This window comes from Myxococcales bacterium (genome assembly GCA_016717005.1).
In the GTDB taxonomy this organism is placed as follows: domain Bacteria; phylum Myxococcota_A; class Polyangia; order Haliangiales; family Haliangiaceae; genus UBA2376.
This window is the reverse complement of the sequence record JADJUF010000019.1, coordinates 1-176,753: the sequence shown is the minus strand read 5'-3', so window position 1 is coordinate 176,753 and position 176,753 is coordinate 1. Positions and strand designations below refer to the sequence as shown.

At 74.8% G+C, this 176,753-nt stretch carries 146 protein-coding genes and 6 pseudogenes; 77 read left to right on the top strand and 75 right to left on the bottom strand.

Annotation, left to right across the window (positions count from 1 at the left end):
• Both IPL61_17945 and IPL61_17940 read left to right on the top strand, forming a co-directional pair.
• Positions 1-820, top strand: an 820-nt coding sequence (locus tag IPL61_17945; protein MBK9033123.1) for a hypothetical protein, incomplete at its 5' end; no start/stop codon positions are given.
• Between the two features lie 2 nt (positions 821-822).
• The gene (locus IPL61_17940; protein MBK9033122.1) at positions 823-2,031 is read left to right on the top strand and encodes an acyl-CoA dehydrogenase family protein; all 1,209 of its coding nucleotides are present in this window, start codon (positions 823-825) and stop codon (positions 2,029-2,031) included.
• Between the two features lie 13 nt (positions 2,032-2,044).
• On the opposite strand, the gene IPL61_17935 is transcribed toward IPL61_17940, so the two are convergent.
• Positions 2,045-2,926 carry a hypothetical protein gene (locus IPL61_17935; protein ID MBK9033121.1) on the bottom strand — a complete coding sequence of 294 codons (882 nt, stop codon included), beginning with the start codon at positions 2,924-2,926 and terminating at the stop codon, positions 2,045-2,047.
• A gap of 97 nt (positions 2,927-3,023) precedes the next feature.
• Here IPL61_17935 and IPL61_17930 point away from each other — a divergent pair, with 97 nt between their 5' ends.
• Positions 3,024-3,767 carry a class I SAM-dependent methyltransferase gene (locus IPL61_17930; GenBank protein MBK9033120.1) on the top strand — a complete coding sequence of 248 codons (744 nt, stop codon included), beginning with the start codon at positions 3,024-3,026 and terminating at the stop codon, positions 3,765-3,767.
• On the opposite strand, the gene IPL61_17925 is transcribed toward IPL61_17930, so the two are convergent.
• Positions 3,768-4,760, bottom strand: a complete 993-nt coding sequence (locus IPL61_17925) for a hypothetical protein (protein ID MBK9033119.1) — start codon at positions 4,758-4,760, stop codon at positions 3,768-3,770. It lies immediately after the preceding gene.
• Between the two features lie 140 nt (positions 4,761-4,900).
• Positions 4,901-6,409, bottom strand: a complete 1,509-nt coding sequence (locus IPL61_17920; GenBank protein MBK9033118.1) for a hypothetical protein — start codon at positions 6,407-6,409, stop codon at positions 4,901-4,903.
• Positions 6,410-6,509: 100 nt separating this feature from the next.
• On the opposite strand from IPL61_17920, the gene IPL61_17915 reads away from it, so the two are divergent.
• Positions 6,510-6,986, top strand: coding sequence for a hypothetical protein (locus IPL61_17915; GenBank protein ID MBK9033117.1), 477 nt, complete (start codon positions 6,510-6,512; stop codon positions 6,984-6,986).
• A 127-nt stretch (positions 6,987-7,113) separates the two neighbouring features.
• On the opposite strand, the gene IPL61_17910 is transcribed toward IPL61_17915, so the two are convergent.
• Together IPL61_17910 and rfbD are read right to left on the bottom strand one after the other, a co-directional pair.
• Positions 7,114-8,343 (bottom strand): FAD-binding oxidoreductase, encoded by a 1,230-nt coding sequence (locus IPL61_17910; protein MBK9033116.1) that lies wholly within the window; start codon positions 8,341-8,343, stop codon positions 7,114-7,116.
• 332 nt (positions 8,344-8,675) lie between these two features.
• Positions 8,676-9,524, bottom strand: coding sequence for a dTDP-4-dehydrorhamnose reductase (gene rfbD, locus IPL61_17905; GenBank protein ID MBK9033115.1), 849 nt, complete (start codon positions 9,522-9,524; stop codon positions 8,676-8,678).
• Positions 9,525-9,613: 89 nt separating this feature from the next.
• On the opposite strand from rfbD, the gene IPL61_17900 reads away from it, so the two are divergent.
• Positions 9,614-10,498, top strand: coding sequence for a hypothetical protein (locus tag IPL61_17900; protein ID MBK9033114.1), 885 nt, complete (start codon positions 9,614-9,616; stop codon positions 10,496-10,498).
• Between the two features lie 201 nt (positions 10,499-10,699).
• On the opposite strand, the gene rfbC is transcribed toward IPL61_17900, so the two are convergent.
• Together rfbC and IPL61_17890 are read right to left on the bottom strand one after the other, a co-directional pair.
• Positions 10,700-11,224, bottom strand: a complete 525-nt coding sequence (gene rfbC / locus IPL61_17895) for a dTDP-4-dehydrorhamnose 3,5-epimerase (GenBank protein ID MBK9033113.1) — start codon at positions 11,222-11,224, stop codon at positions 10,700-10,702.
• On the bottom strand, positions 11,221-12,309 hold the full coding sequence (locus IPL61_17890) for a glycoside hydrolase family 99-like domain-containing protein (protein ID MBK9033112.1): 1,089 nt from the start codon (positions 12,307-12,309) through the stop codon (positions 11,221-11,223). The genes rfbC and IPL61_17890 overlap by 4 nt, the downstream gene beginning before the upstream one ends.
• A 421-nt stretch (positions 12,310-12,730) precedes the next feature.
• Between IPL61_17890 and IPL61_17885 the strand changes: the two genes are divergently transcribed.
• The 5 genes from IPL61_17885 to IPL61_17865 all read left to right on the top strand — a co-directional run bounded on the left by IPL61_17885 (position 12,731) and on the right by IPL61_17865 (position 19,627).
• Positions 12,731-13,918 (top strand): hypothetical protein, encoded by a 1,188-nt coding sequence (locus tag IPL61_17885; protein MBK9033111.1) that lies wholly within the window; start codon positions 12,731-12,733, stop codon positions 13,916-13,918.
• Positions 13,915-14,805 carry an EamA family transporter gene (locus IPL61_17880; GenBank protein ID MBK9033110.1) on the top strand — a complete coding sequence of 297 codons (891 nt, stop codon included), beginning with the start codon at positions 13,915-13,917 and terminating at the stop codon, positions 14,803-14,805. Before IPL61_17885 ends, IPL61_17880 begins: the two co-directional genes overlap by 4 nt.
• 92 nt (positions 14,806-14,897) lie before the next feature.
• On the top strand, positions 14,898-17,105 hold the full coding sequence (locus IPL61_17875) for an ATP-dependent RecD-like DNA helicase (GenBank protein ID MBK9033109.1): 2,208 nt from the start codon (positions 14,898-14,900) through the stop codon (positions 17,103-17,105).
• 142 nt (positions 17,106-17,247) lie between these two features.
• On the top strand, positions 17,248-17,646 hold the full coding sequence (locus IPL61_17870; GenBank protein MBK9033108.1) for a hypothetical protein: 399 nt from the start codon (positions 17,248-17,250) through the stop codon (positions 17,644-17,646).
• A gap of 181 nt (positions 17,647-17,827) precedes the next feature.
• Positions 17,828-19,627: an acyl-CoA dehydrogenase gene (locus IPL61_17865; GenBank protein MBK9033107.1), complete on the top strand. Its 1,800-nt coding sequence runs from the start codon at positions 17,828-17,830 to the stop codon at positions 19,625-19,627.
• Between the two features lie 105 nt (positions 19,628-19,732).
• Here the strand turns inward: IPL61_17865 and IPL61_17860 are convergent, their stop codons facing one another.
• The 5 genes from IPL61_17860 to IPL61_17840 all read right to left on the bottom strand — a co-directional run bounded on the left by IPL61_17860 (position 19,733) and on the right by IPL61_17840 (position 23,486).
• Positions 19,733-20,275, bottom strand: coding sequence for a bifunctional (p)ppGpp synthetase/guanosine-3',5'-bis(diphosphate) 3'-pyrophosphohydrolase (locus tag IPL61_17860; protein ID MBK9033106.1), 543 nt, complete (start codon positions 20,273-20,275; stop codon positions 19,733-19,735).
• 573 nt (positions 20,276-20,848) lie between these two features.
• Positions 20,849-21,187 (bottom strand): DoxX family protein, encoded by a 339-nt coding sequence (locus IPL61_17855; protein ID MBK9033105.1) that lies wholly within the window; start codon positions 21,185-21,187, stop codon positions 20,849-20,851.
• Positions 21,188-21,219: 32 nt separating this feature from the next.
• Positions 21,220-21,786 (bottom strand): GNAT family N-acetyltransferase, encoded by a 567-nt coding sequence (locus IPL61_17850; protein ID MBK9033104.1) that lies wholly within the window; start codon positions 21,784-21,786, stop codon positions 21,220-21,222.
• Between the two features lie 102 nt (positions 21,787-21,888).
• Positions 21,889-22,875, bottom strand: coding sequence for a nitroreductase family protein (locus IPL61_17845; protein MBK9033103.1), 987 nt, complete (start codon positions 22,873-22,875; stop codon positions 21,889-21,891).
• A gap of 182 nt (positions 22,876-23,057) precedes the next feature.
• Positions 23,058-23,486: a hypothetical protein gene (locus IPL61_17840; protein ID MBK9033102.1), complete on the bottom strand. Its 429-nt coding sequence runs from the start codon at positions 23,484-23,486 to the stop codon at positions 23,058-23,060.
• A 91-nt stretch (positions 23,487-23,577) separates the two neighbouring features.
• Here IPL61_17840 and IPL61_17835 point away from each other — a divergent pair, with 91 nt between their 5' ends.
• The 5 genes from IPL61_17835 to IPL61_17815 all read left to right on the top strand — a co-directional run bounded on the left by IPL61_17835 (position 23,578) and on the right by IPL61_17815 (position 29,540).
• On the top strand, positions 23,578-24,453 hold the full coding sequence (locus IPL61_17835) for a LysR family transcriptional regulator (GenBank protein ID MBK9033101.1): 876 nt from the start codon (positions 23,578-23,580) through the stop codon (positions 24,451-24,453).
• Between the two features lie 221 nt (positions 24,454-24,674).
• Positions 24,675-25,955, top strand: a complete 1,281-nt coding sequence (locus IPL61_17830) for a DUF362 domain-containing protein (protein MBK9033100.1) — start codon at positions 24,675-24,677, stop codon at positions 25,953-25,955.
• Between the two features lie 237 nt (positions 25,956-26,192).
• Positions 26,193-28,205 carry a carboxypeptidase regulatory-like domain-containing protein gene (locus IPL61_17825; GenBank protein ID MBK9033099.1) on the top strand — a complete coding sequence of 671 codons (2,013 nt, stop codon included), beginning with the start codon at positions 26,193-26,195 and terminating at the stop codon, positions 28,203-28,205.
• Positions 28,199-28,714, top strand: coding sequence for a glycosyltransferase (locus IPL61_17820; GenBank protein ID MBK9033098.1), 516 nt, complete (start codon positions 28,199-28,201; stop codon positions 28,712-28,714). Before IPL61_17825 ends, IPL61_17820 begins: the two co-directional genes overlap by 7 nt.
• The gene (locus tag IPL61_17815; protein ID MBK9033097.1) at positions 28,617-29,540 is read left to right on the top strand and encodes a glycosyltransferase; all 924 of its coding nucleotides are present in this window, start codon (positions 28,617-28,619) and stop codon (positions 29,538-29,540) included. Before IPL61_17820 ends, IPL61_17815 begins: the two co-directional genes overlap by 98 nt.
• Before the next feature lie 98 nt (positions 29,541-29,638).
• On the opposite strand, the gene IPL61_17810 is transcribed toward IPL61_17815, so the two are convergent.
• The gene (locus IPL61_17810) at positions 29,639-30,856 is read right to left on the bottom strand and encodes a hypothetical protein (GenBank protein MBK9033096.1); all 1,218 of its coding nucleotides are present in this window, start codon (positions 30,854-30,856) and stop codon (positions 29,639-29,641) included.
• A gap of 191 nt (positions 30,857-31,047) precedes the next feature.
• Here IPL61_17810 and IPL61_17805 point away from each other — a divergent pair, with 191 nt between their 5' ends.
• On the top strand, positions 31,048-31,698 hold the full coding sequence (locus IPL61_17805; GenBank protein ID MBK9033095.1) for a hypothetical protein: 651 nt from the start codon (positions 31,048-31,050) through the stop codon (positions 31,696-31,698).
• A gap of 5 nt (positions 31,699-31,703) precedes the next feature.
• On the opposite strand, the gene IPL61_17800 is transcribed toward IPL61_17805, so the two are convergent.
• Complete coding sequence (locus IPL61_17800) at positions 31,704-33,845, bottom strand: hypothetical protein (GenBank protein ID MBK9033094.1); 2,142 nt, start codon at positions 33,843-33,845, stop codon at positions 31,704-31,706.
• Entirely contained in the window at positions 33,835-34,941 is a 1,107-nt protein-coding gene (locus tag IPL61_17795) for a DUF3142 domain-containing protein (GenBank protein MBK9033093.1), read from the bottom strand. Before IPL61_17795 ends, IPL61_17800 begins: the two co-directional genes overlap by 11 nt.
• Before the next feature lie 62 nt (positions 34,942-35,003).
• Between IPL61_17795 and IPL61_17790 the strand changes: the two genes are divergently transcribed.
• The 3 genes from IPL61_17790 to eutL are packed head-to-tail and all read left to right on the top strand — an operon-like array spanning position 35,004 to position 37,941.
• Positions 35,004-36,365, top strand: a complete 1,362-nt coding sequence (locus IPL61_17790; protein MBK9033092.1) for an ethanolamine ammonia-lyase subunit EutB — start codon at positions 35,004-35,006, stop codon at positions 36,363-36,365.
• Positions 36,362-37,273 (top strand): ethanolamine ammonia-lyase subunit EutC, encoded by a 912-nt coding sequence (locus tag IPL61_17785; GenBank protein MBK9033091.1) that lies wholly within the window; start codon positions 36,362-36,364, stop codon positions 37,271-37,273. Before IPL61_17790 ends, IPL61_17785 begins: the two co-directional genes overlap by 4 nt.
• On the top strand, positions 37,270-37,941 hold the full coding sequence (gene eutL / locus IPL61_17780) for an ethanolamine utilization microcompartment protein EutL (GenBank protein ID MBK9033090.1): 672 nt from the start codon (positions 37,270-37,272) through the stop codon (positions 37,939-37,941). Before IPL61_17785 ends, eutL begins: the two co-directional genes overlap by 4 nt.
• Here eutL and IPL61_17775 read toward each other — a convergent pair.
• Entirely contained in the window at positions 37,895-38,431 is a 537-nt protein-coding gene (locus IPL61_17775) for an MGMT family protein (protein ID MBK9033089.1), read from the bottom strand. The two genes, eutL and IPL61_17775, sit on opposite strands and share 47 nt — an antisense overlap.
• Positions 38,432-38,473: 42 nt before the next feature.
• On the opposite strand from IPL61_17775, the gene IPL61_17770 reads away from it, so the two are divergent.
• From IPL61_17770 to IPL61_17750, 5 genes are all read left to right on the top strand, one after another.
• On the top strand, positions 38,474-39,007 hold the full coding sequence (locus IPL61_17770; GenBank protein MBK9033088.1) for a YaeQ family protein: 534 nt from the start codon (positions 38,474-38,476) through the stop codon (positions 39,005-39,007).
• A 27-nt stretch (positions 39,008-39,034) separates the two neighbouring features.
• Positions 39,035-40,063 carry a thrombospondin type 3 repeat-containing protein gene (locus IPL61_17765; protein MBK9033087.1) on the top strand — a complete coding sequence of 343 codons (1,029 nt, stop codon included), beginning with the start codon at positions 39,035-39,037 and terminating at the stop codon, positions 40,061-40,063.
• Complete coding sequence (locus tag IPL61_17760) at positions 40,060-40,992, top strand: SAM-dependent methyltransferase (protein MBK9033086.1); 933 nt, start codon at positions 40,060-40,062, stop codon at positions 40,990-40,992. Before IPL61_17765 ends, IPL61_17760 begins: the two co-directional genes overlap by 4 nt.
• A gap of 182 nt (positions 40,993-41,174) precedes the next feature.
• A complete protein-coding gene (locus tag IPL61_17755; GenBank protein MBK9033085.1) occupies positions 41,175-41,978 on the top strand; it encodes a hypothetical protein in 804 nt (267 codons plus the stop codon).
• 5 nt (positions 41,979-41,983) lie between these two features.
• Positions 41,984-42,445, top strand: a complete 462-nt coding sequence (locus IPL61_17750; GenBank protein MBK9033084.1) for a c-type cytochrome — start codon at positions 41,984-41,986, stop codon at positions 42,443-42,445.
• A 158-nt stretch (positions 42,446-42,603) separates the two neighbouring features.
• Here the strand turns inward: IPL61_17750 and IPL61_17745 are convergent, their stop codons facing one another.
• The 4 genes from IPL61_17745 to IPL61_17730 form a co-directional block, all read right to left on the bottom strand.
• A complete protein-coding gene (locus tag IPL61_17745) occupies positions 42,604-43,371 on the bottom strand; it encodes an SDR family oxidoreductase (GenBank protein ID MBK9033083.1) in 768 nt (255 codons plus the stop codon).
• Positions 43,372-43,428: 57 nt separating this feature from the next.
• A complete protein-coding gene (locus tag IPL61_17740; GenBank protein ID MBK9033082.1) occupies positions 43,429-44,499 on the bottom strand; it encodes an alpha/beta fold hydrolase in 1,071 nt (356 codons plus the stop codon).
• Positions 44,500-44,513: 14 nt separating this feature from the next.
• Complete coding sequence (locus IPL61_17735) at positions 44,514-44,855, bottom strand: hypothetical protein (protein ID MBK9033081.1); 342 nt, start codon at positions 44,853-44,855, stop codon at positions 44,514-44,516.
• Positions 44,856-45,151: 296 nt separating this feature from the next.
• Positions 45,152-45,793 carry a hypothetical protein gene (locus tag IPL61_17730; protein MBK9033080.1) on the bottom strand — a complete coding sequence of 214 codons (642 nt, stop codon included), beginning with the start codon at positions 45,791-45,793 and terminating at the stop codon, positions 45,152-45,154.
• Positions 45,794-45,941: 148 nt separating this feature from the next.
• On the opposite strand from IPL61_17730, the gene IPL61_17725 reads away from it, so the two are divergent.
• From IPL61_17725 to IPL61_17675, 11 genes are all read left to right on the top strand, one after another.
• Positions 45,942-46,814, top strand: coding sequence for a hypothetical protein (locus IPL61_17725; GenBank protein MBK9033079.1), 873 nt, complete (start codon positions 45,942-45,944; stop codon positions 46,812-46,814).
• Entirely contained in the window at positions 46,811-47,794 is a 984-nt protein-coding gene (locus IPL61_17720) for an alpha/beta fold hydrolase (GenBank protein ID MBK9033078.1), read from the top strand. Before IPL61_17725 ends, IPL61_17720 begins: the two co-directional genes overlap by 4 nt.
• Before the next feature lie 189 nt (positions 47,795-47,983).
• Positions 47,984-49,438 carry a TIGR04551 family protein gene (locus IPL61_17715; GenBank protein MBK9033077.1) on the top strand — a complete coding sequence of 485 codons (1,455 nt, stop codon included), beginning with the start codon at positions 47,984-47,986 and terminating at the stop codon, positions 49,436-49,438.
• Positions 49,438-50,247: a hypothetical protein gene (locus IPL61_17710; protein ID MBK9033076.1), complete on the top strand. Its 810-nt coding sequence runs from the start codon at positions 49,438-49,440 to the stop codon at positions 50,245-50,247. Before IPL61_17715 ends, IPL61_17710 begins: the two co-directional genes overlap by 1 nt.
• 28 nt (positions 50,248-50,275) lie before the next feature.
• Positions 50,276-50,578 carry a hypothetical protein gene (locus IPL61_17705; GenBank protein MBK9033075.1) on the top strand — a complete coding sequence of 101 codons (303 nt, stop codon included), beginning with the start codon at positions 50,276-50,278 and terminating at the stop codon, positions 50,576-50,578.
• A 9-nt stretch (positions 50,579-50,587) separates the two neighbouring features.
• Positions 50,588-52,198, top strand: a complete 1,611-nt coding sequence (locus IPL61_17700) for an AMP-binding protein (protein ID MBK9033074.1) — start codon at positions 50,588-50,590, stop codon at positions 52,196-52,198.
• On the top strand, positions 52,195-53,379 hold the full coding sequence (locus IPL61_17695) for an alpha/beta fold hydrolase (GenBank protein MBK9033073.1): 1,185 nt from the start codon (positions 52,195-52,197) through the stop codon (positions 53,377-53,379). The genes IPL61_17700 and IPL61_17695 overlap by 4 nt, the downstream gene beginning before the upstream one ends.
• Positions 53,380-53,521: 142 nt before the next feature.
• Positions 53,522-54,511 carry a hypothetical protein gene (locus tag IPL61_17690; GenBank protein MBK9033072.1) on the top strand — a complete coding sequence of 330 codons (990 nt, stop codon included), beginning with the start codon at positions 53,522-53,524 and terminating at the stop codon, positions 54,509-54,511.
• Between the two features lie 257 nt (positions 54,512-54,768).
• A complete protein-coding gene (locus IPL61_17685) occupies positions 54,769-55,716 on the top strand; it encodes a hypothetical protein (GenBank protein MBK9033071.1) in 948 nt (315 codons plus the stop codon).
• Entirely contained in the window at positions 55,713-57,212 is a 1,500-nt protein-coding gene (locus tag IPL61_17680) for a GMC family oxidoreductase (protein MBK9033070.1), read from the top strand. The genes IPL61_17685 and IPL61_17680 overlap by 4 nt, the downstream gene beginning before the upstream one ends.
• Before the next feature lie 52 nt (positions 57,213-57,264).
• The gene (locus tag IPL61_17675) at positions 57,265-57,915 is read left to right on the top strand and encodes a CDGSH iron-sulfur domain-containing protein (protein MBK9033069.1); all 651 of its coding nucleotides are present in this window, start codon (positions 57,265-57,267) and stop codon (positions 57,913-57,915) included.
• 26 nt (positions 57,916-57,941) lie between these two features.
• Here IPL61_17675 and IPL61_17670 read toward each other — a convergent pair whose 3' ends face one another.
• On the bottom strand, positions 57,942-58,733 hold the full coding sequence (locus tag IPL61_17670; GenBank protein MBK9033068.1) for a hypothetical protein: 792 nt from the start codon (positions 58,731-58,733) through the stop codon (positions 57,942-57,944).
• A gap of 45 nt (positions 58,734-58,778) precedes the next feature.
• Here IPL61_17670 and IPL61_17665 point away from each other — a divergent pair, with 45 nt between their 5' ends.
• Together IPL61_17665 and IPL61_17660 are read left to right on the top strand one after the other, a co-directional pair.
• Positions 58,779-59,426 (top strand): scramblase, encoded by a 648-nt coding sequence (locus IPL61_17665; GenBank protein ID MBK9033067.1) that lies wholly within the window; start codon positions 58,779-58,781, stop codon positions 59,424-59,426.
• 49 nt (positions 59,427-59,475) lie between these two features.
• Positions 59,476-61,299: a serine/threonine protein kinase gene (locus IPL61_17660; GenBank protein ID MBK9033066.1), complete on the top strand. Its 1,824-nt coding sequence runs from the start codon at positions 59,476-59,478 to the stop codon at positions 61,297-61,299.
• A gap of 6 nt (positions 61,300-61,305) precedes the next feature.
• On the opposite strand, the gene IPL61_17655 is transcribed toward IPL61_17660, so the two are convergent.
• Both IPL61_17655 and IPL61_17650 read right to left on the bottom strand, forming a co-directional pair.
• Entirely contained in the window at positions 61,306-61,608 is a 303-nt protein-coding gene (locus IPL61_17655) for a hypothetical protein (protein ID MBK9033065.1), read from the bottom strand.
• A complete protein-coding gene (locus IPL61_17650) occupies positions 61,605-62,363 on the bottom strand; it encodes a crotonase/enoyl-CoA hydratase family protein (protein MBK9033064.1) in 759 nt (252 codons plus the stop codon). The genes IPL61_17655 and IPL61_17650 overlap by 4 nt, the downstream gene beginning before the upstream one ends.
• Positions 62,364-62,408: 45 nt before the next feature.
• Between IPL61_17650 and IPL61_17645 the strand changes: the two genes are divergently transcribed.
• From IPL61_17645 to lnt, 3 genes are all read left to right on the top strand, one after another.
• Positions 62,409-63,524 carry a 6-phosphofructokinase gene (locus tag IPL61_17645; protein ID MBK9033063.1) on the top strand — a complete coding sequence of 372 codons (1,116 nt, stop codon included), beginning with the start codon at positions 62,409-62,411 and terminating at the stop codon, positions 63,522-63,524.
• 82 nt (positions 63,525-63,606) lie between these two features.
• Positions 63,607-63,984, top strand: a complete 378-nt coding sequence (locus tag IPL61_17640; protein ID MBK9033062.1) for a hypothetical protein — start codon at positions 63,607-63,609, stop codon at positions 63,982-63,984.
• 37 nt (positions 63,985-64,021) lie between these two features.
• On the top strand, positions 64,022-65,557 hold the full coding sequence (lnt, locus tag IPL61_17635; GenBank protein ID MBK9033061.1) for an apolipoprotein N-acyltransferase: 1,536 nt from the start codon (positions 64,022-64,024) through the stop codon (positions 65,555-65,557).
• Positions 65,558-65,638: 81 nt separating this feature from the next.
• Here lnt and IPL61_17630 read toward each other — a convergent pair whose 3' ends face one another.
• Positions 65,639-66,280, bottom strand: a complete 642-nt coding sequence (locus tag IPL61_17630; GenBank protein MBK9033060.1) for a hypothetical protein — start codon at positions 66,278-66,280, stop codon at positions 65,639-65,641.
• Positions 66,281-66,390: 110 nt separating this feature from the next.
• On the opposite strand from IPL61_17630, the gene IPL61_17625 reads away from it, so the two are divergent.
• Positions 66,391-68,112: a sigma 54-interacting transcriptional regulator gene (locus tag IPL61_17625; GenBank protein MBK9033059.1), complete on the top strand. Its 1,722-nt coding sequence runs from the start codon at positions 66,391-66,393 to the stop codon at positions 68,110-68,112.
• Between the two features lie 198 nt (positions 68,113-68,310).
• On the opposite strand, the gene IPL61_17620 is transcribed toward IPL61_17625, so the two are convergent.
• Together IPL61_17620 and IPL61_17615 are read right to left on the bottom strand one after the other, a co-directional pair.
• A complete protein-coding gene (locus IPL61_17620) occupies positions 68,311-69,744 on the bottom strand; it encodes a hypothetical protein (protein MBK9033058.1) in 1,434 nt (477 codons plus the stop codon).
• The gene (locus IPL61_17615) at positions 69,741-70,787 is read right to left on the bottom strand and encodes a hypothetical protein (protein MBK9033057.1); all 1,047 of its coding nucleotides are present in this window, start codon (positions 70,785-70,787) and stop codon (positions 69,741-69,743) included. Before IPL61_17615 ends, IPL61_17620 begins: the two co-directional genes overlap by 4 nt.
• 58 nt (positions 70,788-70,845) lie before the next feature.
• Here IPL61_17615 and IPL61_17610 point away from each other — a divergent pair, with 58 nt between their 5' ends.
• From IPL61_17610 to IPL61_17600, 3 genes are read left to right on the top strand one after another with little or no spacing between them, the layout of a single operon-like run.
• A complete protein-coding gene (locus tag IPL61_17610) occupies positions 70,846-72,432 on the top strand; it encodes a serine/threonine protein kinase (GenBank protein ID MBK9033056.1) in 1,587 nt (528 codons plus the stop codon).
• A 48-nt stretch (positions 72,433-72,480) separates the two neighbouring features.
• Positions 72,481-72,735: a hypothetical protein gene (locus IPL61_17605; protein ID MBK9033055.1), complete on the top strand. Its 255-nt coding sequence runs from the start codon at positions 72,481-72,483 to the stop codon at positions 72,733-72,735.
• Complete coding sequence (locus IPL61_17600) at positions 72,732-73,433, top strand: hypothetical protein (GenBank protein ID MBK9033054.1); 702 nt, start codon at positions 72,732-72,734, stop codon at positions 73,431-73,433. The genes IPL61_17605 and IPL61_17600 overlap by 4 nt, the downstream gene beginning before the upstream one ends.
• A gap of 350 nt (positions 73,434-73,783) precedes the next feature.
• Here IPL61_17600 and IPL61_17595 read toward each other — a convergent pair whose 3' ends face one another.
• Entirely contained in the window at positions 73,784-76,261 is a 2,478-nt protein-coding gene (locus tag IPL61_17595) for a serine/threonine protein kinase (GenBank protein ID MBK9033053.1), read from the bottom strand.
• 1,780 nt (positions 76,262-78,041) lie between these two features.
• Between IPL61_17595 and IPL61_17590 the strand changes: the two genes are divergently transcribed.
• Positions 78,042-78,350 carry a multicopper oxidase domain-containing protein gene (locus IPL61_17590; GenBank protein MBK9033052.1) on the top strand — a complete coding sequence of 103 codons (309 nt, stop codon included), beginning with the start codon at positions 78,042-78,044 and terminating at the stop codon, positions 78,348-78,350.
• Positions 78,351-78,568: 218 nt separating this feature from the next.
• Here the strand turns inward: IPL61_17590 and IPL61_17585 are convergent, their stop codons facing one another.
• Entirely contained in the window at positions 78,569-79,777 is a 1,209-nt protein-coding gene (locus tag IPL61_17585) for a hypothetical protein (protein ID MBK9033051.1), read from the bottom strand.
• Between the two features lie 420 nt (positions 79,778-80,197).
• Between IPL61_17585 and radC the strand changes: the two genes are divergently transcribed.
• Both radC and IPL61_17575 read left to right on the top strand, forming a co-directional pair.
• Positions 80,198-80,917 carry a DNA repair protein RadC gene (gene radC, locus IPL61_17580; GenBank protein ID MBK9033050.1) on the top strand — a complete coding sequence of 240 codons (720 nt, stop codon included), beginning with the start codon at positions 80,198-80,200 and terminating at the stop codon, positions 80,915-80,917.
• 72 nt (positions 80,918-80,989) lie between these two features.
• Positions 80,990-81,874, top strand: a complete 885-nt coding sequence (locus IPL61_17575) for a hypothetical protein (GenBank protein ID MBK9033049.1) — start codon at positions 80,990-80,992, stop codon at positions 81,872-81,874.
• Here IPL61_17575 and IPL61_17570 read toward each other — a convergent pair.
• Positions 81,837-82,682 (bottom strand): DUF817 domain-containing protein, encoded by an 846-nt coding sequence (locus tag IPL61_17570; protein ID MBK9033048.1) that lies wholly within the window; start codon positions 82,680-82,682, stop codon positions 81,837-81,839. The genes IPL61_17575 and IPL61_17570 overlap by 38 nt on opposite strands.
• A gap of 115 nt (positions 82,683-82,797) precedes the next feature.
• Between IPL61_17570 and IPL61_17565 the strand changes: the two genes are divergently transcribed.
• The 4 genes from IPL61_17565 to IPL61_17550 all read left to right on the top strand — a co-directional run bounded on the left by IPL61_17565 (position 82,798) and on the right by IPL61_17550 (position 84,940).
• Entirely contained in the window at positions 82,798-83,370 is a 573-nt protein-coding gene (locus tag IPL61_17565; GenBank protein ID MBK9033047.1) for a sigma-70 family RNA polymerase sigma factor, read from the top strand.
• Positions 83,371-83,407: 37 nt separating this feature from the next.
• The gene (locus tag IPL61_17560; protein ID MBK9033046.1) at positions 83,408-83,833 is read left to right on the top strand and encodes a zf-HC2 domain-containing protein; all 426 of its coding nucleotides are present in this window, start codon (positions 83,408-83,410) and stop codon (positions 83,831-83,833) included.
• A gap of 38 nt (positions 83,834-83,871) precedes the next feature.
• Positions 83,872-84,270: a hypothetical protein gene (locus IPL61_17555; protein ID MBK9033045.1), complete on the top strand. Its 399-nt coding sequence runs from the start codon at positions 83,872-83,874 to the stop codon at positions 84,268-84,270.
• Between the two features lie 472 nt (positions 84,271-84,742).
• A complete protein-coding gene (locus tag IPL61_17550; protein ID MBK9033044.1) occupies positions 84,743-84,940 on the top strand; it encodes a hypothetical protein in 198 nt (65 codons plus the stop codon).
• Positions 84,941-84,987: 47 nt separating this feature from the next.
• Here IPL61_17550 and IPL61_17545 read toward each other — a convergent pair whose 3' ends face one another.
• Positions 84,988-87,510 carry a hypothetical protein gene (locus tag IPL61_17545; GenBank protein ID MBK9033043.1) on the bottom strand — a complete coding sequence of 841 codons (2,523 nt, stop codon included), beginning with the start codon at positions 87,508-87,510 and terminating at the stop codon, positions 84,988-84,990.
• 86 nt (positions 87,511-87,596) lie between these two features.
• Between IPL61_17545 and IPL61_17540 the strand changes: the two genes are divergently transcribed.
• Together IPL61_17540 and IPL61_17535 are read left to right on the top strand one after the other, a co-directional pair.
• Complete coding sequence (locus tag IPL61_17540; GenBank protein MBK9033042.1) at positions 87,597-88,076, top strand: zf-TFIIB domain-containing protein; 480 nt, start codon at positions 87,597-87,599, stop codon at positions 88,074-88,076.
• Positions 88,077-88,081: 5 nt separating this feature from the next.
• On the top strand, positions 88,082-88,378 hold the full coding sequence (locus IPL61_17535; GenBank protein ID MBK9033041.1) for a hypothetical protein: 297 nt from the start codon (positions 88,082-88,084) through the stop codon (positions 88,376-88,378).
• 17 nt (positions 88,379-88,395) lie between these two features.
• On the opposite strand, the gene IPL61_17530 is transcribed toward IPL61_17535, so the two are convergent.
• The 6 genes from IPL61_17530 to IPL61_17505 all read right to left on the bottom strand — a co-directional run bounded on the left by IPL61_17530 (position 88,396) and on the right by IPL61_17505 (position 94,208).
• Positions 88,396-89,100, bottom strand: coding sequence for an ABC transporter ATP-binding protein (locus IPL61_17530; GenBank protein MBK9033040.1), 705 nt, complete (start codon positions 89,098-89,100; stop codon positions 88,396-88,398).
• Positions 89,097-90,350, bottom strand: coding sequence for an ABC transporter permease (locus IPL61_17525; GenBank protein MBK9033039.1), 1,254 nt, complete (start codon positions 90,348-90,350; stop codon positions 89,097-89,099). The genes IPL61_17530 and IPL61_17525 overlap by 4 nt, the downstream gene beginning before the upstream one ends.
• Positions 90,347-91,540: an efflux RND transporter periplasmic adaptor subunit gene (locus IPL61_17520; protein MBK9033038.1), complete on the bottom strand. Its 1,194-nt coding sequence runs from the start codon at positions 91,538-91,540 to the stop codon at positions 90,347-90,349. Before IPL61_17520 ends, IPL61_17525 begins: the two co-directional genes overlap by 4 nt.
• A 70-nt stretch (positions 91,541-91,610) precedes the next feature.
• Positions 91,611-92,117 (bottom strand): adenylyl-sulfate kinase, encoded by a 507-nt coding sequence (locus IPL61_17515; GenBank protein ID MBK9033037.1) that lies wholly within the window; start codon positions 92,115-92,117, stop codon positions 91,611-91,613.
• Positions 92,114-93,184, bottom strand: a complete 1,071-nt coding sequence (locus tag IPL61_17510) for a phosphotransferase (GenBank protein ID MBK9033036.1) — start codon at positions 93,182-93,184, stop codon at positions 92,114-92,116. Before IPL61_17510 ends, IPL61_17515 begins: the two co-directional genes overlap by 4 nt.
• Before the next feature lie 124 nt (positions 93,185-93,308).
• Entirely contained in the window at positions 93,309-94,208 is a 900-nt protein-coding gene (locus IPL61_17505) for a hypothetical protein (GenBank protein MBK9033035.1), read from the bottom strand.
• A 73-nt stretch (positions 94,209-94,281) separates the two neighbouring features.
• Between IPL61_17505 and IPL61_17500 the strand changes: the two genes are divergently transcribed.
• The 3 genes from IPL61_17500 to katG all read left to right on the top strand — a co-directional run bounded on the left by IPL61_17500 (position 94,282) and on the right by katG (position 98,822).
• The gene (locus IPL61_17500) at positions 94,282-95,421 is read left to right on the top strand and encodes a hypothetical protein (protein MBK9033034.1); all 1,140 of its coding nucleotides are present in this window, start codon (positions 94,282-94,284) and stop codon (positions 95,419-95,421) included.
• A 48-nt stretch (positions 95,422-95,469) separates the two neighbouring features.
• Positions 95,470-96,339, top strand: a complete 870-nt coding sequence (locus tag IPL61_17495) for a DUF2271 domain-containing protein (protein MBK9033033.1) — start codon at positions 95,470-95,472, stop codon at positions 96,337-96,339.
• A 293-nt stretch (positions 96,340-96,632) separates the two neighbouring features.
• Positions 96,633-98,822: a catalase/peroxidase HPI gene (gene katG / locus IPL61_17490; protein MBK9033032.1), complete on the top strand. Its 2,190-nt coding sequence runs from the start codon at positions 96,633-96,635 to the stop codon at positions 98,820-98,822.
• A 238-nt stretch (positions 98,823-99,060) separates the two neighbouring features.
• Here katG and tolB read toward each other — a convergent pair whose 3' ends face one another.
• The 4 genes and pseudogenes from tolB to tolQ all read right to left on the bottom strand — a co-directional run bounded on the left by tolB (position 99,061) and on the right by tolQ (position 102,347).
• Positions 99,061-100,359 (bottom strand): Tol-Pal system beta propeller repeat protein TolB, encoded by a 1,299-nt coding sequence (tolB, locus tag IPL61_17485; protein MBK9033031.1) that lies wholly within the window; start codon positions 100,357-100,359, stop codon positions 99,061-99,063.
• A 23-nt stretch (positions 100,360-100,382) separates the two neighbouring features.
• A complete protein-coding gene (locus IPL61_17480; GenBank protein ID MBK9033030.1) occupies positions 100,383-101,093 on the bottom strand; it encodes a TonB C-terminal domain-containing protein in 711 nt (236 codons plus the stop codon).
• Positions 101,090-101,531 (bottom strand): annotated as a pseudogene (locus tag IPL61_17475) (biopolymer transporter ExbD). Before IPL61_17475 ends, IPL61_17480 begins: the two are co-directional and overlap by 4 nt.
• A 101-nt stretch (positions 101,532-101,632) precedes the next feature.
• Positions 101,633-102,347 (bottom strand): annotated as a pseudogene (gene tolQ, locus IPL61_17470) (protein TolQ).
• A 126-nt stretch (positions 102,348-102,473) separates the two neighbouring features.
• Between tolQ and IPL61_17465 the strand changes: the two are divergent.
• The 4 genes from IPL61_17465 to IPL61_17450 all read left to right on the top strand — a co-directional run bounded on the left by IPL61_17465 (position 102,474) and on the right by IPL61_17450 (position 106,402).
• Positions 102,474-102,896 (top strand): hypothetical protein, encoded by a 423-nt coding sequence (locus IPL61_17465; GenBank protein MBK9033029.1) that lies wholly within the window; start codon positions 102,474-102,476, stop codon positions 102,894-102,896.
• 130 nt (positions 102,897-103,026) lie between these two features.
• Positions 103,027-103,767 carry a hypothetical protein gene (locus tag IPL61_17460; GenBank protein ID MBK9033028.1) on the top strand — a complete coding sequence of 247 codons (741 nt, stop codon included), beginning with the start codon at positions 103,027-103,029 and terminating at the stop codon, positions 103,765-103,767.
• 662 nt (positions 103,768-104,429) lie between these two features.
• Positions 104,430-105,023: a DNA-3-methyladenine glycosylase 2 family protein gene (locus IPL61_17455; protein MBK9033027.1), complete on the top strand. Its 594-nt coding sequence runs from the start codon at positions 104,430-104,432 to the stop codon at positions 105,021-105,023.
• A 41-nt stretch (positions 105,024-105,064) separates the two neighbouring features.
• Positions 105,065-106,402, top strand: a complete 1,338-nt coding sequence (locus IPL61_17450; protein ID MBK9033026.1) for a hypothetical protein — start codon at positions 105,065-105,067, stop codon at positions 106,400-106,402.
• An 83-nt stretch (positions 106,403-106,485) separates the two neighbouring features.
• Here IPL61_17450 and IPL61_17445 read toward each other — a convergent pair whose 3' ends face one another.
• Positions 106,486-107,232: a 2OG-Fe dioxygenase family protein gene (locus tag IPL61_17445; GenBank protein ID MBK9033025.1), complete on the bottom strand. Its 747-nt coding sequence runs from the start codon at positions 107,230-107,232 to the stop codon at positions 106,486-106,488.
• A gap of 58 nt (positions 107,233-107,290) precedes the next feature.
• Between IPL61_17445 and IPL61_17440 the strand changes: the two genes are divergently transcribed.
• Positions 107,291-107,932: a hypothetical protein gene (locus tag IPL61_17440; protein ID MBK9033024.1), complete on the top strand. Its 642-nt coding sequence runs from the start codon at positions 107,291-107,293 to the stop codon at positions 107,930-107,932.
• A gap of 13 nt (positions 107,933-107,945) precedes the next feature.
• Here the strand turns inward: IPL61_17440 and IPL61_17435 are convergent, their stop codons facing one another.
• Together IPL61_17435 and IPL61_17430 are read right to left on the bottom strand one after the other, a co-directional pair.
• Entirely contained in the window at positions 107,946-110,243 is a 2,298-nt protein-coding gene (locus IPL61_17435; GenBank protein MBK9033023.1) for a VCBS repeat-containing protein, read from the bottom strand.
• Between the two features lie 50 nt (positions 110,244-110,293).
• Positions 110,294-112,447 carry a VWA domain-containing protein gene (locus IPL61_17430; GenBank protein MBK9033022.1) on the bottom strand — a complete coding sequence of 718 codons (2,154 nt, stop codon included), beginning with the start codon at positions 112,445-112,447 and terminating at the stop codon, positions 110,294-110,296.
• An 81-nt stretch (positions 112,448-112,528) separates the two neighbouring features.
• On the opposite strand from IPL61_17430, the gene IPL61_17425 reads away from it, so the two are divergent.
• From IPL61_17425 to IPL61_17415, 3 genes are all read left to right on the top strand, one after another.
• Positions 112,529-113,767, top strand: coding sequence for a patatin-like phospholipase family protein (locus IPL61_17425; GenBank protein MBK9033021.1), 1,239 nt, complete (start codon positions 112,529-112,531; stop codon positions 113,765-113,767).
• A 189-nt stretch (positions 113,768-113,956) separates the two neighbouring features.
• A complete protein-coding gene (locus IPL61_17420; protein ID MBK9033020.1) occupies positions 113,957-115,714 on the top strand; it encodes an ATP-binding cassette domain-containing protein in 1,758 nt (585 codons plus the stop codon).
• A complete protein-coding gene (locus IPL61_17415; protein ID MBK9033019.1) occupies positions 115,711-116,562 on the top strand; it encodes an alpha/beta hydrolase in 852 nt (283 codons plus the stop codon). The genes IPL61_17420 and IPL61_17415 overlap by 4 nt, the downstream gene beginning before the upstream one ends.
• 55 nt (positions 116,563-116,617) lie before the next feature.
• Here the strand turns inward: IPL61_17415 and IPL61_17410 are convergent, their stop codons facing one another.
• The 6 genes and pseudogenes from IPL61_17410 to IPL61_17385 all read right to left on the bottom strand — a co-directional run bounded on the left by IPL61_17410 (position 116,618) and on the right by IPL61_17385 (position 125,267).
• Positions 116,618-117,097 (bottom strand): hypothetical protein, encoded by a 480-nt coding sequence (locus tag IPL61_17410; GenBank protein MBK9033018.1) that lies wholly within the window; start codon positions 117,095-117,097, stop codon positions 116,618-116,620.
• On the bottom strand, positions 117,094-117,531 hold the full coding sequence (locus IPL61_17405; protein ID MBK9033017.1) for a hypothetical protein: 438 nt from the start codon (positions 117,529-117,531) through the stop codon (positions 117,094-117,096). The genes IPL61_17410 and IPL61_17405 overlap by 4 nt, the downstream gene beginning before the upstream one ends.
• 330 nt (positions 117,532-117,861) lie before the next feature.
• Positions 117,862-119,478 carry a hypothetical protein gene (locus IPL61_17400; protein ID MBK9033016.1) on the bottom strand — a complete coding sequence of 539 codons (1,617 nt, stop codon included), beginning with the start codon at positions 119,476-119,478 and terminating at the stop codon, positions 117,862-117,864.
• Between the two features lie 139 nt (positions 119,479-119,617).
• The gene (locus tag IPL61_17395; GenBank protein ID MBK9033015.1) at positions 119,618-122,563 is read right to left on the bottom strand and encodes an SUMF1/EgtB/PvdO family nonheme iron enzyme; all 2,946 of its coding nucleotides are present in this window, start codon (positions 122,561-122,563) and stop codon (positions 119,618-119,620) included.
• 418 nt (positions 122,564-122,981) lie between these two features.
• Positions 122,982-123,407: pseudogene (locus IPL61_17390) on the bottom strand (serine/threonine protein kinase).
• Positions 123,408-123,439: 32 nt separating this feature from the next.
• A pseudogene (locus tag IPL61_17385) lies at positions 123,440-125,267 on the bottom strand (sigma 54-interacting transcriptional regulator).
• Positions 125,268-125,453: 186 nt separating this feature from the next.
• Between IPL61_17385 and IPL61_17380 the strand changes: the two are divergent.
• Both IPL61_17380 and IPL61_17375 read left to right on the top strand, forming a co-directional pair.
• Complete coding sequence (locus IPL61_17380) at positions 125,454-126,149, top strand: hypothetical protein (protein ID MBK9033014.1); 696 nt, start codon at positions 125,454-125,456, stop codon at positions 126,147-126,149.
• Positions 126,150-126,168: 19 nt separating this feature from the next.
• Positions 126,169-127,107 carry a HutD family protein gene (locus IPL61_17375; GenBank protein MBK9033013.1) on the top strand — a complete coding sequence of 313 codons (939 nt, stop codon included), beginning with the start codon at positions 126,169-126,171 and terminating at the stop codon, positions 127,105-127,107.
• A 152-nt stretch (positions 127,108-127,259) separates the two neighbouring features.
• Here IPL61_17375 and IPL61_17370 read toward each other — a convergent pair whose 3' ends face one another.
• The 3 genes from IPL61_17370 to IPL61_17360 are packed head-to-tail and all read right to left on the bottom strand — an operon-like array spanning position 127,260 to position 129,851.
• Entirely contained in the window at positions 127,260-128,039 is a 780-nt protein-coding gene (locus IPL61_17370; GenBank protein MBK9033012.1) for a nucleotidyl transferase AbiEii/AbiGii toxin family protein, read from the bottom strand.
• A complete protein-coding gene (locus tag IPL61_17365; GenBank protein ID MBK9033011.1) occupies positions 128,002-129,159 on the bottom strand; it encodes a hypothetical protein in 1,158 nt (385 codons plus the stop codon). Before IPL61_17365 ends, IPL61_17370 begins: the two co-directional genes overlap by 38 nt.
• Entirely contained in the window at positions 129,156-129,851 is a 696-nt protein-coding gene (locus tag IPL61_17360) for a hypothetical protein (protein MBK9033010.1), read from the bottom strand. Before IPL61_17360 ends, IPL61_17365 begins: the two co-directional genes overlap by 4 nt.
• Before the next feature lie 408 nt (positions 129,852-130,259).
• On the opposite strand from IPL61_17360, the gene IPL61_17355 reads away from it, so the two are divergent.
• Positions 130,260-132,788, top strand: a complete 2,529-nt coding sequence (locus IPL61_17355) for a M4 family metallopeptidase (GenBank protein MBK9033009.1) — start codon at positions 130,260-130,262, stop codon at positions 132,786-132,788.
• 177 nt (positions 132,789-132,965) lie between these two features.
• Here the strand turns inward: IPL61_17355 and IPL61_17350 are convergent, their stop codons facing one another.
• Complete coding sequence (locus tag IPL61_17350; GenBank protein MBK9033008.1) at positions 132,966-135,848, bottom strand: DEAD/DEAH box helicase; 2,883 nt, start codon at positions 135,846-135,848, stop codon at positions 132,966-132,968.
• A 73-nt stretch (positions 135,849-135,921) separates the two neighbouring features.
• Between IPL61_17350 and IPL61_17345 the strand changes: the two genes are divergently transcribed.
• The gene (locus IPL61_17345; GenBank protein ID MBK9033007.1) at positions 135,922-136,488 is read left to right on the top strand and encodes a sigma-70 family RNA polymerase sigma factor; all 567 of its coding nucleotides are present in this window, start codon (positions 135,922-135,924) and stop codon (positions 136,486-136,488) included.
• 2 nt (positions 136,489-136,490) lie between these two features.
• Entirely contained in the window at positions 136,491-137,114 is a 624-nt protein-coding gene (locus IPL61_17340; GenBank protein MBK9033006.1) for a cupin domain-containing protein, read from the top strand.
• Positions 137,115-137,189: 75 nt separating this feature from the next.
• Here the strand turns inward: IPL61_17340 and IPL61_17335 are convergent, their stop codons facing one another.
• The 4 genes and pseudogenes from IPL61_17335 to IPL61_17320 form a co-directional block, all read right to left on the bottom strand.
• Entirely contained in the window at positions 137,190-138,773 is a 1,584-nt protein-coding gene (locus tag IPL61_17335; GenBank protein MBK9033005.1) for a hypothetical protein, read from the bottom strand.
• 631 nt (positions 138,774-139,404) lie between these two features.
• Positions 139,405-140,025, bottom strand: a pseudogene (locus IPL61_17330) (AAA family ATPase).
• Positions 140,011-140,832, bottom strand: a pseudogene (locus IPL61_17325) (serine/threonine protein kinase). Before IPL61_17325 ends, IPL61_17330 begins: the two co-directional pseudogenes overlap by 15 nt.
• 66 nt (positions 140,833-140,898) lie before the next feature.
• Positions 140,899-141,477 carry a tRNA-(ms[2]io[6]A)-hydroxylase gene (locus IPL61_17320; GenBank protein ID MBK9033004.1) on the bottom strand — a complete coding sequence of 193 codons (579 nt, stop codon included), beginning with the start codon at positions 141,475-141,477 and terminating at the stop codon, positions 140,899-140,901.
• Between the two features lie 154 nt (positions 141,478-141,631).
• Here IPL61_17320 and IPL61_17315 point away from each other — a divergent pair, with 154 nt between their 5' ends.
• Together IPL61_17315 and IPL61_17310 are read left to right on the top strand one after the other, a co-directional pair.
• Positions 141,632-143,569: a Zn-dependent oligopeptidase gene (locus IPL61_17315; GenBank protein ID MBK9033003.1), complete on the top strand. Its 1,938-nt coding sequence runs from the start codon at positions 141,632-141,634 to the stop codon at positions 143,567-143,569.
• Entirely contained in the window at positions 143,566-144,162 is a 597-nt protein-coding gene (locus IPL61_17310) for a hypothetical protein (GenBank protein ID MBK9033002.1), read from the top strand. The genes IPL61_17315 and IPL61_17310 overlap by 4 nt, the downstream gene beginning before the upstream one ends.
• Before the next feature lie 173 nt (positions 144,163-144,335).
• Here IPL61_17310 and IPL61_17305 read toward each other — a convergent pair whose 3' ends face one another.
• The 9 genes from IPL61_17305 to IPL61_17265 form a co-directional block, all read right to left on the bottom strand.
• Positions 144,336-146,984, bottom strand: a complete 2,649-nt coding sequence (locus IPL61_17305) for an ERAP1-like C-terminal domain-containing protein (protein MBK9033001.1) — start codon at positions 146,982-146,984, stop codon at positions 144,336-144,338.
• Positions 146,985-147,111: 127 nt separating this feature from the next.
• Complete coding sequence (locus IPL61_17300) at positions 147,112-149,103, bottom strand: ATP-grasp domain-containing protein (protein MBK9033000.1); 1,992 nt, start codon at positions 149,101-149,103, stop codon at positions 147,112-147,114.
• A gap of 116 nt (positions 149,104-149,219) precedes the next feature.
• Positions 149,220-150,833, bottom strand: coding sequence for an acyl-CoA carboxylase subunit beta (locus IPL61_17295; GenBank protein ID MBK9032999.1), 1,614 nt, complete (start codon positions 150,831-150,833; stop codon positions 149,220-149,222).
• 94 nt (positions 150,834-150,927) lie between these two features.
• Complete coding sequence (locus IPL61_17290; GenBank protein ID MBK9032998.1) at positions 150,928-152,289, bottom strand: hypothetical protein; 1,362 nt, start codon at positions 152,287-152,289, stop codon at positions 150,928-150,930.
• Positions 152,289-153,431 carry an acyl-CoA dehydrogenase family protein gene (locus tag IPL61_17285; protein MBK9032997.1) on the bottom strand — a complete coding sequence of 381 codons (1,143 nt, stop codon included), beginning with the start codon at positions 153,429-153,431 and terminating at the stop codon, positions 152,289-152,291. The genes IPL61_17290 and IPL61_17285 overlap by 1 nt, the downstream gene beginning before the upstream one ends.
• Before the next feature lie 43 nt (positions 153,432-153,474).
• Positions 153,475-154,656, bottom strand: coding sequence for a hypothetical protein (locus IPL61_17280; GenBank protein ID MBK9032996.1), 1,182 nt, complete (start codon positions 154,654-154,656; stop codon positions 153,475-153,477).
• The gene (locus IPL61_17275; protein MBK9032995.1) at positions 154,653-155,537 is read right to left on the bottom strand and encodes a hypothetical protein; all 885 of its coding nucleotides are present in this window, start codon (positions 155,535-155,537) and stop codon (positions 154,653-154,655) included. The genes IPL61_17280 and IPL61_17275 overlap by 4 nt, the downstream gene beginning before the upstream one ends.
• Entirely contained in the window at positions 155,534-156,112 is a 579-nt protein-coding gene (locus IPL61_17270) for an RNA polymerase sigma factor (protein ID MBK9032994.1), read from the bottom strand. The genes IPL61_17275 and IPL61_17270 overlap by 4 nt, the downstream gene beginning before the upstream one ends.
• Before the next feature lie 73 nt (positions 156,113-156,185).
• The gene (locus tag IPL61_17265) at positions 156,186-157,265 is read right to left on the bottom strand and encodes a hypothetical protein (GenBank protein ID MBK9032993.1); all 1,080 of its coding nucleotides are present in this window, start codon (positions 157,263-157,265) and stop codon (positions 156,186-156,188) included.
• 197 nt (positions 157,266-157,462) lie between these two features.
• On the opposite strand from IPL61_17265, the gene IPL61_17260 reads away from it, so the two are divergent.
• Together IPL61_17260 and IPL61_17255 are read left to right on the top strand one after the other, a co-directional pair.
• Positions 157,463-158,809 (top strand): DUF1552 domain-containing protein, encoded by a 1,347-nt coding sequence (locus IPL61_17260; GenBank protein ID MBK9032992.1) that lies wholly within the window; start codon positions 157,463-157,465, stop codon positions 158,807-158,809.
• 197 nt (positions 158,810-159,006) lie between these two features.
• The gene (locus IPL61_17255) at positions 159,007-161,121 is read left to right on the top strand and encodes a DUF1592 domain-containing protein (protein ID MBK9032991.1); all 2,115 of its coding nucleotides are present in this window, start codon (positions 159,007-159,009) and stop codon (positions 161,119-161,121) included.
• 10 nt (positions 161,122-161,131) lie between these two features.
• Here IPL61_17255 and IPL61_17250 read toward each other — a convergent pair whose 3' ends face one another.
• Entirely contained in the window at positions 161,132-161,785 is a 654-nt protein-coding gene (locus IPL61_17250) for a hypothetical protein (GenBank protein ID MBK9032990.1), read from the bottom strand.
• Between the two features lie 148 nt (positions 161,786-161,933).
• On the opposite strand from IPL61_17250, the gene IPL61_17245 reads away from it, so the two are divergent.
• Positions 161,934-163,604: a class I SAM-dependent methyltransferase gene (locus IPL61_17245; GenBank protein MBK9032989.1), complete on the top strand. Its 1,671-nt coding sequence runs from the start codon at positions 161,934-161,936 to the stop codon at positions 163,602-163,604.
• 297 nt (positions 163,605-163,901) lie between these two features.
• Here IPL61_17245 and IPL61_17240 read toward each other — a convergent pair whose 3' ends face one another.
• The 4 genes from IPL61_17240 to IPL61_17225 all read right to left on the bottom strand — a co-directional run bounded on the left by IPL61_17240 (position 163,902) and on the right by IPL61_17225 (position 166,613).
• Positions 163,902-164,918, bottom strand: coding sequence for a sigma-54-dependent Fis family transcriptional regulator (locus IPL61_17240; protein MBK9032988.1), 1,017 nt, complete (start codon positions 164,916-164,918; stop codon positions 163,902-163,904).
• The gene (locus IPL61_17235) at positions 164,908-165,282 is read right to left on the bottom strand and encodes a hypothetical protein (protein MBK9032987.1); all 375 of its coding nucleotides are present in this window, start codon (positions 165,280-165,282) and stop codon (positions 164,908-164,910) included. Before IPL61_17235 ends, IPL61_17240 begins: the two co-directional genes overlap by 11 nt.
• An 88-nt stretch (positions 165,283-165,370) precedes the next feature.
• Positions 165,371-166,018 carry a hypothetical protein gene (locus IPL61_17230; protein ID MBK9032986.1) on the bottom strand — a complete coding sequence of 216 codons (648 nt, stop codon included), beginning with the start codon at positions 166,016-166,018 and terminating at the stop codon, positions 165,371-165,373.
• 100 nt (positions 166,019-166,118) lie between these two features.
• Positions 166,119-166,613, bottom strand: coding sequence for a methyltransferase domain-containing protein (locus tag IPL61_17225; protein MBK9032985.1), 495 nt, complete (start codon positions 166,611-166,613; stop codon positions 166,119-166,121).
• A 465-nt stretch (positions 166,614-167,078) separates the two neighbouring features.
• On the opposite strand from IPL61_17225, the gene dauA reads away from it, so the two are divergent.
• Positions 167,079-168,854, top strand: a complete 1,776-nt coding sequence (gene dauA, locus IPL61_17220; GenBank protein MBK9032984.1) for a C4-dicarboxylic acid transporter DauA — start codon at positions 167,079-167,081, stop codon at positions 168,852-168,854.
• Between the two features lie 251 nt (positions 168,855-169,105).
• Here dauA and IPL61_17215 read toward each other — a convergent pair whose 3' ends face one another.
• On the bottom strand, positions 169,106-170,734 hold the full coding sequence (locus IPL61_17215) for a DUF4157 domain-containing protein (protein MBK9032983.1): 1,629 nt from the start codon (positions 170,732-170,734) through the stop codon (positions 169,106-169,108).
• 145 nt (positions 170,735-170,879) lie between these two features.
• On the bottom strand, positions 170,880-172,148 hold the full coding sequence (locus IPL61_17210) for a hypothetical protein (protein ID MBK9032982.1): 1,269 nt from the start codon (positions 172,146-172,148) through the stop codon (positions 170,880-170,882).
• A gap of 191 nt (positions 172,149-172,339) precedes the next feature.
• On the opposite strand from IPL61_17210, the gene IPL61_17205 reads away from it, so the two are divergent.
• Positions 172,340-173,053 (top strand): glutathione S-transferase, encoded by a 714-nt coding sequence (locus IPL61_17205; GenBank protein MBK9032981.1) that lies wholly within the window; start codon positions 172,340-172,342, stop codon positions 173,051-173,053.
• Positions 173,054-173,184: 131 nt separating this feature from the next.
• On the top strand, positions 173,185-175,236 hold the full coding sequence (locus tag IPL61_17200; GenBank protein MBK9032980.1) for a hypothetical protein: 2,052 nt from the start codon (positions 173,185-173,187) through the stop codon (positions 175,234-175,236).
• An 85-nt stretch (positions 175,237-175,321) separates the two neighbouring features.
• On the opposite strand, the gene egtD is transcribed toward IPL61_17200, so the two are convergent.
• Complete coding sequence (gene egtD, locus IPL61_17195; protein MBK9032979.1) at positions 175,322-176,311, bottom strand: L-histidine N(alpha)-methyltransferase; 990 nt, start codon at positions 176,309-176,311, stop codon at positions 175,322-175,324.
• A partial coding sequence (locus tag IPL61_17190) for an SUMF1/EgtB/PvdO family nonheme iron enzyme (protein ID MBK9032978.1) occupies positions 176,308-176,753 on the bottom strand: 446 nt, incomplete at its 5' end. The genes IPL61_17190 and egtD, both read right to left, overlap by 4 nt.

Genomic DNA, 176,753 nt, shown 5'->3' with positions numbered 1-176,753 from the left:
GCTGGCGGTCGGCCGCTGGGGCAGCGACGCCGCCCAGGCCGAGCTGTTCGCCAGCCTCGCCGACGGCGGCCTGGCGACGACCGGCCGCGACGCCCGCGGCACGCTGACGATCGCCGCCGACGGCGACGGCGTGCGCGTGACCGGCAAGGTCGGCCCGCTGCCGGCGCTGGGCCGCGCCAGCCACGTGCTCCTGTGCGCGACGCACGACGGCGCGCCGCTCGTGCTGTTGATCGCCACCGCGGGCCAGCGCGTGGTCGCGCAGGCACCGTCGGCGTGGCGCGCGGCGGCGTGGGGCACGCTGACGCTCGAGGCCGCGCCGGTGCCGGCCAGCCACGTGCTCGCGCGCGGCGGCGACGCGGCGGCGCTGGTGCTGGCCTGGTACCGGACGTCGCTCGCGGCCCGCGCCGCCGGGGTCGCGGTGTCGGCGATGGAGCACGCGCGCCACTACGCCCGCGAGCGCGTCCAGTTCGGCCAGCCGATCGGTCAGTTCGAGGCGCTGATCGGCCTGCGCGACGACGCGGTCACCGCCGCGACCTCGGCCCGGCTGATGGCGCTGCACGCCGCGTGGCTGTGCGATCGCGCCGCCGACGCGCCGTCGATCGCCGCGGCCGCCGACGCCGCCAGCCGCGCGCGCGTGGTCGCCGGCGCCGCGGTCCGCCAGGCCACGATCGACGCCGTCCAGATCTACGGCGGCTACGGCTTCGTCAACGACTACCCGGTCGAGAAGCTCATGCGCGACGCCCGCCCCTACGAGCAGCTCGTCGGCGACGAGCGCTTCGATCGCGTGCTCGCCGACCCCGACCGCACCGGAGGCGCCTGACCATGGACATCTTCCACGACAACGCGATGCTCGCCGGTGTGCGCCAGATGCTGGGCGCGTTCGCGAAGCAGTACATCCGCCCGGTCGCGATGAAGCACGATCGCGACGAGTCGATGCCGTGGGCGCTGATGAAGCAGGCCCAGGCCTTCGGCATGACCCAGACCGCGGTCGTCGACGGGCGCAAGGCCCTGACCGGCAAGGACGACGACGACGGCGCCGGCAAGCCCAAGAGCCAGTCGCGCCTGGGCGTGGTCGGCTCCGAGGAGCTCGCCTACGGCTGCGCCGGCGTGTGCCTGGCGATCGGCGGCAGCGGCCTGGCGGCGTCGCCGGTCGCGCGCATGGGCACCGACGAGCAGAAGCAGGAGTTCCGGCGCCTGCTCAAGGGCGACGACGAGCACGGCCACATCAAGGTCGCGGCGATGGCGCTGTCGGAGCCGTCGACCGGCTCGGACATCTCGGGCCTGGCCACGACCGCGCGCGTCGACGGCGATCACTACGTCATCAACGGCCACAAGCAGTGGATCACCAACGGCCAGTCGGCCGCCGCGTTCGTGGTGTGGGCCCAGACCGATCCCGCGGCCGGCCGCGCCGGCGTGCGCGGCTTCCTGGTCGGGCGCGGCACGCCGGGCCTGATCCCGGGCCGCAAGGAGCACAAGCTCGGCATCCGCGCCTCGGAGACCGCCCAGGTCCACTTCGAGGACTGCCGCGTGCACAAGGACATGATGCTGGGCATCGGCGCGTCGAGCGCCGGCCTCGGCGACACCAAGAAGATGCTCGACTCGACCCGGCCGATGGTCGGGGCCCAGGCGGTCGGCATCGCGCGGGCCGCGTTCGACTACCTGGTCGAGCGGGTCGAGGGCGGCACGATCCACGGCACCGCGCTCAAGCAGCACCAGCACGTCGCGTTCGAGCTGGCCGAGATGGAGATGGAGATCCAGGCGGCGCGGGCGCTGGTCCACAAGGCGGCGTGGATGGCCGACTACGGCCAGGACAACGTGCGCATGGCGTCGATCGCCAAGGCCTACGGCGCCAAGGTCGCGCAGTCGGTGACCGCGCGGGCGCTGACCTTGCTCGGCGAGGAGGCGCTCGAGCCCGACCACCCGGTCGAGAAGTGGTACCGCGACGCGAAGATCTACGACATCTTCGAGGGCACCGGTCAGATCCAGCGCCGCATCATCGCGCGCTCGATCCTGGGCGTGAACCCGACCTGACCGATCCGCGGGCTCACTGCACGCACAGCTCGAGCTGCGACACCGCGACCCCGACCGGCATCGGCCGCAGCGTGACCGCGGTGAGGCTGGGCGCGTCGGTGGGCGCGAGGTACGACGACCAGTCGATCGCGTAGAGCCGGTGGGTGCTGATCGGCACGGTCGGCTGGAACAGGTACTCGCCGTGGAGCTGCGACTGCACGGCCAGGCGCGGCAGGCCGCCGCCGTCGGCGTGGGCCGACAGGTACAGCGTCGCGGTCGTGAAGCTCAGGCCGGCGACGCTGAAGCGCACGCGGAAGTAGTCGGTCGAGCTGTTGAAGACCACGCCGGGACCGAACGAGGCGTAGTTGTGCGGCTCGCCCGACAGCGAGCACGCGGCGTCGGCGAGCGAGTACGCGCAGGCCGCGGCCCAGGCGTCGACGCGGGCGTAGCCGCCCTGGCCGGATGGCCACGACAGGCGCCAGACCGTGCGGCCGGGGCCGTTGCTGCACGGCGGCGCCGATGCGTCGAGCGGCGCGGCGTCGGTGACGGGCGCGTCGGTCGTCGCGGCGTCGATGCTCGCGGCGTCGGTGGTGGGCGCGTCGGTGGTGGGCGCGTCGAGCAGCGCGGCGTCCGGCGCCGTGGCGTCGGTGGGGGGCGCGTCGAGCAGCGCGGCGTCCGGCGTCGTGGCGTCGGTGGTGGGCGCGTCGAGCAGCGCGGCGTCCGCGACCGCATCGGCGACGGGCGCGTCGAGCAACGCCGCGTCCGGCGTCGCGGCGTCGGCGCTGGGCGCGTCGAGCGCCGCGCCATCGACGGTGGTCGCGTCCCCGCCGGCGTCGATCGCGTCGGGGCCGCCGCCGCAGGCCGTCGCCGCGATCAGCAGCCCCGACCGCCACACGCACGCTCGTGGACTCAACATCGGGTGACTATCCGACCGCAGCGCGCACCGAGCAAGCGCCGCACGCCTCCGAGCTGACGTAGGCTGCCGCCATGTCGACCTGGCGCGAGCACCCGCTGTGCGCGTCGACCGTGCCCTGGCCGGCGCGGTTCTGGGGCCCGAGCGCCTCGATCCCGCGGCGTGGCGCCAGCTGGCCGCGCGGCTCGAGCCCGACGACGAGATCGAGCTCCTGTGCGCCAAGCTCGCCGGCGCGACCAGCGTCGTCGACGTCGGCGGCGGCACCGGCCTCCTGACCCAGGCCATCGCCGCGCGGGTCGCGCCGGTGACGATCGTCGAGCCCAGCGCGGAGCAACGCGCGCACGTGCCCGCGGGCCTGCAGGCGATCGCGGGGCGGGCCGAGGCGGTGCCGCTGCCCGACGGCGCCGTGGACGCGGCGATCGCCACCTGGGTCCTGCAGTACTGCGACGAACCCGCGCGGGCGGTCGTCGAGCTGGCGCGGGTGGCCCGCCAGCGCGTCGCGATCGTCCAGGCCGCGCCCGACAACGACCTGGTCGCGATCTACAACGCCGAGGCGGCGGTCGCCGGCGCGCCGCTGGCCCACCACGGCTGGCTGCTGGCGCTCGCGGCCGAGGTGCTGGGGGCCGCCGGGTTCGCGGTCGAGCTGTCGCGGGTGCGCGCGCCGGTGCGGGCGCGGGTCGCCGAGGCGCCAACCGTCGCCGACGAGCTGGCCCGCCTGCACTTCGCCGGGCACCCGCGCTTGGCGGCGATGGCCGCCGCGACCGCGCCGCTGATCGCGGCCCGGATCCGCGGCGACGCGCTGATCGATGACGGCGTGCTCTTGCTCGCGCGCCGCTCGCGCTGATCAGTTGCGGACGCAGTCGAGCGTGAGCTCGATCGGCGGCCCGTGGTCGATCACGTCGAAGTCCTCGACGGTGAGCGCGGCGAGGTCGCGCGGCTCGAGCAGCCCCGTCCACTGCGCGGTGGTGTAGCGGTCGCTCTGCGCGGTCAGCGCGATGTTGCCGCCGTCGGCGTGGTACATGCCGTAGCGCTGCAGCGCGCGGGCGACCACGCGCGCGCCCTCGGACGGGAGCGAGGCGATCGGATAGTCGGCGCGCAGGCGCAGGTGGACGCCGTAGTACGGCAGCTCGCCGGTGCCGCTGGTGTTGGTGCCGTGGGTCGCCGGCCGCACGTAGCCGCGGCGGATGCGGTTGTTGGGCAGGATGAAGCGGATCGCGTGATCGATCTCGCCCGCGGCGACCTCGTCGGCGGTGAACAGCAGCGGCGCGATCGGGAAGCCCGCGGCGTCGGCGCTGGTGCACTGCTCGCCGCGGCCGCTGGGGCCGTAGGTGCGCGAGGTGTCCCAGGCCGCGAGGCAGCCGCCGTCGAACTGGCCGCCGACGATGTTGGCCCGCCACATCTCGTACAGGCGGTGCTCGTCGGGCGCCCACACCAGCAGGTGGCAGTCGCCGTCGCTGGTGCACTCGTAGCCGGCCTCGCCCTCGACGTTGCCGCCGGCCGGCACCGGCACCGGCACCTGATCGCAGTCGGGCTCGAAGAAGTCGCCGGTCGGCGTGAAGTCGCGCTTGGCCGGGCTGGCGCCGTCGACCGCGAGCACGTCGAACGAGAAGTCGATCTGGAACGTGTCGCCGTTGCCCCAGCCGCCCGCGTCGCGCAGCGCGGTGATGATCGCCGACGAGTTCGCGGCCGGGCTCACCGCGGACACGTCCTGGTCCCAGAACGCCCCGGCCGGGAAGTAGGGGCCGCCGCCGCCGATCACGACGCCGCCCCCGCCGTCGTCGCCGCCGCAGCCACCGAGGAGCGCAGTCACCAGCGTGAGCCCGACGATCGTTCGCATCGCGTGATCGTGCCACCGCGGCCGCGTGGACGGAAGCCGGGCGGCGCCCCGCGCCGGGCCGGTCGCCGCCCGGATCGGCAGGGCGGCGCCCCGCGCCGGGCCGGTCGCCACCCGGATCGACAGTTAGTTCATCAAACGAATCATTTATTAGCGCTTGATGGCCACAGATGCCGTTTTGGTTTGACATGCTCCAATTCGATCGCATATCCCCAGGCCCATGCTCCAGCGCGCCACCATCCTGACCACCGCGACCGTGCTGGCCGGGCGCGAGCGGCGTCGCCGAAGGTGGTGGGGGGGGGGGGCGCGTCGCCGAAGGTGTGACCGCCGTTGCCGTGGCCGGGTCGCGCGGTGTCCCAGATCCACGTCGGGTCGATCGACGTGGCGCCGTCGACCGCGGTGCTGCGCCAGCCGACCAGCGCGAGGTCGTAGTCGTCGCGGCCCCGGGCGATGGTGAAGCGGGGCAGGCGCTGCGCGCTGTCGAGGACCGCGGTCAGGGTCGGGACGCTGCCGTTGTGGAAGTACGGCGCGGTCGCCCAGACGCCGTCGAGCGGCGGCGCGACGTAGCCGTCGCCGGGCTCGAGCCGCGCCAGCTCGCCGTAGAAGGAGCTGTTGAACCAGGCCACGAACGGGGTCGCGAACTGACCGACGTGGCTGGCCACCGCGGGGTCGGTGCCGACCTCGGCGACGCTGACGACGCGGGTCGCGTAGACACCGTCGGGGCCGTAGGTGCCGTGGCAGCGCGCGCAGCGGTCCTCGAACACGACGCGGCCGCGCGCGGCCTCGGCGGCGTCGACCGGCGCCGGGAAGCGCGGCGCCTCGAGGCTGGTCACGAACGCGCGGATGTCGGGGAACCAGGCGTCGATCGCGCGGGCGGTCGCGACGTCGTCGACGCACAGCACCGACGCGGTCATCATGATGCGGGCCTGATCGCCGCGCCCGGCGCCGGTGTGGAACATGGCCGTCTTCCGCTTGAGCAGCCACCACGCCGGCACGTCCACGGGCGTCGGCGCGTCGGGCATCGGCAGGCGTGGCTCGTCGGACCAGGCCAGTGTTTTCGGGTCGCGGTGCGCGAACAGCGCGGCCGCGATGTGGTCGGCGGGGTTGGCGCCGACGGTCGTCGTGCGCATCGCGGGCGCGATGAGCGCAAAGCGGCCGTAGAGCTTGTTCCACTCGGCGCGGTCCGCGGGATCGGTGATGAGCATGCCGGCGAGGCCGAGGCCGCTGGTGTCGCCGGTGAAGTTCGCGCGGGGATCGCCGAGGCCGACCACCAGCTCGCCGCGCAGGTACGCGGCGTGGCAGGCCAGACAGCTGGGCGTGACCAGCGCGCGGCCGCCAGCGCCGGTGACCTCGTTCATCGCGTACGGCAGGTCGGCGCCGGCGCCGGTGCGGCCCGGCAGGCGCAGCCACGCAGGCGTCGCCCCGGCGAAGCGATCGAACAGCGCGCGCGGGACGCCGCAGCCGACGTAGTTGGCGCTGGTCAGCTGGGTCCAGCCGCGGGCCGCGTCGCCGGTGCGCTGCGGCTCGGGCGCGATCACCGTGCCGGGGCCGTCGTCGACCGCGGGCGGCGGCGGCGCGACCACCGGCGGCGGCGCGGAGCCGCGGTGACAGGCGACCGCGACGGCGATGAAGATCAGGAGCGGGCGCGGCACGCCATCGTTCATCCCGCGCGCCGCCCCGCGCCGCAAGCGGATGTGACCGCGGCCGCGTTCGTTCCGGTCCGCTCGCCGCTGGTTCCGGTACGCTCGCCGCATGTGGTTCCTGTTCCACGGCAAGACCCGGACCCAGGCGGTCGCGGGCGGGCGCACGTTCGATGAGCGCTGCCCCGCGTGCGACGTCCACGCCCGCTTCCACGAGGTCGCCGTGACCACCTCGGCCGGGGCGTTCTTCGTCGACGTCGCCGCCGCCACCGATCAAGCGTTCCGGTGCGGCGCCTGCGGCGAGGTCTTCGACCTCCGCGACCGTGACGACGCCGCCGCCGCGCCGCCGCCCACGCCGCGCACCGGCGCGTCCGTCTCCCGGCCCGCGCCGCCCAGGTCGCGCACCGTCCCGCAGCCCGCGCCGCTGCCCACCTCGCGCACCGGCACGCCCATCCCGCGGCCGGCGCCGCCGCGCGACCTCCTCGCCAGCCTCCAGGCCGAGGCCGCGCAGCGCGACGCCGCCGCCGCGCAGCGCGACGCCGCCATCGACGCCGAGCTCGCCGCCCTCAAGCGCAAGCTCGGCAAGTAGCGCCCGCGACGCTGCGCCGGGTCCACCCGCCCCGCGCGCTCCGGTGCCGGCTCAGCGCGACGGACGCGCCGCGAAGTCGCGGAGCGCCGCCGCCGGGCCAAGAAAGCAACCCCGGAGAGGTGCAGGGTCAGATCAGCAGGCTCTCCTTGACGAGCTGGCCCTCGGCGAAGCGGGTGGGCCGGAGCGGCGTGCAGTCGACGGTCTCGAAGCGGCGCGCGGTGGCGAGCTCGGCGGCGGCGCGGCCGGCGGCCCAGGACTGCATGGCGCCGCGGCCGGTGAAGCCGAACGCCTCGATGACGCGATCGTGGCCGGGCGCGAAGCCGATGATGCCGCACAGGTCGGGCGTGTACTCGTACAGCCCGCTCCAGCCGGACCGGTGGCGCATGCGCGCGCACCCGGACATGCGCGCGGCCAGGGCCGGCCAGATGCGCTCCTCGAACCACTCGGCGCCGTCGTAGTTGAACGTGTACTCGGACGGCTCCGCCGGATCGGCCCACCCGGCGAGGATGTGCGTCGACTCGCGATGGAAGTACACGCCGCTGGGATCGACGAACATCCCGTACGGGCGCAGGTCGACCTCGGGCGCGTGCGCGATCGCGATCTGGCGCCGCACCGGCCGCACCGGCACCGCGTGCCCGTACAGCGGCGCGACCCGCCGGGCCCAGGCGCCGGTGCAGTTGATCACGACGTCGCCGACGTAGTTCACCACCGCCGCGTCGTCGGGCGGCATCGCGTCACACAGGATCGCCTTGATCGCGGCGTCGCCGGCCGGCGAGAACTCCTGGAACTTCAGCACGCGCACCAGGACCTTGTCGGGATCGAGGTCGACCGCCGCGACGTACGCGTAGTTGTCGAGCCGCAGCCCGCCGCCACACAGCCGCCGCGCCTCCTGCCGGTACAGCTCCTTGACCAGGTTCGGGTTCAGCAGGCCGTCGCGCGGCGAGAACGTCGCTCCGGCGACGCCGTCGAGCGTGTCGAGGTGCGGGCAGTGCGCGGTGATCTGGTCGGGCGTCAGCGCGCGCACGCCCAGGCCGTGGCGCTGGTTCTGCCACGCCATCGCCTCGAGCGCGGCCGGCCAGTGCGCCTCGTCGTACATCCACAGGTAGCCCTTCTGATCGAAGCCGATCTCGTCCTTGACGCTCTCGAAGAACTCGATCGACGGCAGCGCCAGGGCCACGTTCATCTCCGAGCGCCAGGTCGCGCGCACGCCACCGGCGTTGAGCTCGGAGCTCGAGTAGCGCCCGCCGAGATCGACGTCGAGCACGGCGATCGACGTCACGCCGCGCTGGGCCAGGTGCATGGCGGTGGCCGACCCGAGCAGGCCTCCGCCGAGGATGATCACGTCGAAGCGCTCCACGCACACATCCTACGCGAGCCACGCCCGCGCCCGCCATCACGCGCAGCGTCAGCGGCGATGGTCGCGATCTCGCCCCCCGCCAGCGGGACCGACGTCACCCGACGCGGCGTGGCGCTCAAGCTGGCGTCGGCCGGCGACGCCGCCGCCAGCGCCCGGGTCCGCGACGAGGGCCCGGCGCTGGCCCCGCGGTCCGCCCCAGGCGCGCGCGCAGCGAGGATCGACGCACCACGGTCCCACCGAGCGCGCCATTGGCACCGCCGGTCCGCACCGCGACGCGCCGGCGCAAGCTCGCTCCCGCGACCTGACCGCCGCCGTGCCTCGATGGGCCGCCCCTACTCCGCGCTGGCCCGGGCCCGCAGCGCGGCCACTGCGCGCGCCAGGCCGGGGCGCCACGACGGCACGGGCACGCTCAGCGCCTCGACCCGCGCGGTGTCGAGCACCGCCGCCACCGGTCGGGGCGCCTGCGCCGGCCACGCCGCGGCGGCGATCGGCTCGACGGTCGCGTCCGCGCCGAGCGCCTCGACGATCGCACACGCCAGGCCGTGCCAGGTGGTCACCCCGGCGCCGGCGTAGTGGTAGACGCCGGCCGGCGCGTCGAGCAGCGCCACGAGCGCCGGCGCGAGGTCGTCGACGCAGGTCGGCCGACCGTGGCGATCGGCGATGGCGCGGATCGGCGCCGTCGCGACCGCGGCCCGCACGATCGCCGGCACGAAGCCCCAGCCGTCGGGCGCGAACAACCACGAGGTCCGCACGACCGTGCCCCCGGCCGCCAGCACCGCCCGCTCGCCCGCGGCCTTGCTGGCCCCGTAGACGTTCACCGGCGCCACGGGATCGTCCTCGCGGTACGGCCGCCCGGCGCGACCGTCGAACACGTGATCAGTCGACACGTGTACCAGCCGCACGCCGCGCGCCGCGCACGCGCGCGCCAGCAGCCCGGCGCCGGTCGCGTTGACCGCGAACGCCGCCAGGCGGTCGACCTCGGCGCGATCGACCGCGGTGTAGGCCGCCGCGTTCACCACCGCGGTCGGGGCGTAGGCGTCGAGCGCCGCCGCGATCTCGTCGGGATCGGTGACGTCGAGGGCCGCTCGGTCGAGCCCGACCATCGGCCGCCCGACCGCCGCGCCGGACCGCATCAGCGCGCGCCCGAGCTGCCCGCTGCCACCGACGATGACGATCGTCACGCCGCTCGCGTACCACGGCGGCGATCGCCGGGTCGAGTAGCGCCGCGGCCGTGGCCGCGCGTTACAGTCGGAGCCGTCTGCGAGGCCCCATGCTGAAGCGCCTGTCCGCACTCGTCACCGTGACCGTCACCGCCTGCGCCGCCCCCGCGCCGTCGCGCCCCCGCGCCGCGACCGCGACCACCGCGACCACCGCGACCACCGCGACCACCGCGGCCACCACGACCACCACGACCGACGCCGGCACGCCGGACGCCAACACGCTCGACGACGGCGCGGCGACCACCACCACCACCACCACCACCACCACCACCACCGCCGCCACGACCGGCGCCCCCCTGCGGGTCGAGCCGCTCACCGCCGACGGCGGCGTCGTGCCGTGGACCTGGCTCGATCGCTTCGAGGGCATCTGCGGCTACCGCCAGGTCACCCACGTCGAGGGCATCGACGTCAAGACCGGGCAGGCGCGCTGGTCGGCGCCGGCCTGGCGCGAGGTGATCGGCCAGCTCGCCGACGGTGACCTGGTCGTGACCAGCGGCAGCGCCGTGGCGGTCCTGCGCCGCGCCGACGGCGCCGTCCGTTATCAGTGCGCGCCGCCGCCCGAGAGCGCCGGCGACCGCGTCGACTGGCGCCAGGACGACTTCGGCCTCCACGGCTCGGCGTTCTTCCTGGAGGCGCCGTCGGGCATCGACCGCGACCCGGGCGAGCGGCGGCCTGGGCCGACGCCGTTCACCGTCACGCTCGCCGCCGATGGCTGCACGGCGCGCGCGGTCGGCGGCAGCCAGCTCGTCCGCCCGGGCCTGACCCCGCCCCCGGCCAGCTATCGCGCCGCGGGCTGGACCGTCCGCGTCGACCCGCCCGGTGCGGCCGCGCCGACGATGAACGGGCCGCGCGAGCTGGTCGGCGAGTCCGGCGGCCGCGTGCGCTGGCGCCGCGCCCTCACGACGCCGTTCCCGGGCCCGTGCAACCTGCCGTGACCGCCCGGCACGTGGTCCTCGAAGCTTGACGGCATCTTCGGTCAGGCACCGTGCCCTGGCGTGCCGTCTCAGGTGGTCTCAGGTAGGGGTCCAGTCGGGGCGTGCCCCTAGATCTACCGACCCGGCCCTGGCCAGGCCGCCGAGCGCGGCGCGCCCGACGCCCGCGTGGACCAGGCGACCAGGCGCGCGACCCTCTGGGCCTCAGCGCGCGCGCCACGCCGGCGCCGCGCGATCGCGCGCCGACACGATCGCCGGGGCGATCGGCCACGGGATCGCCAGCGTCGGATCGTCCCAGCGGATCGCGCCCTCGTCGGCGGCCGCGTACGGCGCGGTGAGCTGGTACAGCACCACGGCCTCGTCGGTCGCCGCCTGGAAGCCGTGGGCACACCCGGGCGGAATCCACAGCGACCGCGGCGCCGCCGCCGTCAGCTCGAGCGCGACCCAGCGGCCGAGCGTCGGCTCGTCGGGCCGCAGATCGACCGCGACGTCGTAGATCGCCCCGTGGACGACGGTGATCAGCTTGCCCTGAGGCATCGCGCGCTGGAAGTGCAGCCCGCGCACCACGCCGCGCCGCGACGCCGACAGGTTCTCCTGCACGAACGGCGGCACGCCGAGCGCGGCGAGGTGCTCGACCCGGTGCAGCTCGGTCAACCAGCCGCGCTCGTCGGCGTGGACCGCGCGCTCGAGCACGAGCACGCCGGCGAGCGCGGTGGGCTCGACCTTCACGCGCGCCCGTCCCGCACCGCCTCGATCCACCCGGTGCCGAACCGGGTGTCGGGCTCGAGGTAGTGACCCTCGCTCCACTCGTTGAGCGACGCCACGAACACCAGCTGCGCGTCGGCCGGGCGCCCGGTGCGTCGCGCGTACGCCGCCGCCCGCGCCACCGCCGCGCGGAACCGCTCGGGGTGCTCGCCGACGACGACCGGCGCCCACGGGTACTTGTCGGGCCGCGCCGGCCCGAAGTCGGCGCCCCGCGGCGACGCGTCCCAGCCGGGCGTCACCGCCGGGTGGTACGGCAGCGCGGCCCGGGCGGCGATCGTCGGCCACTCGGCGGCGCGGATCGCCACCCGCGCGTCGTAGTCCTGCAGGAACTCGCCCTTCCAGTCGGGCAGGAACACGTAGTTGGTGACCGCGTCGAACCCGATGCCCGCGACCGCGCCGATGACCTCGGCGCTGGGCTCGATCGCGGTCAGGTACATCGGCGGCAGCCCGGCGCCGGCGAGCATGGCCCGGGCCCGCGCGATCGCCAGGCGCGCGCCGTCGACGCCCAGCTCCTTGACGAAGTGGGTCGCGTCGAAGATCGAGAAGTACGCGCGCCCGTCGACGCGCACGTAGTTGGCGCGCACGAAGTAGCGCTCGGCGACGTAGCGCACGAACGCGACGAAGTCGTCGACGTCGGCCGGCACCAGCCGATCGGCCTCGATCACCGGCGTGTCGGTGCGCCGCACCGGCAGCACCCGCCGCGGCATCCGGTTGGCCCACATCAGCGCGAACGGGTAGGCGCCGCCCGACGGTGCGCCCAGGAACCCCAGGTCGAGCGCGTCCTGGAACACCCGCTTGCCGCGGCACCAGAAGAAGCCGTAGACCCAGCCGTCGACGCCGTGGTCGCGGCACAGCGTGATCCGCCGCTCGACCGCGACCGGATCGCGATCGTCGTAGCGCCCCCACAGCGGCAGCCGCGGCTGGACGTGGCCCTCGAACCGCGGCGCCGAGTCGTAGACCAGGTCCCACTCGGTGAAGCCGGGGTAGAACGACCGATCGCGCTCGGGGATCGGGTGCCAGCCCGGATAGACGTAGGCGAGGACGCGCACGCGCGCGCACCCTAACACCGCCGGCCGACCGCCGTGGCGTCCTCGGACGATGTCGACCGACGCCTCCCGTCCGCCCGGAACGGCCGCGGTGATCGACGCCAACGACGGGGGCGCGAGCGGGCCGGCCGGTTCGCCTGGCCCGCGCGAGCCGGCGGCTGGCGCTGGCCGGGGACGCGCCGGCATGTCCACTGCTCGATCCCCACCCGGGCGAGCTGCCCGGCCGCACCGACGGCGTCCGCCCCCGACGCGAGTTCAAGCGCTGGCGCCGGTGGGAGCACCTCTCGGGCGGGCCCATCGCCTGGTGATCGCCCCTGGCGAAACTTGACGGCCGGGGCCTGGTAGTCGAACCTGCGGCGTCCCGGCAGGTCGCGCGGTGCGTCACGTCGGAATACCTTCCGCCCCCCTCATCGTTGCACCGATGATGACCAAGCTGTCCGCGCTCGCCGTGTGTCTCGCCGTCCTCGCTTGCGGAGGCCGGCGGGCGCCGCGCGCCGAGGAGATCGCGCCCGCGCCGGCGCCGACCCCGGTCGAGCCGACGCCCGACCTACCCGCGGCCGACCCGCCCGTGGTCGCGGCCTTGCCGCCGGTGCCGCCGGCGCCGCCGCCCCCGGCGGCCGACGTGTTCCCGGCCGACTGCAGCGTCACGCCGCCGAGCCAGGCCATGCGCGACGTCCTGTGGGGCACGACCTCCGACAAGAAGCCCGAGCTGCTCGACGGCGTCCGGCCCGAGAAGTTCGGCCAGCACTACTACGTCAGCGACGAGGGCCACGCCGATCGCTTCCGGTCGTACATCGACGGCATCGGCGGCGGCTACGTCGGCATCGGCTCGGATCAGGCCTACCTGTACATCGGCTGGGCCCGGCCGCAGTTCGCGTGGACGGTCGACTACGACGACGCGGTCGTCGGCATGCACGAGCTGCAGCAGGCGTTCATCGCCGCCTCGGCCACGCCCGACGAGTACAAGGCCATGTGGCAGCGCGATCACACCGACGCGGCCAAGGCCATCATCGCGCAGCTCGCGCCCGAGGGACGCGAGCGCAAGCGCCTGCTCCACGTGCTCGGCCAGGGCCAGCCGCGCATGCGCCGCCGCATCCGCGTGCTGACCAACAACCTGGCCGGCGTGCCGACCTACCTGTCCGATCAGGCCACCTACGACTTCGTGCGCAACCTGATCAAGAACGGCTGCGTGCGGCCGCTGCTGGTCGATCTCCTCGCTGACAAGGGCATGGCCGGCATCGGCCGCGCGATGACCGAGGTCGGCCTGCCGGTGCGGACGGTCTACCTGTCCAACGCCGAGGAGTACTGGAGCTACACCGACCAGTTCCGCGCCAACATCCGCGGCCTGCCGCGCGATGACAAGTCGGTCGCGCTGCACACGCAGTCGTCGAACGCCAACCAGGACTACCGCTACACCGCGCAGCCGCTGGGCACGTTCGTCGCGTGGCTCGACGAGGGCTGGGCCCGGTCGGTGAACATGATGATGGGCCGCGGGCCGGTCAAGGGCCCCGGCGACTACCCGAGCAAGGTGTTCACGACCACCCCCGACGAGGCCCGGGCCGCCCGCGAGGCCAAGCGCGCGCCGAAGAAGAAGCGCACCTCCACGCCGTGACCACCGCGCGCAAGACCTCGCTCGCGTACCTGGCCCTGGCGTTGATCTGGGGGACCACCTGGCACGCGATCCGCGTGACGATCGGCCCCGACGGCTTCCCGACCATGCTCGCGGCGGCGCTGCGCTTCACGCTGGCGGCCGCGATCCTGGTGCCGCTGGCGTGGACCGCGCGGCCGTGGCCGCGCAAGGCCCAGTGGCCGTGGCTGGTGGTCGCGGGCGTGCTCAACGCGGTCGGCTACGCGCTCATCTACCTGGGCGAGCGCGACGTGCCCGGCGGCCTCGCGGCGGTGCTGTCGGGGACCCAGCCGCTGGTGATCGCCGCCTTGCTCCTGCTCACGCGCATGGAGACCGTGCGGCCGAGCGACGTCATCGGCGCGCTGATCGCGCTGGCCGGCGTCGCGATCATCTTCGCCGATCAGCTCGCGGTGTCGACCGGCCAGGCCGTCGGCGTGCTGCTGGTGATCGGCTCGGTGATCGTCTCGGTGCTCTACACGGTCGTGATCAAGCGCCACGGCGGCCGCATCCACCCGCTGGCGTCGACGACGGTCTTCGTCGTCGTCACCGCCGCCTGCCTGTGGATCGCGACCCTGGCGTCGGGCCACCAGGGCATGCCGTGGCCGCTGCCGCACAAGGCCACGATGGCGCTGGTCTACCTGGCCGTGGCCGGCACCGCGGTCGGGTTCGCCGCGTACTTCTGGCTGCTCGAGCGGGTCAGCCTGCTGGCCGCCAACGTGCTCGGCTTCGTGATCCCGGTGATCGCGCTCGCGGTCGACGCGCTGTTCGAGGCCGAGGTCCAGCTCGGCCCGCGCGCCTACCTGGGGGTCGCGGTGATCCTGGCCGCGGTGATGGTGGCCCAGCGCCGCCCCGCGCCGACGCCGGCCGCGTGACCTGCGGGCCGCGACGCAACCGCGGCGCGAGCGGGACGATATAGTGGCGCGTGGCCACGGATCGCGACTCCACCAGCGGCGAGCAAGGCCGGCTGTTCGCCGGCGCCGCCGAGCCTGAGCTGGTGGCGCTCGAGGGCGAGCTGGGCCGGGTGGTGTTCCGCAACCCCGACTCGCTGTGGACCGTGGCCCGGCTGCTGCTCACCGACGGCGCCGAGGCCACGATCGTCGGCGAGCTGCCCGAGCTGCCGCCCGGCATGCCGCTGACCGTGCGCGGCCACTGGGTCGACGACAAGAAGTTCGGGCGCCAGCTCAAGCTGGTCGGCTACGTGACCCGCACGCCCGAGACCCTGGCCGGCATCGAGCGGTTCCTCGGCTCGGGCATCATCACCGGCATCGGCGGCGAGCTGGCGCGGCGCCTGGTCACGCACTTCAAGATGGAGACGCTGGCGGTGATCGAGAGCCGCCCCGATCGGCTCACCGAGGTCGAGGGCATCGGCAAGCACCGCGCCCACAAGATCGCCGCCGCGTTCGCCGACCACCGCCACGTCCAGGACGTGATGGTGTTCCTGCTCGGGCACGGCGTCTCGATCGGCTTCGCGGCCCGCATCGTCAAGCGCTACGGCAAGGACGCGATCAAGGTCGTCCGCGAGAACCCGTACCGCCTGGCGATCGAGGTCTGGGGCATCGGCTTCCGCACCGCCGACGGCATCGCCGAGCGCCTGGGCCTGGCCCGCGACTCGCCCGATCGCCTCGACGCCGGCCTGGTCCACGTCCTGGGCGAGCACGTCGAGGACGGCCACGCCCACGTGCCCGAGGGCGTGCTGCTCGACCGCGCCGTCGAGCTGCTCGCGGTCGCGCGCGAGCTGGTGCCGCCGCGGCTCGACGCGCTGGTCGAGCGCGGCCTGGCCACGCGCGAGATCCTGGGCGACCGCGGCCGCTGCGTCGCGCTGGCCGAGATCACCGCGCTCGAGAGCTCGGCCGCGGCCGCGTTCGCCGAGCTGGTGATGACGCCGCCGCGCGTGACCGTGCTCGACGTCGAGGCGGCGATCGCCCAGTTCGAGGTCGGCTCGGGCCTGGCGCTGGCGCCGCAGCAGCGGGCCGCGGTCGCGGCCGCCGCCGTCGACAAGTGCGTCGTCATCACCGGCGGCCCCGGCGTCGGCAAGACCACGATCGTCAAGGCCGTGGTCGATCTGGCCGGCCGGGCCCGCCGCTCGATCGCGCTGGCGGCGCCGACCGGGCGCGCCGCCAAGCGCCTGGCCGAGTCGACCCTGATCGAGGCCGTGACGCTGCACCGGCTGCTCGAGTACCAGCCGCAGCTCGGCACGTTCGCGCGCGACCGCGACAACCCGCTCGACGCCGACGTGGTCGTCGTCGACGAGTGCTCGATGGTCGACCTGGCGCTGTTCCGGGCGCTGGCGGTGGCGGTGCGCCCGACCGCGCAGCTGGTGCTGGTCGGCGACATCGATCAGCTGCCGTCGGTCGGCGCCGGCGCGGTCCTGGCTGACGTGATCGCCTCGGGCGCGGCCACGGTCGTGCGCCTGACCGAGATCTTCCGCCAGGCCGCGGCCTCGAAGATCGTCACCAGCGCCCACCAGATCAACCGCGGCGAGGTCCCCGACCTCGCGACCAGCGGCGACAGCGACTTCTACTTCATCGCCCGCGACGAGCCGGCCGCGGCCCAGGCCACGATCGTCGAGCTGGTGGCCGAGCGCATCCCGGCCCGGTTCGGGCTCGACCCGGCCACCGAGATCCAGGTGCTGGTGCCGATGCACCGCGGCGAGCTCGGCACGACCGCGCTCAACAACGCGCTGCAGGCCAAGCTCAACCCGCCCAGGGACGGCGCGGTCGTGATCACCCGCGGCGAGCGCACGTTCCGCGCCGGCGACAAGGTGATGCAGCAGAAGAACGACTACGACCGCTCGGTCTACAACGGCGACATCGGCGTGATCGAGTCGATCGAGGCCGAGGGCGCGCGCGTGCGGGTGACCTTCGGCGACGGCCGGGCCGCCGACTACGAGCGCAACGAGCTCGATCAGCTGGTCCACGCCTACGCGGTGTCGATCCACAAGAGCCAGGGCTCGGAGTACCCGGCGGTGGTGCTGTCCTTGTCCAACCAGCACTTCGTCATGCTCGGGCGCTCGCTGCTCTACACCGCGGTCACCCGCGGCAAGCGCCTGGTCGTCGTCGTCGGCTCGCGCCGCGCGATCGCCCTGGCGGTCGGCAACGCCACCGCCCGGGCCCGCTGGACCTACCTGGCCGAGCGCATCCGGGCCGAGCTCGAGCCCGGCGATCCGGCGTAGGCCGCCCGTCCGTTCTACGACACCGGCGGCCTGGCGAGCGGCGTGCCGTCGTCGAGGACGTGCCCCGCCGCCGGCGGCCGTCGTGGGCGAGAGATCGTCGACGAGCACGCAACCGTCGGCGACACCGGCCGATAGGTGGGGCATGCGAGCCACCGACCTGTCCCCTCCCTCGACCTCCGGCGCCTCGGGCGCCTGGGGCCCGCCCGGCGCCGGCCGCGCCACCGTCTACGGGCCCGCCGTCCTCGGCACGCTCCAGGTCAACGATCCGCGCGCGCTCGCCGCGCTCCACGCCGCGCGCCCGCCCGAGGTGCCGCGACCGCCGCCGGTGGCCGCGCCGCCGCCGCCGCGGGTCCCGCGCCTGGCGATCGTCGGCGCCGCGCTCGCGATCCCGCTGGCGCCGCTGGGCCTGGTCCTGTCGGCGGTCGCGCTGACCCGCATCCTCGAGGCGCGCCCGCGCCCGCCGGGCGAGGCGCTGGCCGTGCTCAGCGTCGTCGCCGCGGTCGTGGCGATGGCCGCGGCGCTCGCGGCGCTGGCGAGCTGACCGCCGCGCTCAGCGTCGTCGTCGCGGTCGTGGCGGTGGCCGCGGCGCTCGCGGCGCTGGCGAGCCGACCGCCGCGCTCAGCGTCGTCGTCGCGGTCGGGGCGATGGCCGCGGCGCTCGCGGCGCTGGCGAGCTGACCGCCGCGCCTTGTCACCGCGGGCGCCACCGCCGACACTGCCGCCATGCCCGCCAACCCGCTCTTCGACGATCGCGACATCGCGCTCCTGTTCGACGAGGTGTTCGATCTCCCGGCGCTGACCGCGCTGCCGTACTTCGCCGATCACGACCGCGCCACGTTCGCCGCGGTGATCGACGCGGCCCGGCGGCTGGCGAAGGACGAGCTCCTGCCGGCGTACCGCGCGCTCGACGAGGAGCCGCCGCGGCTCGTCGACGGCCGGATCGTCGTGCACCCGCGCCTCCACGACCTGTTCGCCAAGCTGCGCGATCTCGATCTGATCGCCGCGCCGCGCCCGACCGCGGTCGGCGGTCAGCAGCTGCCGCTGAGCGTCTTCACGCTGGCGACCGCGTACCTGATGGCCGGCAACGCCAGCGCCTACGGCTACCTCGGGCTGACCCAGGGCGCCGCCCACCTGCTCGAGGCGTTCGGCGACGAGCACCTGCGCACCACCTACATGCCGAAGCTGTACGCGGGCGCGTGGACCGGGACGATGGCGCTGACCGAGCCCCAGGCCGGCTCGAGCCTGGCCGACGTCGCCACGACCGCGACGCCGACCGCGGCCGGGCACTACCTGCTGCGCGGCGCCAAGATCTTCATCTCGGGCGGCGACCACGACCTGACCGACAACGTCGTCCACCTGACGCTGGCCCGGATCACCGGCGCGCCGGCCGGGATCAAGGGCGTGTCGTTGTTCTGCGTGCCGCGGCGTCGGGTCGAGGGCGACGCGCTGGTCGACAACGACGTCGCGGTCACCGGCATGATCCACAAGATCGGCTGGAAGGGCCTGCCGAGCCTGGCGCTGGCGCTGGGCGAGCGCGACGACTGTCGCGGCTGGCTGGTGGGCGAGCCGCACCAGGGCATCCGCTACATGTTCCAGATGATGAACGAGGCCCGGATCATGGTCGGCGTCAACGGCGTCGCCACGGCCTCGGTCGCGTACCACGAGGCCGTCGCGTACGCGCGCGAGCGGCCCCAGGGGCGGCCGCTCGCGGCCAAGGATCCCGCCGCCCCGCCGGTGGCGATCACCGCCCACGCCGACGTGCGGCGCATGCTCCTGCGCCAGCGCGCGATCGTCACCGGCGGCCTGGCGCTGCTGGTCCGGACCGCGCGCTACGCCGACCTCGCGCACCACGGCGTCGACGAGCGCGCCCGCGAGCGCGCCGGGCTCGTGCTCGATCTGCTGACGCCGATCGCCAAGACCTTCCCCGCCGAGCGCGGCTTCGAGGCCAACGCGCTGGCGGTGCAGATCCACGGCGGCTACGGCTACTCGAGCGAGTACCCGGTCGAGGCGTGGCTGCGCGATCAGAAGCTCAACACGATCCACGAGGGCACGACCGGCATCCAGGCGCTCGATCTGCTGGGGCGGCGCGCGGTCGCGCGCGGCGGCGCCGCGCTGGCGGCCTGGGCCGAGGAGGTCGAGCGCACCTGCGCCCGCGCCGACGCGGCCGGCGTCGACTCGAGCTCGAGCGCGGCGCTGCGGGCGGCGCGCGACCTGACGCTGACCCTGACCGGCGCGCTCGCGGCCAAGGGCCTGGCCGGCGATCCCGAGGCGATGCTGGCCCACGCCACCGACTACCTCGACCTGTTCGCGACCGTCGCGATCGCGTGGCAGTGGCTCGAGCTGGCGGCGGCGGTGCGCGAGCGGTCGGCGCGGCAGCCCGACGCCGATCCCGGGCACCGCGAGGTCACGCTCGCGTGCGCCCGGTACTGGTTCGCGACCGAGCTGCCCCGGGTCGAACAGCTCGCGGCGCTGTGCCGCTCGGGCGAGCGCTCGTTCCTCGACCTGGATCCGGCCTGGCTGTGATCCGGCGCGGCCCGATCTCGATCCCGCGTGGCGGTGATCCGGCGCGGCCCGATCTCGATCCCGCGTGGCGGTGATCCGGCGCGGCCCGATCTCGATCCCGCGTGGCTACGCTCCGCCGAGCGCGGCCCACCGGGCCTGGGCGGCGTCGAACTCGTCCTCGAGCGGCGGGCACACCCCGCGCAGGCCGGCGACGACCTCCGCGGTCCAGCCTACGTACTCGGCGCGGCGCTCGGCCGACCACGCCGCTGGCGGGCTGGCGATGATGTCGCGCAGGTTGCACAGCTTGTCGGCCAGCTTGACCAGGCGGGCTGCGCGCGACAGGTGCGGCGCGTGCTCGATCTGCAGCTCCTTGCGGCGGGCCTTGGGCAGCGACTTGTCGTCGGTGACCTCGACCACGACCGCGGCGACCTCGGCGCCGAACGCCGCGGTCAGCTCGGCCGCGGTCGTGGCGGTGTCCTCGATCGTGTCGTGCAGGATCGCGGCGAGCAGCGGCAGCTGGTCGCGCACGCCGCCCTCGTGCCACAGCGCGGTCGCGACCGCGATCGGGTGGTTGATGTACGGCGACGCCTCGGCGTCCTTGCGGCGCTGGTCGCGGTGGCGCGCGGCCGCGAACGCGATCGCCTGCAGCAGCTCCCCTCGGTGCTCCATGGGCATCATCGTAGCACCAGGTGCGCTACCATCGCCGCATGCTGCGCGTCGCGCTCCTCGCCGTGGTCCTCGTGCTCGGATCCTCCTGCAGCGGCGCCCGCGCGGCCGCGGCCGCGGCGCCGGCGGTCGAGGTGCCGCTGTCGCCGGACACGCTCGAGGCGTTCCTGCGGAACCGGTTCGCCGCGGCGGTGGCCGACGGCACGCTCGAGCCGGTGTACCCGGACGACGCCGGCCGCACGCTGATCATCGACGAGCTCGCGCTGATGGGCGTCACCACCACGGACCAGCTGGCCGCGATCATCCCGGCCGACTTCGACGCGCGCGGCCTGGGCGCGCTGCGCGCCACGGACGATCCCAACACCAACCTCATGGGCCTCGTGCGCGATCTGCTGATCATCCACGACGTCGCGCGCTACCAGGCCTCGGTCTGGCGCAGCAACTGGACCGCCTCGGGCCTCGAGGACTTCCCGGCGGCGCGCGCGTACGGCGTGCCCGACGACGCCCTGCGGGTGTTCTCGGGCGGGTCGGATGACGGACGACGGCGACGACGGCGACGACGACGGCGAGGACTGATCAGCGCGCCGGCGCCGGGCGCGTGTACCACCAGGCCCACGCGATCAGCAGCGCCTGCAGCGGCAGCCGGGCCCACAGCGCCCAGGTCGGGACCGCGCGCGCGCCCAGCGGCAGGTGGTTGATCGCCATGTTGACGTTGGCCGGGAACACCGCGAGCAGGAGCGCCACCAGGCCCCACGCGGCCAGGCGTCGGGTGGCCGGCAGGATGAGCCCGAGCCCGCCCGCGATCTCGGCCACGCCCGAGACGTAGACCAGCGCGAGGTGCGCCGGCAGCGCCGACGGCATCATCCCGACGTAGGTCGCGGGCGCGATGAAGTGGTTGGCGCCGGCCCCGACCATCGCCACCGTCAGCAGCCAGCGCAGCGCGGACTTCACGGCGCCGCGACCGCACGCCGCGCCGGGCGCCGCAGCACGACGCTGGGGTGCCCGCGCCAGGCGGTCTGCGCGACCTCGCGGAAGTCGGCCTTCGCCGCGACCCGCAGCGACGGCGCGTTGGCCGGATCGATCAAGCAGGCGATCTCGGGATCGTCGAGGTGGTCGTGGGCCCACGCCAGCACCGCCGTGAGCGCCTCGGTGGCGTGGCCGCGGTTCTGGGCCCACGGCGAGATCACCCAGCCGGCCTCGGGCACGCCGTCGATCGGCGGATCGACCTCGCGCATGAAGTCGGCGACGCCGACCTCGCCGACGAACCGCCCCGAGGCCCGGTCCTCGACCAGCCAGTAGCCGTAGCCGTTGAGCGCCCAGTGGCCGACGTACTGCACCAGGCGCATCCAGACCGCGTCCTTCGGCGACGCGACCCCGCCGATGTGGCGCACGACGTCGGGGTCGCTCCACAGCGCGTAGCACGCGTCGAGGTCTGCCTTGCGGTGGCCGCGCAGGCGCAGCCGCGCCGTCTCGATGATCGGGACCACCACAGGGTTGGGCGCGAGGCTGGCCATGCCGCGATCTTCGACCAGGTCGGTGGGGCGTGGCGAGCGCCCGCGCCCGCGATCGAATCACCGCCGCGGGGTGAGGTGACCTGCGCCGGGCAGCCCTCCTGGTCAGTCGTGCTCCTCGAACACGTCGGCGAGGTCGCGCCGCGGCGCCACGCGCTCGAGCGGCGGCGTGTAGCCGAGCCGCACGACCATCTGTGGGATCAGCTCGGTGCCGATCATCGCCTTGACCTGCTCGTGGAGGTCCTCGTACTCGAGCAGCTGATCGACGAACGCGGCCGCCAGGCCCAGGTGGGTCGCGCGCAGGAGCACGGCCTCGAGCGCCTGGCCGCAGTCGATCCAGTCGATGTCCTCGTCGGCCTGGGTCGCGAGCACCGCGACCATCGGCGCGCCCATGACCCGCGCGCCCTCGAGCGCGGCCACGTGCTCGCCCAGGCCCGGCGTCGCCAGCGCGCGCTTCATCCCGAACCACGTCGAGGTGCCGTACTCCTTCTCGGCGAACGGGATGCCGTCCTTGCGCAGGCGCCCGCCCGGCACCAGCCACTCGCCGACCTGGGCCCGATAGGCCGGGTCGGCGAACCGACGGCGATCGCACTCGGCCACGAGCGCGGCCATCTCTTGCTTGCGCTGGGGCGAGAGCCGGAACATGCGCGTGCGCTCGGCCCGGGACGCGTGCGCCAGCACCTCGGCGGTCTCGGCCCCGACCGGGCGGTCGAGGAACGGCCGCCGGTTGGTGTGGCGCCGCGGGATCGCGGCCACGAGATCGCGGTCGTCGTTGGTGGCCTCGCGCGGCAGCCCCAGCCGCAGCTCCGCCACGAGGTCGGGCTCGTCGGGCCGCGGCTGCAGCACGACCTTGTCGATGAACCCCTCGGCGCGGATCGCGACCCGGGCGTTGTAGAGCGCGCAGCCGCAGCTGATCACCAGCTGCCGACGCAGCGGGTCGACGATCTCGAGGTGCCGGGTGCGGTCGAGCCACAGCTCGAGGACCTCGCCGCGACGCCGGAAGCGCCACGGCTGGGTGTTGTGAGAGCTGGGCGCCCGGATCGCGCACGCCACGGCGCCGCGGAGGATGTGGGCAGGCGAGCTCGCGTGCATGTCGGACGTGACTGCAAGCGGCCGGCCCAACGAGCGAGAGGCATCCGCGCAGGTTCTGCGGAGGGGGGACGAGGCGGTCCACGGGGGGCGCAACGACTGCGGCGCGGTGCGCACCCTCGTTCGAGGCGCGGGCGCGCTCGTCGCGACCGTCAGCGCGCGGCCGGCTCGGCACCCGCCCGTGGTCAACCGCGCTGCCCGCGCACGACCATCCACACGCCGACCGCGGCGATGACCAGACCAATCGCGCGAAGGCCGTTCAGGCGCTCGCCCAGCATGACCACGCCGACCACCGCGAGCGCGGCGACGATCACCGTGTTGGTCAGCGCGGTGGCGTTGCTCATCGCCCAGCCCGACCGATAGGCCAGGAAGTAGCCGCCCTCGATCGCCACCAGCGACAGCGCCAGCACGCCCGCGACCGCGAGCACGCCGCGCGCCGGCACCGCCAGCGCGTGGCCGGCCCGGGCCCACAGCCCCGCGCACACCAGGAACGCCAGGCCGTACGCGGGCGTCAACACCGCCCACGGCGACGCGCCCGCCGCCGCGCGGATGGCCAGGTGGTAGGCGACGCCGCCGCCGATGATGAGGCCGATGGGGATGACCAGCGCGAACATGCCGGCACTGTAGCGATCCGCCGTCGATGCGTCCATTGCATGTTTATCATCGACTCATGCACCAAACGCATATTAGTGGCATGCTCGGCCGATGGATCCGCTGTCGCAAGATCAGCTGGCCGCGTTCGCCGCGGTCGTGCGCACCGGCAGCTTCACCGCCGCGGCGCGCGCGCTGCACCTGACCCAGCCGGCGCTGTCGCGGCGGATCGCCGGGCTCGAGCTGCGCCTGGCCACCGCGCTGGTGGTGCGCGGGCCGCGCCAGCTGACGCTGACCGACGCCGGTCAGCGCCTGCTCGGGTTCGTCCAGGCCCAGCGCGCCCTCGAGGACGAGCTCCTGGCCGAGCTGGCGCCCAGCGGCGACGCGCACCGCGGCACGATCCGGATCGCCGGGCTGTCGTCGGTCGTGCCCGACGTGATCGTGCCGGCGCTGGCGCCGTTCCTCCACGCCCACCCCGGCGTCCAGCTCGAGCTGCGCCACGTCGACGACGACGATCGCGCCGCCACCGTGGCCCGCGGCGCCGCCGACTTCGCGGTGTCGTACGACGAGCCGGCCCACGCCAGCCTGGTGCGGGTCGCGGTCGGCGTCGAGGAGTACGTCGTCATCGAGCGCGCGCGCGGCCCGGCCCGGCCCGACGTGTTCCTCGACACCAGCCCGGCCGATCGCGCGACCGAGTGGTTCTTCGGCAACCAGCCAGCCCGGGCCCGGCCGCGCCGCTGGCAGCGGTCGTTCCTCGACGACGAGGCCGGCATCCTGCTCGGCGTGGCCTGCGGCCTCGGCCGCGCGGTCAAGGCCCGGCACACGATCCCGACCGGCGCCCCGGTCCGGATCGATCCGCGGTTCGCGACCGTGACCCGGCCGGTGTTCCTGTACCACCGGCCGCAGCGGTACTACGGCCGGCTGCACACCGAGGTCGCGGCGCTGCTCGAGCGCGAGCTCCGGGCCCGGCTGCGGCCGCGCGCGACCTGACGGCGTCCCAGCCGGTTCGCTCGGACACCGGCGCCGCGCCGCCAGCGACGTCGGCGACACCCCTCCCCGATGACGGCGGCTCGGCCGCCTGCACGATCGAGCCGGCGCCGCCGCGCCTCGACCTCGCGCACGACGCGGTGCGGATCGAGATCGACCCAGGTGAGCGTGCGCGCGCGGGTGTTCGAGTCGATCGCGCGCGCCGGAACGTGGTAAGCGCACCCATGGCCAAGGCCAAGGTCGCCATCCTCCGCACCACTCCCGCCACCGTCCTCGCGGACTACCACCGGGCGATGAACCTGGCCGGGTACCAGGACGTCATCGCCAAGGACGCGGACACCGCGCTCAAGGTGAACATCAGCTGGCACTTCTTCTACCCGGCGTCGTCGACGACGCCGTGGCAGCTCGAGGGCGTCATCCGGGCGATGAAGCAGGACGGGTACGACCCCGACCTGATCCACGCCTGCCACAACCGCACGGTCGTGATCGACGCGCACCTCGGCGAGCGCGAGAACAAGCAGCTCGACGTGGTCGAGGCCCACGGGCTGCGCAACGTCCACCTCTACGAGGGCGAGGAGTGGATCAACGTCCGCGACGCGGTCGGCGACCTGACCAAGGACTTCCTGTGCCTCAACGAGGTCTACCCGAAGGGCTTCTCGATCCCGAAGCGCTTCATCGGCGAGAACATCATCCACCTGCCGACCGTGAAGACCCACGTCTTCACGACCACGACCGGCGCGATGAAGAACGCGTTCGGCGGGCTGCTCAACGAGCACCGGCACTGGACCCACCCGGTCATCCACGAGACCCTGGTCGACCTGCTGATGATCCAGCAGAAGATCCACAAGGGCGTGTTCGCGGTGATGGACGGGACCTTCGCCGGCGACGGCCCCGGGCCGCGCTGCATGGTGCCCCACGTCAAGAACGTGATCCTGGCGTCGGCCGATCAGGTCGCGATCGACGCGGTCGCGGCCAAGCTGATGGGCTTCGATCCGCTCAAGGACATCAAGTTCGTGCGGCTGGCCCACGAGCGCGGCCTCGGCTGCGGCGACGTGCGCGAGATCGAGCTGGTGGGGGATCTCGACGCCGCGGCCGAGAACTGGCACTTCGAGGGCCCGTTCAAGAAGATGACGTTCGCCTCGAACATGCAGCACAAGATCTACTGGGGCCCGCTCAAGAAGCCGATCGAGTGGTCGCTCAAGACCTGGCTGGCGCCGTGGGCGTACGTGGCCTCGGTCGCCTACCACGACCTGTACTGGTACCCGTTCACGGGCGAGAAGCGGATCCGGGCGGTGCTCGAGAGCGACTGGGGCCGGCTGTTCGCAAACTGGGGCAAGGTCGCGGCCGACGCCGCCGGCCGCGGCTACCCCGACGTCGGCGCGGCCAGCCCGGAGCTGACGCGCATCGGCCTGAGCCACTTCCGGGAGGGCCTGCGTCTGATCGCCATGGCCGTGGCCGAGTCGCCCGAGGTGCAGGCGCGCCAGCGCCACCGCCGCGACCACTGAATCGCTGTTACTTCAAGAGGTTGACAGATGTCGCAGGCAGGAACGTACCCCCGTCACGCTGGCGCCTCGTTGCTGTCAACGATTGCTTGTGCTCCCGGGCGCGTCGTAATAGCTTGCGAACATTGCATTTGACGCGGCCCGTCCAGGCCGCCCCCTAGCTTCGCCCCGAGTCGTCCCTTGGCATCTCCTTCACGAAGGGTCCGCCTCCTGCTCCTCGCCGCGCTGGCGACCGCCGTCGTGGTCGTCGCCATCGTCCTGCTCGGTGGCGGTCGAGGCCACAAGGGCCAGCAGCGGCGCGACGGCGACGGCGAGCACGACCCCTGGGCCGAGGCCGGCGCGCAGCAGGGGCCACGCCGCCCGCTGCCCAACCTGGCGAACCTCCCGGGCGCGCTGGGTCTGTCGATGCGCAAGGGTGGCCCACCGGTGACGATCACCGGCGTCGTCCGCCTGGCGCCGGGCGGCACGCCGGTTGCTGATGCCGAGGTCGCGTTCATGAGCGACTCCGGCGAGAACACTGCGATGTCCGACGGTTCGGGTCGCTACGAGATCAAGGTCGCCTCAGGGATCCGTTGGAAAGTGCACGCCCGGAGCGAAAAAGCTGTCGGGTACCCCGAGGCGATCGAGCCCGCGCAGGACATGGTCCGCGACCTCGAGGTCCACCCGACGTCGATCGTGAAGGGGCGCGTGATCGACCCCCGCGGCGCCGCGGTGCCCGGCGCCACGGTCGCGATCGAGGTCGCGGCGGCCGATCGCGGCCTGCTCGAGGCGGCGATGCCGCTGTCGACGATCGCCGACGACGCCGGCCGGTTCGAGCTGGTGTCGGTGCCCGGCGACCTGACGGTGCGCGGGCTGCGCGGCCTGGCCCAGGGCGTGGCCATCGTGACGGCGCTGGCCCCGGGCGATCGGATCGAGGTCGCGATCACGCTCAACGATCCGGTCACGGTCAACGGCCGCGTCGTCGACGGCGACGGCCAGCCCGTGGCCGGCGCGAAGATCCTGGCGGCGGCGACGATCTCACCCGGCGGCCCCACCGATCGGCTGCAGTTCGAGAGCGACGCTGACGGCGCCTTCACCGCGCGCACGCCGGCCGGCTGGCTGCGGCTCGAGGCCCGCAAGGACGGCGATCTCTCGCCGGCGATCGCGCAGTGGTACAACTCCGGCGAGACCCGCGCGCTGGTGCTGACGATCGCGCCGCCGGTGGCGCTGCGCGGCAAGGTGATCGCCGCCGACGGCACGCCGGTGGTCGGCGCCCGGGTGCGCCTGAGCGCGACCGCGGTCTACGACACCACCTCGCTGGGCGACGGCAGCTTCGAGGTCGGCGCGCCCGCGGGCCAGCCGTACCTGGTCAAGGTCAAGCACTCCGACGGCTACCTCGAGCGCACGGTCGCGACGTGGAACGGCGACGAGACCTTCGTCATGCGCCGGTTCGGGGCGCTGACCGTGACCGTGCCCACGCACCAGGGCGAGGTCGCCGTCACGATCGACAGCTTCGTGCCGACCGGCGAGCGCAGCCCGCGCGCGCCGGGCGAGCGGCAGTTCCGCGGCAACGGCGGCCAGGTCACGCTGACCAGCCTCGAACCCGGCGTCTACGACCTCACCGTCGCCGCCGCCGGCGCCGGCGCGACGCACCTGCCGCGGGTCGTGATCGACGACGGCGCGACCCGCACCGTCGAGGTCGCGCTGGCGGCGCCAGTGCCGGTGCGCGGCGTGGTCAAGACCGGCGCCCAGCCGGTCGGCGGCGCCCAGGTCACGATCGCCGGGCGCACGACGTTCTCCGACGCCAAGGGCCGCTGGGTCATCCCCGACGTCGCCGCCGGCCCGGCCGCGATCGTCGTCGTCAAGACCGGCTTTGGCACCGCGTGGGCCAGCACCACCGCCGCGGCCGACGGCCGTCCGGTCGAGATCGAGCTGCGGCCGGTCGACGGCGCCGGGCAGGTCGACGGCATCGGCATCGTCGTGGCGCCGGCGCCCAGCGGCGCGCTCGTGACGGCCGTGCTGCCCGGCAGCCCGGCCGAGGGCAAGCTCGTGGTCGGCGACGTGATCACCGAGGTCGACGGCGCCGACGTCGCGACCGCGGCCATGGACGACATCATCGCGCGGCTGCGCGGGTCGGCCGGCTCGTCGGTGTCGATCACCGTCACGCGCGGCGCCGACGGCGCCACGGTCGACATGGTCCGGCGGCGGCTGGTGGTCCCGGTCGGCACCGGCGCGGTGGCGGCGCGGGCCGCCGCGGGAGGTGCCCGGTGCTGAACAACGCCCTGGCGATCCTGCTGCAAGCGCTCGGCGCGGTCCTGTTCTTCAACCGGTTCATCGCCGGCGTCGCGCTGCGCTTCCTCAAGAAGCAGGCGTTCGACGAGGCCGACTACGGCTACCAGCCCACGGTCACGGTCGTCGTGCCGATGTACAACGAGGGCGCCGAGATCCGGCGGACCCTGGGCAGCCTGCTCGAGCTGGCCTACCCGACCGACAAGCTCGACATCGTCGTCATCGACGACTGCTCGTCCGACGACAGCTTCGCCCACGCCAGCGCCGTCGCGGCGACCAGCGGCGGCCGGCTGCGGGTGCTGCGCAACAAGCACAACCTCGGCAAGCGCCGCTCGATCAACCGCGCGGTGCTGGCGTCGCGGTCGCGAGATCATCGTCTCGGTCGACTCCGACGTCGTGGTCGCGCACGACGCGGTCCGCGAGCTCGTGGCCCGGTTCGTCCGGCCCGACATCGCCGCGGTCGGCGGCTGGGTCGACGTCCGCAACAAGGGTGACAACTGGCTCACCCGGATGCAGACGATCAAGTACTTCTTCTCGTACCACTTCCTGAAGAACCTCGAGTGGGCGTTCCGGCGGGTCATGTGCCTGTCGGGCTGCCTGACCGCCTACCGGCGCGAGGTCCTGGTCGAGCTGCACCCGATCCTCGAGCACCGCGAGATCTGCGGCGTGCCGATCAAGTACGGCGAGGATCGGTTCCTGACCCGGCAGATCGTCAAGGCCGGCTACCTGACGACGATGACGCTCAAGGCGGTGTGCTGGACCGGCGCGCCGACCAAGCTCGGCGACTACTTCTCGCAGCAGCTGCGCTGGCGCCGCTCGAACATCGTCGACTACGTCGGCGCGCTGTCGCACGTGTGGCGCCTCAACCCGGTGATCGCGGTCCACTACTTCTCGCTGTTCGCGATGCTGCTGGCCTACCCGATCCTGCTCTTGACCGCGATCGCCAAGGGCAAGCTGTTCTCGATGCTGCTGCGCCAGGTGATCGTCACCGTCATCATCGGCCTGGGCTACTGGTGGAAGGTGCGCAAGCTGCCGATCGAGCGCGTCCACCCGCTGTGGTTCGTGTCGATCGCGCTGGTGCTACCGGTGATCTACGCGATCATGACGCCGCTGGCGCTGTTCACGCTCGACTCGGGCAGCTGGGAGACCCGCCACCACCAGGAGGACGAGTCGCCCGAGCCCGAGCCCGAGCCGCGCGGTCGCCGCGACGACGCCGCCGACGAGCTGTCGGACGCGGTCGTGTCGCGGCCGATGCTCGACGCGGTCACGTCGTCGGCGGTGGTGTCGGTGTCGGCCCGGGCCGAGCGCCCGGCCGCCTAGCGCCTCCTCCGCGCCATCGCACATCGACGGCGTGCCCGGATCGGCCAGGCCCTGGCGCCAGCGCCGCGTCGACCCGCGGCCGGATCCGCCTGGCGCGCTTACAGGAAGCGCGCCTCTTCGGTGCGGACCCACTCGGTCCCGGTGACCGGGATCGGCTGGCTGGCGACCCGACGCCCGGTGCCGATCTCGATGACGGTCAGCGCCAGCGGGTTGGTGGCGTTGCCCTCGCGCGAGCTCGGCGTCGCCGCGGCCGAGGTCTCGACCAGCGCGAACCGGCCGTCGGCCGAGACGTCGAAGAGCACGTTGGCGTCGTCGGCCAGGGTCCGGACCGCGCCGTCGACGATCGACACCGCGAGCAGCTTGCGCTCGGCCACGAGCAGGACGCTGCGGTGCGCGGCGCTGGTCTTGAAGCCGGCCTGCCACAGCGCGAAGGGTTCGGCGAAGGTGTAGACCCGGCGCGGCGCGCGGGTGGTCAGGTCGTAGAGCTCGATGTAGCCCTCGCGCTGCTCCGTGGGCTCGCGCCGGAACACCGCGACGGTGTTCTCGAGCAGCGCGATCGGCGCGCTGACCAGCAGCTTGGGGGCGACCACCGCCTTGCCGAGCTTGGGCAGCCGCGGCTTCTTGGTGACGCCGGGCGCGGGGACCGGCGGCATCGCCTCGACGTGGATGCCGTCCTTGGCGTCGTAGGCCCAGCGCTGGTGATCCGGCGTCGGCGCGGGCTCGGCGGCGAGGACCCGCTTGCGATCGAACACCAGCGTCGCCTTGGTCGGGTCGGCCAGCGGGACGCGGCGGACCTTGGTCGTGCTCTGGTGCAGCTCGAGCGTGTACAGGACCGAGCCGTCGACGGAGAACCGCCAGGCCTTCTCGAAGCACTTGATCGGCACGCAGGTCGGATCGCCCGGGACGATCGTGTCGACGCCGTGCGCGAAGGTGCCGATCGCGAGCACGATCGGCTGGTCCGAGGTCAAGGTCAGCGCGTGGCCGTCGAGCGTCACGGTGCGCGCGTCGCCGGCGACGCCCAGCGACAGCGCGAAGCGGCCGCTGCCCGGGTGCACCGCCGTGTCCACGCCCCAGTCGAGATCCCCGTACCGGGCCTTCCACCCACCGCGCGTGAGATCGACGGTGCCGAGCTCGTGCGGGTTGGCGCCGGGCTTGATGTGCTCGACGTGGTAGTAGACCCCGGGCGGGCCGGGCGGCGTCGGCGGCTTCGGCGTGGGCGCCGGCTTCGGCGGCGGCGGCTCGTCGGCCCGAGCGTCGAGGTCGGCGACCATCAGCGCCAGGGCCGCGGTGATCAGCGTCAGGGGCGGCGGATGCACAGCCCAGCGTAACCGAGATCGGCCGCGCCCTCGCGACCGATCCGCGCGGGCTCCGGCGGGACCTGCCGGAAATGGCCAGCCGACCGCCCAGGCGTGCGATTCAGGCGTAGCGTCTGGGGATGCGAGATCAACGACCTCGCTCCGGGTTCGATCTTCGGGGTCGGACGTGGGGCATCCGGCGCGTCGTCGCGGTGGCGGCGATCGCGCTCTTGAGCGCGGCGTGCAAGAAGCAAGAGCTGGGCGACTTCGACGAAAGGCAGGGCGGCATGGAACCGATGGGCATGATGTTCGGTGCGATGGAGAGCCTGGGCGCGCTGGTGTTCGCGCCGTTCTTCGTGTTCCTCGGCTACTGGTTCGTGTGCTTCTGGGACCGGCGCGAGGACCGGCCGTCGAAGGGCGACACCCAGCTCGGCACCAAGCTGATCCTGTGGTCGCTGATCCTCGCGGCCGCGATGATGATCGTCCTGGGCGGGCTCCAGCTGGTGTCGTTCATCCTGGGCGGCTTCAAGGGCGGCTCGGGCGTGGTCAAGAGCGCGCTCGCGACGATCGTGTCGGGCGCCGCGATCGGCGCGCCGCTGGCGCTGCTCGGCCTGCCGCGCACCAACAACGCCGCGTTCCCGCAGATCGAGCGGTTCGCCCTCGGGCTGTTCGGCTTCGGCAACGCCATGGGCGCCGCGGTGTCGCTGACGATGCTGATCAACGCGGTGTTCTTCGCCAAGGGCTGGCGCGCGAACATCGCGCCGAGCCTGTCGGCGCTGCTGGTCATGGGCGCGGCCGCCGGCGGCGCGCTGTGGCGCCACGGCATGCTGAGCGGCTGGTCCGCGCCGACCGCGGATCGCTGACCCGGTCAGGGCCGCGCGGCCGGGCGGCGCAGCCCGCGGCGAGCCACGATCACCGCCGCCGCGGCGGCGAGCAGGGTCGCGAGCGTCGCCCACGGCATCGCCCGGCGCGCGTGCCGGACCCGAGCGGCGATCCGGCGCATCCAGCGCGGGTGGCGCCGCGGCTCGAGCTGACCGCGGAAGGTGAGCTGGGCGTGGCGGGCGGCGGCGAAGTCGGGCTCGGGGCAGCCCTGGAAGGCGAAGGTCGCGTAGCCGTCAGCCCAGCACTGGATCGCGCGGCGGGCGTCGCTGCGGTAGGGCACCAGCTCGGCGGCGGCCCGCGCCAGATCGCGGGCGATCCGACGGTAGTGGTAGCGCTGGCCGTGGGCCGGCGCGCTGCCGAGCACCCGGGCCCGCTCGACGGCGGTGGCCTGCGCGATCGCCAGCGCCGGCGCGATGGCGGCGGGGGCGCCGTCGACGTCCGCTTCGGCGTCGCCCCTAGCGGCGGCGGCCTCGGCGGCGGCGGCCGCTGCCGTGGCGGCCTCTGCGGCGGCGTCATCAACATCGTCGGGGTCAGCCGGGTCATCGGTGGCGGCCTCGGCATCATCGTCGGGGTCGTAGCTGCCGTAGTCGGTCAGGTCGTACGCCCCGGCCCACGTCGCCCAGTCGGGCCCGTGCTCGGTGCCGAGGAGCTCCATGCCGCGGGTGCGCGCCAGCTTCGACGCGGCGAACAGCGCGGCGGCGCGGGCGATCGGATCGACCGTGCCCGCGGCCAGGTCCCGGTCGAGGGCGTAGGCCGCGGCGTTCACGCGCTCGTCCCACGGCAGCCACGGCAGCGCCGCGGCGTAGCGACCGACCCGCATCAGCCGGCGGCCGTACAGCGCGCGCAGCGACGCGGCGTCCACGACCTCGTAGTCGGCGGACAGGTCGTACGCGTCCTCGTCATCGCTGTCATCGCTGTCATCGCTGTCATCGCTGTCATCGGCGTCCGCGGGCGCGGCGGCCTCGGGCGGGAGGCCGGCGACGAACTGCCCCAGCTCGTCGAGCGTGAGCACGCGCTCGGCCAGGAAGATCGCGTCGCGGTAGGTGTGGCGCGCCGCCCAGGCCGCGGCCATCGCCGCCACCGGCCGATCGGCCGCGAGCTGCAGCACCGCGCACTCAGCGTGGGCGCGATCGCGGGGCAGGTACACGCCGCACCGGAAGTCCGGACACGCGGTCGTCGTCGGCAGCGCGGCGGCGGCGCTGCACACCAGGTCGCTGGCGGCGATGGCGTCGCCGGCGCGAGCCGCGAGCTTGCCGCGGACCCAGCGGTTGATCGGCGAGTCGGCCCCGCGCGCCGCCAGCGCCTCGGCCCGGGCCCAGGCGCCGTCGCGGTACGCAGCCGCGGCCAGGCGATCGGCGCCGTCGAGCTGCGGCGTCGCCACGACCGCCTCCCACACCCGCGCCCGCTGCGCCTCGGTCAGCTCGTCGCTGCGCGCGTACAGGTAGGCCGCCACCAGCCGCTGCCCGACCGGCGCCGCCAGGAGCTCGCGCTCGCGGCCCTCGGCCAGCCCGTCGGTCACCAGGTCCAGGAGCGCTCGGGCCGCGCCGGCGTGGCCGAGCGCGGCGTGCTGTGCGTACAGCTCGATCTGGCCGATCAGATCGTCGGTGAGCACGGCCTCGAGCCGCAGGCTGGTGGCCGCGAGCCCGTCGGGGTCGACGAAGCCGAGGTCGACCAGAGCGCGGACCTCGCGGTAGTAGGCGACGCCGGTGCCGGCGAGGTTGAGCCGGGCCAGGCTGTAGGCGGCCGAGGTCGACAGCTGCCGACGCAGCGGCGGCGGCAGCGCCAGCACCGCCAGGAACCAGCGCCGCGCGACCCGGCGCTCGCCGGCGTTGAACGCGCGCGCGCCCTCGGCGTAGAGCGTGCGCTCGAGCAGGCCGGGCGGCGGCAGCGGCGGCGCGTCGGCGGCCCGCGGGCGATAGGCCTCGTGGGCCGGCACCAGCAGCGCGGCCTCGTCGACGAAGATGCCCTCGGGCAGGCCGGCGATCGCGCCGCCGCGATCGGCGAGGAGCTCGGTCGGGAAGTCGGGGCCGCACGCGCGCGCGGGCCGAGCCGTGACCGCGACCGCCACGGCCAGCGCGCTGAGGGTGACGATCAGCGAGCGAGGTGAGCCAGGGGTGTCAGAGCGCATCGAGGGTGAGGTCCTTGCCCGTCGCCCAGCCGACGACGGTGGTGGCGCCGGGCGCGAGGTCGCGCGCCGGCGGGCTGAAGCGGCGGTCCGCGCGCGCGACGTAGCCGCCGATCAGCTCGGCGCCGTCGACGCCGCCGCCCAGCGCGAGCGCGGGCCACGGCGCCGGCACGTTGCCGGCGTTGCGCAGCACCAGATCGAAGCGCCCGGGCCCGGTGGCGATCACGTCGGCGGCGACCTCGGCGCGCAGCGGCGCGGCGCGGATCACCGCCACCAGGGTCGCGGTCGGCCAGGCCCGGGCGTCGCCCTCGACCGGCAGCCGGAACCAGACCACGCCGCGGACCGGCGGCCCGCCGCCGCGCTCGAGCCAGCGCACGAACGCCGCGACCTCGGTCGGGCGCGAGCGCGCGAGCGCGCCGTCGATCATCGCGTCGTAGGTCGGCAGCGCCACCCGCAGCGACGCCGCGGGCACCACCGCGGCGAACCGCGCCAGCGCCGATCGGGCCGCCGGGAGATCGAACAGGACCGGGGCCCGGACCGTGTGGACCTGCACGACGACCTCGTCGACGGCGGCGGCCACCGCGGCCACCGCCCGGCAGTCGGCCCAGGCCGGCAGCGCGGTGATCGAGAACCGCAGCGGCGCCGGCGGCCGGTTGGCCGCGAGCCAGCGCGCGTACGCCGGCAGGGCCGCGCTGGCGCAGTCGTGATCGATCTCGACGCCGGCGACCGCGACCCCGGCGGCGCGCCAGGCCTCGACCCGGGCCAGCACCGCGGCCATCGGCACCTGCTCGGGCAGGCGCGCGCCGGCGATCCGGACCACCGCGGTCACCGGGCGCGCCGACGCCACCAGCGCCGCGACGTCGACCTCGGGCCAGACCGCGCGATCGGCCTCGACCTCGACGGTCAGCACCCGCAGCGCGTCGAGCTCGGCCGGCGCGCCGGCGACCGCGGCCCGGACCGCGCCGGTCCAGCGCCGCTGCCAGACGTAGGCGTCGTGCTCGAGCGGCGTGGCCCGCGCGCGCGGGGGCGCCGGCGACCGCCCGCTGCCGATGACGACCGCGACCCCGATCGCCGCGATGATGGCCAGCCCCAGGCGCATGGCCCCCCAACGCGCAGCCCCCCGCGGCTATTCCACCCGCGCGCCGCGGTACAGTCACCGGCGTGGAGCTGGCTGCGACCATCCGCGGGGTCCGCTACCGATTCGCGTCGGTGAAGGAGCTGCTCGGCCGCGCCAACCCGCCCAAGAGCGGCGACGATCTGGCCGGCGTCTCGGCGCGCAGCGCGATCGAGCGGGTCGCGGCCCGGGCGGCGCTGGCCGATCTCACCCTGGCCGAGCTGCGGGCCAACCCGGTGGTGCCGTACGAGGACGACGAGGTCACGCGGGTGGTCGAGGACGATCTCGACGCCGCGGCCTACCAGGCGGTCGCGCACCTGACGGTCGGCCAGTTCCGCGAGTGGCTGCTCGAGACCTCGACCTCGGGCGCGACCCTGCGCGCGGTGGCGCCGGGGCTGACGCCCGAGATGGCGGCGTCGGTGTGCAAGCTGATGTCGAACCTCGACCTGATGACGGTCGCGGCCAAGTGCGAGGTGGTGGTGCGCGCCAACAACACGCTGGGCCTGGCCGGCCGGCTGTCATCGCGGGTCCAGCCCAACCACCCGACCGACGACGTCGACGGCATCCTGGCGTCGGCGCGCGAGGGCCTGGCCTACGGCTGCGGCGACGCGGTCATCGGCGTCAACCCGGCCACCGACACGCCGGCGTCGACCGCGGCGATCCTCACCGCCCTCGACGCGCTGTGCACGCAGCACGCGATCCCGACCCAGCACTGCGTGCTGTCGCACGTGACCGTGCAGATGCAGGCGCTGGCGCTCGGCTGCCCGATGGACCTGATGTTCCAGTCGCTGGCCGGGACCGAGGCCGGCAACCGCGCGTTCGGCGTGTCGGTGGCCCTGCTCGACGAGGCCTGGGCGATGATGAAGGCCCAGGGCACCGCGGCCGGGCCCAACGTCATGTACTTCGAGACCGGCCAGGGCTCGGCCCTGTCGAGCGCCGCCCACCACGGCGCCGACCAGCTCACGATCGAGGCCCGCTGCTACGGCCTGGCCCGCCGCTACCGGCCGTTCCTGGTCAACACCGTCGTCGGCTTCATCGGCCCCGAGTACCTCGAGGACGGGCCCCAGATCACCCGGGCCGCGCTCGAGGACCACTTCATGGGCAAGCTCCTGGGCCTGCCGATGGGCTGTGACGCGTGCTTCACCTACCATGCGCGCATGAGCCAGGACGAGCTCGAGAGCACCAAGGTGCTCCTGGCCGCGGCCGGCTGCACCTACCTCATGAGCCTGCCGGTCGGCGACGACATCATGCTCAACTACCAGTCGACCAGCTTCCACGACATCCCGAGCGTGCGCCGGCTGCTCGGCAAGCGCCCGACGCCGGAGTTCGACGCGTGGTGCGAGGCCAAGGGCATCACCCGGGACGGCGCGCCCGGGCCGCGGTTCGGCGACGCGACGGTGGTGCGATGAGCGGGAGCCTGACCCGAGCGCTGGTGGCCGAGGTCCGCGCGCGCCGCGGCGCCAGCGATCCGATGCCGCCGCGGATCGTCCTGCCGCCGGTCGTGGCGCCGCCGGCCCGGGTCTACGCGCCGCGGCGGCCGCCGCTGGCGCCGGGCGCCGGCAGCGACCACACCACCGCGCTGCTCGGCATCGGCCACGTCGGCACCCGCTACGCCACCGACGTCGTGCTGCAGTTCCAGGCCGAGCTCGCGGTCGCGCACGAGGCGGTCGCGGCCGAGCTCACCGACGGCTGGGCCCGCGACCACGGGTTCCTGGCGCTCCAGACCCGGGTCGCCGATCACCGCGAGTTCCTGCTGCGTCCGGATCTCGGACGTCGACTGGCGGCCGAGTCGCTCGAGCGCCTGCGCGCGCACGCGCCCACCGGCGTCGACGTCCAGGTGATCCTCGCCGACGGCCTGTCGGCCAGCGCGTGCATGCAGGCCGGGCCGACCCTGTACCAGGCGGTCGTCGACGCGGTGCGCGCGCGCGGGCTGACGGTCGGCGCGCCGGTGTGCGCGCGGTTCGCGCGGGTCTGGCTCGAGGACGAGATCGGGCAGGAGGTCGGCGCCAAGGTCGCGATGATCTTGCTGGGCGAGCGGCCCGGGCTCGGCACCGGCGACGGCCTGTCGGCGTACCTGGTCCACGCGCCGGCGCTGGGCAAGACCGACGGCGATCGCAACATGATGAGCAACCTGCACGCGCGCGGCACGCCGCCCGAGGACGCGGCGCCGCGGCTCGCGGCCCTGGCCCAGGCGATGATCGCCCAGGGCACGAGCGGCGTCGGCCTCGATCTCGGCCAGGTCGACGCGGTGATCGAGCGCGGCTACCGCGCGCCGCAGGTGCGGCAGCGGCTGGTCGAGCGCGGGGGCGGCCGATGAGCCTGCTCGAGCCGATCGTCCCGACGCTCTTGTCGGTGCGGCGCATCCCCGGGGCCGACCCGGCGCTGCTGCGCGCGTACGGCGCCGACCCCGCGCGCCACACCTCGCTGGGCCTGGTCACGTGCGATCAGGACGACGCGCTCTACGTCGCGCTCGACGAGGCCACCAAGCACGCCGCGGTCGACGTGGTGTTCGCGCGGAGCTTCTACGCCGGCGCCGGCCACGCCTCGGGCAAGCTCTCGGGCGAGATCCTGGGCGTGCTCGCCGCGGCCGAGCCGCAGTCGATCGAGGACGGCCTGGCGGCGCTGGCCGCGTGCCTGGCCCACGACGCGTGCTTCTACGACGCCGACGGCGCCCGCGGCGTGACCGTGTTCCCGCACGTGATCGGCTCGCTCGGGCACTACCTGGCGCGCGCGAGCGGCCTCGCGGTCGGCGAGTGCATGGCCTACCTGGTGGCGCCGCCGCTCGAGGCCACGCTCGGCTTCGACGCCGCGCTCAAGGCCGCGGCGGTGCGCGCCGTCAAGATCGTGGCGCCGCCGACCGAGACCAACTTCGCGTGCGCGTGGCTGACCGGCGAGCGCCCCGGCGACCTGGCGGCGTGCGCGGCCGCGGCGGCGGCGTTCATCGACGCGGTGGTCGACGTGGCGGCGCGGCCACACGCGCGCTAGCGCCGGCGCCGATCGACTTCTTGGTCAGCGGCGGCGGCGTCCAGGCGAAGTGGCTGATCTCGGTGACCCGCGGGATCTTGCCGAGGAACAGCACGGTCACGTCGTCGGCGGCGAGCCGGCGGGCCTGGGCCGGGAACCCGCCCGGCAAGGCCTCGATCAGCGCGCCGTCGTCGTGCACCACCCGCCAGTACGGCGCCAGCGGGCCGCGGCCGGCCGCGCGCTCCTCCTCGGCGGCCTCGGCCACGACGTGCAGGAAGGCCTCGGTGGTGGTCGGCTCGGCGAAGTCGGCGCGGTGGGCCCGGGCCAGGCTGGCGCGCAGCGCGCCCAGCACCAGCACCTTGCCCTCGGGGATGCGCCGCACCAGCGCGTCGATCTCGATCGGTGACGAGATCAACATCTTGCCGGCCGGGGCCCCGGGCCGCGCCACGAGGTGCTGCTCGACCCGCGGCGGATCGCAGCCGTCGCGCGTGTCGATCGCCGATCGCGTCATGGCCGCCACCATACCTGGCCGCCGAGGGCGCTACCATCGGCCATGGCCCTGACCGCGACCATGCGGCGCTTCGACGTCGCCCTCGCCGACAGCGACCGCGGCGTCTACGAGACCCTGGCGCTGCGCGTCGCCCAGCACCCGTCCGAGAGCGAGCGCTACCTGGTGGCGCGCCTGCTCGCGCGCGCGCTCGAGCACGCCGAGGGCGTCGACTTCTCGCGCGGGCTCGCGGTCGACGACGAGCCGGCGCTGTGGCAGCGCGACCTGCGCGGCGACCTGCAGGCGTGGATCGAGGTCGGCCTGCCCAGCGCCGACCGCCTGCACCGGGCCAGCAAGGCCTGCCGCCGGGTCGCGGTCTACGGCTGGCGCAACCTGGTCGGCCTCGCCGCCGAGCTGCAGGAGCGCAAGGTCCACAAGGCCGACGCGATCGAGCTGTACGCGCTGGCGCCCGAGCTCCTCGACGCGATCGCCGCGACCCTCGACCGCAACAACACCTGGGAGCTGTCGGTGGCCGGCGGCACGATCTACCTGGCGGTCGGCGACAAGCAGCACGAGGGCACGGTCACGCGCGTCAGCTGACCGCGGCTGCGGTATCCTGCGCGGGTCGTGCGCCGTCCTCCGCTGTCGATGCTGGTGGTGTCTGCGCTGGTCGGCGCGGGCTGCAACCAGGTGCTGGGGATCGATCAGGTCCACCTCGTCGACGCGCTCGGGGGCGACGACGGGGCGGTCGGCGACGGCGCCGGCCCCGACGGGACGGACGGCGACGCCGCGATCAACGACCGCGACGGCGACACCGTGCCCGACGACATCGACAACTGTCCCGACGTGGCCAACCGGCTGCAGCGCGACACCGACGGCGACCGGCTGGGCGATCTGTGCGACAGCTGCCCGAACGTCGCGGTCACCACGCCGGCCAACGTCGACGGCGACGGCCTCGATGACGCCTGCGACCTCGACCTGACCGCGCGCCAGTGCATCGCCTGGTTCGATCCGTTCAGGGGCACGAGCGCGGCGCACTACACCGTGCCGTCCAACGGCCACGACAACGGCGCGTGGGTGTTCGCCGACGACGGCCTGCGCCAGGACGCGGCCGCGACCAGCGACGCGCTGCTCGTGACCACCGCCACCTTCGCCGCGCCGCGGGTGCGCGTGGCCGCGACCGTGCTCACGACCATGCCGCCCGCCAACGACGCCGGCGTCAACCCCGACTTCTACAACGTCGGCCTGTGGCTGCACGTCACGCCCACCAGCCACCCGCTGCCCGACGGGTGCCTGGTCGAGGTGACCGATCCGGTCTCGGCCGCCCCCGCGAGCCTGTCGCTGGTGCGCACGGTCAACGGCGCGGCCACGAGCACGTCGGGGCCGGTGCCGATCGGCGCCGCGCTGGTCAGCGGCGCATTGGTCGCGATCACCGGCGGCGCCACGACCACGGCCCTTTCCGGGTTCGGCGAGATCGTCCCGGTGTCGGTCGCCACGGCGACCTCGACCGCGTGCACCGGGCTGGGCACCCGGGTCGGCCTGCGCACGCGGTTCACCCGGGTCCGGTTCGACTCCCTGCTGATCACCGACGTGAACCCGACCGCGTGCCCGCCCGCGCCGGCCCCGTGCGCCTGCCCGCCCCCGCCCGAGCTGTGACCACCGCCCGCGATCACTGGGCCCAGGCGGTCGCGGCCCGCGCGGCCGCGCACTGGACGCCGACGCGGACCGACGAGTTCCTGCGCGGCAAGGCGGTGGCCGTGCGCCCGGCCGAGGGCGCGGTGCTGCTGCGCGGCCTCGGCATCGCCGACGATCACGGCGTGATCCCGCCGCAGCGGGTCGGCAAGTACTTCCAGGTCAACCACATGGTCGCGACCGTGGCGCCGGCGCTGGCCGAGCTGCGCGCGCGCCACCCGGCGCTCGGCATCGTCGACGCCGGCTGCGGCCGCTCGTACCTGACGACCGTGCTCGCGTGGTGCGGCGCTCACGTCTGGGCGCACCGCATCGACGTGCTCGGCGTCGATCGCAACGCCGCGGTGATCGCCGAGAGCCAGCGCCGGGTCGACGCGATCGGCCTGACCGAGCGCGTGCGCTACGTCGCCGGCGACCTCGCGCGGGCCGACGTCGCCGCCGCCTGGACCGCGGCGTTTCCGGACGGCGCGATCCACGCGGTCGTGGCCCTGCACGCGTGCGACACCGCGACCTGCGCCGCGATCGCCCTGGGCGTCGAGCTCGACGCGGCGCTGATCGCCGTGGCGCCGTGCTGCCAGGCCGAGCTAGCCCAGGGCTGGCGCGCGCTGACCGACGCCGGCGCGGCCGGGGCGCTGGCGCCGCTGTGGGGCGCGCCGCACCTGCGCCGCGAGACCGCCGCCCACGTCACCGATCTGATGCGGCTGCTGCTCCTGCGCGCGCGCGGCTACCAGGCCACCGCGCTCGAGTTCGTCCCGCACGAGCACACCCGCAAGAACACGCTGCTGCGCGCGATCCGCGGCCTGAGCCCGGATCGCGAGGCCGCGCGGCAATACCAGGCGCTGGTCGACGCGACCGGCGGCGTCGGCCTGGGCCTGGCGGCGCGCCTGGCGCTGTGACGGCGTCGACGCGCCTCACAAGTGCGGCGGCGACCTGCGCCTGGCGCTGTGACGGCGCCGACACGCCTCACAAATGCGGCGGCGACCTGGGCCTGGCGGCGCGCCTGGCGCTGTGACGGCGCCGACACGCTCGACCTCGCAAATCCGCGTCTCGGCGGCCCAGCTGTGGTAGATGGCGCGTCATGTCGACCCCCGCGTCGCGGGCCCCCAAGCTGCGCCTGGCGCTCCAGCCGCTGATCGTGAAGCTGTACAAGCTCGTCGGGATCGCGGCCCTCGCGATCATCCTGGTCGGGCTGATCGCGTACGTGGTCGTCAACCTCTACTACTTCCTCGACCACACCTGGGTGCGGCCGGTGATCCTGTCGCCGCGCCACGACAAGGTGGCCCTGGCGACCCGCGAGCTGGCGGTGGCCGAGGAGCGGCTGGCCACGCTCGAGGTCGACCGCGCCCGCACCGCGTCCGAGCTGGCCCGGATCGATCGCACGATCGCCGCGAGCCAGGCGTTCGAGGATGAGGTCGGCCCGGCCATCACCGCGGCCGGCCACGGGGCCGCGACCGCGACGGCGCGGCGCGAGCTCGACCGCGCGATCCTCGAGCGCGAGGGCGCGGCCGACGACCGGGTCGCGGCCGAGCTGGCCGCGCGCACGCTCGATCGCCAGATCGCCGACCAGAAGACGCAGATCGCCCGGCTGTCGACCTCGTACTTCTTGAAGGCCCGCGCGGCCGAGGTCGTCGTCGGGTTCGTCCCGTACGAGAACCTCGGCAACGCCCGCCCGGGCACGACCCTGTACCGCTGCAAGTGGGGCCTGGTGCGCTGCAGCGCCGTCGGCAAGGTCGTGTCGATCCTCGAGGGCGAGGTCACCGAGCACCACCCGCACAACGGCGCCACCAAGCGGGGCGTGATGATCGAGCTGCACCTGACCGACGCCGACGCCGGCCAGGACACGGTGCTGTTCGCGGGCGCCAAGCCGTTCTGGATCCTGTGACCGCGATGATGGCACGCACGCTGTTGCTGATCGCCCTGCTCGTGGCCGCGTGCTCGAGCAAGGGCGACGCGCCGCCGGCCGCGGCGCCGCCGCCGGTCGCGCCGATCGCGGCCCGCCCGCCGACCGCCGGCTCGATGACCGCGCCGGTCGCGGTGACGCCGGCCAGCGAGGCCCGGAAGATCTTCGCCAGCCGGTGCGCGATGTGCCACGGCGTCGGCGGTCGCGGCGACGGCGCCGCGGCGCTGTCGATGAACCCGCGCCCGCGCGACTACACCGACGCGACCTGGCAGGCCGCGGTGACCGACGCCGACCTGACCCGGACGATCGTCGCCGGCGGCGCCGCGGTCGGGCTGAACTCGATGATGCCGGCCGCCACCGACCTGCAGGACAAGCCGGCGGTCGTGGAAGAGCTGGTCAAGCTGATCCGCGGGTTCAGCGGCACCGCCGCCGCGCCCGCCGCGCGCTAGCGCCGGAGCTGCTGCGGGCGAGCACCGACCCACGCGGCGGGAGTTCGCGTCCTGGGAGGCGCCGTCGGGGTCGCCCGAGCGCCGGTTCCCCGGCACCTGCCCGCTGGCGTCGGCCCCACCAAACCCCGGGCTGGCGGGCGTCGCGACGCCCGCGCGCGTCACATCACCAGCCCGCCGTCGACGTCGATGGTGCGGCCGTTGAAGTAGTCGCACTCGAGCACGAACTTGACCGCGACCCAGATGTCCTCGGGCACGCCGATGCGGCCGACCGGGATGTTGGCCACCAGCGCGTCGCGCGCCTTCTGGTTCATGCCCTGGGTCATCGGGGTCTCGATCATGCCCGGCGCGACCGCGCCGACGCGGATGCCGAACTGACCGAACTCGCGCATCCAGGTCACGGTGTTGGCGGCGAGCGCGGCCTTGGCGGCCGAGTAGTTCGACTGGCCGCGGTTGCCGTGGCGGGCCACCGACGACATGTTGACGATCACGCCCGGGCGCTGCTCGGTCTCGACCATCTTGGCCACGACGTCGCGGACCATGTAGGTCGCGCCGGTCAGGTTGACGCCGATGACCGCGTCCCACTGCTCCTTGGTCATCTTGGTGATCGCGCCGGTGGTGCGGTCCTTCTTGACGAGCAGGCCGTCGCGCAGGATGCCGGCGTTGTTGATGAGGCCGTTGAGGCCGCCCATCGCGCCGTTGGCCCACTCGACGAACCCGCCGACGTCGGCCTCGCTGGCCACGTCGAGCTTGCGGACGTGGACCTTGCCGGGCAGGCCCTGGCACGACTCGGCCAGCGCGGCCAGGCCGTCGTCCTTGACGTCGCCGGCGGCGACCTGGGCGCCAGCCTCGGCGAGGCGACGCGCGAAGTGCGCGCCCATGCCCTGGGCCGCGCCGGTGACGATGATCTTGAGATCGGACAGCTTCATGGAATTTCTCGTCGGAAAGGGGTGGCTGGCGCAGGGCGCCGCGCTGGTGCGCGGACCTTACGCCGTCGTCAGGCGGGCGTCGAGCCAGCGGGCCAGGGCCGGGTACAGCTCGCGCGCGGCGCGGCCGCCGACCACGGCGCCGACGTGGCCGCCGGGCACGCGCAGCGTGGTCTTGTCGCTGGTGGCGACGTGATCGAGCAGCGCGGTCGCGGCCGCCGGCGGGCAGATCGTGTCGCGGTCGGCGACGATCACCGCGGTCGGGCAGCGGATCGCGTCGAGCTTGACCGCGCGGCCGAGCGCGCGGTGGGTGCCGGCGACCAGGCGGTTGTCCTGGTACAGCTCGCCGATGTACGTGCGGTAGGCGGCGGCCGGGAACGGGATGTTGTCGCTGGCCCAGGCGTCGAGCGCGCGGAAGCCCGCGTGCGCGACCGGGTCGAGCGTCAGCTCGGGCATCCCCACCCACTTGGCCAGCTCGATCGTCGGCCGCAGCGCGGTGAAGCCCGACTGCATCTGCTCGGGTGAGACGTTGCCGGCGTCGGCGATCGCGTCGGCGTCGAACCAGCGGCGGTCGACCATCGTCCGGAGCAGGCCGCCCTGGGCGAAGTCGATCGGCCCGGCCAGGTCGACCAGCGCGGCGATGCGCGCCGGGTGGAGCGCGGCGTAGATCGTGGCGAGCGTGCCGCCCATGCAGTAGCCGAGCAGGCCGACCGAGGTCGCGCCGGCGGTGCGCAGCGTGCGGCGCACCATGCGGTCGAGCCGCGCCAGGGTGTCGTCCCAGGTGCGGTAGCGGTCCTCGTCCTCGGGCGCGCCCCAGTCGAGGCAGAACACGTCGAGGCCGGCCTCGACCAGGGCCGCGATCAAGCTGGCGCCGGGGCGCAGGTCGAGCACGTACCACTGGTTGATGAGCGACGGCACCAGCAGGATCGGCTTGCCGCGGCGCGGGCCGGCGCCGACGAAGCGGTACAGCGACGCGGTGCCCTCGCGGGCGATCACGTCCTTCGGGGTCGGCATGAGGACCGGCGCCGGCCGCGCGGCGCTGGCGCCGGTGGCGTCGGCGGCCGCGTCGGTGGCGATTGCGGCCAGGTCACGGACCAGGCGCTGGGCGATGGCGATCGGCGTCGGGGTCATCGATCCCTCGCGGCTCAGGCCTTGGGCGCGAACGCGTCGGCGGTGCGCTGCACGGCCTCGAGCGACAGCTTGCGCCACTCGCTCGAGAGCTGGCCGAAGTAGGAGATCGAGTCGCCGGCGAGGCGCGCCAGCTCGTCGACGGCGACGCGGGCCCGGGCGATCGCGACGCCCTCGTAGGTGGCCAGCTCGCCCATCATCGCCTGGGTGCGGGCGATCTGGTCGCGCATCATCTGGGCGAACACGTCGGGCATGGCCGGCATGGCGAACGGGAAGTCGAACGGCGACCTGGCCTTGCTGGCGGTGCTGGCGGTGGCGTTGCTGGTGGTGTTGGTGTCGGTGTCGGCTTGCTTGCTCATCTTCATTCCTCCGTGGCGCCCACCATAGGGACGGCGCGGGGGGAGGTCAAGGGCGATCTTGTGCAGTGCAACATTTCGCCTCGGCGACATGCTTCGTAACCATTTGAATAAATACGATATTCAAGGGAAGTGCATGCGGTGCGGAATTTCTGCTCGCTTCCGCAGCATTCCGGCTCCGGCTCCGGCTCCGGCTCCGGCTCCGGCTCCGGTTCCGACGCCGGCGCCGGCGCCGACGCCGACGCCGACGCGCCCCCGTTCCCCGACCGCGTCGCCGACGCCGACCTCGACTCCGGCGCCTACGCGTCACGCTTCGGCTTGCGCTTCGCGCCGGGCTTGCCGACGCCGTCGCCGCGCATGGCCTTCTTGAGCTCGTCGAGCTCGCGCCGCATCGCCGCGAGCTGATCGGTCGGATCCACCGGCGGCGGCGGCGGCGGTGGCGGCTCGGGCTCGTACCCCGACGGCGCGGGGGCGCTGGGGCCGGGGCCGAAGCCGGGCGGGAAGCCCGGGAACCCGCCGAAGCCGCCGGCCTGGGCGAACGGCGACTGCATCCACATCCGGGCCAGGGCGTCGGTGGCGCCCAGGGGCACGCGCATCAGCGGCGACGCCTGGGCCAGCGACTGCACGCCGCGCTTGGCGGTCAGGTACATCTCGAGCGCCGAGGTCACGTAGCGGCCAAAGAACTCGACCAGCGCGTCGTCGTCGAGGCGGATCAGCTGGGTCAGGAGCGCGACCGGCAGCGCCCGGGCGGCGTTGGCGTTCTCGAGCACGAGCTGCGCCAGCGTGGCCTGGGTCAGGTCCTCGTTGGTCTTGGCGTCGACCACGCGCACGTCGACGCCGCGCTTGATCGCCGCCGCCAGCTCGTCCTGGGTGATGTAGCGGCTCTCGCCGGTGTCGTACAGACGGCGGTTGCCGTACTTCTTGATCAGGACAGGCGGCACGGGGCGCACCGTATCCGGGCCACGGCCGGTGATCAAGCTACCGTTTTGTTGCGATGCAATATTCCGGTTGACACCGGGGCTGCCCGCGCGTAGCTTGGCCCGCGATCGAGCCCCACTCATGCAGAAGATTGCTGCACAGCACCATCTCGTGACCCTGTTGGCCGCCGCCCTGGTGACCGCGTGCGCCGGCTCCGACCCCGACCGCTGCGACCTGGGCAGCGACTGCCCGTCGGGCTTCTGCCGCGCCGATCACACGTGCGCGCCGGACGACGGCGTCGACGCCGGCACCGACGGCACGCCCGGCCCGGACGCCCCGCTCGGGTGCCAGCCCGATCACGACGGCACCCTGACCCGCGCCGAGCTGCCGATGATGGCCGGCCAGACCGCGCGCTTCCGCATCGCGACCGACGTCACCGTCGACACCGCCGGCCAGCAAGGCGCGGGCGGCGACCGCGCCTGGACCCTCGCCGCCGCCCTGCCCGGCGACCAGGACGTCTCGACCACGCTGCTCGCGCCGACCGGCGCGTGGTGGGCCGCCAGCTTCCCGACCGCCAGCTACGCGGCCCGGCTGTCGATCGACAGCGACCTGCTCGGCGTGATGCGGCTCGACGACAGCGGCCTGGCGCTGCTGGGCGTGGTGTCGCCCGAGGCCGGGGTCACGCGCACCGAGCTGAGCTACGCCCCACCGGTGCCGCTCCTGCCGACGCCGCTGGGCCCGTCGGCGGCGTGGACCACCTCGACCACGGTCACCGGGGTCGCGCTGGGCGTGGCCAGCCTCTACACCGAGCGCTACCAGGCCCGGGTCGACGCGGTCGGCACGATGACCACGCCGTTCGGACCGTTCCCGGTGCGGCGGATCGCGACCGACCTCACCCGCACCGTCGGGGTCGCCGTCACGACCAAGCGCACGTTCGGGTTCGCCGCCGAGTGCTACGGCACGATCGCGACGATCAGCTCGCAGGACTACGAGGCCGCGAGCGAGTTCACCAGCGCCGCCGAGGTCTGGAGGTTGATCCCGTGACCGTGCGGGCCACGCTCGTGGCCGCGGCCGTGGGCGTGGCGGCCGCCGGCTGCCCGTCGTTCCACGCCGGTCCGCTGCCGGGCGCGCCCGCGGACGCGACGTTCGCCGACGTCGACGGCGTGCACCTGCACTACCGCGCGGTCGGCTCGGGGCCGGCGGTCGTGATGCTCCACGGCTACGGCGCGTCGATCGATCTGTGGCGCCCGGTCCAGGACGCGCTGGCCGCGCACCACCGGGTGATCGCGGTCGACCTGAAGGGCTTCGGCTGGAGCAGCCGCCCGCCCGGCGACTACTCGCCCGCGGCCGAGGCCGAGCTGGTGTGGCACCTGCTCGATCAGCTCGGGGTCGACCAGGTCTCGATCGTCGGCCACTCGTGGGGCTCGTCGGTCAGCCTGGCGATGGTGCTGGCGCAGCCGGCGCGGGTGCGGCGCATCGCGCTCTACGCCGCGTACGTCTACGACGAGCAGCTGCCCAGCTTCTTCCGCTGGGCCCGGATCGGCGGCCTCGGCGAGGTGCTGTTCGCGCTGCACTACCAGAACAACGCCGAGGACCGCATCGGCCTCGCCTACCACGACGCGCGCTTCATCACCCAGGCCCGGGTCGAGCACGTGCTGGCCGAGCTGGCGCGCCCGGGCACCACCGCCGCGGCGCTGGCCGCCGCCCGCGACCAGCGCTTCACCGCGATGAGCCGGCGCTACCACGAGATCACGCAGCCGACGCTGCTGCTGTGGGGCGACGACGATCGCGTCACGCCGCTGACGTACGGCCAGCGCCTGGTCGGCACGCTCGCCGACGCGCGCCTCAACGTCTACCCGGCGTGCGGCCACATCCCGATGGTCGAGGCCGCGACCGCGACCACCCGCGATCTGGTCGAGTTCCTCGACGCCGACCGCGCGACCAGCACGACGGCCGCACCGGCGATGCCGCCCCTCGACGACGCCGAGCCCGAGCCCGCCGCGGCGCCCGCGGAGGCCCCGTGATCCGCGCGCTGACCTTGTCGGCTGTCCTCGCGCTCGTCGCCACCGCCCGCGCCGACGAGCCGCCCGACGCCAGCGGCCTCGACGACGCCGCGGTGCTCGCGCCCGGGGCCGTGCCCGACCTGGCCATGCTCGGCATCGAGCTGACGCCGCGCGCGTTCGCCCAGCCCGAGCGAGCACACCCGCGTCGAGCTGCACGGCTACCTGCGCATCCGACAGGAGGCCCTCGTCAACCTCGACCTCGATCGCGGCCTGACGCCGTCGGGCCAGCCGCTCTACCCGGTGCCGCTGGCCGGCGGCCAGGTCCTCGATGGCGGCGACCTGCGCGCGCGCACCGACCTGGCGATCTACCCGCGCGGCTCCGGCGTCGCGATCAAGGCCCGGATCGATCTGCTCGACAACCTCGGCTGGGGCGCGACGCCCGAGGTCGGCACCGGCCGCTCGCCGACGCCGGCGGCCTCGAGCGGCCAGGCCGCGTCCACCGCGATCGCGGTCAAGCGGGTGTGGGGCGAGGTGCTGACCCCGCTCGGCATCGTCGCGGCTGGGCGCATGGGCGCGCACTGGGGCCTGGGCATGACCGCCCACGGCGGCGACTGCGAGGAGTGCGACGGCGGCGACACCGCCGATCGCCTGGCGCTGATCACGCCGCTGGCCGGCCACTACCTGGCGCTGGCGTGGGACCTGAGCTCGTCGGGGCCGTTCCGCCCGCGCGCCAGCGGCACCCGCGTCGTCGATCTCGAGCCGTCCGACGACGTCACCACCGTCACCGCCGCGTGGATGCGCGCGAAGTCGCCGGCCGTGCGCCTGCGCCGCGCCGCCGCCGGCCTGCCGACGTTCGAGTACGGCGTGTTCGTGTCGCACCGCTGGCAGGATCGCGACGTGCCGGCCGACTACCTGCCGACCGCCGGCCCGCGCCCGACCATCGACGCCGATCAGCTGATGGTGCGCGGCTTCAGCGCCACGAGCGCCGGCGCCTGGGCCCGCATCCAGGGGCCGCGGCTGCGGGTCGAGGCCGAGGGCACCTACGCCCACGCCCGGGTCGAGCAGCCGTCGCTGATCCCGGGCGTGCTGCTCGATCAGGCCGCGACCTCCGATCAGTACGGGCTGGCGTTCGAGAGCGAGCTGGCGTTCGGCGTCCACCGCGTCGGCCTCGACGCCGGCGTGGCCAGCGGCGACGACGCGCCCGGCTTCGGCGCGTTCCCGGCGCCCGGCGCCGCCGCGCCCCGCCCCGGCGACGTCGACGGGCCCCAGGCCGGTCCGCCCGGCGACACCACCGTCGACAACTTCCGCTTCCACCCCGACTACCACGTCGACCGCATCCTGTTCCGCGAGCTGATCGGCACCGTCACCGACGCCGCGTACGTGCGCCCGCACGGGCGGCTGGTGCTGGCCGACCTCGGCCACGCCCGGTTCGTCGCGACCGTCGCGCTGATCGCGTCGTGGGCGATGGCCCCGACCTCGACGCCCAGCGGCGCCCGCGCCCTCGGGGTCGAGCTCGATCCCAGCGTGACCTACGAGAGCGAGGCGTTCCGGGTCGCGCTCGACTACGCCGTCCTCGCGCCGGGCGCCGCGTTCGACAACCCCGCCACCGGCGCCGAGGCCCGCGCCGCCCAGCTGGTGCGCCTGCGCCTGGGGTTCCACTTCTGATGCGCACCGCGATCACCACCGCGCTCGCCGCGCTCGCGCTCGCCGCCTGCGGCGAGAACCTGACGCCGGTCGGCGACACCCCGCCGCCGCTGGTGGCGTCGTGCGTGCCGGATCTCGACGGCGCGCTGACCGCGGCCGAGGTCCCGGTCGTGCTCGATCAACCGCTGACCTTCCGGGTCGGGACCGACGTCGCCGTCGACGTGGCCGGCCGCGGCGTCGGCGCCGATCGCCAGTGGGACTGGAGCGACGATCGCGCCGGCGATCTGCTGCTCGACCAGACCGCGGTCGCGCTCGACGATCAGTGGTACGCCGGGTCGTTCCCCGGCGGCCGGTTCGTGCTGCCGGTCGACGACGCGACCGACGGCGTCTACGCCGCCGACGACCGCGGCCTGTACCTGCTGGGGCTGGCGTCTGCGCTCGAGGCGCCAGCTGGCGGCAAGACCCTCCTGCCCTACGCCGCGCCGGTCGCGGTGCTGCGCCTGCCCCTGGCCCGCGGCGATCGCTGGACCGAGCTCGGCACGATCACCGGCGGCACCGTGCGCGGCCTGCCCTACAACGGCACCGACACCTACACCATCACCGCCGACGCCAGCGGCGAGCTGCACCTGCCGTACGTGCGGTTCGCCGCGGCGATGCGCGTGCGCACGACCGTGACCAGCACGCCGGCGATCGGCGGCGGCAGCACGACCGTGCGCCAGGCCGCGTTCTTCTCCGAGTGCTTCGGCGAGATCGGCCGCGCCACCAGCCGCGTCGACGAGCCCGCCGACGACTTCACCACCGCCGCGAGCCTGCGCCGGCTCGCGCTCTAGCAACGCCAACCTGCGACGGAGACCGCACATGAACCTCTGGGACACCTGGAAGAAGGGCTTCGCGGCCTGGGAGTCGGCCACCGCCTCGTACCTCGAGCAGGTGCTGGCCAACCCGGCCGTGCTCGGCCCCGCCGGCAACATGCTGACCGTGGCGATGAAGACCAAGTCGGCCACCGACAAGGCCACCGCCGCCTGGTGGGCCGCGGTCGGCCTGCCGACCCGGCGCGATCAGGAGCGCTCGCTCCACAAGTTGAACCAGCTCGAGAGCCGCATCGCCGATCTCGAAGAGCAGCTCGCCGACGCCCGCGCCGACGCGCCCGCCAGCAAGTAGGAGGTCGCCGTGGACGTCGAACCCCTGGTCACGCCCCGGCCGGCGCCGTGCGCCGTGCTCGATCACGTCGCCGCGCGCGGCGACCGCGTCCGCTTCCGCGTGCACCAGCCCGACGGCACCTGGGCGCCGGTGACCTGGCGCGAGTTCGCGCGCCAGATCCGCGCGGTCGCGGCCGGGCTGATCGGTCGCGGCATCGGTCCCGGCGACTGCGTCGCGATGTTCGGCGGCAACTCGGTGGCGTGGGCCGCCGCCGCCCTCGGCATCCAGGCCGCGGGCGCGACGATGGTGCCGATCTATCCGGCCTCGACCGGCGCCGCCGCCCGCTACGTGCTCGATCACGCCGGCTGTCGGGCGGTGTTCGTCTCGACCGCCCAGCGCCCGGCGCTGGCCGCGGCCGACACCGACGTCCGCGCGATCGGGCTCGACGACGGCACCTGGGCCGACTTCGTCGCCGGCGGCGAGCACGCCGACCGCCTCGAGCCGGCGGTCGTCGACGCGCGGGTCGCGGCGATCGCGCTCGACGACGTCGGCCTGATGCTCTACACCAGCGGCACCTCGGGGCCGCCCAAGGGCGTGCCGCTGTCGCACGCCAACGTCGGCGTCAACGGCGCCGACTGGCTGCGCTCCAACGCGGCGCTGCTCGCGCCCGACGACCGCGACCTCCTGTGGCTGCCGTTCTCGCACATCTTCGGCTGGGGCGAGCTGTGCAACGGCAACGTGCTCGGCTGGGAGAGCTGGATGTGCGCGCCCGCCGACGTCATGACGGTCTTCCCCGAGGTCGCGCCGCACGTGTTCCTGAGCGTGCCGGCCTACTGGGAGAAGCTGGCGCGCGCGGTCGACGCCGCCGCCGGCCCCGCCGCCGACGGTGACGCCGCGGCCCGCCGCGCCGCGTTCGCGCGCATCACCGGCGGGCAGGTGCGGTTCGCGCTGTCGGGCGGCGCCGGCCTCAAGCGCGAGATCAAGGAGCAGCTGCGCGACCTCGGCCTGGTCGTGATCGAGGGCTACGGCCTGACCGAGACCTCGCCGACGCTCACGCTCAACCGCCCCGAGCGCTACCGCTTCGACGCGGTCGGCCTGCCGTTGCCGTCGGTCGAGCTCAAGCTCGCCGCCGACGGCGAGATCCTGGCGCGCGGCCCGAGCGTGTTCCGCGGCTACCACAAGGACCCCGACGCCACCGCCCGGGCCTTCACCGACGACGGCTGGTTCCAGACCGGCGACGTCGGCCGCTTCACCGACGACGGCTTCCTGCAGATCGTCGATCGCAAGAAGGACATCCTGGTCACCGCCGGCGGCAAGAACGTGCCGCCGGTCAACGTCGAGGCCCGGTTCGTCAGCGAGCCGGCGATCGAGCGGGTCGTGGTCTACGGCGACGCCAAGCCCTACCTGGTCGCGGCGGTCTGGGTCAGCGGCGCGGTCGCGGCCGCCGAGCGCGAGGCCGCCGTCGCCGCCGCGGTCGAGCGGGTCAACCGCGACCTGGCCCGGTTCGAGTCGATCAAGAAGTTCTGGATCGCCGACGAGCCGCTCACCGTCGAGGGCGGCCTGCTGACGTCGTCGCTCAAGCTGCGCCGCAAGGCGGTGTACGATCGCTACCGCGACCGCTTCGAGGCCCTGTACGGATGACCACGCACCGCCCGCCCGGGATCCTGTCGAGCCTGCTGGCCCTGGCCGCGCGGGCCCGGCGCGGTCCGCCCGCGGTCGGGCTGACGCCGTGCGACGAGGTCTGGCGCGAGAACAAGTGGCGGCTCCTGCGCTACCGCGCGACCCGCCCGCCGGCCGAGCGCTGGCGCACGCCGATCCTGCTGGTGCCGTCGCTGATCAACCGCTACTACGTGCTCGACCTCGCGCCCGGGCGCAGCTTCGTCGAGTACCTGGTCGCGGCTGGCCACGACGTCTTCATCATCGACTGGGGCACGCCGACGGCCGAGGACCGCTTCGTCACGTTCGACGACGTGTGCCACCGCTACCTCGGGCGCGCGGTCCGCAAGACCGCCGCCTACTCCCCCGACGGCGTGTGCCACGTGCTCGGCTACTGCCTGGGCGGCACGCTGGCGACGATCTACACCGCCGCCGAGCCCGCGCGGGTCGCGTCGCTGGTGGCGCTGGCGGCGCCGATCGACTTCGCCCACGGCGGCCTGCTGGCCACGTGGACCCGCAGCCCCGGCTTCGACGTCGACGCGCTGGTCGACGGCTTCGGCAACGTGCCGTGGCCGCTGATGCAGGCGTCGTTCCAGCTGCTCAAGCCCACCGCCAACCTGGCCAAGCTGGTCGGCCTGCTCGATCGCGCGTGGGACGACGAGTTCCTCGACGGGTTCATGGCCACCGAGCGCTGGGGCAACGACAACGTGTCGTTCCCGGGCGCGTGCTACCGCCGCTACATCGGCGACCTCTACCGCGACAACGCGCTGGTCGCCGGCACGATGCGGCTCGGCGGCAAGCCGGCCCGGCTCGACGCGATCGACTGCCCGGTGCTCGCGGTCACGTTCGAGCACGACCACATCGTCCCGACCGCCGCCGCCACCGCGCTGCTCGCGCACGTGAGCTCGCCCGACCAGGCCCAGCTCCACCTGCGCGGCGGCCACGTCGGCGCGGTGGTGTCGAAGAAGGCCGCCGCCGGCCTGTGGCCCCAGCTCAGCCGCTGGTGGGCCGTGCGCGACACCGACGCCGCCCGCGGCCTGGGCGACGACGCCGACGACGGCGACGCCGCCGACGGTCACGGTGATGCCGACGATGCCGGCGCCGACGACGACGCGGCGGCCGACGACGCCGACGGCCCCGATGCCGACGCGCCCGCGCCGAGCTGACCGCGCCCGCGGGACGCTGTTCAAGGTCCCGCGCGATGGCGCCCCGTCGCCTCGGCGCCTCGGCGCCTCCCGCCTCCCGCCTCCGCCTCGCGCCTCCCGATCCCGTGATCTCCGCGCCGCCCGGCGCGTGTATCGTCACGCGGTGCGACCTGCGCTCACGATCTTGCTGGGGCTGGCGGCGTGTGGTGGCGCCGACCCGGGCGCGCCCGACGCCGCGCCGCCGACGATCGACGCCGGCGTCAACCCGCCGCGGGTGCTCGCGCTCGATCCGTCGCCGTACGGGCTCGACAGCCACCTGGCCGGCGACGATCTGTTCGACCGCTTCGCCGCCATCGGCATCCGCTGGCACCGCGTCGACGTCGACTGGGACGTGATCGAGGCCCAGCGCGGCCAGTACGACTGGACCGACGTCGACCGCGTGGTCGCCGACGCAGATCGCCTGGGCCTGGCGCTCATGGCGTCGATCGCGTACACGCCGGCCTGGGCCTCGGGCGTGACCGATCGCGCCGCGCCGCCGCGCGATCCGGCGGACTACGTGGCGTTCGTGCGGGAGGTCGTCCGGCGCTACCGCGGCCGCGTCGCGTGCCTCGGCGTGTGGAACGAGCCCAACCTGCGCCAGTTCTGGAACGGCACCAGGACCCAGTACCTGTCCGAGATCCTGGTCCCGGGGTTGTTCACGATCCACCTGGAGGCGCCGGAGATGGTGACGTGCGGGCCCGACCTGTCGAGCGCGGGCGACGAGCGGACCGCGTGGCTCGGGCCGATCCTCGACGCGGCCGGCGGCCAGCTCGACGTGATCACCCACCACCAGTACGACGGCGGCGACACGGTCGCCGGCCGCGCCGCCGAGATCGAGGCCTTGCACGAGTTCCTGATCGCCCGCGGCCACGGCCACAAGCCGCTGTGGATCACCGAGATCGGCTGGAGCCGCACCGACGTGACCGAGGCCGAGCAGGCGACGCTCTTGACCGGCGTGATGGACGCGATGGCGACCCGGCCGTGGTGGGCCAAGACCTTCTGGTACGACTCGCACGGCGTCGACTTCGGGATCGTCGGTCCCGACGGCGCGCCGGATCGCGGCGTGCCGCGCGCGGCGTACCACGCGTACGCCGCGGTCATCGCCGGCCCGTAGGCGGCCCGTAGGCGGCCCGCGGCCGCGTGCCGGTCGTGGCGTCGCCCGCGGCCGCGTGCAGGTCGTGGCGTCGCCCGCGCGGGCACGCGCTGGGTCGGCCCCGACCGTGACGTCGCGCGCCGCGACCGGGCGCTCGCAGCCGAGCTCGCCGGTCCTCGCCGGGGGCGAGCGCTCGGGGTGCGCCACGCCGTCGCCATCGCCCCGGGCTGGCGGCCACGCCCGCGCCGAGCTGACCGCGCCCGCGGTACGCTGCCACCATGCCCACCGCGCGCGCGCTGCGCACCGCCACGCCCCGCGAGCTGCGCGAGCAGATCGTGCGCGGCCACCCGGTCGATCCCGACGAGCTGGCCGGCTGGGCCTACCGCGGCACCAGCCTGGCGTTGCCGCGCCTGCTCGAGCGCCTGAGCTGGAAGACGTTCCAGAAGACGTTCTGGCGCGAGCCCGGCACCGGGCGCCTGCTGGGCTGGAACGTGCGGCTCGAGCAGGACGGCGTCGACGCGCCCAGCCGCCCGCGCACCCGCCGCGGCCGCCCGGTCACCGAGTGGCACTACGAGGTCATCCCGACCGCGGGGGTGCCGACGCCGCCCGGGTTCGATCGCGGCCTGATCATCGACTACGGCCGCGGCCGCGTGCCGGACCTGACCATGCGCGCGATCAAGGATCCGCTGGTGGCGCTGACGCCGGGCTCGGCCGATGAGCTGATCGGCGTCAGCTACCTGGTCGTCGCCGGCCGCTGCGTCGAGTTCCCCAGCTACTTCACGCTCGAGCGCGACCACCGCATCACCGAGGTGCCGTACGAGCGCCCCGCGGCCAGCCCGCTGATCCTGACCGCGACCGAGCGCGCGTGGGCCGAGCAGCTGTTCGCGGCGATCGTCGCCACCGGCGGCGGCGACGGCCTGCCGGCGTTCGCCGCGATCGATCGCGCGACGTTCTGGCGCGCGTTCGACGGCGCGGCCGCGCCGATGGTGCGCGCCGGGCTGCGGCCGATGCTGCACACGCTGGTGTTCCTGCCGGTCATCGCCGGCTACCGCAGGCCGTTCTTCAAGCTGAGCCCCGACGAGCAGGCCCGGTTCGTCGCCGCGGTCGCGCGCGACGGCCGCTACTTCGTGCGCCAGGCGGTGACGACGATGAAGACCCTGGCGTGCCTGGCGTACTTCGACGATCCGGCCGTGCGGGCGCGGTTCGCGCCGGGCGGCGCGCCGTGACCGCGCTCGTCGCCGTCGACGGCCGGACGGTGCAGCGGCGGCTCGAGGCCGAGGCCGACGTGGTGATCGTGGGCTCGGGCCCGGCCGGCGCCACGGTCGCCGCCGAGCTGACCGCGCGCGGCGTGCGGGTGATCATCGTCGAGGAGGGCCACCACACCGCGCCGGCGCAGGTCGAGGCCAGCGCGGTGCGGGCGATGGCGGCCCTGTACCGCGACATGGGCACGTCCCTGGCGTTCGGCCGCGCGACCATGCCGTACCTGCAGGGCTGCGCGGTCGGCGGCACCTCGGTGATCAACGGCGCGATCTGCTGGCGGCTGCCGCCCGAGATCCTGACGGCCTGGGCCGCCGCCGATCCCGGGCTCGCCGACGCGCTGCCGCCCGAGGTCATCGCCGCCCACGAGGCCCGGCTCGAGGCCCGCCTGCACGTGCGACCCACCGACGCCGCGATCGCCGGCGCCAAGAACCTCTTGCTCGCGCGCGGCGCCGACGCGACCGGCGTCGCCCACCGCCCGATCCGCCGCAACACCCACGCCTGCGTCGGGGCCGGGCGCTGCCTGCAGGGCTGCCCGCACGGCGCCAAGCTGTCGATGGATCGCACGCTCCTGCCCGACGCCGTCGCCGCCGGCGCGCGGATCTTCGCCGGCTGCCGGGTCGAGCGGATCGAGCGCCACCGCGGCCGCGCGGTCGCGATCCGCGGCGTCACCGCCTGCGGCGCGCCGCTGGTCGTGCGCGCCCGCCACGCGGTCGTGCTGGCCGCGAGCGCGATCCAGACGCCGTGCCTGCTGCGCGCGAGCGGGCTCACCCACGGCCCGGTCGGCGACGGGCTCACCGCGCACCCGGGCGTGTCGGTGACCGCGCGCTTCGAGCAGCCGGTGCGCGCGTGGGAGGGCGCGACCCAGGGCCACGAGGTCACCGGCTACCGCGGCCTTGGCCTCAAGCTCGAGGCGCTGGGCTTCGACCTCGGGCTCCTGGCCGGGCGCCTGCCCGGCGTCGGCGCCGAGCTCGCGCGGCGCCTGGCCGAGCTCGATCGCTACGCGGTCTGGGGCGCGGCGGTGCGCGCCAGCGGCCGCGGTCGGGTCCGACCCGGGCGCCGCCGCCCGCTGGTCACCTACGCGCTGACCGACGACGACGTCCGCCGGACCCGGCGCGCGGTGCGCGTGCTGGGCGAGCAGTTCCTGGCCGCCGGCGCGGTCGAGGTCTACCCGGGCGTGGCCGGCTTCGACGAGGTCGTCCGCGATCGGGCGGCGCTGGCGCGGCTCGAGGCCGAGGGCCCGCTCGCGCCGAGCGCCTACACGATGTCGATGACCCACCTGTTCGGGACCGCGCGGATGGGCAGCGTCGCCGCGACCAGCGTGGTGCGCCCCGACTTCCGCCACCACACCACCGCCGGGCTCTACGTCGCCGACTCGAGCGTGTTCCCGACCAACCTGGGCGTGAACCCGCAGATCGCGATCATGGCGCTCGCGGCCCGCTGCGCCGAGCGCGTCGCCGGCTGAGCGACGCCCGCGACGAGTTGCGCCGACGCGCGGGATTGGCGACCCTCGCGCCATGGCCCAAGACGAGATCGAGCGAGTCGAGAGCGACGACGTCGAGCTGTCCTTCGAGGCGCGCCGGTGCATCCACTCGCGCGCGTGCGTGCTGGGGCGGCCCGACGTGTTCGTGCCCAACGTGGCCGGCGCCTGGCTGCACCCCGAGCGCGCCACGGCCGACGAGCTCGCCGCGCTGGCGCAGAGCTGCCCGTCGGGCGCGATCACCTACCGGCGCAAGGACGGCAAGCCCGACGAGCGGCCGCCGATCGTCAACCTCGTGCGCGTCCGCGAGCACGGGCCGCTGGCGTTCCACGGCGACCTGCGCATCGCCGACGAGGCGCCGCGCCTGCGCGCGACCCTGTGCCGGTGCGGCGCCAGCAAGCGCAAGCCGTACTGCGACGGCAGCCACACCGCGGCCGGCTTCCAGGCCACCGGCGAGCCCGCGAGCGTCGACGCGCCGGCGCTGGCGGTCCGCGACGGCGACGTCGAGATCCAGCCGCACAAGAACGGGCCGCTGCAGGTCACCGGCAACCTCGAGCTGGTCACCGGCACCGGCCGCACCTGCGGCCGCGTCACCGAGACCTGGCTGTGCCGGTGCGGCCACTCGCAGAACAAGCCCTACTGCGACGGCTCGCACACCCGCGCCGGCTTCGAGGCCGACGGCAGCTGATCAGCCGCGCGGCGACGCCGATCGATTCACTCGTCGCGGTCGCGCCGCTCGAGATCGTCGACCAACGTGATCACCACCGGCAGCTCGGGCCCGGACCGCAGGGTCGCGCGCTGGGGCGGCAGGCGGTAGTCGATCACCGCGCCGCCGACGTCGGCGCTGGCGGTCTTGTAGCCGACCACCTGGACCTCGGCGCCGACCGGCAGCACCCGCTCGGCGGCCGGGATCGTCGGCGCCCCGGACGCGCGCGCGAGCTGGCGGATCGGCGACGACGCGCCGTCGCGATCGAACCGCGCCTGTGGATACGTCCACGGCTCGCGCGGGGCCACCAGCCACCGCGCGCCCGCCGCCTGGACCAGCACGCGGTCGCCGCGCTCGTCGACCAGCGCGAAGTCGACCGCGGCCTCGCTGACCCAGCGGCCTTTCGGCTCCCAGACCATGCGCCGGTAGACGCCCGGGGCGTCGACCAGGAGGCCGGTCAGCGGCGCGGCCGCCTCGACCCGCCCGCGCACCACCACCAGCTCGCCCTCGGTCTGCGCGTCGACCTCGGCCAGCTTGAGGTCGCCGCGGGCCAGCTTGCGGAGCTGGCGCTGGAACATCGCCTGGCCGATCTGGCGGCCGGCGACCGCCGCGCCCGCGCCCGCCAGGACCAGGCCCTTCCACACCAGCACCAGCGCCGGCGCCACCATCAACGACGCGCCGACGAGCGCGGCCGAGCCGCCCCAGACCGCCGCGGTCGCGCCACGGCTGGCCCAGCGCACCGACCGCGGCATCCACGCCTGATCGTCGCGCCAGGTGTGGGTCCGCTCCATCGCGATCACCGTCGAACCATCGCACGCGCCGGGGCGCGCGTGTACTGTGCGGCCGTGGACAACTCCTTGGTTCCCGCGGCCGACGCCGCGATCGCCCCATTCGTGCGCTCGAACCGGCTGTCGGTGCGCCAGCGCAAGCGCTGGCTCGAGATCCTGACCTCGCTCGACGCCCGCAACACCTACGCGGTGTACGACGAGGCCGGCAGCCCGGTCTTCAACGTGCAGGAGCAAGGCCGGGGCTTCGGCAGCTTGCTCAAGCGCCTGTTCCTGACCTCGTTCCGGCCGTTCCGCTCGCACGTCGAGGACGTCACCGCCGGTCGCCAGATTCTGGCCCTGCGACGCCCGTTCCGGTTCATGTTCCACCGGCTCGAGGTCTCGACGCCCGACGGCCAGCTGCTCGGCGCGCTGCAGAAGCGCTGGACCTGGTTCCGCCGCAAGTACACGGTCGAGGGCGCCAACGGTGAGGAGCTGGCCACGCTGTTCGGCCCGTTCTGGCGGCCGTGGACGTTCAAGATCCTGCTGCCGGGGCAGGAGCATGAGGTCGGCCTGATCCAGAAGAAGTGGAGCGGCCTGGCCAAGGAGATGTTCACCCAGGCCGACAATTTCTGGGTCGAGTTCGGCGGCGTCGCCGATCCCCGGCTGCGCGCGCTGCTGTTCTCGGCGACGGTCCTGATCGACGTCGTCCACTTCGAGCGCGGGTGAGCTCGAGCGCGGCGCCGCCCCGCACGACGCCGCGGTATGATGGCGGGACGTGGCCACGGACTCCGACCCTGACGAGACCCTGACGCTCGGTCCGCTCGAGCTGCCGGCGCCGGTGGTCGAGCTGCCGACGCCGTGCTTCGCCGAGCGCTACCAGCTCGGGGCCGAGCTGGCCCGCGGCGGCCTCGCGAACATCCGCGCCGCCCACGACGTCGTGCTCGATCGCCAGGTCGCGGTCAAGCAGCTGCGCGACCGCGACCCCGGCCTGGCGGTGCGGTTCCTGCGCGAGGCCCGCCTGACCAGCCGCCTGGTCCACCCCAGCATCGTGCCGATCTACGACCTCGGCCTCGACGCCGACGGCGTGCCGTCGTACGCGATGAAGTGGGTCGAGGGCCAGCCGCTGTCGAAGGCGATCGCGGCGTGCGGCTCGCTCGACGAACGCCTGGCGTTGATCCCGGCCGTGGTCGCGATCGCCGACGCCGTCGCCTACGCCCACAGCCAGCGGGTCATCCACCGCGACCTCAAGCCGGCCAACGTGATCATCGGCGCGTTCGGCGAGGTCGTCGTGATCGACTGGGGCCTGGCGCTCCCGTTCGATCAGGCCGAGGCGCCGATGGCGCCGCGCGCGACCCCGGCGGATCCGCGCCTGACCTCGCTCGGCAGCGTGCTGGGCACGCCCTGCTACATGCCGCCCGAGCAGGCCCGCGGCGATCGGGTCGATCTACGCGCCGACATCTACGCGCTGGGCGCGCTCCTGTACCAGCTCGTGGCCATGACCGCGCCCTACGACCAGAGCGGCGCCCACTCGGCCCACACCGACGATCCGGTCTGGAAGCAGGTCATCGCCGGACCGCCGCGACCGATCGCCGTGGTCGAGCCGGCGGTGCCGGCGGAGCTGGCGACGATCATCGACCGCGCGATGGCGCGGGCGCCGGCCGATCGGTACCCGTCGGCGTCAGCGCTCGCCACCGAGCTCACCAGCTTCCTCACCCACCAGACCTCGCGCCGGCTGGCGGTCGCGGCGTGCGACCGCGTCGACGAGCTGGGCGCGACCCTGGCGCGGCTCGACGGGACCTCGGCGCCCGCGGTCGCCGAGATCTACCGGCTGGCCGACGTGGCGCGGTTCGGCCTCGACGAGGCCCTGGCGACGTGGCCCACCAACCCCGCGGCCCAGCACGGCCTGGGCCGGCTGCGCGCCGCGCTGTTCGACTTCGAGCTCGAGCGCGACAACCTCCCCGCGGCGACGGCGCTGGCGACCGAGCTGCCGGGTGACCGCGCTCGCCAGGCCGCGCTGGCGCGGCGGCGCGAGGTGATGGGCGCGCAGCAGGCGGCGACCGCCGCGTCGGTGCACGCGCGCGATCAGCGGGTCGGCCTGCGCGAGCGCACGGTCGTCTACGTCAGCCTGCTCGTCCTGATGGTCGGCATGTTCATCCAGACGCTGGTGGCGGGCGCCGACCTGGGGCACCAGCCCGATCCCGTGACGCTCCGCCGCAACGCCGCGGTGGCGCTGGCCGTCGTCGTGATCGCGTCGGCGCTGGGGCGGCGCGGCATTTTCGGCAACGCGGTGTCGGCCGCGGCCGGGCGCATGATCATCACGGTGATCGCCGCGCTGGTCGCCAGCCGCACTTTCGGGCTCCACGTCGGCCTGCCCGCGGCGACGATGATGACGCTCGATCTGATCATGGCGACCGCGGTGATGGTGACCTACGGCCGCCTGCTCGCCGCCGCGCCGCTGGCGCTGGCCGCGGCCGCGGCCGCGATCTGGCCGGTGACCACGCGCCTGGCGTTCAACCTGTCGGTGTTCGTGTGCGGGCTGGTGCTGATCGCGGCGTGGCGCCGCGAGGCCCGCGCCGCCGCCGCCGACGCGGCGCGGTGAACCGGCTCAGCGCGCGCCGGTCACCGTCGACGCCGGGCTGCCGAGCGGGCGCCGGGCCGGCCCCTCGACGAACTCGAGCGTCGCCTCGCACGACAGGCTCTCGAACGACATCAGGCTGTCGCGATCGCTGAACACCTCGGGGCACTCGGCCTGGCACGCCGCCCGCACGCCGCCGTCCTCGCTGCCCCGGCACGTGACGTAGTGATCGCAGGCGCCACCGCACGTGCCGGTGAGCTGCGGGCCCTTCAGGTACCGGACGACGCAGCCGGTGGCGACCGCCGCGACCAGCAGCGCCACGACGATCCTCACGCCTCGCCGCCGTGGCGCCCGGCGCCGCCGGCGAAGCGCGCCGCGCCGGCCACGCCCTCCATCAGCGCCCGACCGCCGTGATCGAGCTCGTTGGTCAGCGCCGCGGGCACGTCGAGATCCCACTGCTCGTACGCGCTCAGGCGATCGCCGCGCAGCGCGCCCTGCGGCAGCGCCGCCAGCTCGTGGGCCAGGGCCTCGGCCGCAGCCCGCGCGGTGCCCTTGGGCACGACCCGGTTGACCAGGCCCATCGCCAGGGCCTCGGCCGCGGTCACCGCGCGCCCGGTCAGGATCAGATCGAGCGCCCGGCCCATGCCGATCACCCGCGGCAGGCGGATCGTGCCGCCGTCGATCAACGGCACGCCCCAGCGGCGGCAGAACACACCCAGGATCGCGTCGTCCTCGGCCACCCGCAGATCGCACCAGAGCGCCAGCTCGAGCCCGCCCGCGACGGCGTGGCCGGCGATCGCGGCGATCACCGGCTTGGTCAGGACCATCCGGGTCGGCCCCATCGGCCCGTCGCCGTCGACCGCGACCCGGTTGCCGCGCCCGGCGCTGATCGCCTTGAGGTCGGCGCCGGCGCAGAACGTGCCGTGATCGCCGAAGAGCACGGCGACGCGCGCGTCGGGATCGGCGTCGAACGCGCGGAACGCCTCGGCCAGCGCGTCGGCGGTGGGGCGATCGACCGCGTTCTTGACGTCGGGGCGATCGATCACGACGGTGGCGACGGGACCGCTGGACTCGACGTGGATGGGCACCCCTCGACTGTGCCACAGCCCCGGCGCACGGCTACAGTGCGCGCCATGACCACGCTGCAGCGCATCGGCATCCTCACCAGCGGCGGCGACGCCCCCGGGATGAACGCGGCGGTCCGCGCCGCCACGCTCGTGGCCCGGGCCGCCGGGGTCGACGTCGTCGGCATCGAGCGCGGCTACCGCGGCCTGCTCGAGGACGCGGTCGTGCCGCTGACCGCGACCGAGGTCGGCAGCATCCTGCGCGAGGGCGGCACGATGCTGGGCTCGGCGCGGTGCAAGGAGTTCCACGAGCGGCCGGTGCGCGATCGAGCCCGCGCGATCCTGCGCGCACGCGGCATCGACGGCCTGGTCGTGATCGGCGGCAACGGCTCGCTGACCGGCGCCCAGGCGCTGGCCGACCCCGACGAGGCCGGCCCCGACGCGCCGCGCGTGGTCGGCATCCCGGCGTCGATCGACAACGACCTCGGCCTGACCGGCCTGTCGATCGGCGTCGACACCGCGATGAACACGATCGTCGAGGCCTGCGACAAGATCGCCGACACCGCGACCGCCCACGATCGCACGTTCATCATCGAGGTCATGGGCCGCGACTGCGGCTACCTGGCGATGACCTCGGCCATCGCCGCCGGCGCCGACCTGGCGCTGTTCCCCGAGGCCGGCCGCTCCGAGGCGGCGATCGTCGACTCGATCGTCGACACGGTCCTGGCGGTGCGGCAGCGCGCGCGCCGGTCGCGCCGGGTCATCATCATCAAGGCCGAGGGCGTGGCCATCGCGATCGATCGCCTGAAGTCGCTGGTCGACGCCCGGCTGTGCGAGCGGGTGCCCGGCACCGACCCGTCGTCGATCGAGACCCGGGTCACCGTGCTGGGCCACGTGGTCCGCGGCGGCCGCCCGTCGGCGTTCGATCGCCTGCTCGGCAGCCGCCTGGCCAACGTCGCGGTCCGCGGGCTGCTGGCCGGCGCCACCCAGAAGATGGCCGCGTGGATGCCACCGATCGATCTACCCGAGGAGATCGGCACGCGCTCGCCGGCCGATCCCTACTGCTGGCTGGTCGACCTGGGCGCGGTCCTGGCCGAGACCGACAACCTGCTGCGCGGCCGCAGCCCGCTGGCCCGCTGGCGCGCCGGCGCGTTCGACGACATCGAGGACGCGCTCTTGCTGTGACCGCCGCGCGTCCGTCGATCCGCTGGATCAGGTCGTCCGTGATCGGTTGATGGTATGATCGCCTTGCGATGAGCGCGCCGTCATGAAGGGCTTGACGATCGCGCTCGGCGCCCTCGCCGCGCTGGTGCTGGGCCTGGCCGTGATGATGCTGCTCGAGCTGCGCCGGGTGCCGCGGCTGCCGGACGCCCCCAGCGGCAAGGCCGAGGCGGCGCCGCTGACCGACGTGGCCGGGCCGGCGCGTCGGACCTGGCAGCCGCCGCCGCCGTCGACCGCGCCGACGGCGGCCGATCCCGGCGCCACGCCCGAGGCGGCGGCGGTGCCGCCGTCCCTGATGCCCGACCCCGCGCACCCGCCGCAGGGGACCACGCCGCTGGCGATGCCGGGGCCGCCGACGCCGCCGGATCCGATGATCGAACCCGCCATCGCCCAGGACCCCAATCGCGGTGGCCGAAACGAGTAGCGCGCCGCCGGCGCGATGGCGGGCAGGGCTCGAACACGTGGCGCTCGCGGGCATCGCGGCGACCTCGATCATCCTGGCCACGCCGCCGCACGACCTCTGGCCGCTGGCGCTGCTCGGCACCGCGGCGCTGTACCTGGCGGTGACGGCCGCCCGCCGCCGCACGGCGATGGCGACCGCGTGGCTGGCCGGGTTCGCGATCAACCTGGTCGGCAATGGCTGGGCGCTCGACGTGATGGGCCGCTTCGCCGGCGCGGGCCCCGGCTCGAGCTGGCTGGTGCTGGTCATCACCGCGGCGTACCAGGCGTCGGTGTTCGCGCTCGCCGGCCTCGCCACCTCGTGGCTGCAGCGCGCGCGCGTGTCACCGCTGCTCGCGGCGCCGCTGACGTTCGCGCTGGCCGAGGCGGTCATCCCGTTCGTGTTCCCCTGGTACCTCGGCATGGCGGTGGTGCCGGCGTGGCCGCTGATCCAGGTGGCCGAGCTCGGCGGCCCACCCGCGGTGACGGCGCTGATCGTCCTCATCGGCGGCGTCCTGGTCGAGGGCGCCCGCGCCCTGGCGACGCGCCAGCGCCCCGCCCGGGCGGTGCAGCTCGCGGCGGCGATCGCGGTCGGCGTGATCGCGCTCGGCGGGCTGCGCGCGTGGCACGTCGCGCGGACGCGGACGGCGGCGCCGACGCTGCGGGTCGCGGTGATCCAGCCGAACTTCGGGCTGGTGCCGATCAAGCGCCGCGAGGTCGAGGGCGCGAACCTGCTCGAGACCCTGCGCGAGGCCACCGAGCGCGCGGGCGATCAGGGCGCCGAGCTGGTGGTGTGGCCCGAGAGCGCGTTCCCGTTCCTGTTCGATCGCGCCCAGACCCAGATCTACCCCAGCGGCCACCCCTGGGACCTGCGCGGCCGCTACCGCGGCCGGCTGCTGTTCGGCGCGCTGTCGCACCCGTTCGGCGAGGCCCACGTGTTCAACAGCGCCGTGCTGGTCGCCGGCGACGGCGCCATCCGCGGCACCTACGACAAGGTCCGGCTGGTCGTGTTCGGTGAGTACATCCCGATGCGCGATCGGTTCCCGGCGTGGGCGGCGCGGCTGCGCGCCCGCACCCCCGACTGGCCCGACATCCAGCCCGGCCTCGGGCCCCGGGTGCTCACCGACGGCGACCTGCGGATCGGCCCGCTGATCTGCTACGAGGACATCCTGCCCGATCACGTCGCCGCGATGGGCCGCGCCGGCGATCCCAACCTGCTGGTCACCGTCGCCAACCACGCCTGGTTCGGCGCCAGCGCCGCGCCCCACCAGGCCCTGGCGCTGGCGACCTTGCGCGCGGTCGAGCTCCGCCGCGATCTGGTGCGCGCCAGCAACACCGGCGTCAGCTCGATCGGCGACGCGCTCGGCCGGGTCCACCGCCGCGGCCGCCTGGTCGACGTCGATCCCGCGCGCCCGCCGGGCGTCGACGTGCTGATCGACGACGTCCGCCTCGTCGACGGCTTCGCGCTGGGGCCGTGGTCGGTGCCAGCGTTCCCGTGGGCGTGCGCGCTGGCCCTGGTCGCGGCGACGGCGCGCGCGCGGCGACGGCGCCCGCGCTGAGCGACGACGGATCGGGCGGGTGGACGCCGAAAGCGTCGACGATCTTGGCGCGGACAGCTGGGCGTCGCCCGCGCTGAGCGACTACTGATCGCCCTGGTGGACGCCGAAGGCGTCGACGATCTTGGCGCGGATGCCCGGCAGCTGGGCGTCGCCCGGCTCGATCGTGCGGACCCCGGCGATCACCGGCGCGGCCGCGAAGTCGGCCTCATCGAGCGCGTGGTCGAGCTCGGCCCGCACGACGATCGTGGTCTGGACGCCGGCCTCGGCCATGATCTCGAAGTCGAGGTCGATCGCCAGCGGCTCGGTGTCGCGGATGACGTAGGGCTCGGTGGTGGCGCCGATCTGGACCGTGCCGCGCAGCTCCCAGGCGCTGGGGTCGGCGCCGCGGTCGATCGTCCACAGCATGCGGCCGTACAGGCCGGGCGGGGCGTCGGGGAAGCCCACGGTCTTCGGGCTGGTCTCGGAGCCCCAGCCCAGCTCGACCACCGGCGCGGTGGTGCGCGGGTCGCCGGCCCCAGCGTCGCCGATGACCCGCAGGTTGCGGAGGTGAAAGACCGCGCTGTCCAGCTCGAGGTTGTCCTCGACCGGGCCCGGGATCTGCGCCGGATCGGACTTCCATCCGACCGCCAGGCCGGCGGACGTCGTCGCGTCGGGGCCGCCCTGGTCGTCCGCCGGACAACCGGCGAGCGCGATCAGCAGCGCGAATCCGAGCAGACGACGCATGGCACAGACCTTGTTTGCAACGGAGGTACCAGTGATCATCGTAGCCCAACCCGCCGGAACTGCATCGCCGATTCGTCGTTCTCCCGGCCACTGTGCACGGGTCGTACAGCATGGCGACTGAACACCTCACCGACCTCGCTGGCACGTCGCTGGCGCCGCCCGGCGCCCCGCGGGCGTTCCTGGTCGTGCACGTCGACCTACCCGACCGCGGCTCGTCGGTGGTGGACCTACACGACGGCATCGACGTGACCTTCGGCCGCTCCCGTGGCGCGGTGGTGACCGTCGACCACCCGAGCGTGTCGCGGCTGCACGCGCGGGTCCGGCGCACGGGCGACGTGATCGAGGTCGAGGACCTCGGCAGCCGCAACGGGACCCGGGTCAACGGCGACAAGCTCGAGGGCGTGCGCCGGCTCGTGCGCGGCGACGAGCTCGTGCTGGGTCCGATCACCGCGGTGGTCAGCGTCACCAGCGGGCTGAACACCGGGCCGATGATCGCCGAGGCCTCGGCCGGCGAGGCCCGGCTGGTGGCCGAGATCGACCGGGCGGTGCGCTACCGGCGGCCGGTGATGGTCGCGATGATCCGGATCGCCCACGACGACGGGCTCGACCTGATCGCGCGGTCGCTGCGGCCGATGGACCTGCTGGCCGAGCAGGCCGGCGACGAGTACCTGCTGATCCTGCCCGAGCTCGACCGCACGTCCGGCAAGGCGGCCCTGGCGCGCCTGCTCGACGGCGCCCGCGGCCTCGGCGCCGAGGCCAAGGCGGTGTCGCTGGTGGCGCCCGAGGACGGGACCTCGCCCCACGGCGTGATCTCGACGCTGCGGACCGCGATGCGCACCGGCACCAGCCGCCGGGCCACGACCGCGCCGACCGAGGTGACCGGGCCGATCATCATCGACTCCTCGATGCGCAAGCTCTACGCGATGATCGAGCGCATCGCCGACGCGTCGATGACGGTGCTGATCCTGGGCGAGACCGGCGTCGGCAAGGAGCTGGTGACCGAGGCGATCCACCGCCACTCGCGGCGTCGCACCAGCCCGCTCATCAAGCTCAACTGCGCGGCGCTGACCGAGACCCTGCTCGAGAGCGAGCTGTTCGGTCACGAGCGCGGCGCGTTCACCGGCGCCGACCGCAAGAAGATCGGCTTCTTCGAGGCCGCCGACGGCGGCACGCTGTTCCTCGACGAGATCGGCGAGATGCCACCGTCGCTGCAGGCCAAGCTCCTGCGCGTGCTCGAGCGGCGGGTCGTGACCCGGGTCGGCGGCACCGCCGAGATCCCGGTCGACGTCCGGGTCGTGTGCGCGACCCACCGCGACCTCGACGGCGAGGTCCGGGTCGGGCGGTTCCGCCAGGACCTGCTGTACCGCGTGGCCGGGTTCACGTTGATGGTGCCGCCGCTGCGCGACCGCACGATCGAGATCATGCCGCTGGCCGAGCACTTCGCGCGCCACGCCGCCGAGCGGCTCGGCCGGGCGGCGCCGGTGATCACCGACGAGGCCCGCGCGGCGCTGACCACCTACGCCTGGCCCGGCAACGTCCGCGAGCTCGAGAACGCGATCGAGCGGGCGCTGGTGCTGTGCGACGATCAGGTGCGCGAGACCGACCTGCCCGACCACGTCCGCGACGCCACCCCGGCCAACCCGACCTCGGCCGCCGGCGACGTGCGCGGCCAGATCGCCGACGTCGAGCGCGCCGCGATCGTGGCGGCGCTCGCGGCCGAGGGCGACAACCAGACCCGGGCGGCGCGGCGGCTGGGACTATCGCGCCGCGCGCTGATCTACAAGATGGAGAAGTACGGCCTCAAGGCGCCGCCGCGCTCGGACGAGCCGTGAGCGCGCGATCAGCAGCTCCGCGCTGGTGACGGTTCGTTCGAGCGCAGGCCTCCGCGTCGGGGGCGCTCGCATCCTGGGTGGTCCTGGGGGGTCCTGCCGTGCCTTGGCATCCCGGGATGCCGACTTGGTCTGGATGCGACTTCGGATCTCGGAGTCCCCCCTGCACCTGCCTGGGTCCGGCGACCAACCCGCTGGAGCTCAGCGCCGGTCGGTCGGCGGCGGGTTGTAGCGCTCGGCCCGGACCGCGGCGTCGGTGCCGCCGGTGATCAGCACGGTGCCGTCGCACAGGAGCGCGGCCTGGTGCCCCGCCCGCGCCACCGCGAGCCGGTCGGTCGCGACCACGTCGACCGAGCCGTCGATCACGTCGAGCCGGGCGATCGAGGCGACGTCGACCGGCGGCGCGCCCGGCGCCGACCGACCGCCGACCAGCAGGATGCGCCCGTCGGGCAGCCGGGTCGCGGTCAGGTCGACGACGCCCGCGGTCGCGAGCAGATCGCCCACCGCGACGAAGCCGGCGTCGATGGTGTAGCGCTCGAGCGTGCGCACCGGCGCGCCCGCGCCGTCGACCCCGCCGATGATCAGCACGCTGCCGTCGGGCATCAGCCGCGCCACGTGGCCGACCCGGGGCACGACCATCGGCCGCACGAACGTCGTCGGGTCGGCCAGGTCGCCCGACAGCGGCTTCCACAGCTCGGCCTCGGCGACCGGCACGCCGGCCGCGTCGACGCCGCCGACGATCAGCACCGGGGCGCCGACGTCGTCGCCGAGCCGCGTGGCGGTGTGGCCAGCGCGGGCGTGGGCCAGGATCGCGCGGGCCGGCCGGACCTCGGTCGCGCCGCCGACGTCGGCGATCACGTCGATCGCGCCGACCGGCGCGCCGGCGGGGGCGCGGCCGCCGATCACGACGACGCGGCCGTCGGTGAGCGCGGTGGCGGTCAGCTCGATCCGCGCCGGCCCGCCGACGTCGACCGACTCGACCGTGGTGGCGCCGCCGTCGAGGCGGAGGTGCTCGATCAGGCCCGCGCCGGGGCCGTCGCCGCCGAGCACCGTGACCCGGGTCGCGGCCCCGATCCCGAACGTGGCCGCGGTGGCGCCGGTGCGCTCGGCCAGCGGCGTGGCGTCGGTGAGCGCGCCGGTGCGCGGATCGAACCGCTCGGCGACGGTCGCCGCCCCGGCGTCGTCGCCGCCGATCAGGTACGCGCTACCGTCGACGGCGGTGATCGCCAGGCCCGCGCGCCGGCGCCGCGGGCTGACGCCGACCGTCGCGAACTTGACGTTGCGCGCGAACCACAGGTGCGGCGTCGGGGGCTCGGCGTCGGCCGCCAGCGCGAAGCTGCACGTGCGCCCGTAGCCGACGTCGCTGCCGCCGCGGCGCCCGGCCAGGTGGATCACCAGGTCCTCGGCGAACGGCACCCCGCCCAGCTCGACCGCCGCGCCAGGCGCGAAGCTGATCGACACCAGATCCTGGGCGCTGCCGGCCCGGGCGACCGCGAGCTCGAGCGCGTCGAGGCCCGTGGCGACGGCGTCGGGATCGTCGACCGGGGTCTCGTAGACCGGCCGCACCAGCACGCCGGCGTCGCCGCACCCGCTCGCGACCACCAGCGCGAGCGCGATCCGCCGCGCGCGCGTCACAGGTCAGCCCCAGGGCCGGCGACCGTCGCCGTCGACGGCGCGTCACCGCCGGCCAGGAGCAGCGCCAGCGGCACCACGATCGCCGCGGTCACGCCGGCCGCGCCGGCGGCCCAGGCCCAGCGCGTCTGGTACCAGCGCCGCGCCGGCGCCGGCGGCCGCACCAGCGCCGCGACCGCCGCGGCGATCGCCGGGCCGCCGTCGGCGACCGCGACCGTGCGGTGGTCGCGCTCGCGCCCGTCGGCGCCGAACCGGCGCACCCACGCCACCGACCCGCGCAGCTCGACCGCGACGAACCCGGCCGCGCCGACCGAGCGGGCCGTGACCAGGAGCTCGTCGTCGCTGGGCGCGCGCACCGGCCGGGCCGCGATCGCGATCGTGGTCGTGGCCTCGGTGATCGTGACCCGCCGCCCCCACGGCTCGGCGCCGGCGCAGGTGACGCGCAGCCAGTGGCTGCCGACGATCGCCTCGACCGGGGTCGGCGTCGGCGCACCGTCGAGGCGCGCCGTGCAGCCGTCGGCCTCGGTCAAGGTCAGCGGCACGCGCCCGCGCGCGCGCACCGCGGCCCGGGCCCGCTCGTGATCGGCCACGACCCGCGGCGCGAACCGGGCCGGATCGAGCGTGCGCTCGGGCGCGATCGCCGCGGCCGTGATCCACTCGTCCCAGGCCCCGGTCAGGTCGGCGCGCTCGGTGCGCACCAGCGCTCGGTACACGAACACGTCGCTCAGCGCCGACGGCCCCAGGTCGCCGCCGCCGGTGGCGTCGACCTCGGCCCGGGCCTGCTCGAGCGCGGCCCAGGCGTCGTCGAGGCGCAGCCCGTCGAACGCCTCGATGGCGCGGGTCACCGTGGCGGCGATCGCCGGCGCCGGCGCCGGCGCCGGCGTCCGATCGATCAGCGCGACGCCCGCGACCTGCGCCGCCCGGGCGATCGGCGCGCGATCGATCCCGGGCGCCCAGACCACGACCGCGTCGACCGTCGGCGCCGCCCGCGCCGGGTCGGCCGCCGTCGCGATGACGACGGCCACGAGCACGGGCACGATGCGCACGCCGCCGATTCTGGGACCGCGCCGACCGACGGTCAACCGCGGGGGTATACTGGCCGCGATGGCGCGTGCGATGGGTCGCTACCAGCTGGTGCGCCCCCTCGCGCGCGGCGGCATGGCCGAGGTGTTCCTGGCCCGGCGCCGGGCCGGCGGCCTCGAGAAGCTCTTGGTCGTGAAGCGGATCCGGCCCGAGCGCGCCGGCGACGTACGGTTCCTCGACCTGTTCATGCGCGAGGCCCGGCTGTCGATGAGCCTGACCCACGCCAACATCGTCCCGGTCTTCGACTTCGGCCGCAGCGGCGAGCAGGTGTTCCTGGCGATGGAGCGGGTCGAGGGCAAGGACCTCGGCTCGACGCTGGCGCGGGCCGGCGACCAGCTGTCACCGATGGTGGCGGCGTTCGTCGCCGGCGAGTGCTGCGGTGCGCTGGCGTACGCCCACGAGCGCAAGGGTCCCGACGGCGAGCCCCTGGGCATCGTCCACCGCGACGTCACGCCCCGCAACGTGCTGGTGTCGTGGTCGGGCGAGGTCAAGCTGACGGATTTCGGCATCGCCGCGCTCGCCGGCGACGACCCGAAGGGGCTCGTCGGCACCCCCGCGTACCTGGCGCCCGAGCAGGCCCGCGGCGAGCCCGTCGACGCGCGCGCCGACCTCTACGCGGTCGGGCTGCTCCTGCGCGAGCTGGTCACCGGCGCCCGGGCCCGGCCCGGCGACGAGCGCGAGGCGCTGCTCACGGCCGCGCGGGCGGGCGAGCTGACGCCGTGGCCGCCGGGGATCGATCCGGCGCTGGTTGCGATCGTCGATCGCGCGACGGCGGCCGATCGCGCCGACCGCTTCGACGACGCGCGCGCGATGCTGGCCGCGCTCGACGAGTTCATCGTCGGCTGCCGCGCCGCGGTCAAGGACGACGCGCCGGCGGCGCAGCTGGCCCGGTGGATGGCGGCGCGCTGGGACGGCGCGACCGACGACGCCGCCCCCGCGCTCGGCGACGACGACGGCAGCGACCTGCGCAGCTTCCTCGACGACGCCGCCGGCGGATCGAACACCGAGCGCTCGCTGGCCGCGACCGCGGCCGAGGACCTCGCCGCGCCGCCGCCGCCGGCGCCCGCACCCACCGCGCCCGTCGCGCCCGTCGCCCGGCCGCGCCGCGCCGCCTGGGTCGGGCTCGCCGCCGCGGCGGTGATCGCCGCCATCGCCGCCATCGCCATCGCGGTCGTCGGTGGGCGCGGCGCCGCCCGCGCGCCGGCCAGCGCGCTCGACGCCGCCGTACGCGACGCCGGCCCGCCCGACGCCGCGCCCGCGCCGGTCGACGCGCGCGCCGTCCCCGACGCCGTCGGCCCCGACGCCGCGGCCGTCCTCGACGCCGGGCACGCGGCGGTCGTCCGGGCCCCGCGGGTCGACGCCGGCGCGATCACCGACGCCGCGCCGCCGCCGCCCCCGCCGCGCACCGTCCGCGTCAACGCCCGGCCGTGGGCGCTGGTCTACGTCGACGGCGGCAGCGTCGCCCACGAGACCATCGCGACCCTGCGGCTCACGCCCGGCCGCCATCGCCTGCGCTTCGTCAACCCGCAGCTCGGCGTCGAGCGCGAGGTCACGATCGAGGTGCCGCTCGACCACGATCTCGACCACGTCGAGGATCTCCGCAAGTAACGCGACGACGGCGGCGCGCGACCGCCACCAGCGTGTACGATCGGGATCGTGCCGGACAAGCCCAGATCCAGGCTCGGCGGGCTGTTCGCGACCGCCCGGCAGCGCCCGCCGGTCGACGCCCCGGTCGCGGCCCGCGCGTTCGTGCTGACGTGCGTGGCCTGCGGCGCGCCGCGCAAGGACGGCTCCGACGCGCAGGCCTGTGGCTTCTGCGGCGGCAACATGGTGTCGCGCCCGGCGTGCCGCGGGTGCGGGCGCGCGCTCGAGCCCGCCGCGCGGTGCGCGCACTGCGAGGCGACGCCGTGAGCCCCGACGCGCGCTGGGACACGTTCCTGGCCAGGATCCAGGCCCGCTCCGACGAGCTCCTGGCCGAGGCCCACGCAGGGTCGATCGAGCTGCTCGATCAGACCGACGACGACGTCCTCGCGCTCGGCCAGGCCTGGACCGGCATCCGCAGCCGGATGCTGGCGCTGCGCGCGATGATCTCCGACACCTGGAGCGATCAGGTCGGCGACCTGTTTCCGGATCCCGCGGCCAGCGACCGCGCCCACGCCCGGGGCGCCGCGTGCGCCGCGACGCTCGAGCGCGACTTCGACCGCGGCGAGGTGCACGTGTGGGCGGAGGTCGGCCGGCGCATCGTCGCGCGCGCCGCCGCGATGCGCGTCGCCGAGGCGGCGTGCGGGCACTGCGGACACGCGATCTCGGCCGTCGCGATCCGTCGCACCCACGAGTGGACCTGCGCCGCGTGCCGCGCCACCGCGACCTTCCAGCCGAGCACCTACGAGTACCAGCTCGAGGCCGCCGCCGACTACATCGCCCGCGAGCGCGCGCTCGAGCTCGAGCCCGCCATGCTGGCCGCGCGCCTGGCCGGCGACGCCGATCGCACCGCCGCCGAGGCCTACTGGCGGGTCTACCTCGCCGCCGTCGCCGAGGTGCTGCCCGAGCGCGCGGCCACGCTCGCCGACGACCTGGCCGCCCGCCTCGCCCGAGCCGCGACGCCCTGATCGCGCGCGGATCGCGACGTCCGACCGCGATCACCTTCACCGACGCCCGAGCGGGGCGACCGTGCGCGACGACCGTGCGCCAGCGCGGCGACTGAGCGCGGCCAGCGCGGCCAGCGCGGCGACCGTGCGTGATTCTCAGCGCGGCGACCGTGCGTGATTCTCAGCGCGGCGACCGTGCGTGATTCTCAGCGCGGCGACCGTGCGCGGCCAGCGCGGCGACCGTGCGCGGCCAGCGTGGCGACCGTGCGCGGCCAGCGTGGCGACCGTGCGCGGCCAGCGTCACGACCGTGCGTGATTCTCAGCGCGGCGACCGTGCGCGGCGACCGCTCACCGACGAGGGACCGCGACGATCAGCAGCCGTCGATGAACGAGTCGGAGAAGTCGTCCTTGATGTCGAAGCTCCACTTGCCGCCGGCGTAGCCGAACCACAACGACGCGTAGGCGTTGGAGTCGGGCGCGCCCTTGGCGATGGCCTTGGCCCAGATCTGCTTGGCCGAGCACTTGGGCTTGGGGATCGGCTTCTCGCAGCCGAAGCCCTTCATCGGGATCACCATCACCTCGTCGGCCTCGACGAAGATCTGGACCATGCACAGCGGCTCCCACTTGAGGCCCTTGGGGTGGTTGGGCGGCGGCTGCGCGGCCGTGGTCGACACGAACCGGTACAGCACCTGGAAGTCGTCGGACACGTCGAGGTGGGCGCGGCCGTCGGGCGCGACCCCGTCGGCGTCGATCCGCGTCAGCTGCGCGTCGGGCAGCACCTTCTTGGCCTCGGCCAGCGCGCTCGGCAACCACGCCATGAAGTCGAAGCTCGACGGGTTGAACCCGGCGATCCGGATGTTGTGCGGCTTGTCGATCGGCAGCGGCGGATCGGGATCGGGCGCCGGCGCGCCGCTGGCGGTCGCCCCGCCCTTGGGCGGCGCCGGGTACGCGCACGCGAACTGCTTGAGCATCGAGCGCATGCTGGCCGAGGCGGTGGTGCAGCCGTCGACCGCGGTCTGGCGCATGTCGGCGGGCATCTGGTTGAAGCGCGCGTAGCCCTGCATCATGCCGGTCACGCCGGTGCGCATGCTATCGGCCGACGACGCGAGCTTGTCGCACTTCGACGCCGCGAGCATCAGCCGGATGTAGTCGTCGCAGGCCGGCTCGCCGCTCGAGAAGGCCGCGACGCGCTTGTCGAGATCGGTCGCGCCCGCGGGGGTCGGCGTGGTCGGCGTGGTCGGCGTGGTCGGCGTGGTCGGCGTGGTCGGGTTCCCCGGCAGCGGCGGCGGCGGCGGACGCATCGCGCCGGCCTTGCCGCTGCCCGCGAGCTGCGCGGCGGTGTCGACCATCGCGGCGAGGTGATCGGGATCCAGCTGCTCGAGCTGATCGCCCGCCTTCGCGAGCTGATCGGCCGCGGCCGCGAGCCGGTCCGCGGTCGGCGGCTCGACCGCGCCCGAGCCCGCCATCGACGAGCCCGAGCCCGCCAGCGCTGAGCCCGCGGCCGTCAGCTCGGTCGGCGTCATGGCCGAGCCGCTGGCGCTGCCCGAGCCGACGTCGGGCTTGGCGTCGTCCGAGCCGCCGCCGACGATCAGCGCCGCGGCGACGCCGCCGCCGACCAAGGCCAGCCCGGCCAGCGCGAACAGCACGCCCTTGCTCGACCTCGACGCCTGGGTCTGCTGCGGCAGCACCTGGCCCGCGGCCGACGCCATCGACGGCGACGGCGGCGGGTAGCTGCCCGGCGCGCCGTACATCGGCATCGGCGTGCCGCCGTGCATCATCGGCGGCCCGCCCGGCGCGGTCGGCCCGCCCGGCAGCGGCATCGGCGTGCCGCCGCCCGGCCAGCTCGCCGGCGTCGGGTAGCCCGGGACCCCGCCCTGCGCGCTCATCCGCGCCAGGCTGGCTGGCGACACCGTGGTCCAGGCGTCGGGCCCCAGCTGCTGCGTCGAGTGCATCAGCGCCTGGGCCAGCTCGGCGGCCGAGCCGAAGCGATGGTTGGGATCCTTGGCGAGCGCGCGCAGGATGACCTGCTCCATCGCCGGCGGCATGTCGGGCCGGAGCAGGTGCGGCGGCGGCGGCGGCTCGTCGATGTGCTTGCGCAGCAGGTCGAACAGCGAGTCGCCGGCGAACGGCTTGCGGCCGGTGGCGCACTCGAAGAGGATCACGCCCATCGCGTAGATGTCGGTGCGTAGATCGACCGGCTTGCCCAGCGCCTGCTCGGGCGACATGTAGTGCGGCGTGCCGAGCAGCGAGCCGGTCTGCGTCGCCGAGCCGCCCAGCTCGGGTCGCAGCTTGGCGATGCCGAAGTCGAGCACCTTGGGGCGCCCGGCCGGCGTGACGTAGATGTTGTCGGGCTTGAGATCGCGGTGGACGATGCCCTTGGCGTGGGCCGCGCCGAGCGCGTCGAGCGCCTCGGTCATCAGCCGGGCCATCCCGCCCAGCGGCAGCGGCCCGCGCTTCTCGATCAGGTCGTTGAGCGGCGCCCCGTCGAGGTACTCCATGATGATGTACGGGCGACCGTCGGGGAGCTGCGACAGATCGAGGATGTTGACGATGCTCTCGTGGCGGATCAGGTTGACCGCGCGCGCCTCCGAGAAGAACCGCTCGACCAGGTCGGCGCGATCGGCGCACTCGCGCGACAGCACCTTGACCGCCACGCGGCTGCCGATCTGCGGGTGCACGCCCTTGTAGACGCGGCCCATGCCGCCGACGCCGAGCAGCTTGGCGATCCGGTAGACGCCGACCGAGGTCCCGACCAGCGCGTCGTCGCCGCGCGACACCAGCGGGGTCTGATCGGACGGGCACGCGCCGGGCGCAGGTTGGCTGTGGCCGCAGTCAGGACAGACGAACATGGCGCGGTGAGGGTAACACCTACCTGGCGCCCCGGCCGGCGGTTTCTGAGCCGCCCAGCGCAGCGATCGGCGCCGCGCGGCGGCACGCGAAAAGCGTGTTGCGACCAGCACGACGGGTGAGCGTCGGGGCGTCGCGGTGAGGTGCGTCAGCCCGGGCCGCCCGTGACGATCGGGTGAGGTGAGGACGTGCGGTGCACGGGTGCGTCGGCCCTCGGGCCTGCGCCCTGCGCCGGCCGGCGGCGAGCGACGCGAGCGGGCTGGGCGCCGCGTCGGGCGTGACGATCGGGTGAGGTGCCGTCGGGCGTGACGATCGGGTGAGGTGCGTCGGCCCGCGCGTGACGATCAGGTGAGGTGAGGACGTGCGGTGCACGGGTGCGTCGGCCCTCGGGCCTGCGCCTGCGCCGGCCGGCAGCGAGCGCCCTGGATCGGCACGGTGTGGCTGTGGTGGAGGATGCGGTCGCCGACGACGCCGCCGCCGCCGCCAGAGAAATCGCCGCGCCCCGCGTCGCTGCGCGAACCTTTCGGACGGCGTCTGGCTCTCACCGAGCACCATGGCTGCACGACGCTGGATCGGTCCCCTCGCGCTCCGGCGCCGAACCTTCCTCAAGGGCTGCGGCGCCGCCGGCGTGGCGCTGGCGCTGCCGGGGGCGCTCGGCGGCTGCGGCCAGGATCCCGGCGTCACGATCGACGGCGGCGCGCGGCTGCCGGTGCCGCCGCTGCTCGACGGCGAGCTCCAGGGCGGCGTGCGGGTGTTCCAGCTCGCGCTCCAGCCCGGCACCGTCGACTTCGGCGCGGGCGCGCCGACCGCGACCTACGGCGTCAACGGCGCGTACCTCGGCCCGACCCTGCGCTTCCGCCGCGGCGAGCGGGTCCGGCTCGAGGTCACCAACGCCCTCGGCGAGATCTCGACCCTGCACTGGCACGGCGTCGAGCTGCCGGCCCACAGCGACGGCGGCCCGTACCAGCCGATCGCGCCCGGCGCGACCTGGGTGTCGGAGTACGACGTGGTCCAGCGGCCGTCGACGGCCTGGTACCACCCGCACCAGATGCACGCGACCGGCCGCCAGGTCTACATGGGCATGGCCGGGCTGATCTTCGTCGAGGAGCCCACGGCCACGACCGAGCTGCCGTCGACCTACGGCGTCGACGACCTGCCGCTGGTGATCCAGGATCGGCGGCTGTTCGCCGACGGCACCCACCCGTACTCCGACGGCGGCATGCCCAGCATGCACGACCGCATGGCCGGCCTGAAGGGCGAGACCATCCTGGTCAACGGCGCCGTGGTGCCGCGCGGTCGGGTCGATCGCGGGCTGGTGCGCCTGCGCGTGCTCAACGGCTCGAACGCGCGCAACTACAACCTCGGCTTCGCCGACGACCGCAGCTTCCTGATGATCGCCAGCGACGGCGGCTTGCTCGCGGCGCCGCTCGCGACGACGCGGGCGCTGGTGGCGCCGGGCGAGCGCGTCGAGCTCCTGGTCGACTTCGCCGCCGACGCGACCGGCGCCGCCGTGGTGCTGCAGAGCTTCTCGGGCGAGGTCAAGGGCGCGCTGTTCACCGGCCAGATGGGCGCGAACCTGGCTGACGCCCTCGACGGCTCGACCTTCGACCTCGCGACGTTCGAGGTCGGGGCCGCGCCGACGGTCGCGCTGGCGCCGCCGACGGCGTTCGCGCCGATCGCGCGCGGCGCCGAGACCGACGCGGTGCGCACACGCGCGCTGGTGCTGGCGATGTCGATGGGCAGCGTGTCGATCAACGGCACGCAGATGACCGACCTGACGCGGTGCCGGCGGCGATCAGCTTCGACGTCCCGGTCGGCGACGTCGAGCTGTGGACCGTCACCAACACCTCGGGCATGGCCCACCCGATCCACGTCCACCACCGCCAGTTCCAGGTGCTCGACATCGACGGCGCGCCGCCGCCGCCGCCGCTGGCCGGCTGGAAGGACACCGTGCTGGTGCCGCCCGGCCGGGTCGTGCGCCTGCTGCTCTCCTTCGCCGGCACCGCCGACCGCGCGTTCCCGTACATGTTCCACTGCCACATCCTCGAGCACGAGGACCACGGCATGATGGGCCGGTTCTTCCTGGTGTGAGCGCGCGCGTCGCGCCGGCGGGCACGACAGCTCGCGCCGGAGCGTGATCGGGTCCCGGTCGTCGGCCATCGACGGCGAGCGATCCATCACGATCAGCACGTCGCGCGGATCGGTGTACCAGCCCCAGAACCGCGTCGTGAGCTCGCGGCTGCAGACCAGCGCGCCACCGTCGTCGGCCGGCGGCTCGGCGCACGCGGCGACGAGCGCGACGGCGGCGGCTAGTCGCACGGCAGCTCGCACCGGAGCGTGACGTCGACGCGGTCGATCCCGCGCACGCCCTCGCTGCGCACCTCGATGCCGCCGGGACAGGTCGCCGTGTCGATGCCCGCGATCCGCCAGCACGGGCCGTCGTCGCCGGCGCCGCACGGCGGCAGCGGCGCGACCACGTCGTCGCCGCGGTCGACCGGGGTGATCCGCTGCTCGGCCGTGCAGACCACCTGCGCGCCGGGCACGGTCGGCGCCTGATCGGCGGCAGGGTCGAGGCACGCCGCGAAGGCCCACCCCGGCTCGGCCCAAGCCACCAGGCTCAGCAGATCGGACCATCCGTCACCGCACGCGTCGACGCGCGCGAGGCGCTCGGGCGCGCTGAGCTGCGCCAGCCGGGGTGCCCCGACGACCGAGCGACCATCGGCGCACGCCGAGGCGAGCGCGCCGTCGACCACGCGCACGTCGGGCCCGCCCGAGACGATCCCGATCCAGAACCGGTCAGCGCCGACGACCTCCGCGAAGGTCGCGATCGGGTCCGCGAGCCCGCCGTCGGCGCCCTGGCCCGCGGTGAAGCACGCGAGGTCGACCTCGGCCTCGTCGCCCAGCGGCAGCCCGGTCGCCCGCAGCGCGCCCAACGCCACCATCGAGCAGTCATCGCTGTCGGTCAGGATCATCAGCGCCAGCGGCACGCCGGGTCGATGGAAGCCGGCGTCGGCTGGCTGTGACCCGTCGAGCGCGCGCAGCGCCGCCGCCAGCGGCTGGCTGACCGGGCAACTCGACGTGGGCAGCTCGAGCATGCACGCGAGCGCGGCGCGCACGTCGCCGCCGGCGTTGTCGAGCATCCCGTCGTCGGCGCGGGCGTTGGTCCGCACGAAGGCGCCGTCGACACCGCACATCGTCGCGCGCTGGAACCGCGCCGCGTCGCCGTCGCCCGCACACCCGGTGACGCCGTCGCCGCCGAGGTCCGACGTCACCACGGCCACGTGGGCGTCGTAGATCGTCGCGACGCTCGCCAGCGCGCCGGCGAACCTCGCCAGCTGTTCCTGATCATCGCTCATCGATGCCGACCGGTCGACCACGACCAGCACGTCGACCGGGTGCGGGCGCCACGCCGCGAAGCGAACCGTGTCTTCCCGGCTGCACACCGCCGGGCCGTCATCGCCGGGCGTCGACGTACACGCGGTCGCGACCGCGACCAGGACAGCGCACCATCGGTCCACACCACACACCACAGCAAGGAACTGGCCAGGCGCCTACGTGCGATCTCGACCCCTTGCGGCGAGCGCTCCGCCAACTTGATTGGCGAACGTGTGCGGCGTTGTCAGGCCGACCCGCTCGCTCGCGGCACCTATATATGGATGGGCGGAGCGATCAGCGGGGCCCCGCTTGAATATGGACGGGCGGAGCGATCAGCACGGCCCCGCTTGAATATGGACGGGCGGAGCGATCAGCACGGCCCGCTTTGGCTCCCACAGGAGCCGCCGCGGCCCGGGCTCCGATGGCCGCGCCGCCGGACGCGGCCGGGCGTCCGGCGTCCGGCGAGGCTCGGCCGTCGCCGGACACGACGTCCGGCTTCCGGACGCTCGCGACGGGGGCCCGCGCACTTGCGCGTGGCGCGGGCCTTGCTGAGTACGCGCGGCATGGACCGCCCGCTGTCCGAGACCTCCGCCGCCGCCGAGGCCGCGCCCCACGAGCGTCCGCGCGAGCGCCTGTGGCGGCAGGGCAGCGACCGGGTGTCCGACGCCGAGCTGCTGGCGCTGATCCTGGGCACCGGTCGGCCCGGGCGCAGCGCGGCGGCGGTCGCGCACGACGTGCTGGTGGCGGTCGGCGGCGTGGCTGGGCTGGCGCGCGCGTCGCCGCACGACCTGGCGCGGGTCGATGGGCTGGGCCCGGCGCAGGCGGCGCGGGTGGTGGCGGCCGCGTCGCTGGGGGCGCGCGCGGTCGAGCGCACCCGGGCCCGCGGCGACGTGCTGCGCTGCGCCGAGGACGTCCACCTGCGGCTGTGGCCGCGCCTGGCCGGGCTCGAGCAGGAGGTGTTCTACGTCGTCGGCATCGACGCGCGCAACGTGGTCGTGATCGAGGCCGAGGTCGCGCGCGGCCACCTGACCGGCGTCGACGTGCACCCGCGCGAGGTGTTCCGGCCGCTGATCCGCGCCGGCGCCGCGGCGGCGGTGTGCGCGCACAACCATCCGTCCGGCGACCCGACGCCGAGCCCGCCCGACCTGCTCCTGACCGAGCGCCTCAAGGAGGCCGGGGACCTGCTCGGCATCCCGGTGATCGACCACGTGGTCCTGGCCGACCGCGGCCCGGTCTCGATCGCCGAGTGGGTCGCGGGGCTGCCGTCGACGCCGACGACGTGAGCTGCGCCACCGTGCGTCAGCGCACACCGCCGTTTAGTTGCGCGGACGCGATCGGGCTGGGAGGCTCCGGCCATGCGCGCGCGCTCGACCGTCGGTATCGGCCTGCTCTCTGCCCTGGCGCTGGCCCCGGCCAGCCCCGTGGCGGCCGACGGGCTCGACGACGCGCTCGGCCCGCGCGAGCTGGCCACCGGTGAGGCCCGGCGCGCCGACGTCTCCGGCGCGCAGGCCGCCAGCCTCAATCCGGCCGGCCTGCCGCTGACCCGCGATCTCACCTTCGAGGGCAGCTACGGCTACCGCTCGTTCGACGGCGCCTCGCTGATCTCGGCGTCGGCGTGTGACTCGACCAACGCCGCCCCCGGCTGCTTCTACTACCGCTACGCCGGCGGCGACACCGTCGACGGCCGCCACCAGCGCGCCCACGTCGCCGGCCTGACCCTGGCGCGGCCGCTCAACGCCCGCGCGATGATCGGCCTCGGCGCCAAGTACATCAACGCCCGGGGCGCGGCCGCCGACGGCAGCGAGGACATCACCGGCTTCAACTGGGACGCCGGCCTGGTGATCCGCCTGACCGATCAGTTCAACCTCGCCGCGACCGGTTACAACCTGTTCGGCACCGAGAACGTCACGTTCGCGCGCGCGGTCGGCGGCGGCGCGTCGTTCCGCCCCAGCCCGGCGCTGGTGGCCGCGTTCGACGCGCGCTGGGACCTGTCGACCGACGGCCCGACCGGCCGCTACGGCGGCGGCCTCGAGTACTTCGTCTCGACCGCCGGCGGCCAGACCGGGTACCCCCTGCGCGCCGGCGTCGTCCACGACGTGGCCACCGGCACGTTCATCACCGGCGGCCTCGGCATCGCCACCGTCAAGTTCGCGCTCGACATCGGCGTGCGCAAGCAGGTCAAGGACGGCGACGACCTGCAGCTCAGCGCCAGCCTGCGGGTGTTCGGGCCGCGGCAGTAGGCGCGCGGGCCGGCGCGTCGAGCTCGTCCGCGACCGCGCGCTGCGCGGCCTTGCGGCGCTTGAGCTCGGCGACCAGCACGAAGGTCACGATCACCAGCAGCGCCCACGCGTGGATCTTGCCCAGCGAGACCGCGCGCCAGCCCAGGCGCTGATCGGGGTAGGCCCAGGCGCCGCCAGCGGTGGCGGCGTTCTCCGCCGCCCAGATGCCCAGCCCCACCAGCGCGAACCACGCCACCATCGGCAGGCGCCGACGCGCGCCGGGCGCGGTCGCGAACGTCACCGACGTGCGCCGGAACGCCAGCACCACCGCCGCCGTCAGCGGCCACCGCAGATCCCAGACGAGGTGGTGCGTGAAGAAGTTGAGGTAGATCGCCGCGACCAGCGCCAGCGCCACCCGCGGCGTCGGCGGCGCGTGCAGCGTCACGTCGCATCGCCGCCAGGCCTGGCAGATGAACGACGCCACCGCCGCGTACATGAAGCCCGAGTACAGCGGCACCTGCCCGATCGCGAAGGTCGCGGCCTCGGGGTACGCCCACGAGCCGACCCGCGGGTCGGTCTTCCACAGCTCGAGCCCGAGCCCGAGCCCGTGGAACAGCGCCAGCACCGCCAGCTCGTCCTTGGTCTCGACGCGCGCGGCCACCAGCGCCACCTGGATCGCGACGCACGCGACGAAGATCGTGTCGTAGCGGGTCAGGCCCGGCAGCGCCGCGACGTGCGAGCCCACCAGCACCGCGAAGAACGCCGCGGCGAACACGCACGAGGCCGCCAGCCTGGCGACGAACCGCGCCGCTTCGACCGCCGGCCGCATCGTCGGGCAACGCGCCGGGCGCCCCGGCGATTCCCGGCGGCGCAGGGAACCGGGCGCTTCCGCCGGTGTCCGACGTCGGAGCGGATCGCCTTTCGGCTATGCTCGCCCTAGCTCCATGTCAGCCCGCGATCGAGAGCTCGTCCGCCGCCTGCGCGAGCGCGACGAGCGCGCGTTCCGCGAGCTGGTCGCCGAGCACCGCGACCGCATCTACAACCTGACCTACCGCATGCTCGGCAACCGGTCCGAGGCCGAGGACGTCTCCCAGGAGGTCTTCATCACGGTCTTCAAGACCATCGACAGCTTCCGCGAGGAGGCCAAGTTCTCGACGTGGCTCTACCGGGTCGCGGTCAACCACTGCAAGAACCGCATCAAGTACCTGTCGCGCCGCCACGACCGCAGCCAGGACGAGCTCGACGAGAACGCCGGCTCGGTGGCGGCGGCCGGACCGCCCGGCCCGATGCGCCGCCCCGACCGCGCGGTCGAGGGCGCGCAGATGGAGATGGTGCTGCAAGAGGCGATCGCCTCGCTCGACGAGGATCACCGCACCGTCGTCGTGCTGCGCGAGATCGAGGACCTGTCGATCGAGGAGATCTGCGAGATCACCGGCCTGCCCGACGGCACGGTGAAGTCGCGCCTGCACCGCGCGCGGCTGGCGCTGCGCAAGAAGATCGCGAGGCACCTGGGATGACCCCGCCCGGCCGCGCGCTATCCTCGAGAGGTTCGCCATGACCGACACCGCCCCCGCCGCCGACGAGCGCCTGCAGGCGATGCTGGCCGACTACGTCGACGGCACGCTGACGCCGGCCGAGCGCGCCGAGGTCGAGGCGGCCCTGGCCGCCGATCCCGAGCTGCGGGCCGAGGTCGAGGACCTGCGCGGCAGCATGGGCCTCCTGAAGTCGCTGTCGCCGGCCGCGGCCCCGCCCGAGCTGGGCAAGACCGTCGAGGACACCATCCACCGACGCTCGGCCGGGCGCTTCTTCGGCCGGCGCACGCTGGGCGATCGCGTGCCGTTCGGGGTGCTGCTCATCCTCGGGCTGATCGCGCTGGTCGCGATCGTGGCGCTCCTGTGGTCGTCGCCGAGCGGCTCGCTCAAGCGCGACCGCCCGGCCCCGCCGCCGCCGCCGACCGAGCGCGTCGCGCCGCCGCCGTGACCGCGACACCTCGCGGCGCCTCGATGACAGTCGTGCGCGTGCACCTGCGCCTCGCCCTGATCCTGATCGCCGCGGCCGTCGCCGGCTGCCCGGCCCGCGCCCCGACGCCAGCTCCAACGTCGACGTCGGCGGCGACGGCGGCGTCGCCCGCGCCGAGCCCGACGGCGGCGGACCAGCGGTGCCTGCCGGTGGTCGCCGCCGACTGCGGCTGCGTCTACGCGTGCGGGCTCGGCACGCGCGCTGGCGATCGCTGGTCGGTCACGCACCCGTCCTGGACCTCGCCGATCACCGCGACGATCGCGCCGTGGTGCGTCGACGGCCAGTGCACCGACGCGTTCCACGGCGAGATCGTCTGCAGCGGCATCTGCGCGCCGCGCCCGGCGGATCCGACCTGTCACCTCGATGCGGCGGGCACCTGCGTCGGCGGTGCCCCGTGACGCGCGCGGCGCTCGCGCTGGTGGCGCTGGCCGCGACCACCGCACAGGCGCAGCCGTCCGCGCCGGGCTGGGACGACGCGCCGGCGATGATCGCGGCCGCGGTGGCGCCGGTCGAGGCCGACCTGCGCGCGTGCGTCGCGCGCCTGCCGCGCACCATCAGCCTGGACGTCGCCCGGGACCGCGACGGCCAGACCCGGATCGCCATGCCGGTGCTCGGGGTCGGGTACCGCGGGTTCACGCCCGAGGAGCGGTGCCTGATGGCCACGGTCGCGCGGGTCGCGGTGCCCGCGCTGCCGCCGCTGCTCGAGCGCGTGACCTTCGCCCATGTGATCGACGCGGCCGGGGCGACGCGCCAGCGCGCGATCCAGCGTTCGCCGACTGGCGCGCGCCCGCGACCACGCTGGCCGCCACCATCGACCCGGCCCGCGCGACCCTCGCGGCGTGCGACCCGCGCCCGCGCACCGTGCGCGTGGTGGTCGATCGCCGCCGCGGCCGGACCCGGGCCTGGCTGCCGGCCTGGCAGTTCCACGCGCGCACCGGCGACGGCACGACGCCGCCGCGCGAGCGCGCGGTCAAGGCGTGCGTGGCGCGCGCGATCCGGGCCTGGCGGCTGCCGCTGTTGCCGGGCACGATGGGCGAGATGCACGTCGTGATCCCGGTCGCGCCGTAGCGATGGGCGAGCTGCACGTCGCGATCCCGTCCGCGCCGCGGCCCGCGTCAGCGATCGCGCGCGAGGTGACGCACGTGATCCGCCAGGTCGTCGTCGAGCGCGTCGTCCCGCCGCGGCGCCGCGCGGAAGGCCGGGCAGCCGGTCGGATCCGCCAGCACCGCCGCGACCTCGGCCGGCAGCGTCGACGCCGGCTGCAGCGCCTGCTGGAACGCCGTCCACGTCGCCGGCGCGGCCAGGTCGTGGGCCGCGCACACGATCTCGATCTGGTACGCGGGCGCCATCGGCACCGACCGCACCAGCGGCGCCACCGCCGGCACCGCGGCCTCGTCGCCGAGGCGCACCGACGTGCGCCACACGGTCAGCAGCCGCCCGAGCGACGTGGTGCTGGGGTAGCGCCCGCGGAAGAACGCCCGCCACGCGTCGACGTCGCCGCCGGCGAGCGGGCTGTAGCGCCCGACCGTGTGACCGACCAGCCGGCTGAGCGCGCGATCGCGCAGCCGCAGCGACGGCGCGGTCGTGGCGACGGCGCCGATCTGCGCGAGGCTCATCGCCGGGCCGTAGTCGAAGCCCATCAGGTAGTCGAGCCGCGCGGCGGTGGCGGCCGACGGCGCCGCCGCGAGCGCGGTCAGCTCGGGCCCGAACAAGAGCCTCGGCACCAGCGCGCCGCAGCGGGCGTACGCGGTCTCGTACCGCTCGATCGCCGGGTCGCGCAGCGCCGGCGTCAGCGCCTCGGCGAAGGCCATCGCGTCACCTGCGGTCAGGCCAGCCAGCACCGCGCACCCGCCGACCGCCGCGTTGCGCCGCGCCTCGGTCGAGTCGAGCGCGTCGTAGAGCGCGGTGAAGTCGTCCGGGAGCGAGACCGGCAGGTCGCCGTCGAGCGCGCGCTCCTGGTGCGCCGGCGCGCCGGCGGTGAACGCGGTCAGCGCGGCGCCCGGGCCCGGCGCCATGCGCGGCTCGAGCTCGAGGTAGTACGGATCGACGACGCCGAACACCGCCGGCCAGTACGGGTGGACGCCGCGCTGGTCGGGCGCGAAGTAGCCGCCGGTCGGCACGACCACGGTGACCGGCGCCGCCGCGGTCAACCCGACCACCGGCCCGGCCACGCCGGCCGCATCGACCGCGCCCAGCTCGATCGGCGCGATCAAGACCGCGCCGGGATCGTCGAGCGCCAGCGTCAGCTCGGCGCCGGCGCCGGTCGACACGGCCGCGACGGTCAGGGTCGGCGCGCCGTGCTGCGGCAGGCTCGCCAGCACCCGCGCGATCGTGGCCTCGTCGAGCGCCGGCGCGAAGCTGCGCACGAAGCCCTCGCCGTCGATCGTGCCCAGCGCGTGGTCGGCCAGGACCTTGCGCGCGCCGGCCCAGAACGCGTCGTCGCCGATGCGGTCGCGGATCTGGGTCATGACCCAGGCCGCGCGCTCGTACGGCCCCGAGTTGTACTTGTCGAGCCCGGTCAGCGCCACGTCGACGACGGCGTCGCCGGGATCGAACGAGCAGTCGGTGCCGAAGCGCCGCCCGGTGCCGGCCGCGTCGCGGGCGGCGCGATCGGCCTCGACCGCCAGGAACGTCGCCATGCCCTCCTTGACCCAGACGTCGTCGTAGGTCCGCATCGTGACCCAGTCGCCGAACCACTGGTGGGCCAGCTCGTGGGCGTTGAGGTTGACGCCGATCACCCCCTGGCCCGAGGTCTCGGCGTTGAACGTGATCGTCGCGTTCTCCATGCCGCCGCCGAACTGCGGCAGCAGCACCACCGCGTAGCGGTCCCACGGGTACGGGCCGATCAGCGCCTCGAACGAGGTCATCGCGCGGGCGACGACGTCGAGGTTGTCGTCGGGCACCAGCGCCAGCCCGCGCCGGAACCACAGCGCCAGGGGCACGCGCCCACCCGCGCGCTCGACGTGCTCGAGCTCGCCGGCCGCGAACGCCATCAGGTAGGTCGGGATCGGCTGCGCCAGCGCGTGCCCGATCACCCGGGCGGCGCCGTCGACGCGATCGCCGGTGCGCGCGCCGTTGGCGATCACGTCGTCGCCGGCCGGGACGGTCAGCTCGACCGCGAACGTCGCGCGGTCGGCGGGGTCGTGGTTGGCGACCAGCCAGCGCAGGCCGCGGTCGGGCTCGGAGTCGGTGTACATGACCCGGCTCGTCACCGGATCGTCGTCGCGCGGGCCCGCGACCCGCAGCGCGTCGGACGGCGCGGCGACGTAGTCGACGGTGAAGGTCGCGGCGCCGTCGACGAGGATCGGCCCGAGGTCGACGCGGAGCGTGTGCGCGACGTCGTCGACCGCGTACGCCAGCGCCCGGTCGCCGGCGTGGACCGCGCCGATCGCGACCTCGGCGTCGAGCTCGACCACCGGCGTGGCCACCGCGATCAGCGCCACGTCCTCGCTGGCGGCGAGCGTGCCGGCGTCGAGGTCGACGGTCCCGCGCAGGGTGTAGGCCACGGCGTCGTAGCCCCGGCCGCCGGGACAGCCGGGCAGGCACGAGGCCGGCGGACCGCCGCCGTCATCGCCGCACGCGATCATCGTGACCGCCACCGTCACCAGGCCCACCGCTCGCACCCGCGCGCTGATCATGACCCGACTGTACGGGCGAACCGCGGGCGCGTCTCGGGCCGTGATCACCGCCACGCGGCGCCGGCGGGTCGCGATATGCTCGGGCCATGTCCGCCGAGTCAGCCACCGACGTCGTCGATCGCTGTCGCGCCTGCGGGGGCCCTGGGCTCGACGGTGACGGCGTCCGCTGCGGCGCGTGCGGCGGCGCCTGGATCAGCGCGCGGTCGCTGCTCGATCTGATCGCCGACGCCACCGTCCAGCCGCTGGGTCGGCTGCCGTGGGTCGACCGCACCCGCCCGACCACGCGCCCGTGCGAGACCTGCGGCGCGCCGATGCGCACGGTGTCGCTCTACCGGGTCGCGCTCGATCGCTGCGACACCCACGGCGTCTGGCTCGATCCCGACGAGCTCGAGCTGGTGCTGCGCCAGGCCCAGCGGCTGTCGACCCGGTTCGATCCCGGCGGCGCCGCGCCGTGGACCACCGCCCGTTCCGAGGCGATCGGCGACGCGCTCCTCGGCGACCCGACCAGCGCCGACCGCACCCGCCACGACGGCCTGGTCGGCGCGCTGGGCAAGCTGCTCGGCTGACCGCGGTGGCGTTCGCGCTGCCCGCGCCCGAGACCGCCGACGCCCAGGGCCTGGTGTACGTCGGCGGCGATCTCGCGCCCGAGACCGTGATCGCCGCGTACCGCAAGGGGCTGTTCCCGTGGCGCGGCGGCGCCGCGATCCCCTGGTACAGCCCCGATCCGCGCGGCGTGATCGGCGTCGGCGCCATCCACCTCAGCCGGCGCACCCGCAAGCACGCGCGCAGCCGTGGCTGGACGGTCGTGTTCGACATCATCGCCGGCGTCCAGCTCGCCGGCCCGGTCGCGCGCGTGCTGCGCGGCTGATCCAGGCGCTGGCCGCGCTACGCCGACGCCGGTGCCCGGATGATCGCGTCGACCAGCCGGCCGTCGCGCAGGCGCAGCTCGCGCCCGGCCCGGGCCGCGTAGCTCGGCTCGTGCGTGACCATCACGACGGTCATGCCGTCGGCGGCGAGGCGCTCGAAGATGGCGAGCACCGCCGCGCCGGCGGTGGTGTCGAGGTTGCCGGTCGGCTCGTCGGCCAGGAGGATCCGCGGCCCGTGGGCGATCGCGCGCGCGATCGACACCCGCTGCTGCTGCCCGCCCGACAGCTGGGTCGGGCGCCGATCGATCAGCTCACCGATCCCGAGCGACGTCAGCGCCGCGGTCGCGCGCCGGCGGGCCTCGGCCGCGGCGAGGTCGCGGCGCCGCAGCATCGGGATCAGCACGTTCTCGAGGCTGGTGAACTCGGGCAAGAGGAAGTGGAACTGGAAGACGAACCCGAGCCGCTCACCGCGCAGCACGCCGCGGGCGCGATCGTCGAGGCCGCTGGTGGCCACGCCCTCGATCAGCACCTCGCCCGAGGTCGGGCGGTCGAGCGCGCCCAGCAGGTACAGCAGCGTCGACTTGCCCGAGCCGCTCGGGCCGGTGACGCTGACGAACTCGCCGGGCGCGATCGCCAGGTCGAGCCCGTGGAGGATCCGGGTCCGGACCTCGTCGCCGAGGTCGCGCACCAGCGCGCGGGCCTCGAGCGCCGGGACCGCGGTCACGACGCCCCCCGCAGCACGTCGACCGGCTCGACCCGCGACGCCCGCCACGCCGGGATCAGGCTGGCCAGGAGCCCGACGCCGACCGCGAACCCGAACGCCCACAGGTACACGCTGGCGCGCTCGTAGATCGCGAACGTCGACGGCTTCGAGTAGCCCATGCCCGAGGCGCTCTCGATCGAGCGCATCGCCACCAGCACGGCGTGGCCGAGCGCCGCGCCGAGCGCCGCGCCGACCACCGCGACCACGCCGCCCTCGACCAGGAACACCGCCAGCACGTTCCGCGACGAGTAGCCGACGCTCTTGAGCAGCGCGATGTCGCGCCGCTTCTCGAGGACGATCATGATCTGGATCGACAGGATGCCGAAACCACCGACCATCAGCACCGCGCCGATGATGAGCCCGGTGATCATGTTCTGCTGGTCGAACACGCCCAGCATGCTGGCGTTGGCCTCCTGCCAGCTCTCGGCGTCGTAGCCGAAGCGCGCCTCGAGGCCCGCGGCCACGCGCGGGGCGTCGTCGGGCTCGGCCAGGCGCAGCTCGATCCGGTCGATCACGTCGGGGCGCCCGAGGACGGTCTGGGCCAGGCGGGTCGGCACGTAGATGCGGCCCTTGTCGAGCGCGGCGACGCCGGTGTCGAACAGCGCGACCACGCGCAGGCTGACGCGCTCGCCCTGACCCGCGACGCACCCGACCGAGTCGCCGACCCCGACGCCGAGGAGCTCCGCGAGCTGGTAGCCGAGCACCGCCCCGTCGACGGCGCCGCCCAGCTCGTCGAAGGCGCCGACCACGACGAACCGGCGCAGCGGCGTCACCAGCTCCTGCTGGACGGGATCGATGCCGCGCAGCTCGACCGGCACGGTCTTGCTGCCGGCCGACGCCACCGCGCTGCCGACCACCAGCGGCGCGGCCGCGACCACCCCCGGCAGCGCCCGGATCGCGCGCACGGTCTCGCCGGGCCGGACGATGCGGCGCTGGCGATCGGTGCTGGTCTGCCGCACGATCCTGGTCGCGCTCGGGCCGCCCAGGAGGCGATCGACCACCGGCTCGGGCCGCCCGAGGGTGGTGTCGAACATCACCACGTGCGGGCTGATCTGCAGCACGGTGTCGAGGAACTTGGTCTGGAAGCCGCGCATGATCCCGGTGATCGCGATCAGCGTCAGCACGCCCAGCGTCACGCCCAGGACCGCGATGCTGTTGAGCAGCTTGCGGTGCCAGAGCTGGCGCCACGCGATGAACAGCTCGGCCCTCATCGCGGCGCTCGCGCGGCCGCGTCGACGCGGGCGCCCTCGCGCAGCCCGCGCGCGGCGGCGTCGATGATCGCGCGGTCGCCCACGGCGGCGCCGGTCACGACCTCGGCCTCGGTCAGCCCGCGGAGGCCGAGCGTGACCGGGCGACGGACCGCGCGGCCGCCCTCGACGAACCAGGCCCGATCGCCGTCGACCGCCTCGATCGGCACCAGCACCACGTCGTCGCGCCGGGCCACGATCAGGTTGGCCTCGGCGGTCATGCCGACCCGCAGGCCGACGATCGGCTGATCGAGCCGGACCCGCACGGTGTAGGCGCGCCGGACCCGGTCGGGCTCGGGCAAGATCTCGGCGACCGTGCCGGCGAACGCGCGCTCCGGGAACGCGTAGAACGACAGCGCCACCGCCGTGGGCGCCGCGCCGTCGCTGATGCGCGCGATGTCGGCCTCGTCGACGTGCAGCTCGATCAGCAGCGTCCGGGTGTCCGCGACCTCGAACATCGCCTGGTTCTGCGCGACGACCTCGCCCGGCTCGACGTCGCGCCGCAGCACCACCCCGGCGATCGGCGACGTGACCGAGCCGTCGTCGACCTCGAGCGCGAGCGACCCGACCTGGGCCACGAGCTGATCCCGGGTGGCGGCGAGCTCGAGCCGGGCCGAGCGCAGCTGATCGGTCGCCGCCTGGGCCTGGGCGTCGAGCAGCGCGACCTTGGCCCGGGCAAGGTCGAGCTCCGCCTGCGGCACCGCGGCGCTGCGCGCGAGGCGGGCGGTGCGGTCGAGCTCGCGCTGCGCCTGATCGAGCTGGGCCTGCAGCGCCCGCGCCTGGGCCGCGAGCCCGGCGAGCTGCGGCGAGCGCGCCCCGGCCTGGATCTGCGCCTTGGTCAGCTGGGTCTGGCCCTGGCGCAGCGCGAACGCGCGCCCGGGGTTCTCGATCTCGGCCAGCAGCTGCCCGGCCGTGACCACGTCGCCCTCCCGCACCAGGATCCGCGCGACGTGCTCGCTCAGGCGCGCCTTCACCACCACCCGCTCGATCGGCTCGACCGTGCCGGTCGCGTAGACGGCCTCGATCGCGCGCCCGCGGACCACCGGCACCACCGTGACCGCGACCGGGCGCAGCCGACGCACCACGAGGTAGCCGCCGACGCTGGCGATCACCGCCGCGAGCACGAGCCAGGTTCGCCACCGCCGGATGCGCATCACATTGAAGCAATGCAACCGTCGCGCCACGCCCGCGCCACGCGGCGGGTCGCGAGCGCCCAGCGCGTGGTCAAGGATCGATCCCGCCGATCGCGAGGTGCGCCAGGATCTGGTCGACCGCGGTCGCCTCGCGCCCGGGGACCACCACGACCTCGGCGTGCGCTGGCGGCTCGTACGCGACGCCGACGCCAGGCAGCTCGGCCGGCGCCGCCGCGTACAGGCCCTTCGGGTCGCGCCGCCGGCACTCGTCGAGCGGCGTCGCCAGGTAGACCTCGACGAACCGCGGCGTCAGCGTCCGCGCGTGCGCGCGCCACGCCTGCTGGTGGGCGGTCGCGGGGACCAGCACGATCGCGCCGCCGCGCGCCACCAGCGCGGCGAGCCCCGCGAGCGTCCGGTAGAAGCCATCGCGGGCCTCGGGATCGTGGCCGGGCGGCGGCACCAGCGCCGCGCGCACGTCGTCGCCGTCGAGCACCACCGGCTCGCGGCGGGCCTCGCGCAGCCGGGCCTCGACCCGCCGCGCCAGCGTCGACTTGCCCGCGCCTGGGAGCCCGGTGAACCACACGACCGCGCCGGTCACGGCGGCACCTCGTCGGCCGAGGCCACGACCAGCGCCGGCGCCGCCAGCACGCGCTCGACCCAGCCCAGGATCGCGTCGCGCCCGCGCGCCGACAGCCGCGGGTACCAGCGCGGGTTGCACACCACCAGCGCGCGCCACGCCAGCCACGGCGCCGCCACCTCGAGCACCTCGCGGTCGCCGGTCGCGGCCAGCCACCCACGCCAGAGCCGGTGCCACAGCTCCCCGAGCCCGGCCCGCCACGCGCCCGGATGATCGATGGCGAAGAACACGTAGTTCACCGCCAGCGCGGTCAGGTCGTCGGCCGGCTCGCCGACCGACCCGCGGCTGGCGTCGAGCAGCCGCAGCACCCCGTCGGTGTCGAACAGCACGTTGAACGGGTGGAAGTCGCCGTGGATCCGCGCGAGCCGCGGGCCGCGATCGCGCAGCCGCCACCGCCACTCGACGCACCGGGCCTCGAGCGCGCGCAGCCGCGCCGGCGCCGCACCGGGCGCGTCGGTCGGGTAGCCGTCGATCATGCCGAAGATCCCCTCGCCGGCGCCGATGAGGTCGCGCACCGCGCGGGCGTAGACCGGGGGGGGACCACCGCGGGGCGTGTGCAGCGCGGCCAGGTACGCCGCGAGCTGATCGACGCGCTGGCGGTCCGTGTCGGTGACGCCGCGCTCGGCCACGCGCCGCAGGTCGTCCGCGTACGGCGCGCCGTCGGCCCACTCGGTCAGCAGGTACGGCTCGCCGGTGTCGGCCAGTGAGCGCAGGCGCCCATCCGCCGCGATCACGCCCACGTCGAGCGCCGCCACGTGGGCGGGCACATCGGCGAAGGTGTCGTAGGCCAGCACCATCTCGCTGAGGCGATCGGCGCGGCGGTCGTGGCCGAAGGTGTCGGCGCGCGCGGTGTGGAACACCACGACCCGGGCGCGGCCGGCGCCGTCGTGGAAGGCGACGCGGATCGGCACGCCGTAGCCGAGGTCCTTGTGCGTCGCGTCGTCGCCCAGATCGGCGCCCAGCGGCCGCAGGTCGTCGATCACCGCGCCGGCGAATCGCTGCTTGATGAGCTCGCGCAGCGCCTCCATGCACGACCAGGAAGCATCAGCCGTGCCAGCGGGCTCGACCGTCGCGACCGCGTGCACCCCGCGCGTTCGCGGTCATCCCGCATCGAGCGCCCGACGTGCCGGCCGATCGCGCACCCTCTGCGCGTCACCGCGCGCGGCGACGCCGGCCCTGCGCCGCCGTCCGCGGCAGCACCGACGCGATCATGCCGAGCTCGACGATCGACACCAGCAGGAACACCGGCTGCTGCCACACGATCGTCCCCAGCACGACCGCCTGCAGCGCGATCCATCCACCGAGCACCAGCGCCGCGACGGTCGCCAGCCGCAGGTGACCGGGCCGGCGCTGGCGCACCGCCACGCCGCCCGCGAGCTGGCTGCCGCCGACGATCAACGCCAGCACCAGGCCGGGCACGCGGTAGCTGCCGAACGGCGTCGGCGTCAGCAGGTCCGGAGACAGCCGGAGCCACGACCCATCCGGCCGCACCACCAGCATCAACCCGCCCACCACCGCCAGCGCCCCCGTCAGCAAGAACAGCCCGACCAGCGCCGCCGGCCGTCGTGTCGGAACACGTCGCTTCATGCGCCGCATGATTGCACCATGCGGGCCAGCGTTCACCCCGCGCGAGGCGGTCGCGTGTCGCGGAGGATTCTGGCACCGTCGAGCGATGTCGAAGCCGCGCGCGTCCGCCACCGACAAGACGGACAGGAACAAGCCTGCGAGGGCAACGAAGAAGGCTCCAGCCGCCGCGCACAAGCCTCCGGCGACGAGGGCGAGGGCGGCGACGATCACGGCCGCGAGGCCCGCGAAGCCCGGCAAGCCCGCCAAGCCCGCCAAGGCCACGAAGCCCGCGAAGCCCGGCAAGCCCGCCAAGCCCGCGAAGGCCACGAAGCCCGCCACGGCCACGAGGCCCGGCACGGCCACGAAGCCCGCCAAGCCCGCGAAGGCCACGAGGCCCGCCACGGCCACGAGGCCCGCGACGGCCACGAGGCCCGCCACGGCCGCGAAGCCCGCGGCCGGCAAGAAGGCCGCGGCACGGCCGTTCACGCTGTTCGCCGACTACCGCCAGATCCATGTCTGCGATCCCCACGCGGGCGGCGATCTCTCGGACGCGTGGACGGTGCAGGCGGTCGAGGATCGCGTCGCATCGGCCGCGGGCGTCGTCGGCATCGGCACCGAGGCCGTCGACGACGTGCGCGTGACCATCGAGGTGCACGCGGCCCCGCCCGCCGACGACGCGGCGGCCTGGGATCACGTGACGCTGGCCAGCCTCGCGGTCACCGACGGCGCGGTCGCGGTGCTCGGCTGCACCGACTACCTGCCCGACGCGCGGCGGGTCCAGGTCGCGCCGGGCACCTGGCGCGTGCGCGCGTCGCACCGCGGCCTGGCCAAGGGCCCCGAGCAGATCCGCGTGCAGCTGTGGCCGGGATCGGCGTGCGCCGCGAAGGTCGAGCGCCGGTGGTCGCCGCCGGCGTCACCGCCGCCGCCGCCGGTCCCGTCGACGCGCCGGCCGCGCTCCGTCAAGCAGGCGACCCAGGCCGCGCGCCGGGCCGAGACCCAGCTCGCGCTCGAGGTGCTGACCGCGCTCGCGGGCGCCGGTGACGCCGCCGCCGCCGCCGCCGCCGCCGAGCTACACGCCTTCGCCGGCGCCTGGGCCGAGGTCGTGCCGCTGGCGACCGCGCTGGTCGCGAACCCCGCCGCGGTCTACGCCGGCAACGTGTTCACCGATCAGTGCCGGCTCCTGCGCCGGGCCGCGCGCGAGCTCGACGATCCCGGGATCATCAAGCGCGCGGCGAAGGTCGTCCCGGCCAACCTGGCGGCGCGCCGCGACGCGTGCCTGCTGCGCGATCTCGACGCGCGCGCGCCCCGCCCCGAGCGCGACGCCCGCGCGAGCTTCGCCGACGCGGTCGCCACCGCCACGACCGGCAAGCGGTTCGCCGGCAAGCCGGAGGCCCTCGCCGCGCACTGCTTCGCGCTGGCCTCGGTCTACGGCCTCGACGACGAGCTGGTGGCGCGCTGGGATCCCGGCAACCCGGGGCTCGGCTTCGACCAGGCGGTCGAGGTGGCGCGCGCGCTCGCCCGCGCCAACGACCTCGCGCGCGCGTGGGCGGTGCTCGAGCAGCGCCTGTCCGATTGGTACCCGGTCGACGTCGCCCAGGTCGCGCCGGTGATCTTGCTGGTCGACCGCTGGCTGGCGCCGCTGATGACACCGGCGCGGTGCGCGCAGGTCCTCGCGACGCGACGCGGTGGCGAGGCCTGAGCGACTTTTTCGCTAGGCCGGGCGCGATCCGGCGGCGATGATTCCTGGATGGCCGCCCGCACCTCGCTGCTCGCGCTCGTCGCCCTGATCACCGCGGCCCTCGCTGGCGCGGCCGCACCGGCGACGGCGCAGGCGTCGCTGCAGGTGACGTTCAAGACCACCGCCCACGGCGGCAACTACGCCCCGCGCAACGTCGTCGCGGTGTGGATCGAGGACCCCGCCGGCACGTTCGTGAAGACCGTCGGCCGCTGGGCCAACACCCGCCGATCGCACCTGGTGGCGTGGACGGCCAAGGCCGGCGCCGCCGACGTCGACGCGGTGTCGGGCGCGACCCGGCCGGATCACGTGCCGACCCTCAACCTGACGTGGGACCTGAAGAACCGCGCCGGCGCCGAGGTCCCCGACGGCACCTACACGATCCGCATGGAGCTGGCCGATCGCAACTCGAGCACCGCCGCCGAGAACGACCAGGGCACGTTCACGTTCGTCAAGAACGGCACGTCGGCGACCCAGACCAACCTGACCAGCGGCGGCTTCAACACCGTCGGCATCACCTACACCGCGATGGTCAGCGCCACCTGCGGCGACGGCACGCTCGACGCGGGCGAGACCTGCGATCCCATCGCCACCTGCCCGACCTCGTGCCCGGCGCCCGCCGACGCGTGCCAGACCAACACCCTGGTCGGCAGCGCCGCGGCCTGCACCGCCGCGTGCGCGCTCGCGACGATCTCCGCGTGCGGCCCCGACGACGGCTGCTGCCCGGTCGGCTGCACCGACGCCACCGACGGCGACTGCCCGCCCGCTGGCGGCGGCGGCGCCAACACCGTCACCGGCGGCTGCAGCACCGGCGGCGGCCCGGTGCCGCTGGTGGTCGGGCTCGGCTTCGCGCTCGCGCTCGCGGTCCGGCGTCGGCGCTGATCTCGCGCTGATCTCCCGCGCGCCCTCGCCCCTGCCGCCCGCGCTGACCTGCCGGACCACGCGCTGATCTCGCGCTGATCTCGCGCCGCGCTGATCCGCTGACCTGCGCCCCCGCGCGGATCTCGCGCTGACCTGCACGAACCCCGCGCGGATCTCGCGCTGACCTGCGCGACGGTCACCGCCTCGGCGCCCGGCCTGTGATAACCCATAGCTATCACTCCGATACGACCTTGCTCCTGTACGTATCAGCTGAGAAGGGCCATGGTGGAGCAACCCATCCACAGGAGAGAGTCATGTCGACCGAATCGAAGTGCCCGTTCTCGGGCGCGGGCAGCCACGCGGTGTCCGGCGCCCCCACCAACGCCACCTGGTGGCCCAAGCAGCTGAACCTGAAGATCTTGCACCGGTCGTCGACCTCGAACCCGATGGGCCAGGCCTTCGACTACGCCACGGAGTTCGCGAGCCTCGATCTCGACGCCGTGGTCGCCGACCTGACGGCCCTGATGACCGACTCCCAGGACTGGTGGCCGGCCGACTACGGCCACTACGGGCCGCTGTTCATCCGCATGGCGTGGCACGCCGCCGGCACCTACCGCATCGCCGACGGCCGCGGCGGCGCGGGCACCGGCACCCAGCGGTTCGCGCCGCTCGACAGCTGGCCCGACAACGTCAACCTCGACAAGGCCCGCCGGCTGCTGTGGCCGATCAAGCAGAAGTACGGCCGCAAGCTGTCCTGGGCCGACCTCATGGTCCTCGCCGGCACCGTCGCGATGGACACGATGGGCTTGCAGACCTTCGGCTTCGCCGGCGGTCGCGCCGACATCTGGGAGCCCGAGGACGAGATCAACTGGGGCCCGGAGACCACGTGGCTGGGCGATCAGCGCTACAGCGGTGACCGCGCGCTCGCCAACCCGCTCGGCGCGGTGCAGATGGGCCTGATCTACGTCAACCCCGAGGGCCCCAACGGCACGCCCGATCCGCTGGCGTCGGCGCGCGACATCCGCGAGACCTTCGCGCGCATGGCGATGAACGACGAGGAGACCGTGGCGCTGATCGCCGGCGGCCACACCTTCGGCAAGACCCACGGCGCGGCCCCGACCAGCCACGTCGGCCGCGAGCCGGCCGGCGCCGACCTCGAGGAGCAAGGCCTGGGCTGGCGCAACAGCTTCGGCAGCGGCGTCGGTGTGCACACCATCTCGAGCGGCATCGAGGGCGCGTGGACGCCCAACCCGATCCGCTGGGACAACGGCTTCTTCGAGACCCTGTTCGGCTACGAGTGGGAGCTGACCAAGAGCCCCGCCGGCGCCCACCAGTGGAAGCCGCAGGGCACGTCGGGCGACGGCACCGTCCCCGACGCCCACGATCCGACCCGGCGCCACGCGCCGATGATGACCACCGCCGACATGGCGCTGCGGGTCGACCCGATCTACGAGCCGATCTCGCGGCGCTTCCTCGCGCACCCCGCCGAGCTGCACGACGCCTTCGCGCGCGCGTGGTTCAAGCTCACCCACCGCGACATGGGGCCGCGCGCGCGCTACCTCGGCAAGCTCGTGCCGGCGGAGGTGCTGATCTGGCAGGACCCGGTGCCCGCGGTCGATCACCCGCTGGTCGACGCCCACGACCAGGCCGCGCTCAAGGCCACGCTCCTCGCGTCGGGCCTGAGCACCCAGGAGCTGGTCACGACCGCGTGGGCCTCGGCTGCGACGTTCCGCGGCAGCGACAAGCGCGGCGGCGCCAACGGCGCGCGCATCCGCCTGGCGCCGCAGAAGGACTGGGAGGTCAACCAGCCGGCCCAGCTCGCGCGCGTGCTCGGGATCCTCGAGGGGATCCAGCAGGGGTTCAACGCCGCGCACGTCGGGGGCGCGCAGATCTCGCTCGCCGATCTGATCGTCCTGGGCGGCGGCGCCGCGATCGAGGACGCGGCCCGGAAGGCCGGCCACGACGTGACCGTGCCGTTCGCGCCTGGCCGCACCGACGCGACCGACGCGCAGACCGACGTCCCGGCGTTCGCCGTGCTCGAGCCGATCGTCGACGGATTCCGCAACTACGCGCGGGCCGGCTGCGAGGACGCCGCCCCCGAGCTGCTCGTCGACAAGGCCCAGCTGCTCAACCTGAGCGCGCCCGAGCTGACCGCGCTGATCGGCGGGCTGCGCGCGCTCGACGCCAACGTCGGCCAGCGCAAGCACGGCGTGTTCACGACCCGCCCCGGCGTGCTGACCAACGACTTCTTCGTCAACCTGCTCGACATGCGCACGACCTGGCGGCGCTCGGCCGCCGACGCCCACGTCCTCGAGGGCCGCGACCGCACCACCGGGGCGCCGCGCTGGACCGCGACCGTCGTCGACCTGGTGTTCGGCTCGAACGCGCAGCTGCGCGCCGTCGCCGAGGCCTACGCCGCCGCCGACGCCGAGCCGAAGTTCATCGCGGACTTCGTGGCGGCCTGGGCCAAGGTCATGAACAACGACCGCTTCGACCTGGCCTAGCGCGGCGCGGGCGGGGGCGCGCCACTGCCGCGGACGGCGTGGCGCCCTCGGTCGACCGCGGCGTGCGACGTCAGGGCGTGAGCCGCGTGCGCCAGTACCCCGGCGTTCGCTTCTGGTGCGCGACGGCGAGCACGACGATCGCTCGCGGGTCGACCCTCGAGGTACCGACCCGGTCTGGATGAGACCTCCGACCTCGGGGTCCCCTGCACCTGCCTGGGCTCGGCGAACCCGCCGTCGATCAGTTGCCCGGGGCCGGGCCCCAGTCGATGCCGGTGACCGAGCCGCTGAGCACCTTGATCGCCTTGCCGACGCCGTCGGCCGACGCGATGTAGATGCCGCCGCCGCCGCCGCCGGTGCGCGCGAACGCGATCGCGCGGCCGTTGGGCGACCAGCTCGGCTCCTCGTTCGAGCCCTCGTTCTGGGTGATGCGCGTCATCTTGCCGCTGTCGACGTCGAGCGTGACGATGTCGTAGCTGCCGCCGTCGCGGGTCGTGTACGCGAGCACGCGCGCGCCCTTGGCCGGCGACCACGACGGCGTGGTGTTGTAGCTGCCGTTCTTGCTGACCCGTCGGGCCGCGCCGCCGCCGGCCGGCGCGACGAAGATCTGCGGCCCGCCCTCGCGGTCGCTGACGAACGCGATCGTGCCGCCGTCGGGCGACCACGCCGGGCCGGTGTCGATCGCCTTGTTGTTGGTGAGGCGGGTCAGGACCGAGCCGTCGGACGCGCTGATCACGTAGATGTCGGGGTTGCCGTCCTTCGACAGCGTCACCGCGATCTTCGAGCCGTCGGGCGACCAGCTGGCGCCCGTGTTCATGCCGCGGTAGCTGGCGATCTTCTTGGGCCGACCGCCGCCGGCCCCGACCACGTACAGGTCGGGGTTGTTGCGCATGTACGAGGTGAACGCGATCTGCCCGCCGCCCGGCGACCACGCCGGCAGGATGTTGGTCGAGCTGTTGCGCGTGACCGAGTACGGGTGGGCGCCGTCGAAGTCGACGACCATCACCTGCGACGCGCCCTTCTTCTTGCTGACGTACGCCAGGCGCGAGCCGAAGAAGCCCGACTCGCCGGTGTAGTACTTGACGACCTCGTTGCACCAGGCGTGGGTCAGCTTGCGCAGGTCGGCCTTGCTGCCCTTGTAGCTCCTGGTCAGCACCGCGCTGGCGCCCTTGGACACCTCGTACAGGCGCGCCTCGAGGTCGAGCTTGTCGCCGGTGACGACGACGCGGTACTTGATCACGCCGTAGGCGCCGACGTCCTTCCACTTGCCGGGGTCGAGGCCGAGCTTCTCGGTCGCCAGGTCGGCCAGGAACGACGCCGGGTCGAGCACCTTGAAGTACCCGGCCACGTTCAGGTCGAACGTCGCGACCGCCGCAACCTCGGCCGCGGCGGCGCCGTCGGAGTCGACCGCGACCGGCACCGCGATCGGGTAGCGGCCGCGCTTGGCGCCGGTCACGTCGATGATGACGCCGTCGTCGGCCGACGCCACGGGCGCGGCCACGGCCAGCGCCGCGAGGAGCACGATCGCGCCCGCCAGCACGGAGCGGCGGCGGCGACCGGGGATCAGACCTTCATGCGGTAGCATATCCATTTCCTGGTCTTGGGGACGAGGTACGTCGGCACCGGCTTCGGGGTCTTCTCGCGACGCTTCTGCAGCGCCTCCAGCGCGCGCTCGACCGAGTCGTCGAGCTCGGCGTTGCCGCTCTTCTCGCGCAGCACGTACTCGGGGATCGTGCCGTCGGGCTCGAGGTGGATGCAGCCGATCGGCGTGCCGACCTCGGACAGGATCTCGGGGAACTCCCAGCCGCGCAAGAGGTCGCTCTTGAGCGCGCCCAGGTACGGGTCGCCGCGCGTCTCGTCGCCCCACCCGTCGTCGGAGCCGTCGAACGCGCCGACCACCGGCTGGGTCGCCGGCCCGACCGGGAGCTCCTCGTCGTCGGCGCGGTGCTTGTTCAAGACCGCGTTGATGTCGACCGGCGCCGTGGGCTCGTCCTTGGGCTGGTCGACCGGCTTGGCGTCGGCGTCGCGCGACACGCCCTCGGGCTTGACCGGATCAGGCGGCGGGCGGAACTGCTTCTGCGGCTGCACCACCGGCGCCGGCGCCTTCTCGGCCAGGGCCGCGTCGATCACCTCCATGTCGGCGTACGGATCGGGCTTCGCCGCCGCGTCGTCGGCCTGGCTGTCGGCCCACCACACCGCCACGCCGACCGCGGCGGTGATGAACGCCGTGCCGAACCCGGAGTAGGTGTGGAGCGCGGTCCCGGACAGGCTCATGGGCTGGCCTCGAGCTCGTCGAGCTTCAGGTTCGTGGTGGGATCGGTGAGCAACAGGACCTTGGGCACGCCGGCCTCCTTGGCGACCGCCATCGCGGTGACCACGACCGCGTACGGGAGCGTGCTGTCAGCTTCGACCTGGATCCAGCGCCCTCCTTCTTCACCGTCTCGTTGGCCGAAAGCTTCACCTTCAGATCCGTCCACGTCACGGCGTGCCGCCCAGGTACAGCTTGCGGTCGGCCTTGATCGACAGCACCAGCTTGCCCTCGGGATCCTCGACCTTCTGGGCCGTGACCTGGGGCAGATCGACGTCGACGCCGGTGTTCATCATCGGCGCCGTCACCATGAAGATGATGAGCAAGACCAGCATGACGTCGACCATCGGCGTCACGTTGATCTCGCTGTTCATCTCGTCGTGGCCACCGGCCTTCATGCCCATGGTGAGGCTCCTCGGTTCGTGATCACGCGCGCGCGCCGGGACCGTGGTCTCGTGCGCGGCGCCGGGCTGCGGCCCCCGCGGGCCCGACGAGCGATCGCCCGTCAGTGCAGGAAGTGCCGCTTGATGATGTTCAGGTAGTCCTGCTCGAAGGTCTCCATCTCGGACCGCAGGACGCGGATGCGACGCACGAAGTAGTTGTACGCCATGACCGCCGGCACCGCCGCCACCAACCCGATCGCGGTCGCGAACAGCGCCTCGGCGATGTGCGGGCCGACCGGTGTCGAGGGTGGCGTTGCCCTGCCCCGAGATCGACTGGAACGCGGTCATGATGCCGATGACCGTGCCGAACAGCCCGATGAACGGCGCCGACGAGCCGGTCGTGGCCAAGAACGGGGTCATCGACTCGAGCCGGGTGGTCTCGACGGTCTGGGCCTTCCGGAGGGCGCGCTCGACGTTCTCGAGGTTGCCCTCCTTGTCGTTCTTCATGCGGTCGTCGGCCGACAGCTTGGCCAGCTCGGTGTAGCCGGCGACGAACATCTGCGAGATGGGGCTGTTGCGCAGCATCTGCGCGTGCTTGTAGATCTGCTCGATGTCGCGCGAGCGCCAGAACGACTCGTTGAACATCACCGACTCGCGCGACGCTCGTCGGATGTACAGCGTCTTGTAGATGATGATGTACACGCCGATGAGGAACATCGCCGTGAGCAGCGCCATCGTGACCTTGACGATCCAGTGCGCCTGCTTGATCAGGGAGACCATGTCGGTCGACCCTGCGGCGTCCAGCGCGACCCCAACGAGCTTGGAAAGTTCTGGCATCTCCGGTGGTTACCCGATAGCATGGGGTCCGTTGTCGGGTCAACTTCGGAACCGCACGTGCCTGTGAATACGGACGCCTCGCCACCGGTCGAACCCTCCGAACCACCCCGCCGCAGCCACGCCACAGTGTGGCGAATCCTCGCGACGGTCGTGTGTCTTGGAGTTCACGGATGCACTCAACCCACCGGTGGCGCTGTCGAGCTGTCCTGGGCCCTGCGCAGCGGGCTCGACCGGGACATCCCCGACTGTGCGGGCGAGCGGATCGGCCGCATCCGCCTGTGGTGGGACACCGGCACGACCCGGCGCTGGCAGGCGTTCGCGTGCGACGACAACCACGGCGTGACGGCCTTCGACCTGCCCACGGGGTCGGTGGCCCTATCGATCACTCCGGAATGTGCGGACGGGACCAGCGCAGATCCCGACACCTACACGGCGCCGCCGGTGATCGTGCGCGACGTGGCCACGGGGCAAGCCGTGACGTTGGGCGCGCTCTTGCTTATCGTGGACGTGGACGACTGCGCCAACCGGCCGTGCATCTGCGCGCCGTAGGCTCGATCACACCTACCCGTTTGCTGCCCGCGCTGGATCGGCGCGTCGCTTGCACCTCTGCTGCTTGCGCGGGATAGTGCCCGCCAGGATCCTCACCGGCCGATGAGGCCATGCTCAGGGAGAACGAAACATGAAGAACCTAGTCTTGTCGGCAATGTTGTTCGCGGGCCTCACCCAGGCCGCTGGTTGCATCATCGTGTCCGATGACACCACCACCACCGGCGAGGGCGATATCGACGTCACCTGGTCGCTGGTGTCGACCGACGGCAGCAACAACACGATCGCGAGCAGCTGCCCGGCCGGGTCGGGCACGATCAACCTGTACGCCCTCCGCGACGGCGAGTCCCAGCCGTACAGCGACAAGTACCTGTGCTCGGACGCCCACGGCCTGATGGACCGCCTGCCGGTCGGCGGCTACACCGTCTGGCTCGAGATCACCGACACCTCGGGCGCGACCAAGTACGCCATCTCGGGCGACTACGCCGCGACGGTGACCGAGGCCGGGCTGTCGCCGCTCAACGTGTCGCTCTACACCGACCGCGCGTTCTTCGCCGCGAGCTGGAACCTGACCCGCATGGGCTCGGCCACGACCTGCAGCCAGGTCGGCGCCGACAAGGTCTCGGTGCTCGCGACGGTCACCGGCGGCTCGAACGGCTTCGACGACGACAGCAACCTGTGCACCGCCGGTGAGGGCAACAACATCGCGATCACCCAGCTGCCGGTCCCGACCGGTCAGTCGTACACGGTCGTGATCGCCGCGCTCAACACGGCCGGCCTGTCGCTCGGCGACTCGGCGCCGCTGGTCAACCGCGCGCTGGCGATCGGCAACACCGCCCTCGACCTGCAGACCGTCGAGATCCCGATCCTCTGAGCCGCGCGTCGGCGCCGGATCGATAGGACGAGCTCGGGCGACCGGGCTCGTCGGGTTTTCGGCGCCGCCGGAGTGCAGCTCGCGCGGCGCGCCGGACGCCGCCGGCCGCGCGGCGCCGGCGCGCCCCGTCGAGGGGATGAACCGCCCCCCCCCCCCCCGCGGCGGCCGCGCCCCGGGGGCCCCCCCCCCCCCCCCCCCCCCCCCCCGGCCCGCCCCCCCCCCCGGCCCGCCCCCCCGCCCGCCCCCCGCGGGCCCCCCCCGGCCGCCCCCCCCCCCCCCCCCCCCCCCCCCCCCCCCCCCCCCCCCCCCCCGCCCGGGGCCCCCCCCCCCCCCCCCCCCCCTCCTCGCTGGTTGCCCCCGGGCGCCTCCCCTGCCCCCCCCCCCCCCCCGGGGGGTTCCTCCCGGGCCCGCCCCCCCCGGGCCCCCCCGCCCTCTCTCCCCCCCCCCCCCCCCCCCCCCCCCCCCCGGGCTCCCCCCCCCCCCCCCCCCCCCCGGCGCCTCCCCCCGGGGCCCCCCCGCCGGGGGGGGCCCCTCCCCCCCCCCCCTTTCCCCCGGGCCGGCGATCACCGGCCCGCCCTGATCGCGGGCCCGCGCGCGGGCCGGCTCCGCGACCGTGGCACAATCGCCCGGTGACGTACGACCTCGCCGTCGCCACCGCCCACCTGCGCTCCGCCGAACCTCGGTTCGCGCCGCTGATCGAGCGCCACGGCGCGCCGACCTTGTCGCCGACCCGCGATCCGTTCGCGACCCTGGGCAGCGCGATCATCCACCAGCAGCTCGCCGGCGCCGCGGCCAAGACGATCCAGGGCCGCTTCCTGGGGCTGTACCCGCGCACGGCGTTCCCGCGGCCGGCGGCGCTGCTGGCCACGCCGCTCGAGCGCCTGCGCGCCGTCGGGCTGTCGCAGGCCAAGGCCCGCGCGCTGCTCGACCTGGCCGCGCACTTCGCCGACCGCCGGATCACCGCGCCGACGCTCATGGCCAGCGACGACGACGAGGTCGCGCGGCGCCTCCTGCCGGTCCGCGGCATCGGCCCGTGGTCGGTCGACATGTTCCTGATGTTCGGGCTGTGCCGCCCCGACGTGTGGCCGGTCGGCGACCTGGGCGTGCGCCTCGGTCTACGCCAGTTCCTGCGGCTGCGGACGACGCCGGCGGGACCGCGGCTCGTCAAGCTGGCGGGCCCGTGGCGGCCGTTCCGCTCGCTGGCCGCCTGGTACATGTGGCGCGCGGTCGAGGACGCGCGCGCGTCGGCGCGGTGACCGACCCGCGGCGCCGGGCTCGTGATACTCACGCCCTCGCGATGAGCGCGAGCGGCAACACGCCGACGGGTGGCGGACGGGGTCCATCGCGGACCTTCCAGACGCCGGCCGGCTTCCGCGACAGCCCCGATCCCGTGCTCGCGCCCGCCGAGGTGCTCGCCTCGCAGTACAGCGCCCGGCGTGAGGTCGCGCGCACCGACACCGGCGCGCTGGTCGAGGCCTGGGACATGCTGCTCGAGCGCACGGTCCTGCTCAAGGTGGCCTGGCGCGATCCCGGCGCGGCGTCGCTCCTGCTCGAGGCGCGGCGCTGCTCGGGCGTGGCCAGCGACGCGGCCGCGGCGATCTACTCGGTCGGCAACCACCGCGGCGTCGAGTTCGTCGCCGGCGAGCGCCTGCTGACGACGTCGCTGCGCGAGCACCTGCGCGGCTACGCCACCGCCGGCGCGCGGATGAGCGTCGACGAGCTGATCGCGCTGTTCACCCGGGTGGCGCGCGCGGTGGCGGCGATCCACGCGGCCGGGTTCACGATCGGCGATCTCGACGCCGAGACCATCGCGATGGTCGGGCTGCGCCGCCTGGTGTTCGGCCGGTTCTCGCTCGGCCAGGTGCCTGCGGTCGGACCCACCGGGCTGTGCCTGGCGCCCGAGGTCGTGCTCGGGCGGGTCACGCCGACCGATCCCACCGCGGCGATCGCGATCGATCTCTACGGCCTCGGCTGCCTCGGCCTCGAGCTGGCGCTCGGGCGCGCGCCGTTCGCGGACGAGTCGACCCAGGCGCTGCTCACCGCCCACGCGCGGACGCCGGCGCCGACGGCGACCGAGGCCCGCGCCGATCTCCCGGCCGAGCTCAGCGATCTGCTTGGCGAGCTGGTCGCCAAGGATCCCGAGGCGCGGCCGCCGACCGCCGTCGCGGTGGTCGAGCAGCTCGAGATCATCGCCGAGCGCCTGGCCGCGGGACGCCGCGGGATGCGGATCCTGGTCGTCGACGACGACGCCGACCGCGTGCGCGCGATCTGGAGCGCGGTCCGCCGCGCGCACCCGCGGGCCCAGGTCGACGCCGCGCGCGACGGCCGCGAGGCCGCCGGCAAGCTCACCCGCGACCGCCCCGACCTGGTGCTGATCGACGCCGCGCTCGGCGTCCGCGCCGCGGGGATGAACGCGCTCGAGCTGGTGATGTTCACGCGTGGCCTCGAGGAGGCCGCCGCGACCCAGCTGATCTTGTACGGCGCGATCAACGAGCGTGATCAGCCGATCGTCGCGCAGTTCGGCGTCAACGTGATCGCCGCCGGCCCGCGCCTGGGTCGCGCGGTCGCGGCGCTGGTGCGGACCCAGGCCGCGGCGCCGCGGCTCGGCAACGCCCGCCGCACCGTCACCGGCTGAGCGCGCGGCCGCGGACCGGCACCGGCTGCGCCGCGCCCGCCGGACCGTCACCGGCTGCGCCGCGCCCGCCGGCCCCGCGCGGCTCACGGCGCCTGGAAGCCGCCGCTGCGGTAGGTCAGCACGAGCGTGTCGCGATGACCGCGCGCCGGGCCGATCGGCACGATCGGCGTGGACTCGTGGATGACGCGGGTGTCGTCGAGGAGCACCGCGCTCCACGGCTGGAGCAGCGTGAAGCGCAGCCCGACCGGGCCGGCGGCCTCGAACACCCGGGTCTCGCCGCCGCGGATCGCGTGGCGCGCGACCAGGATCACCGCGACGAAGTCGACGCCGTCGCGGTGCGCGCCCTCGGGCGTGGGCCGGCCGACGCCGCCGTCGGTGTCGATCCGGAACGGGTGCGCCTCGAGGAAGAACCGATCGCCGACCGGTCGCCGGACCGCCGCGAACGTGTGCGCGAGGTGCCCGATCAGCTCGCGCCAGGCGACCTCGTGGACCAGCGCCGGCGCCAGCGGCTCGAACCATCGCTCGAGGCCGCCGTGGAGCGCGTTGTACGTGGTCGACTGCCAGTGCGCGCGGTGCAGCACCGGCTCGATCCGGGTGACGCCGCCGGCGAGGTGGACGATCGCGCAGCCGTGGCGGCGCGCGCGGTAGTGGCCGCCGTCGCGCAGGTGCGGGTCCGGCGGCAGATCGTCCCAGTAGCGGGCGAGGTCGGGCAGCGCGGTCGTGTCGGCCAGCGCCGCCAGCGCCGGCGCCGTCAGGGTCGCGAACCCCTGCTCGGTCAGGCGCGCGCGCGCCTGCGCGTCATCGAGGTCGCGATCGAGGTCGAGCTGCACGGCCCGATGCTACGCCGACCGCCACCGACCGCAACTCGCGGTGCGCTACGCTGGCGCGGTGTCGATAGGCCTGTTCCTGGTCGTCGCGATGCTCGCGCTCGGCAGCGCCGCCGCCAGCGTCCGCGTGCGCCGGGCCCGCCGGCTGGCGCGGACGGTCACGCGCGCGACGATCGCGACGGCCGCCGAGGGCGGATCGGTGCGGGTGGTCGGCGCCGTCGTCGCGACCCACGCCACCCTGACCGCGCCGATGACCGGGCGCCGGTGCGCGGGGTACGAGGTCGAGATCGCGCTCTACGTCGGTGGTCGCGCGCCGTGGTCGCTCGTCGCCCTCGAGCGCCGGTCGAGCGACCTCGTCATCGCCGACGCGACCGGCGTCGCGATCGTCGAGCTGGCCGGCGCGGTGATCGACGACGAGGTCAGCCTCCGGATCGGCCACGCCGGCGCGGCGACGCCGGACATGCTCGCGCTGTGCGCGCGGGTCGACGCACCGCCACCAGGGCGGGGCCGCCTGCGGTACCAGGAGCGCGCGCTCGAGGTGGGCGCCGAGGTCGCCGTCATCGGCCGGGCCGTGCGCGAGCCCGATCCCGACGGCCACCACCGCGTCACCGGCTACCGCGAGGGGCCGCCGACCCGCCTGCGCTTCACCGGCACGGCCGCGCGCCCGCTCCGCGTCACCGACGATCTCGACGCGCTGGCGTGACCGCCGTCAGGCGTCAGTCGACCCGCGGGCACTGCACGTCGGTGGCGCCGTCGTCGTTGTTGGTCTCGTCGCACTCGGCGACCGTGCCCGGCGGCGTGTCGACGCTGACGAAGTACGCGGTCGGCGTCGCCGGGTCGGCGACGGTGACCGTCAGGATCGTGGACTGGCCCGGCAAGAGCGGCACGGTCGTGGTGGCGGCGCCGACCACGGTGCCGGCGGCCGAGGTGCCGCGGTAGAAGGTCACGTCGACGCCCGGGCGCACGCCCAGCGCGCCGAGGTTGGTGACGCGCGCGCGCAGCACGATCGAGCCGCCCTCGCACTGATCGAGCCCGATCGACAGGTCGACCGCGAGGTCGGGCGCGTTGAACACGCCGTCGCCCTGGACGTTCTGGCGGTAGTTGTTGAGCCCGGGCGTCGCCCAGTTGGGGTCCTCGACCAGCGGCACGTTGCCGACCGAGGTGGCGTTGGTGACGTGGTAGGCGTGCTGGGTCCAGACCCGCCGGGTCGGCACCCACTGATCGCGGGCGTCGCCGTAGACGTACAGGCCGCGGCGCGGGGTGACCCCGGGGCAGTCGGTGGCGGCGTTGGCGTCGTTGGCGACGACCATGATCTCGGAGTTGCCGTCGCCGTCGACGTCGACCACCAGCGGGTACTCGTGGATCGTGCCGGTGGTGTTGGGGATCGTGAGCTGGACCCGGCCGTCGGTGCCCGAGTACACGCGCATGTAGCACTCGTCGTTGTAGACGACCTCGGCCGAGCCGTCGCCCTGGAAGTCGAACACCGACGAGCCGCTGGCGTTCGACGACAGATCGTGGGTCGCCTGCGACCAGCGCGTGAAGATCGCGCCGGCGGCGGGCGTCGGGGTGACGCCGGTCAGATCCTCGCCCGGGCGCGCCAGATCGTAGAGCGAGTAGCTGTACCCGCCGGCCACGCCGAGCTCGGGGCGGCCGTCACCGTCGAAGTCAGCGATCGTCGGCGGGCCGCCGCGGTTCTGGGTGGCGCCCCCGGGGATGTCGAACGGCTGGGTGCGCAGGGCCGGGATCAGGCACGCGACGCCCGACGGATCGCGCCCGCACCACAGCACGCCGGTCCGTCCGTCGAGGACGTGGACCTGGGCGGAGGCGGCGAGCACGACCTCGGGGTGGCCGTCGCCGTCGAGGTCGGCCACCGCCGGGTAGCCGTCGGGGCCGCTGTACGTCCAGTACGGGGTCACGGTGGCGGTGGCCGGCGGGCCGGCGTTCCACTGGACCTTCCACGCCTGCTTGCCGGTGATGATCTCGGGGCGGCCGTCGCCGTCGAGATCGGCGACCGCGGCGATGCCGCCGGTGTACGTGTTGTTGGTGCCGAGCGTGGGCCCGGCGCCGTTGCCGCCCTGGTCCCACAGGACCGTGCCGTCGTGATCGAGCAGCGCGCCGCCGATCACGATCTCGGCCATCGCGTCGCCGTCGAAGTTGGCCAGCGTGACCGCGGCGTTCTCGATCGTGAAGCGGTGGGGCGCGCCGCCGGGATCGTGCGAGGTCCACAGGACGGCGCCGGTGCGATCGATCGCGACGATCAGGCTCTTGAACGTCGCGTCGACCCGCGACGCGTAGATCACGTCGGGCAGCGCGTCGCCGGACACGTCGCCGACCGCGATCGTCGAGCGGCCGTGGGCGCCGTAGCTCACCGGCGGGTTGTGCGGGATGCCGGGCACCAGGACCGCGCCGGTGCGCCCGTCGAGGATGGCGATGCGCCCGCCCGGGAACCCGGCGCCGTCCTGCTGGGTCAGGTTGACGACCACCTCGGGCGCGCCGACGCCGTCGAGGTTGGCGACCACCGGGATCGAGATGATCTGGTCGGTCGTGAACGCCCACTCCTGCGTGACCATCAGGTCGGCGAACTGCGGCACCAGCTCGCAGGTCAGCGGGTCGGGCTGCGGCAGGCACTGGCCCAGGGTCGGCTCGCAGAACTGGCCGGGCCCGCAGTCGTACGAGTCGCCGCAGGCGGCGCCGGGCGCCACGCACGCGGCCGCGAGGCAGACCTCGCCCGCGGCACAGCACGTGGTCAGGTCGGCGCCGCAGTGGACGCCGCTGGTGCACGCGGTCAGGCAGCGGTCGTCGACGCACTCGTTGCCGGCGCCGCAGCAGGTCGCGGGCGAGCCGCACAGCGTGCCGCCGGTGCACAGATCGGCGTCGACCCCGCCGTCGCCGGCGACCGCGTCGAGGCCGGGGCCCGCGTCGGGATCGCCGCCCCCGGGGCTGTTGCGGCCGCCGCACGCGGCGAGGAGCACGGCGGACAAGGCGATCGCCCTGGACCAGCGTCGATCGATCATGACCGGGGAGGATATCGCACTCGGCCCGGCCGCGGATCACCAACGCGGGCTCACTCGAGCGGCGGCGCCGCGGGCTCGTCGGCCGAGAACCCCAGGTGCTCGTCGAGCTGCGGCTCGGGCTCGTCCTCGGGCGCCCGCAGGTAGATCGGCTTCGTGACGATCGCGATGCTCTCGGCCAGGCCCGCCAGGCCGTAGGTCGGCACCTCGATGGCGTAGCTGGCCGCGGCGACGCAGGCCACGAACGTCGACGGCAGGGTCGTGCCGCCGAAGCGCGCGTCGTGGACCTCGCCGCGCGCGATCTCGAGCGTGACCTCGAGCGTGCCCTCGAACCGGGCGTGGCCGCGCAGCGCGTCGACGTAGCACGCGCGCACCGCCGGCCAGAGCTGGTACTTGATCAGGTACTTGTAGGTCGTGTCGGGCAGGTTGTCGTCGGCCGCGGTCGCGGCGTCGGCCGCCGCGGGCTCGCGCTCCGCGGCGTCGAGTGCGGCGGCCCCCGGGGGCGGCGTGCGCGTGAACGCGCCGGTGGTGCGGGCCAGCTCGAACCGTGCACCGCCGCCGGGCGCGCCGACGTCGATCATCGCCAGCGCGCTGCCGGGCGTCACGGCCCGGGTCCGCCGGGCCAAGGTCAACAGGTCGGCCGGATCGAGCGCGGCGGTGTCGCGGCTGACCGCGCCGCGCCCGGCGGCGGCCGCGGCCAGGGCGTCGAGCGTGGCCGGCAACGCGGTCGCGGTCGCGGTGATCGTCGCCGGGCCGCGCTGCCCGACCAGCCGCACCGACCGGGCCGGCGCGCCGGCGTGGCTGACGTGGACCACGACGCCGTCGCCCGGCGCCAGCTCGTCGGGCAGCGCGACCGTGACCGGCGCGTCGTCGACCAGCACCGCGAGGTCGCGGATCGGCAGATCGTCGGCGAGCTGGCGCGGCAGCGCCGCCGCGCGCGCGGCGATCTCGGTCGTGCGCAGGGCGATGACCTTGCCGTGGAACGCGGCCGCGAGCGGCGCCAGCACCGCCCGATCGGGCAGCGGCGCGCCCGGCACCACCGGCACCAGCACGTCCAGCGTCGCGGTGCGGGCGGGCATCGTCGCGGCGCCGAGCAGATCGGCCGCGGTCACGCGCGTCGACAGGATCGCGTCGGTGATGACCACGACCCGGGCCGGCTCGTCGCCGACGGTCGCCGCCGCCAGGTTGAGCGCGTCGGCCAGGTCGGTGCCGCCGCCGACGGCCGTGGCGGCCAGCGCCTCGCGCACGCGCCGCCGGGCGTCGCGCGCGGGGATCCACGCGCCCAGCGCGCGCCGGCTGGCGCGGTCGAACACGATGGCCTCGACCGGCGTCGCCGCCGGCGCCGCGGCGATCAGCGCGTCGGCCAGGGCGCTGGCCGCGGCCCGGCCCTCGGCGCCCATGCTCCGGGTCGTATCGATCACCAGCAGCAAGCGCGGCGGCGCGAACGTCGCCAGCGCCCGCCGCGGCGGCAGGTAGACCGCGACCGAGGTCAGCGCCCGGGCCGCGCCGATCGGCTGGGACCGCATCGCCACCACCGGCGCGGCGCTCCTCCACTCGGGCTCGACCTCGATCGCGAGCGCCCGCGCGTTGGCGACCTGGGTCCGCCCCCCGGCCGGCGCCACCTTGACGCCGTTGACGAAGGCGCTCGCGAACCGCCGCACGCCGGCCTGGGCCTTGGCGTGGACGGTGACCGCGCAGCGCGCCAGGGCCGGATCGTCGCCGCGGGCCGGCACGATCACCTGCAGCCGACCGTGGCGGTAGCTGGCGGCCACGCTCCACGTCAGCGTCAGCCGAGCGCGCGCGGCGGCGGTGACCGGGAACACCCGGGCCTCGAAGACGTCCGCCTCGGCGCTCGACGCCAGCCAGCGCACCAGGCCGCGGTCGGGCGCCAACCCCAGCCGCTCGGCGTCAGGGGTGGCCGTCGCGAGGGCCTCGGCCGACACCGCGACGGCGCCCGCGCCCGGACCGGCGCCGACGGCGACCCGGGCGTCGACGATCGCCGCGCCGGTCGGCAGCTCGAACCGGTAGACCGCCTCGGCCGGCGCCGCCTCGGCCCCGGTCAGGTCGTGGGTCTCGGTGACGGTCGCGATCGGCCCTGCCAGCCGGACGTCGACGGCGCACGCGGTCTCGCGCGCGTCCGCGAGGTCGGCGCGCGCGACGGTCGGGACGAGGATCAGGGACAGGAGCGCCAGCGCACGCAGGGCCATGGTGGTACCGACACCGCCGGGGCCGCGCGGTTTCACCTCGGTCGCGTGGACACGGCCGGCCGACCGCGCGACGATCCGACCGTGGTCACTCACGCGCGCGCGCGGGTCGGGATCGTGCTGTCCGGGGGCGGCTCGCGCGGCGCCTACGAGGCCGGCATCGTCCAGTACCTCCGCACCGACCTGGCCCAGCGCCTGGGCCGCCACGTCCCGATCGACATCGTCACCGGCACCAGCGTCGGCGCGATCAACGCCGCGTTCCTGGCCTCGACGATGGACGACCCGGTCGGCCAGTGCCGCCGGCTGATCGACGCGTGGCGCGCGCTGCGCATCGAGGAGCTGATCGGCCTGGGCGCGCGCGATCTGTGGCGCGCGACCAAGCAGCTGGTCGGCCGCGAGCCCCCGCCGCCGAAGCCCGGCAGCTTCCGCTACGGCGGGCTGCTCGACACCAGCGGGCTCGAGCGGTTCGTCGTCAAGCACATCCCGTGGGCCGGCATCGACCGCAACCTGCGCTCGGGTGTCCTGCACGCGATGTCGGTGTCGGCGACCCACGTCGGCAGCGGCCACACCGTCGTGTTCGTGTCGTCGGCGGGGCCGGTGCCGACCGGCTGGAGCAAGGACCCGTTCGTCCGCCACCAGGCCGCGCGCATCGGCCCGCGCCACGTGCTGGCGTCGGCGGCGATCCCGCTGCTGTTCCCCTCGGTGAAGATCGGCGACGCGTTCTACACCGACGGCGGCCTGCGCCAGAACACGCCGATGTCGCCGGCGATCCGCCTGGGCGCCGACCGGATGTTGATGGTGTCGCTGCGGCACATCGAGGCCGCGCCCGCGCCCGCGCCCGGCCCGCTGCCCGCCGGCTACCCGCAGCCGCTGTTCCTGCTCGGCAAGGCGCTCAACGCGCTGATGCTCGACCACACCGAGTACGACCTCGACCGGATGAAGCGGATCAACGCGATCCTGGCCGCCGGCACCGCGGCGTTCGGGCCCGACTTCGTCGAGGTGATGAACCGCGAGCTGATCCGCCTGCGGGGCGCGCCGCTCCGGTCGATCGAGGCCATGCACATCCGCCCGTCGACCGACATCGGCATGATGGCGTCGACGTTCGTGCACAGCGGCAAGCTGCTGGTGTCGAGCCCGGTCACGCGCCGGCTGATCGAGCGCCTGGCCGATCGCGAGAGCGGCAGCGAGAACGACCTGCTGTCGTACCTGCTGTTCGACGGCAACTGGGCCAGCGAGCTGATCGAGCTGGGCCACAAGGACGCCGCCGCGCAGGAGGACGAGCTCGTGCGGTTCTTCACCGAGCCGGCGGCGCCGGCGGCGTGACCACCGGCGCCGACGGCGCGGCGCCGCCGCGGGCCGACGCCACTGGCGCGCTGGTCGCGCGCGCCCACCTGACCGATCGACCGGGGCGGCGTCGACGGACGCCCCCGACCGGTCTGCTAGGGTAGCGCCGTGAGCGACGACGACGACGACGAGCCCAGCGGGCCGCCCGGCCCCGACGAGCGCCCGCCCCTGACCCGCGACCGCCTGGCGATCCTGTGGCGCATCGCGACGCTGCTGCGCCCGCACACCGGCCGCCTGATCGTCGCGCTGATCACGCTCTTGCTGGCGTCGGGGCTGTCGCTGGTCTACCCGGCCGCGGCCAAGTACGCCGTCGACGCCGGCCTGTCCGAGCAGTCGGCGGCGCAGCTCGACTCGGTCGTGCTGGTGCTGTGCGCGGTGTTCGTCGTCCACGCGGTGCTGGTCTGGATCCGCCACTACTCGATGAGCTGGCTCGGCGAGCGGGTGGTCGCCGACCTGCGGGCGCTGGTGTTCGAGCGCATCCTGCGGCTGCCGCTGGCGTGGTTCCACGAGCGCCGCACCGGCGAGCTGGTCGGCCGGCTGGCCTCGGACGTGACCGTGGTCGAGGGCGTCGTCGGCAGCGAGCTGTCGCTGACCTTGCGCAACGTGGTCCAGCTGATCGGCGGCCTCGCGCTCCTGTTCGTCACCAACGTCAAGCTGACGCTGCTGATGCTCGCGGTGATCCCGCCGATCGTGCTGGGCACGATGGTGTTCGGCCGCGCGATCCGACGCATGAGCAAGCGCGTCCAGGACGGGCTGGCCACGGTGTCGGGCCACGTCCAGGAGGCGCTGGGCGCGATCCAGACCGTGCAGGCGTTCGTGCGCGAGCGCCACGAGGCCGGCCGCTACCGGGCCGGCGTCGAGGACGCGTTCCAGCGCTCGCTGTCGCTGGTGCGGTGGCGGGCGTCGTTCTTCTCGGCCGCCACCACCGCCGGCTACGTCGCGATCGCCGCGGTGGTGTGGCTGGGCGGGCGCGCGATGATCCGCGGCGAGATCACGCCCGGCGAGCTGACCTCGTTCTTCCTGTACACGTTCATCGTCGCCGGGGCGCTGGCCGAGCTGGCCAGCCTGTGGGGCGCGCTGCAGCGCGCCGCCGGCGCCACCGAGCGCCTGTACGCGATCATCGACACCGTGCCGGAGATCCGCGATCCCGACCGGCCGGTGCCGCTGCCGCCCGGCGACGGCGCGATCCGGTTCGAGCAGGTCGACTTCGCGTACCCGGCCCGGGCCGACCACCCGGTGCTGCACGGCTTCGACCTGACCGTGGCCCCGGGCGAGGTCGTGGCCCTGGTCGGCCCGTCGGGCGCCGGCAAGACCACCGTGCTGCAGCTGCTGCTGCGGTTCTTCGACGTCGACGCCGGCCGGGTCACGCTCGAGGGCGTCGACGTGCGCGCGCTCGCGCTCGGCGAGCTGCGCCGGGCCACCGCGATGGTGGCGCAGGAGCCGGTGCTGTTCGCCGGCACGCTGCGCGACAACCTGGCCTACGGCAGGGACGACGCCACCGACGCGCAGATCCACCAGGCCGCCCGCGACGCCAACGCCCACGACTTCATCATGAGCTTCCCCGAGGGCTACGGCACGATGATCGGCGAGCGCGGCGTCAAGCTGTCGGGCGGGCAGAAGCAGCGCATCGCGATCGCGCGGGCGCTGCTGGTCGACCCGCGGGTGCTGATCCTCGACGAGGCCACCTCGAACCTCGACTCCGAGAGCGAGGCCCAGGTCCAGGAGGCGCTGGCCCGGCTGATGCGCGACCGCACCACGCTGGTGGTCGCGCACCGGCTGTCGACCGTGCGCGACGCCGATCGCATCGTCGTGGTCCACGGCGGCAAGGTCGCCGAGAGCGGTCGCCACGCCGAGCTGATGGCCGCCGGCGGCCTGTACAAGCGCCTGGTCGAGCACCAGGTGTTCGTCGAGGATCCCGCGGCGTGATCGAGCCGATCCGCGTCGGCGAGTTCACCGCGCTCGCGGCCGGCGCGGCCACCGATCCGGTGGTGCTGGTGCTGCACGGCTTCCCCGACACGCCGACGACGTTCGCGCCGATGATCGCGGCGGTCGCCGCCGCCGGCCACCGGGTGGTCGCGCCGTGGCTGCGCGGCTACGCGCCGTCGCCGCTGGCCGGCCCCTGCCACGCCGACGCGCTGGCCACCGACGTCCTGGCCTGGGCCGAGGCGCTGTCGCCCGACCGGCCGGTCGCGGTCGTCGGCCACGACTGGGGCGCCGCGGTCACCTACGTCGCGTGCGCCCGCGCGCCGGCGCGGATCCGCGCGGCGGTGACGATGGCCGTGCCGCACCCGGCGGTGTTCGTGCGCGCGCTGGCGACGCCGGCGCAGCTGGCGCGGTCCTGGTACATGCTCGCGTTCCAGCTGCCGGGCTCCGAGCGGGTCGCCGCCGCGCGCGACTTCGCGCTGATCGACCGGCTGTGGCGGACGTGGTCCCCGGGCTACCACCTGCCCGACGACCTGCGCGCCGAGCTCCACGCCACCCTGCGCGCGAGCTGGCCGGCGCCGCTCCTGTACTACCGGGCGCTGACCCGGCCGCTGGCCGAGGCCGCGGCGCGCCTGCGCCGCCGCGATCGCATCGCCGTGCCGACCCTGTACCTGCACGGCGCCGACGACGGCTGCATCGGCCCCGCGGTCGGCCTGGGCGCCGAGCGCTACTTCACCGGCGGCTACCGGCGCGAGGTCGTGCCCGCGGTCGGGCACTTCCTCGCCGTCGAGGAGCCCGCGGGCATCGCCGCGCGCGTCGTCGCGTGGCTGCGCGGCCACGCGCCGGCCTAGGTGGCTGGTGTGAAACGCCGCGAAAAACACCAGCCGCGGGGCGCCGAGGACCGGGTCACAGCTCGAAGCCGACGGACGACGCCGCCTGGATGCGCGCCGTCAGCCAGGCGATCGTGCGCGGCGCCGGGGCGATGCCGCGCAGGCGCACGGTCGTGACGTCCTCGCTGGTGGGCGCGATCATCACATCGATCGTGCCGGCGTCGGGGCGGCAGTCGACCACGACGATCGCGTCGTAGGTGCCGTCGCGGCCGCGGCTGCGCAGCGGCCGGGTGTCGGCCCAGGCCCAGGCCAGCACCGATGGCGCCAGCGTCGCCGGTAGCTTCGCGCGCACCGCCGCGAGGTCGCGCCGGGTCAGCTCGAGATCCTCGCCGGCCTCCTTGAGCTTGCCGGCGATGCTGTCGACGCAGCGCTTGCCGGCCGCGCCGCCCTGGCCTGCGTCGACGAGCAGCGTGACCACCGGCCGCCAGCCCGCGTGCGCAGGCGCGGCGACGGTCAGCGCCAGCGCGGTGGCGGCGACGACGAGCGCGCGGGTCATGGCGTGGCTCCGGCGGCGAGGGCGAGGGTGTCGAGCACGGCCTGGACGGCGCCCTCGTCGCCGAGGTCGGGGCCGGCGGGCTGGCCGCGCTGGACGATCACCGGGTCGGTCGACGGCGGCCGGAACGCGACCCAGGCGCCGAGCCCGCCGCTCCGCCGCCTGGGCTTCTCGCCGATCGGCGGGAGCAGCTCGAGCACCAGCACCACCGGCGCCGCGGCCCAGGCCGCCGGTAGCGCCGGCGAGGTCCCCGGCTCGGCGTGATCGATCCAGGCCCGGGCCACGGCCTCCTCGTCGGGCGACGCGTCGACCAGCGCCGCCGAGTTGCGGCCGCGCGCCAGCCCGCCGCGCAGCCGGTCGACCGCCTTCTGCTCGGAGCCCAGGAGCTCGGGGCCGTGGATCAGCACGACCCGCGGCGCGCCCGCCGGCGTCGGCACCGCGGTGCTGGCCGGCGCCGCGTCGATCGCGGGCGCGGCGTCAGTGACGAGCGCCGCGTCGACGACCAGCGCCGCGTCGACGACGCTGGCCCCCGCCCCCGGCCCGGCCGCCGAGCCCGACCCCGACCCGGCCGCCGAGCCCGACCCCCGACCCGGCCGCCGAGCCCGACCCCGACCCGGCCGCCGAGCCCGACCCCGACCCGGCCGCCGACGAGCCCCGCCCCTGCACGCCAGCGTCGCGGTCACGACCGCGACCAGGAACATCCGCGTCATCGAGGCGAGCGTACCAGGCGATCGCACCGATCGCACCGCACGCACACCACACGACGCTCACCAGGTGGGCGGGGCCACGATCGAGCCGAGCGGCGCGACCAGGGTGTAGCCAGCGACCGCGGAGGCCGTCGTCGTGAAGTACTCGCTGTTCTTCTTGAACAGCTTCAGGGTCACCATCGTCCAGCCGAGCTTGGTCAGGACGTCCGGCGACGGCGGGGTCGCCCAGATGTGCCCCTCGACCTTGCACGCCGTGTAGCCGCTCGGCAGCGCGAACACCGCCGGCGCCGTCGTCAGCCAGTCGCTGTTCTTCTTGCAGGACTTCAGCGCGACGAACGTGCCCGCGTCAGCGCCGTAGTTCGCCCTCAGGATGTCGCGGCCGATCGTGGTGACGATGGTCCCGTACAGCATCGGGACCGGGGAGGTGCTGTAGCCGGCCTCGGGCAGCGTCGAGCCTCCGACGTGCGCGCCGTTGTAGGAGCCGACGGTGGTGGTGTAGTGGTCGCCGTTGGTGGCGTGCTTCCAGTGCCACAACCCGACGTCGTTCCAGGTCGAGTCGACCGCGAGCATGGTCCCGCCGCCGGCGAGCGAGGACAGATCCGTCGGGTAGTCCTCGCAGAACTTGCCGTGCGGAACCCACGTCGGCGGATCGCCGGCGACCATGTCGTACGGCAGGCGCGGGTCGCGCAAGGTGCCACCGGCGGCGGTGCACCGATCACCCACCGGCAGCCCCTGCCAGCGCAGCTTCGACAGGCACTGCACGTTCTTGCCGCTCCACAGCGCCTCGAGGTGGTACTGGCCGGCGATCGACTCGACCGGCGTCGTCGAGGCGGCCGGGCTCGGGACCATGCCCCCGACGGCGTCGGTGGCGAGGTTGCCAGGCACCAGGTCGACCAGCTCGATCGACGTGCCGTCGATGGTGTGGCTGCCGGCGTCGAGGCAATAGTCGGCGCGGCCGGCGCTGACGGCCACCTCGTAGAGCGACTCGCCGTCGATCTGGATGCCGGCGAGGTTGCTGAACGTGCCGACGCGGAGGAAGCCCCAGCTCATGACCTTGGCGGCGAGGCCGTTGCCGGTCAGGTCGGCCAGCGCGGTGGGCTTGATCCCGGCGGCGGTGTACTCGCTGCAGCCGAACGACACGTCGCCCGTCGGGCCGAAGTGCCCGCTCCGCGAGATCCGGCCCGAGACCGGGTAGGCCAGCCGGTCGCTCTTGCAGTACGTGACCCAGCTGGTGCCGCCGATCGCCCAGGCCGCGTTGTGCTTGACGACGTACCCGGTCATGGGTTGCCCCAGCGGGCCGGTGAACTGGGTGGTGGACTCGATCTTGAGGCGCGGCACGCTCGACGACGGGCCGAGGAAGATGGCGCCGTTGGCGGCGGTCGCCGAGCACGGCTGGCCGTTGATCGACAGACACGGGCCGGCGGCCTGCGACTCGACGATCGCGACGGTCACGCCGACGCCGGCGATCGTCACGCCGGTCGACGACCCGGCGATGAAGTCGGCGTTGCCGTTGGGGCCGATGAAGACGTCGGCGGTGTCGCCGAGGAACCAGCGGCCGTTCTCGCGGCCGCCGCTGCCGGGGCTGATGCCCGAGGCCTCCTCGCCGAGATCAGGAGCGTCGACACAGGCGATCAGCGTCGACGACAGGAACAACCCAGCCCAGAGGTGTCTATTCATACCAGCGGGATGAGCAGCTACCGTGCCACCCGGATCGGTGCAGTAAGGAAGCGTACTCATTCCCGAGGTTATTCTCGGGGTCCTCAGCGCGCGCCGAATCGGCGCGCCATCCCAGCGCGGCGATCGACCGCGCGCCGTTTCAGCGCGCGTCGGCGCAGATGCGGACGCCGGTGCCGCCGCTGCGGAAGTTCGGCTCGTTGCCGAGGTTCTTGCTCGACCGCGACGAGAACCCGCCGCTGTACCAGTCGCCGCCGCGGGTCACCGCGACCTCGGGCGTGCTCTCGACGAACTCCCAGACGTTGCCGAGCAGATCCGCGACCCCGAACGGGCTGTCGGACGCCGGGTGGCTGCCGACCTGATCGGGTCCGAACGAGCCTGGCACCTCGCCGTAGGTCTTGACCAGGTCGGCGTCGTCGAGCTCCAGCTGATCGCCGTGCGGATAGATCCGGTCGTCGGCGCCGCGGGCCGCGCGCTCCCACTCGGCGCCGGTGCACAGCCGCGCGCCGCGCACGCGCCCGGTGCGGTCGAGCCAGGCGGCGTAGGCGCGGGCGTCGGCGATCGTGATGCCGGCCACCGGGAACAGGGTCCAGTCCTGCGCGACCCGGCGCGCGCGGCCCTGGTAGCGGAACGGCGCGCCGCGCCGCGCCCGGTACGTGGCGTCGGCGTGGGTCAGCGTGAACGCCCAGGCCCCGTCGGCGTCGACGGTGAGCTCGACGCCGCTCGCGAACCCGGCGCCGGGCCGCGGCCGGCGCTCCTCGCGCTCGGCCGGCGCGAGCTGGTCGAGGAACTCGATCCACTGGGCCAGCGTGGTCTCGGTCCGCGCGATCCAGAACCCAGGCAGCTCGACCTGGTGCTGCGGCGGCGCGGCCAGGGCCTTGCGCACCTCCTCGGGCTCGGCGCCGAACAGGAACCGCCCCGGCGCGACGTAGGCGAACCCCGCGGGCGCGGTCGCCGCGGCCGGCAGGGTCAGCGCCAGGGCCAGCCGCTCGCCGCGCGCCAGCGTCACCGGCGCCTGCACCCGCACCCGCCCCGGGCTGTCCACGTCGACCAGGCAGCTGGTCGGGGGTGTCGTCACCGTCAGCGTGCGCCCGCGGACGTCAGCCAGCGGCAGCCCAGGCCGACGGGTCGGATCGCTCGCCACCGCGCACCGCACGACCAGCTCGGCGGGCGTGTCGACGGTGACCGTCAACGTCGCCGGCGCGTCCCAGGTCGCGGCGACCTCGGCCGAGTAGGTGGCGACGCGCGCGCGCAGATCGGCGACGGCGTAGGGATCGTGATCGCGCTCGGCCAGGACCGCCTGGGCGTGGAGCAGCTCGGCCAGGCGCGTGCGCAGGCGCGGGCGCGCCTCGATCAGCAGGGCCGACTCGAGCGCCGACGCCGCGGCGCGGTAGGTGTCACGGGTCTCGCGCGACCGGGCCTGGGCCAGGCGCCAGGTGTCCTCGGCCACCGCCTCGTCCGCGGCGGCGTTGGTGCGGGCGTAGCGATCGAACTGCGCGAACGCGTCAGCGCGGGTGCGATCGGCGACCGCGGCCTGCGCGCCCGCGGCGCCGGCGAGCTTCTGCGCGCGGGCGACGTGCGCGGCGATCTGCCGGTCGCGGGCGCGGGCCTGGGCCCAGCGCGTGCCGACCACGGCGGCGACGATCGCGGCCACCGCCAGCGCGACCAGGCTGAGCGTCAGCGTGCGGCGGCGGGCCAGCGCGCGGCGCGACGCGGCGACCAGCGCGGCCTCGCGCGCGGCCAGGTCGGGGAGCGTCGCCGCCTCGCTGAGCTGACGCCGCGTGAGCAGGCCGTCCCTGCCGCGGCCGAGCCGCGCCCACTCGGTGGCGGCCGCGGCCAGGCGCTGGCGGCGCGCGCGCAGCCCGACGTCGTCGGCCAGCCACTCGGCCAAGGTCGCCCAGTGGACGATCAGCGCGTCGTGCGCCAAGGCGTAGCTGGCGCCGGCGGCGCCGTCGCGGGCGACGACGAGGCGGCCGTCGATGAGCGCGTCGAGCACCGCGCGCGCGCCGGCGGCGTCGACGGCCAGCTCGGCCGCGTCGCGGATCGCGCTGGTGCCGTCGCTGGTGACCAGCGCGGTCAGCAGCCGGCGCGCGGTGGCGCGGCCGGCGGGATCGAGCGCGGCGATCACGCCGTCGGCGTGCCGGGCCAGGGCCCCGCCGACACCGCCGATCGCGACCACGTCGGCGGCGGTGATCCGGACGGTGGTGACGTCGCGCCGCTGCCACAAGAGCGCCAGCGCGAACTGGAGCAGCGGCAGGCCACCGCGCCCAGCGCTTTCGGCGACCAGCGCGTCGACCGCGGCGGCCTCGAGCTCGACGCCGACGACCGCGGCCGGGCCGAGGATGGCCTCGCGCCGGCCGGCGTCGTCGAGCGGGCTGACCAGGTGCAGCCCGCGCGTGACCAGCGCGCGCAGGCCCGGGACGTCGGCCAGGCGGGTGACGAAGTCGCCGCGCACCGACGCGATCACCCGCAGGCCGGGATCGCCGGCCAGCGCGGTCGCCAGCACGTCCGCGAGCTCGACCGCGTCCGCGCGCGGCGCCTGGGTGATCAGCTCCTCGGCCTGATCGACGAACACGACCAGGCCGGCGCCGCCGTGGGTCGCCGCCGCGAGCGCGCCGGCGAGGTCGTCGGGGCCCGCGACGCCGAGCGCGGCCCGCGCGGCCGCGAGGGGGTCGGCGCCGGGGCGGAAGGTCGCCGTGATCCACGCGCGCGCACCGCCGAGCCCACCGGCGGCGATCGCCGGCAGCACGCCGGCCCGCACCAGCGACGACTTGCCGACGCCCGAGTCGCCGACGACGACCACCGCTTGTTCGCCGCGCAGGCGATCGACGATCGCGCCGACGTCGGCGCCGCGGCCGAAGAACAGCGCGCGATCGTCGGCGGCGAACGCGGCCAGGCCGCGGTACGGGTTGTCGACGTGGGCCACCGGCGCGCCGGCCGCCGCGGTCGCGAGCGCCTGGGCCATCGCGTCGGCCGAGGCCGGCCGGGCCGCGGGCTCGCGGGCCAGCGCGCGATCGACCACCGCCGCCAGCGCCGGATCGACGTCGGGCGCCACGGTCGCCAGCGCCGGCGGATCTTGCTCGAGCACCGCCGCGCGCCAGCTCGTCGAGATCGCGGGTCGGGTAGACCGGCCGCCCGGTGGCCAGCTCGAACAGCACCGCGCCCAGCGCGTACAGATCGGTGCGCTCGGTCGCGGCCTCGCCGCGCCACTGCTCGGGCGCCATGTAGCGCGGCGTCCCGAGCACCGCCCCCGGCTGCGTCAACGTCAGGTCGCGGACCGGCGCCGGCCCCGCGCCCGCGGGCGCCTCGACCGGCAGGTCGGCGGTGTCATCGAGGGCCGGCGCCGGCGGACCGGCGTCGGCGGTGACCGCGACGGCGTCGATCGTGTCGCCCGTGTCGCCCGTGGGCCGATGGTGGCCGGCCAGCGTCGACGGCGTGACGTCGTCGGCCGGCGGCGCGACCGGCGCCACCGCGGCGCTGGCCAGGCCGCGCTGATCGAGCGGCCGCAGCTTGGCCAGGCCGAAGTCGAGGATCTTCACCGCGCCGTCGTCGGCGAGCATGACGTTGCCCGGCTTGAGGTCACGGTGCAGCACGCCGCGCCGGTGGGCCGCCGCCAGGCCGCGCGCGATCTCGACGCCGATGCGCCGGACCTCGGCCGCGGGCAGCGGCGGCGTCAGCCGATCGAGGCTGTGGCCGCGCACCAGCTCCTGCACCAGGAACGGGCGACCGTCGCGGGTCTCGCCGGCCCGGTACACCGCGACCACGTTGGGGTGGGCCAGGCGCGCGATCGCGCGGGCCTCGATCAAGAACCGCTCGCGCGCGGCGGCGCTGGGCGCGGCGGTGGCGATCAGCTTGATCGCGACCGGTCGATCGAGCACCGGGTCGTGGCCGAGGAACACCAGGCCCATGCCGCCGCGCCCGAGCGGCCGCACGATCTGGTAGTCGCCCAGCGCGGTGTCGTCGATCACCGGGCCTTCGCTCGGGCCCAGTCGCCGGGCAGGATCGCGAAGCGCTTGAACTTGGTGACGAACGTGCGCAGCGGCATGTCGATCAGCGCCGCGGCCTTGTTGCGCACGCCGTCGCACGCCGCCAGCGCCTGGATCATGCGCGCGCGCTCGAGCTCGGCGACCTCGTCGTCGATCGGGCGGAACCGGGTCGGCGGCGCCATCGCCGCCGCGTCGTCGTCGGCGACGGCCAGCTCGGCCGCGGGCTCGCCCGCGAGCGCGGCCAGGTCCTCCGGCAGGTGCCACGGCTCGATCACCGCGGCGTCGACCGCCGCCGCCGCCGCGTAGTCCATGACGTTCTTGAGTTCGCGCACGTTGCCGGGCCAGCGGTGCGCGTACAGCGCGCGCACGACGTCGGTCGACAGCGGCACCGGATCGCGCCCGAGCCGGCCACAGGCCGCGGTCAGCAGGTGCTCGGCCAGGAGGATCAGCTCGCGCCGGCGATCGCGCAGCGGCGGCACCACGACCCGCGCGGCGTTGAGCCGGAACAACAGGTCCTGGCGGAACCGCCCGGCCGCGACCTCGAGCGCGAGATCGCGGTGGGTCGCGGCCACCAGCCGGATGTCGATCGCGCGCTCGCGGGTGTCGCCGAGGCGCGTGATCTTGCCGGCCTCGAGCGCGCGCAGGAGCTTGGCCTGGATCGCCGGCGACAGATCGGCGATCTCGTCGAGGAACACGGTCCCGCCCGAGGCCGCCTCGAGCAGCCCGGCGCGCTGGCCGGCGCCGGTGAACGCGCCGCGCTCGTGCCCGAACAGCTCGGCCTCGGCCAGGGTCTCGGGCAAGGCCGCGCAGTTGATCGAGATCAGCGGCGCGCGCGCGCGCCGAGCCGTGGTGGATCGCCGCGGCCGCGAGCTCCTTGCCGCTGCCGGTCTCGCCGTGGACCAGGACCGGCAGATCGCTCCGGGCCAGCCGGCGGATCAGCTCGTACAGGCGCCGCATCGCCGGATCGGCGGCGACCACGACCTTGTCGCCGAACTCGAGCCGGAGCACGTCGCTCTGCGCCGCCGCGACCACGCCCGGGGCCGCGGCGGTGGCGGCGCCCCGGGCCGCGCCCAGGAGCGTGTCGAGATCGCAGCCGTCGTGGGGCGCGGTGGCGACGCCGGCGCGGCCGCCGCCCACGATCGCCAACAGGCGCGCGGCGGACTCGATCGCCGCGGGCGCCCCCAGCTCCGGCAGGACCACGACCACCTCGCGGTCGCCGAACAGCGCGGCGGCGTCGATCGGCCGCAGGTGCGAAGCCAGCGCGGTGGTCAGGCGGCCGCGGTCGACGTCGGCGTCGCTGCGCACGACCACCAGCGCGACGGTGCGGCCGTAGCGCAGCGTGCGATCGAGCTCGATCTCGAGGCGCGTGGCCAGCTCGGCGCCGTCGACGACCGTGCGCACGCCGACCGCGCGCGCGGTGCGGTGGACGACCACGACCGCCCCGCCCAGCGTGATCACGTCGCCGGACAGGAGCCGCCGGGGCCGCGCCACCCGCTCGCCGTTGACGAACGTGCCGTGGCGGCTGTCGAGATCGGTCACCCGCACCCCGTCGGCGACCGCGGCGATGACGGCGTGTCGGCGTGACACCTGGGCGTCGGCGAGGCGGATCGTGCACTCGGGATCGCGGCCCAGCGTCAGCTCGCCGTCGCCGGGCAGCGGCACCGTGTGGGAGCTGCCGTCCTCGATGCACAGCAGGTAGCCCGCGCCCAGGTCGGCCGAGCCGACCTCGTGGTGGGTGCGCGTCGGCGGCGCAGGCTCCGGCGTCGGCGTGGGTTCGGTCGGCATCGTGTCGATCAGGTCGAGCATCCCCCCGCTCGACAGCAAGCATTGTACCAGCGCGCTGATGTGGCGTGCCATCGCCGCCCGCCACGCTCGCTCGGCCTGGTCGCACCCGCAGGTCGGCGCGCCGCGCACCCGCGGCGCTGGTACGGCCTGTGCTCATGGATGTCGTCGATGAATGCACGTCGCCGCCAACCACACCAGGAGCATCCGATGAACAAGCTCGCCGTCACCGCGTTCGCCGCCCTCGCCCTCACCGCCGCCGCCCACCAGCGCGCCAGCGCCAACCCGTGCAGCTCCGAGTGGAGCAAGCTCACGACGGCGTTCAAGAAGCTGTCGCCGATCCTGCAGGCGCCGATCTGCAAGGCGCTGTCGACCACGCCCGAGCAGGCGCAGCAGTGCGTCGACGACTACCAGAGGTACCTGGCCGAGGCCGAGAAGGTCGTGGCCGAGTACAACCTCGACGCCGGCTCCGGCAAGATCGGCCCGCGCGGGCTCGGCTGGGGCGACCAGACCGACGCCTCGACCTGGGCCGAGCGCATCTACGACGGCAGCCTCAACGCCGAGCGGACGTTCGTCTCGATCGGCCTGCCGTCGCAGAACGCCACCCTGCGGCTGCGCGGCACCGGCGGCAACGCCGACGCGTCGTACACGGTGACCGTGTGCGTGCTCGATCTGACCGGCGCCGAGGCCCAGCCGTCGCAGAGCAAGACCTTCGCGAGCAACGACGGCACCTGGACGCTCCAGCTCGGCAACACGTTCGACAAGCGCGTGATGGTCTACCTCAAGAACTCGAAGGTCACGCTCAACAGCCACAAGTACGAGGTGTCGCTGACGCCGTCGGGGTTGCCGACCGTCGTGGCCGCCGCCAAGGCCGGGCGCACGCCCAAGGCCGTGCGCCGGCCGTGAGGGTGTACGGTCGCGGTCCATGCCGCTGATCGAACGCATCGACGCCGGCGCGTGGCGGTCGGCGCCGTGGGGCGCCGCGCAGGGCACGTCGCACGAGATCGCGCGCTGGCCGGCCGGCGCCGCCGCGGCCCGGCTGGCGCGGGTCAGCGTCGCCGAGATCACAGCGCCCGGCCCGTTCACCCGCCTGCCCGGCTACCGCCGCTGGCTGTGCGTGCTCGATGACGGCGGCGGCCTGACGCTGACCATCGACGGGCGCGCGTGGCATGGCACGACCGGCGCGGCGATCGAGTTCGGAGGCGCCGACGACGTGACCGCGACGATCACCGGTCCGGCCCGCGTCTGGAACCTGATCGCCCGCGCCGACGTCACGTGGACGGCGGCGCGCCTGGCCGCGGTCGAGGACCGAGCGCTGCCGGCCGGGGTCGCGATCGTCTACGCGACCAGCGCCCGCGTCGGCGTCGAGGTCGACGGCCACGGCCACGGCCTGCCCGCGACCGCGACCTTGATCGCGACCTCGTCCCAGCCGCTCGCGGTCCGGGTCGGCGCCGGCCCCGACAGCGCCGCGCTGGTGGTGCACCTCGCGCTGGCGCCGTCGCCGCAGCACGGCGGCGCGGTCGTGATGACGCCCCCGCCCGAGCAGGTGGTCACGCTCGACGGCGCGGCGATGACCACGCCCGCGGAGTTCCACGCCGAGCTGGCGCGCCAGTTCGGCTTCCCGGCCTTCTATGGCGCCAACCTCGACGCGCTGATCGACTGCCTGACCTACCTCGACGAGCCCGACGCCCGCATGTCGGCGGTCCACGCGCCGCCGGGCGGCATCGTCGTGATCGCGCTGACCGACGCCGCGGCCGTGCCTGCGGCGCTGTACCAGGGGTTCGTCGACGCGCTCGCGTTCGTCAACCACCGCCGACGCGAGCGCGGCGGTCGGGCCGTGGTCGCGCTCGCCGCGCACCGCTGACGGCCGCGCTGACGGCGCATCGCGGACGGCCGCGCTGACGGCGCATCGAGCACCGCCGCGACGACGGCCCACCGCGGACCGCGCACGGCGCACGGCGGCGCCGACGGCGCATCGAGCACGGCCGCGCCGACGGCCCACCGGGACGGCGGCGCCTACGGCGCATCGAGCACGGCCGCGACGGCCGCGCGCACCCGGGCCCGGGTCGCCACCAGGTCGTCGACCGGGTGCTGCCGCGCCAGCCCGCGCCACTTGCGCCGGCCGCCGGTCGACAGCCCCCAACCGTCCCGGGTGCGGAAGTCATCGAGCGCGTCGAGCCCGAGGCCGCGCGACCCGAACGCCAGCTCGATCGCGGCGCGCACCGCGGTGGGCTCGAGGGGCGCGTGCTGCCACAAGAGGTCGAGGTCGAACAGGTCCTTCGCGCGCCAGCGCCCGCGCCCGAACTCGCACAGGCCGTGCAGCTTCCACCCGACCAGCGTCTCGGGCGCGCACGCGAGCACCGGCCCGACGTCGGCGACCTCGATCGGACCCGGCGGCACCGCCATCGGATCGCCGACCGCCAGATCGAGCTGGAAGCGATGGTCGACGACCTCGCCGACCGCGCCGGCGACGTGCGCGCGCAGCCCCGGCGACGACGTCTCGGCCCAGATCACCTCGGTGTCGACGATCGTCAGCGTCGTGGTCGGATCGGCCACCGCGGCCACCGCGCGCACCCGCGCGGCCAGCGCCGCGGGATCGAAGCTCGCGGCGTCGCCCGGCACCAGGTAGTCGACGTCGGCGGGCGGCCGCGCGCCCGGACACCACACCGCGGTCGCGATGCTGCCGCGCACGACCCAGGCCGGATCGCCCGCGACCCCGGCCCGGCGCAGCCAGCCGGCCAGGAGCGCGGCCCGCGGCTCAGCGCCAGCCGTGATCGAGGGCCAGGTTCGAGTCATAGACGGTGTACTCGCGCACGCGCCGGGTGACCGTGACGGGCAGCGCGGCGACCGCGGCCTCGAGCGCGGCGAACCGCGCGTCGGCGCTGGCGCGCCCCAGCCCGGGCAGCCGCAGCGTCAGGTATCGCTCGTGGCTGCCGTCGGCGCGCACCCGCCGGGCGTTGCGCGACAGGCGCGCCTCGTGGGCCGCGGCCACCTCGGCGATCGCGGCCAGCTCGAGCGCCGGCGCGATCACCAGCTTGAGGTGGTACTCGAAGTAGCGGGCGGGCTCGGCCGCGGCCGCGGCGTCGGTCTCGGGGATGTCGCGGTTGCGCGGCAGCGCCTCGATCTTGGTGCGCACCACCTCGAACCCACCGGCGACGATCGCGCGCGCCAGCTCGTGCACCTGGTCCTGGACCTCGCGCAGCGTGCCGCGGTGGACCGTCGCGGTCATCGGCTGCGTCACGACCGCGCCGGCCGCCAGCTCGATCGCGAGGTGCTTGACGCCGAGCTGATCGCACAGCGCCGCGAAGCGCGGCTCGTCGGCGGCCGCGCACCGGATCGTCACGTGGGCCTCGAACGCGCCGCCGAACGTGCGCCCGCGCAGGTGATCGGCCAGGTCCAGGTAGGGGCCGTGGCGCATGTTGATCAGGTAGGTGGCGTCGCCCAGCTCGGCCATCGTCCGGGCGTAGCCGTCGGGGATGAACACCCGATCCCAGCCGCGCCCGCCCACGCCGGCCGGCGCCCGGGCGATCGCGCCCTCGAGCTCGCCAGTGAACACCCGGACGTCGGCGTCGGCCGGGCCCTCGGCCAGGGCCACGACCACGCGCGTCACCGCGGCCTGACCGCCGGCGCGCGCGCACACGCCCGCGTCGCCCACGTCCTCGAGCAGCGCCTTCATCGCGCTGCCGCGCCGGGCCGGCTCACCCTCGATCTCGAGCTCGGTGTTCTCGACGAAGCAGCGCTCGCCCAGCGCGGCGAACGCGGCCCGGGCCCGCCACCGCGCCGTGGCCTCGAGGTCGAGCCCGGCCGGCACCGTCGGCCCGAACCGCGAGAGCGCCACGTCGACGTCGGCCAGCAACCGCCGGAGATCGTCCTGGTGGCCCTGGTTGGGCGTGGCGAAGTACACGCGGGCGGTCATGGCGCGCCGGCATCGTGCCACGAGTTCCAGACGTGCTCACCGCGGGTGTGATCGGCCAGGTAGCTGCCGTCGACCTTCCCGGGCCGCACCAGCTTGGCGAGGCCGCGGACCCGGGCGCGCTGCTCGAGCCGGTACATCACGCCCTCGGCCGGATCGATCGCGCCGTGGTGACCGTGCGCGCCGAGCCGCGCCAGCGCCAGGTCGACCGCGAGCGCGCCGCCGTCGTGCAGCACCGTCGGGGTCGGCAGGGCCAGCGCCGTCGCCCGGGCGCGCACGTCGTCGAAGCCCCAGCGCGCGCCGTCGGCGGCGAACCCGTCGATCACCACCGCGGGCCCGTGCGGTAGGGCATAGCGGGTGCCGTGGGCCAGCGCCAGCCACTCGATCATCAGGCGCTCGCCGGGCGCGAGGTGGACCGCGAGCACCGCCGACCGCGCGGTCGCCCACGCCGCGAACGCGCGCCGCCCGTCGTTGCGCGACGCCGCGCACAGGCCCCCGTCGCGTCCGCGCGCCTCGACCCCGGCCGCGGTGCCGACGAGCGCGACGCACGAGCCGTCGAGCTTCTCGGTCACGATCACCCGATCGTCCTCGGTGGCGGCGGCCGTCACCCGGGCGATGAACGCCGGCCCCGCGTACCGCTCGGCCGGGCCGACCCGCGACCCGGGCAGGTGCGGGATGCGCGCGTACAGACGCATGGCCCGACTATGCCCGAGGGCGCGATCCGGCGCCCGATCGGCAGCCGCGGAGCGCCGCCGCGCGTGCGCGCATGAAGGACCATATCGGGCCCGATGCCACCGGCACACACAAAGACACAGTGACGAACACCGCCTTCCGCCTACCGCGCGGCGGGCGCACATGCGCGGCGGTGTGCGCCCGCTCGGCACACCGAGCGGCGCGCGCTGGGAGGCTGTTCTCCGTCGACAACCGCCGCCGCGCGGGGAGGTGTCCGATCCGTGCACAGCGGCGGCGTTCCGTAACACGCAACACCTCGCGTTCCGCGATAGGCGATCTTCCGGACCTTTCATGGTCAATTGATTGACTCGCTTCGCTGCGGACGCTGAAATGCCGCGGTCGTCCACGTGCAACAAAAGGGGATCTTCTCGATGAAGCGATTCGCACGACTGGGATTCGTCGCCGCCGCCGGGCTGGCGGTCGCCGCCTGCGCCACCTCCGACGATCAAGCGATCGGCAGCGCGCCGGTCTTTCACGCCGGCGACGCCGCCTCGGTGCAGCTCGCCGAGGACCTGAGCCTGCGCCAGCTCCTCGAGGTCGACCCGACGCTCCTGCGCGGCGTCGACGGCGTGTGGGCCCGCGGCGTCGAGATCGACCTGCTCGGGCGCGCCCACACCCGCGTGGCCCAGTCCGTCGGCGGCGTGCCGGTGTTCGGCGCCGAGGCGATCGTCCACCTCGACCCGACCGGCAAGTTCCTCGGGATGACCGATCGGCTGATCCGCGACGTCGCGGTCGATCCGCGCCCGACGCTCGACACCGCGGCCGCGACCGCCGCCGCCGCCGCGACCGCGCCGGCGGCCCAGGGCCTGCGCAGCGTCGCCGACCTCCAGATCCTCCGCCACGGCGACAAGGATCGCCTGACCTACCGCGTCCAGCTCGACTACACCCAGGGCGGGCAGCCGTTCCGGCCGGTGGTGTTCGTCGACGCGCGGACCGGGGCCGTGGTCTGGAGCTACGACAACCTCCAGACCGCCCGCAACCGCGAGGTCCACAACCTCAACCACGGCACGGCGCTGCCGGGCCCGCTCGCCCGGACCGAGACCGGCGCGGCGTCGGGCGACACCGACGTCGACACCAACTTCGCGCGCCTGGGCTCGACCTACGACTGCTACCAGGGCCTGTTCGGCCGCGACTCGTTCGACAACGCCGGCGCCAAGCTGATCAGCTCGGTCCACTACAGCACCAACTACGTCAACGCCTACTGGAACGGCACCCAGATGGTGTACGGCGACGGCGACAACGTGAACTCGCGCAGCCTGGCGATCTCGATGGACGTCACCGCCCACGAGCTCACCCACGCGGTCACCGAGCGCACGTCCAACCTGATCTACGCCGGTGAGTCGGGCGGCCTCAACGAGGCGATGTCCGACATCTTCGGCAACGTCTGCGAGTGGTACCGCGACACCAGCGGCGACACCGGCGCCCCGGCCTCCGCCAACAACTGGAAGGTCGGCGAGGACATCTGGCTGGCGTCGCCGGCGCTGCGCTACATGAACGACCCGGCGCTCGACGGCGCGTCGCTCGACTACTGGACCTCGACGGCGGGCAACGTCGACGTCCACTACAGCTCGGGCATCGCCAACCTGGCCTTCTACCTCACGGCCCAGGGCGGCACCCACCCGCGCGGCAAGTCGACGACGGTCGTCACCGGCATCGGCATCTACGACGCCGCGCGCGTGTTCTACCTGGCCAACACCGCGAACCTGACCCCGAGCGCGACGTTCTCCGACGCCCGGGCCGCGACGGTCGCGGCCGCGACCTCGCTGTTCGGCGCCGGCTCGACGCAGGCGACCCAGGTCGGCAACGCCTGGACCGCGGTCGGCGTCGCCGCCCCGGCCAACTACCAGGTGATCGACACCCGCGCCGGCCTGGCGTCGTCGACGTCGCTGTCGTTCTCGTACCCGGCCAACGGCGCCACCGCGATCAAGTTCGAGATCGCCGGCGGCACCGGCGACGCCGACCTGTACGTCAAGCGCGGCAGCGCGCCGACCTCGACCAGCTACGACTGCCGCCCGTACACCTCGGGCAACACCGAGCGGTGCGAGTTCAACCCGGCCCAGGGCGGCACCTACTACGTGATGATCGTCGCGTACGCGACCTACTCGGGCGTGACGCTGACGGTCAGCGCGGCCGGCGCGGCGCCGACGCCCGAGACCGCCTGCGCCGACGGCCTCGACAACGACGGCGACGGCGCCACCGACTGCGCCGACAGCGACTGCGCCGCGGCGCCCGCGTGCCAGGCGCCCACCACCGAGACCGCCTGCGCCGACGGCCTCGACAACGACGGCGACGGCGCCACCGACTGCGCCGACAGCGACTGCGCGCAGGCGCCCGCGTGCCAGGCGCCCGCCACCGAGACCGCCTGCGCCGACGGCCTCGACAACGACGGCGACGGCGCCACCGACTGCGCCGACAGCGACTGCGCGCAGGCGCCCGCGTGCCAGGCGACGTGGACCACGCTGGCCTCGAGCGCCTTCGAGAGCGGCTGGGACGGCTTCGTCGACGGCGGCGCCGACGCCGCGCGCTACCGCAGCACCACCTACTCGGCCAGCGGCCGCTACAGCGTCCAGCTGCGCAGCGCCTCGGGCGCGGCCTCGTCGTTCTGGAGCCCGACCCTGACGGTCGGCAGCTACGGCACGCTCCGGATCGAGTACAGCGCGCTGGCCAACTCGATGGAGGCCGGCGAGGACTACGTCGTCGAGCTCCAGCGCAACGGCGGCGCCTGGACCACCGTCGCCGACCTCGTCGTCGGCGCCGACTTCAGCAACGGCGTGCGCCACGCCGGCGCCTACGAGGTGCCGCTGGCCGGCGCCAGCTCGGTCGCGGTCCGGTTCCGGGTCGACGCCTCGAGCCGCAGCGACTACGTCTACTTCGACGACGTCGCGATCTCGGCGCGGTGAGCTCCCGCGGGAGGCCTGTCGCCAGATCGTCCGGCCTCGCCAGGACGGGGCAGGGGCACGCGGGGAGCGGAGGTGTCGACCGCGCCACGTCGGTGGCGCGGACCAGCCCCGCTGGCCCCGCGACGCGCGGCCGACGAGCCAGTCCCAAGACGCCCGGCCGACCGCGGCCGGGCGCGGTCAGCGCAAGAGATCGAGCAGGTCGTCGCGCGTGATCGCGAGCGCGGCGCCGCCGTCGAGCGCGGCCGCGGCGATCGCCCGCTTCTTGTCCTGGAGCGCGAGCACGCGCTCCTCGACGGTGTCGCGCGCGACCAGCCGGTAGATCATGACCGGCTTGTCCTGGCCGATGCGGTGGGCCCGATCGGCGGCCTGATCCTCGACCGCCGGGTTCCACCACGGATCGAGCAGGAACACGTGGTCGGCCTCGGTCAGGTTGAGGCCGGTGCCGCCGGCCTTGAGCGACAGGAGCATCACCGGCGGACCGGCCGGGTCCTGGAACGTCGCGACCACGCCGGCGCGATCGCGGGTCGAGCCGTCGAGGCGCGTGAACGCCAGGCCCTCGGCGGTCATCGCCGGCTCGACCCGATCGAGCAGCGACGTCCACTGCGAGAACACCAGCGCCTTGCCGCCGGCGGCGACCGCGGCCGAGACCGCCTCGATCAGCGTGGTCAGCTTGGTCGAGCCGTCGGCGCGCTGGCCCGGCAGGAGCCCGCGGTGGCACGCCGCCTGGCGCAGGCGCAGGAGCGCCTCGAGCGCCGCCATCACGCCGCCGCCGGCCTCGAGCAGGTCGATCACGTCCTGCTGGGTCGCGGCGCGGATCGCGTCGTAGGTGGTGCGCTCGTCGTCGTCGAGCTCGACCCACAGCACCGCCTCGGTCCGCGGCGGCAGCTCGGGCGCGACCTCGCGCTTGAGGCGGCGCATCACGAACGGCCGCACCCGCGCGCGCAGCCGGGTCGCGGTCTCGGCGTCGCCGGCCTCGATCGCCGTGGCCCAGCGATCGCGGAAGTCGACGCGCGCGCCCAGCAGGCCGGGGTTGGTGAAGTGCAGCTGGCTCCACAGCTCGTCGAGCCGGTTCTCGATGGGCGTGCCCGACAGCGACACCCGCCAGGCGCCGCGCAGGCGGTAGGCCGCGCGCGCGATCTGGCTGTCGGGGTTCTTGATCGCCTGGGCCTCGTCGAGGATGACCGTGTCCCACCCGACCGCGGCCAGCTCGTCGATGTCGTTGCGCACGATCGGGTAGGTCGTGATCGTCAGGTCGGCGGCCTCGTCGAGGCGCCGCCGGCTGCCGTGGTAGAGCGCCACCTTCAGATCGGGCCGGAACCGCGCGGTCTCCGACTGCCAGTTGGGCGCGACCGAGGTCGGGCACACGACCAGGGTCCGGCCGTTGATCGCCGCCAGCGCCTGGATGGTCTTGCCGAGGCCCATGTCGTCGGCGAGCACGCACCCGAGCCCGGCGTCGCGGCAGAACGCCAGCCAGTCGATGCCGCGGCGCTGGTAGTGGCGCAGCTCCGCGACCAGCCCGGGCGGCAGCACCGCCGGCGGGATCCCGTCGAAGTCGTCGGCCAGCGCCCGGAGCCGGGTCAGATCGAGCGGCGCGTCGACGCCGAGATCGGCGGCCAGGCGCGCGGCGTCGGGCAGCGCGAACGCCGGCAGCGCGCCCTCGGGATCGCGGGCCGCCAGCAGATCGCCCAGGATCGCGCCGTGGCGCGCCAACCACTGCATCGGCAGCGCGCCCCAGCCGCCGCCGTCGAGCGCGACCAGGTCGGCGCCGGCCTGCCAGGCCCGCAGCGCCGACAGCGGATCGACCGCGCGGCCCTCGCCGGTGACGCCGACGACCAGCCCGCGGGTGACGTCGACCGAGATCGCCAGCGGCACGGCCCGCGCGGTGTCGGCCGCCGCCGCGTCGGCCCGCAGCCACCGGGCCAGCTTGGCCTGCAGCTCGAACGCGTCGCGGCCGCTGGCCTCGATCCGGCGGCCCGGCAGCAGGTCGAGCTCGCTGCGCATGCGGTGGCGCAGGAGCTGCTCGCCGTCGAGATCGCGCACCGGCACGTCGCCGCCGAGGTGGACCAGGCGGTCGCCGTCGACGCGCGCCACCGGCGGGTCACCGTAGACGATGATCGCCATCACCGACAGCATCTCGCCGCGCTGGATCACGTCGAGCATGGCCCGCGGCGCGATGCCGCGCGCGACCGACGGCAGCCGCCGGGTCCGGAACTCGATCGGGATGCGCGCGGCCAGCGCCGGCACCATCGTGCTCGCGACCGCGCCCAGCTCGCGCGCGCGGAACCGCTGCTCGGCTGGCAGGTGCTCGAGCCGGGCCCCGCCCAGATCGATCGCGCCGATCGGGTGCAGCGTGTCGCCGATCCGGGCCACGCCCAGCGACACCGCCTTGGCGCCGGTCGGCGCCTCGAGCCGCACGACCACGCCGTCGCCCGCGTCCGACAGGATCGCGCGCGGCACCACCAGCTCGCCGCTGGTCCGGATCGGGTCGCCGGCGAAGCGCACGTCGGTGGCGTCGGCCAGCGCGGTCAGGAGCTTGTCGACGCGGTCGGCGCCGATCGGCGCGCTCGGGCGCGAGCCCAGGAGCTGATCGACGATCAGATCGACCGCGGTGGTCGCGAGCTTGAGCCCGCTGCCGCGCCCGGCCGCCAGCGACACCACCGACTCGGTGATCGGCTGCTCGCGGCCGTTGTCGACCGCGACCCGCGCCACGGCCAGCCCGGCGGGGTCGGCGGTGAGCCGATAGCCGATGGCGGCGCCGGCGACCTTCGACCGCGGCACCGGCTCGCCCCGGGCCTCGGCGTCGGCGCAGACGATCGCGGCCGCGCACGCGTGCGAGCACGCGGCGTCGCGGGCGCCGCAGTCGCAGTCCCACTCGTCGTCCTGCGGGTACAGCACCACCGTGTACGGCGTCGGCCGGGTCGGCACCCGGACGTCGAGCACGTGCTCGCTGGGGGTGGCGCTGCGTCCGGACACGCGCTCCTCGCGGGCGAGGGTCACCCCCTGCGACCACGCACGGGTCGACGCCGCTTCGCGGATGGCGTCGCGCAGGCCTGCGAGCATGACGCTCCAATTACCGGGCGCGACCGATAGGCGCAACCTCACACGCGCACGAGGATCGTGCTAGCGTCCGATCATGACCGCGGGGGTGACGCGACCCGAGGCGGCAGCGACCGACGACGACGACGTCGCCCTGATCCGGGCGATGGCCGGCGGCGACCGCGCGGCCCTGGCCGCCCTCTACGATCGCCACGCGCCGGTCCTGATGGCCCTGGCGCTGCGGATCCTCAAGCACCGCGGCGAGGCCGAGGACCTCTTGCACGACGTCTTCCTGGAGGTGTGGCGCGCCGCCAAGGACTACGACGGCAAGCGCGGGCGGGTGCGCACGTGGCTGGTGATCCGGATGCGGTCGCGCGCGCTCGACGTGGTCAAGTCGGCGCGGGTGGCGCGGCGCAGCAGCGACGACGAGGTGGTCGAGCGGGTGGTCGCGGACGACGACCCCAGCGCCGGCGCCGACCGCGCCCGGGTCCGGGCCGCCCTCGCCGAGGTCCCGGCCGAGCAGCGCGCGGTGCTCGAGCTGGCCTACTTCGACGGCTTGTCGTGCGCCGAGATCGCGGGCAAGCTCGCCGTGCCGATCGGGACGGTCAAGTCGCGCTTGGCCGCTGGCCTCGCCAAGCTCCGCACCACCCTGGGACCAGCCTGACCGTGTCCATCCGCGATCTTCTGCCGCTGTACGCGCTGGGCGCGCTCGACGACGACGAGGTCCGCGCGGTCGACCGCGCGCTCGCGACCGAACCGGCGTTGCGCGACGAGCTGGCCGCGCTCGAGCTGGCGACCGCCGAGCTGGCGACCGCGCTGCCGGGCGTGGCGCCGTCGCCGGCGGTGCGGGCCCGGCTCCTGGCCGCGGCCGAACCCGCGGCCCGGTTCGAGCGGTTCGTCGCGCGGTTCGCGGCGCTGTTCGACGTCGCCGCCGCGCGCGCGCGCGAGCTGCTCGGCCTGATCGATCAGGCCGACGCGTGGGCGGCCGGGCCCGAGCCGGGCTGCGCGCTGATCCACTTCACCGCGGGGCCGTCCCTGGCCGGCGCCGACACCGGGTTCGTGCGGCTGGCCCCCGGCGCGCGCTTCGCCTGGCACCGCCACACCGGCGAGGAGCACAGCCTCGTGCTGGCCGGCCACGCCCAGGACTCGCTGGCCGGGGCGCTGGCGCCGGGCGACGAGGCGATCGCCGCCGCCGGCAGCGCGCACGACTTCGCCACCGTCGGCGATGACGACTTCGTGTTCGCGGTCCGGGTCTGGGGCGTCGACTTCACCGCGCCGCGGCCGGGCTGAGGCGCGCGCGTCGCCGGCTCAGCTCGGACGGTTGATCCACGACGCCGACGACCGGCCGGGCGGTCGCGAGCGCGATCAGTCGAGCCCCGGCAGCAGCATGCCCACGAACCGAGCCGGCGCCCGCACGCCGAGGTCGGTGAGCTGCGCGGTCAGCGGGTCGTGCGCCGACGCCGCGGGGTGCGCCCGGTGGGCCGCCTGCCAGCGGGCGGCGGCCGTGTAGACCGGCAGGCCGGCGTCGGCGAAGGCCGCGGCGGCGCGGGTCAGCTCGGCGCTGGCGATCGCGTCGTCGCCGCGCTGCGTCGCCACCGCCGCGCGCAGGGCCGCCGCGGTCCCGTGCGCGTAGCCGGCGTCGATCTGCGCGAGCTGCGCGGCGATCCGCACCGCGGCGGCGTGCAGGCGCGCGCGCCCGGCGCCGGCCCCGGCGCGCGCGGCCGCGACCGCGGCGCCACCCCGGAGCGCCAGCGCGTCGGCGCGGATCAGCTCGGTGCGCAGGATCAGCGAGCGCTCGAGCGCCGGCCACGCCGCCTCGATCACGCGCCACGCGGCCGGGCCGTCGCCGGCGTAGCCGTGGCCGCGGACCTCCGACGACACCCGGTAGTAGTCGGGCAGCTGGAACGTCGGCGCCGACCACAGCGCGCGCGCCTCCTCGAGGTTGGTCCAGTACGTCGCCAGATCGTCGTCGACCAGCCACACCATCGAGCCGACCCCGGCCAGGAGCTGCACGAGGCTGTAGTGATCGCCGTGCGCGCGCGCGTCGGCGACGTCGGCCCGGACCCGCGCCGCCAGGTCGCGCAGCCGCCCGCTCCACCACCGCGGCCGCATCGCGTACAGGCGCGCGTTGCGCTGCTCCCAGATGCCGGCGCCGGCGCGACCGACGAACGCGGCCACCGCGCGATCCGCGGCGACGATCGCGCGCCCCGGCTCGAACTGCAGCAGCGCGGCGATGGCGCCGCCGAGCTCGATCCAGCCGCGATCGTGGTCCGTCGACGCCAGGCTCGCGGCCTGGGCCAGGAGCGCCCGGACCGCCGCGCGCCGCGCCACGCCGCCGGTCGCGACGTAGGCCGCCTCGAGCGCGAGCCCGCGCACCGCGAGCGCCGGGTCGCCCGACGCCAGCGCCAGCCGGACGAACCGCGCCTGGTAGTCGGCGCCGCGCAGCGTGTCGACCATGCCCAGCCCGAGCCCGGCCGACCAGCACGCGTCGAGCTGGGCCCGCTCGTCGCTGGAGATCGGGCGGGTGCGCTCCGCCAGCGCGTGGCCGCGCAGGCGCAGGCGGCCCCGCGCCCAGATCATGCGCGCGAGCGCCGTCGCCGGACCACGGGCGCGGCCCAGCCCGACGTCGCGCAGGACCCCGTCGAGCAGCTCGACGCCGTCGCGGACCTCGCCGGCCAGCAGCAGCTGATCGGCGGCCTGGCGCCGGGCCTCGCGCGCGGCCGCGGGATCGCGCCGCGCCGCCGCCAGCGTCGCCACGTCGAGGTAGTGGGCCGCCGCCTCGCGCGCGCTGCCGAGGCTGGCCAGGGCCGTGGCCGCGGCCCGATGCAGGACCTCGGCCTCGGCCGCGCCGGGATCGTGGAGCAGCGCCAGCCGGCACAACCGGACCGCGCGCCGGTGCTGCATCGACGCCGCGGCGCGGTGGGCCGCGACGATCGCCAGGCGGCGCACCGCGCCGTGCTCGCGGCTGGCCAGGTAGTGCGACAGGACGCGCTCGGGGTCGCCGGCGTCGTCGGCCTCGAGCGCGCGCCAGGGCCAGGTGGGCCGCGGCGCTGCCGTCGGGGTCGAGCCGGTCGCGCACGGCCTCGGCGACGCGGTCGTGGTAGGCCTCGACCCAGTCGTCGTCGGCGCGGCCGTAGATCGTGATGAGCTCGGCGGCGTCGAGCGCGTCGACGATCCCGCTCATCGTCGCGCGGGGCTGCCCGGCCGCGGCGGTCAGCACCGCCAGCGACACCGGCGCCTCGGCCACGGCCAGGATCTCGAGGACCGCGCGTTGCGCGATCGGGAGCCGCTCGACCCGGGTCATGATCACCGCGTCGAGCGAGCTCGGGCGGTGGGTGGCGCCGTGGGTCGCGCGCGCGAGCTCGAGGATGAACCCGGGGTGGCGGAAGCTCTCGGACACGATCTGCGCCTCGGACGCCGCGGGCGCCGCGCCGCCGCCGCGCGACAGCGCCACCCGGACCAGCTCGAGCGCCGGGCCGTCGTCGAGCGGCCCCAGCCGCAGCACCCGCGGGGCCGCGACCTCGCCGGTCGCGCCGAGCGCCAGCACCGCGTCGATCGTCGGCGCCGCCCGCGCGGTGCCGATCAGCAGCAGGCCCGGCCCGCGGCCAGCCCGCATGATCTCCGCCAGCAGATCGACGCTGTCGGGATCGGCGCGGTGGAGATCGTCGATGACCAGGATCACCCGGCGGCGCGCTCCGAGCGCGCGCAGCAGCTCGGCGAACGCGACGAACGCCTGCCGCCGCGCCTCGCGCTGATCGAGGTCGGCGCCGGCCGGGCCGCCGACCGGGCGGGCGCGGCCGATCGCCGGCACCACGTCGAGTGCCGGGAACAGCGCGCCGAGGAACTCGCGCCCGGCGGGGAGCACCGCCTCGACGTCGGCGTCGGGCCAGCGCGCGAGCTGACGGGCGAGCTCGTCGGCGATGCCGTCGAACGCCTTGAACGGCAGCGTCTCGCGCTCGTGGCACCGACCGGCGAGCACCAGCGGCTCGGCGTCGCCCCGCAGCGACGCCAGGAACGCCTGCACCAGCGCGGTCTTGCCCAGCCCGGACTCACCGAGCACCAGCGTCAGCACCGGCTCACGGCGCGCGTCCGCGAACGCGCCGGTCAGCTGCGCGAGCTCGGCCGCGCGCCCGACGAACGCGACCGGGGCCGGCGCCCGCGTCAGCGCGGCGCGGCGCCCCGCGGCCAGCCGCTGGACCATGTCGGCCGGGTGCGGGCGCGCCTCGGGCGTGCGCGCCAGCAGCGCCCGGCACAGCGCCACCAGATCCTCGGGTGCGTCCGGCGCGACCGTGGCCGGATCGGGCGCGTCCTCGCGGCGCTTGCGGGCCCGCACCTCGGCCTTGTCGCCCTCGAACGGCAGCCGGCCGGTCAGCGCCTCGAACATCATCGCCCCGACCGCGTACCAGTCGGCGCGCGGCCCGGCCGGCGCGCCCGCCGCCTGCTCGGGCGCCATGTACGCGGCCGTGCCGACCACGGTCACGTCGTCGGGCGGCGCGCCCTCGTCGACGCGCGCCGCCAGCCCGAAATCGAGGACCACCACGCGGCCGATGCGATCGACCAGCACGTTGGCGGGCTTGAGATCGCGGTGGACCCGGCTGGCGTCGTGGAGCGCGGTCAACCCGGCCGCGAGCTGCCGCAGCGCCGCGCGCAGCCGGGCCGCGCGCAGGTGACCGTCGGGCCGGACCCAGGTCAGCAGGTCGACCCCGTCGACCAGCTCCATCGAGAAGTACACCCGGCCCCCGGCCTCGAACAGCTCGTCCAGGCGCACCAGGTTCGGGTGGCGGACGTCGGCGAACTCGCGGAACTCGCGCTTGAAGTACACCAGCAGCCCCGGCGAGGCGTCGTCGAGGGCCTTGACCGCGACCGGCTGGTGGGTGCGCCGGTCGAGGGCGCGATAGACCGTGCCCATCGCGCCCCGCCCCAGCGTCGCCTCGATCTCATAGCGCTCCGCGAGCACGTCGCCGACCGCGTGGCCGGCGCCGCCATCGACGAGGGACGCGGAGGTCATGTGGCGCGCACCCTAGCAGCCCGCGCCGGCGCGGCCGGGCAACGCCGGGGTAGCGCCGGGCGCCCGTCAGTGGATGCGGGCGCGCACCGGCAGCCGCGCGATGATCTCGGCCTCGGCCCGGGCCAGCTCGTCGACCCGCGCCCGCCAGGCCTCGGGCGCGATCGCCGCGGCCAGCTCGAGGAACGTGTCGCGGTGGCGATCCTCGGCCGTGGCCAGCGCCCGGTAGAGCGCCGCGCTGGCCTCGTCGGTGAGCGCGGCGGCCAGGAGGCCCAGGCGCTCGGCCGAGCGCGCCTCGATGAGCGCGAACACCAGCAGCCGATCGAGCAGGCGGGCCGGCTCTTGCCGCCGGACCAGCGCCCGCAGCTCGGCCGCGTACTCGTCGCCGAAGTCGAGCGTCGGGGTCACCCCGCGCCGCCCCAGGAGCTGCGTCACCTGGACGACGTGCGCGGTCTCCTCGTGGGCCAGCCGCGACACCGCCAGCACCAGGTCGGCGCGCTCGGGGTAGCTGCGCACCAGCGACAGCGCCGACTGCGCCGCCTTGCGCTCGCAGTGCAGGTGGTCCTGGTGCACGGTGTCGAGATCGGCGAGCGCGACCGCCAACCAGGTCGGGGAGGTCGACGTCAGCGGCAAGGTCGGGGCGTCCACGCGCGCAGCTTTGCCGTCGAGGTCCCCGCCGTCAAGTCGTGATCTGCCCCGGCGCGCGTGTTAAGACGCCCCGATGCTAGTGCACCGCCTCGCGTTCGTTGCCGTGGTCGCAGCCGCGGCGTGCGGTTCCAAGGCCAAGCCACCGGAGAAGCCCGTGAAGCCCGATGTCGTCACGCCGCCGGCCCCGAAGCCGAAGACGGTCGCCGAGCTGTTCCTGATCGACTGCCGCGCGGGCATCGACACCGCCAAGGGCATCTTGCCCGGCATCGCCGCGATCACCGAGCCGCGCTCGGTCGACAACACGCTGGTGCCGCTCAACGCGCTCTACACCGCGCTGGCCAACGTCGCGGCCAAGGCCGGCCTCTACTCCGAGGTCCACCCCGACCCCGAGGTCCAGACCGCGGCCCGCACCTGCGAGCAGGAGGCGTCGGCGTTCATGACCGACCTGATGCTCGACCGCACGCTCTACGACGCGATCGCGGCGGTCGCGCTCGACGGCGCTGACGCCGACACCCAGCGCTTCGCCACGATCACCCTGCGCGACTTCCGCCGCGCCGGCGTCGACAAGGACGAGGCCACCCGGAGCCGGCTCAAGCAGATCGACGAGGAGATGACCAAGCTCGGCCAGGACTTCTCCAAGAACATCGCCGCCGACGTGCGCGCGGTCGAGGTCGCCTCGGCCGACGCGCTGGCGGGCCTGCCCGAGGACTTCATCGCCGCGCACCCGGCCGGCGCCGACGGCAAGATCAAGATCACGACCGACTACCCCGACTACCTGCCGTTCATGACCTACGCCGAGGACGACGGCCTGCGCAAGGACCTCTACGTCAAGTTCCGGTCGCGCGGCGACGCCGCCAACGAGCAGGTCCTGGCCGACGTGCTGACCCTGCGGTCCGAGAAGGCGATGCTGCTCGGCTACGACAACTGGGCCGACTACATCACCGAGGACAAGATGATCAAGTCCGGCAAGGCCGCCGGCGAGTTCATCGAGCGCGTCGCCAAGCTGGCGAAGAAGCGGGCCGCGAAGGACTACGCCGAGCTGCTCAAGGAGGCCAAGACCGTCGACAAGTCGGCCAAGCTGGTCGAGGACTGGCAGAAGGCGTACCTCGAGAACCGGGTCAAGAAGAACAAGTACTCGGTCGACTCCAAGGAGGTCCGCCCGTACTTCCCGTACCAGCAGACGCTGCAGGGCCTGCTCGACATCACCAGCGCCGCCTACGACATCCAGTACGTGCCGGCCGCCGGCGCCGAGCCGTGGCACGCCGACGTCGTCGCCTACGACGTCATGCGCGGCGACGCCAAGCTCGGCCGCATCTACCTCGACATGCACCCGCGCGAGCACAAGTACAAGCACGCGGCCCAGTTCACGGTGCGCGACGGCGTCGCCGGGGTCCAGCTGCCCGAGGGCGCCCTGGTGTGCAACTTCGCGGCGGGCAACGAGCTGATGGAGCACGACGACGTCGTCACGATGTTCCACGAGTTCGGTCACCTGATGCACCACGTGCTCGGCGGCAACCAGCGGTGGATCCGCCAGAGCGGCGTCGCGACCGAGCAAGACTTCGTCGAGGCGCCGTCGCAGATGTTCGAGGAGTGGGCCTGGAACCACGAGACCCTGGCGCGCTTCGCCAAGAACGAGCAAGGCCAGGTCATCCCGGCCGAGCTGGTGGCGCGGATGCGCAAGGCCGACAAGTTCGGCATCGGCACGCAGACCGTGCAGCAGATGTTCTACGCGTCGATCTCGCTCCGGTTCCACCAGGTCGACCCCGACAAGCTCGATCAGCTGGCGATGGTCAAGGACCTGCAGGGCAAGTACACGCCGTTCCGCTACGTCGAGGGCACCCGCTTCCACGCCAGCTTCGGCCACCTGATCGGCTACTCGGCCGTGTACTACACGTACATGTGGTCGCTCGTGATCGCCAAGGACATGCTGTCGGCGTGGAGCAAGAAGAGCCTGATGGACACCGCCGTGACCTACGCCTACCGCGACAAGGTGCTGGCGGCCGGCGGCACCAAGGACGCCGCCGATCTGGTCAAGGACTTCCTCGGCCGGCCCTACAACACCAAGGCCTTCGAGAAGTACCTGGCCGAATGACCGCGCGGGCGCTCCTGGGCCTCGGCGCGATCGCGCTGGCGATCGCCGGCGGCTGCCGCGGCAGCAAGCGGCCGGCCGTGGCCCGGTGCAAGGAGGCCGCCACGCACATCGCCACCGCGATGCGCGCGATCCGGCCCGATCTCGAGGCGGCCGAGCTCGATCCCGGCCCCGAGGTCGCGGCGCTGTGCGTCGACGATCGCTGGTCGAGCAAGGTCGTGCGGTGCTACAGCGACAGCGTCACGCCGCGCCAGGCCCGGGCCTGCACCGGCCAGCTCAGCGACGCCCAGCACGAGCACGCGCGCGCGCTCCAGGAGACGCTGTACAAGCGCGCGTCGCAGGTCGGGCGCGGCGACGGCGACGGCATTGGCATCGAGGCCTGCGACGCCTACCTGGCCCAGCTCGCCGAGATCGAGGACTGCGACCAGCTGCCGCTGGCCGCGAAGCGCGCGCTGCGCGAGAGCCTCGCCGCGATGCGCTCGGCCTGGCAGGACGCGCTGACCGGCGACTCCGACGAGGTCCGCGCGTCGATCGAGATGTCGTGCCAGGCCGCCGCCGACGGGCTCGCGCAGATGCGCGCCAGCGTCGGCTGCTGAGGTTCAGCGAGTTCGTCGCCGCGAGCCCAGGCAGGTGCAGGGGCACGCGCAGGTCCGAGGTCACGCCCGCACCACGTCGGGAGCTCGCGCGGGCCCCGACGCGCGTCCGCGCCGAGACCCGAGACGCCCGCGGCATCGGCCTGTGCTCGACGGGAAGAGCTCCGAGCCCTGGGTCACGGCGGCAGCACGGCCGCGATCGCCGGGCGCAGCCGGTCGCGCTCGGCGGCGCAGCGGGCGATGGCCTCGAGCGCGGGCGGCAGCTCGAGCGCCAGGTGGGGATCGGCGGCGGCGTAGGGCCCGAAGAACCCGGCGACCTCGGCGGCGGCGGTCGCCGAGCACCGGTCGGCCGCGGCGGCGACCAGCTCGGCCCGATCGAGCGGGTTCAGGCGCGCGACGACCGCCGGGTACGCCCGGGTCAGCTCGGCCCAGGCCTCGGCGTCGACGTCGGTCCCGAGGCCGCCGGTCACCAGCGGCAGCGCCGTCACCGGATCGAGCGGCGCGCCGAGGTAGAGCGCGAGGTTGGCGGCGCGATCGGCGGGGTGGGTCAGCGCGCCCAGCGCCGCGAGCAGCTCGCCGCGCAGCTCGCGATCGTCGGTGGCGAGGGCGGCGCCGACCAGGCGGTCGCGCAGGCCGAACGGCGCCGCCGCCGCGGCGATCGCCAGCAGCCGATCGCGATCGTCGCCGGGATCGCCGCCCCCGGTCAGCCACGCGTCGACCGCCGCGACCGCGGCCGCGCGCAGCGCCGGATCGGCGCCGTCGATCGCGACCAGCCGCACCAGGTGATCGCGCGCGGCCCGCGTCGCCGTGGTGTCGCCGGCCCGCGACCGCAGCCCGACCCGGCGCGCGGCCGCGCGGAAGCGCCCGCGCACGAACCGCTGCCAGCGTGGACGATCGGCCGGCGCGACGTGGGCGCCGAGCGCCGTGGCCAGGTCGACCGCGGCGACGGCGTCGGGGCGCGCGCCGGTTGCGAGCAGCGCGTCGAGCCACGGCAGGATCGCCGCCGGCGCCGCGCGGCCCGCGCGCACGTGGGCCGCCAGATCGGCCGCGCGCGCGAACCGATCGCGGCTCGGGACCTCGGCCAGGTGGGCGCGCAGCGCGGCGTCGAGCGCGGCGTCGTAGCTGACCCGGTAGTAGCCGACGCCGTCGGGGTTGCCGGCCAGCCAGGACGGGCAGCGCGGCAGCGCGATCCGGCCGCCGCCGGGCGGCAGCCAGACGCAGCGCTCGCCCCAGGGCCCGCCTTGGTCCGGAAACCGGACACAGATCGGCAGGGCCCAGGGCGCGGCTCCGCGATCGCTGGTGACGGTCGCGACCGCCGCGGCGCCCGCGGCGCCGCACTCGAGCGCCAGCGCGACCTCGGGCACGCCGGGGTGATCGAGGAAGCTCGCGAACGCCGCGGCGACCTCGGGCTGGGCGGCGGCCGCGAGCGCGGCCAGGAAGTCGGCGGCCGAGGCGTTGCCGCCGGCGTGGGCCGCGAGGTACGCGCGGACGCCGTCCCGGAACCCGCGCTGGCCCAGCGAGCGCTCGAACATGGCCAGGAGCGCCCCGCCCTTCTCGTAGGCGATCGCGTCGAAGCTGTCGTCGACGTCGAGCCCGCCGGCGATCGGCCGGCGCAGCGGCCGCGCCGACGGCAGGCCATCGGCGGCCATCGCGCGCTCCATCGCGTCGCGCTCGGCGGTCACGCCGTCGTCCCGCGGATCGAGCGCGCGCACGGTCGCCGCCGCCATCCAGGTCGCGAACGACTCGTTGAGCCACAGGTCGTCCCACCAGCGCGGCGTCACCAGGTCGCCGAACCACTGGTGCGCCAGCTCGTGCGCGACCGTCGCGCGCAGCTCGCGCAGCCCCGCCGCCGACGGGCGCCGCGGGTCCTCGAGCAGGACCGAGGCCGCGAACGTGATCAGCCCCGGGTTCTCCATCGCGCCGAAGAAGCGCGGCACCACCACCAGGTCGAGCTTGGCCAGCGGCAGCGGCCGATCGAAGTAGGCCTCGAGCGCGTCGACCAGCGCCGGCGTCACCGCGGCCGCCGCCGCCGCGGTCGGCGCCTGGCCCGCCGGGACGACGATCCGGGTTGGCACGTGCGCGCGCCCGACCGGCCCGACGTCGACCTCCTCGAACGGGCCGACCGCGATCGCCAGCAGGTAGCTCGGCATCGGCGGCGTCGGGGCGAACTCGACCTCGACCTCGCCGCCGACGGCGCGGCGCCCGACCTCGGGCGTGTTGGCGTAGACGCCGAGCCCGGCCGGCGCCCGCACGGTCACCCGCCACGGCACCTTGGCGGACGGCTCGTCGAAGCACGGCACCACCTGCCGCGCGAACACGCCCTCCATCTGGGTGTACAGGTACGCGCCGACGCCGTCGCGCTGCCGGAACAGCGCGGTCGGCTCGTCGTCGACGACCGCGCCGCGGTAGCGCAGCCGCGCCCGCGCCGAGCCGACCGGCAGCGGTCGCGCCAGCCACAGGCCGACCCGCTGGTGCGCGCGGTCGGGCACGATGATCGCGGGCGCCGCCACGCCGTCGACCTCGACCGTCGCGTCGTCGATCGTCAGCTCGGCGGCGTGCAGCCACACCACGTCGGTGGGCGCCGCGACCGCCAGTTCGATCGCGACCTCGCCGGTGAAGCTCGGCCGCGCCGGATCGACCGCGAGCGTGAGCAGGTACCCGGTCGGGGCGACGCCGGCGGGCAGGCGCAGCCCCGGCGGCGGTGTCGGCAGCACCGCGGCGGTCGGCGCGGCGGGCGGCGGCGACGCGCGGGTCGGCGGCGGCGGCGGCGGGCGTGGCGCACACGCGGCGACGGCCAGCCCGCTCGCGACCACCAGCCGACGCACGGGCGACATCGTGCGAGCTTGCCGCGTCGGCGCCGGCCGCGCCAGCCGCACGTGGTCACGCGGTCACGGCGGTCAGGCCCGCCGCGCTGGCCAAGGCGCGGTCGCGCGGTCGCGCCGGTCGCGCCGGTCACGCCGGCGTGACGATCGCCAGCACCTGCTCGGCCTCGACCTGATCGCCGAGCGCGACGGCGATCGACGCGATCGTCCCGGCGACGTCGGTCTTGACCGGCTGCTCCATCTTCATCGCCTCGAGCACGAGGATCGTCGCGCCGGCCGCGACCACGTCGCCGACCGCCGCGCCGACCTTGATCACCTTGCCGGGCATCGGCGCGATCAGGCTCCCGGGCGCGACCTCGTTGCCGCGCTCGGGCAGGCGCGGGTGCCGCACCAGGTCGGCCGACCAGCCGGCCCCGACCACGGCCCAGCCGGTCGCCGTCGTGACGACCTCGGCGCGGTGGGCCAGATCGCCCTCGCGCCAGGCGATCGTGGTCGCGCTGGCCTCGAGCACGACCGCGTCGCGGACGTCGGCGTCGACCCGGATCGTGAAGCGCCCGCCGCCGTGGTGGCGGTAGCCGATCACCAGCTCGCGCTCGCCCGCGCGCCAGCCGTCGACCTGCTCGGCGAACCAGACGTTGCGGTAGCCGGGCTCGACCTGCGGCAGCGGGCCGGAGCCGCGCCCGCGCTCGTGCAGCCACAACGTCGCCGCGACCGCCGCGCGCGCCGGGATCGCAGGATCGGCGGCGGCGAGCTCGGCCTCGTGGCGCTCGAGGAAGTGGGTGTCGAGCTCGCCGGCGACGAACGCCGGGTGCCGGAGGATGCGCGCGAGGTGGGCGCGGTTGGTGGTGACGCCGGCCACGACCGCGCGCTCGAGCGCCCACGCCAGGAGGCCGGTGGCCTCGGTCCGGGTCGGGGCGTGGGCGATCACCTTGGCGAGCATCGGATCGTAGTGGATGCCGATCTCGGTGCCGGTCTCGACGCCGGCGTCGACCCGCAGCCCGGGCGCGGACGGCAGCTCGAACCGCGCCAGCCGGCCGATCGTCGGCAGGTAGCCGTGGCCGGGATCCTCGGCGTAGAGCCGGGCCTCGATCGCGTGGCCGCGCTGCGGCGGCGCCCGGTCGTAGCCGAGGTGCTCGCCGCGCGCGATCCGGATCTGCTCGCGCACCAGATCGAGGCCGGTGGTCAGCTCGGTGACCGGGTGCTCGACCTGGAGCCGGGTGTTGACCTCGAGGAAGTAGTAGCTGCCGTCGGGCGCGACGATGAACTCGACCGTGCCGGCGCTGGTGTAGCCGACCGCGCGGCCGACCGCGACCCCGGCCGCGCCCATCGCGGCGCGCTGCTCGGGCGACAGCGCCGGCGACGGCGCCTCCTCGATCACCTTCTGGTGGCGGCGCTGGATCGAGCACTCGCGCTCCCACAGGTGCACGAGCGTGCCGTGGTGGTCGCCGAGGATCTGGATCTCGACGTGGCGCGGCCGATCGACGTAGCGCTCGAGCAGGAGCGTGTCGTCGCCGAACGCGCTCGCGGCCTCGCGCCGGGCCGCCTCGATCGCGCCGTCGACCTCGTCGGGCCCGCGGACGATCCGCATGCCCTTGCCGCCGCCGCCGGCCGAGGCCTTGACCAGGAGCGGGAACCCGATCGCCAGCGCGTGCCGGCGCAGCGTCGCCGCCGCCTGATCGTCGCCGTTGTACCCGGGCACGACCGGCACGCCGGCGGCGATCGCGCGGGCCTTGGCGGCCTTCTTCGAGCCCAGGAGCGAGATCACCATCGCCGACGGGCCGATGAAGGTCAGGCCGGCCGCGGTCACGGCCTCGGCGAACCCGGCGTTCTCGGACAGGAACCCGTAACCGGGGTGGATCGCGTCGGCGCCGGTCGCGCGGGCCGCGGCGATCAGGCGCTCGATCACCAGGTAGCTGTCCTTGGCCGGGGCCGGGCCGATCGCCACGGCCACGTCGGCCAGCCGCACGTGCGGCGCGTGGGCGTCGGCGTCGGAGAACACCGCGACCGTGCCCAGGCCCATGTGGCGGCAGGTGCGCAGCACGCGCGCGGCGATCTCGCCGCGGTTGGCGACGAGCACGCGGTTGATCGGACGCGACACGGGATGGGGCGAGGGATAGGACATCTGGGTGGTCACTGGGCGCTGAGCGGCTGGAGGGATCTCGGTCGGGCACCGGTCGCCGGACGGTCATCGTCTCGGATGATGCGGTCGGGCGCCGGTCCGCGCGTCGGGCGTCTCGGTCAATGCCGGAACACGCCCCACGAGGTCGTGCCCTGGACGGGCGCGGTGTAGCTGGCCGACAGCGCGATCGCGACGACCGTGCGGGTGTCGCGCGGATCGATGATGCCGTCGTCCCACAGGCGCGCGGTCGCGAAGTACGGGTCCGACTCGCTGTCGATCTGCTTCTCGATCATCGCCTTCATGAAGCCGAGCTTCTGCTCGTCGACGGCCTCGCCCCGCTTGCCGGCGGCCTCGCGCTGGATGATGTCGAGCACGCCGGCGAGCTGCTTGCCGCCCATCACCGCGATCCGGTGCGACGGCCACGTGAACAGGAACCGCGGCGCGTAGGCGCGGCCGCTCATCGCGTAGTTGCCGGCGCCGAAACTGGCGCCGGTCATGATCGTGATCGCCGGGACCTTCGAGTTCGAGACCGCGTTGATGAGCTTGGCCCCGTGCTTGATGATCCCCTCCTGCTCGTACTTCTTGCCGACCATGAAGCCGGTGATGTTCTGCAGGAACAGGAGCGGCACGTCGATCTGGTTGCACAGCTCGATGAACTGGGCGCCCTTCTGCGACGACTCCGAGAACAAGATGCCGTTGTTGGCCAGGATGCCGACCGGGTAGCCGTGGATGTGGGCCCAGCCGCACACCAGGGTCGAGCCGTAGAGCGGCTTGAACTCCGAGAAGCGCGAGCCGTCGACGATCCGCGCGATCACCTCGCGCGCGTCGTAGGGGGTCTTGGCGTCGGCCGGCACGATCCCGAGCAGCTCGTCGGCGTCGTAGCGCGGCGGCTCGATCGGCCGCGGCCGCGCGGTCGCGGCCTTCTTCCAGTCGAGGTGCGCGACGATCTCGCGGCCCAGCCGGATCGCGTCGTGCTCGTCGACGGCCAGGTAGTCGGACACGCCCGAGACCCGCGCGTGCATCTCGGCGCCGCCCAGCTCCTCGTGGCCCGACTCCTCGCCGGTCGCCATCTTCACCAGCGGCGGGCCGGCCAGGTACACCTGCGCCTGCTCCTTGACCATGACGACGTAGTCGCTCATGCCCGGGATGTAGGCGCCGCCCGCGGTCGAGCTGCCGAAGACCAGGCAGATCGTCGGGATCCGGGCCTCGCTGCGGCGGGTGAGGTCGCGGAAGCCGCGCCCGCCGGGGACGAAGATCTTCGACTGGTTGGGCAGGTCGGCGCCGGCGCTCTCGATCAGCGAGATCGACGGCAGCCGGTTGGTGTCGGCGACCTCGGACAGCCGCCCCGACTTCCAGACGCTGAGCTCGCTCATCGCGCCGCCCTTGACCGTGGCCTCGCTGGCGGTGATCAGGCACTCGACGCCGCTGACCAGGCCGACGCCGCCGATGACGCTGGCGCCGGGCGCGTGGCCCGAGACGCCGTGGCCGGCCAGCGGGCACAGCTCGAGGAAGTACGAGTCGCGATCGAGCAAGAGCTCGACCCGCTCGCGCGGCAGCAGCTTGCCGTTGGCCTTGTGCCGGCTGTTGTACTTGTCGCCGCCGCCGACCGTGGCCGCGCCCAGCGCCGCGGTCAGCTTGGCGACGGCGGCGGCGCCGGCCTCGTGGTTGCGCCGGAAGTCATCGGACTTGCGGTCGACGTGAGATCGCAGGATCGGGTACGGCTGCTCGGACATCGGGCCTCTCGCTGACAGCGCGCCACTGTACCAGCATCGCCCGCGGGCCCCGGCCCGCCGCGCCGCTTACATCGGGTTACGGTCGCCGCGGCGGTCACGGCTCGAGCGCGCGCGCGGTCGGCAGCGCGCTCGGCTCGTCGAGCATCAGCGCCCACGCGGTCTTGTGGCACGCGCGCGCGACCGCCACGGTCGCGACGATGTTCGCGACCGCGACGACGATCGTCAGCATCATGAACTCGCCGATGCCCCGGACGTGCCCGCTCAGGGCCCAGCGCTGGAGCAGCAGCGCGCCCATCGTGCCGGTCACCAGCCACACCCCGGCCAGGGCCGGCGCGCTGGCGTCCAGGCTGGGGCGGGCGCGTCGGACCGACGCCACCGCCGACAGCAGCAGCAGCAGGCCGACCATGCCGACCAGCGGCACCAGGTACGGCCACGCGGTCGCGGTCGCCGCGAGGCGCTGGCGATCCCACGAGTCCATCGAGCCGCGGCTCCAGGCGTCGCGCGCGACCCGGAAGGCCGCCACCGCCTGGCACGAGGTCGCGACCAGCGCCCACGTCGACAGCGCCGCCGCGCCGACGAACCGCAGCCGCGGCCCGGTGCCGGCCGCGCCGGCCGCGAACATGCCGGAGATCTGCGCGATCATCGCGGCCAGGAGCGCGACCGGCACCACGGTGACCATGAGCTTGAGCAGGCCCGGCGACCGGGCGCCGACCGCCATGACCGTGAACGCGGCCGCGCCCAGCGCGATCACCACCCGCGCCACCAGGGCCGCGCCGGTGCGCTCGAGGCCGTGGACGATCCGGTCCGGCGCCGGCTGCGGCGGCGACGCGCGGTCACCGAGGACGAACACGGTCGCGCCCAGCGCCGCCGCGCCGGCGAGGTCGTACGCGATCGACAGCGCGGCGTTGGCCCAGACGTGGGCGGGCCCGTAGTCGAACATCATCCAGCCCGAGATCGTCCGCAGCGGGTGCATGATCACCGTCGTCACGACCAGCGCCACGGCGATGGCGACGCCGCGCGGGCCGCGGCGGCCGACGACCGCGGCCAGGCAGCCGGCCGCGCCCAGCCACAGGCCGAACGAGATCCGTGCGCTCCACAGGTGGTAGCTGTGCGTCCACCGGTACCCCGGCATGTCGACGTACTCGAGGTACAGCGAGATCAGCGGGCGGAGCATCGCCAGCCCCGCCACCACCGCCGCGAGCGTGACCAGGGTCCGGTCGGTGCCGCGCAGCCGCGCGGCCAGCTCGCGCAGGCCGGCGAACACCAGCAGCGTCAGCGTGAACCACGACGCCATCGTCGCCAGCGTCACCGCTTCCCAGCGACCGGCGTGGAGCACCTCCCGGTCGCTGGTGAGCACGTGGGCCTGGTACAGCGCGCTCGCGACCTCGGTGGTCATGGTCAGGATGATCATCACCAGCAGCGCCGGTGGGATCGCGGCGCGGACGCGGGTCAGCATCAGTAGCCCTCCGTCTTCGAGATGATCTCGTTCATGATCTCGCGGGTGCCGCCGCCGATCGGGTACAGCCGGGCGTCGCGGTAGAGCCGCTCGACGGTGGTCTCGCGCATGTAGCCGGCGCCGCCGAAGATCTGCACCGCCGCGTCGCACACCGCGACGACCATGTCGGTCGCGGCGTTCTTGGCCATCGCGCACAGCCCCGGCGCGAACTCGCCGCGCAGCACCCGGGTCGTGGCCTCGCCGGTCAGCGCCCGCGCGGCCGCGAGCTGCGTGGCCATGTCGGCGAGCTTGTGGCGGATGACCTGGAAGCCGGCGATCGGCTTGCCGAAGGCGACGCGCTCCTTGGCGTAGCGCCGGGCCTCGCGGTACGCCAGCTCGGCGATCGCGACGCACTGGCCGGCGAGCATCAGCCGCTCGTTGGCGAAGTTCGACGTGATCATCGGGAACGCGCCGTGCTCGGGGCCGACGCGGTTGCCGACCGGCACCCGGCAGCCGTCGAACGCCAGCTCGGCGGTGTCCGACGCCCACCAGCCGGTCTTCTTGAGCTTCTTGGACACGTGGAAGCCGGGCGTGCCGCGCTCGATCACCAGGAACGAGATGCCGCCGTGGCCGGGGCCGCCGGTGCGGACCGCGGCCAGCACCCAGTCGGCGCGCACGCCCGAGGTGATGAAGGTCTTGCTGCCGGTGACGACGTAGTGGTCGCCGTCGCGCACCGCCCGGGTGGTGAGCCCGGCCACGTCGGAGCCGCCGCCGGGTTCGGTGATCGCCAGCGCGCAGATCTGGTCGCCGCGCAGCACCGGCGCGACCCAGCGCTGCTGCTGCGCGGGCGTGCCGAACTTGACGATCGGCGGCGCGGCGATGCCGTGGCTGCCGAGCCCGACCACCGCGCCGACCGACGTGCCAGCGACGACCAGCTCCTCGGACACGGCCAGGACGTGGCCGAGATCGCCGCCGCTGCCACCGACGGTCTCGGGGTAGCCGACGCCCATCAGACCGGCGGCGGCCAGGGTGCCGTAGAGCGCCCGGGGAAACTCCTCGGCCTCGTCCCACGCGTGGGCGTGCGGGGCCAGCTCCGCGATCGCGAACCGGCGCGCCTGGGCGCGCAGGGCCGCGTGCTCATCGCTCTCGAACAGGTACGCCATGGCGCCTGGATGGTACGCCAACCGCGGGGCGCGCGCGGGCCCGTCAGCGTTCGCAGGCGGCGCCGGCCACGGCGATCGCGCGATCGTAGTGGACCGTCGCCGGCGCGCTCAGGTTCCAGTGGTTCACCAGCACCGCGCCGAACACCTCGACCGCGGCGCTGGTCGCCAGGTCGGCCGCGGGCGCGTAGAGGTTGCCGGCGAGGGTCGAGCCGCCCGCCAGCGCGATCGTGCCGGCGCTGCCGACGTAGACCCGCAGCGCGCGCGGGCGCAGCGGATCGCCGAGCGTGACCGTGCCGGGCAGGTTGAGCGCGCCGCCGACGAACAGGTCGAGCTCGGCGTCGGGCCCGAGCGTCACCGTCAGCGCGCCGTCGATCGTGACGTTGCCGGCGATGAACAGCGCCACTCGGCCGCTGGCGGCGATCGTCAGGCCGCCGCCGGTGACCTGGACCCGCTCGAGGTAGAAGCGCCCGCACGGCAGCGCCAGCGTCGCGTCGCCGCGGGCGTCGGCGAGCTGGTCGGGCGCGAGGCCGATCGCGGCGTCGTGGTTGGCGACCGCGTGCTCGGCGATCGCGGCGCCGACGTCGATCACCTCGGCCGCGGTGCACGGGCACGGCGGCGGCACGACGACCGCCGCGGTGGTGCGATCGCCCGCGGTGAGCGCGCCGGTCGTGGTCGCGCCCGGCGACGTGGTGAGCGCGCCGGTCACGGTCAGCGCGGCCACCGCGACGTCGCCGCCGACCCGCGCGGCGCCGCCGACCGTGATCGTCGACGAGGTGCGCCCGAGCGCGCCGGCCACGGCCAGGTCGCCGGCCACGTCGGCGCGCGGGCCCGCGGCCAGCCCGGCCGCGCCGGCGACGATCACGCTGCCGCTGACGGTCAAGGCCGCGTTGGTGCCGACGCCCTGGTTCGCGCCGAGGTCGCCGCCGGTGCCGCCCGGGGTCCACGGCCCGGTGCGCGAGTCGAAGCCGTCGAGCGTGACCGCGGCCGCCAGCGCGAGATCGCCGCACGCGCACACCGCGGCCCGGAACGCCGCGGCCGCGACGTCGCCGGTGCAGGTGGCGTCGATCAGGATCGGCGGGCCGGTGCCGGCGCAGAAGGCGTCGCGGTCGTCGAGCCCGTCGCCCTCGGCCACGGTGTCGCGGGCCACGCACGCGCCGGCGCCGACGCCGCCGCCGAGCGCGCCCAGCGTGACCAGCGTGACCAGCGCGGGGACGCGGCCGCTCATGGCGTCGACGATAGCTCGCCCAGGCGGCGGCGCGCGGCTGGCGCCAGCGCCGCGTCGGGGTGCGCGGCCAGGAACACCCGCAGCGCGGTCGCCTCGGCGGCGTGGTCGCCGAGCGCGCGCGTGGCCTCGGCGATGCCCCAGCGGGCCTCCTCGCCGAGCGCGCCGCCGGGCTGCGCCGCGAGCGCGCGCTTGTAGCCGGCCAGCGCGCCGCGGGCGTCGCCGAGGTGCTCGAGGTGCAGCGTGGCCGACGCCACCTGCGCGACGATCGCCGCGTCGGTGCCGGCGAACCGCGCCGCGACCTTGCGGTAGAGCGCGTCGGCCTCGCGCCAGGCGTGGTCCTTGCGACGCTGGTTGGCCAGCGCCAGCACGTCGGCGGCGGGCGCGTCGTCGGGCAGCGCCCGATCGATCGCCGGGGGCCGCGGCCGCGGCGGCGCGGGCTCGTCGACCGGCGCGATCGCGACCGGCGCGGGCTCGTCGACCGGCGCGGGCTCGTCGACCGGCGCGGGCTCGTCGACCGGCGCGGGCGCCGGTTGGGGCGCGGGTTGGGCGGCGGGTGCGGACGCCGACGGCGACGACGCCAGCAGCCGGGTCGTCACCACCGCCGCGGCGGCGCCCACCACCGCGGCGGCCACCAGCGCCGCAGCCACCAGCGGCACCAGCCGACGCGGCGCGCGGCGCGGCGACGCCGGCGGCGCGACCTCGACCGATGGCGCCAGCGCGGCGGCGAGGATGTCATCGACCATGCGCGCGGTCCGGGCCGAGCTCAGGCGCCGCGCCGGCCCCGGCGCGTCGTCGAGGTTCGGCAGCACGCCCGCCTGGGGCGGGGCGCCCGGCTCGCGCACGGCGGTCGGGTCGTCGGTCTCGAACCGTCGTCGGGTCATGGTCGGCCTCCGACCGCAGGGGGATCGTGCAGCGCGCGCAGCCGCGCCATGCCCAGGCGCAGGCGGCTGCGCACCGTCTCGAACGGGAGCGACAGCTCGCTGGCGATGTCCGGCACCGACAGCCCGACCACGTGGTGCAGCACCAGCACGTGGCGCTGATCGTCGGGCAGCTCGTCGAGCAGGCGCACCGCGGCGCGGCGCTGGGCGTAGGCGTCCGGCGGTCCGTCGGGGTGCGGCACGCTGGTGAGATCGGCGCCGTCGTCGAGCTGCGCCCGCGCGCGCCGCGCCTTGCGCAGGCCCGTGAACGTCGCGCGCACCGCGACCCGATCGGCCCACGCGGTGAACGCGCCGTCGCCGCGATGGCTGGGCAGCCCGCGCACGATCGCCACCATCGCCTCCTGCGCCAGATCGTCGGCGTCGACGTCGCCGCGCACCAGGTAGCGCACCAGGTTGCGGATCCGCGGCAACAGCTCGGTCACCAGCGACTCGAGCGCCCGACGATCGCCCGCGACCGCGGCGGCGACGCGGGCGTCGACCGCGGTCATCGCCAGCTCCGGAATCGTGGTCGCCCGCATCGCACCAGGGATCGAGGGCGGGTCCCGCCCGATCGGGTCACGGCGATCGCACGATCAGCGCAAGCCACCGAGATCATTCGACGGACCACCCTCCCCCGACCCGCACCCGGAGCCCGACCGTCGGCTCGATCCGCCACGGCCGGCCGACCTCGACGAACCCCACCGCGCCGGTGACGCCGAACACCGGCACGGTCGTCAGCGCGGTGGCGCCGAGCTCGAGCTCGAGCCACGCCCCTGCCCCCAACCGTCGCGCCGCCCCCAGCGTCGGGGCGATCGCCGCGGTCCAGGTGGCGCGGTCGTCGGTGGCGGTGAGCGCGCCCGCGGTCGCGGTGGTCGCGCGCCCGAAGCGCACCGCGCTGACCGCGGTCGTGGCCGTCACGCGCCAGCGCGCCGACGCGACCAGCCCGCGCTGCACCGCGACGCCGAGCTCCTGCCGATCGACCTCGATGGTCGCGAGCGACGACGCCTGGGTCCGCGGCGGCAGGTACGCCAGCGCCAGCGCCGCCTGCCAGCGCGCGCGCGCCACGCCCAGGCTCGCGGTCAGGCCGTGGTGCCCCGCGGCCGCGTCGCCGTCGATCGTCGCGCGCCAGCCGACCGTCGCGATCGGCGCGAACGGCGCGACCCCGGCCGTCGACCGCTCGGCGACCGGCGCCGGCGCGAGCGGCGACGGCGCGGGCGCAGGTGCCTCGACCGGCTCCGGCGCGACGCCGATCTCGCCGCCGGCCGCGAGGCCGCGCAGCGCGGTCCGCACCACCAGCGCCGCCGACTCGAGCGCCGCCGACGCCGCCATCGCGCCGGCGCCGCCGTCGACCCGACGCACCAGCAGCCGGCCGGCCGCGGGATCGGCGACGTGGACGATCCAGCCGTCGGCGTCGCGGACGAACCACACCACCGCGTCGGCGGCCTCGGCCCGCGCCAGCGTGCGCGCCGCCGCCAGCTGCGCCCCGAGCGCGCCCGCGTGCGCGAGCGCCGGCCCGCGCGCGAGCGCGACCGGCAGATCCGCGACCTGGCCCTCGACCCGCGCGACCACGTCGTCCTCGGCGGCGTCGGCCAGGATCAGCACCCGCAGCGGCGCGTCGGCCCGCGCGGGCGCCGGCGCGACGATCGTCACCGCGGCCGCGAGCGCGAGCGTGGCGGCGGCGCGAGCGAGCACGCACCTACTCTACTCGCCCTGACCCGCGCGCGCGGCGCGACCTGCACGCCGCGGCCGCGCGCGCACGCCGACGGCCGCGCGCCCCCCCGGCCCGAGGGGGACTCCCCCACCCACGGCCGCGGGGATCTTCGACGAGAAATCGCACCGCGCGCGTGACCCGATCGCGCGCGCGCCGCCTCTGTCTCGGGCGGAGCCGCATGACCACCACGCGATCACCCGCCGATCCATCCACCGCGCGTCCACCCTCGCCGTCGACCGACCGCGCGCCGCCGCGCCGCAACGTCAGCCGCCGCGGCTTCGTCGCCGGTCTCGGCCTGGCCGCGATCGCCGCGCCGTTCGCGCGCCTCGTCACGTCGGTCGGCCGGGCCCACGCCGCCGCCGGCCCCGCGGCCAGGCGCCTGGTCGTGTTCTTCACGCCCAACGGCACCGTGCCGGCGCGCTGGCGCCCGAGCGGCAGCGAGACCGCGTGGAGCTTCCCCGCCGGCAGCATCCTCGAGCCGCTCGCGGCCCAGCGCGATCGGCTGATCGTGATCGACGGCCTGCAGTTCGTCGGCGCGACCAACCACGAGGGCGGCATGGCGGCGATGCTGACCGGCTCGGGCGACGCCGCCAGCGCGTCGCGCGGCATGTCGGTCGATCAGTACGTCGCGGCCGCGGTCGGCGGCGCCACCCGGCTGCGCTCGCTCGAGCTCGGGGTCGAGACCTCGGCCTGGGGCGGCAGCGTGCAGACCCGCATGAGCTACGTCGCGCCCGGCCAGTTCGCGCCGCCCGACGACAGCCCCCGCGGCGTCTACGCGCGCCTGTACGGCGACGTCGCGCCCGGCGGCGCCGACGCCGCGCTGATCCGACGCCAGAGCGTGCTCGACGCGGTCAAGGGCGACCTGGCCGGGCTGCGCGATCGGCTCGGGCGCGAGGAGGGCCACAAGCTCGACCAGCACCTGACGTCGCTGCGCGAGCTCGAGCGCGGGCTCGGCGGCGGCACCTGCAGCGGCGGCGTGCCGGTGCCCGACGTGGCGATCCACGCCAACGACAACTTCCCGATCATCGGCAAGGCCCAGATGGACCTGCTGGTCGCGGCGCTGGCGTGCGGCGCGACCAACGTCGCGTCGCTGCAGTGGGCCCACACCGTGTCGCCGCACGTGTTCACCTGGGCCGGGCTGGCCGACGCGCACCACGCGCTGTCGCACATGGACGACGGCAACGCCGCCGGCGTCGCGGCGTTCGTCACCGCCGAGCGCTGGTTCGCGACCCAGTTCGGCTACCTGCTCGATCGGCTCGCGGCCACGCCCGATGCCGACGGCGGCACGCTGCTCGACTCGACGCTGGTGGTGTGGGCCAAGGAGATGGGCGACAGCCGCGCCCACGTGTGCACCGACGTGCCGTTCGTCCTCGCCGGCGGCGGCGCGTTCACGCCCGGGCGCTACCTGCGCACCAACGGCGCCAGCCACGCGCGCCTGCTGGTGTCGATCTGCCAGGCCCTGGGCCTGTCCACGACCACGTTCGGCAACCCCGCGACCGGCGCCGGCCCGCTGCCGGGGCTGTGAGGATCCCATGCGCCACGCCCTGTCCCTGATCGTGATCGCGCTCGCGCTGCCGCTCGCGCTCGCCTGCGCCGGCGACGACGCGTCCCCGTGCCCGCCCGACCTGGCCGCGTTCGAGGCCGAGGTCTGGCGCCCGGTGCTCGAGAACCGTTGCAACATCTGCCACAACCCCGACCGGCCTGGCGCGGCGCTCGCGGTTCGTGCTGTCGGCGCCGGGCAGCGCCGCCGGCGCGATGGGCGACAACCTGGCGGCGGCCGAGCGCATGGCGCGCACCACCGAGGACGGCGAGCCGTTGTTGCTGCGCCGTCCGCTCGGCACCGATCACCCCGGCGGCGCGCTGGTGATCGCCGGCTCGCCCGAGCACGAGGCGCTGGTCGCCTTCGTCGGCCAGATCCGCGGCGACGCGGCGGCGTGCGCCGGGGCCGCGCCGGTCTGCACGCCCGGCGCGCCCGGGCCGCGGCTCCTGCGGCGGCTGTCGCGCACCGAGTACGACAACACGATCGCGGCGCTGTTCAGCCTCGACGCCGCCTACGCGCCCGGGCTGGTCGCCGACGTGGTCGTCGCCGGCTTCGACAACAACGCCCGCGCGCTCGAGGTGTCGCCGCTGCTGGCCGAGCAGCTGCGCGCCGCCGCCGAGGAGATCGCCGCGGCGGTCGCCGCCCGGCCCGAGGCCGCGTGCGCCGGCGACGGCGGCGCGTGCGCGCGCGCGTGGCTCGAGACCACCGGCGCCCGGGTGATCCGGCGGCCGCTGACCGCGCCCGAGGTCGAGCGCTGGCTCGCGGTCTACCAGGTCGGCCGCGCTCAGCCCGATCCCGAGGTCGCGCCCCACGCCAGCGGGCTCGGCCTGGTGATCGCCGGCCTGCTGCAGTCCCCGGCGTTCCTGTACCGCAGCGAGATCGGCGAGGCCGCGCCCGACGGGACCTACCCGCTGACCTCGTACGAGCTCGCGAGCGAGCTGTCGTACTTCCTGTGGGCGGCGCCGCCCGACGACGAGCTGTGGCACGCCGCGACCGCCGACCAGCTGCGCGACCCGACCGAGCTCGCGCGCCACGCCCGGCGCATGCTGGCGTCGCCGCGAGCGCGCGCGTCGATCGATCGCTTCACCGGTCAGTGGCTCGACGTCGAGCGGCTGGCGACGGTCGCCAAGGACCCGATGACGTACCCTGAGCTGACGCCGGCGGTGCGCGCGGCGATGACCGAGGAGATCCGCCGGCGGGTCGCGACCGTGGTGCAGGGCGGCGGCACGGTGCCGGAGCTGCTCACCGGCGGCACGACGTTCGTCGACGGCCCGCTGGCGCAGTTCTACGGCCTGCCGGCGCCGACCGCGGTCGACGCCACCGGGTTCGGGCCCGTCGACGCCAGCGCCCGCGGCGGCCTGCTCGCCAGCGGCGCGGTGCTGGCGGTCCACGCGCGCGCCAACTCGTCGTCGCCGATCCACCGCGGCAAGCTGGTGCGCGAGCGCCTGCTGTGCCAGGAGCTGCCGCCGCCGCCGCCCGGCATCAACGCGCAGCCGCCGCCGCTCGACCCGTCGCTGACCACCCGCGAGCGCTACGCCGCCCACGCGCAGCTCGTCACGTGCAGCGGCTGCCACCGCCTGATGGATCCGATCGGCTTCGCGTTCGAGCGCTTCGACGGCATCGGCCGCGGCCGCACCACCGAGGCCGGGCTGCCGATCGACGACGGTGGCGAGATCCTCGGCAGCGCCGGCGCCGACGGCGCGTTCACGGGCGTCGCGGGGCTCAGCGCGCACCTGGCCACGACCGACGCGGTCCAGGCGTGCTTCTCGACCCAGTGGCTGCGCTGGGCGACCGGCCAGGACGAGCGCGCGCGCCTCGACTGCCTGAGCGCCGAGCTGGCGGCCGGGCTCGGCGACGGGGCATACGCGATCGACGATCTGATCGTCGCGATCACCCAGACCGCGCACTTCCGCGTGCGCGCCGCCGCGATCGATCCCGGCGCTGGCTCCGGCTCCGGCGCTGGCTCTGGCTCTGGCTCCGGCTCCGGCTCCGGCTCCGGCTCCGGCTCCGGCTCCGGCTCCGGCTCCGGCGATCCTGCCGACTCGCCGGGCGTGACGGCGACCGTCGAGCCGACCGATCAGTGGCCGACCGGCTACTGCGCGAAGCTGATCGTCGCAAACGTCAGCGCCGCGCCGGTCACGTGGCGGGTCACGGTCACCGTCGACGGCACGATCAACAACGCCTGGAACAGCGAGTTCACCCAGGCCGGGAGCCGCGCGACGTTCACCGGCGCGCCGTTCAACGCGACCGTCGCGGTCGGCGCCTCGGTCGAGGCCGGCTTCTGCGCCGCGCTGTGACCGCGGCCGCTCACCGGCCGGTGGTGTTGCACTGATCGAGCAGCACGCGCGCGGCGGTCTGATCGTGCATCGACATCACATCGGACGAGCAGCCGCCGCTCAGGCTCTGCACCGAGACCTCGAGCCGCGAGCCCGGCTCGAAGTGCATCGCGACCCGCGCGCCGGAGTTCGACGCGAACTCGACCGGGGTCTCGTGGCCGCCGTCAGCGTGGATGATCTCGACGCGCACGCGGTGACGGCACGCGCTGATGCTCGAGGTCGACGCGATCACCTCCTGGCGCTCGGTCGAGACCACCTGGGTGCCGTCGACCTTGAACCGGCCCTGGAAGCACATCACCGCGTCGTTGTAGTCGCGGTCGCCATGGGCGCCCTGATCCTCGAAGTTGACGCCGACCCGCACCACTGGCGTGCCGGCGATCTGCAGCGGCGGCGCTGGCTGGACGATCGGCGGCGGCGGTGGCGCCGGCTGGACCACCGGCGGCGCCGGCGGCACGATCGGCGGCGGCGGGGCCTGGGCCGGCGTGTGGACCACGACCGTCGCACGGGCCGGCGGCGGCGGCGCGGTGCGCACCGTGCCGCGGGCGGCGAAGCGGGCCGTGCAGCCGCCGGTGGTGGCGGCCGCGAGCAGGGCGACGAGGAGGCTGCGGTTGGAGGCGAGGGTCATGGTGCTGTGACTGGTCGCGCCGGTCGCCGATTCAGGCGCCCGGGCACCATCTTTCGACGTCGCGACCGACCCAAGGCGGTGGGCGGCGCCGGTGTTGCGCCGGCGGCGGCCGGCTGTGGCGACGGGCCCGACGTGATACCAACGAGCCGTGGCCGCCTCCCCCGACGTCCTTCGCCGCTCGCAGCACCTGTCGACCTTCGCCCACCAGGGCGCGGTGTACCTCTATCACGACCTCTACGGCTACCTGCTGCAGATGTCGCCGGACCTGGTCGAGTTCCTCGATCAGTTCGCCGAGGTCCGTACCGCCGCCGACGTGGTCGCGGCCCACGCCGACCGGTTCGACGGCCAGGCCGGTCAGTTCGTCGACGTATTCTACCAGCAAGCGTGCCTGGTCGAGCCCGACGACGACGAGGTCGGCGGCATCTGGCCGATGATCGCGGTCCGCGGCAAGTGGAACGTCTGGCGCCGCCAGGGCGATCACCTGACCATCTACACCGCCTGGGGCGACCGCCCGATCCAGCGCGTCGAGCTCGATCCGATCGAGACGGCGATCTGGGACGCGTGCGACGGCGAGGTCCGCCTCAACGAGCTCCGGGCCACGCACGATCCCAAGCGGATCGCGGCGCTGGTCCACCGCCTCACCCACTCGAGCGTGCAGGCGCTCAAGCTGTCGGCGTTCCCGATGTCGATGTACGCCAAGCGGCCGTCGACCACGCCCAGCTACCTGATCTCGACGATGCCGTACCCGGCCTGGACGCCCGGCCAGCCCCTGGACACGCCGATCACCGACGTCGCGACCAACGTCTACTACCACGGCCTCGCCGACGCCGAGCAGCAGTTCGATCACCAGGAGACGACGCTGTCGCACCTGCTGCGCGAGCCGCACCCGGCCCTGGCCGGCCGCACCTACGGCCACGCGCTCGTCGACGGCCTCGCCGACCGGCTGCCGGCCCGGGCGATCCGCGTGCTCGAGATCGGCGGCGGCCTCGGCTACGTCGCGCGCGCGGTGTGCTCGGCGCTGCAGGGCCGCGGGATCGAGGTCAGCTACACGATCCAGGAGATCTCGCCGCGCCTGGCCGAGGCCCAGCGCTCCCGCACCGCGGGCCTGCCGGTGACGGTGATCGTCGGCGACGTGCTCACCGCCGATCACGCCGCCGACAGCTTCGATCTGATCCTGTCCAACGAGATGGTCGGCGATCTGCCGGCGGTGCAGCTCCACCGCGCCGACGTCGGGCTCACCGACAGCGGCGGCGAGGTCGATCCGGCCATGGTCGCCGCGCTGGGCCGCCCCGGCGAGCTGGTCACCGAGCTCGGGATCGTGCTCGACGACGCCACCGAGCCGTTCTACCTGCTGACCGGCGCGCTCGAGCTGATGATCCGCGTCGCGCGCTGGCTCGCGCCCGAGGGCGTCGCGGTGGTCACCGAGTTCGGCGAGCGCGCGATGTGGCCCAAGCTGTCGTCGCACCTCGATCACCCCGAGCTGTCGACCCACTTCGGCCACCTGCAGCAGGCCGCGATCACCAAGGGCCTCGACGCCAAGATCGAGTTCGTCATGGACATCATCGGCCTCGAGCGCACGCTCGAGGGCCTGGCCACGACCCGCTCGCACTTCCGCGCGCTCCAGGCGCTGGCCGCCGATCTCGGCGCGACCCTGCCCAAGCTCGGCTACACCCGCGAGCTCCTCGCCGAGCAGCTCGGCCCCCAGATCGACCTGACCACGATCGGCGAGCTGCGCTGGGACCGGATCGAGGACCGCCTGATGGGCCTGGTCCCGCACGAGTTCAAGGCGCTCGTCTGCCGGAAGCCCGGCGGCAACTGAGTTTCAGAGGGCCTGTCGCCAGGCCCTCCCCCGTCGGGGGCAAGCCCCGATGAGGGCCCCCACCCAAGACCACCCAAGCGCGAGACTCCCGGCGCGCGGCTCGGTGCTCGCCCGAAACAGTTACAAGCTCTGAGTTTCAGAGCGCCTGTCGCCAGGCCCTCCCCCGTCGGGGGCAAGCCCCGACGGGGCCCACAACCCCAAGACGCGAGACTCCCGGCGCGCGGCTCGGTGCTCGACCGAAGAACTTACAAGCTCTGATCTGATCCGAGGTCTCGCCTGAATTGGGATCCCGCCGCGTCAACGTCGCGACCGCCGCTGGAGCGTCCGAATGCTGACCCCGAGGCGCTGTGCGGCGCGCGTGAGGTTCCCGTGCTCGCGGGCGATGACGTGCTCGAAGATCGCGTCGACGATCTCTGCCAGCGGTCGCTCGAGATCGAGCGCCGGCCCGGCGCCGCCACGGGCGGAGGGCTCGCCGGCTCGCGCGAACCCTGGCGGTAGGTCCTGGACGCGCACCGACTTGCCGGCCCGCAGGATGGTCACGAACTCGATCACGTTCCGCAGCTGACGGACGTTGCCCGGCCAATCGTGTGCGATGAGCGCCGCGCGCGCGCTCCGGGTCAGCCGCGCCGGCGTGCAGTCGTGGATCGCTGCCAGCTGCGCGATGAACGCGGCGATCAGCGCCGGGATGTCGCGGCGGCGCGCTCGCAGGGGCGGGACCTCGAGCACGATGCCCTGGATCCGATAGTAGAGGTCCGCGCGGAACCGCCCCGAGCGGACCTCCTCCTCGAGGGGCCTGAGCGTCGCCAGCACGACGCGCGCGTCGACCTCGAGCTTCTTCGTGCCACCGACGCGCATGAAGCGATGCGTGTCGAGAAAGCGGAGCAGCTTCGGCTGCAGCGCGAGCGGCATCTCGGCCACTTCGTCGAGGAAGAGCGTCCCGCCGCTCGCCATCTCGACCTTCCCCTGGCCGCGCTCCGTCGCGCCGGTGAAGGCCCCGCGCTCATGGCCGAAGAGCTCGCTCTCGAACAGCGCCTCGGGGATCGCCGCGCAGTTGATGGGCACGAACGGCCCGACGCGCCTCGGCGAGAGATCGTGCAGGCGGCGCGCCATGACCTCCTTGCCTGAACCGCTCTCGCCCACGAACGTGACGGTCACGTCCTTGGTCGCGACGGCGCGCAGGATCCGCTCGAATGAGCGCATCACCGGCGAGACCGAGACCGGCTCGAGGACGACGACGGGCGGTGTTGTCCTACGACTCATGCGCGCACTGTACGTCAGGGTGGCCTCGGGCCCCTCGGGCCGGTCACACGCCACGCGGCAGCGACAGGTCGACCGCCCGGAGCGCGTCGACCACCGCCCAGCCAAACGCCGGGGCCGCCAGCACACAGAGTCGCCCACCGTGGGCGGCCGCGAGGGCCCTGAACAGGGTCGGCCTCGTCGTCACGACGACGATGCGCGGATCCTCCGTCACCTTGATCCACGAGCGCACGTCGGCGAGCCACGCGTCGCCGTCATCGCGCGCGGTGACGGCGACGAGCGCGCTGAAGGAGGCTGGCCGCGCGACCTTGTCGCACGCGTGCACGTCGAACCCAGCGCTCACGAGGTAGCCCGCGAGCGCCGTGCGCGCGTCGGTCGCGTCGGCCACGAGCGCGATGCGCCGTCGCCGGGAGCCGGTCACGCGGCCGCCTCCACCGCGCGCGTGCCGCCCGGCTCGTCGAGATCCCCGGACGCGTTCGACCGCTGGGCGACCTCGCGCACACCGACCGTCACGATGGATCCCGACCCCGCTGGCGTCGCGATCGCTGCGTCCACAGCGCCAGGTCCAGGCCAGCGAGCGGGCTGCGCTCATGGTAGACGAGCTCATAGCTCGCGGGCATCGCGCCGCCGAAGCCGTTGAACGTCAGCACGCGCGTTCCGCCCCGAAGGCTGGCGAGACGCTCCTTGACGCGCGCGACCTGGACCTCGAACGCGACCGCCCGCTCCTGCGTGGTCAGCGCATCCGGAACCAGCGGCACCTCGAACGGGTTGTAGAGATACACCGCGTCGAACTCCGCCCAGTCGATCGCGAGCGCGTCGCCGTGCAGATACTCCGCTCGATCCGCGACGCCGAGCCACCGGGCCAGGCGCCGCGCGGCGCGGACGAGGTCCTCGTGCTGTTCGACCCCGCACCACAGCCCGAGCGAAGACATCGCGCCAACAGCGCAGAACTTGCCGACGCCGGCCCCGACGTCGAGCACGCGCGTGGACCGGGTCGGCGCCAGCAGGGACACGGCCCGGATCGCGACGCCGATCGGCGTCCAGTGGGCCTGCGACAGGTGCCGAACGTCAGCGGGCACCAGCGCGTCGAAGGCGTGGTCGATGCCCGATGCTCGGACTCGGCCTGGCCGCGGTCGGCGTCGGTGCTGCTTCGTCATGGGACCGCCGTGTCGTGCGCCGCGGCGGCGGTGACGCGCGCGCGCGTTCGCGGCTCGTGCCGGGGCCTGACCTCGAGCGCGGCGTCGACGCGCGTGCGCGTCACGCTCCTACCTCGCGCGTCGCCGCGGCGAGCGTGATCGTGTGCGTCTTGATCCACAGCTCGACGCGATCAGTCCCCGCCTGCTGCTCGTGCGCGAGCTCGTAGCCTAGCGGCGGCGGCGCGCCGAACCCATGGTAGGTGGCGACGCGCGTCCCCACGGGCGCGTCGGCGAGGCGCTGGCGGACCCCCGTCACGTACAGGATGAAGTTGATCGGGTCGAGGTCGATGGTCCGATCGATGACGAGCCTGTCCGCGAACAGCTGCTCGGCGAAAGGGTTGTACAGGTAGAACGAGTCGAACCTGGACCAGTCGAGATCGAGCGCGTTGGCGTGGATGAACCGCACGTTCTGAAGGCCCGCGCGCCTCGCGAGGCGGGTCGCGACCCTGACCAGGTGGCGCCTGAACTCGACGCCGACGAAGCTGGCGCCCGGGACTGCGCCCGCTGCCGCGATGCAGAACTTCCCCGCGCCGGCGCCGACGTCGAGCACCGACATGCCGGCTCGCGGCGCCAGGAGCGCCGCGGCGCACCGAGCGACGTCGATCGGCGTGAAGTGCGTCGAGGCCTTCCGCTGCAGGCCTGCTGGGAGGTGTGTGTCGAAGGCTGTGTCGCTAGAGAGCACTGCGACGCACTTTGCACTTCGCGGTCCACGCGAGGAAGCGCCGGAATCCAATGAGTTGCCGCAGGGGCCGGCGCGATCCGGCCCCGTCGCGCGGCAACGCGACACATTGTCGTGGCAATTCGCCTTGCTCGCCGAGAGAAACGACGTGGCATCGTCCGTTGGCGGTGGCGAGCGCCTGGTTGCGCGCCTTCGGCAGCGCGGACCGCCGCACGCCACCGCCGCCGGCATCGAGCGGGACCATCGTCGCGCGCTGACGCGATGCGCACGCGCACGTGCCCGCGCCGCACCCGCCCGCGCGTCGTGACATGTTCGAACGCGTGCGTTATGGTCCGCCGGCTGATGCGGTACGTCGACGAGCTCACTGATGCGGTGCGCTCGCAGCTCGCCCTCGCCTACGGCATCAAGGATCAGCTCGGCTCGGCGCTGCGCAGCCGCCTGAAGGAGGGCTACACGCTGGCCGACCTGCGGGCCGACGCGATGGCCGGGCTGGTCGTCGGCATCGTCGCGCTGCCGCTGTCGATGGCGCTGGCCAAGACCACCGGCGTCGCGCCCCAGCACGGCCTCTACACCGCGATCATCGCCGGCATCGTCTGCGCCCTGCTCGGCGGCAGCCGGATGCAGATCACCGGGCCGACCGCCGCGTTCGTCGTCATCCTCGAGCCGATCGTCGCGCGCCACGGCGTCGGCGGGCTGCTGGTCGCTGGCTTCATGGCCGGCGTGATCCTCGTGCTCATGGGGGTCGCGCGGCTCGGCAAGCTGATGCAGTTCATCCCCCACCCGGTCACGACCGGCTTCACCGCCGGCATCGCCGTGGTGATCGCGGTGATCCAGCTGCGCGACGCGTTCGGGATCCACCTGCCCGGCAAGCCCCACGGCACGATCGACTTCCTCGGCGCGCTCTGGGACGGCCGCGCCAGCGCCAGCGGCTGGGACGCGCTGGTGTGCGGGGTGACGCTGGCGCTGCTGATCGGCCTGCCGCGGATCATCAAGCGCGTCCCGGCGCCGCTCCTGGCGATGGTCGCGGCCGCGGGCCTGACCGCGCTCCTGGCCCACCTGATCGACGGCTTCCACGCCAACACGATCGGCTCGACGTTCACGGTCGTGATCGACGGCGAGACCGTCCACGGCATCCCGCCGCTGCCGCCGCTGCCGGTCCTGCCGTGGCACCTCGGCGACGCCCACGGCCAGCCCTTCAGCCTGACCTACGGGCTCATCCGGGAGCTCCTGCCGTCGGCGTTCGCGATCGCCGTCTTGGGCGCCATCGAGTCGCTGATGTCGGCGGTGATCGCCGACGGCATGGCCGGCACCAAGCACGATCCCAACGCCGAGCTGATCGCGCTGGGCGTCGGCAACATGGTGTGCCCGTTCTTCGGCGGCATCGCCTGCACCGGCGCGCTGGCCCGCACCGCGACCAACATCCGCGCCGGCGCGCGCTCGCCGCTGTCGTCGGTGGTCCACGCGCTGTTCATCCTGGCCTGCACGATCGCGCTGGCGCCGCTGATGGCCTACCTGCCGCTCGCGGCGATGGCGGCGCTGCTGTTCGTCGTCGCCAAGAACATGAGCGAGGTCCGGCACTTCGTGCGGCTGATCCGGATCGCGCCGCGCAGCGACGTGCTGGTCCTGCTGACCTGCTTCACGCTGACCGTGGTGTTCGACATGGTGATCGCGGTGTCGGTCGGCGTCATGCTCGCGGCGTTGCTGTTCATGCGCCGGATGGCCGTGCTCACCAAGGTCACGCTCGACACCGGGGCCGCCGAGCGGTTCGACATGCCGCCCGGCGTCCGGATGTACGAGATCGCCGGGCCGATGTTCTTCGGCGCTGCCCACCTCGCGATGGAGACCCTCGAGACCATCGGCGGCGACACCCGGACCCTGATCCTGTCGATGACGAAGGTCGACGTGATGGACGCGACCGGCCTGGTCGCGCTCGAGTCGATGCTCGACCAGCTCGGCCGCGACGGCCGCAAGGTCATCGTCGCCGGCCTGGGCGCCGAGCCGCGGGCGCTGGTCGAGCGCGCCGGCATCAAGCGCATCCCCGGGCGGCTGGCGTTCGCGCCCGACGTCGACACCGCGGTGTCGATGGCCATCGTCCACACCGCCCGCACCCCGACCTGACCGAGACCGGGCCGGTCAGCGGCCCCCGCGCCGGCGCCGCGCCGGGAGCTCCGGCCGGCCCGCGACGACGTGATCGCGACGACGGGACGGCGCGGACCGCGGCCGAGGGACCACAGCGCCGACGGCTGACGCGCGCGCGCGGCTTGGTCGCAGCGGTCCACGACAGCGCGGACGAGGGTCTACGTTCGAGGCCGGCGGTGCCGGCGACCCGCGGCCGCGCGCTGGCCCCCGGCGCGGCGGTCGCCGCACGGTCACGGGACGCCGGGGCCGGAGCCGTACATGATCGAGTCGGGATCGCCGCCCGGGTCGCACATCACCGAGGGATCATCCTCGCCGCACAGCTCGTCGAAGCTCTTGTCCTCCTCGGGCTCGTCGAACGCTGACGGGGGCACCCCAGGCCCGGAGCCGCTGCCGCCGTCGCGCTCGCCCTCCTCGCGCTTGGCCCACTGCCGGTACTCGGCCGCGGTCACGGGCACGCTCTGGAACAGCGGCAAGACCTCGAACGTGGTCACGGTGTGATCGGTGGCCTGGCCGGTGGCGAGATCGCACTGGATGACGCAGGCGATCGAGGCCTTGGCGATGTCGACGCTCTTGAGCTCGAACTTCTGCAGCTCACCCGACTTGATGAGCGACGAGTAGAACAACCGGATGCCGCCGGTGCCGGTGATCTTGGCCTCGAGCGGGACGGTGAAGGTCACGCTGCCGCTCCAGCCGCCCGACGGCAAGAACCGGCCCTGCCCGGCGACCGTGGCCTTGGCGCTGGTGGTCGCGCCGAGCGTGACGTAGCCCTCGGCGCCGACGTTGATCGGCGGGATGCCGACGTACGCGCCGAGCCCGAGCATGCCCTCGACCGTGGCCTCGAGCCCGGCGCTGCCGCTGACCGAGACCTCGGCGCCGGCGCTGTCGGTGTGCGGGCCGCCGAGCTGGACGACGCTGCCGGTGACGTTCGCCGACACCGAGGCGCCCAGGCTGGCGGTGCCGCTGGCCGTCATCGACAGGCCGCCCGGCAGCGCGCCAGCCGGCACCGCGATCTGCTTGCTCAGCGTCTTCTCGAGCTTCTCCTCGGCCTTCCAGCTCTTGCTGATCGACATCTCGTTCATGGCCCACGGGATCTTCAGGGCGCTGCCCTTGCCGAGCGACAGGCTCACGCCGTCGAGCCCGACCGGGAACGGCTTCTCCTTGCTGCCCATCGCCTCGCCCTTGCCGTCGGCCGCGGGCGCCGCACCGTCGGCCGCAGGCGCCGCGCCCGTGGCCGGCGCCGCCGGGTCGGCCGCGCGCGCGATCACCCGCCCGACGCCTTGCATCGAGCCGATCGACGCCGGCGCTCCGATCACCATCGCGTCGGCGGCGCGATCCGCCTCGACCTCGGCGACGTCGCCGGGCGCCGTCACCTCGAGCTTGTGTTGGCGTCGCGGGGTGCCGCTCGATTGCTGCACGGTGTGCGCGACCTCGTGGGCCAGGAGGTGCATGCCGAACGGATCGTCCGGTCGATACTGGCCGTCGGCGAAGTGGATGTCATTGCCGATCGTGTACGCGCGGGCGCCGACCGCGGCGCTCGCGTGGGCGGAGTCGGGCCCGGTGTGGACCCGGACCGCCCCTAGATCGACGCCCAGCGACGACTCGAAGCGATCGCGCGCACCGGCCGGCAGCGCGGTGCCAGCCGACGACGTGGCGGCCGCGACCGCCGGCTCGGCGTCGCGGGCGACGCCATTGGCATCGCGGCCACCGGCGCGTGAGGCCCCGAGGTCGGCGGCGCGCGCCAGCGGACCGCGCCCGGTGAGGCGGGAGGTCAGGCTCGACTTGCCCGGAGAGGGCCGGTAGCCCAGCAGCGGCGTCACCCCCTCGGACTCGTGCGACGAACGGAACGTGCGGTCAGACATCGGCGGCCTCCTGTGGTTGCAGGGCCGCGTTCGCCGCGATGTGACAACTTTTTCCGCCACACCGCCCGCCCCTCGATCGCCGTGTGATCTGGGCCAGTTGCCAGCGTGGCCACCCGAACTGGCCCCGCCGCGCGAACCGCTCGGGCTACTTCTTGACGTAGCCCTCGAGCATCTTGATCGACTTCTGGGCGGTCTCGGCGATCTCCTTGACCTTGTGCTTCTGGTACTTCTGCATCAGCTTGAGCGACTTCTCGTCGCGGCGCTGGTAGCTGATCGCGTCGAGGGCGTAGCCGCGGTTGGTCGGCTCGACGCCGTCGGTGTTGACGACCTTCTCGAGGAACTTGAAGTTGCGCTCGCACTGGGCCTCGGTGGCCCGATCGGTGGTCTGGCCCTTGATGAAGTCGTGGCACAGCTCGCGGAACACGAAGTAGTACTGGCGATCGAACACCTTCTTGGCGAGCTGGGCGTCGGCGAAGTCCTGGAGCTGATCGATCCAGGTGCCCTTGCAGTTGGTCAGGATGGCCCCGACCTGGCCGAAGATCTCGGCCTCGCCCTCGGGCGCGTCGACGCTGACCTTGCTCATCGCCCACGGGCACAACGTGGCGCGCTCGTCGTCGGTGATGTTGTAGAAGCTGTTGAGCGCGTTCGCCGCGACCAGCGTCGGGTCCTTGGCGTTGTCCTTGGCCATCGCCTCGAGCTTGGGGAACGGCTTGAGCCGCCCGTACAGCGTCGACGCCTTCCAGCCGCCCTTCTGGACCCACTCGTCGGGGTTCCGCTCCAGCATCGCGTGGGCCTCGGCGTCGAGATCCGCGAGCGAGGCCGCGGTCATGACCGAGCCGATCACCCGCCGCGCCTGGTACGGGCCGATGGCCGGCAGCTTCTCGATCGTCGCCAGGAGCAGGCGCGCGACGTCCTTGCTGACCGCGCCGACCCCGACGCCCTCGCCCCAGCCGCCGTTGAAGCGCGAGCCCGCCAGGGCCTCGGCCGCCACGGTCGCGAGCTTGGGATCGGCGTCCGCCAGCGCGACCGCCAGCGTCGGCGCCGCCTCTTGCGGCTTGCGGCCGTTGTAGCCGAGCAGGTCGTCCTTGGCCTTGTCCTCGCCGTTGGCGCAGCTGACCCGCATGTCCTTCGGCTCGATCGTGCACGCCGACGCGACCGCCTTGAGCGCGGCCATCAGCTCGTCGTCGACCTTGATCGACGAGGTCGCGGCCGGCGGCGGCGGCGCGACGGCGGCGGTGCCCGCGGCGGTCCCGGTCGCGGGCGCAGGCGTCGCGGCCGTCCCGGTCGCGGGCGCGGGCGCGGCCGTCCCAGCCGCGGGCGCGGCGGGCTTGCCGGCGTCGTCCTTCTTCTTGCCGCACGCGGCGACGGTGAGCGGGATCGCGAGCAACAACAACGAGCGGTGCGCGAGCGTCATGAGTCCTCCCCCGAGGTTTCGTCGGCCGTCCTCCACCGACCGGTGGCAGGCGACCGGCCCCACGATACGCGCCCAGACGCACCGCGCGCGAGCCGCGGCACGCCCTAACTGCCGCCCCCCGGCGTGGCGCCGCGCGACCTCGCGCGCCCATCGCGGTGCGGCGCGGGCGTACGCTCGGCGCGGAGGATGCGATGACCTACGAGCTCTACTACTGGCCCTCGATCCAGGGCCGCGGCGAGTTCGTGCGGCTCGTGCTCGAGGACGCCGGGGTCGCGTACGTCGACGTCGCGCGCACGCCCGGCGGCGTCGCGCGCATGCAGGCGCTGATGCGCGGCGAGGGGACCGGACCGCTCGTGCCGCTGGCGCCGCCGTTCCTGCGCGCGGGCGAGCTGTGGGTGAGCCAGACCGCGGCCATCACCGCGTTCCTCGGCGAGCGCCTGGGGCTGGCGCCCGGCGACGAACAGGGCCGGCTGACCGCGCGCGCGGTCGCGCTGACGATCGCGGATCTGGTGGCCGAGGCGCACGACAGCCACCACCCGCTCTCGGTCGCGCAGTACTACGAGGACCAGCGCGACGCGGCCCGGCAGCGCGCCGCGGCGTTCCGCGCCGCGCGGATCCCGAAGTACCTCGGCTATCTGGAGCAGCTGCTCGAGCGCAACCCGCGCGGCGTGCTGGTCGGCGACGACGTGAGCTACGCCGACCTGGCCGGGTTCCAGGTGGTCGAGGGCCTGAGCTACGCCTTCCCGCGGGCGCTCGCGCGCGTGCGCGCCGACCTGCCGTCGTTGTTCGCGCTGCGCGACAGGGTGGCGGCGCGCCCACGACTCGCGCGTTACCTGGCGTCCGAGCGCCGGCTCCCGTTCAACGAGCACGGCATCTTCCGTCGCTACCCGGAGCTCGACGACTGAGCTCCAGAGGGTTCGTCGCCGAACCCTCCCCCGTCGGGGGGGAGCCCCCGACAGGCGCTTCGACGACGACCTGGTGGTGCAATGACGGCCGGGCGCGCCTGACGATCCGCGCGCGCAGCTATAGTCGCGCGATGCAGAGTCCTGGGCTCCGACGCACCTCGGTCTACGGGGGCATCCTCGCGACCCTGATGACCAGCGCCGCGTGCCACCCGGCCGCACCGACGGCCCCGGGCACGACCGCACCGCCGACGCCGGCCGCGGCCGTCGGCACGGCGTCCGACGGGGCGCCGACGACGCCGACCGCGCCCAGCGCGGGGCCGGACTGGATGTGGACCGCCGGCGTCGAACCGGCGTGGCGCCTGCCGGCGACGGTCATCGATCTGCTCGCGGTCGATCGCGGACGCGCCCTCGGCCTCATCGCCGGCCGCAGGCTCGCCGTCATCGATCTCACCACCGGCGCCGTGACCGTGACCGCCGCCGACTTCGGCGCGGGCGCGCCGTCGCGGCTGGTGCGCGCCGGCGGCCAGGTGCTCGCCTACGGCCAAGCCGCCAAGGCCGCGGCGGCCTGGACCATCGACCCGGCGTCGCTCGCGGTCGCGCCGCTCGCGCTGCCGGAGCCCGCGGCCGGCGCGGCCGCCGGTGGCACCTTCACGATGGCGGTCTCGCCCGACGGCGCCCGGGTGCTCACGTGCAGCGCCGATCGGTGGCCGACCCTGCGCGACGCGACGACGCTGGCAGCGGTGAAGGTGTTCACCGGCCTCGACGCGTGCGACCGGCCGCGCTTCGTCGACGCCAGCCACGCCTACGTCGAGCGCGTCGGGCGCACGGGCCCGGCCCGGCTCGGCGACCTGGTCGCCGGGACCGTGACCGCCGTCCCGACCGGCGGGCCTCTGTGGGTGCGGGGGCCGGGTGGGCTCGGCCTGTCGGTCGCCGGCAGCAAGGTGGCCATCACGGGCGCCGACGGCGCGGTGCGCGCGCGCTACACGACCGCGCTCGGCGGCCCGATCTGGCTCGACGACGGCAGCGCGGTGGTCGCGGCGGCGCGCCGCCACCTGACCGTGCTGGCGGCGGCGGCCGGCACGGCGGCGCGGACGATCGAGCTGCCGGCGGCGGTCCTGCGCTTGCATCCGATCCCGGCCTCGACGCGGGTGCTGATCCAGATGGGCACGTACCGGCTCGGCGTCGTCGACACCGCCACCGGTACGGTCGTCACCGCGTCCGGGACCAACCTCGGCGGGGTCAGCACGATCGCCGCGCTCGAGGGCGCGGTGATCTCCGCCGCCGATCGGCTGCGCGTCTGGCGCCGCGGCCAGGTCGCCGCCACCGGCGCGACGGCCGCGGTCGAGGCCCTCGACGTCGCCCCGGGGCGCGACGCGCTCTACGCGACCTTCGACGGGGTCTTCGCCGCCGACCTGACGACCGCGGCGCCGACGCCGATCGACGAGCAGGCGTCGAGCTCCTCGGTCGATCGCCACGGCGACGACCTGGCGTGGGACCGGGACGACCGGGTGATGATCCAGCACGGCGCCTCGCGGCCGACGACGTGGCTGCGACGCCCCGACGCGCTGTTCCTGCTCGACCTCGACCTCGCCACCGGCCGCCTCGCGTTCAACGACGACCACGCGTTCTACGTCGTGCGACCGGACCGGCGGGCGCTGTTCGGGTTCCACGCCTACGACTGCGAGGACCCGCTGTACCTGTGGCTCGAGCGCGGCCGCGAGCGCGCGGTGTCCTACGACGGCGTCACGGCGCACCTGTACGACACCGCCAAGCAGCGGGGGCTGGGCGGGCTCGAGCTGGTCGACGACAACATCGAGGCCGTCGCCTTCATCCCGGGCAGCGACGCGCTGGCGCTGGTCGGCGCGTCGATCTACCTGTGGGACCCGACGACCCACGCGGTGGTGGCGTGGCCGCTGCCCGACGAGGTCGTCGGCTTCGACGCGACCGCGATCGGTGTCGACCCCAGCGGCGCCGAGGTCGCGGTCGGGTTCGCCGACGGCGCGGTGCTGTGGGCCCGGCTGGCCGAGGTCCGCGCGCGCGCCACCCCGGTCGGCGCCGACGTCGCCACCCAGCACAAGCCGGCCGCGCTCCAGTGCGGCAAGCCGATGATCAAGGACTACGCCGACGTCGAGCTCGGCCCTGACCCCGGCTACGACGACGAGCGCGACGACGACGACGAGTAGGGCGGCGCGTTCGAAGTGGGGGCGACCTCCCGAGCCGCCTCGTCGACCCGATCTCGAGACGCGGCGCGCGCGCGGCGTCGCGGCGTCACGGCGTCGCGGTCGGGCCCGCGACGGTGCGGCACACCACCAGCGCGTACCACTCGCGCGGATCGGTGACGAACGCCTTGACCGCGAACCCGGTGGCGGCGGCGAGGCGCTCGATCGAGGCGCGGCTGTACTTCTGCGACTGCTCGGTGTAGATGGCCTCGCCCGCGCCGAGCTCGAAGGAGCGCCCGAGCACCCGGCTGGTGATCACCTGCGCCCGGGTGCTGATCAGGAAGCTGCGGGCCGCGCCATCGAGCGGCGAGTAGGTCGGGTAGTGCCGGAACGTCGTCAGGTCGAAGTCCATGTCGAGCTCGCGGTTGAGCCGGCGCAGGACGTTGAGGTTGAAGCGCGCGGTCACGCCCTGGGGATCGTTGTAGGCCGACAGGATCACCGCCGGGTCCTTGATCAGATCGACGCCGAGCACCAGCAGATCGCCGCCGCGCAGGCGGCCGCGGATGCGCCCGAGCAGCGCCTCGGCGCCGGCGCCGTCGAAGTTGCCCAGGTTGCTGCCGAGGAACATCGCGACCTGCCGGTGATCGGGCGTGGTCTCGGGCCAGGCCAGGAAGTAGTCGCCGCACACCGGCGCCACCGCCAGCTCGGGCACGCGCGCGTTGACCCGGCTGACCAGCTCGTCGAGGGCGTGGCGCGAGATGTCCATCGGGTGGAACACGCACGCGGGGTGGGCGCGGTGCAGCGCCGCCAGCAGCGTCACGGTCTTGGCGCCGTCGCCGCTCCCGAGCTCGAGCAGATCGATCGGCCGCGGCTCCGACGCGATCAGCCCGACCAGCTCGTCGGCGCGCTCGTCGAGGAGCTGGTGCTCGAGCCGGGTCAGGTAGTACTCGGGCAGCGCCATGATCTCCTGGAACAGCCGCGAGCCCTCGTCATCGTAGAACCACAGCGACGACAGGAACTTCTGCGGCGCGCTCAGCCCCTCGAGCACGTGCGTGGCGAGATCGGTCCGGCGGGCGGCGGGCTGGGCGGGCGAGATCATGCGTCCCTCGGACGCGCCAGGCGCAGGCCGGTGTACTGCCAGCGCAGCGGCGCGTGAAAGAAGTTGCGATAGGTCAGGCGCGCGTGGCCCGGCGGGGTCGCGAACGACGCCCCGCGCAGCACCTGCTGGTTGACCATGAACTTGCCGTTGTACTCGCCGACGGCGCCGACGGCCTTGCGGAACCCGGGGTACGGCTTGTACGCGCTCTCGGTCCACTCCCAGCGCGCGCCCCAGGCGAGCTGCGGCGCGACCGCCTCCCACTCGAACTCGGTCGGCAGCCGGGCCCCGGCCCACTGCGCGAACGCGAACGCCTCGTAGTAGGACAGGTGCGTGACCGGCGCGTCGAGCGGCAGCGGCGCCAGCCCGGTCAGCGCGTAGTGGCGCCAGCCGCCCGCGGCGTCGGGGTCGCGCTGCCAGTACAGCGGCGCCTCGATCTGCTGGG

Bases quoted from the DNA above. Each gene is read 5' to 3' on its own strand.
- IPL61_17525 (MBK9033039.1), bottom strand. From the start codon at position 90,350: ATGAGGGCCGAGCTGTTCATCGCGTGGCGCCAGCTCTGGCACCGCAAG.
- IPL61_17940 (MBK9033122.1), top strand. From the start codon at position 823: ATGGACATCTTCCACGACAACGCGATGCTCGCCGGTGTGCGCCAGATG.
- IPL61_17430 (MBK9033022.1), bottom strand. From the start codon at position 112,447: ATGGCCCTGCGTGCGCTGGCGCTCCTGTCCCTGATCCTCGTCCCGACC.
- katG (MBK9033032.1), top strand. From the start codon at position 96,633: ATGTCGACCGAATCGAAGTGCCCGTTCTCGGGCGCGGGCAGCCACGCG.
- IPL61_17915 (MBK9033117.1), top strand. From the start codon at position 6,510: ATGTGGTTCCTGTTCCACGGCAAGACCCGGACCCAGGCGGTCGCGGGC.
- IPL61_17460 (MBK9033028.1), top strand. From the start codon at position 103,027: ATGAAGAACCTAGTCTTGTCGGCAATGTTGTTCGCGGGCCTCACCCAG.
- IPL61_17750 (MBK9033084.1), top strand. From the start codon at position 41,984: ATGATGGCACGCACGCTGTTGCTGATCGCCCTGCTCGTGGCCGCGTGC.
- IPL61_17570 (MBK9033048.1), bottom strand. From the start codon at position 82,682: ATGCGGCCGGCGGTCGAAGCGGCGCGGTTCGTCGCCAGGCTGGCGGCC.
- IPL61_17640 (MBK9033062.1), top strand. From the start codon at position 63,607: ATGAAGGGCTTGACGATCGCGCTCGGCGCCCTCGCCGCGCTGGTGCTG.
- IPL61_17560 (MBK9033046.1), top strand. From the start codon at position 83,408: ATGACCGACACCGCCCCCGCCGCCGACGAGCGCCTGCAGGCGATGCTG.
- IPL61_17795 (MBK9033093.1), bottom strand. From the start codon at position 34,941: ATGCGCCTGGGGCTGGCCATCATCGCGGCGATCGGGGTCGCGGTCGTC.
- egtD (MBK9032979.1), bottom strand. From the start codon at position 176,311: ATGATCTCGCCCGCCCAGCCCGCCGCCCGCCGGACCGATCTCGCCACG.
- IPL61_17630 (MBK9033060.1), bottom strand. From the start codon at position 66,280: ATGCGTCGTCTGCTCGGATTCGCGCTGCTGATCGCGCTCGCCGGTTGT.
- IPL61_17495 (MBK9033033.1), top strand. From the start codon at position 95,470: ATGGCCGCCCGCACCTCGCTGCTCGCGCTCGTCGCCCTGATCACCGCG.
- IPL61_17345 (MBK9033007.1), top strand. From the start codon at position 135,922: ATGACCGCGGGGGTGACGCGACCCGAGGCGGCAGCGACCGACGACGAC.
- IPL61_17260 (MBK9032992.1), top strand. From the start codon at position 157,463: ATGACCACCACGCGATCACCCGCCGATCCATCCACCGCGCGTCCACCC.
- IPL61_17410 (MBK9033018.1), bottom strand. From the start codon at position 117,097: ATGACCCGCGCGCTCGTCGTCGCCGCCACCGCGCTGGCGCTGACCGTC.
- IPL61_17625 (MBK9033059.1), top strand. From the start codon at position 66,391: ATGGCGACTGAACACCTCACCGACCTCGCTGGCACGTCGCTGGCGCCG.
- IPL61_17830 (MBK9033100.1), top strand. From the start codon at position 24,675: ATGGCCAAGGCCAAGGTCGCCATCCTCCGCACCACTCCCGCCACCGTC.
- IPL61_17290 (MBK9032998.1), bottom strand. From the start codon at position 152,289: ATGCTGACCCGCGTCCGCGCCGCGATCCCACCGGCGCTGCTGGTGATG.
- IPL61_17540 (MBK9033042.1), top strand. From the start codon at position 87,597: ATGTCCGCCGAGTCAGCCACCGACGTCGTCGATCGCTGTCGCGCCTGC.
- IPL61_17840 (MBK9033102.1), bottom strand. From the start codon at position 23,486: ATGTTCGCGCTGGTCATCCCCATCGGCCTCATCATCGGCGGCGGCGTC.
- IPL61_17845 (MBK9033103.1), bottom strand. From the start codon at position 22,875: ATGCACGCGAGCTCGCCTGCCCACATCCTCCGCGGCGCCGTGGCGTGC.
- IPL61_17310 (MBK9033002.1), top strand. From the start codon at position 143,566: ATGACCGCGCGGGCGCTCCTGGGCCTCGGCGCGATCGCGCTGGCGATC.
- dauA (MBK9032984.1), top strand. From the start codon at position 167,079: ATGCGGTACGTCGACGAGCTCACTGATGCGGTGCGCTCGCAGCTCGCC.
- IPL61_17285 (MBK9032997.1), bottom strand. From the start codon at position 153,431: ATGGCGTACCTGTTCGAGAGCGATGAGCACGCGGCCCTGCGCGCCCAG.
- IPL61_17855 (MBK9033105.1), bottom strand. From the start codon at position 21,187: ATGGTCGGGGCCGGCGCCAACCACTTCATCGCGCCCGCGACCTACGTC.
- IPL61_17835 (MBK9033101.1), top strand. From the start codon at position 23,578: ATGGATCCGCTGTCGCAAGATCAGCTGGCCGCGTTCGCCGCGGTCGTG.
- IPL61_17300 (MBK9033000.1), bottom strand. From the start codon at position 149,103: ATGTCCTATCCCTCGCCCCATCCCGTGTCGCGTCCGATCAACCGCGTG.
- IPL61_17565 (MBK9033047.1), top strand. From the start codon at position 82,798: ATGTCAGCCCGCGATCGAGAGCTCGTCCGCCGCCTGCGCGAGCGCGAC.
- IPL61_17800 (MBK9033094.1), bottom strand. From the start codon at position 33,845: ATGCGCTCTGACACCCCTGGCTCACCTCGCTCGCTGATCGTCACCCTC.
- IPL61_17355 (MBK9033009.1), top strand. From the start codon at position 130,260: ATGAAGCGATTCGCACGACTGGGATTCGTCGCCGCCGCCGGGCTGGCG.
- IPL61_17755 (MBK9033085.1), top strand. From the start codon at position 41,175: ATGTCGACCCCCGCGTCGCGGGCCCCCAAGCTGCGCCTGGCGCTCCAG.
- IPL61_17435 (MBK9033023.1), bottom strand. From the start codon at position 110,243: ATGATCGATCGACGCTGGTCCAGGGCGATCGCCTTGTCCGCCGTGCTC.
- IPL61_17860 (MBK9033106.1), bottom strand. From the start codon at position 20,275: ATGGAGCACCGAGGGGAGCTGCTGCAGGCGATCGCGTTCGCGGCCGCG.
- IPL61_17480 (MBK9033030.1), bottom strand. From the start codon at position 101,093: ATGAGCCTGTCCGGGACCGCGCTCCACACCTACTCCGGGTTCGGCACG.
- IPL61_17215 (MBK9032983.1), bottom strand. From the start codon at position 170,734: ATGTCTGACCGCACGTTCCGTTCGTCGCACGAGTCCGAGGGGGTGACG.
- IPL61_17400 (MBK9033016.1), bottom strand. From the start codon at position 119,478: ATGAATAGACACCTCTGGGCTGGGTTGTTCCTGTCGTCGACGCTGATC.
- eutL (MBK9033090.1), top strand. From the start codon at position 37,270: ATGAGCCTGCTCGAGCCGATCGTCCCGACGCTCTTGTCGGTGCGGCGC.
- IPL61_17775 (MBK9033089.1), bottom strand. From the start codon at position 38,431: ATGACGCGATCGGCGATCGACACGCGCGACGGCTGCGATCCGCCGCGG.
- IPL61_17785 (MBK9033091.1), top strand. From the start codon at position 36,362: ATGAGCGGGAGCCTGACCCGAGCGCTGGTGGCCGAGGTCCGCGCGCGC.
- radC (MBK9033050.1), top strand. From the start codon at position 80,198: ATGGACCGCCCGCTGTCCGAGACCTCCGCCGCCGCCGAGGCCGCGCCC.
- IPL61_17205 (MBK9032981.1), top strand. From the start codon at position 172,340: ATGACCTACGAGCTCTACTACTGGCCCTCGATCCAGGGCCGCGGCGAG.
- IPL61_17695 (MBK9033073.1), top strand. From the start codon at position 52,195: ATGACCACGCACCGCCCGCCCGGGATCCTGTCGAGCCTGCTGGCCCTG.
- IPL61_17735 (MBK9033081.1), bottom strand. From the start codon at position 44,855: ATGAGCAAGCAAGCCGACACCGACACCAACACCACCAGCAACGCCACC.
- IPL61_17450 (MBK9033026.1), top strand. From the start codon at position 105,065: ATGAGCGCGAGCGGCAACACGCCGACGGGTGGCGGACGGGGTCCATCG.
- IPL61_17225 (MBK9032985.1), bottom strand. From the start codon at position 166,613: ATGTCGGTGCTCGACGTCGGCGCCGGCGCGGGGAAGTTCTGCATCGCG.
- IPL61_17270 (MBK9032994.1), bottom strand. From the start codon at position 156,112: ATGCGGGCGACCACGATTCCGGAGCTGGCGATGACCGCGGTCGACGCC.
- IPL61_17770 (MBK9033088.1), top strand. From the start codon at position 38,474: ATGGCCCTGACCGCGACCATGCGGCGCTTCGACGTCGCCCTCGCCGAC.
- IPL61_17230 (MBK9032986.1), bottom strand. From the start codon at position 166,018: ATGACGAAGCAGCACCGACGCCGACCGCGGCCAGGCCGAGTCCGAGCA.
- IPL61_17710 (MBK9033076.1), top strand. From the start codon at position 49,438: ATGCGCACCGCGATCACCACCGCGCTCGCCGCGCTCGCGCTCGCCGCC.
- IPL61_17935 (MBK9033121.1), bottom strand. From the start codon at position 2,926: ATGTTGAGTCCACGAGCGTGCGTGTGGCGGTCGGGGCTGCTGATCGCG.
- IPL61_17705 (MBK9033075.1), top strand. From the start codon at position 50,276: ATGAACCTCTGGGACACCTGGAAGAAGGGCTTCGCGGCCTGGGAGTCG.
- IPL61_17745 (MBK9033083.1), bottom strand. From the start codon at position 43,371: ATGAAGCTGTCCGATCTCAAGATCATCGTCACCGGCGCGGCCCAGGGC.
- IPL61_17375 (MBK9033013.1), top strand. From the start codon at position 126,169: ATGCCGCTGATCGAACGCATCGACGCCGGCGCGTGGCGGTCGGCGCCG.
- IPL61_17295 (MBK9032999.1), bottom strand. From the start codon at position 150,833: ATGTCCGAGCAGCCGTACCCGATCCTGCGATCTCACGTCGACCGCAAG.
- IPL61_17575 (MBK9033049.1), top strand. From the start codon at position 80,990: ATGCGCGCGCGCTCGACCGTCGGTATCGGCCTGCTCTCTGCCCTGGCG.
- IPL61_17510 (MBK9033036.1), bottom strand. From the start codon at position 93,184: ATGGAGGCGCTGCGCGAGCTCATCAAGCAGCGATTCGCCGGCGCGGTG.
- IPL61_17350 (MBK9033008.1), bottom strand. From the start codon at position 135,848: ATGCTCGCAGGCCTGCGCGACGCCATCCGCGAAGCGGCGTCGACCCGT.
- IPL61_17870 (MBK9033108.1), top strand. From the start codon at position 17,248: ATGCGAGCCACCGACCTGTCCCCTCCCTCGACCTCCGGCGCCTCGGGC.
- IPL61_17200 (MBK9032980.1), top strand. From the start codon at position 173,185: ATGCAGAGTCCTGGGCTCCGACGCACCTCGGTCTACGGGGGCATCCTC.
- IPL61_17210 (MBK9032982.1), bottom strand. From the start codon at position 172,148: ATGACGCTCGCGCACCGCTCGTTGTTGTTGCTCGCGATCCCGCTCACC.
- IPL61_17275 (MBK9032995.1), bottom strand. From the start codon at position 155,537: ATGACCCGACGACGGTTCGAGACCGACGACCCGACCGCCGTGCGCGAG.
- IPL61_17645 (MBK9033063.1), top strand. From the start codon at position 62,409: ATGACCACGCTGCAGCGCATCGGCATCCTCACCAGCGGCGGCGACGCC.
- IPL61_17610 (MBK9033056.1), top strand. From the start codon at position 70,846: ATGGCGCGTGCGATGGGTCGCTACCAGCTGGTGCGCCCCCTCGCGCGC.
- IPL61_17280 (MBK9032996.1), bottom strand. From the start codon at position 154,656: ATGAGCGGCCGCGTCCCCGCGCTGGTCACGCTGGTCACGCTGGGCGCG.
- IPL61_17360 (MBK9033010.1), bottom strand. From the start codon at position 129,851: ATGCGTCTGTACGCGCGCATCCCGCACCTGCCCGGGTCGCGGGTCGGC.
- IPL61_17365 (MBK9033011.1), bottom strand. From the start codon at position 129,159: ATGACCGCCCGCGTGTACTTCGCCACGCCCAACCAGGGCCACCAGGAC.
- IPL61_17925 (MBK9033119.1), bottom strand. From the start codon at position 4,760: ATGCGAACGATCGTCGGGCTCACGCTGGTGACTGCGCTCCTCGGTGGC.
- IPL61_17850 (MBK9033104.1), bottom strand. From the start codon at position 21,786: ATGGCCAGCCTCGCGCCCAACCCTGTGGTGGTCCCGATCATCGAGACG.
- IPL61_17520 (MBK9033038.1), bottom strand. From the start codon at position 91,540: ATGCGCATCCGGCGGTGGCGAACCTGGCTCGTGCTCGCGGCGGTGATC.
- IPL61_17380 (MBK9033014.1), top strand. From the start codon at position 125,454: ATGAACAAGCTCGCCGTCACCGCGTTCGCCGCCCTCGCCCTCACCGCC.
- IPL61_17900 (MBK9033114.1), top strand. From the start codon at position 9,614: ATGCTGAAGCGCCTGTCCGCACTCGTCACCGTGACCGTCACCGCCTGC.
- IPL61_17675 (MBK9033069.1), top strand. From the start codon at position 57,265: ATGGCCCAAGACGAGATCGAGCGAGTCGAGAGCGACGACGTCGAGCTG.
- IPL61_17595 (MBK9033053.1), bottom strand. From the start codon at position 76,261: ATGTTCGTCTGTCCTGACTGCGGCCACAGCCAACCTGCGCCCGGCGCG.
- IPL61_17740 (MBK9033082.1), bottom strand. From the start codon at position 44,499: ATGACCCCGACGCCGATCGCCATCGCCCAGCGCCTGGTCCGTGACCTG.
- IPL61_17685 (MBK9033071.1), top strand. From the start codon at position 54,769: ATGCCCACCGCGCGCGCGCTGCGCACCGCCACGCCCCGCGAGCTGCGC.
- IPL61_17370 (MBK9033012.1), bottom strand. From the start codon at position 128,039: ATGACTCGAACCTGGCCCTCGATCACGGCTGGCGCTGAGCCGCGGGCC.
- IPL61_17885 (MBK9033111.1), top strand. From the start codon at position 12,731: ATGACCAAGCTGTCCGCGCTCGCCGTGTGTCTCGCCGTCCTCGCTTGC.
- IPL61_17250 (MBK9032990.1), bottom strand. From the start codon at position 161,785: ATGACCCTCGCCTCCAACCGCAGCCTCCTCGTCGCCCTGCTCGCGGCC.
- IPL61_17545 (MBK9033043.1), bottom strand. From the start codon at position 87,510: ATGATCAGCGCGCGGGTGCGAGCGGTGGGCCTGGTGACGGTGGCGGTC.
- IPL61_17865 (MBK9033107.1), top strand. From the start codon at position 17,828: ATGCCCGCCAACCCGCTCTTCGACGATCGCGACATCGCGCTCCTGTTC.